Annotated in this window: 208 protein-coding genes, 1 tRNA gene and 2 pseudogenes (1 of these 211 running past the window's edge); 101 read left to right on the top strand and 110 right to left on the bottom strand. The window is 68.2% G+C overall.

The features are described 5' to 3' along the window. The first annotated feature begins 179 nt into the window (after window positions 1–179). From FHG66_RS04635 to FHG66_RS04645, 3 genes are read left to right on the top strand one after another with little or no spacing between them, the layout of a single operon-like run. On the top strand, window positions 180–494 hold the full coding sequence (locus FHG66_RS04635) for an I78 family peptidase inhibitor (RefSeq protein ID WP_139075532.1): 315 nt from the start codon (window positions 180–182) through the stop codon (window positions 492–494). A 38-nt stretch (window positions 495–532) separates the two neighbouring features. Beyond that, window positions 533–889 (top strand): I78 family peptidase inhibitor, encoded by a 357-nt coding sequence (locus tag FHG66_RS04640; protein ID WP_139075533.1) that lies wholly within the window; start codon window positions 533–535, stop codon window positions 887–889. A gap of 46 nt (window positions 890–935) precedes the next feature. Next, window positions 936–1,292 carry a DUF2794 domain-containing protein gene (locus FHG66_RS04645; RefSeq protein WP_139075534.1) on the top strand — a complete coding sequence of 119 codons (357 nt, stop codon included), beginning with the start codon at window positions 936–938 and terminating at the stop codon, window positions 1,290–1,292. A 44-nt stretch (window positions 1,293–1,336) separates the two neighbouring features. On the opposite strand, the gene FHG66_RS04650 is transcribed toward FHG66_RS04645, so the two are convergent. From FHG66_RS04650 to FHG66_RS04660, 3 genes are all read right to left on the bottom strand, one after another. Then, a complete protein-coding gene (locus tag FHG66_RS04650; RefSeq protein ID WP_139075535.1) occupies window positions 1,337–1,729 on the bottom strand; it encodes a GFA family protein in 393 nt (130 codons plus the stop codon). Window positions 1,730–1,847: 118 nt separating this feature from the next. Further along, on the bottom strand, window positions 1,848–2,669 hold the full coding sequence (locus tag FHG66_RS04655) for a C40 family peptidase (RefSeq protein WP_139075536.1): 822 nt from the start codon (window positions 2,667–2,669) through the stop codon (window positions 1,848–1,850). After that, the gene (locus tag FHG66_RS04660; protein ID WP_139075537.1) at window positions 2,666–4,051 is read right to left on the bottom strand and encodes a leucyl aminopeptidase family protein; all 1,386 of its coding nucleotides are present in this window, start codon (window positions 4,049–4,051) and stop codon (window positions 2,666–2,668) included. Before FHG66_RS04660 ends, FHG66_RS04655 begins: the two co-directional genes overlap by 4 nt. A gap of 143 nt (window positions 4,052–4,194) precedes the next feature. Here FHG66_RS04660 and FHG66_RS04665 point away from each other — a divergent pair, with 143 nt between their 5' ends. After that, complete coding sequence (locus FHG66_RS04665) at window positions 4,195–4,839, top strand: carbonic anhydrase (protein ID WP_139075538.1); 645 nt, start codon at window positions 4,195–4,197, stop codon at window positions 4,837–4,839. Between the two features lie 112 nt (window positions 4,840–4,951). Here FHG66_RS04665 and FHG66_RS04670 read toward each other — a convergent pair whose 3' ends face one another. The 3 genes from FHG66_RS04670 to hemN form a co-directional block, all read right to left on the bottom strand. Next, window positions 4,952–5,974 carry an aspartate-semialdehyde dehydrogenase gene (locus FHG66_RS04670; RefSeq protein ID WP_139075539.1) on the bottom strand — a complete coding sequence of 341 codons (1,023 nt, stop codon included), beginning with the start codon at window positions 5,972–5,974 and terminating at the stop codon, window positions 4,952–4,954. 60 nt (window positions 5,975–6,034) lie between these two features. Beyond that, a complete protein-coding gene (locus FHG66_RS04675) occupies window positions 6,035–7,204 on the bottom strand; it encodes an MFS transporter (protein WP_139075540.1) in 1,170 nt (389 codons plus the stop codon). Window positions 7,205–7,378: 174 nt separating this feature from the next. Further along, the gene (hemN, locus tag FHG66_RS04680) at window positions 7,379–8,737 is read right to left on the bottom strand and encodes an oxygen-independent coproporphyrinogen III oxidase (RefSeq protein ID WP_139075541.1); all 1,359 of its coding nucleotides are present in this window, start codon (window positions 8,735–8,737) and stop codon (window positions 7,379–7,381) included. A 100-nt stretch (window positions 8,738–8,837) separates the two neighbouring features. Here hemN and fnrL point away from each other — a divergent pair, with 100 nt between their 5' ends. Continuing rightward, window positions 8,838–9,626: a transcriptional regulator FnrL gene (fnrL, locus tag FHG66_RS04685; protein WP_139075542.1), complete on the top strand. Its 789-nt coding sequence runs from the start codon at window positions 8,838–8,840 to the stop codon at window positions 9,624–9,626. A gap of 19 nt (window positions 9,627–9,645) precedes the next feature. Here the strand turns inward: fnrL and FHG66_RS04690 are convergent, their stop codons facing one another. Further along, window positions 9,646–10,482: a universal stress protein gene (locus tag FHG66_RS04690; protein ID WP_139075543.1), complete on the bottom strand. Its 837-nt coding sequence runs from the start codon at window positions 10,480–10,482 to the stop codon at window positions 9,646–9,648. Between the two features lie 189 nt (window positions 10,483–10,671). On the opposite strand from FHG66_RS04690, the gene ccoN reads away from it, so the two are divergent. From ccoN to ccoP, 4 genes are read left to right on the top strand one after another with little or no spacing between them, the layout of a single operon-like run. Beyond that, entirely contained in the window at window positions 10,672–12,276 is a 1,605-nt protein-coding gene (ccoN, locus tag FHG66_RS04695) for a cytochrome-c oxidase, cbb3-type subunit I (protein ID WP_139075544.1), read from the top strand. Between the two features lie 11 nt (window positions 12,277–12,287). Further along, the gene (ccoO, locus tag FHG66_RS04700; RefSeq protein ID WP_139075545.1) at window positions 12,288–13,013 is read left to right on the top strand and encodes a cytochrome-c oxidase, cbb3-type subunit II; all 726 of its coding nucleotides are present in this window, start codon (window positions 12,288–12,290) and stop codon (window positions 13,011–13,013) included. Window positions 13,014–13,026: 13 nt separating this feature from the next. After that, the gene (locus tag FHG66_RS04705) at window positions 13,027–13,227 is read left to right on the top strand and encodes a cbb3-type cytochrome c oxidase subunit 3 (protein WP_139075546.1); all 201 of its coding nucleotides are present in this window, start codon (window positions 13,027–13,029) and stop codon (window positions 13,225–13,227) included. Then, window positions 13,224–14,105 (top strand): cytochrome-c oxidase, cbb3-type subunit III, encoded by an 882-nt coding sequence (ccoP, locus tag FHG66_RS04710; protein WP_139075547.1) that lies wholly within the window; start codon window positions 13,224–13,226, stop codon window positions 14,103–14,105. Before FHG66_RS04705 ends, ccoP begins: the two co-directional genes overlap by 4 nt. A 75-nt stretch (window positions 14,106–14,180) precedes the next feature. On the opposite strand, the gene FHG66_RS04715 is transcribed toward ccoP, so the two are convergent. The 3 genes from FHG66_RS04715 to FHG66_RS04725 form a co-directional block, all read right to left on the bottom strand. Then, window positions 14,181–14,390 (bottom strand): YjiS-like domain-containing protein, encoded by a 210-nt coding sequence (locus FHG66_RS04715; protein ID WP_139075548.1) that lies wholly within the window; start codon window positions 14,388–14,390, stop codon window positions 14,181–14,183. A gap of 141 nt (window positions 14,391–14,531) precedes the next feature. After that, window positions 14,532–15,047, bottom strand: a complete 516-nt coding sequence (locus tag FHG66_RS04720) for a hypothetical protein (protein WP_139075549.1) — start codon at window positions 15,045–15,047, stop codon at window positions 14,532–14,534. Window positions 15,048–15,131: 84 nt separating this feature from the next. Next, window positions 15,132–15,815, bottom strand: coding sequence for a DUF2270 domain-containing protein (locus FHG66_RS04725; protein WP_139075550.1), 684 nt, complete (start codon window positions 15,813–15,815; stop codon window positions 15,132–15,134). A gap of 126 nt (window positions 15,816–15,941) precedes the next feature. Between FHG66_RS04725 and FHG66_RS04730 the strand changes: the two genes are divergently transcribed. From FHG66_RS04730 to FHG66_RS04750, 5 genes and pseudogenes are all read left to right on the top strand, one after another. Then, window positions 15,942–17,486, top strand: a complete 1,545-nt coding sequence (locus FHG66_RS04730) for an RdxA/RdxB/FixG family protein (protein ID WP_139075551.1) — start codon at window positions 15,942–15,944, stop codon at window positions 17,484–17,486. Then, entirely contained in the window at window positions 17,486–17,950 is a 465-nt protein-coding gene (locus FHG66_RS04735; RefSeq protein WP_342777478.1) for a FixH family protein, read from the top strand. Before FHG66_RS04730 ends, FHG66_RS04735 begins: the two co-directional genes overlap by 1 nt. A 5-nt stretch (window positions 17,951–17,955) precedes the next feature. Beyond that, window positions 17,956–20,139 carry a heavy metal translocating P-type ATPase gene (locus FHG66_RS04740; RefSeq protein WP_139075553.1) on the top strand — a complete coding sequence of 728 codons (2,184 nt, stop codon included), beginning with the start codon at window positions 17,956–17,958 and terminating at the stop codon, window positions 20,137–20,139. 1 nt (window position 20,140) lies between these two features. Continuing rightward, window positions 20,141–20,296 (top strand): annotated as a pseudogene (gene ccoS / locus FHG66_RS04745) (cbb3-type cytochrome oxidase assembly protein CcoS); the annotation flags it as partial. Window positions 20,297–20,429: 133 nt separating this feature from the next. Continuing rightward, on the top strand, window positions 20,430–20,735 hold the full coding sequence (locus tag FHG66_RS04750; RefSeq protein WP_139075555.1) for a hypothetical protein: 306 nt from the start codon (window positions 20,430–20,432) through the stop codon (window positions 20,733–20,735). A 38-nt stretch (window positions 20,736–20,773) separates the two neighbouring features. Here FHG66_RS04750 and FHG66_RS04755 read toward each other — a convergent pair whose 3' ends face one another. Continuing rightward, complete coding sequence (locus FHG66_RS04755) at window positions 20,774–22,399, bottom strand: GMC family oxidoreductase (RefSeq protein WP_139075556.1); 1,626 nt, start codon at window positions 22,397–22,399, stop codon at window positions 20,774–20,776. 23 nt (window positions 22,400–22,422) lie between these two features. Beyond that, window positions 22,423–23,181 carry an FCD domain-containing protein gene (locus FHG66_RS04760; RefSeq protein ID WP_246082463.1) on the bottom strand — a complete coding sequence of 253 codons (759 nt, stop codon included), beginning with the start codon at window positions 23,179–23,181 and terminating at the stop codon, window positions 22,423–22,425. A gap of 148 nt (window positions 23,182–23,329) precedes the next feature. Here FHG66_RS04760 and FHG66_RS04765 point away from each other — a divergent pair, with 148 nt between their 5' ends. From FHG66_RS04765 to FHG66_RS04800, 8 genes are all read left to right on the top strand, one after another. After that, a complete protein-coding gene (locus tag FHG66_RS04765; protein ID WP_218013792.1) occupies window positions 23,330–24,802 on the top strand; it encodes an aldehyde dehydrogenase family protein in 1,473 nt (490 codons plus the stop codon). 56 nt (window positions 24,803–24,858) lie between these two features. Next, complete coding sequence (locus tag FHG66_RS04770) at window positions 24,859–25,836, top strand: ABC transporter substrate-binding protein (protein ID WP_139075557.1); 978 nt, start codon at window positions 24,859–24,861, stop codon at window positions 25,834–25,836. Between the two features lie 88 nt (window positions 25,837–25,924). Beyond that, window positions 25,925–27,463, top strand: coding sequence for a sugar ABC transporter ATP-binding protein (locus tag FHG66_RS04775; protein ID WP_246082464.1), 1,539 nt, complete (start codon window positions 25,925–25,927; stop codon window positions 27,461–27,463). Then, entirely contained in the window at window positions 27,460–28,476 is a 1,017-nt protein-coding gene (locus FHG66_RS04780; RefSeq protein WP_139075558.1) for an ABC transporter permease, read from the top strand. Before FHG66_RS04775 ends, FHG66_RS04780 begins: the two co-directional genes overlap by 4 nt. Then, complete coding sequence (locus FHG66_RS04785) at window positions 28,473–29,474, top strand: ABC transporter permease (protein ID WP_246082465.1); 1,002 nt, start codon at window positions 28,473–28,475, stop codon at window positions 29,472–29,474. The genes FHG66_RS04780 and FHG66_RS04785 overlap by 4 nt, the downstream gene beginning before the upstream one ends. A 6-nt stretch (window positions 29,475–29,480) precedes the next feature. Further along, window positions 29,481–30,578 (top strand): mandelate racemase/muconate lactonizing enzyme family protein, encoded by a 1,098-nt coding sequence (locus FHG66_RS04790; RefSeq protein WP_139075559.1) that lies wholly within the window; start codon window positions 29,481–29,483, stop codon window positions 30,576–30,578. Window positions 30,579–30,591: 13 nt separating this feature from the next. Beyond that, a complete protein-coding gene (locus tag FHG66_RS04795; protein WP_139075560.1) occupies window positions 30,592–31,620 on the top strand; it encodes a zinc-dependent alcohol dehydrogenase in 1,029 nt (342 codons plus the stop codon). Further along, window positions 31,617–32,378, top strand: coding sequence for an SDR family NAD(P)-dependent oxidoreductase (locus FHG66_RS04800; protein ID WP_139075561.1), 762 nt, complete (start codon window positions 31,617–31,619; stop codon window positions 32,376–32,378). Before FHG66_RS04795 ends, FHG66_RS04800 begins: the two co-directional genes overlap by 4 nt. Window positions 32,379–32,531: 153 nt before the next feature. Here the strand turns inward: FHG66_RS04800 and FHG66_RS04805 are convergent. The 9 genes from FHG66_RS04805 to leuC all read right to left on the bottom strand — a co-directional run bounded on the left by FHG66_RS04805 (window position 32,532) and on the right by leuC (window position 42,904). Further along, window positions 32,532–32,608, bottom strand: a tRNA-Pro gene (locus tag FHG66_RS04805). Window positions 32,609–32,662: 54 nt separating this feature from the next. Then, window positions 32,663–33,649 (bottom strand): DMT family transporter, encoded by a 987-nt coding sequence (locus tag FHG66_RS04810; RefSeq protein WP_139075562.1) that lies wholly within the window; start codon window positions 33,647–33,649, stop codon window positions 32,663–32,665. Window positions 33,650–33,733: 84 nt separating this feature from the next. Beyond that, entirely contained in the window at window positions 33,734–34,843 is a 1,110-nt protein-coding gene (gene leuB, locus FHG66_RS04815) for a 3-isopropylmalate dehydrogenase (protein ID WP_139075563.1), read from the bottom strand. Window positions 34,844–34,913: 70 nt separating this feature from the next. Continuing rightward, window positions 34,914–36,425: a M10 family metallopeptidase gene (locus FHG66_RS04820; protein WP_139075564.1), complete on the bottom strand. Its 1,512-nt coding sequence runs from the start codon at window positions 36,423–36,425 to the stop codon at window positions 34,914–34,916. Between the two features lie 145 nt (window positions 36,426–36,570). Continuing rightward, a complete protein-coding gene (locus tag FHG66_RS22590) occupies window positions 36,571–38,538 on the bottom strand; it encodes a calcium-binding protein (protein ID WP_176556128.1) in 1,968 nt (655 codons plus the stop codon). A 131-nt stretch (window positions 38,539–38,669) separates the two neighbouring features. Then, window positions 38,670–39,692 carry an endonuclease/exonuclease/phosphatase family protein gene (locus FHG66_RS04830; RefSeq protein WP_342777479.1) on the bottom strand — a complete coding sequence of 341 codons (1,023 nt, stop codon included), beginning with the start codon at window positions 39,690–39,692 and terminating at the stop codon, window positions 38,670–38,672. A 41-nt stretch (window positions 39,693–39,733) separates the two neighbouring features. After that, a complete protein-coding gene (locus tag FHG66_RS22165) occupies window positions 39,734–40,576 on the bottom strand; it encodes a hypothetical protein (RefSeq protein WP_139075566.1) in 843 nt (280 codons plus the stop codon). A 268-nt stretch (window positions 40,577–40,844) separates the two neighbouring features. Beyond that, on the bottom strand, window positions 40,845–41,450 hold the full coding sequence (gene leuD, locus FHG66_RS04840) for a 3-isopropylmalate dehydratase small subunit (RefSeq protein WP_139075567.1): 606 nt from the start codon (window positions 41,448–41,450) through the stop codon (window positions 40,845–40,847). Between the two features lie 14 nt (window positions 41,451–41,464). Continuing rightward, entirely contained in the window at window positions 41,465–42,904 is a 1,440-nt protein-coding gene (gene leuC, locus FHG66_RS04845) for a 3-isopropylmalate dehydratase large subunit (protein ID WP_139075568.1), read from the bottom strand. 265 nt (window positions 42,905–43,169) lie between these two features. Between leuC and FHG66_RS04850 the strand changes: the two genes are divergently transcribed. The 9 genes from FHG66_RS04850 to FHG66_RS04890 all read left to right on the top strand — a co-directional run bounded on the left by FHG66_RS04850 (window position 43,170) and on the right by FHG66_RS04890 (window position 50,589). Next, window positions 43,170–43,733 carry a HupE/UreJ family protein gene (locus FHG66_RS04850; protein WP_139075569.1) on the top strand — a complete coding sequence of 188 codons (564 nt, stop codon included), beginning with the start codon at window positions 43,170–43,172 and terminating at the stop codon, window positions 43,731–43,733. Beyond that, window positions 43,730–44,299 carry a hypothetical protein gene (locus FHG66_RS04855; protein ID WP_139075571.1) on the top strand — a complete coding sequence of 190 codons (570 nt, stop codon included), beginning with the start codon at window positions 43,730–43,732 and terminating at the stop codon, window positions 44,297–44,299. Before FHG66_RS04850 ends, FHG66_RS04855 begins: the two co-directional genes overlap by 4 nt. A 62-nt stretch (window positions 44,300–44,361) precedes the next feature. Beyond that, window positions 44,362–44,802, top strand: a complete 441-nt coding sequence (rsfS, locus tag FHG66_RS04860; RefSeq protein ID WP_139075572.1) for a ribosome silencing factor — start codon at window positions 44,362–44,364, stop codon at window positions 44,800–44,802. Window positions 44,803–44,806: 4 nt separating this feature from the next. Continuing rightward, window positions 44,807–45,274 carry a 23S rRNA (pseudouridine(1915)-N(3))-methyltransferase RlmH gene (gene rlmH / locus FHG66_RS04865; RefSeq protein ID WP_139075573.1) on the top strand — a complete coding sequence of 156 codons (468 nt, stop codon included), beginning with the start codon at window positions 44,807–44,809 and terminating at the stop codon, window positions 45,272–45,274. A gap of 60 nt (window positions 45,275–45,334) precedes the next feature. Beyond that, window positions 45,335–45,913, top strand: a complete 579-nt coding sequence (locus FHG66_RS04870; RefSeq protein ID WP_218013793.1) for a DUF1440 domain-containing protein — start codon at window positions 45,335–45,337, stop codon at window positions 45,911–45,913. A 102-nt stretch (window positions 45,914–46,015) separates the two neighbouring features. After that, window positions 46,016–47,533 carry a 2,3-bisphosphoglycerate-independent phosphoglycerate mutase gene (gene gpmI, locus FHG66_RS04875; protein ID WP_139075574.1) on the top strand — a complete coding sequence of 506 codons (1,518 nt, stop codon included), beginning with the start codon at window positions 46,016–46,018 and terminating at the stop codon, window positions 47,531–47,533. Beyond that, window positions 47,530–48,660, top strand: coding sequence for a murein hydrolase activator EnvC family protein (locus FHG66_RS04880; protein ID WP_139075575.1), 1,131 nt, complete (start codon window positions 47,530–47,532; stop codon window positions 48,658–48,660). The genes gpmI and FHG66_RS04880 overlap by 4 nt, the downstream gene beginning before the upstream one ends. A gap of 10 nt (window positions 48,661–48,670) precedes the next feature. After that, the gene (locus FHG66_RS04885; protein ID WP_139075576.1) at window positions 48,671–50,110 is read left to right on the top strand and encodes a S41 family peptidase; all 1,440 of its coding nucleotides are present in this window, start codon (window positions 48,671–48,673) and stop codon (window positions 50,108–50,110) included. After that, entirely contained in the window at window positions 50,110–50,589 is a 480-nt protein-coding gene (locus tag FHG66_RS04890; protein ID WP_139075577.1) for an RNA pyrophosphohydrolase, read from the top strand. The genes FHG66_RS04885 and FHG66_RS04890 overlap by 1 nt, the downstream gene beginning before the upstream one ends. A 13-nt stretch (window positions 50,590–50,602) precedes the next feature. Here the strand turns inward: FHG66_RS04890 and FHG66_RS04895 are convergent, their stop codons facing one another. After that, complete coding sequence (locus FHG66_RS04895; RefSeq protein ID WP_139075578.1) at window positions 50,603–51,754, bottom strand: lytic murein transglycosylase; 1,152 nt, start codon at window positions 51,752–51,754, stop codon at window positions 50,603–50,605. Window positions 51,755–51,907: 153 nt separating this feature from the next. On the opposite strand from FHG66_RS04895, the gene FHG66_RS04900 reads away from it, so the two are divergent. Further along, the gene (locus FHG66_RS04900; protein WP_139075579.1) at window positions 51,908–52,240 is read left to right on the top strand and encodes a hypothetical protein; all 333 of its coding nucleotides are present in this window, start codon (window positions 51,908–51,910) and stop codon (window positions 52,238–52,240) included. A 4-nt stretch (window positions 52,241–52,244) separates the two neighbouring features. Here the strand turns inward: FHG66_RS04900 and rnr are convergent, their stop codons facing one another. From rnr to FHG66_RS04940, 8 genes are all read right to left on the bottom strand, one after another. Then, window positions 52,245–54,512, bottom strand: coding sequence for a ribonuclease R (gene rnr / locus FHG66_RS04905; RefSeq protein WP_139075580.1), 2,268 nt, complete (start codon window positions 54,510–54,512; stop codon window positions 52,245–52,247). A 50-nt stretch (window positions 54,513–54,562) separates the two neighbouring features. Next, a complete protein-coding gene (locus FHG66_RS04910) occupies window positions 54,563–54,976 on the bottom strand; it encodes a GNAT family N-acetyltransferase (protein ID WP_176556145.1) in 414 nt (137 codons plus the stop codon). Then, window positions 54,976–56,115, bottom strand: coding sequence for a succinyl-diaminopimelate desuccinylase (gene dapE, locus FHG66_RS04915; protein WP_139075583.1), 1,140 nt, complete (start codon window positions 56,113–56,115; stop codon window positions 54,976–54,978). Before dapE ends, FHG66_RS04910 begins: the two co-directional genes overlap by 1 nt. Window positions 56,116–56,180: 65 nt before the next feature. After that, window positions 56,181–56,525 carry a hypothetical protein gene (locus tag FHG66_RS04920; protein WP_139075584.1) on the bottom strand — a complete coding sequence of 115 codons (345 nt, stop codon included), beginning with the start codon at window positions 56,523–56,525 and terminating at the stop codon, window positions 56,181–56,183. A gap of 24 nt (window positions 56,526–56,549) precedes the next feature. Next, the gene (locus FHG66_RS04925; RefSeq protein ID WP_139075585.1) at window positions 56,550–57,905 is read right to left on the bottom strand and encodes a glutamate--cysteine ligase; all 1,356 of its coding nucleotides are present in this window, start codon (window positions 57,903–57,905) and stop codon (window positions 56,550–56,552) included. Between the two features lie 106 nt (window positions 57,906–58,011). Next, window positions 58,012–58,518 (bottom strand): hypothetical protein, encoded by a 507-nt coding sequence (locus tag FHG66_RS04930; RefSeq protein WP_139075587.1) that lies wholly within the window; start codon window positions 58,516–58,518, stop codon window positions 58,012–58,014. A 31-nt stretch (window positions 58,519–58,549) separates the two neighbouring features. Beyond that, window positions 58,550–59,392 carry a GNAT family N-acetyltransferase gene (locus tag FHG66_RS04935; RefSeq protein ID WP_246082466.1) on the bottom strand — a complete coding sequence of 281 codons (843 nt, stop codon included), beginning with the start codon at window positions 59,390–59,392 and terminating at the stop codon, window positions 58,550–58,552. Next, a complete protein-coding gene (locus FHG66_RS04940) occupies window positions 59,389–60,111 on the bottom strand; it encodes a 16S rRNA (uracil(1498)-N(3))-methyltransferase (protein ID WP_139075588.1) in 723 nt (240 codons plus the stop codon). The genes FHG66_RS04935 and FHG66_RS04940 overlap by 4 nt, the downstream gene beginning before the upstream one ends. 11 nt (window positions 60,112–60,122) lie before the next feature. Here FHG66_RS04940 and ubiA point away from each other — a divergent pair, with 11 nt between their 5' ends. From ubiA to FHG66_RS04955, 3 genes are all read left to right on the top strand, one after another. Continuing rightward, entirely contained in the window at window positions 60,123–61,088 is a 966-nt protein-coding gene (ubiA, locus tag FHG66_RS04945; protein ID WP_139075590.1) for a 4-hydroxybenzoate octaprenyltransferase, read from the top strand. Between the two features lie 109 nt (window positions 61,089–61,197). Further along, on the top strand, window positions 61,198–63,144 hold the full coding sequence (locus FHG66_RS04950) for an OmpA family protein (protein WP_139075592.1): 1,947 nt from the start codon (window positions 61,198–61,200) through the stop codon (window positions 63,142–63,144). A 96-nt stretch (window positions 63,145–63,240) separates the two neighbouring features. Next, on the top strand, window positions 63,241–63,567 hold the full coding sequence (locus FHG66_RS04955; RefSeq protein ID WP_139075594.1) for a hypothetical protein: 327 nt from the start codon (window positions 63,241–63,243) through the stop codon (window positions 63,565–63,567). Window positions 63,568–63,577: 10 nt separating this feature from the next. Here the strand turns inward: FHG66_RS04955 and FHG66_RS04960 are convergent, their stop codons facing one another. Beyond that, window positions 63,578–64,543 carry an L-threonylcarbamoyladenylate synthase gene (locus FHG66_RS04960; RefSeq protein ID WP_139075596.1) on the bottom strand — a complete coding sequence of 322 codons (966 nt, stop codon included), beginning with the start codon at window positions 64,541–64,543 and terminating at the stop codon, window positions 63,578–63,580. Between the two features lie 84 nt (window positions 64,544–64,627). On the opposite strand from FHG66_RS04960, the gene FHG66_RS04965 reads away from it, so the two are divergent. The 3 genes from FHG66_RS04965 (at window position 64,628) to FHG66_RS04975 (ending at window position 67,189) form a co-directional block, all read left to right on the top strand. Beyond that, window positions 64,628–66,325, top strand: a complete 1,698-nt coding sequence (locus FHG66_RS04965; protein ID WP_139075598.1) for an acyl-CoA dehydrogenase — start codon at window positions 64,628–64,630, stop codon at window positions 66,323–66,325. Between the two features lie 67 nt (window positions 66,326–66,392). Further along, window positions 66,393–66,608 (top strand): aa3-type cytochrome c oxidase subunit IV, encoded by a 216-nt coding sequence (locus FHG66_RS04970; RefSeq protein ID WP_139075600.1) that lies wholly within the window; start codon window positions 66,393–66,395, stop codon window positions 66,606–66,608. Beyond that, the gene (locus FHG66_RS04975) at window positions 66,608–67,189 is read left to right on the top strand and encodes a hypothetical protein (protein ID WP_139075602.1); all 582 of its coding nucleotides are present in this window, start codon (window positions 66,608–66,610) and stop codon (window positions 67,187–67,189) included. The genes FHG66_RS04970 and FHG66_RS04975 overlap by 1 nt, the downstream gene beginning before the upstream one ends. Here the strand turns inward: FHG66_RS04975 and FHG66_RS04980 are convergent. From FHG66_RS04980 to FHG66_RS04990, 3 genes are read right to left on the bottom strand one after another with little or no spacing between them, the layout of a single operon-like run. Further along, window positions 67,186–67,512 (bottom strand): AzlD domain-containing protein, encoded by a 327-nt coding sequence (locus FHG66_RS04980; protein WP_139075604.1) that lies wholly within the window; start codon window positions 67,510–67,512, stop codon window positions 67,186–67,188. The two genes, FHG66_RS04975 and FHG66_RS04980, sit on opposite strands and share 4 nt — an antisense overlap. Then, window positions 67,509–68,204 (bottom strand): AzlC family ABC transporter permease, encoded by a 696-nt coding sequence (locus tag FHG66_RS04985; protein ID WP_139075606.1) that lies wholly within the window; start codon window positions 68,202–68,204, stop codon window positions 67,509–67,511. The genes FHG66_RS04980 and FHG66_RS04985 overlap by 4 nt, the downstream gene beginning before the upstream one ends. 9 nt (window positions 68,205–68,213) lie before the next feature. Further along, on the bottom strand, window positions 68,214–68,915 hold the full coding sequence (locus FHG66_RS04990) for a DUF7002 family protein (protein ID WP_139075608.1): 702 nt from the start codon (window positions 68,913–68,915) through the stop codon (window positions 68,214–68,216). Between the two features lie 120 nt (window positions 68,916–69,035). Between FHG66_RS04990 and mobA the strand changes: the two genes are divergently transcribed. Together mobA and FHG66_RS05000 are read left to right on the top strand one after the other, a co-directional pair. Continuing rightward, the gene (gene mobA, locus FHG66_RS04995) at window positions 69,036–69,626 is read left to right on the top strand and encodes a molybdenum cofactor guanylyltransferase MobA (RefSeq protein WP_139075610.1); all 591 of its coding nucleotides are present in this window, start codon (window positions 69,036–69,038) and stop codon (window positions 69,624–69,626) included. Between the two features lie 45 nt (window positions 69,627–69,671). Then, on the top strand, window positions 69,672–70,253 hold the full coding sequence (locus tag FHG66_RS05000; RefSeq protein ID WP_139075612.1) for a GNAT family N-acetyltransferase: 582 nt from the start codon (window positions 69,672–69,674) through the stop codon (window positions 70,251–70,253). A gap of 23 nt (window positions 70,254–70,276) precedes the next feature. Here FHG66_RS05000 and greA read toward each other — a convergent pair whose 3' ends face one another. After that, window positions 70,277–70,747: a transcription elongation factor GreA gene (greA, locus tag FHG66_RS05005; protein WP_139075614.1), complete on the bottom strand. Its 471-nt coding sequence runs from the start codon at window positions 70,745–70,747 to the stop codon at window positions 70,277–70,279. A gap of 177 nt (window positions 70,748–70,924) precedes the next feature. Between greA and FHG66_RS05010 the strand changes: the two genes are divergently transcribed. From FHG66_RS05010 to FHG66_RS05020, 3 genes are all read left to right on the top strand, one after another. Then, on the top strand, window positions 70,925–72,586 hold the full coding sequence (locus tag FHG66_RS05010) for an electron transfer flavoprotein-ubiquinone oxidoreductase (protein WP_139075616.1): 1,662 nt from the start codon (window positions 70,925–70,927) through the stop codon (window positions 72,584–72,586). A gap of 135 nt (window positions 72,587–72,721) precedes the next feature. Next, window positions 72,722–74,470, top strand: a complete 1,749-nt coding sequence (locus tag FHG66_RS05015) for a tetratricopeptide repeat protein (protein WP_176556130.1) — start codon at window positions 72,722–72,724, stop codon at window positions 74,468–74,470. Next, on the top strand, window positions 74,463–75,317 hold the full coding sequence (locus FHG66_RS05020; protein WP_139075619.1) for a 4-(cytidine 5'-diphospho)-2-C-methyl-D-erythritol kinase: 855 nt from the start codon (window positions 74,463–74,465) through the stop codon (window positions 75,315–75,317). Before FHG66_RS05015 ends, FHG66_RS05020 begins: the two co-directional genes overlap by 8 nt. Here the strand turns inward: FHG66_RS05020 and FHG66_RS05025 are convergent. Further along, window positions 75,314–76,156, bottom strand: coding sequence for an SDR family oxidoreductase (locus FHG66_RS05025; protein WP_139075621.1), 843 nt, complete (start codon window positions 76,154–76,156; stop codon window positions 75,314–75,316). The genes FHG66_RS05020 and FHG66_RS05025 overlap by 4 nt on opposite strands. 58 nt (window positions 76,157–76,214) lie before the next feature. On the opposite strand from FHG66_RS05025, the gene FHG66_RS05030 reads away from it, so the two are divergent. Continuing rightward, on the top strand, window positions 76,215–76,688 hold the full coding sequence (locus FHG66_RS05030) for a winged helix-turn-helix transcriptional regulator (RefSeq protein WP_176556131.1): 474 nt from the start codon (window positions 76,215–76,217) through the stop codon (window positions 76,686–76,688). Here the strand turns inward: FHG66_RS05030 and FHG66_RS05035 are convergent. Next, a complete protein-coding gene (locus FHG66_RS05035) occupies window positions 76,664–77,662 on the bottom strand; it encodes a polyprenyl synthetase family protein (RefSeq protein WP_139075622.1) in 999 nt (332 codons plus the stop codon). The genes FHG66_RS05030 and FHG66_RS05035 overlap by 25 nt on opposite strands. A 56-nt stretch (window positions 77,663–77,718) precedes the next feature. Between FHG66_RS05035 and FHG66_RS05040 the strand changes: the two genes are divergently transcribed. The 3 genes from FHG66_RS05040 (at window position 77,719) to FHG66_RS05050 (ending at window position 78,970) form a co-directional block, all read left to right on the top strand. Further along, on the top strand, window positions 77,719–77,934 hold the full coding sequence (locus FHG66_RS05040; RefSeq protein WP_139075623.1) for a putative signal transducing protein: 216 nt from the start codon (window positions 77,719–77,721) through the stop codon (window positions 77,932–77,934). Next, on the top strand, window positions 77,885–78,676 hold the full coding sequence (locus tag FHG66_RS05045; protein ID WP_139075625.1) for a tRNA1(Val) (adenine(37)-N6)-methyltransferase: 792 nt from the start codon (window positions 77,885–77,887) through the stop codon (window positions 78,674–78,676). Before FHG66_RS05040 ends, FHG66_RS05045 begins: the two co-directional genes overlap by 50 nt. 126 nt (window positions 78,677–78,802) lie before the next feature. Beyond that, on the top strand, window positions 78,803–78,970 hold the full coding sequence (locus FHG66_RS05050; protein ID WP_139075627.1) for a YdcH family protein: 168 nt from the start codon (window positions 78,803–78,805) through the stop codon (window positions 78,968–78,970). A 19-nt stretch (window positions 78,971–78,989) separates the two neighbouring features. Here FHG66_RS05050 and yddG read toward each other — a convergent pair whose 3' ends face one another. Next, window positions 78,990–79,889, bottom strand: a complete 900-nt coding sequence (yddG, locus tag FHG66_RS05055) for an aromatic amino acid exporter YddG (RefSeq protein ID WP_139075628.1) — start codon at window positions 79,887–79,889, stop codon at window positions 78,990–78,992. A 171-nt stretch (window positions 79,890–80,060) separates the two neighbouring features. Between yddG and FHG66_RS05060 the strand changes: the two are divergent. The 4 genes and pseudogenes from FHG66_RS05060 to FHG66_RS05075 all read left to right on the top strand — a co-directional run bounded on the left by FHG66_RS05060 (window position 80,061) and on the right by FHG66_RS05075 (window position 83,957). After that, window positions 80,061–81,426: pseudogene (locus tag FHG66_RS05060) on the top strand (MFS transporter). Then, a complete protein-coding gene (gene mepA, locus FHG66_RS05065; RefSeq protein ID WP_139075630.1) occupies window positions 81,423–82,331 on the top strand; it encodes a penicillin-insensitive murein endopeptidase in 909 nt (302 codons plus the stop codon). Before FHG66_RS05060 ends, mepA begins: the two are co-directional and overlap by 4 nt. Window positions 82,332–82,335: 4 nt before the next feature. After that, window positions 82,336–83,223 carry an esterase-like activity of phytase family protein gene (locus FHG66_RS05070; RefSeq protein WP_246082467.1) on the top strand — a complete coding sequence of 296 codons (888 nt, stop codon included), beginning with the start codon at window positions 82,336–82,338 and terminating at the stop codon, window positions 83,221–83,223. Between the two features lie 101 nt (window positions 83,224–83,324). Beyond that, the gene (locus tag FHG66_RS05075) at window positions 83,325–83,957 is read left to right on the top strand and encodes a queuosine precursor transporter (protein WP_139075632.1); all 633 of its coding nucleotides are present in this window, start codon (window positions 83,325–83,327) and stop codon (window positions 83,955–83,957) included. 245 nt (window positions 83,958–84,202) lie between these two features. On the opposite strand, the gene FHG66_RS05080 is transcribed toward FHG66_RS05075, so the two are convergent. Next, window positions 84,203–86,101 (bottom strand): hypothetical protein, encoded by a 1,899-nt coding sequence (locus tag FHG66_RS05080; RefSeq protein ID WP_176556132.1) that lies wholly within the window; start codon window positions 86,099–86,101, stop codon window positions 84,203–84,205. Between the two features lie 48 nt (window positions 86,102–86,149). Between FHG66_RS05080 and arfB the strand changes: the two genes are divergently transcribed. Continuing rightward, window positions 86,150–86,584: an alternative ribosome rescue aminoacyl-tRNA hydrolase ArfB gene (gene arfB, locus FHG66_RS05085; protein WP_139075635.1), complete on the top strand. Its 435-nt coding sequence runs from the start codon at window positions 86,150–86,152 to the stop codon at window positions 86,582–86,584. Between the two features lie 15 nt (window positions 86,585–86,599). Here the strand turns inward: arfB and pncB are convergent, their stop codons facing one another. The 10 genes from pncB to mutM form a co-directional block, all read right to left on the bottom strand. After that, the gene (gene pncB, locus FHG66_RS05090) at window positions 86,600–87,892 is read right to left on the bottom strand and encodes a nicotinate phosphoribosyltransferase (protein WP_139075637.1); all 1,293 of its coding nucleotides are present in this window, start codon (window positions 87,890–87,892) and stop codon (window positions 86,600–86,602) included. Continuing rightward, on the bottom strand, window positions 87,889–88,494 hold the full coding sequence (gene pncA / locus FHG66_RS05095; RefSeq protein ID WP_139075638.1) for a bifunctional nicotinamidase/pyrazinamidase: 606 nt from the start codon (window positions 88,492–88,494) through the stop codon (window positions 87,889–87,891). Before pncA ends, pncB begins: the two co-directional genes overlap by 4 nt. A gap of 70 nt (window positions 88,495–88,564) precedes the next feature. Beyond that, on the bottom strand, window positions 88,565–91,003 hold the full coding sequence (gene gyrB / locus FHG66_RS05100; protein ID WP_139075639.1) for a DNA topoisomerase (ATP-hydrolyzing) subunit B: 2,439 nt from the start codon (window positions 91,001–91,003) through the stop codon (window positions 88,565–88,567). Window positions 91,004–91,118: 115 nt separating this feature from the next. Continuing rightward, a complete protein-coding gene (locus tag FHG66_RS05105) occupies window positions 91,119–91,739 on the bottom strand; it encodes a LysE family translocator (protein ID WP_139075640.1) in 621 nt (206 codons plus the stop codon). Then, window positions 91,736–92,164 carry a VOC family protein gene (locus FHG66_RS05110; protein ID WP_139075800.1) on the bottom strand — a complete coding sequence of 143 codons (429 nt, stop codon included), beginning with the start codon at window positions 92,162–92,164 and terminating at the stop codon, window positions 91,736–91,738. Before FHG66_RS05110 ends, FHG66_RS05105 begins: the two co-directional genes overlap by 4 nt. A 14-nt stretch (window positions 92,165–92,178) precedes the next feature. After that, window positions 92,179–93,288: a DNA replication/repair protein RecF gene (gene recF / locus FHG66_RS05115; RefSeq protein WP_139075642.1), complete on the bottom strand. Its 1,110-nt coding sequence runs from the start codon at window positions 93,286–93,288 to the stop codon at window positions 92,179–92,181. Further along, window positions 93,285–94,406: a DNA polymerase III subunit beta gene (gene dnaN / locus FHG66_RS05120; RefSeq protein ID WP_139075644.1), complete on the bottom strand. Its 1,122-nt coding sequence runs from the start codon at window positions 94,404–94,406 to the stop codon at window positions 93,285–93,287. Before dnaN ends, recF begins: the two co-directional genes overlap by 4 nt. A gap of 74 nt (window positions 94,407–94,480) precedes the next feature. Continuing rightward, a complete protein-coding gene (dnaA, locus tag FHG66_RS05125; RefSeq protein ID WP_139075801.1) occupies window positions 94,481–95,857 on the bottom strand; it encodes a chromosomal replication initiator protein DnaA in 1,377 nt (458 codons plus the stop codon). A gap of 582 nt (window positions 95,858–96,439) precedes the next feature. Continuing rightward, entirely contained in the window at window positions 96,440–96,724 is a 285-nt protein-coding gene (gene rpsT / locus FHG66_RS05130) for a 30S ribosomal protein S20 (protein WP_139075646.1), read from the bottom strand. 77 nt (window positions 96,725–96,801) lie between these two features. After that, window positions 96,802–97,656, bottom strand: a complete 855-nt coding sequence (gene mutM / locus FHG66_RS05135) for a bifunctional DNA-formamidopyrimidine glycosylase/DNA-(apurinic or apyrimidinic site) lyase (protein ID WP_139075649.1) — start codon at window positions 97,654–97,656, stop codon at window positions 96,802–96,804. Between the two features lie 122 nt (window positions 97,657–97,778). Here mutM and ubiE point away from each other — a divergent pair, with 122 nt between their 5' ends. After that, on the top strand, window positions 97,779–98,537 hold the full coding sequence (ubiE, locus tag FHG66_RS05140; RefSeq protein ID WP_139075651.1) for a bifunctional demethylmenaquinone methyltransferase/2-methoxy-6-polyprenyl-1,4-benzoquinol methylase UbiE: 759 nt from the start codon (window positions 97,779–97,781) through the stop codon (window positions 98,535–98,537). Continuing rightward, the gene (ubiB, locus tag FHG66_RS05145; protein ID WP_139075653.1) at window positions 98,537–100,063 is read left to right on the top strand and encodes a 2-polyprenylphenol 6-hydroxylase; all 1,527 of its coding nucleotides are present in this window, start codon (window positions 98,537–98,539) and stop codon (window positions 100,061–100,063) included. The genes ubiE and ubiB overlap by 1 nt, the downstream gene beginning before the upstream one ends. Window positions 100,064–100,181: 118 nt before the next feature. On the opposite strand, the gene FHG66_RS05150 is transcribed toward ubiB, so the two are convergent. Beyond that, window positions 100,182–100,862, bottom strand: a complete 681-nt coding sequence (locus tag FHG66_RS05150; protein WP_139075655.1) for a flagellar hook capping FlgD N-terminal domain-containing protein — start codon at window positions 100,860–100,862, stop codon at window positions 100,182–100,184. Window positions 100,863–100,871: 9 nt separating this feature from the next. After that, window positions 100,872–102,416, bottom strand: coding sequence for a flagellar hook-length control protein FliK (locus tag FHG66_RS05155; RefSeq protein WP_176556133.1), 1,545 nt, complete (start codon window positions 102,414–102,416; stop codon window positions 100,872–100,874). Between FHG66_RS05155 and FHG66_RS05165 the strand changes: the two genes are divergently transcribed. The 6 genes from FHG66_RS05165 (at window position 102,388) to FHG66_RS05190 (ending at window position 106,450) form a co-directional block, all read left to right on the top strand. Next, a complete protein-coding gene (locus FHG66_RS05165) occupies window positions 102,388–102,804 on the top strand; it encodes a rod-binding protein (RefSeq protein ID WP_425471701.1) in 417 nt (138 codons plus the stop codon). The genes FHG66_RS05155 and FHG66_RS05165 overlap by 29 nt on opposite strands. Further along, window positions 102,797–103,126, top strand: a complete 330-nt coding sequence (locus FHG66_RS05170; protein WP_139075660.1) for a flagellar protein FlgN — start codon at window positions 102,797–102,799, stop codon at window positions 103,124–103,126. Before FHG66_RS05165 ends, FHG66_RS05170 begins: the two co-directional genes overlap by 8 nt. Window positions 103,127–103,435: 309 nt before the next feature. Beyond that, window positions 103,436–104,758 carry a flagellin N-terminal helical domain-containing protein gene (locus FHG66_RS05175; protein ID WP_139075803.1) on the top strand — a complete coding sequence of 441 codons (1,323 nt, stop codon included), beginning with the start codon at window positions 103,436–103,438 and terminating at the stop codon, window positions 104,756–104,758. Window positions 104,759–104,853: 95 nt separating this feature from the next. Continuing rightward, a complete protein-coding gene (flaF, locus tag FHG66_RS05180; protein WP_139075661.1) occupies window positions 104,854–105,249 on the top strand; it encodes a flagellar biosynthesis regulator FlaF in 396 nt (131 codons plus the stop codon). Then, entirely contained in the window at window positions 105,246–105,665 is a 420-nt protein-coding gene (flbT, locus tag FHG66_RS05185; RefSeq protein WP_139075663.1) for a flagellar biosynthesis repressor FlbT, read from the top strand. Before flaF ends, flbT begins: the two co-directional genes overlap by 4 nt. Beyond that, window positions 105,662–106,450, top strand: a complete 789-nt coding sequence (locus FHG66_RS05190) for a DUF1217 domain-containing protein (protein WP_139075665.1) — start codon at window positions 105,662–105,664, stop codon at window positions 106,448–106,450. The genes flbT and FHG66_RS05190 overlap by 4 nt, the downstream gene beginning before the upstream one ends. A 67-nt stretch (window positions 106,451–106,517) precedes the next feature. On the opposite strand, the gene FHG66_RS05195 is transcribed toward FHG66_RS05190, so the two are convergent. Next, window positions 106,518–107,864, bottom strand: a complete 1,347-nt coding sequence (locus FHG66_RS05195; protein ID WP_139075667.1) for a FliI/YscN family ATPase — start codon at window positions 107,862–107,864, stop codon at window positions 106,518–106,520. 88 nt (window positions 107,865–107,952) lie between these two features. On the opposite strand from FHG66_RS05195, the gene FHG66_RS05200 reads away from it, so the two are divergent. Genes FHG66_RS05200 through FHG66_RS05240 form a run of 9 tightly spaced genes read left to right on the top strand, consistent with a single transcriptional unit; the run spans window position 107,953 to window position 112,577 of the window. Beyond that, complete coding sequence (locus FHG66_RS05200) at window positions 107,953–108,321, top strand: FlgB family protein (RefSeq protein ID WP_139075669.1); 369 nt, start codon at window positions 107,953–107,955, stop codon at window positions 108,319–108,321. Window positions 108,322–108,324: 3 nt separating this feature from the next. Continuing rightward, the gene (gene flgC, locus FHG66_RS05205) at window positions 108,325–108,708 is read left to right on the top strand and encodes a flagellar basal body rod protein FlgC (protein ID WP_139075671.1); all 384 of its coding nucleotides are present in this window, start codon (window positions 108,325–108,327) and stop codon (window positions 108,706–108,708) included. 9 nt (window positions 108,709–108,717) lie between these two features. Further along, window positions 108,718–109,008: a flagellar hook-basal body complex protein FliE gene (fliE, locus tag FHG66_RS05210; RefSeq protein WP_139075673.1), complete on the top strand. Its 291-nt coding sequence runs from the start codon at window positions 108,718–108,720 to the stop codon at window positions 109,006–109,008. Next, window positions 109,008–109,274 carry a flagellar biosynthetic protein FliQ gene (locus tag FHG66_RS05215; RefSeq protein WP_139075675.1) on the top strand — a complete coding sequence of 89 codons (267 nt, stop codon included), beginning with the start codon at window positions 109,008–109,010 and terminating at the stop codon, window positions 109,272–109,274. Before fliE ends, FHG66_RS05215 begins: the two co-directional genes overlap by 1 nt. Window positions 109,275–109,277: 3 nt before the next feature. Continuing rightward, complete coding sequence (locus FHG66_RS05220) at window positions 109,278–109,994, top strand: flagellar hook-basal body complex protein (RefSeq protein ID WP_139075677.1); 717 nt, start codon at window positions 109,278–109,280, stop codon at window positions 109,992–109,994. A gap of 6 nt (window positions 109,995–110,000) precedes the next feature. Next, the gene (flgG, locus tag FHG66_RS05225; protein WP_139075678.1) at window positions 110,001–110,786 is read left to right on the top strand and encodes a flagellar basal-body rod protein FlgG; all 786 of its coding nucleotides are present in this window, start codon (window positions 110,001–110,003) and stop codon (window positions 110,784–110,786) included. Continuing rightward, window positions 110,786–111,217 (top strand): flagellar basal body P-ring formation chaperone FlgA, encoded by a 432-nt coding sequence (gene flgA / locus FHG66_RS05230; RefSeq protein WP_139075680.1) that lies wholly within the window; start codon window positions 110,786–110,788, stop codon window positions 111,215–111,217. Before flgG ends, flgA begins: the two co-directional genes overlap by 1 nt. Window positions 111,218–111,227: 10 nt before the next feature. After that, entirely contained in the window at window positions 111,228–111,968 is a 741-nt protein-coding gene (flgH, locus tag FHG66_RS05235) for a flagellar basal body L-ring protein FlgH (RefSeq protein ID WP_139075682.1), read from the top strand. 9 nt (window positions 111,969–111,977) lie between these two features. Further along, window positions 111,978–112,577: a flagellar basal body-associated FliL family protein gene (locus FHG66_RS05240; RefSeq protein WP_139075684.1), complete on the top strand. Its 600-nt coding sequence runs from the start codon at window positions 111,978–111,980 to the stop codon at window positions 112,575–112,577. 179 nt (window positions 112,578–112,756) lie between these two features. Here FHG66_RS05240 and FHG66_RS05245 read toward each other — a convergent pair whose 3' ends face one another. The 10 genes from FHG66_RS05245 to FHG66_RS05290 all read right to left on the bottom strand — a co-directional run bounded on the left by FHG66_RS05245 (window position 112,757) and on the right by FHG66_RS05290 (window position 122,829). Next, window positions 112,757–113,146, bottom strand: coding sequence for a hypothetical protein (locus tag FHG66_RS05245; RefSeq protein ID WP_139075686.1), 390 nt, complete (start codon window positions 113,144–113,146; stop codon window positions 112,757–112,759). Next, window positions 113,143–114,234 (bottom strand): EscU/YscU/HrcU family type III secretion system export apparatus switch protein, encoded by a 1,092-nt coding sequence (locus tag FHG66_RS05250; protein WP_139075687.1) that lies wholly within the window; start codon window positions 114,232–114,234, stop codon window positions 113,143–113,145. The genes FHG66_RS05245 and FHG66_RS05250 overlap by 4 nt, the downstream gene beginning before the upstream one ends. Next, window positions 114,231–115,022, bottom strand: coding sequence for a flagellar biosynthetic protein FliR (locus tag FHG66_RS05255; protein WP_139075688.1), 792 nt, complete (start codon window positions 115,020–115,022; stop codon window positions 114,231–114,233). The genes FHG66_RS05250 and FHG66_RS05255 overlap by 4 nt, the downstream gene beginning before the upstream one ends. 33 nt (window positions 115,023–115,055) lie before the next feature. Further along, entirely contained in the window at window positions 115,056–117,137 is a 2,082-nt protein-coding gene (flhA, locus tag FHG66_RS05260; protein WP_139075690.1) for a flagellar biosynthesis protein FlhA, read from the bottom strand. A gap of 4 nt (window positions 117,138–117,141) precedes the next feature. Continuing rightward, on the bottom strand, window positions 117,142–117,801 hold the full coding sequence (locus FHG66_RS05265) for a lytic transglycosylase domain-containing protein (RefSeq protein WP_139075692.1): 660 nt from the start codon (window positions 117,799–117,801) through the stop codon (window positions 117,142–117,144). Between the two features lie 298 nt (window positions 117,802–118,099). Next, on the bottom strand, window positions 118,100–120,457 hold the full coding sequence (locus FHG66_RS05270; protein ID WP_139075693.1) for a flagellar biosynthesis protein FlhF: 2,358 nt from the start codon (window positions 120,455–120,457) through the stop codon (window positions 118,100–118,102). Further along, on the bottom strand, window positions 120,454–121,320 hold the full coding sequence (gene motA, locus FHG66_RS05275; protein WP_139075695.1) for a flagellar motor stator protein MotA: 867 nt from the start codon (window positions 121,318–121,320) through the stop codon (window positions 120,454–120,456). The genes FHG66_RS05270 and motA overlap by 4 nt, the downstream gene beginning before the upstream one ends. A gap of 65 nt (window positions 121,321–121,385) precedes the next feature. Then, window positions 121,386–121,952, bottom strand: a complete 567-nt coding sequence (locus FHG66_RS05280) for a MotE family protein (RefSeq protein ID WP_139075697.1) — start codon at window positions 121,950–121,952, stop codon at window positions 121,386–121,388. After that, entirely contained in the window at window positions 121,949–122,317 is a 369-nt protein-coding gene (locus tag FHG66_RS05285) for a hypothetical protein (RefSeq protein WP_139075698.1), read from the bottom strand. Before FHG66_RS05285 ends, FHG66_RS05280 begins: the two co-directional genes overlap by 4 nt. A 17-nt stretch (window positions 122,318–122,334) precedes the next feature. Further along, window positions 122,335–122,829: a flagellar basal body-associated FliL family protein gene (locus FHG66_RS05290; protein ID WP_176556134.1), complete on the bottom strand. Its 495-nt coding sequence runs from the start codon at window positions 122,827–122,829 to the stop codon at window positions 122,335–122,337. A gap of 125 nt (window positions 122,830–122,954) precedes the next feature. On the opposite strand from FHG66_RS05290, the gene fliF reads away from it, so the two are divergent. The 4 genes from fliF to fliP all read left to right on the top strand — a co-directional run bounded on the left by fliF (window position 122,955) and on the right by fliP (window position 126,249). Continuing rightward, window positions 122,955–124,541, top strand: coding sequence for a flagellar basal-body MS-ring/collar protein FliF (gene fliF / locus FHG66_RS05295; protein WP_139075700.1), 1,587 nt, complete (start codon window positions 122,955–122,957; stop codon window positions 124,539–124,541). A 1-nt stretch (window position 124,542) separates the two neighbouring features. Then, a complete protein-coding gene (locus FHG66_RS05300; protein WP_139075701.1) occupies window positions 124,543–125,121 on the top strand; it encodes a FliH/SctL family protein in 579 nt (192 codons plus the stop codon). Beyond that, window positions 125,114–125,407, top strand: a complete 294-nt coding sequence (locus tag FHG66_RS05305; RefSeq protein ID WP_139075702.1) for a FliM/FliN family flagellar motor switch protein — start codon at window positions 125,114–125,116, stop codon at window positions 125,405–125,407. Before FHG66_RS05300 ends, FHG66_RS05305 begins: the two co-directional genes overlap by 8 nt. Window positions 125,408–125,535: 128 nt before the next feature. Further along, entirely contained in the window at window positions 125,536–126,249 is a 714-nt protein-coding gene (gene fliP / locus FHG66_RS05310; RefSeq protein WP_139075805.1) for a flagellar type III secretion system pore protein FliP, read from the top strand. 788 nt (window positions 126,250–127,037) lie between these two features. On the opposite strand, the gene FHG66_RS05315 is transcribed toward fliP, so the two are convergent. From FHG66_RS05315 to FHG66_RS05375, 13 genes are all read right to left on the bottom strand, one after another. Next, the gene (locus tag FHG66_RS05315; protein ID WP_139075703.1) at window positions 127,038–128,138 is read right to left on the bottom strand and encodes a flagellar basal body P-ring protein FlgI; all 1,101 of its coding nucleotides are present in this window, start codon (window positions 128,136–128,138) and stop codon (window positions 127,038–127,040) included. Then, entirely contained in the window at window positions 128,135–129,133 is a 999-nt protein-coding gene (locus FHG66_RS05320; protein WP_139075704.1) for a flagellin, read from the bottom strand. Before FHG66_RS05320 ends, FHG66_RS05315 begins: the two co-directional genes overlap by 4 nt. A gap of 1 nt (window position 129,134) precedes the next feature. Continuing rightward, window positions 129,135–130,580: a flagellar hook-associated protein FlgK gene (gene flgK / locus FHG66_RS05325; RefSeq protein ID WP_139075705.1), complete on the bottom strand. Its 1,446-nt coding sequence runs from the start codon at window positions 130,578–130,580 to the stop codon at window positions 129,135–129,137. Window positions 130,581–130,604: 24 nt separating this feature from the next. Then, the gene (locus FHG66_RS05330; RefSeq protein ID WP_139075706.1) at window positions 130,605–131,909 is read right to left on the bottom strand and encodes a flagellar hook protein FlgE; all 1,305 of its coding nucleotides are present in this window, start codon (window positions 131,907–131,909) and stop codon (window positions 130,605–130,607) included. Window positions 131,910–131,987: 78 nt separating this feature from the next. Then, window positions 131,988–132,824 (bottom strand): flagellar motor protein MotB, encoded by an 837-nt coding sequence (locus tag FHG66_RS05335; protein ID WP_139075707.1) that lies wholly within the window; start codon window positions 132,822–132,824, stop codon window positions 131,988–131,990. 69 nt (window positions 132,825–132,893) lie between these two features. Further along, window positions 132,894–133,667, bottom strand: a complete 774-nt coding sequence (locus FHG66_RS05340; RefSeq protein WP_139075708.1) for an FkbM family methyltransferase — start codon at window positions 133,665–133,667, stop codon at window positions 132,894–132,896. Beyond that, a complete protein-coding gene (locus FHG66_RS05345) occupies window positions 133,657–134,067 on the bottom strand; it encodes a DUF6165 family protein (RefSeq protein WP_139075709.1) in 411 nt (136 codons plus the stop codon). The genes FHG66_RS05340 and FHG66_RS05345 overlap by 11 nt, the downstream gene beginning before the upstream one ends. Beyond that, window positions 134,064–135,449, bottom strand: coding sequence for a tetratricopeptide repeat protein (locus FHG66_RS05350; protein WP_139075710.1), 1,386 nt, complete (start codon window positions 135,447–135,449; stop codon window positions 134,064–134,066). The genes FHG66_RS05345 and FHG66_RS05350 overlap by 4 nt, the downstream gene beginning before the upstream one ends. Beyond that, window positions 135,449–136,252 (bottom strand): hypothetical protein, encoded by an 804-nt coding sequence (locus FHG66_RS05355; protein ID WP_139075711.1) that lies wholly within the window; start codon window positions 136,250–136,252, stop codon window positions 135,449–135,451. Before FHG66_RS05355 ends, FHG66_RS05350 begins: the two co-directional genes overlap by 1 nt. A 94-nt stretch (window positions 136,253–136,346) precedes the next feature. Beyond that, a complete protein-coding gene (locus FHG66_RS05360) occupies window positions 136,347–138,062 on the bottom strand; it encodes a glycosyltransferase (RefSeq protein ID WP_176556135.1) in 1,716 nt (571 codons plus the stop codon). A gap of 11 nt (window positions 138,063–138,073) precedes the next feature. Next, window positions 138,074–139,231 (bottom strand): Gfo/Idh/MocA family protein, encoded by a 1,158-nt coding sequence (locus FHG66_RS05365; RefSeq protein WP_246082468.1) that lies wholly within the window; start codon window positions 139,229–139,231, stop codon window positions 138,074–138,076. Next, the gene (locus tag FHG66_RS05370; protein WP_139075713.1) at window positions 139,228–140,013 is read right to left on the bottom strand and encodes a ThuA domain-containing protein; all 786 of its coding nucleotides are present in this window, start codon (window positions 140,011–140,013) and stop codon (window positions 139,228–139,230) included. The genes FHG66_RS05365 and FHG66_RS05370 overlap by 4 nt, the downstream gene beginning before the upstream one ends. 64 nt (window positions 140,014–140,077) lie before the next feature. Continuing rightward, on the bottom strand, window positions 140,078–140,845 hold the full coding sequence (locus tag FHG66_RS05375) for a sulfite exporter TauE/SafE family protein (RefSeq protein ID WP_246082469.1): 768 nt from the start codon (window positions 140,843–140,845) through the stop codon (window positions 140,078–140,080). Window positions 140,846–140,990: 145 nt separating this feature from the next. On the opposite strand from FHG66_RS05375, the gene tal reads away from it, so the two are divergent. Then, a complete protein-coding gene (tal, locus tag FHG66_RS05380) occupies window positions 140,991–141,956 on the top strand; it encodes a transaldolase (protein ID WP_139075714.1) in 966 nt (321 codons plus the stop codon). 78 nt (window positions 141,957–142,034) lie between these two features. Here the strand turns inward: tal and phoB are convergent, their stop codons facing one another. From phoB to FHG66_RS05410, 6 genes are all read right to left on the bottom strand, one after another. Then, window positions 142,035–142,733, bottom strand: a complete 699-nt coding sequence (gene phoB, locus FHG66_RS05385) for a phosphate regulon transcriptional regulator PhoB (RefSeq protein ID WP_281282904.1) — start codon at window positions 142,731–142,733, stop codon at window positions 142,035–142,037. Beyond that, window positions 142,730–143,437: a phosphate signaling complex protein PhoU gene (phoU, locus tag FHG66_RS05390; RefSeq protein ID WP_139075715.1), complete on the bottom strand. Its 708-nt coding sequence runs from the start codon at window positions 143,435–143,437 to the stop codon at window positions 142,730–142,732. The genes phoB and phoU overlap by 4 nt, the downstream gene beginning before the upstream one ends. An 11-nt stretch (window positions 143,438–143,448) precedes the next feature. Then, window positions 143,449–144,246, bottom strand: a complete 798-nt coding sequence (gene pstB / locus FHG66_RS05395) for a phosphate ABC transporter ATP-binding protein PstB (protein ID WP_139075716.1) — start codon at window positions 144,244–144,246, stop codon at window positions 143,449–143,451. Window positions 144,247–144,258: 12 nt separating this feature from the next. After that, the gene (pstA, locus tag FHG66_RS05400) at window positions 144,259–145,626 is read right to left on the bottom strand and encodes a phosphate ABC transporter permease PstA (RefSeq protein ID WP_139075717.1); all 1,368 of its coding nucleotides are present in this window, start codon (window positions 145,624–145,626) and stop codon (window positions 144,259–144,261) included. Further along, a complete protein-coding gene (gene pstC, locus FHG66_RS05405; RefSeq protein ID WP_139075718.1) occupies window positions 145,623–147,047 on the bottom strand; it encodes a phosphate ABC transporter permease subunit PstC in 1,425 nt (474 codons plus the stop codon). The genes pstA and pstC overlap by 4 nt, the downstream gene beginning before the upstream one ends. A 63-nt stretch (window positions 147,048–147,110) precedes the next feature. Beyond that, window positions 147,111–148,148, bottom strand: a complete 1,038-nt coding sequence (locus FHG66_RS05410) for a substrate-binding domain-containing protein (RefSeq protein ID WP_139075719.1) — start codon at window positions 148,146–148,148, stop codon at window positions 147,111–147,113. A gap of 1,070 nt (window positions 148,149–149,218) precedes the next feature. Here FHG66_RS05410 and xrtE point away from each other — a divergent pair. After that, window positions 149,219–150,826: an exosortase E/protease, VPEID-CTERM system gene (gene xrtE, locus FHG66_RS05415; RefSeq protein WP_176556136.1), complete on the top strand. Its 1,608-nt coding sequence runs from the start codon at window positions 149,219–149,221 to the stop codon at window positions 150,824–150,826. Window positions 150,827–150,848: 22 nt separating this feature from the next. Here xrtE and FHG66_RS05420 read toward each other — a convergent pair whose 3' ends face one another. The 3 genes from FHG66_RS05420 to katG all read right to left on the bottom strand — a co-directional run bounded on the left by FHG66_RS05420 (window position 150,849) and on the right by katG (window position 155,682). After that, on the bottom strand, window positions 150,849–151,061 hold the full coding sequence (locus FHG66_RS05420) for a VPEID-CTERM sorting domain-containing protein (protein WP_139075721.1): 213 nt from the start codon (window positions 151,059–151,061) through the stop codon (window positions 150,849–150,851). A 462-nt stretch (window positions 151,062–151,523) separates the two neighbouring features. Beyond that, window positions 151,524–153,212, bottom strand: a complete 1,689-nt coding sequence (locus FHG66_RS05425) for a methyl-accepting chemotaxis protein (protein ID WP_176556137.1) — start codon at window positions 153,210–153,212, stop codon at window positions 151,524–151,526. A 244-nt stretch (window positions 153,213–153,456) separates the two neighbouring features. Then, window positions 153,457–155,682 (bottom strand): catalase/peroxidase HPI, encoded by a 2,226-nt coding sequence (katG, locus tag FHG66_RS05430; protein WP_139075723.1) that lies wholly within the window; start codon window positions 155,680–155,682, stop codon window positions 153,457–153,459. 142 nt (window positions 155,683–155,824) lie between these two features. Between katG and FHG66_RS05435 the strand changes: the two genes are divergently transcribed. Next, window positions 155,825–156,739: a LysR substrate-binding domain-containing protein gene (locus FHG66_RS05435; RefSeq protein WP_139075724.1), complete on the top strand. Its 915-nt coding sequence runs from the start codon at window positions 155,825–155,827 to the stop codon at window positions 156,737–156,739. Between the two features lie 493 nt (window positions 156,740–157,232). Here FHG66_RS05435 and FHG66_RS05440 read toward each other — a convergent pair whose 3' ends face one another. The 3 genes from FHG66_RS05440 to FHG66_RS05450 all read right to left on the bottom strand — a co-directional run bounded on the left by FHG66_RS05440 (window position 157,233) and on the right by FHG66_RS05450 (window position 160,534). Continuing rightward, window positions 157,233–157,745, bottom strand: coding sequence for a hypothetical protein (locus FHG66_RS05440; protein WP_139075725.1), 513 nt, complete (start codon window positions 157,743–157,745; stop codon window positions 157,233–157,235). Beyond that, the gene (locus tag FHG66_RS05445; protein WP_139075726.1) at window positions 157,742–160,069 is read right to left on the bottom strand and encodes a putative bifunctional diguanylate cyclase/phosphodiesterase; all 2,328 of its coding nucleotides are present in this window, start codon (window positions 160,067–160,069) and stop codon (window positions 157,742–157,744) included. The genes FHG66_RS05440 and FHG66_RS05445 overlap by 4 nt, the downstream gene beginning before the upstream one ends. A gap of 225 nt (window positions 160,070–160,294) precedes the next feature. Beyond that, entirely contained in the window at window positions 160,295–160,534 is a 240-nt protein-coding gene (locus FHG66_RS05450) for a hypothetical protein (RefSeq protein ID WP_139075727.1), read from the bottom strand. Window positions 160,535–160,812: 278 nt separating this feature from the next. Here FHG66_RS05450 and FHG66_RS05455 point away from each other — a divergent pair, with 278 nt between their 5' ends. The 3 genes from FHG66_RS05455 to FHG66_RS05465 all read left to right on the top strand — a co-directional run bounded on the left by FHG66_RS05455 (window position 160,813) and on the right by FHG66_RS05465 (window position 163,862). Beyond that, window positions 160,813–161,604, top strand: coding sequence for a hypothetical protein (locus FHG66_RS05455; protein WP_139075728.1), 792 nt, complete (start codon window positions 160,813–160,815; stop codon window positions 161,602–161,604). Window positions 161,605–162,026: 422 nt separating this feature from the next. Then, window positions 162,027–162,854, top strand: coding sequence for a PDZ domain-containing protein (locus FHG66_RS05460; protein WP_139075729.1), 828 nt, complete (start codon window positions 162,027–162,029; stop codon window positions 162,852–162,854). 657 nt (window positions 162,855–163,511) lie between these two features. Continuing rightward, window positions 163,512–163,862 (top strand): hypothetical protein, encoded by a 351-nt coding sequence (locus FHG66_RS05465; RefSeq protein ID WP_139075730.1) that lies wholly within the window; start codon window positions 163,512–163,514, stop codon window positions 163,860–163,862. A 332-nt stretch (window positions 163,863–164,194) separates the two neighbouring features. Here the strand turns inward: FHG66_RS05465 and FHG66_RS05470 are convergent, their stop codons facing one another. Beyond that, window positions 164,195–166,063, bottom strand: a complete 1,869-nt coding sequence (locus FHG66_RS05470) for an ABC transporter ATP-binding protein (RefSeq protein WP_246082470.1) — start codon at window positions 166,061–166,063, stop codon at window positions 164,195–164,197. Between the two features lie 467 nt (window positions 166,064–166,530). On the opposite strand from FHG66_RS05470, the gene FHG66_RS05475 reads away from it, so the two are divergent. The 5 genes from FHG66_RS05475 to FHG66_RS05495 are packed head-to-tail and all read left to right on the top strand — an operon-like array spanning window position 166,531 to window position 182,626. Further along, window positions 166,531–169,038 (top strand): metallophosphoesterase family protein, encoded by a 2,508-nt coding sequence (locus FHG66_RS05475; protein WP_139075731.1) that lies wholly within the window; start codon window positions 166,531–166,533, stop codon window positions 169,036–169,038. Window positions 169,039–169,044: 6 nt separating this feature from the next. After that, window positions 169,045–172,413 (top strand): DUF6603 domain-containing protein, encoded by a 3,369-nt coding sequence (locus FHG66_RS05480; protein ID WP_139075732.1) that lies wholly within the window; start codon window positions 169,045–169,047, stop codon window positions 172,411–172,413. 1 nt (window position 172,414) lies between these two features. Next, window positions 172,415–175,987 carry a hypothetical protein gene (locus tag FHG66_RS05485; protein WP_139075733.1) on the top strand — a complete coding sequence of 1,191 codons (3,573 nt, stop codon included), beginning with the start codon at window positions 172,415–172,417 and terminating at the stop codon, window positions 175,985–175,987. A gap of 14 nt (window positions 175,988–176,001) precedes the next feature. Continuing rightward, window positions 176,002–180,777 carry a hypothetical protein gene (locus tag FHG66_RS05490; RefSeq protein WP_139075734.1) on the top strand — a complete coding sequence of 1,592 codons (4,776 nt, stop codon included), beginning with the start codon at window positions 176,002–176,004 and terminating at the stop codon, window positions 180,775–180,777. Then, entirely contained in the window at window positions 180,770–182,626 is a 1,857-nt protein-coding gene (locus FHG66_RS05495) for a hypothetical protein (protein WP_139075735.1), read from the top strand. The genes FHG66_RS05490 and FHG66_RS05495 overlap by 8 nt, the downstream gene beginning before the upstream one ends. Window positions 182,627–182,777: 151 nt before the next feature. On the opposite strand, the gene FHG66_RS05500 is transcribed toward FHG66_RS05495, so the two are convergent. The 9 genes from FHG66_RS05500 to FHG66_RS05540 form a co-directional block, all read right to left on the bottom strand. After that, on the bottom strand, window positions 182,778–183,689 hold the full coding sequence (locus FHG66_RS05500) for an ABC transporter permease (protein WP_139075736.1): 912 nt from the start codon (window positions 183,687–183,689) through the stop codon (window positions 182,778–182,780). After that, the gene (locus FHG66_RS05505; protein ID WP_139075737.1) at window positions 183,686–184,762 is read right to left on the bottom strand and encodes an ABC transporter permease; all 1,077 of its coding nucleotides are present in this window, start codon (window positions 184,760–184,762) and stop codon (window positions 183,686–183,688) included. Before FHG66_RS05505 ends, FHG66_RS05500 begins: the two co-directional genes overlap by 4 nt. After that, window positions 184,755–186,275: an ABC transporter ATP-binding protein gene (locus FHG66_RS05510; RefSeq protein ID WP_139075738.1), complete on the bottom strand. Its 1,521-nt coding sequence runs from the start codon at window positions 186,273–186,275 to the stop codon at window positions 184,755–184,757. The genes FHG66_RS05505 and FHG66_RS05510 overlap by 8 nt, the downstream gene beginning before the upstream one ends. Before the next feature lies 1 nt (window position 186,276). After that, the gene (locus tag FHG66_RS05515; protein WP_246082471.1) at window positions 186,277–187,362 is read right to left on the bottom strand and encodes a BMP family ABC transporter substrate-binding protein; all 1,086 of its coding nucleotides are present in this window, start codon (window positions 187,360–187,362) and stop codon (window positions 186,277–186,279) included. A gap of 16 nt (window positions 187,363–187,378) precedes the next feature. Then, window positions 187,379–188,740, bottom strand: coding sequence for an amidohydrolase (locus FHG66_RS05520; RefSeq protein WP_139075739.1), 1,362 nt, complete (start codon window positions 188,738–188,740; stop codon window positions 187,379–187,381). Continuing rightward, window positions 188,737–189,405: a glutathione S-transferase family protein gene (locus FHG66_RS05525; RefSeq protein WP_139075740.1), complete on the bottom strand. Its 669-nt coding sequence runs from the start codon at window positions 189,403–189,405 to the stop codon at window positions 188,737–188,739. Before FHG66_RS05525 ends, FHG66_RS05520 begins: the two co-directional genes overlap by 4 nt. Beyond that, window positions 189,402–190,250 carry an aromatic ring-hydroxylating oxygenase subunit alpha gene (locus FHG66_RS05530; protein ID WP_139075741.1) on the bottom strand — a complete coding sequence of 283 codons (849 nt, stop codon included), beginning with the start codon at window positions 190,248–190,250 and terminating at the stop codon, window positions 189,402–189,404. The genes FHG66_RS05525 and FHG66_RS05530 overlap by 4 nt, the downstream gene beginning before the upstream one ends. Beyond that, a complete protein-coding gene (locus tag FHG66_RS05535; RefSeq protein ID WP_139075742.1) occupies window positions 190,247–190,879 on the bottom strand; it encodes a Rieske (2Fe-2S) protein in 633 nt (210 codons plus the stop codon). Before FHG66_RS05535 ends, FHG66_RS05530 begins: the two co-directional genes overlap by 4 nt. 182 nt (window positions 190,880–191,061) lie before the next feature. Further along, window positions 191,062–191,334, bottom strand: a complete 273-nt coding sequence (locus FHG66_RS05540; protein ID WP_176556139.1) for an acylphosphatase — start codon at window positions 191,332–191,334, stop codon at window positions 191,062–191,064. Between the two features lie 345 nt (window positions 191,335–191,679). On the opposite strand from FHG66_RS05540, the gene FHG66_RS05545 reads away from it, so the two are divergent. From FHG66_RS05545 to FHG66_RS05560, 4 genes are all read left to right on the top strand, one after another. Then, complete coding sequence (locus tag FHG66_RS05545) at window positions 191,680–194,457, top strand: hybrid sensor histidine kinase/response regulator (protein ID WP_139075744.1); 2,778 nt, start codon at window positions 191,680–191,682, stop codon at window positions 194,455–194,457. A gap of 757 nt (window positions 194,458–195,214) precedes the next feature. Further along, window positions 195,215–197,329 carry a S9 family peptidase gene (locus FHG66_RS05550; protein ID WP_139075745.1) on the top strand — a complete coding sequence of 705 codons (2,115 nt, stop codon included), beginning with the start codon at window positions 195,215–195,217 and terminating at the stop codon, window positions 197,327–197,329. Between the two features lie 217 nt (window positions 197,330–197,546). Next, window positions 197,547–199,274, top strand: a complete 1,728-nt coding sequence (locus tag FHG66_RS21495) for a calcium-binding protein (RefSeq protein ID WP_176556140.1) — start codon at window positions 197,547–197,549, stop codon at window positions 199,272–199,274. 410 nt (window positions 199,275–199,684) lie between these two features. Beyond that, window positions 199,685–201,556 (top strand): cation:proton antiporter domain-containing protein, encoded by a 1,872-nt coding sequence (locus FHG66_RS05560; RefSeq protein WP_139075746.1) that lies wholly within the window; start codon window positions 199,685–199,687, stop codon window positions 201,554–201,556. A gap of 251 nt (window positions 201,557–201,807) precedes the next feature. On the opposite strand, the gene FHG66_RS05565 is transcribed toward FHG66_RS05560, so the two are convergent. After that, window positions 201,808–202,572, bottom strand: coding sequence for an SDR family oxidoreductase (locus FHG66_RS05565; RefSeq protein WP_139075747.1), 765 nt, complete (start codon window positions 202,570–202,572; stop codon window positions 201,808–201,810). A 102-nt stretch (window positions 202,573–202,674) separates the two neighbouring features. Here FHG66_RS05565 and FHG66_RS05570 point away from each other — a divergent pair, with 102 nt between their 5' ends. After that, window positions 202,675–203,121, top strand: coding sequence for a winged helix-turn-helix transcriptional regulator (locus FHG66_RS05570; protein WP_139075748.1), 447 nt, complete (start codon window positions 202,675–202,677; stop codon window positions 203,119–203,121). Between the two features lie 174 nt (window positions 203,122–203,295). Here FHG66_RS05570 and FHG66_RS05575 read toward each other — a convergent pair whose 3' ends face one another. After that, on the bottom strand, window positions 203,296–205,440 hold the full coding sequence (locus tag FHG66_RS05575) for a putative bifunctional diguanylate cyclase/phosphodiesterase (RefSeq protein WP_139075749.1): 2,145 nt from the start codon (window positions 205,438–205,440) through the stop codon (window positions 203,296–203,298). A 376-nt stretch (window positions 205,441–205,816) separates the two neighbouring features. On the opposite strand from FHG66_RS05575, the gene FHG66_RS05580 reads away from it, so the two are divergent. Both FHG66_RS05580 and FHG66_RS21865 read left to right on the top strand, forming a co-directional pair. Then, window positions 205,817–206,227: a hypothetical protein gene (locus FHG66_RS05580; RefSeq protein ID WP_139075750.1), complete on the top strand. Its 411-nt coding sequence runs from the start codon at window positions 205,817–205,819 to the stop codon at window positions 206,225–206,227. Between the two features lie 440 nt (window positions 206,228–206,667). After that, window positions 206,668–206,895 carry a VOC family protein gene (locus tag FHG66_RS21865; protein WP_218013794.1) on the top strand — a complete coding sequence of 76 codons (228 nt, stop codon included), beginning with the start codon at window positions 206,668–206,670 and terminating at the stop codon, window positions 206,893–206,895. Window positions 206,896–207,210: 315 nt separating this feature from the next. On the opposite strand, the gene FHG66_RS05590 is transcribed toward FHG66_RS21865, so the two are convergent. From FHG66_RS05590 to FHG66_RS05600, 3 genes are read right to left on the bottom strand one after another with little or no spacing between them, the layout of a single operon-like run. Continuing rightward, window positions 207,211–208,185, bottom strand: a complete 975-nt coding sequence (locus FHG66_RS05590) for a Gfo/Idh/MocA family protein (RefSeq protein ID WP_176556141.1) — start codon at window positions 208,183–208,185, stop codon at window positions 207,211–207,213. A gap of 13 nt (window positions 208,186–208,198) precedes the next feature. Continuing rightward, complete coding sequence (locus tag FHG66_RS05595) at window positions 208,199–209,389, bottom strand: mandelate racemase/muconate lactonizing enzyme family protein (protein WP_139075752.1); 1,191 nt, start codon at window positions 209,387–209,389, stop codon at window positions 208,199–208,201. Window positions 209,390–209,392: 3 nt separating this feature from the next. Beyond that, the gene (locus FHG66_RS05600; RefSeq protein WP_218013795.1) at window positions 209,393–210,139 is read right to left on the bottom strand and encodes an IclR family transcriptional regulator; all 747 of its coding nucleotides are present in this window, start codon (window positions 210,137–210,139) and stop codon (window positions 209,393–209,395) included. A gap of 222 nt (window positions 210,140–210,361) precedes the next feature. Between FHG66_RS05600 and FHG66_RS05605 the strand changes: the two genes are divergently transcribed. From FHG66_RS05605 to FHG66_RS05650, 10 genes are all read left to right on the top strand, one after another. Beyond that, window positions 210,362–211,474 (top strand): iron-containing alcohol dehydrogenase, encoded by a 1,113-nt coding sequence (locus tag FHG66_RS05605; RefSeq protein ID WP_139075753.1) that lies wholly within the window; start codon window positions 210,362–210,364, stop codon window positions 211,472–211,474. Window positions 211,475–211,487: 13 nt separating this feature from the next. Next, complete coding sequence (locus tag FHG66_RS05610; RefSeq protein WP_139075754.1) at window positions 211,488–212,660, top strand: mandelate racemase/muconate lactonizing enzyme family protein; 1,173 nt, start codon at window positions 211,488–211,490, stop codon at window positions 212,658–212,660. Window positions 212,661–212,720: 60 nt separating this feature from the next. Then, the gene (locus FHG66_RS05615) at window positions 212,721–213,377 is read left to right on the top strand and encodes a glutathione S-transferase family protein (protein ID WP_139075755.1); all 657 of its coding nucleotides are present in this window, start codon (window positions 212,721–212,723) and stop codon (window positions 213,375–213,377) included. Window positions 213,378–213,640: 263 nt separating this feature from the next. Continuing rightward, on the top strand, window positions 213,641–214,867 hold the full coding sequence (locus FHG66_RS05620) for an ABC transporter substrate-binding protein (protein ID WP_139075756.1): 1,227 nt from the start codon (window positions 213,641–213,643) through the stop codon (window positions 214,865–214,867). A gap of 70 nt (window positions 214,868–214,937) precedes the next feature. Then, complete coding sequence (locus FHG66_RS05625) at window positions 214,938–215,798, top strand: carbohydrate ABC transporter permease (protein WP_139075757.1); 861 nt, start codon at window positions 214,938–214,940, stop codon at window positions 215,796–215,798. Then, the gene (locus FHG66_RS05630; protein ID WP_139075758.1) at window positions 215,795–216,625 is read left to right on the top strand and encodes a carbohydrate ABC transporter permease; all 831 of its coding nucleotides are present in this window, start codon (window positions 215,795–215,797) and stop codon (window positions 216,623–216,625) included. Before FHG66_RS05625 ends, FHG66_RS05630 begins: the two co-directional genes overlap by 4 nt. 10 nt (window positions 216,626–216,635) lie before the next feature. After that, window positions 216,636–217,460 carry an aldo/keto reductase gene (locus FHG66_RS05635; protein WP_139075759.1) on the top strand — a complete coding sequence of 275 codons (825 nt, stop codon included), beginning with the start codon at window positions 216,636–216,638 and terminating at the stop codon, window positions 217,458–217,460. A 10-nt stretch (window positions 217,461–217,470) separates the two neighbouring features. Beyond that, window positions 217,471–218,526: an ABC transporter ATP-binding protein gene (locus FHG66_RS05640; protein WP_139075760.1), complete on the top strand. Its 1,056-nt coding sequence runs from the start codon at window positions 217,471–217,473 to the stop codon at window positions 218,524–218,526. A 4-nt stretch (window positions 218,527–218,530) separates the two neighbouring features. Next, entirely contained in the window at window positions 218,531–219,286 is a 756-nt protein-coding gene (locus FHG66_RS22170; RefSeq protein WP_139075761.1) for a ribonuclease activity regulator RraA, read from the top strand. Beyond that, window positions 219,283–220,029, top strand: a complete 747-nt coding sequence (locus FHG66_RS05650) for an SDR family NAD(P)-dependent oxidoreductase (RefSeq protein WP_176556127.1) — start codon at window positions 219,283–219,285, stop codon at window positions 220,027–220,029. Before FHG66_RS22170 ends, FHG66_RS05650 begins: the two co-directional genes overlap by 4 nt. Window positions 220,030–220,402: 373 nt before the next feature. Here the strand turns inward: FHG66_RS05650 and FHG66_RS05655 are convergent, their stop codons facing one another. The 8 genes from FHG66_RS05655 to FHG66_RS05690 form a co-directional block, all read right to left on the bottom strand. Further along, window positions 220,403–220,963: a cupin domain-containing protein gene (locus FHG66_RS05655; protein WP_139075763.1), complete on the bottom strand. Its 561-nt coding sequence runs from the start codon at window positions 220,961–220,963 to the stop codon at window positions 220,403–220,405. A 63-nt stretch (window positions 220,964–221,026) separates the two neighbouring features. Next, window positions 221,027–221,851: a 3-keto-disaccharide hydrolase gene (locus tag FHG66_RS05660; protein ID WP_139075764.1), complete on the bottom strand. Its 825-nt coding sequence runs from the start codon at window positions 221,849–221,851 to the stop codon at window positions 221,027–221,029. A gap of 126 nt (window positions 221,852–221,977) precedes the next feature. Next, on the bottom strand, window positions 221,978–222,442 hold the full coding sequence (locus tag FHG66_RS05665; protein ID WP_139075765.1) for a VOC family protein: 465 nt from the start codon (window positions 222,440–222,442) through the stop codon (window positions 221,978–221,980). 80 nt (window positions 222,443–222,522) lie between these two features. After that, window positions 222,523–223,500 carry an aldo/keto reductase gene (locus FHG66_RS05670; protein ID WP_139075766.1) on the bottom strand — a complete coding sequence of 326 codons (978 nt, stop codon included), beginning with the start codon at window positions 223,498–223,500 and terminating at the stop codon, window positions 222,523–222,525. 28 nt (window positions 223,501–223,528) lie between these two features. Beyond that, window positions 223,529–224,350, bottom strand: a complete 822-nt coding sequence (locus FHG66_RS05675) for a TolB family protein (protein ID WP_139075767.1) — start codon at window positions 224,348–224,350, stop codon at window positions 223,529–223,531. Further along, on the bottom strand, window positions 224,347–225,123 hold the full coding sequence (locus FHG66_RS05680; RefSeq protein WP_139075768.1) for a sugar phosphate isomerase/epimerase family protein: 777 nt from the start codon (window positions 225,121–225,123) through the stop codon (window positions 224,347–224,349). The genes FHG66_RS05675 and FHG66_RS05680 overlap by 4 nt, the downstream gene beginning before the upstream one ends. Then, window positions 225,120–225,641 carry a VOC family protein gene (locus tag FHG66_RS05685; RefSeq protein WP_139075769.1) on the bottom strand — a complete coding sequence of 174 codons (522 nt, stop codon included), beginning with the start codon at window positions 225,639–225,641 and terminating at the stop codon, window positions 225,120–225,122. Before FHG66_RS05685 ends, FHG66_RS05680 begins: the two co-directional genes overlap by 4 nt. A gap of 74 nt (window positions 225,642–225,715) precedes the next feature. Next, window positions 225,716–225,821, bottom strand: the final stretch of a protein-coding gene (locus FHG66_RS05690; protein ID WP_139075770.1) for an ABC transporter substrate-binding protein. The gene runs 1,139 nt beyond the window's last position; the window shows 106 of its 1,245 coding nt (coding positions 1,140–1,245); the start codon falls outside the window, past its right edge; its stop codon occupies window positions 225,716–225,718.

The following is a 225,821-nucleotide window of genomic DNA, read 5'->3' on the forward strand; positions in this document are numbered from 1 at the left end:
CCCTCCAGGTTCACCTCCATCACCTCCAACGGCGCTCCAGCCCTCACAGCCACGGCAGCACGCGTGCGCATCCTGATCTCCTCCCGGTCCTGTCGTTGGCCTGCCACTTCACCACTTCGAGAGCGGGTTGGCAACAGGAACGCTTGGCGGCGACCTTCGGGCGCACTAGGCTTCGGGTCATGATGGATCTCCGCGCCGCGCTCCCGCTCCTCGCCCTTGCCGCCCTGCCGGGCTGCATCCTTCCCATTCCGGTGCCCGAAGGGACCCCGGGCGCCTTCGAGATCGTCCTCGACGAAGGCGATACCTGTGGAGCCCGCGGCCTGCAGGATTATGTGGGCCAAGACGCGAGCGTCGTGCGCGGCACGACCTTCCAGTCCGCCGTGCCCATCCGCGTGGTGGCGCAGGGCGCAACCTCCTCGGATGGAACCAACCCGCAGCGCGTGACCTTTGTCACCGATGCCTCGGGGCAGGTCGTGACGGTGGGCTGCGGCTGACCCAGACCGCCCCCGCTTCCATGCCAGGATCATCCATCATGAGTCCATTCCGCCGCGCCGCGCCCCTGTTCCTGGCGCTCCTGCTTGCCGCCTGCGAGACCACCCCGGCCTCCTCCGTCGCCACCAGCCCCGCCGACGAGGAGCCACCCCTCGCAGGCGAACCCTTGGGCGACATGCCGGCCCCCGTTCTGCCCAGCCCGGCCGACGACACCTGCGGGGCTTCGGGCTTGGCCGACTTCATCGGCGAAGATGCCGGCGTGACTGCTGCCACGACCTTCCAGAACCCCATCCGGATCATCCGGCCGGGCGACATGGTCACCATGGATTTCAGCCCGGAACGCCTGAACTTCGAACTGGACGAACTGAACGAGATCATCCGCGTCCGCTGCGGCTGATCCGCCGCGCTTGATTTGCGGCCCCCGCCCGCCCAAGTCCTGGAGCATGACAGTGTTGCCGCCGATCCCGTTTCCGGGGCCCGCCTCCAGCGCCGGCCCTGCGTCCGCCCCCGTCGCCTTTCACCGCACGGAGCTCAGCGTCATCCTGGGCCTGTACGGCCGGATGGTCGCCGCCGGCGAATGGCGCGACTACGGCATCTCGCATCTGCGGGACGTCGCAGTCTTTTCCATCTTCCGGCGCACGGCCGAAACGCCGCTTTATCGCATCGAGAAGCGTCCGGCCCTACGGCTTCGTCAGGGCCAGTACGCCGTGATCGGCGCCGAGGGGCAGGTGCTCCGCCGTGGGCACGACCTCGACCAGGTGCTGCGGGTCATCGCGCCCAAGCCCAAGCTGATCGAGTAGCCCGGGACTCGGGAACCGGATGCCGATCGGAGCGATGTGCTGCTTCAGGCTGGCAACGTTCCAGCATCGGTACAGAAGTCGGCCTCTTCCTCCCTGTGGATGTGCCCTTGCACACGAAGCCCGGTGGGCCGGTCCAGGCTTCCTGCCGACACTGAGATATGGTGGCCGTGGGCTGGCTCCCAGAAAAGGTTGGCACCGCATTCGGAGCAAAACCCTCGGCGAGCGCTGGCCGAGGACCGGTACCAACGCAGGGCTTCCTTGTTCTCGACCGTCAGGTCGCTGGGGCTGCAGGCGCTGTAGGCCCCAAGATGGGTGTGGAGCCGCTGGCACATGCTGCAGTGGCAGATGAGCACATCGCGCAGGGGGCCACGCACGCTGTAGCGCACCGCACCGCACAGGCACCCGCCCGATGCCCTCTGCTCCTCGCCTTCCGACATCAATCATGCCCCCGAACTTTGCTGCGCTGTCCACCTATCGCAGTGAGGCGGGGCGGGCTACCCACACAACCAGGCCCCGACCAGCCTTAGGAGGGCTTGCTTGCCCTGACCTCGGAGGTCAGAGCCTCCGGCGCGCGATGACCTCGCCGTTGCCTTGGGCACGGATGCGCAGGATCGCCTGATCGATGCCCTCGTAGGCCACGGCCATGTGGTGGGCGTTGGCGTGGATCATCGTGGATTCGTCCACCACCATCGCCACATGCCCCTTCCAGAAGAGCAGGTCGGTTCGGCGCAACGGCTCGTCTTCGGGGATCTCCCGGCCGATGTCCTGCTGGAGGTCGCTGTCGCCCGGACAGGGGAGGCCGCAGGCCAGAAGGGCGGCCTGCACCATGCCCGAGCAGTCGATGCCCAGCACCGAATTGCCGCCCCAAAGATACGGCACGCCGAAATGGAGCTGCGCAACCGCAGCCGGGTCGGTGAAGGGCCGGTCGAGCGCACGCAGGTGCGGCTTGGGGATGTAGCCTTCGGGCGTTTCCCAGAACCTGCGCCCCTCGGCCTCGACCGTCACCAGGGCCCCGAAGGACAGATGCCGCAGGTCCGGGCTTTTCATGTCGTCGTCGCGGTAAAGATGGGTGGCGGGCACCGCGACGCGGTGGGTGGGCGCACGCGCCTCGGCTAGCGACACCTCGGACAGGTAGCCCACATAGCCGTCCCGCGCCGCCTCCACGAAGGCCATGCCGTCGCGGACCTCGTAGACGGTGACACCCTCGCCCCAGAGGAGTTGGCGGTCGCGCATCCCGCCGGGCGAGCCGTCGAGATCGGCCACGGGGACCGCGACGCGCCGGGGCTCCCCCTGGACGTAGCGGTCGGCCCGCACGAGGTCGCGCAGGCGTTCGGCGGCGACGCGGCCGTTGGCGGGGGTGAGACGGGTGTCCGTCACAGCCCCAGCGCCTCGGGCAGTGCGGCCAGGAGCGCACGGGGCCCCTGCATGAGGCCGCCCTTGGTGCGGCCCGGAGCGTTGGCCTGCGACCAGGCGAAGATGTCGAAATGGCAGTACCGCGCCGGCGCGAAGCGGCGCAGGAACAACGCCGCCGTGATGGCGCCCGCCATGCCCCCCGATGGCGCGTTGTCGAGGTCGGCGATGCCGGGCTCGATCATCGTCTCGTAGGGCTCATGGAAGGGCAGCCGCCAGACCGGGTCGGCCCAGTCCCGGCCGCCTCGGGTCAGGGCGGAGGCCAGATCCTCGTCATCGGTGAAGAACGGGGCGAGGTCCGGGCCGACGGCCACGCGCGCTGCGCCCGTCAGGGTCGCAAAGCTGACCGTGAGGTCGGGCTCGTCCTCGGCCGCGAGCGCGAGCGCATCGGCCAGCACCAGCCGCCCCTCGGCGTCGGTGTTGTTGATCTCGACCGTCAGGCCCTTGCGCGACCGCAGGATGTCCCCGGGGCGGAAGGCGTCCGAGCCTATCGCGTTCTCGACCGCCGGGATCAGGACGCGCAGCCGCAAGGGCAGCCCCAGCCCCATGATCGCCTGTGCGAGGCCCAGCACATTCGCCGCGCCGCCCATATCCTTCTTCATGGTCAGCATGGAGGCCGCCGGCTTGATGTCGAGCCCGCCGGTGTCGAAGCAGACACCCTTTCCCACCAGCGTCAGCTTCGGCCCCTCGCTGCCCCAGCCGATGTCGATGAGCCTCGGGGCGCGGTGCGGGGCGGCGGCCCGGCCAACGGCGTGGATCATGGGAAAGTTGGCGGCCAGCAGCTCATCGCCCGTCGTCACCGCGATGCTGGCCCCGAACCGCTCGGCCACCTCGCGCGCCGCCGCTTCCAGCTCGGCCGGGCCCATGTCCGAGGCCGGCGTGTTGATGAGGTCGCGGGTCAGCGCCTCGGCGCGGGCCAGGGCCTCGATGCGCTGGGCGTCCACCCCTTCGGGCGCGACCAGCCGGGCCTTGGGGGCGGCCTGCTCGCGGTAGCGGGCGAAGCGGTACCCTTCGAGGAGCCAGCCCAGCGCCGCCTCACGGGCGTCGTGTTCGTCCAGGCTCCCGTCCAGGCGGTAGATCCCTTCCGGCAGCCTGGACGCGCCCTGCGCGAGGGCGAAGCGGCCCCGCGCCCGTGCTTCGGGCTTGCCGCGTCCGATGAGCGCGCGGGCGATGCCATCCGGCCCCGGCAGGACCGCGACCTCGCCCGCGCCGGCCCTGAACCCCAGCCGCCGCGCCCAGGCGGCCTGATCGGGTGGAAGGGTGGCCAGCGCGGCATCCAGGCTTTCGGGTGTCACGGGCAGGAGGGGGATGGCGTCGGCGTCGTCGGGGGCGAAAGCAAGGGTGGACATGGGCCTCTGGTGCTCAGGGATCGAGCGTCCAGCCTAGCCGGGACGCCGGGCGCGGCAAGGGGCGGTTGCGCTTTGTTGCGTCCGTCGCCCGTTAGCGCCATATGGTTGCGCCCGCCGCAGCGCGGCGACGAGGAGACCCGCTCATGACCGTGAGGCCACTGCCCGACTATCTTGTCCGCCGCTACCTGGGCTGGAAGGCCACCGTCTATGCCGGCAATCGCCCCTGGTATCGGCGTCTAGCCGAGGAAGGGCAGCGGCCGCGTGCCATGATCGTGGCCTGCTGCGACAGCCGGGTCCATGTCGCCTCCATCTTCGGGGCGGACTCGGGCGAATTCTTCATCCATCGCAACATCGCCAACCTGATCCCTCCCTTCGCGCCCAGCGGCGACCACCACGGCACCTCGGCCGCCGTGGAATATGCCGTCCGTGAGCTGCGCGTGGCCCATGTCATCGTCATGGGCCATTCCCAGTGCGGGGGCGTAAAGGGCTGCTACGACATGTGCTCCGGCCATGCGCCCGAGCTTCTGGAAGCCACGAGCTTCGTCGGCCGCTGGATGGACATCCTGCGCCCCGGCTACGAGGCCCTGCCGCCCGGCGACGACGCCGAGCGCGTGCAGGCGCTCGAGAAGCTGTCGGTCAAGGTGTCGCTCGACAACCTCCTGACCTTTCCCTTCGTTCGAGCCGCCGTCGAGGACGAGCGCCTGACGCTGCACGGCCTGTGGAACGACATCGGGGACGGCACGCTGGAAGCCTGGGACGAGGTGCGGGGCGAATTCGTGGCGATCTGAGCCGACGATCTTCGGCCAATGGCCTCCCACGACGGCATCCCTGGCCCGCGTCGCCCAAGGGGGCTGGCCCTCCGGCGCGAGGAGGCTCGCGCGCCGGAGGCCATCGAAGAGCTCAGCCCTTCTTGAGAGCCCGCTGGCCCAGAACCTCGGCGATCTGGACGGCGTTCAGCGCGGCGCCCTTGCGGAGGTTGTCGGACACGATCCACATGTTCAGGCCGTTGTCGATCGTCTGGTCCTGGCGGATGCGGCTGATGTAGGTGGCATAGTCGCCCACGCATTCGATGGGGGTGATGTAGCCGCCCGCTTCGCGCTTATCGACCACAAGGCAGCCGGGCGCCTCGCGCAGGATGTCGCGGGCTTCGTCTTCGTCGAGATGCTCCTCGAACTCGATGTTCACCGACTCCGAATGGCCAACGAAGACCGGCACCCGGACGCAGGTGGCGGTGACCTTGATGGACGGATCGAGGATCTTCTTGGTCTCGACCATCATCTTCCACTCTTCCTTGGTCTGGCCGTCTTCCATGAAGACGTCGATGTGAGGAATGACGTTGAAGGCGATCTGGCGGGGATAGACCGAGGGGGCGACCTCCTGGCCGGGGACGTAGACGCCCTTGGTCTGGTTCCAGAGCTCGTCGATGGCTTCCTTGCCGGTCCCGGACACGGACTGGTAGGTCGAGACGACGACCCGCTTGATCCGGGCGCGGTCGTGGAGCGGCTTCAACGCCACCACCATCTGCGCCGTGGAGCAGTTGGGGTTCGCGATGATGTTCTTCTGGGTGTAGCCCATCACCGCCTCGGCGTTCACCTCGGGCACCACGAGCGGAACCTGCGGGTCGTAGCGGTATAGCGACGAGTTATCGATCACGACGCACCCGCTGGCCGCAGCCTTGGGCGCGTACTGCTTGGTCGCGTCCGAGCCGATGGCGAAGAGCGCGATGTCCCAGCCGGTGAAGTCGAACTGGTCGAGGTCCTGGGTTTTCAGAGTTCGGTCGCCGAAGCTCACCTCCGTGCCCAAGGATTTGCGGCTGGCGAGGGCGGCGATCTCGTCCACCGGGAATTGCCGCTCGTCCAGGATGTTGAGCATCTCGCGCCCCACGTTGCCCGTGGCGCCGACGACGACGACCTTGTAACCCATCTTCCTTTTCCCTTCTCTGATCCAGCCGCCCTTACAGGAGGGGCGCGAGCAGCGAAAGGGTCAGTCCCTGCTGTCGCGGGCAAACAGATAGGCCAGAAGCCCCAACGCGACGATGGCGGCAAAGAACAGGAACAGGGCGCGGAAGGCGGCCTCGGGGTCCGACGCCCCGGCGTGGATGGGGCGCGAGGCGAACTGCATGAGCCCCGCGCCGCCGATGCCGAACATGTTGACGAGCGTCACCCCCCGCCCGGTCAGGTGCGGCGGCACGAAGGCGCGGCCATGCGCCATGATCATCGCAAAAGCTGAGCCGAAGAAGCCTGCGACCGCGAGAAGGGCCGTCGCCCGGACAAGCCCGGCACCCGGATCCCAGGCCAGCAGCAAAAGCGCCCCGAGCACCACCGCGTTGCCGCAAAAGACCACCCATTTCCGGGTGCCGAACAGGCGGTCGGCGGGTCCGTAGGCGAAGCTGCCTGCCACCATGGCAAGGCCCATGGCCAGCGTGACCCAGCCGATCGTGCCTGCGTCCGCGCCGTACAGGTCGCGGGCGTAAGGCCCCGCCCAAAGACCCCGGAGCGAGGCCGCCGGTCCGTATCCCGCGAACATCATCAGGAGAACGGGCCAAAGCACCGGCATCCGCAGGAGGTCGAGGACCGACCCACGCGCCGGGCCCGCATCGGCCGGCGCGGGGTCGCGCACCGCGACCCAGAGCACCACCGCCACCAGCACGGTGACCGCCGCCAGCCCGCCCAGCGACACGCGCCAGCCCACGGCCTGCACCAGCGCGGCCAAGGGCGCGGCGCTCAGCACGTTGCCCAGGCTGCCGAGGCCGATGGTCGCTCCGGCCAGGGTGGCAAAGATGCGGGGCGGATAAACGCGGGCGAAGATAACATAGGCCGCCATGAGCACGGGCGAGCAGCCTGCCCCGATCAGCGTCATGGCGATCATCACGTGCTGGGGCGTCTGCGCGAGCGCGAAGACCAGCGCCCCTCCGCCGCCCGCAAGCCCCAGCAGCGCGGCCGCCGTCCGGCGCGGCCCCAGGCGGTCGAGCGCCGCCCCTACGGGGATCTGCAGAGCGGCGAAGGCCAGGAACCAGAGGCCCGACGCCACCGCGAGGTCGCCCGCCGTGGCGCCGAGATCCGCGCCGAGGTCCGGCGTCAGAACCGCCAGGAAGGCCCGGTAGAACTGCGACAGGATATAGGCCCCGACCAGGCAGGCGATTCCGATCTTCATGCCAGCGACCCCCTCCCCGAGCGTCGGGACGGTGGCCCGGGCTGACGGGAAGGGCAAGGCAGGACTATGCGAAACGGACGCAGCGGTCTCGGACAATCAGGGCCCGGCCGGCCTCCTCTCCGGCCGGACCCTTCGAGGCAAGGTCCCCTTCCCCGCCCCGATCCCCGCATGCGTTCAAAGAGCGCGGCTGTGGCGTCCCTCGGGCATGGCGTAGGCGTCGATCTCCTGAGCCACCAGACGTGCGATGAGCCGGGGGGAGCGGACGAGGCGGATCCGTCCGTCCCGAGCCTCGATCCAGTCGGCGAACCGGTGCCTGAGGGTGGTTGTGATGCGCAGGAGCTCGGTCAGCGACACCCCATGCCGGGCCGAGATCTCGTTCAGGTCGAGCTCGAACCGGCACATCACGCGCTCGATCATGTCGGCGCGCAGCGTGTCGTCAAGGCTCATGACATGCCCGCGCTCGGTGGCGAGGCGGTGGTGCTTGCGGATCGCCTGGGCATAGGCCGAGGAGGTGGAGCTGTTCTGCGCGTAGCCCTGCGGATAGCGCGAGATGGCCGAGGCGCCGAGCCCGATCAGCACCTCCGCCCCGTCTTCGGTATAGCCCTGGAAGTTGCGGCGCATCCGTCCCTCGGCGGCGGCGGCGGCCAGCGGATCGCCTTCGCGCGCGAAGTGGTCGATACCGATCTCCTTGTAGCCGTCCCACAGGAACATGCGGGCCGCGGCTTCGAAAAGGCCGAGCCGCTCCTCGGCGCCGGGCAGCGCGTCGCTGGGGATCAGCACCTGCCGCTTGGCCATCCACGGAACATGGGCGTAGCCGTAAAGCGCCAGCCGGTCAGGCGACAGCGACAGGATCTTCTGCACCGTGTCGGTCATGCGGCCCCGCGTCTGGTGCGGGAGGCCGTAAAGCATGTCCATGTTGAGGCTGGTCACCCCCGCGCCGCGGATCATGGCGACCACGTCGCGGGTCAGCTCGTAGCCCTGCGCCCGCCCGATGGCGTCCTGCACCGTGGGATCGAAGTCCTGCACGCCGATCGAGGCGCGCGTCATGCCCGCCGCCTGGAGCGTGCGCAGGCGCGGCTCGTCCACCTCCGTAGGATCGATCTCGACCGAAAAGGCGACATCGCGCGCAAGGGGCCGGAAGGTGTTGAGGCCTTCGCAAAGCTCGGCCAGCATGGCGGGCGGCAGGATCGTGGGCGTGCCGCCGCCCAGGTGGATCGCCGCGACCTCCACGTCCGGGCGCAGGTGCCGGCCCACGAGCGCCAGCTCGGACTTGAGCTGCGCCAGATAGGGGATCAGGGGGCGGTCGGTGGTGGTGCCCTGCGTCCGGCAGGCGCAGAACCAGCAAAGCCTGCGGCAGTAGGGGACGTGCACGTAAAGCGAGACACGCGTGCCCGCCGGGATCGCCTCGAGCCACGTGGCCACCATGTCGGGACCGACGCCCCCGGAGAAGTGGTTGGCGGGCGGGTAGCTGGTATAGCGGGGCGCTCGCGCGTCAAATAGCCCCAGATTCTTCAGAAGCTCATGCGAGGCCATGGACAGAACTCTCCAATTTGTTGTTTAGGGGCACGCGCGTTCGAGTGCGCCCTTGATCCTGCGCCCGCCCTGTCCCACCATCCGACACGAGACCCTGCCCATGCCCCTTGACCGCAGGTTGGCCAAAGCCGTGACAGTTCCTTCGATCCCGAAGCTGACCAAGGACGTCGAGATCGAGTGCGCGGGCTGCCCGATCCGCCATCGCGCCGTTTGCGCGAAATGCGCGCCAGACGAGCTGACGAGGCTCGAGGAGATCAAGTACTACCGCAGCTACGAGGCCGGCCAGGCGATCACCTGGGCGGGTGACGAGATGGGCTTCGTGGCCTCGGTCGTGAGGGGCGTGGCGACCATCAGCCAGACCATGGCGGACGGGCGCAAGCAGATGGTGGGGCTGCTGCTCCCTTCGGACTTCATCGGCCGCCCTGGCCGCAGCTCCACGCCCTACGACGTGACCGCGGTGGGTGAGGTGACCCTGTGCTGCTTCCGCCGCAAGCCCTTCGAGCAGCTCATGGCGACGACCCCGCACGTGGCCGAGCGGCTGCTCGACATGTCGCTCGACGAGCTTGATGCCGCGCGGGAATGGATGCTCGTGCTGGGTCGCAAGACCGCGCGCGAGAAGATCGCATCCCTGCTGACCATCATAGCGCGCCGCGAGGCGACCGTCGGCGTTCCGGCGATGAAGGGCCGCATCACCATCGACCTGCAGCTCACCCGCGAGGCGATGGCCGACTACCTGGGGCTGACCCTGGAAACGGTGAGCCGCCAGATCAGCGCCCTCAAGAACGAGGGCGTGATCGAGTTGGGAACCCAGCGCCGCATCGTCGTGCCGGACATCCGCCGGCTGATGGCGGAAACCGGTGACGACATGGACGGCGGACTGATCGCCTGACGGGCGCATCCCGGCCTCCTCAGTGCGCCATCAGGAGGGGGAACGGGACCTGCGAGAGCATGTCCCGCGTGGCCCCGCCCAGCATGGCCTCGCGCAGGCGGGAATGACCGTAGGCCCCCATGACCACGGCATCGCAGCCCCGTTCGGTGGCGAAGCGGGTCAGGATGTCGGCGATTCGCGGCTGAGTCCGTGCCAGCACCGCGACCTCGGCCTTGACGCCGTGGCGCGCCAGCCAGAGCGACAGGTCGCCGCCGGGATCGGAGCGGTCATGGGCGTGCAGCGGCGGGTCGATGATGACCACGTCCACCGCTTCGGCGGCGCAAAGGAACGGCAGCGCCCCGCGCGCGGCGCGCATGGCCTCGTCGGTGCCGTTCCAGGCCAGGCAGACACGGCGGAACGGCCGGCTCCAGTCCAAGGCGGCGTCCGGCACGACAAGAACCGGCGCGCCCGTGCCGAACAGGAGCGCCTCGGCCACGGCGGGGGCCAGGTGGTCCCGGTTCCGTCCATAAGGTCGGGCGATCACCGCGAGGTCCGAGAAGCGCCCGACCCGCGCGGCCAAGGCCGTGAGGTTCAGGCTCATCACCGTTCTCGCTTCCACATTCGCGCGGATGTCGAGGGGCAGCTCGGCCTTGGCCCAGGCAGCCAACCCCTGAGCCCGGTCCTCGGCATCGGCGCGGCCGGACTCCACGATGATCTGCGCGGCGGCCATGGGCATCGCCTCGAGCGGGACGGGCTCCAGCCCCAGGCAGGCGATGTCCAGGTGCGCCTCTTCCCGCCCTGCGATGGCGATGGCGGCCCGGAGAGCGGGGGCGTCGCGCGATTCGTCGGTCAGGACCAGGCTCAGCGTCTTGATCATGGCGGATCTCCTTCTTGGTCCTCACTGTCGCATCGGCGGGAACGCCGTTCCTTGATCCGTATCAGGCCAAAGCCCGCACGGGTTTGACCTGGATCAAGGAGGAACCCGGCCATCCCTGCGAAACCCTCTCCCGGACCGCTCCGCACGCCGAATCCCGGCGGGCGGGCCGAATCAGAGGGACACATCCGCATGTGGGATTGGATCAAGATCGCGGTGTTCGGGGTGGTCGCCCTGTTCGCCGCCATCGCCGCCAACTGGGCGCGCGACCTGGCCTACCAGGTTCACGCGCTCATCGTCATGGCCGTGGCGGCGGGCCTCTTTATCTGGACGGTGCGCCGCACGGGCGCCGACCAGGCCGTGGCCGCGGGGCCCCGGCTCGACGAATACAGTGACGGCGTCATCCGCGCGGGTGCGATCGCGACCGTCTTCTGGGGTTTGGCCGGCTTCCTGGTGGGGGTGATTATCGCCCTCCAGCTCGCCTTCCCGCAGTTGAACCTCGATGTCCTTCAGGGCTTCGGCAACTTCGGGCGGCTGCGTCCGCTGCACACCTCGGCGGTGATCTTCGCCTTCGGGGGCAACGCGCTCATCATGTGCACGTTCTACATCGTGCAGCGCACCTGCGCCGCGCGGCTCTGGGGCGGCAACCTCGCCTGGTTCGTGTTCTGGGGTTACCAGCTCTTCATCGTGCTAGCCGCGACCGGCTACCTCCTGGGCGCCACCCAGTCCAAGGAATACGCCGAGCCCGAATGGTACGTGGACCTCTGGCTCACGGTCGTCTGGGTCGCCTTCCTCATCGTCACGCTCGGGACGATCGTGAAGCGCAAGGAGCCCCACATCTACGTGGCGAACTGGTTCCTGCTGTCCTTCATCATCACCGTGGCCATGCTCCATGTGGTCAACAACATTTCGATCCCCGTCTCTCTGTGGGGCTCCAAGTCGGTCCAGCTCTTTGCGGGCGTGCAGGATGCCATGACCCAGTGGTGGTACGGCCACAACGCGGTGGGCTTCTTCCTGACCGCGGGCTTCCTCGGCATGATGTACTACTTCGTGCCCAAGCAGGCGGGCCGACCGGTCTACAGCTACAAACTGTCGATCATCCACTTCTGGGCGCTGATCTTTCTCTACATCTGGGCGGGCCCGCACCACCTCCACTACACGGCGCTGCCCGACTGGGCCTCGACGCTGGGGATGGTGTTCTCGGTGATCCTATGGATGCCCTCGTGGGGCGGCATGATCAACGGGCTCATGACCCTCTCGGGCGCCTGGGACAAGATCCGCACCGACCCGATCATGCGGATGATGGTGATCTCGCTCGGCTTCTACGGCATGTCGACCTTCGAAGGCCCGATGATGTCGATCCGCGCCGTCAACTCGCTGTCGCACTACACCGACTGGACCATCGGCCACGTCCATTCGGGCGCGCTGGGCTGGAACGGCATGATCACCTTTGCCGCGCTCTACTACCTCGTGCCGCGGCTCTGGAACCGCGAGCGGCTTCATAGCCCCGCCGCCGTCAACTGGCACTTCTGGCTCGCCACTATCGGCATCGTGCTCTACGCGGCCTCGATGTGGGTCACGGGCATCATGGAAGGCCTGATGTGGCGCGAGGTCGACGCCAACGGCTTCCTGGTCAACAGCTTCGCCGACACCGTATCCGCCAAGTTCCCGATGTACGTGGTCCGCGCCCTGGGCGGCGGCCTCTTCCTCGGCGGCGCGATCATCATGGCCTGGAACCTGTGGATGACCGCCTTTGGCCGCGTCCGCGTGGCGGCCGTCCCAACTCCGGCCGAATGAGGGGAACCCAAATGGCCTTTCTCGACCATCACAAGACCCTGGAGCGGAACGCCACGCTCCTTCTGGGCGCAAGCCTCGTCGTGGTCCTCATCGGCGGCGCTGTCGAAGTCGTCCCCCTCTTCTACCTCGAGAACACCATCGAGCACGTGGAGGGGGTCCGCCCCTACTCCCCGCTGGAGCTGGCGGGCCGCGACATCTACATCCGCGAGGGCTGCTACACCTGCCACAGCCAGATGATCCGCCCCATGCGCGACGAGGTGGAACGGTACGGCCACTACAGCCTCGCGGCCGAGTCGCAGTACGACCACCCGCACCAGTGGGGCTCCAAGCGGACGGGGCCCGACCTCGCCCGCGTGGGGAGCCGCTATTCGGACGCCTGGCACGTCCAGCACCTGAGCGACCCGCAGTCGGTGGTACCGGAATCGATCATGCCGCCCTATGCCTACCTGTCGAACCAGCTGCTCGACGGGGAGCACATCGGCGAGCTGATGGAAACCAACCGCTTCGTGGGTGTGCCCTACACCGACGACCAGATCGCTCAGGCGCGGGCCGATTTCACCGTGCAGGCCGACCCCATGGGCGACACCGACGCCCTGCTGGAGCGCTATCCGGGGGCGCATGTGGCCAACCCCGACGGGCTTCCGGGGGTGTCCGAAATGGACGCGCTGGTCGCCTATCTCCAGGTGCTGGGTACGATGGTGGATTTCTCCACCTTCACGCCCGACGCGAGCCGCTGAGGGAGGGGGCGCCATGCACGACACCTATTCCCTCCTGCGCCACATCGCGGACTCCTGGGTCCTGCTGGCGCTCTTCCTGTTCTTCCTGGGGGCGATCCTCTTTGCGTGGCGGCCGGGCTCCCGGCCGCTGCACGAGGATGCCGGCCGCGTGCCCTTTCGGCATGACGACCGCCCCCTCCCCGACGACGCCAGCCCCTCGGAGGTCCGGATATGACACGCAACGACAAGGCCCCGGTCACCGAGACCACGGGGCATTCCTGGGACGGCATCGAGGAGCTGAACAACCCGCTTCCCCGCTGGTGGCTTTGGGTGCTTTACGCGACGATCGTCTGGGGCGTGGGCTACACCATCGCCTATCCGGCCTGGCCCCTGATCAACGGGGCGACCTCGGGGCTCCTCGGCTTCTCGACGCGGGGCGACGTCGCCGCCGAGATCGCCGCGGTCGAGGACGCGCGGTCCGGCCTGATGGACCGGCTGGCCGCCGCAGACCTGACCCAGCTGCCGCAGGACCCCGAGCTCCTGGCCTTTGCGCAGGACGCGGGCGCCTCGGTGTTCCGGGCCAACTGCTCGCAGTGTCATGGCGCCGGCGCGGCGGGGGTGCAGGCGTCGGGGTTCCCGAACCTCCTGGACGACGACTGGCTTTGGGGGGGCTCGGTCACCGACATCGCCCACACGGTGGCGCACGGGGTCAGGAACGAAGCCTCGCCCGATGCGCGCTGGTCGCAGATGCCCGCCTTCGGCGAGATGCTGACCTCGGACGAGATCGAGTCCGTGGCCCATCACGTCCTGGCCATCTCGGGGCAGGCGCATGACGCCACCCTGGCGCAGGCGGGGGCCCCGCTCTTTGCCGACAACTGCGCCTCGTGCCATGGCGACGCTGGCACCGGCATGCGCGAGATGGGCGCGCCGGACCTGACCGATGCGGTCTGGCTGTATGGCGGCACGCCCGAGCGGATCGAGGAAACCATCACCAACGCCCGCTTCGGCATCATGCCCGCCTGGAGCGAGACCTACCGTCCGCAGGGCGGACTCAACCAAGCCGAGATCAACGCCGTGGCGGCCTATGTGCACGGCCTGGGCGGCGGCGAATAGACCTTCCCGGCGAACCCCCTTCCTGGTTCGTCCAACTGAGGCGGCTCCCTCCCGGGGGGCCGCTTTTTTCTTGGGTCAGAACTTGGCGGAGCGAAGCTGGGCGCGGGTCAGGCCGATGTCGCGCAGCAGGTAGTCGGGCATTTCCGCCAAGCGGCGGCGGACCCGTTCGGCACGCATGGCGGCGATCCTGTGGGCGAGATGGCTGCGGATCCCCGCGGGCCGGGCCGGGCGGCTCGGCCCGCGCAGGCCGGACGTGATCACATGGGATGCGGTCAGGGTGGTCATGGCAATGCTCCTGTCGAATAGGGACGACCGGCCGCAACGACCGGTCACGGTATGGCGCTGCGACGCAGCGCCGCCCGCCGCAAACGGCGGGGTCACGACGTCCGGGGACAGCGCGGTCAACACCGCGCCCCCGCCGATGCGTCAAAGGCGACCCAGCAGGACCGGACGCCAAGTCCAGCCGTGCAGGGCCGTGACCTCTTGGAGAGGCTCCTTCAGTTCCCGGGTCTGGAACCGGTATCGATAGACCTTGCCGAACTGCAGGTCTTCCTCGCGGAAGGCCCATCCGGTGCCGAGGCTCAGCTCAATCGACTGACCACGGAACATCTCGGAGGCGAAGGACAGCACGGGGAGGCCCGCGCGCCATTCGATCGTCCAGTCGCGCTGGATGCTGCGCACCTCGCCCGAAGCCTCGTCAAACCGCAGGAGAACCTGCGCGCCCTTGCCGATCCCGGCCTTGGCGAAGATCTCGTACCAGCGGGCGTCCACGATCCGCCATTCGGCCACGAGGTCCGCGCCCTCGGGCCCGCCGTCGCGGACCACGAAGGGCGCGGTCTCGCGGTTCAGATCCAGAAGAGCGTCCCGCAGAACTGAAACATCCTGCGGGACAGCCCCAGCCGGGGGCGCCCGGCGCCCGGTGAGACGATCGATGAAACTCATGGAAAAATTCCTGTCGCGTTATGTGCGGCAGGATGCCCCAGGAAACCCGTCCGGGCCAATGCGGGAATACCTGACCATGGGGGCTCAACCCTCGGGCGCGTCGTCGTCCGCGTCCGGCCCCGCGCCTGCCATGAAGGCCCATAGGGCCAGCCCTACCCAGACCAGGACATAGAGCCCGCCCCCCGACAGCACGAGCCAGCCCGGAAGCGGCCCCACCGCCGCACGCTCCACCACCTCGGCCGCCGAGCGGGCGGGTGTGGGGTGCTCCACGAGCTTGCCCAGATAGGCGAGCATGTGGACCACGAGGATGTACACGTAGTTGCTGCGGATCCGCCGCGCGAGCGCGGTGAGCGTGGAGATCGGGTAGCGCGGCGCTTGGTATTCATGGGCCAGCGCCTCGCGCCAGGCGGGCTCGGCGTGGCGGCCCTCCAGTAGGGGCACGAGGAAGCGGGTTTCCATCAGGCGCGACCGCTCGCGCCAGACGTTGAAGTAGCGGTAGCGCCGCGCCTCGATGAACAGGAACACGAGGATGAGGATCCCCACGAGCAGGAGAGGCAGGGCCGAGGCATCGGGCGCGGCAAAGGTAAGCGACAGCGCCAGGCCCAGCGTCACGATGGACCAGTTCGTTGTCGTGTCGAGCCGCGACCGCCAGACCGTGCCCCGGTACACCTCGGCCCGGTAAAGATGGGCCAGCGCGCCGATCTCGGCCGGGCCGAGCGACGGCAACGCCGGCAGGGGCCGGTCCTCGACCTCGGACGGTTTTGCCATTCCTGCCTGCGCCCTCCTGCCGCGCCCCCCTGTCCCGAGGGTGCGGCCCGGTTGATCCATGTCAAGGCGTCGTGCCCCGGCCTGGCCCATGCAGAACGGCATAACAAGACCGCCGGGAAGCGCATCATGAGCCAGTCCAGCACGCCGTCCCTTTATGCCGCGCGCGAGCCGATCTTCCCACGCCGGGTGTCGGGCAAGTTCCGCACGCTCAAATGGGTCATCATGGCGGTGACGCTGGGCATCTACTACCTGACGCCCTGGATCCGCTGGGACCGGGGACCCGAGCTGCCCGACCAGGCCGTGCTCGTGGATATGGCCGGGCGGCGCTTCTTCTTCTTCTGGATCGAGATCTGGCCGCACGAGTTCTACTTCGTCGCGGGCCTCCTCATCATGGCGGGGCTGGGGCTGTTCCTGTTCACCTCGGCCCTGGGGCGGGTGTGGTGCGGCTATGCCTGTCCGCAGACGGTGTGGACGGACCTGTTCATCCTGACGGAGCGCTGGGTCGAAGGGGACCGCAACGCGCGGGTGCGGCTCTGGAACGCGCCCTGGTCGTGGCACAAGGCGCGCCTGCGGGCGACCAAGTGGGCGATCTGGCTGGGGATCGGCCTCGCCACCGGGGGGGCCTGGGTGTTCTATTTCGCCGATGCGCCGACGCTGCTGCGGGAGATCGTGACGGGGCAGGCGCATCCGGTGGCCTATATGACCGTGGCGACGCTGACCGCGACGACCTTCCTGTTCGGCGGCTTCTTCCGCGAGCAGATCTGCATCTACGCCTGCCCCTGGCCACGCATCCAGTCCGCGATGATGGATGAGGAGACGATCACCATCGGCTATCGCGATTGGCGCGGCGAGCCGCGCGGCAAGGCCGGGCGCAAGGCGACCGGAGCCCGCACCGGCCAGCCGCCCGCGTTCCGGGCGCAGGAGGCCAAGGCTGCGAACGCGGTCGCCTTTGCCGGGGTCGATGGCCCGGCGGGCCCTTTGGCCGTCGAGGGCGGCACCGTGGTCCTCAAGACCGTGGGCGACTGCGTGGACTGCATGGCCTGCGTGAACGTCTGCCCGATGGGCATCGACATCCGTAACGGCCAGCAGATGGAGTGCATCACCTGCGGGCTCTGCATCGACGCCTGCGACGAGGTGATGGCCAAGCTCGACCGCCCGCGGGGTCTGATCGACTACTTCACCCTCGAGGACGAACGGAAGGAGCGCGCGGGCGGACAGGCCAAGGCAGTCTGGAAGCACGTGCTGCGCCCCCGCACCCTGCTCTACACTTCCCTGTGGTCGGCCATCGGCGTGGCTCTGGTCGTGGCCCTGTTTATCCGGCCCGAGATCGAGGTGGACGCCTCGCCGGTCCGCAACCCGCTGTTCGTGACGCTGTCGGACGGCACGATCCGCAACGCCTATGACCTGCGCATCCGCAACAAGCACGGCGAGGAGCGGCGATTCGCCCTGTCCTACTCCGCCGACGCGCCTTTCGTGCTGTCGGTCGAGGGTGCCCCGGATGGCGTGATCGCGGTTCCGGCGGACCACACCGGCGAGGCGCGGGTCTATGTCGAAGCCCGGTCCGGCGCGCCCGCCGCGCATGAGGAGCGGAGCGACCTCCGCCTTTGGATCACCGACCTGGCCAACGCCGATCGCGCCTCGGTCGACACCCTCTTCAACGGAGCCCCATGATGACTTCCCTGTTCCGCGGTCCCATCACCGGCCCCAAGGCCTTTGCGATTTTCTCCTCGTTCTTCGTGGTCATCATCGCGGTGAACGTGATCATGGCCGTGCAGGCGGTGCGGACCTTTCCGGGGCTGGAAGTCGCCAGCTCCTACGTGGCCAGCCAGACCTTTGACGCCGAGCGCAAAGCGCAGGAGGCGCTGGGCTGGACCGCCCGCGCCACCCTCGACGGGGCCGAACTGGTGCTGACCATCATCGGGCCGGACGGCTCCGCGCCGACGGGCGTGACGGTCGGCGGCATCCTGGGGCGCGCGACGGTGGCGGCGGCGGACCAGACCCCAGCCTTCGCCTTTGACGGCCAGGCCTGGAGAGCGCCCGTCGCGGTTTCTCGCGGGCATTGGGAGCTGCGGCTCGACGTGACGGCGGCGGATGGCACGCCCTTCCGCCAGCGCCTGGACCTGATGGTGGAGTGACGTCCATGAGCCTGACCGAAGCCCCCGGCAGCCTGGGCTGCATCGGCTGCGTGACCGCCCCCGCCGCCCAGGGCGCGGGCGCGGCTGCCGCCGAGAACGAGATCGTGCTGGCCGTTCCCGGCGCGGACTGCGCGGCCTGCATCCCGCAACTCGAGGAGGGCCTCGCGGGGTTCCCCGGCGTGCGGGACGTGCGCGTGAACCTGTCCCTGCGCCGCCTTCGCGTGCGCCACGACGGGACCCTCGCGCCCGAGGACCTCATCCCCGAGGTGGCCAAGCTCGGCTACGAGGCGCTGCCCCTCGATCTCGTGGCGCTGTCGGGGACCGAGAACGACCGCATCGGGCGCGAGTTGGTGATGCGGCTGGGCGTGGCGTTCTTTGCCATGATGAACGTGATGCTGCTGTCCGTGGCCGTGTGGTCGGGCGCGGACGACGCCACGCGCGACATGTTCCACTTCATCTCGGGCGCGATCGCGATCCCGACGGTGCTGTTCTCGGGGCAGCCCTTCTTCCGCTCGGCCTGGGCGGGGGTGAGGCGCGGCCGGCTCGGGATGGATTTCCCGATTTCGCTGGCCCTGGTGCTGGCGTCCTCGATCTCGATTTACGAGTCCTTCAACGGCGGGCATCACGCGTATTTCGACGCGGCGGTGATGCTGACCTTCTTCCTGCTGGGCGGGCGCTACCTCGACCACATGACGCGGGCTGCCGCGCGGTCGGCCGCGCAGGAACTGGCCGCGCTGGAGGTGCCCCGCGCCATCCGGCTGACCGCCGATGGGCCGGAGACGGTGAACGTGGCGGACCTTGCGGTGGGCGACCTCATCTCCGTGCGCCCCGGCGCGCGGGTTCCGGCGGACGGCGTGGTGACAGACGGGGAGAGCGAGATCGACCGTTCGCTCCTGACCGGCGAATCGCTGCCGGCCCGCGCCGCCCAGGGCGACGCGGTCAGCGCGGGCGAGGTGAACCTTACCGGACCGCTTACCGTGCGCGTCACGGCGGCGGGCCGGGACTCCTCGCTCGCCCGCATGGCGGCGCTGGTCGCGGTGGCCGAAGAGGCGCGAAGCCGTTACACTTCGCTGGCCGATCGGGCGGCGCGGGCCTATTCGCCGCTCGTGCACACGCTGTCCTTCAGCGCCTTTGCCTGGTGGATGTGGAAGACGGGCGGCGACATGCGCTTTGCCATCAACATCTCGGCGGCCACGCTCATCATCACCTGCCCCTGCGCCCTCGGGCTGGCGGTTCCTGCGGTGGTCACGGCGGCATCGGGCAAGCTCTTCAAGAAGGGTCTCCTCATCAAGTCGGGAACGGCTCTGGAGCGGCTCGCGCAGGTGGACACAGTGGTCTTCGACAAGACCGGCACCCTGACCCTGGGCGCGCCCGAGCCCTTGGAGTTGGCCACCCACGACGCCTGCGACTTGCGGGTGGCGCTGGCGCTCGCGCAGGGGTCGTCGCACCCGCTGGCGCAGGCGCTCGCGAAGGGGGCGACCGCGCTGGGCGTCCGGCCCGCGCATGTGACGGATATCCGGGAGGTGCCGGGCCATGGGATCGAAGGGATCTGGCAGGACACGCGCGTCCGCTTGGGCCGTGCCGACTGGGTTGGGGCCCAGCCAGGCTGCGTTACCGCGACGACGCTGCGGATCGGCGGCCACGATCCGGTGACCTTTGCCTTTGCGGACTCGCTCCGGCCCGGGGCTGAGGCGCTGGTGGCGGCGCTAGCCCGGCAGGGGATGGACCTCCACCTCGTCTCGGGCGACGTGGCGGGCGCAGTCGAGGGGCTGGCTCAGCGGCTGGGCATCCCGTCCTGGACGGCGGGCGCCAAGCCTGAGGAAAAGGCCGCCTATGTCAAGGCGCTCGCGGCCCAGGGCCGTCGGGTCCTGATGGTGGGCGACGGGCTCAACGACACGGCGGCCTTGGCCGAGGCGCTGGTGTCGGTCTCGCCGGCCTCGGCGCTTGATGCCGCGCGGGCGGCGTCGGACATCGTGCTGATGGGACGGGACATCGCCCCGGTCGAGGACGCCCTCCGTATCGCGCGGCAATCGGTCCGCCGCATCCGCGAGAACTTCTGGCTGTCGGCGGGTTACAACGTCGTGTCGGTCCCGATCGCGCTGATTGGACTGGCCACCCCCCTGCTGGCGGCGCTGGCGATGTCCATCAGTTCCGTGACCGTGACGCTGAACGCGCTAAGGTTGAAGTGACATGGACGTCCTGATCTTTCTCGTGCCGGTTTCCCTTGGTCTGGGCCTTTTGGGTCTGGGGGCCTTTGTCTGGACGCTCCGGCACCGGCAATACGAGGACCCCAAGGGCGACGCCGCGCGCATCCTGTCGGATCGGTGGGACGACCACCCTGCCCCGGTCGAGGACCGTCCCCCCCGCAAGAAAGGCGACCATGCGGGGCCAATGTCGGGGGACCGGGGCTAGGCCGAACGGGGGCGTGCCTCTGGCATTCGATGCGGTCTTGTCTATCTTTCCTGCCAGGAGGATCCCCATGCCCAAGCTCATCCGCCTTTACATCGTCAGCATCCTCATCGGCTTTGGCCTGTCTGTGGCCTTCGTGGCGCTGCTCGTCGGGCTCGACGTGGCGGGCCTGCGGCATCTGGTGCTGGACACCGATGGGGGGTGGCTCGGCGGCGTGATGCTGGTGATGTTCAACGGCATCGTCTTTGCCGGGGCGCAATTCGGTATCGCCATCATGCGCCTGGGGTCGGACAACGACGAAGCGTCGGGCGGCGGGATGCAGCCGGCGCTGCGTCCGGTTCCGGTCGTGGTCCGCCGCGGCCCGCCGCGCCGCTGACGGCGGCGGACCGGGCCGCAGGTCGCCTCAGCGTCGGGTCACTCCAGCCCCATCACGAAATCGGCGCAGCGGCTGCCCAGCATGAGGGCGGGCGCCGTGGTGTTGCCCGCGTTGATGTTGGGGCAGGCGCTCATGTCGGCGACGCGAAGCCCTTCGATCCCCCTCACCCGCATCCGTGCATCCAGCACCGCCATCGGGTCACCATCCGCCCCCATCCGCGCGGTCGAGGCCGGGTGGTAGTTGGTCTTGACCATCTTGCGGCAATGGGCGGCCAGGCTCTCGTCATCGAGCCGGGCCGGATCGGGGAACTTGATCTCCCGGATGCGGCTCTTCAGCGGCTCGGCCCCGAAGGCCTGCAGAAAGAAGCGCTGGCCTTCGACCATCTGGCGCATGTCCTCGGGGTCCTTGAGGAGGTTGGGGGAGACGATCGGCTTGTCCGCCGGATTGGCCGAGCGAAGCTTGACCCAGCCGCGCGAGCGGGGCTTCACCACCACGGTCGTGATGGTCATGCCATGGGTGTTCTTCATCATCTTGAGAAGGTCGCGGTCCAGATACACGATCGGCACGCAGAAGGCCTGGATCGTGGGCTCGGCCGTGGGGTCCGACGGGTTGACGAAGGCCCCCGCCTCCACCCCCGCCGAGGTGATCACCCCGGTGCCGAAGATCTTGAAGTGGAGGCCGTGCTTGATCATGCGCCAGCCTTCGCCTTGCCCGTAATAGCCGTACTTGCCATTCGCGGTGGCGATGATCGGCACCTCCGGGTGGTCGACCAGGTTCTGGCCGACGCCGGGCGCATCCTGCAGCACGGGCAGGCCATGCTCGCGCAGATGGTCGGCGGGACCGACGCCCGACAGCATCAGGAGCTTGGGGGTAATGAGAGCGCCCGCCGCGAGGACGACCTCGCCACGCGCGTAGCTTTTCTGCTCCTGACCCGCCTTGTCGCGCCAGACCACGCCCACGGCGCGACCCTGCTCGATCAGGACGCGCTCGGCCCGTGCTTCCAGCTTGAGGGTCAGGCGCGGGTCCTTTTCCAGAGGCGCGATGAAGGCGTAGGCGGCCGAGGAGCGCTTGCCGTGCCGGTTCATGAACTGGTAGAAGCCGACCCCCCGCTGGGACGTGCCGTTGAAGTCGGGGTTGTAGGGCTCGCCCATGCCCTGCACCGCCTGCACGAACCAGCGCGAGATCTGGTCGATATGGCCGGGGTCCGACACCTGCAACGGCCCATCGACGTTGTGGAAGTCGTCGTACAGGCGGTTGTTGTCCTCCATCCGGCGCATGTGGCGGAGAACGGCGGACCACGACCAGTCCGCGCCGTCGTTGTTGCCCCGCAGGACGTCGTTCCACTCCTCGTAGTCCGACGGGCGGCCGCGCATGTAGACCTGCGCGTTCACGCTCGTGCCGCCGCCCAGCACGTTGCCCTGCGGGATGTCGTGGGCGCGGCCGCCCAGGTGATCCTGCGGCGGCGTCGTGTGGTAATGCATGAACTTGCTGCCGTTGATCATCTTGAAGATGCCCGGCGGCATGTCGAGCAGCGGGTGGCGGTGCGAGTAGCCCCCTTCGAGCAGCAGCACCCGGTGCCCGCCCGGGTTCACCAGCCGCGCGGCGGCGACGCAGCCTGCCGCGCCCCCGCCCACGACGATGTAGTCGTATTCGTCACGTGCCATGATCGGTCTTTCCTGCGGGCCCGTCAGGGGCCTTCGAATGTGCCTCGGACGTACTCCCAGGCGGCGTTGAGATGGGACGCGAGCGCCGCCTCGGCGGCATCGGGGTCGCGGTCCTGGATGGCCGCGAAGATGTCGCGATGCCGAAGGAAGTTCACGCGGTTGCGCTCGGGCGACCGGGGCATCTTCACCCAATGCTCGGCCAGCCAGGCGGTGAAGGCCCGATGCACCGCCGGAAGGATCGGGTTGCGCGGCACGTCGTAGAGAACCGCATGGAAGGCCACGTCGGTGGCATAGAACAACTCGCTGTTGTCGATCGCCGCCTCGTTCGCCGCCAGCGCGCGGGCGAGTGCGGCGATGTCGTCCTTGCGGGCCTGAAGGGCGGCATGCCGGACAAGGGCCCCTTCCAGCAGGATGCGCGTGTCGTAAAGGTTCTTGACCCCTACCGAGTCGCGCAGCAGGTGCCCCACGACCCCCCCGGCGGCGGCCAGCGCCGCGTCCACGCCGGGACGGCGCACGACGGGCCGGTAGCGGGGGCGGCTTTCGAGGAGGCCCTTGCTGGCCAGTCGGGCCACGGCCTCTCGCACGACGGTGCGGCTCACCCCGTAGGTGTCTATCAAATCCCGCTCGGGCGGCAGATGGGCGCCGTCGGCCAGCGATCCCGACACGATGCGGGCCTCGATCTCCCGGACTACCGCATCGGCTGCCCGTAGTCCGGTGCGCAAGGCGAAGGTTTCGTCTGTCATGCAGGCCAGCCCCACAAAGTCTGGTATGACTATACTCATGCAAGGTTCCGACGCAAACACAAGTTGTAGCGCTGGACAGCTCAGCTAGTTCTCGCCTTTCCGTTTATCTGCGTGATTCACCTCTTGACCTGGAGACGAGTTTGCGCCCTCATGGCGCAAATTTGGTCATACCAAAGGCGATGCACTCGTGCTTGATGATCTCCGCTCCATGCTTTCCGAGGCGCGGCCCTTCGAGGCCCGCATGTTCATCGACGGCGAATGGCGCGATCCCGCGGGGCTGTCCGTGGATCAGGTCGAGGATCCGGCCACTGGCCGCATGATCGCGACGACCCCCGCCGGAACCCGCGCCCATGCCGAAGAGGCCTTGGCCGCCGCACGCACCGCGCAACCCGCTTGGGCCAGGATTCCCGCCGTGGAGCGGGCCCGGGCCGTGCTGGCCCTGGCCGACGCCGTTCATGCCGAGACCGAGACCTTGGCGCGCATCGTCGTGGCCGAACAAGGCAAGCCCATCGGGCAGGCCCGCGGCGAGATCGGGGCGACCGAGACGTTCCTGCGCTATGCCGCCGAATGGGCACGGCGGATCGAAGGGGAGATCCTCCCCTCGGATGCGGAGAACGAGGAGATCTGGATCCGTCGCCTGCCCCATGGGGTCGTGGCGGGGCTCACGGCCTGGAATTACCCCTCGGCGCTCGCGACCCGCAAGCTCGGGCCCGCGCTGGTGGCGGGGAACACCTTCGTCCTCAAGGCGCACGAGTTCACGCCGTTGTCGGGCCTCGCGCTTGCCGCGTTGGCCGAGCGGGTCGGGCTGCCCAGGGGCGTGTTCAACGTCGTGACCGGCGACGGGCGCAACGTGGGCGCCGCGCTCGTCGAGGGCGCCGACATGACCACCATGACGGGGTCCACCCGGGCGGGACGCGAGATCTACGCGACCGGCGCCAAGGGCATCAAGAACCTGCGGCTGGAACTGGGCGGCAAGGCCCCCTTCATCGTCATGGAGGATGCGGACCTGACCCGTGCGGTGGACGCCGCCGTCGCTGCCCGGTTCACCAACTGCGGCCAGATCTGCACCTGCAACGAGCGGATGTACCTCCATGAGGCCATCGCGGACGAGTTCCTGGCGCGTTTCGTCGAGAAGTCGAAGGCGCTGAGCATCGGCCCCGGCATGGACGACCCGGACCTCGGGCCCAAGATCTCGGGCGGCGAGGTGGAAAAGGTCGAGGCGATGACCCTGGCCTCCATCGAGGCGGGGGCCGAGGTGCTGCTGCGTGGCGGGCCGCTGACGGAGGGCCGTTTCGAGCACGGGCATTTCATGGCGCCGACGGTGCTGGAGGTGCGGTCGAACGACGTGCCGGTGATGAAGGACGAGGTCTTTGGCCCCGTCGTCGCCGCCAAGCGCGTTGGCTCCTACGAGGAAGCCTTGGGTTACGCCAACGATTCGGCCTACGGGCTCTCGGCCTATGTCTGGTCGGCGAATCTGCGCCGCGTGTTCCAGGCGGCCGAGGGGCTCCACTTCGGCGAGATCTACTGCAACCGCACCAACGGTGAGCTGGTGCAGGGCTTCCACACCGGCTGGGGCCTGTCGGGCCTGGGTGGCGAGGACGGCAAATGGGGCTTCGACGGATATCTCCGCAAGAAGACCATGTACGTGAACTGGGCCTGACAACGGGCCCGAGAGGAATGCCGCCGGAGAAGGCGGCGCATTTTGGGAGGAATGCCATGAAGAGACGTTTCCTGCTTGGGGCCTCGGCGCTGGTTGCCGCGCTGGCCGTGACCGGCGTGGCGCAGGCGCAAGGCCTGCCGCCGCTGGAGCAGAAGGACAGCTATACCGTCGGCTTCGCCCAAAGCGAGTCCAACAACCCCTGGCGGATCGCCGAGACCAAGTCCTTCCAGGACACCGCCGAAAGCTGCGGCTGGAACCTGATCGTCACCGACGCGGGCGGCTCGGCCGCCAAGCAGGTCGCGGACGTGGATTCGATGATCGCGCAGGGTATCGACGTGCTGTTCCTGCCGCCCCGCGAGGAAAGCCCGCTGATCCCCGCCGTGATGCGCGCCCAGGCCGCCGGCATCCCCACCTTCCTGGTGGACCGTTCGGTGGATGAGGCCGTGGCCCAGGCCGGCACGCACTATGTGGCCTTCCTTGGCTCCGACTTCGTGGACCAGGGCCGCCGCGCCGCCGAGTACATGATCGAGAACTTCGAGGGCGAGCAGGGCCTCATCATCCAGCTCGAAGGCACCACGGGCTCCTCGCCCGCCAACGACCGCAAGTCAGGCTTCGACGAGGCCATCGCCGGCAACGAGAAGTTCCAGATCCTCGAGTCCCGCACGGGCGACTTTGCCCGCGACGAGGGCCGCCGCGTGATGGAAACGTTGCTCCAGGCGCATCCCGAGGTGAACATCGTCTACGCCCACAACGACGAGATGGCGATCGGCGCGATCCAGGCGCTGGAAGCTGCCGGCCGCAAGCCCGGCGAGGACGTGTTCGTCTACTCGATCGACGGCACCCGCGACGCGCTGCAGGCGATCATCGACGGCAAGATGGAAGTCACCGTCGAGTCCTCGCCTTTCTTCGGCCCGCTCGCCTGCGAGACGATGAAGCGCTATGCCGCCGGCGAGACGATCGAGCCCTGGGTGAAGGTGGAGGACCGCATCTTCACCGCCGAGAACGCCGCCGAGCACATCGGCGAGGCCTACTGAGCCGCCGGGTCCCCGCGCCCGCGTGGGAACTTCCTTCCTTCAGGCGCCATCCTCGGGTGGCGCCTGATCGTCCTGAAAGGTCGCCCCGATGACCGAACCCCTCCTCCAGATGACCGGCATCCAGAAAGCCTTTGCGGGCATTCCGGCGTTGCGCGAGGCAAGCTTGCGCATCCTGCCGGGCGAGGTGCACGCCTTGGTCGGCCAGAACGGCGCGGGCAAATCGACCCTCATCAAGATCCTGACCGGTGTGTACCGCCGCGATGCGGGCGAGGTGCTGTGGCAGGGCCGCCCCGTGGACCTGAGGTCGCCGCGCGACGCGCAGGGCGTGGGCATCGCGACCATCTACCAGGAACTCACGCTGGTCCCGCAGCGGACCGTGACCGAGAACATCGTGCTGGGCTACGAGCCTCGCACCCGCTGGGGCGCCATCGACTGGCGCGCCGCCGACGCCCGCGCCCGCGAGGTGCTCTCCCGCTTCGGGATCGAGCTGGACCTGCACCGGGCGCTGGGCTCCTATCCCACCGCGATCCAGCAGCTCGTGGCCATCGGGCGCGCGGCCTCCATGGAGGCCAAGCTCCTCATTATGGACGAGCCGACATCCTCGCTTGATGAGCGCGAGGTGGAGACGTTGTTCGGCGTGATGCGCGCGCTCAAGGCGCGCGGAACCTCGATCCTTTATGTCAGCCACTTTCTCGACGAGCTGTTCGCGGTCTGCGATGGCGTCACCATCATGCGCGACGGCCGCACGGTGGGCGAGACGCGGATTGCGGACACCAGCAAGCTCGACCTTATCGCCGGAATGCTGGGCCGCGACCCGGACGAGATCCGGGCGGCGGGCCGCACGCAGCTTTCCACCGACCAGACGCATGCCGGCCCGGTGTTCCTTGAGGCCAAGGGCCTGTCCTCGGACCGCCGCCTGCGCAGGCTCGACCTCGAGGTGCGCGCCGGAGAGATCGTGGGCCTTGCCGGTCTTCTGGGCTCGGGCCGCACGGAGTCCGCACGCGCGATCTTCGGGATGGACAAGGTTACGGGCGGCACGCTGCGAGTCGGAGGGCGCGACGTGCGCCTGTCCTCCCCCCGGGACGCCATCGACGCGGGCATCGCCTTCCTGACCGAGGACCGCAAGGTCGAGGGGATCATCCCCGACCTGTCGGTGCGCGAGAACCTGACCCTCGCCCTCCTGCCCCGCCTGTCCAAGATGGGCATAGTGGACGAAGCGCGTGAACGGCAAATCGTGCAGGGCTTCATCAAGGCGCTGGGCATTCGCACCGCCGACATGGACCAGCCCATCCGGGAACTGTCCGGTGGCAACCAGCAGAAGGTGCTGCTCGGCCGCTGGCTGGCGCTGGAACCCAAGCTCCTCATCCTCGACGAGCCCACGCGCGGCGTGGACGTGGGCGCCAAGCTCGAGATCCAGTCGATCATCGCCAAGCACGTCGAACAGGGCTGCGCCGTGCTCCTCATCTCTTCGGAGTTCGAGGAGTTGATTGAGGGCGCGCACAACATCGTCGTGCTCCAGGAGGGGCGGTCGGTGCGGAAGCTGAACAACCCGGGCGTGACCGAGGCCTCGCTGATCCACGCCATCGCCGAGCCGCCGGACACCCCGCATGTGGAGGCCGCCGAATGAGTGAGCCAAGCAGCCTGACCGGGCGCGGCCTGGGCGGCGTGGGCGAAGCCCCCGCCCCGCGCCGGTCGCGCGTGAACCGCCGCTTCCTCGGCCTCGTGGTGGCGCTGGCGGCGCTGATCCTCCTCAACGTCCTGCTGACGCCGAACTTCCTCGCCGTGCAGACTCTCGCGGTGAACGTAAGCCAGGTGTCCACGGTCGCCATCGTGGCGCTGGGCATGACGCTCGTGATCGCGACCGGAGGCGTGGACCTGTCAGTCGGCGCGGTCATGGCCGTGTCCGGCGCGCTGGCCCCGCTCATCTTCGGGAGCGCCTGGGGCCTCGCCAATCCGGGCCTGGGTCTTCTGGCGGCGATCGTGCTGCCGCTGCTGGTCGCCATGTGCTGCGGGCTGTTCAACGGAACGCTCGTAAGCTTCCTGGGCGTCCAGCCCATCATCGCCACGCTGATCCTGTTCATCTCGGGCCGCGGCGTCGCGCAGGTGCTGACGAACGGCAACCTCCAGACCTTCTCGAACCCGAGCTTCACCTGGCTGGGCACGGGCCGCATCCTCGGCCTGCCGGTGCAAGGCTGGATCGCGATCCTCCTGACGTTGGTCGTGGCGCTGATCGTCCGGAAGACGATCTACGGCCGCTACCTGCTGTCCGTGGGCGGCAATGAGCGGGCGGCGGCGCTGGCAGGGACGCCCGTCGCCAAGGTCAAGATCGCGACCTATGCCATCGCCTCGACCTTTGCGGGCCTTGCCGGGCTGATCGACGTCGCCATCAACTCGGCGTCCGACGCCGCGCGCGTGGGCAACCTGATGGAACTCGACGCCATCGCCGCGGCCGTGGTGGGGGGCGCCGCGCTCTCGGGCGGTCGCGCGCCGATCCTCGGGACGCTCCTGGGCGCCATCTTCATCCAGCTCGTGGGCTATACGCTGATCGCGAACGGCGTGCCCGACGAGGCCACCTTCATCGTGACGGCCGCGATCATCGTCATCGCCGTCTATCTCCAGGACAGCCGGAGGCGCACATGACCACCGCCCCCCTCGATCTCAACCTTCGCCGCTACATGCGCCCGCTGGGCGGGGGCACGCACCTGACGGTCTGGGTGGCGCTCGCGCTCCTGATCCTGCTGGGATACCTGCGCTACGACAACTTCCTGTCGGCCTACAACATCAGCTCGTTCCTGGGGTACAACTCCATGTTCGTGCTGATCTCGGTGGGGATGTGCCTCGTCATCATGACGGGGGGCATCGACCTTTCGGTGGGGGCGGTCGCGGCGCTGGCCAGCGTGACCGCGGCGCTCCTGAGTCCCCTGGGCCTGCTCGTGGCATTGCCGGCGGGGATGCTGACGGGCCTCGTGGCGGGCGCGATCAACGCCGGGCTGATCGTCGGCCTGCGGCTGCCGCCGTTCATGGCGACGCTGGCCACCATGCTGGCGGCGCGGGGAACCTCGCTGGTGGTGTCGGACCGGCAGGCGGTGTCGGTGGACTGGAGCTCGGACTTCACCGCGCTCGGCATGAACAAGATCGCATCGATCCTGCCCTGGACCATCGTGGTGGCCATCCTTGTTGTGGTCGTGGCGTGGTACATCTTGGAGAAGACCTCGCTGGGCCGCACTGTCCTGGCGGTCGGCGGCAACGCCGAGGCCGCGCACCTCATGGGGCTCAAGACCTCGCGCGCGCTGATCTTCGTCTACCTGTTCTCGGGCGCCTGCGCGGGGCTCGCGGGGGTGTTCCTTGCCTCGGGCTATGGCGCGGGGCAGCCCCTGGAGGGGCAGGGCTGGGAACTGGCCGCCATCGCCGCCGTGGTCGTGGGGGGCACTCTCCTAACCGGGGGCATGGGGTCGGTTCCGGCGACGGTGGCCGGGGCGCTGCTGTTCGGCCTTGTCTTCAACCTCCTCAACTTCGAGAACGGGCTTGGGGTCATCTCGCTGTCGGCCTACTGGCAATCGGTGATCCGAGGGGCTTTCCTTCTTGTCGTCATCCTCCTGCAGGTGCGGTTGGCCCGTCCTGCCGCAGCCAAGGCCTGACCGTCCATGACCCGAACCATCGTCGACCTCCAGGCTCGCCTGTTCCGCGTCCCGCTGGACGAGGTCATGTCCGACGCCAAGCACGGTGACCACACGCATTTCGAACTCGTCACGGTGACGATCTGCGACTCCGAGGGGCTGGAAGGGACCGGCTACACCTATACCGGCGGCTTCGGCGGGCGGGCGATCCTGGCCATGGTCAACCACGACCTGCGTCCCTTCCTGCTGGGCAAGGACCCCTCGCAGATCGAGGCGCTTTATGACGGGATGCAGTGGCGGGTCCACTACGTCGCGCGGGGCGGCATCGCGAGCTTCGCCATCTCGGCCGTGGACATCGCGCTCTGGGACATCAGGGGCAGGGCCGAGGGGCAGCCGCTCTGGCGCATGGCCGGGGGCGCGTCGAACCGCTCCAAGGTGTATCGCGGCGCCATCGACCTGAACTTCCCCTATGAGAAGCTCATGGACAACGTGCGGGGCTACATCGCCGAAGGCTTCGAGGCGGTGAAGATCAAGGTCGGGCAACCCAATCTGGCCGACGACGTCCGTCGCGCCGAGGGCGTGCGCGAGATCCTGGGACCCGACCGCATCTTTGCCGTCGACGCGAACTACTCGCTGTCCGTGCCGCAGGCCATCGAGGCCGCGAATGCCTTCAAGCCGCTGAACCTCTTGTGGTTCGAGGAGCCGACGATCCCCGACGACTACCAGGGCTATGCCCGGATCGCGGATGCGACCGGCGTGCCGCTGGCGATGGGCGAGAACCTCCACACGATCCACGAGTTCGAATACGCCGTGGATCAGGCCAAGCTGTCCTTCCTGCAACCCGACGCCTCAAACTGCGGCGGGGTCACCGGCTTCCTGCGCGTCGCGCATTTGTGCGCCCAGCACGGCATCCCCGTCTGCTCGCACGGGATGCAGGAACTCCATGTGAGCCTTGTGGGCGCGCAGCCCAACGCGGGCTGGGTCGAGGTCCACAGCTTCCCCATCGATCGCTACACGACGCGCCCTCTCGTCCACGAAGGGCTGCACGCGGTCGCCCCCGACACCCCCGGAACCGGCGTCGTCTTTGCCTGGGAGCGTCTCGCGCCCTACGCCATCCACGCCTGACAGGAGAACAACCATGACCATCCAGGCGGCCTTCTACACCGGCCACAAGACCTTCACCCTTGAGCAGAAGGACGCCCCTGCCCCCGGTCCGGGCGAGGTCCAGCTCGACGTGGCCTATGTCGGCATCTGCGGCACCGACATGCACGTCTTCCATGGCAACATGGACGCCCGCGTCGGCAACCATCGCGTGATCGGCCACGAGATGTCGGGCACCGTCGCCCAAGTCGGCGAAGGGGTCGAGGGCTTCGCGCCCGGCGATCTTGTCGTCGTGCGCCCGCTCGCCCATTGCGGCGAATGCCCGGCCTGCCAGGCGGGCTACACCCATATCTGCCACAAGCTGAAGTTCCTGGGCCTCGACACCGATGGCGCGCTTCAGGAGAAGTGGAACGTCCCCGCACACACGCTGCACAAGCTGCCTCAGGGCATGTCGCTGGAAACGGCCGCGATGATCGAGCCGCTGGCCGTGGCCGTCCATGACATCCGCCGCGCCCGCCTTCAGGCCGGGGAAACGGCGCTGGTCATCGGCGGCGGCCCCATCGGCATGCTGATCGCCATGGTGGCGAAGCATGTGGGCGCCAACGTCATCCTCTCCGAGATCAACCCCAACCGCCTCAAGATGGCGGCCGAGATGGGCTTCACCGGCCTCAACCCGCGCGAGGGCGACGTGGCCGCGCAGGTGACCGAGATCACCGGGACCAAGGGCGCGGACGTGGTGTTCGAGGTTTCAGGCACGCAGCCCGGCGTGGACCTGATGACCGCCGCCGCCGCGACGCGGGGCCGGATCTGCATGGTCGCGATCCATGCGCAAAAGGCGCAGGTGGACCTGTTCCGCTTTTTCTGGCGCGAGCTGGAGATGGTCGGCGCCCGGGTCTACGAGGCCGTGGACTACGATCAAGCCATCCAGATGATTGCGGACGGGCTGGACGTGAACCGCCTCATCACCGACCGGCATCCGCTGGCTGCCGTCCAGCAGGCCTTCGAGGCGCTGGAAGGGAATGCGACGGCCATGAAGACCCTGATCAAGATCGGAGAGACGGCGTGAGCACCCTGTTCGACCTTACCGGCAAGACCGCCCTTGTCACTGGCGCGCGGCGCGGCATCGGCGCGGGCATGGCGCTCGCGCTGGCCGAGGCCGGGGCAGACATCATCGGCGTCTCGGCCCAGATGGAGGCCGACGGCGGCGACGTGGGCGAGAAGATCCGCACCATGGGCCGCCGTTTCGAAGGGCACGCCGTCAACTTCGCCGACCGGCAGGCGCTCAAGGCCTTTGCCGAACGGATGGAGCAGGCGCCCATCGACATCCTCATCAACAACGCCGGCACCATCAAGCGCCAGCCCGCCGCCGAGCACCCGGAGGAGTGGTGGGACGAGGTCATCGAGACCAACCTGTCGGCCCAGTTCCTGCTCACCCAAGCCGTGGGCCGGGGCATGATCGCGCGGGGCAAGGGCGGGAAAATCATCTTCACGGCCTCGCTCCTCACCTTCCAGGGCGGGATCAACGTGCCGGGCTATGCGGCCTCCAAGGGCGGGATCGGCCAGCTCACCATGGCCTTTGCCAACGAGTGGGCGTCCAAGGGGATCAACGTCAACGCCATCGCGCCGGGCTACATCGCCACCGACAACACCGAAGCCCTCAGGGCCGATGCGGACCGGTCTGCCTCCATCCTGGGCCGCATCCCGGCAGGCCGCTGGGGCACGCCCGAGGACTTCGGCGGCCCGGCGGTGTTCCTGGCCTCCAAGGCGTCCGACTATGTCAGCGGCACGATCCTGACGGTGGACGGAGGCTGGATGGGGCGCTGAACGCCCCACTACGAGCAATGACCAAGACTGGCGACAGGGCAACCTGCCGCCAGTTTCGTTTCAGGGGGTGCGTTTACCACACGGACAGGCGAGCCTGGACATGACAAAGTCCGGCACCCGTTCGGGCCCGGCCAAGGCAATCATTCGGGGAAATGGTCGGAGTGAGAGGATTCGAACCTCCGACCCCCTGCTCCCGAAGCAGGTGCGCTACCAGGCTGCGCTACACTCCGACGAGGCGCGAGGTATCCCGCGCGCGCGCGCTTTGCAACCCCCGATCCGCCCGCTCATTCGCCGGGCGCGAGGCCCCGGAAGTCTCCGCGTGTCCGCAGGCCGAGGATCCGCTGGAGGGCGTAGGGGCGTGGCGCGGTACCCGTCTCGGGCCGCATCCGCGTGCTGAGGACGGGCTGGTTGGCCGAGGCGCCGGGCGTGTCCTCGCGCAGGACGATGTACAGGCCCGAGGCGATGATGATGCCTGCCCCGATGGCTGTGGTCCCGTCGATGGTTTCACCAAAGAGGAGGTAGCCATAGAACGCCGCGAACAGGATCTGGACATACTGCATGGGTGCCACGACGACCGCCACACCGGCCTTGTAGGCTGCGATGATGACGACCCCCGCCACCCATCCTAGGCAGGCCTGGATCGCAATCAGGCCCAGATGCTCGGCCTCGAGCGGGATGTAGACCGAGGGCAGGACGAGCGAGGTGACCGCGAGGTTCGCGAACATCGGATACAGCAGGAGGACGACGGGCCGTTCCTCGGAGCCGACCTTGCGCACGATGATCGAGGCCACCGCCCCGAACACAGCCGCCGAGAGCGCGGCAAGGTGGCCAAGGCCAAGTTCGGCCGAGCCGGGCCGGAGGACCACCATCACGCCCGCCAGCCCCGCCACGACCGCCAGCGCCCGGCGGAGACCAACCTTTTCGCCCAGGACAGGGATGGCGAGGAGCGTGATAAGGAGCGGCTGCGCAAAGGCCAAGGCATAGACCTGCGCCAGGGGCAGCACCGAAAAGGCGTAAAAGGCCGACAGCCCGCAGATCACCGTGGAGGCCGAGCGGAGCGCGATCCAGCCCGGATGGACGGGGCGAAGCGTTCCGGGCCGCGAGTCGCTCATCACCATCCCCATGGCGAGGGGAAACGAGAAAAGCGTGGAAAAGAAGATGAGCTGGAAGGGCGAGTAATCCTCGCCCAACTGTTTCACGAGGGCATCGCTGGTCGCGTAGATGCCGAAGGCCAGGAGCGACAGCAGCGCTCCTTTCCCGTTCTGTGCCATGGGGGTCCTTTAGGACGCGGCCTGTCGCGCCCGAGCCCGCTTTAGGACCCCGAATCAGGACCGGTCAAGATATCCCCAGGCGGATCAGCGCGCGTTTTCCTCAAGCGCTGCAACAATGGCACCGCCCATCTCCGAAGTGCTTACCGCCGCGCCGCCTTGGGCCCCGAGAAGGTCGCTGGTGCGCACGCCTTGGGCCAGCACCTGCTCCACCGCGCGCTCCAGCCGGTCGGCCGCCTCGCCCGCGTCGAAGGAGTAGCGGAGCGCCATGGCGAAGCTCAGGATGCAGGCGATGGGATTGGCTTTGCCCTGCCCGGCGATATCCGGCGCGCTGCCGTGGACGGGCTCGTAGAGCGCCTTGCGACGGCCGGTCTGCGGGTCGGGCGCGCCGAGCGACGCCGAGGGGAGCATGCCGAGCGACCCGGTCAGCATCGCCGCCACGTCCGACAGCATGTCGCCGAACAGGTTGTCGGTGACGATCACGTCGAACTGCTTGGGCGCGCGGACAAGCTGCATGCCGCCCGCGTCGGCCAGCATGTGCGTGAGCGTTACGTCGGCGAAGCGGTCCTGGTGAACCTGCGTGACGACCTCGTTCCAAAGGACGCCCGAGCGCATCACGTTGCGCTTCTCCATGGAGCAGACGCGCCTCTCGCGGACGCGGGCGAGTTCGAAGGCGACGCTCGCGATGCGCTCGATCTCGTAGGTGTCGTAGACCTGGGTGTCGATGGCGCGGCGCTGGCCGTTGCCGAGGTCGCGGATCTCCTTGGGCTCGCCGAAGTAGACGCCGCCTGTCAGTTCCCGGACGATGAGGATGTCGAGCCCCTCGATCAGCTCGCGCTTGAGCGAGGAAAAGTCGGCCAGCGCGTCGAAGCACTTGGCGGGGCGGAGGTTGGCGAAGAGCTCCAGGTCCTTGCGCAGGCGCAGGAGCCCGGCCTCGGGGCGCACCTCGTAGGGAACCTTGTCCCATTTCGGCCCGCCCACGGCGCCCAGCAGCACGGCGTCGGCCTTCAGCGCCTTGTCCATGGTGGCATCCGAAACGGCCTGCCCATGCGCGTCGTAGGCGCAGCCGCCCACAAGGTCGTCCTCGACCTCGAAAGCCATGCCGTTCGCGTTGAACCACCCGATGACCTTCTTCACCTCTCCCATCACTTCGGGGCCGATGCCGTCGCCGGCGAGGATGAGAAGGTCGTGGGCCATGATGCGCGCTCCGATGGGATGGACGCGGGCGGGCGTAGCCCCGGGTGAACCCGGGGTCAAGCGGGCGCTCTCAGAGCACGAAGGCGTCCGGGTCGAGAGGCGAGGTTAGGCCGAGCAGGAGGATCGACATCTCGGCCCGGCTGTCGCCGTCGAGGTTCATCTCAAGGAGCAGGTTGCTTCCCGTCATGATCTGCCGGATCTCGCCCAAGGCGAAGGTGCCGCCATTGTCGAGCCGGAAGGCGCCGTTGCCCGCAGCCCCGCCGCTGGCGTCGATGGCGGCCAGCAGGATCTGGTCGTCGCGGGCCGAAAAGCCCGCCACCACATCGCGGCCCGCGCCAATGCCGCTATCCACGGCCGCCCGGAAGATGATGCGGTCGAACCCCGCCCCGCACTCGATCCTGTCCGCGCCCATGCCGCCGGTGAGCCGGTCGTCGCCCGTGCTCCCGACCAGCGTATCGCTGCCCGAGCCGCCCTGGAGCACGTCATTGCCTGCGGCCCCGTTCAGACGGTCCTGCCCGGCAAGCCCCGACAGCACGTTGTCCGCCCCGTTGCCCCGGATCGTGTCCCGGCCCGCTCCGCCGGTCGCGTTCTCGATGACAGCCCTGTTGGCGATGGTGAAGCCGCCATGGACATAGCCGCCGTCGGCGCCCCTTGCATGGGACAGGACGCCGCCCCCGCCCGGGGCAAAGGCCAGGGTCGCCGCGCGCAGGTCGATGGTATTGCCATGGTCGCCCCCCACGATGCGGTCGATCCCGCCCGCGTCCCAGATGCAGGAATAGTAGGTGCCGACCTTGTTGGCTGTCGGAAGCAGATAGGTGTCGTTCCCCGTCCGCACGGTCATGTTGGCGCCGTACATCCGCTGCAGCGCCGCGATGTCGAGCGCCATGGGACCGGCCTGATAGCCGTAGACGAGGCTTGGCGACACGCCTGCGGGCCCGGTCGGCCAGCCGTCGTTGTAGCCCATCATCGTGTAAAGGCCCTGGTTCATGGCCAAGTTGCCGAAGTCCCCGAACGCGTCCGTCACGCCGGGAAACCGTGTCGAGCCGCCCCCGTCGTCATGCGGATGCGCAAGACCCACGGCATGTCCGAGTTCGTGGATGAAGGTGCAGAAGTCGTAGCCGCCCCGGACCAGCATGGTCGGGCCGCTCGCAGGGTCGTAGAGCTCCCAGTTGATGGCGACCACGCCCAGCGCCTCGCCGTTGCGGAAGCCCTCGCCCGGAGGATAGGCCAAGCCCAGCGTCCCGTCGCTGCCCAGGTCGGCATCGCTCACGCTGGCCCAGATCAGGTCCGCGGCTCCCTGGGACGAGACCTCCCGGAAATCGAGGTTGCAGACGGACTCGAGGGAGGTCATGGCGGCACGCATGGCGCGCAGTTCCCCTGCAAAGGGGCTGGTGGCCGTGACGGTCATGGAATCGCCGAAGGTGTCGGTCAGCGTCACGTTCTCATCGAAGGCCTGTCCTGCGATGTAGGTGCTGATCACGGTCCTGCCGCCGCCCGAGGACCACTCCCGACCCCAGAGCAGCGCATCGAGCCAGACATTGCCGGTGTTCGGGGTCTGGATGTCGTCTGCTGTGCCGGCCATGCTCGTTTATCCTTGATGGAGCCGCCCGCGCGTCGTGCGAGCGTGGCCAGCGTACCATCCGGAGGCCAGGGCAACCATGACCCGCTCCGGAAGATCGACAACACTTCTGGTAAGTTACAGGAAAACCACCGGTTGCCTCCCTTTGTCAGAGATCGAAGTCGGTGGCCGCCAGGCGTCCAGAAACGTTGAGCAGAAGGATCGCCATTTCGGGCAGCGCGTCGGCGTCGGTGTTCAGTTCAATCAGGAGGTTTGCGCCACTCTGGGTCTGCCGGATCTCCCCGGCCGTGAAGATGCCATCGGCATCCAGTGTGAAGGCCTGGTCCCCCGCCAACCCCTCGTTGGCGTCGATCGCGATGAGCGTGAGGTCGTCCGCGCCCTTCACAAAATCTGTGATGCGGTCGCAGGTCGCCCCCAGGCTGCTGTCCGCAACGCTCAGGAAGGCGAAATCATCCGGGCTCGTGCCTCCCGCCATGCTGTCCTGACCCGCACCGCCGATCAACGAATCGCTCCCGCTGTCACCGATGAGACTGTCGGCGCCCCCTCCTCCCTCAAGGATGTCGGCCCCGCTGCTGCCCCGGATGGCGTTGGCCGCCCCATCCCCGCGCAGACGGTCGTCGTAGGACGAGCCCAGCACCGATTCGACGCCCATGAACCAATCGCCAGCAGCGTCACCGCTGCCTGCGCCCAGCGAGCCATCCAGGGCGAGGGTGACACCCGACCCTGCCCCGGCATAGGTGGCGACGTCCGAGCCGACCCCGCCCCACAGATCGTCCGCCCCTGCGCCACCCATGAGGCTGTCGTTGCCGCGGCCCCCATGGATCATGTCCTCGCCCCGGCCGCCGCGCAGGAGGTCGTTGCCATCGGCGCCCAGCAGGAGGTCGTCCCCCCGCAGGCCGATGAGGGTGTCGTTGCCCGCAAACCCGCTGATCTCGTCCCCCCAGGCGTCGTTGCCGTGGAGCACATCGTTATCGGCACTGCCATTCACGACGCCTTCGCGCGGATCGACGATCTGGTGGAAGATGCCCGTGCCGCTGTCGTCCGGGGCCTGCCAGGCCACCACAAGGCGGCCGTCGGCCAGTGCGGACACGGACAGGTTCCTGGGTTCGGTCGCGCCGGACAGCGGGGTGGTGCTGATCAGGAATGCGCCACCCATGCGACCCCCGAAGGGATCGAACACCTGCCCGCGGATGGAGGGCGTACCGGCGTTGTCGATCCATACCACCACGAAACCCCCGTCGGCCAGCGCCGTGACGTCGGGCAGGATCTGGGCACCGGCTGTCGCCGGGTTGACGACGAAGTCCCACGCGATAGCGGTGCCATAGGGGTCGAAGATGCGGGCCCGGATGTCGGGAGCCCTGTTGGGATAAGGGCTCGAACTCGTCTCCCACGTCACCACGAAGCCGCCGCCTGTCAGGCCGGTGACCTTTGGCATCGCGGGGTTTCCACCCAGCGATGTCATGTTGACCTGGAATTCGCCAAGGTCGTAGGGGCTGCCGTCGGCCTGGAAGACCCGCGCCTCGACCCGGCCAAGGTTCTCGTCGATCCAGGTCGCCACGAAGCCCCCCAGAGCCAGTTCGGCCAGATCGGCCCGGCCCTGGAACCCGAGCGTGACGGCGTTCACCGCGGAATCCCCACCCACCAGGGCACCCGCGGCGTCGTAGCGGCGCGCGAACAGGTCGCCGCTCGATTCATGCACGGTCATGAAGCCCGACCCGAGCCGCATCAGGACAGGTTCCGCGGCCGAGGCGCTGCGCGAGACGTCCAGGGGAAGGGCGGCGGCGAGGGTACCGGTCGCGTCATAACGGAAACCCAGCACGTCGCGATCGCCTGTCACGGCCTCCACCCCGACGACAACGACGAAGCCCCCGCCGGACAGGGTGGTGACGGTGGGATTGATCACGGGCCCCGAGGCGGGAACGAGCCCCTCGGCCCCAATGGGCGTGCCGGCCGCGTCAAAGCGCTGGAAGCGGGCGGCGGACACCAGGGGGTTTGCAAGGTCCAACCAGGTCAGGACATAGCCGCCGTCCGCCAATGCCGTCACGTCCGGGCGGGACTGATCCCCGACCATCGTGAGATTCGCCTGAACCTCGGGCCCCCATCTGCGGACCGCCATCATTCCCCCTGCGCCAAGCCGCGCTGCCAGTGTCCGTCAAAGAATTGCAAAGCTGAGCTAACAAGGGGTTAAAATGGGGCCATGCCACAGGTCCGGCACGGCCTTGTCGCCCCCACTGCTATCCCGAGGCGCTAGCGATCGAGGTCGACCCAGACCAGGCGATGGGCGCCGGCTGCCTCGACGGCGGGGGTCAGGGGATCGTCGGGCCTGGGCCATACCACGCCCGAACCGGTGACGCGCCAGCGTCGCGCAGGAAGGACATACGAGACGCGGAGATTGCCGGGGCCGTCGATCTCGGGCCAGTCCACCGTATCGAGAGCCGGGTTCCCTGCCTGCCCTGCGCCGCTTGCGATTCTGGCCCCCTCGCTCTCGGGGCGTGGGTCCTGCAGGCGGGCGTCGGCCAGAAGAGCGGCCATGTCGGCCCGAAGCCCCTCGCTGTCCACCGGATCCAGATTGGCGTTCCCCAGGAGGACGGCATCCGGGGGGACGGGCCCCCAAACCCCATCGAGGACAAGCCGCCACAGCGCCAACTCGTCGGCATTGCGCAGACCGTTCATGTCCTCGGGTCCATCGAAGACCGGAGACGCGCCCGACCAGGCGAGCACCGTGAGGACGCCGTCGGGAGCGACGACCGGCACGATCCAGTGACCGGTCGAAGAGAGGCGTTGCGCGGCCTGCGCCTCGGCCGAAGGAAAGGGCTGGCCATCACGGCGGGGGAGCCGCGCGCCGGGCAGATCGCGCCACAGCAGGCCGGACAGGTCCGTCACTTCGCCCAGGGGCCAGCGCGACAGGAGCGCCATGCCTCCTTCTCCCATGAAGCGGCCATAGCCTTGGGCATCCCGAGCCTCGCCGAGCCGGCCGTTCCCGTCGAGGTCGAGCCCGGACGGCAACCCGGCATTCGGAGCGAGCGCCAGACGGTAGGGGTAGTCCAGCGCGTCCTCGGCAAGCCGCTCGGCCAAGGCGGTCAGGGCGGCCCCGTCGCAGTCCCAGTCCATGTCGGTCAGCAGGAGGATGTCGGGACGAAGTTCGGCCAGCACCGCGGCCACCCCGTCGACCCCCTCGTCCTTGTCGCGAACGATGTCGCGCAGCAGCAGGCCGGGTCCGTCGCGGCTCAGGTCGGCGCCCCAGGTCGCGATCCGCACCGGCTCGGCCACGAGTAGGTTGGGGGCGAGGGCCAGGGCGGCCGAGATCAGCGTCAGGCGGCCTGCGGCAGCCCCTCTCCGCGCCGCATGCGGGCGCGATGGACGGCAATCATCCAGGCCAGACGGTTCAGCGCGAGCCCCCGCATCGCAAGGCTTGAGGGAATGAAGGCCCATGCCATCACCATCCAGACCAGGGCCGAAGGCTCCCTCAGGGCCAGGCCATCGAAGGGGCCGGACAGGAGATCCGCGACCAGTGGAGCCAAGATTGGCAGCAAGAGACCTAAGACGAGGTTAACCTGCGCATCACGTTGCAGCCGCCCGACGACGTCGCCCCCGGCCGTGGGGTCGAACTGAGGCAGGTTGATCCAGACATTGAAGGCTGTCCGACCCGGCCAGTTCCGCAAGCGGACGACACAGGCGAAGATCAGGACCATCGTCAGGGACAGGCTGTAGGCCACCGCGGCGGCGGCGCAGACGCTTCTCCTGAGACCGGCGGACGTGCCGGCGGGCAGCGTGTCCACCAGCAGTCGCACGGGAGACCACGGAAAGTAGAGGACTTCGCCCCAGGTCCGACACAGCCCCTGGATCCAGGAGGCCAGGAAACCGCTTGCCGGGAAAGGCCTCAGGAGAACGCAGGTCAGCAGAACGGCCAGGGCGAGCGAGGCAAAGCGGATGCGGTTGTAGGGCCTGGCATCGCGGAATTCGACGATGCTGGGCGCTTGGGCCACATACTCGCTGAACGTGAACAGACCCGCCATGACGGCGAACAGCGCCACAAGCTGCGCCGTCCCACTGGGACCATGCCCAAGGGTCAGGTGGGGCCAAGCCACCAGCACAGCTATGACGCCAGCACGCAGCACCGCTGCCGGTGCGCGCGAACTCACGATGCGCAACATCGTTCCCTGCCCCCGGACGCGGCCCTATGAACGTGTTCCCTGCACGTCCTTTGGGACCATGACCGCCAGTATGCGGCGGCGCGCCTAACTTCTGCCTACATGATGAAGGGGCTCATCATCGATCGCAACAGCCATTCAACTTATGGTTGCTGAATCAAGCACATGGCAGTGAGATTAACCAAGGCCGTGGCAAGGTTGTCACTGACTGTAGACAATATTCGCGTCGGCGGAGGCTCGCGCATGGCGCGCCTCCGCCACAGACGACGAGTCACACCCAGGGACGGGCCTGCGCCAACTGAGTCTCGAAACTCGCGATAGCACCGGCCTTTTCCATGGTCAGACCAATATCGTCGAGGCCATTGAGCAGGCAGTGCTTGCGGAAGGGGTCGATCTCGAACCGAATCACCTGCCCGTCGGATAGGGTGAGGGTCTGCGCCTCCAGGTCCACTTCGATCCGGGCGTTCGCACCCTTCTCGGCATCCTTCATGCACAGGTCCCGCTCGGCTTCGGGCAGGACGATCGGCAGGATGCCGTTCTTGAAGCAGTTGTTGAAGAAGATGTCCGCGAAGGACGTGGAGATCACGCAACGGATGCCGAAGTCGGCGAGCGCCCAAGGCGCGTGTTCGCGGGACGAGCCGCAGCCGAAGTTGTCGCCCGCAACCAGGATCGTGGCGGCGCGGTAGGCGGGCTTGTTCAGCACGAAGTCCGCGACCTCGGTGCCGTCCTGGTTGAAGCGCATCTCGTCGAACAGGTTCTTCCCCAGGCCCGACCGCTTGATGGTCTTCAGGAACTGCTTGGGGATGATCATGTCCGTGTCGATGTTGACGAGCGGCATGGGCGCGGCGATGCCGCTGAGGGTGGTGAACTTGTCCATGGTCCCGTCTCCTCTCAGGCCAGTTCCGGCTCTTGGGCCATCAGCTCGCGCACGTCGGTCAGGTGACCGGTGAGCGCCGCCGCCGCCGCCATCGCGGGCGAGGCAAGGTGCGTGCGGCCGCCGCGGCCCTGACGGCCTTCGAAGTTGCGGTTCGACGTGGACACGCAACGCTCGCCCGGCGCAAGCTGGTCGGGGTTCATGGCGAGGCACATGGAGCAGCCCGCGAGGCGCCATTCGAAGCCCGCGTCGATGAAGATCTGGGCCAGCCCCTCCTCCTCGGCCTGGGCACGCACGAGGCCCGAGCCCGGCACGACCATGGCGCGCAGGCCATCCTTGATCTTCTTGCCCTTCAGGATCGCGGCGGCGGCGCGCAGATCCTCGATCCGGCCATTGGTGCAGGAGCCGATGAACACCGTGTCGATGGTGATGTCCTGCAGGCGCTGACCGGGCTGGAGGCCCATGTACTCGAGCGAGCGCTTCGCCGCCTCGACCTTGCCGCCGTGGAACTGCTCGGGCGAGGGGACCACGTCGGTGATCGGCAGCACGTCTTCCGGGGAAGTGCCCCAGGTCACGACGGGGGCGATGTCCTCGCCGCGGATCGTCACGACCTTGTCGAAATGCGCGCCTTCGTCGGTGAACAGCGTCTTCCACCAGTTGAGCGCGGCGTCCCATTGCGCGCCCTTCGGCGCGTGGGGGCGGCCACGGACGTACTCGAAAGTCTTCTCATCGGGTGCGATCAGGCCCGCGCGGGCGCCGCCTTCGATGGCCATGTTGCAGACCGTCATGCGACCTTCCATGGACAGCTCGCGGATCGCCTGGCCGCAGTATTCGATGACATAGCCGGTGCCGCCAGCGGTGCCGGTCGCGCCGATGACCGACAGCGTGATGTCCTTGGCGGTGACGCCGGGGCGGAGCGACCCGGTGATCTCCACCTTCATGTTCTTGGACTTCTTCTGGATCAGCGTCTGCGTGGCGAGGACGTGCTCGACCTCACTGGTGCCGATGCCATGCGCGAGCGCGCCAAAGGCGCCGTGCGTCGCGGTGTGGGAGTCGCCGCAGACCACGGTCATGCCCGGCAGCGTCCAGCCCTGCTCTGGCCCCACGATATGGACGATGCCTTGGCGGATGTCGGAGACGGGATAGTAGTTGATCCCGAAGTCGCGCGCGTTCTTGTCCAGCGCCTCGACTTGGATGCGTGATTCCTCGTTGTCGATGCGCTTGTCGCGGCCTTCGGTCGTGGGGACGTTGTGGTCCGGCACGGCGATGGTCTTTTCCGGCGCGCGGACGGGGCGTCCCGTCATGCGAAGCCCTTCGAAGGCTTGGGGCGAGGTCACCTCATGGACGAGATGGCGATCGATGTAGAGCAGGCAGGTGCCGTCGGCTTGCTCATCGACGAGGTGGGCATCCCAGATCTTGTCGTAAAGGGTCCGGGGCTTGGAGGCATTGGAGGACATGAGTCCGCTCCTGGCAGGGGGTCGTGACGGAAAGGGTTCGACAAAGGGGCGCTGCGCGCGCGAAGGCGGCGGGCTTACGCTTGCGCGCGAATGCCGTGGGTGGCTCCGAAGAACCGCCAGGGGAGCCTGTCCCGGTCGCCCATGTCGAAAACACGCGTCATAGGGCGGCTCATACACAAGCGGGCCCTTCCGTTCAAGCGTCCTGCGCCTCTTGCGGGCGGTTGTCGCAGCAGTCAGGATCGTCCGGCCCAACCGGAGGCCCGAGATGACGCGAATGGCCCTTCTCCTCGCCTTGCTGGTCGCCCCGGGGGCGGCCCTGGCCCATGCCGCCACGACGGGCGGGCTGGTGAGCGGCCTGTCGCACCCGGTCCTCGGGCTCGATCATGTCGTCGCCATGGTGGCCGTGGGGCTTTGGGGCGCGATCCTCGGACGGCCGGCGCTCTGGATGCTGCCCGTGGCCTTTCCCCTGGTCATGGCCACTGGCGGCGTGCTGGGCATCCTGGGGGTGCCGCTGCCTGGGGTGGAGACCGCCATCGCCCTGTCGGGCATGGCGCTGGGGCTGCTCGTGGCCTTCATGGTCCGCCTGCCGATCGCCCTGGCCTGCGGGATCGTTGGCGTCTTCGCGCTGTTCCACGGCTATGCCCATGGCACGGAACTGCCCGCGTCCGCGAACCCGTTGGCCTTCGCGACCGGGTTCGTGACCTCGACGGGCCTCCTGCACCTCGTGGGGGTGGGCTTGGGCGGGCTGGTTCGGGGACGGCCGGTTCTTCGGATGCTGGGGGCGGGCATCGCGCTCACCGGGGGCGCCTTCCTGGCCGGCCTGGCGTGAGGCGCGCCGCCTGGCTGCCGTTGGCCCTCGCGGCCGCACCGGCCTGGGCGCACGACCTGCCGCAGACGTTCGGTAAAGGCCTTGCCGTCCTGCCGGGACCGCTTCTGCTGCCGCTACTCTCCCTGGGGCTGATGCTGGCCGTGTCCGGCCGCCTTCGGCTCCTGGCCGGGGCTGTCCCGGCAATTCCTCTCGGGTTCGTGGCCGCGCCGTGGATCGGCATCAATGCGGACATCCTGGCGCTTGGGGCCGGGCTGGCCTGCGCGATCCTGGCGACCACCGGCCTGCCCCTTGCTGGCACGGGTCACGGCGCCTTGGCGCTCGGGACAGCGCTCCTGGCCGGGGCGGCCCTGACGCACGGGGCGGGATGGCTGGCGATGGAGCTTTCCGCCCTTCTCGGCCTCGCTCTGGCAGGAACCGGGGCCATGGCGCTGCCCCCTGTCCTAGGCCTTGCCCTGCTTGCTCGCTGGCCGGTCCCGGCCCGCATCGGCCTGCGCATCGGGGCGTCATGGCTCGCCGCCATCGGCGCGCTGGCGCTCTCCCTCACATTCGCGGGACCGCTTCCTTGAGAGCGGGCCCCCGAGATGCTATCTTTGGGGCAAGCCCGGCGCCGGGGCGTTCGGCGCATCGCATGGAGGATGACGATCTGTCACCCGACGCTCACGCGGCAGGAGCCGCTTCCGACGGGCTCCGGCCCGACGCTTCGACCACCCCTCAGCTGACCAGCGAGGATCTTCTCAGGGTTGTCGTCGAATCCCTTGATGACGACAAGGCCGAGGACATAGTCACCATCGACCTGCGCGGCCGCTCCGAGATGGGCGACTTCATGGTGATCGCCTCGGGCCGCTCGACCCGCCAGGTCGCCGCCATCGCCGAAAAGCTCGCCGACCGCTTGAAGCAGGATCATGGCATCCTGTCCAAGATGGAAGGCAAGGAAACCGCCGACTGGGTTCTGATCGACACGGGCGACGTCATCGTCCACGTCTTCCGGCCCGAGGTGCGCGACTTCTATCAGCTCGAGAAGATGTGGATGCCCTCCGGGGCTGCGACCCGGTCCGCCGCAGCGGTCTGACCCGTTGCGCATGACGATCCTTGCCGTGGGCCGCCTCCGGGCCGGCCCCGAGAAGGAACTGCTGGACGACTTCCTGCTCCGCTTCGACCGGACCGGCCGGGCCCTTGGCCTTGGCCCCGCGTCGGTGGTGGAGATCGAGGCCAAGCCCGGCGCCGGCATGGCGGCCGAGGGCCCCCTTCTCCTCGGGCGTGTGCCCAAGGATGCCTGGCTCTGCTGCTTAGACGAGCGGGGCGAGCTGCTGCCCTCCCCTGCCTTTGCGACCCGCCTCGACCGCTGGAAAACGGAGCGGCGTGACGCTGTCTTCGTCATCGGTGGTGCCGACGGGCTTGACCCGAGCGTCACGGGGCGCGCCGACCTCCTCCTGTCGCTCGGTCCGATGGTGTGGCCGCATATGCTGGTCCGGGTGATGCTGTCCGAGCAGCTGTACCGCGCGGCGACGATCCTGGCCGGAACGCCCTATCACCGGACCTGAGATCGGAACCGCGGTCCGTCCCGCCGGTTGCGCCTTTGCGGCAACCCGAGGAGGCGCGCGATGGACGGAGTGATGGTCACGGACTGGCCCGAGACGGAAGAAACGGCCCGCCCCAGGCAGGGCGACGGCCTTCTGGGTACGGTCCTCAAGGGCGCCGTGGCCGGTGCGGCGGCGATGTGGGTGCTGGACCGCGTGGACTGGGCGATGTGGGACGCCGAAGCGTCCGAGACGCGGGCCGAGACGCGGCGGGTCCGGCCAGGCGGGCTCGATCCGGCCCATGTGGCCGCGAACCGGATCACCGGGGCGTTCGGCAAGGAACTGAACCCGAGCCAGCCTCATCCGGCCGGGATCGCGCTTCATTATGCCTTCGGCATGGTTCCGACCATCGCCTATGCACTGCTGCGCCATCGCTATCCGGTCGTCGCGGCCGGAGGGGGCGTGGGCTTCGGCCTGGCCGCGACGGTGATAGAGGATGAGGGGATGAACCCTCTCCTCGGTCTGGCTGCCCCGCCGCAGGACTACCCTTGGCAGGACCACGCCCGTGCCGTTGTGGCGCATGTGGTGCTGGGGGTGGTGGCCGAAGGCGTGCTGCGCGCCCTCGACGGCCCGCCGGGCAAGCCGAAGCGCATCGTCGCCTGAACCCAGTCTGCCTCCTCGACCGACGCGGGGCAGGCCCGCCTGCCCCGTTCCCCTCCGCCCCATGCTCGTCTAGAAGGGCTCGGTCCAAGAAGGAGCCCGCCCATGCCGCCGAAACCTGTCGTCCTGTGCATCCTCGACGGCTGGGGCCTGCGCGATGACCCCTTCGCCAACGCTCCCGTCCTGGCCCAGACGCCGACCTACGACAAGCTGATGGCCGAGGGCCCGCACGCCCAGCTGACGACCCATGGGCCCGACGCGGGCCTGCCGCGAGGCCAGATGGGCAACTCGGAGGTCGGGCACACCAACATCGGCGCAGGACGCGTAGTGGCGATGGACCTGGGCCAGATCGACCTTGCCATCGAGGATGGCTCCTTTGCCGCCAACGAGGCGCTTCGGGCCTTTGTCGAGACGCTCAAGCTGACAGGCGGCACCGCGCATCTCATGGGCGTCGTGTCGGACGGGGGCGTGCACGGGCATATCAGCCACATGATCGCGACGGCGCAGCTTATTGCGGCGTCGGGGGTTCCGGTCGCCATCCACGCCATCACCGATGGGCGCGACGTGGCCCCCACGTCGGCCGCGGCCTTCATTGCCGATCTCCAGGCGGGCCTGCCCCCTGGAGCGCACATCGCGACCGTCATCGGCCGTTACTATGCGATGGACCGCGACAACCGGTGGGAGCGGGTCAAGACCGCCTACGACGCCATTGTCCGAGGCGAGGGGGCCCGCGCCCGCGATGCCGCCATCGCCGTCCAGATCGCCACCGAGCGGGGGCAGACCGACGAGTTCATCGAGGCCACCGTCCTTGACGGCCACGAGGGGCTGAAGCCCGAGGATGGCCTGTTCTGCCTCAACTTCCGCGCCGACCGCGCCCGGGAGATCCTGGCCGCCATCACCGACCCGGACTTCGATGGCTGGGACCGGGGTCCAGCACCCGCGCTGGCCGCCCGGCTTGGCATGGTCACCTATTCGGACAGGCACGACGCCTGGTTCGCGCAGGTCTTTCCCCGGCGGGACATCGTGAACACGCTGGGCGCCTGGGTCGCCTCCAAGGGCCTGCGGCAGTTCCGCCTGGCCGAGACCGAGAAGTACCCGCACGTCACTTTCTTCCTGAACGGCGGCGTGGAGGCCCCTTACCCCGGGGAGGACCGCTACATGGCCCCCTCGCCCAAGGTCGCGACCTACGACCTCCAGCCCGAAATGTCGTCGGAGGAGGTCACCGACCACTTCGTCCAGGCGATCGAGGCGGGCTACGACCTGATCGTCACCAACTATGCCAACCCCGACATGGTGGGGCACACCGGTGACCTGTCGGCCGCGATCAAGGCCTGCGAATCCGTGGACCGGGGCCTTGCGCGCGTGGTCGAGGCGCTGGAGCGCGCCGGTGGCGCGATGGTCCTGACCGCCGACCACGGCAACTGCGAGCTGATGGTGGACCCCGAGACCGGCGGCCCGCACACCGCCCACACCACGAATCCGGTCCCGGTGATCCTTGTGGGTGGGCCTGCGGGCGTGGCCCTTCGGGAAGGCCGGCTGGCCGACCTCGCGCCGACGGTGCTCGACCTCATGGGCCTCGACCTCCCGCCCGAGATGACCGGCCGGAGCCTGATCCAGCGATGAAGCGGCCGCTCGTGGCGCTGGCGGCCCTGCTCGCGCTGGCCCTCCCCCTCCGGGCGCAGGAGGCCAGCACCGCCGAGGCTGCCGCCCAAGCCGCGCAAGGCCTGCGCGAGGCCGCGCGGATGCTGGAACAGGCCAACGGCGCGCGGGACCGCCTTGCGGCGCTGACCGGAACGGTGCGCGCCTACGAGGACGGGCTCGCGCTCATGCGGGACACGCTTCGGCGGGTGGCGGTGGAGCGGGCCCGGCTGGAGAGCGACCTGAATGCTGACCGGGCCGAGGTGGGGCGGTTGCTGGGCGCGCTCCAGTCCATGAGCCAGACGCCCGAGCCGGTGATGATGTTGCATCCCACGGGGCCTCTCGGCGCCGCACGGGCCGGCATGATGCTGGCCGACGTGACCCCGGCGCTCCAGGCCAAGGCCGAGGAGCTGCGGGCCAAGGTGGCGGCCCTGACCGAGATCGAGCAGGCGCAGAACGAAGCGGCCACGACGCTGCGCGAGGGCCTGAGCAACGTGCAGACGGCGCGGGCCAACCTTGCCGCGGCGGCGGCCGACCGGACCGAGCTTCCCCTCGCCTACACCGAGGACCCGGTCGCGACGGCTCTCCTGATGGCCTCGACGAACACGCTGGACGCCTTTGCCGCCGGCCTGGCGCAGACCATAGACGAGCGGATCGCAACTCCTCCCGACGAGGCGACGGCCCGCATGGGCACCCTGCCGCTCCCCGTAGAGGGTGAGATCCTGCGCCGCCCCGGCGAGGCCGACGCGGGCGGGATCACGCGCCCCGGCCTTGTCATCGCGACCGAGCCGCGCGCCCTGGTCAGCCTGCCCGTCACCGCCACGCTGCGCTTCCGGGGGCCCCTGCTCGACTATGGCACGGTGGCGATCCTCGAGCCCGCGCCGGGAACGCTGTTCGTGGTGGCGGGGCTGGCTCAGGTCTTCGGCAACGCGGGCGAGGTTCTGCCCGAGGGGGCGCCCCTCGGCCTGATGGGCGGGGAGACACCGAATGCTGACGCGATATTGACCGGCTCCGTTCCCGAGGGGGCTAGTGCCCGCTCCGAAACCCTTTACCTTGAAGTCCGCAACGCTGACGGTCCCGTGGACCCCGGCACCTGGTTCCGGCTCGACTGAGAGGGCATCGATGAAGAAGCTGGCGTTCGCCGCCGTGGGAGGGGCCGCCCTGGGCCTCGTCGTCTCGACGCAGGTCGCGGGCCCGCTTTTGGCCCAAGAATCCGAGAGCGGCAACCGCAGCATCTACGAGCAGCTCGACCTGTTCGGCGACATCTTCGAGCGCATCCGCGCCGACTATGTCGAGGATGTCGATGAGCAGCAGCTCATCGAAGCCGCGATCAACGGCATGCTGACCTCGCTCGACCCGCATTCGAGCTATCTGAGCCCCGACGACGCCGAAAAGATGCGCGTCCAGACCCGGGGCGAGTTCGGGGGCCTGGGCATCGAGGTCACGCAGGAGGAAGGCTGGGTCAAGGTCGTCTCTCCGATGGATGGCACGCCGGCTGCGCTGGCGGGCCTGCAGACCAACGATTTCATCACCGCGGTGAACGGCGAAAGCCTCATGGGCCTCACGCTCGACGAGGCGGTGGAGATGATGCGCGGGCCCGTGGGCTCGGAGATCACGCTCACCATCGTGCGCGAAGGCGAGACCGAGCCCTTCGACGTGTCCATCGTTCGCGACACGATCAAGCTTCAGGCCGTTCGCGCCCGGACCGAGGGCGACACGGTCGTCCTGCGTGTGACCACCTTCAACGACCAGACCTTCCCGGACATGACCGAGGGGCTCAAGGCGCAGATCGAGGCCGCGGGCGGCATGGAGAACGTCAACGGCGTGGTGCTGGACCTGCGCAACAACCCGGGGGGCTTGCTGGATCAGGCGATCTACGTGGCCGACGGCTTCCTTGACGCCGGAGAGATCGTGTCCACGCGCGGCCGGCACACCGAGGACGGCGACCGCTACAATGCCACGCCCGGTGACCTGACCGACGGCAAGCCCATGGTCGTGCTGATCAACGGCGGCTCGGCCTCGGCTTCCGAGATCGTGGCCGGCGCGCTTCAGGACCACCGCCGCGCGGTGGTCGTCGGCACCCAGAGCTTCGGCAAGGGCTCGGTGCAGACCGTGATGCCGCTCGCGGGGGATGGGGCCATGCGCCTCACCACCGCGCGCTACTACACGCCCTCGGGCCGGTCGATCCAGGCGCTGGGCATCTCGCCCGACATCATCGTGGCGCAACCCACGCCGCCCGCGGCGACCGAAGCCACGGCCGGGGACGGCACGCCGGAGGACGGGGCCGAGGAGACGAGCTCGGTCAACCGCGAGCTCCATGAGGGCGACCTGCGCGGGGCGCTGAACAACGACTGGCTCACCGATGCGGAAAAGAGCCAGATCGAGGAAGATCAGGCCCGCGCCGAGGCAGCGGCGGCGCTGCGCGAGGAAGACTACCAGCTCGCCTATGCGATCGACATCCTGCAGGGGCTGTCGGCGCTGGGCCCCTCTACGCCCGGCACGACCCAGGCCGCGCAGGCCGCACCTGCGGCACAGGACGCTCCCGTCACAGCCGAGCCGTGATGAACGCGCCCGAAGGGTATCGCCCCTGCGTGGGCATCATCCTCGTGAACCCGGCGGGGCAGGTCTTCGCCGGGCGTCGCAACGACCGTCCTGCCGGGGACCCTGCCGCCTGGCAGATGCCCCAGGGCGGGGTGGACCCCGGCGAAGACCTGACCACAGCCGCCCTGCGGGAGTTGGAGGAGGAGACGGGGGTGCCCTCGTCCCTCGTCCGCGTGGAGGCCGTCGCACCCGTGGCCACGGCTTACGACATCCCCGAAGCGCAGCGCCCGGCCCACTGGAAGAGGCGCTACCGGGGGCAGGCGATCACCTGGGTCCGGATGCGATACCTGGGTACGGATGCCGAGGTGGGCATCGCCACCGCCCATCCCGAGTTCGAGGAATGGCGCTGGACCGACGCCCGCGCCTTGGCCGAAGGCATCGTCCCCTTCAAGCGCGACGCTTACCGAGCCGCGCTCGATTTGCTGGGCCAGCCCGCCTGACGGCGGGCTTTCGTCACCGCAGGGCAGCCAGGACGGAAGGCTCCGCAAAGCCTGTGGGCGCGAGGCCCCGCGACGCCTGGAAGCTGCGGATCGCCTGGATCGTGCGCGGCCCGACGCTGCCGTCCGTGCCCCCCGTGTCGAAGCCCTGCGCTGTCAGCCGCTGCTGCAACTCCACCCGCTCGGGCAGCGAAAGCGGCCGCTCGGTGGAAAAGATCCCGGCCAGAGGCGGCCCGCCCCGCAGCCGGTCCGCGAGGTGCCCGACCGCGATCGCATAGGCGTCCGAGTTGTTGTAGCGCTTGATGACGTCAAAGTTGTGGTGCAAGCGGAAGGCCGGTGCCCCGTCAGGCTGGATCACGCGTCCGCCCGCTCCTTCGGAGGCAAGGCTGCCCCAGGACTCGCCCTGCTGCCAACCGTGCCCGGCCAGGTAGGCCGCCGTCGAAGCCAGCGCGTCCGACGGGTCATCGGACCAGATGTCGCGGCGGCCGTCGCCGGTGAAATCCACGGCATAGGCTTCGAAGGACGTCGGGATGAACTGGGTGTGCCCCATCGCCCCGGCCCAGGAGCCCTTGAGCGCCTGGGGCGTGGTGTCCCCGGCGGCAAGGATCCGCAACGCCGAGATGAGCTGGGACTCGAAGAACTGGGCACGCCGCCCCTCGAAGGCCAGCGTGGACAGGGCGGAGATCACCGGCACGTCGCCCTTGCGGGTGCCATAGGAGGACTCCATGCCCCAGATGGCCGCCACGACCTCTCGGTCCACGCCGTAAGCGGCCTCGATCTGGGCCAACTGGGCTCCGTGCCGTGCAAGCGCCGCGCGTCCGTTCTCGACCCGGCTGTCCGACACGGCGCTCAGCAGGTAGTCCTGGAGCGTGCGCGAGAACTCGGCCTGGTTGCGGTCGCGCTCGATCACCTCGGGCATGAAGCCCGCTTGGGCAAAGGCGGCTTGGAGCGTCGTGTCCGGGATACCTGCCGCCTGCGCGCGTGGGAGGAAGTTCGCCACCCAGGCGTCGTAGGCCGGGTTCGGCACGGTCACGAATGCATTCACGGCCTGCGCCTCCGTTTGTCCGCCCGCCAGGATTCCACCGTTGCGCGGCATCCCACCGCCGCAGGAGGCCAAGGCCAGTGCCGCCGCCCCTCCTAGAAGGACTCGCCCTAAGCTTGTCCGCATGCTGCCCTCATACCCGCCGATTGTTATTGGCAGCGAAACTACTCTGCCTGTCACTCGCGTGGAAGGCGAATCAGCGGGCGGTGCGCGAAAACCGGTCTGGCCGGGAACGAAGCGGACCGCGAAGTCGTTGCGGGCGAAACCGGAGCATCGCCCATGGCCAAGATCGACATGAAGCCCCCCGCCACCGTCGCCCGCGAGGCCGAGAAAGGCCTCAGGCTCCACGAGGAGTTCCATCGCGGCGGCACCGAGGTCGGCTGGGCCCGCGCACGCCAGCTTGCCGCGCGCGAGGAGCTGAGCCGGGACGACGTGGTTGCCATGGCCAGCTACTTTGCCCGCCACGAGGTGGACAAGCGCGGCTACGACTGGGGCGATGAGGAGAACCCCTCAGCGGGCTACGTGGCCTGGCTTCTCTGGGGCGGGGAGCCCGGGCGGGACTGGGCCGAAAAGACCAAGGCCCGCCTCCAGGACGCGGAGGAGAAGGGCTAGCCCCTCATTTCCTCCGACGGCTGACCTTGCGATCCTTGGCGGCGCGGGCCTTTTCCTGCCCGAGCCTGCGGTTCGGGGCAGGCCCGCGCCCCCGGCCGCGCCGGGCGCGGGGGAGAATGCGATCCTCCAAGGTCAGGAGCTCCAGCAGGATGCCGCCCGTTTCGGGCGTCACCTCGGCCAGCTTGACCGTCACCCTGCTTCCCACCGCAAAGACCACGCCCGAGCTGCCGCCCATCAGGGTCTGCTCGCGGGCGTCGTAGTGGAAATATTCCTCGCCCAGCGTCCGCACCGGCACGAGCCCGTCGGCGCCGGATTCGTCGAGCTTCACGAACAGCCCGAACTTGGCTACGCCCGCGATGCGCCCCGCCATCTCCGCCCCTACCCGGTCCGCAAGGAAGGCAGCGAGGTAGCGGTCCTGGGTGTCGCGTTCGGCCATCATCGAACGCCGCTCGGCCGTGGAGATCACCTCTCCGGTTTCGTCCAGCCGGTCGATGTCGACCTGGGACAGCCCGTCGCGCCGGTGATCGGGTCCCCAGCTATGGCCCGCGATCAGCGCGCGGTGGACGATCAGGTCGGCATAGCGACGGATGGGCGAGGTGAAGTGCGCGTAGTTCCGCAGCGCCAGCCCGAAATGCCCGAAATTGGTGGCGGCGTAATAGGCCTGGGGCATCGACCGCAGCGTCGCCATGTTGATGAGTTCGGCCTGATCGGTGCCCGCCGCCTGCGCCAGCAGCCGGTTCAGGTGCCGGGTCTGCAGCACCTGTCCCTTGGCCAGCGTGAGGCCCGAGGCCTCGGCCGTTTCGCGCAATGATTCCAGCTTCTGGGGATCGGGCTCCTCATGGACGCGGAACAGGAGCGGCGTGCGCAGGCCGATCAAGGTCTCGGCGGCAGCGACGTTGGCCAGCACCATGAACTCTTCGATCAGCCGGTGGGCGTCGAGCCGGTCCTTGAAGGCCACGGACAGGACCTTGCCCGACTCGTCCAACACGATCCGCCGTTCGGGGAGGTCGATGTCGAGCGGGGCCCGCACCTCTCGAGCCCGCCGCAGCGCCTCGTAGGCACCATAAAGCGGCTTCAGCACCGGTTCGAGCAGCGGCTCGGTCTTTTCATCGGGCTGCCCGTCGATGGCGGCCTGCACCCTCCCATAGGCCAAGGAGGCCCGCGACCGCATCAGCCCCCGCGTGAAGCTGTGGTCGAGCTTGCGCCCGTCCTTGTCGATCCGCATCCGCACGGCGACGACCGCCCGGTCCACGTTCTCGTGGAGGGAGCAAAGGTCGCCCGACAGGCGGTCGGGCAGCATCGGCACCACCCGGTCGGGGAAGTAGGTCGAGTTGCCCCGGAGCCGCGCCTCGGTGTCCAATGCGCTCTGCGGCCGGACGTAGTAGGCCACGTCCGCGATGGCGACCCAAAGGACGAAGCCCCCTTCGTTGCCCGGATCGTCATCGGGGATGGCCAGCACCGCGTCGTCGCGGTCGCGGGCGTCCTCGGGGTCGATGGTGACGAGCGGGATGTCCCGCAGGTCCTCGCGCCCCTCAAGACCCGCAGGCTCGGCCGTTTCGGCCTCCTCCAGCACCTTGTCCGGGAAGACGTCGGGAATGCCGTGCTGGTGGATGGCGATCAGCGACACCGCGCGGGGTCCGGCCGGATCGCCCAGCACCTCGGTCACGCGCGCCTTGGGCAGGCCCAGACGCCCCTTGGGGCCGACCTGCTCGGCTTCGACCAGCTCGCCATCCTCGGCGCCGTTCTCCTGGCCCGCGCTCACGACCCATTGCTTGGCGTCGCCCTTGTCGATGGGCAGGATGCGGCCGCCGTGGCTGTCGCGCTTGAAGATGCCCAGCAGGCGGGCAGGCGCGGCGGCGATGCGCCGAATGGGACGCGCCGCATAGGGGTGATCCTCGCTGGGGGTCGCGTCAATGCGCGCGAGCAGCCGGTCGCGCGATCCGAGGCTTCCGTCGATGCCGCGCGCTTCCACCCGGATGACCGGGGGCGGCCCATCGCCCCGCCAGTCCACGGGCCGCGCAAGCAGGTCACCCTGTGCGTCCGGCCCCGTGATCTCGATGACGGTGACGGGCGGCATGCCGCCCTCCTCGGCGTCGCGCCTGCGCGTCTTGCCGGGAAGGTCGCCGTCCTCCTCCATCTCCTTGAGAAGCGCCTTGAAGTCGATCTTCGCCGCGCCGCGTATGCCAAAGGCCTTGGCGACGTCGCGCTTCGTGGCCTCGGGGTTGTCCTCGATCCACTGGAGGATCGCGTCCTTGGTCGGAAATTCTGTCATGCGCCGGAGGTAGCACAGCCCCCTGCGGCAACAAGGATATTCGGGCGCCCCTAAAGCGCCCGCGTCATGTCCCGGTGCGGGATGCCCGCATCGTCGTAAACCGGCCCCTCGGCCACGAAGCCCAAGCCCTCGTAGAAGGGGATCGCATGGGTCTGGGACCCCAGCTTCGCCCGCGCAAGGCCCAGCCCGCGCAACTCCTCGACCGCCGCCCGGATCAGCGCCGCGCCGATGCCGCGCCCGCGCTCCTCCTGCAGGACGCAGACGCGCCCGATCTTGCCGGTGTTGCCTTTCACGAGGAGGCGGGCCGTCCCCACGGGCCGTCCGTCATCGGTGGCGAGCAGGTGGATGGCCGTCGGGTCGAGCCCATCGACCTCCAGATCCTCCGGCACGGCCTGTTCCTCGATGAATACCACCCGGCGCAGGGCCAGGCAGGCGGAAAGGTCGTCCGTGCGCGCGACCGCGATCATGCGAAATAGTCCCGGAGGATGCGCCCATAGACCTGCGCGAGATGCCCGACCTGCGCCACCTCCACCCGTTCGTCCACCTGATGCATCGTGGGCCCGACAAGGCCCAGCTCCACCACCGGGCAGTGCCGCTTCACGAAGCGCGCGTCCGAAGTGCCGCCCGTGGTGGAGAGCGTGGGCTTGCGACCCGTCTCGGCCTCCACGGCGCGGGAGACGAGGTCGGAGAGCGGCCCTGGGGGCGTGAGGAACGCCTCGCCCGAAACGCGGACCGCGAGGTCGATCTGCACGCCGAACTCTGTCGCCATCCGGGTGGCTTCGTCCCGCAACCAAGCTTCCAGCGATGCACCCGTGTGCAGATCGTTGAAGCGGATGTTCAGCGTGGCGCGCGTCTCGGCCGGGATGACGTTCGAGGCGGGGTTGCCCGTGTCCATCGTGACCACCGCCAGCGTCGAGGCACCGAAATGCGGCGTCCCCTCGTCCAGACGATGCGAGGACAGCCGGTCCACCAACCGTGCGAGCGCCGGGATCGGGTTCCTGGCCCGCTCGGGATAGGCCGAATGGCCCTGCTTCCCCGTGGCCGTCACATGGGCCGTCAGCGACCCGCGCCGCCCGATCTTGATCGTGTCGCCCAACCCCTCGACCGAGGTGGGCTCGCCCACGAGGCAGACCGACATGCGCTCGCCCTGGGCTTCCATCCAGTCGAGCAGCGCAACGGTGCCGTCCGTGGCGTCGCCTTCCTCGTCCCCGGTGATCGTCAGGACGATGGCCCCGTTGGAGGGCAGGCCGGGCGCCATCTCCACCGCCGCCGCGACAAAGGCCGCGACGCCCGACTTCATGTCCGACGCGCCGCGTCCCCAGAGCATCCCGTCCCGGATCTCTCCTCCAAAGGGATCGACGCTCCAGCGCGCCATGTCGCCGGGGGGCACCACGTCGGTGTGACCGTTGAAGCCGAAGCTCCGCGTCGCCCCCTTGGGCCCGATCCGGGCGAACAGGTTGGGTGTCCCGTTTCGGTCCACGCGGGTGCATTCGAACCCGGCCCGGGACAGCACGCCCGCCAGCAGCACCAGCGCGCCGCCCTCCGTAGGGGTGACGGTGGGGCAGCGGATCAGGTCGGCGGCAAGGCTCAGGGCGTCGGACATGGGGCTCCTCCTCGGGGGCGCGCGCAACTAAGCGCTGGCGCTTTGCGGGTGCAAGGACCCGAAGCCTAGGGCTTGTCGAAGAAGGGGGTCATCTGGGCGACGATGACGGCGTTCTCGGCCCGGGCCCGCTCCATCAGGGTACGCTCGTCCTCGTCGATGTCGTGGCCCTCGGCCAGCCGCTCCTCCAGGGTACCGTAGCCCGACACGTCGAGAGGGGCGAGCCCGGCCTCCTTGAGCACGGCAACGGTCTCGCGCACGGCCTCGGCCTCGTCCACGCCGCTTGCGTAGCAGAGCAAGGCCCCGCCGGTGGCGTTCTCGGGCAGGCCGTCGTCGGCCTTGCGCCCGACCTCCACAAGCAGGGTGAAGACCTGCTGCGGGCGCTTCTCCTGCGGCTTGTCCTCATCGGCCATGCTCGGTCCCTCCCTGGTCGCGCCTCACAGGCGGCATGCGTCATAGGCTTGCGAGAGGTCGCCCGCCCACTCGCCCTCATAGGCCGAGAGCAGGTCGTCTGCGACCACCCGGCCCGAGCCTACCGAATCCCAGAGTGGCCGCAGGAACACCCGCTCGTCCGGCAGGCCCCGGTCGGCGCGGGCGCGCAAGCCTTCCTCGGCGATGCCCAGCGCGGCCCGCGCGAGGTCCAGGAGCCGCACGCCCCCCGCCTCGCCCTGCAAGGCCCGCTCGGAGGACGCGACCCGCAGCCCCTCGCGGGTAGCTTGGTCAAGGTCCTTCACGAGATCCCAGGCGGCGTCGAGCGCCCCCTGGTCATAGGTCAGCCCCGTCCAGAAGGCGGGCAGCGCCAGCACATGGTCGCGGCTCCCCATGTCGGCGCCGCGCATCTCGATGAACTGCTTGACCCGCGCCTCGGGGAAGACGGTGGTGAGGTGGTCGGCCCAGTCCGACAGCGTCGGAACCTCACCGGGCAGGGCGGGCAGCTTTCCTTTCAGGAAGTCGCGGAAGCTTTGCCCCAGCGCATCGATGTAGGTCCCGTCCCGATAGACGAAGTACATCGGCACATCGAGAACCCAGTCCACGTAACGCTCGAACCCCATCCCGTCCTCGAAGGCGAAGGGCAGCATCCCCGTCCGCGCGTCGTCGAGGCCCCGCCAGATGCGCGACCGCCAGGACCGGTGCCCGTTGGGCTTGCCCTCGAAGAACGGGGATGACGCGAAAAGCGCGGTCGCGACCGGCTGGAGCGCCAGCGACACGCGGAGCTTCTTCACCATGTCGGCCTCGGACCCGAAGTCGAGGTTCGCCTGCACGGTGCAGGTCCGGTACATCATCTGCGTGCCGTGGGTGCCGACGCGGCCCATATAGGCCGTCATCAGCTTGTAGCGGCCCTTGGGCATGACCGGCATCTGGTCGTGCGTCCAGACAGGGGCCGCGCCGATCCCCATGAAGGCCACGCCCAGCGGATCGGCCACGTCGCGCACCTCGGCCATATGCGAGTCGAACTCGGCCGCCGTCTGGTGGAGATGCTCCAGCGCCGCGCCGGACAGCTCCAGCTGGCCTCCGGGTTCGAGCGAGACGTTGGCCTTGCCCTTCTTGAGGCCGATCACCGCCTCGCCTTCGCGGATGGGCTCCCAGCCCTTGGCGGCCAGACCGTCGAGGATGGCGCGGACGGACCGGGGGCCGTCATAGGGCAAGGGCTCCAGCGTGTCCGTCAGATAGCCGAACTTCTCGTGCTCGGTGCCGATGCGCCAGGCCTCGGCAGGCTTGCATCCCTTTTCGAGATACTCGGCCAATTGCCGGGGATCCTCGATGGGGCCGCCGCCGGACTGGGGAATGGACATGAGGGCCCTCTCGTTCACGTGCGGGCAGAGAGGTGACGCGCGGGCTTGGCAGTGTCAATGGAGCGGCCCGCAGAGGGCTGGACCGGGCGCGCCCGGGTCACGCTTGTCAGTGGAGACGCCGCTGCCCGACCGAGGGGAGGACGACGACGTTGGGCAGGCGCCAAAGCAGCACCGGGGCCCCATCTTCGCGCGCCAGAGCCGAGAGCATCGCCTCGACCTTGAGGCCCGGCAGGACCGCGAACAGGTCGAACAGCGCCTCCGCGCCCTGGGCCGTGGTGGGGATGGCCAGCACCTCGCCCCGCAAGTCCGTCAGCACCCAATGCGCGGGCCGCCCGCCGGGGTCGAGATCCAGCCGCGCGAGGTTGTCGAGGTCCATGACCCCGCCGGTCAGCGGCCCCCAGTAGACGAGCCGCCGTTCGTCCACCTGCACGACGCCCGGTCCGCCCGTGCCCCGCCCAAAGCGCCATCGCTGCACGCCGGTCCAGACAAGGGCAAGGCCCAGCACCCCCAGCGCGAGGGCCAGGAGCCGTGTCACCCCAAAGGTCGCGACCCACATCCAGACTGCGACCAGCACGAGCGCCGCCCCGGCCAGAGTCTCGCGCCCCCGGCGCAACGCATCCCGGATCTCCGGGCGAAGATTCAGGTCAGGCAGGGCGCACCTCCTGCGGCTCGGCAAAGATCAGAAGGGTGAAGCGCCCGATCTCCTGGAAGCCCAGGGCACGGTAGGCACGGGCTGCCATCTCGCTGGCTGAAAAGAGGATTGCGCGCTTGGCCCCCTCGTCTCGCGCCTCGGCCAGATGCAGCCCCACCGCCGCCCGCGCGAGGCCCTGGCCCCTCAACTCCGGCGGGGTCCAGACGCCCCCCACCTGCACGATGCCGGGCAGGCGGGCGTTGAAGCCAGTCATCGCCACCGGCTCGCCGTGCCGGAACAGAATCCGATGCTGGCCTTGGGCGAGGTCGCCGTCGATGTCACACTCGGCTTGCGCTTCGGCGCCCTCGACCCAGCCCAGCACCTCGCGGCCATAGGCGGCGCGCCACTGCAAGAGCAGGTCGCGTGGGGCAGCCGACAGCGGCGCAAGGGCCAGTCCCATACTGGACGGCATCCGCAACCCTGCGAGATCAAGGGAGAAAAGCGGCTCCTCCCTGTCGAGAAGGGCGGAGGCGTCCCCCAGGCCCATGGCCTCGCGCAGCGCCGCGACCTGCGCCCCCTCGCCCAGGAGGCCAAGGACGCGCTGTCCCGCGACCGCCTTTGCAGCCTCGCCGGCCTGTTCGGTCGGAACTTGCGGCAGGACCATGCCGTCGTCGGTGGCGCCCAGCACCGCCACGGGCGGCAGGCCGGCGATCCAGAACCGCATGGCCCGCGGATGCCCGCCGGCCATGCCGTGCCGCGCCAGATTGGCCAGCGGAAACATGGACGTCTCCACATGCGCCAGCAGGAAGCCTTCGATGACCGGCTGGTCAGCCGCGGTGGCGGCGCGGAAGGTCACCGCCAGTCCCCCTCGACACCCTGCCAGAGCGTCAGGGCCGCCACTGCCGCCGTGTCGGCGCGCAGGATGCGGGGCCCGAGACGGATGCTGCGCGCAAAAGGCAGCGCCCGAAGGCGGGCCCGCTCCGCGTCGGAAAAGCCGCCCTCGGGCCCGATCAGGACCGCGCCCGGGGCCCCGGTCCGGTCTGGCGTCGCGGCTGCGCCGGTGGCCAGCGTCTCGTCGCAGAACCAGAGCGTGCGGGACGGGTCCCAGGAGGCCAGGACCTCGGGCAGCCGCATCAAGTCCTCTACCTCGGGGACGAAGACGTTGCCGCACTGCTCGGCCGCCTCGACGGCATGGGCGCGCAGGCGGTCGGCCCTGATCCGCTCGCTGTTGGTGAACTCGGTCTGCACGGGCAGGATGCGGCGGCAGCCCATCTCGGCGGCCTTTTCGACGATGAAGTCGGTCCGGGCCTTCTTGATGGGCGCGAACAGGAGCCAAAGGTCCGGCGGCATCGCCATGGGCCGGGTCTGCGCCACGGCGACCAGCCGCCCCGCGCGCTTGCCCGCATCAGCGACCTCGGCCTCCCATTCCCCGTCCCGGCCGTTGAAGACGGACAGCCGCGCTCCGGGCCCCAGGCGCATGACGCCGAACAGGTAATGCGCCTGATCGGCGTCCAGCGGGACGCCCTGCCCTTCGGCAAGCGGATGGTCTAGGAACAGGCGGACCTTGGACGGCATGGGACGAACCTATGAGCGGGATGACCGAGACACCAGAGGCCGGAGCCGTCCCGGACGCGCCCGCCGCGAACTGGGTGGACAGCTATGCGCCCCCGGCCTCGCGTCCCTACCTGCGCCTGTCCCGCGCCGACCGGCCCATTGGCACTTGGCTCCTGCTGCTCCCCTGCTGGTGGGGCCTGGGCCTTGCGCTGGTGACGACGGGCGCGCGGCCCGGCTGGCACGATCTTTGGATCGCGGTGGCCTGCGCCCTTGGGGCCGTGCTCATGCGCGGGGCGGGCTGCACCTGGAACGACATCGCTGACCGGCACATCGACGCGCAGGTCGCCCGCACCCGCGCACGGCCCCTGCCTTCGGGGCAGGTAACCGTCCGGCAGGCCTTGGCCTGGCTCGTGGCGCAGGCGGGGATCGCCTTCCTGGTCCTTCTCACCCTGCCTGGCATCGCCATCCTGCTGGGTTTCCTGAGCCTCCTGCCCGTGGCGCTGTATCCATTTGCCAAGCGGGTGACGTGGTGGCCACAGGCGGTGCTGGGGGTGGCCTTCAACTGGGGGGCGCTGCTGGCCTACGCGGCCCATGCGGGGCGGCTCGACGCTCCGGCGATCCTCCTCTGGCTGGGCGGAATCGCCTGGACGCTGTTCTACGACACGATCTACGCCCATCAGGATGCCGAGGACGACGCCCTGATCGGCGTGAAGTCCACCGCCCGCCTGTTCGGAGAGGAGACGCCCCGCTGGCTTCGCCGTTTCCTGGTGGCGACCGTGGCGCTGATGGGCTTTGCCGCCATCCTGGCGGGGGTGCAGGGTTCGGCCTTGGCGCTGGTGCTCGCGCTGGGTGGACCCTGGGCGATGGGGTGGCACATGACTTGGCAGCTTCGCCGCTTCGATCCGGAGGACGCCCAAGGCCTGTTACGGCTGTTCCGTTCCAACCGCGATGCTGGCCTCATTCCGGCATTGGCCTTTGCACTGGCGGCACTGTCCTGACCCGGGCGCGGCTTTCCGCCACTCCTGGGCCTGTGCGATTGCCCATGCGGCGAAGCGGGCTTAGAGAACCCGGGTTGCCCATCTGCCACAGTCAACGAACAATTCATCCATGAGACTATCCTCTCCCATCCTCGCCGTCGCGGCCTTCCTGTGCGCCGGCGGCCTGTCGGCCGTAGCCGCCCAAAGCCTCGCCCGCATGGTCGAGGACCGCTCTGTCGAGGCCGTGGCGGACCGGCTGGCCGCCGAGGGCCACGACTGGGCCTCGGTCCTGGGAGACGGCCTGCAGGTCATCCTTGAAGGCGAGGCGCCGTCGGAAGCCGACCGCTTCAACGCCATCTCGGCGGCAGGGGCGATGGTCGACGCAAGCCGGGTCATCGACAACATGCGGGTGACCGAGGCGCAGGCCATCGCCCCCCCCGACTTCGCCATCGAGATCCTGAGGAACGACTCGGGCGTGTCGCTGATCGGGCTGATCCCGGCCGATACGGATCGTGGCCGGTTGGCGCAGGACGTGGCCGAGGCGGTGGACGGACAGGACGTGGCGGACCTTCTCCAGACCGCCGACCACCCCGTGCCCGAGCGTTGGGATCTCTCGGTCGACTATGCGCTGGACGCGCTGGAGGCCCTGCCCCGCGCCAAGATCTCGGTCGCGGCCGGGCGCGTGTCGATCGACGCCATCTCGGATTCGCCCGAGGAGCAGCGGCGGCTGACCGCCCAGCTCGCGCGGATGAAGCCCGACGGGATCCGCCTGGGCCTCGCCGTCTCGGCCCCGCGCCCGGTGATCGCGCCCTTCACGGTGCGTGCCACCCTTGCGGGCGGCCGCTTTGCCTTCGACGCCTGTTCGGCCGACTCGGAGAAGGCCCGGAACGCCATCATCGCCGCTGCCGTCTCGGCCGGGGCCGAGAGGCCGCTCGACTGCCGCCTGGGTCTGGGTGCGCCGACCCCCGACTGGGGGGATGCGGTCGCCACTGGGATCGCCGCGCTGCACGAACTCGGGGGAGGGACCCTGACCTTCTCGGACGCGGACGTGTCCCTGGTGGCCCAGCAGGGGGTCGATCGCGCGCTGTTCGACCGCGTCGCGGGCGAACTCGACGGCGCCCTGCCCGACGCCTTTGCCCTCGACGCCCAGCGGCCCCTCCCAGTCGCCGCCGAAGCGCCCCAAGGCCCGCCCCAGTTTCAGGCCACACTGGCCGAGAACGGCACGATCCGCCTGAGCGGCCGGATCGAGGACCGGAGGATGACGGGCTTGGCCCGCGCCTTTGCCCAAGCCCGCTTTGGGGCGGATCACGTGGTCATGGCCACGCGGCCCGGAGCGGACGGACTGCCCGCCGGCTGGTCCATGCGGGTCCTGACGGGCCTCGAGGCGCTGTCGCGGCTTGCGGAAGGGTCGGTCACCGTGACGCCGGACAGCATCGCCGTCACCGGCCGCACCGGCCACAAGGCCGCCCGGGACGAGATCGCCGCCCGCGCCATCGAGACGCTGGGCCCGGACGCCGACCTGCGGATCGACGTGGCCTATGCCGAGGAGCTGGACCCACTGGCGGCCCTGCCCACGCCCGAGGAGTGCCTGGCCCAGATCACCGCCGTGACCGACGCGGCCAAGATCACCTTTGACCCGGGCAGCGACACCATCTCGCGCGAAGGGGTGCCGGTGATCGAGGCCATCGCCGAGATCCTGCGGAGCTGCCCCGACCTGCGCCTGCGCATCGCGGGATACACCGACAGCCAAGGGCGGGAAACCTCGAACCTTCAACTCAGCCAAAGCCGGGCCGAGGCGGTGCTGACCGCCCTGCGCGCCCAGCGGGTGCCCGTGTCTGGCTTCGAGGCCCAGGGCTATGGCGAGGCCGCGCCCATCGCGTCCAACGAGACCGAAGCGGGCCGCGTGGCCAACCGCCGGATCGAGTTCACGCTGATCGGCGCGGAGGCGACGATGGCCGGGACGGACTTCATCGGCCCGCCCCTGCCGCCCGTCCATGATGCTGCAGCCCAGCCCATGGCCGACGCGCCCGAGCCGCCGCCCGTCCGGCCCGGGGAGGACGGGCCCAGCGGGGACTAGCCAAGCGGACGGGCCACCCCTAGGGGAAGGGGAAGACCCCTGGGGCACACGGGAACAGGGCGCGCGATGGAACGCCGCCCGAACAGGGACAGGGACGTGAACAGGACCGAGTTCATCATCGCCACGGCGGTCATCCTTTTCGCGGCCTTTGCCCTGGGCTGGTTCGCGGGCTGGCTGGTCCATCGATTCACCCGCGTCACCCGCGCCGAGATCGGCGAGCTCGACCGCATGGCGCAGGCGCTGCACGATGCAGAAGAGACGCGGGATCAGGCACTGGCCTTTCTCGCGACCCGCGAGGCCGAGCTGGAGAATCTGATCGCGCAAAAAGAGGCCGAGCTACGGGCCGCCATGGAAGGGTTGCGCGACTCGCGGCAGGAATCCGAGGGCCTGCGCAGCTGGATCGAGCGGAACCACCGGCGCTGAGGCCTGCCGGTCAGGGGCGCGGGGCCGCCGCGCGACGGAGCCGGTCGTTGATGGCGCGGCCCAGTCCGCGCTCGGGAATCGGGGCCACCGCGATCCGTTCGGCCCCCATCGCATCGAGCCGGTGCAGGCAGCCGAACAGGTTCGCCGCCGCCTCGGCCAGATCGCCCGAGGCCGAGAGCGTAAGATCGCCCGAGACAGGGCCGAACCCCAGAAGGATCTCGCCCGGATCGGCCGCTGTCACCCGAAGGCGCACGCGGCCCTGGGGTGCGTAGTGGGAAGCGAGCTGTCCGGGGGCGGCCACGCGGGCAGGATCGGTGTCCACGACGATCGGCTGGGCCAGCGCCTCCTCCAGCGCCTCGACCGGCAGACCGCCGGCCCGCAGGAGCCGGGGAACAGGGTCGAGCGCCAGGATCGTCGACTCCACCCCGACGGGGCAGGGCCCGCCGTCCAGCACCGCGTCGATCCGGCCCGAGAGCCCCGCCAGAACATGACCGACGGTGGTGGGCGAGACCCGGCCCGAAGGATTGGCCGAAGGAGCCGCCAAGGGGCGTCCCACCGCGCGCAGGAGGTCCCGCGCCACCGGATGGGCCGGCGCGCGCAGGGCCACCGTCGGCAGGCCCGCCATGACCAGGGGCGAAAGGCCCGCACCTTCGCGCACCGGAAGCACCAGGGTCAGGGGCCCCGGCCAGAACGCGGCCATGAGGTCGCGGGCCATCCCAGACACCTCGGCCAGCCGCTCCGCCGCCTCCACGTCCGGAACATGCACGATCAGCGGGTTGAAGCTTGGTCGCCCCTTGGCGGCATAGATCCCCGCCACCGCCCGGCCGTTCCCCGCGTCGGCCCCGAGGCCGTAGACCGTTTCCGTCGGAAAGGCCACGAGGCCCCCGTCCGCCAGCAAAGCCGCCGCCGCGCGCAGGCCGGCCGCATCGGGCATCAGCCGTCGTGTCGCTACGTCCTGCGGAGGCTGGTCGGTCATGACGTGGCGTTCCGGTTTGAGGTCATCCCGCGCCCCTCTAGGCTCCGGGTCGCGCCTTGCCTAGCCCCGGCCGGAAGACCTTCCATGCCCTACCGCTCGCCGCTCGCCGAACTGCGCTTCCACCTCGACCACGTGGCGGGCTTCCCGCGACTGGCCACGACGTCCCGCTTTGCCGAGGCCACGCCCGAGACCGTGGATGCGGTGCTGACCGAGGCCGCGCGCCTGTGCGACGGGGTGCTGGCCCCGCTCAACCGGGCGGGCGACCTGCATCCGGCGCGATTGGAGAATGGCCTGGTTCGCACCTCGCCCGGCTTCGCCGCGGGGTACCGCGCCATCGCCGACGGCGGCTGGATCGGGCTGTCGGCCCCGTCGGACTGGGGCGGCGCGGGGCTGCCCCTGGCGCTGGCCACCTGCGTGAACGACATGATGTCGGGGGCGTGCCTGTCGCTCCAGCTCAACCCGCTGATGAGCCAGGGCCAGATCGAGGCGCTGTCCCACCACGCCTCGCCCGAGATCCAGGCGCTCTACCTGCCCCGGCTCGTGTCCGGCGAATGGTCCGGCACCATGAACCTGACCGAGGCGCAGGCGGGCTCGGACGTAGGGGCGCTCCGGACTCGGGCCGAGCCGGACGGAGACGGCACCTACCGGATCACCGGAGAGAAGATCTACATCACCTGGGCCGACAACGACTTCACCGGCAACGTCGTCCACATGGTCCTGGCCCGGCTTCCCGATGGCAGCTCGGGCACCAAGGGCATCTCGCTGTTCCTCGTCCCCAAGCTGATCCCGGATACCGAGGGAAATCCCGGCGAACGCAATGCCCTGCGTGTCCTCAAGCTCGAACACAAGCTGGGCCTGCATGGCTCGCCCACCGCCGTCATGTCCTACGAGGGCGCGAAGGGCTGGCTCGTCGGGCCGCCCCATGGGGGCATGGCGGCGATGTTCACGATGATGAACAACGCCCGCCTGGGCGTGGGCGTCCAAGGCATCGGCGTGGCCGAAGCGGCGTTCCAGCAGGCGCTGGACTGGGCCACGACGCGCCGCCAGGGGCGCGCGGACGGGTCGGGTACCATCGTCGAACATGCCGACGTGCGCCGGATGCTGGCCACCATGAAGGCCGACCTTTTCGCGGCGCGGGCCATCGCTCTCGATTGCGCGGTGGCCCTGGACATGGCGGCGGCCACCGGCGATCCGCTCTGGACGGCGCGCGGAGCGTTCCTGACCCCCATCGCCAAGGCCTTTGGGACGGATGTCGGTCACGCGGTCGCGCAGATCGGCATCCAGGTCCATGGCGGCATGGGCTTCATCGAGGAAACCGGCGCGTCCCAGTTCGCCCGCGACGTGCGGGTGACACAGATCTACGAGGGCACCAACGGCATCCAGGCGCTGGACCTCGTGGGCCGCAAGCTCGCGGATGGGGGCGAGGCCGCCGGCCGCCTCATCGACGAAGTGGTTGAGATAGCCGGCCGCGCCCGAGTGTCGCACCCGCAACTGGCCGAGCCGGTTTGGCAGGCCGCCGAAAGCCTGCGCGAAACGACCGACTGGCTTCTGGCCCATCCCGCCGACCGTGGGGCGGGCGCCTGCGCCTATCTGCGCGCCTTTGCCCGGATCCTGGGCGCGCGCGCGCATCTCCAGGCGGCCATGGCCGGCGACGGGGCCCGCCTGCGCCTTGCGGCCTTCTATGTCCGCCGCCTCCTGCCCGAGCACATGGGCCTCCTGGCCCAGGCACGGGACGGGGCCGGGGGCGTGCTGGACGTCACGGCCGCTGACCTCGCATCCTGAAGGGGGGCGTGACAGCAGCGGTGCGATCCGCTATCCCGCGCTCCGACCAGCCGCAAAGGACGACGCCATGGCCCAGCACGCCCAGCACCCTCACGCCGAGGGGGCCCTCGCCCGAGAGACCCTGGCGCACACCACCAAGGCCCATTCCACATCGTACCACGAGCCCGGCACCATGGACATCACGGCCCAGGAGCGGACCTTTGTGACCTTCATGCGCTTCGTGTCGCGCATGGCCATGCTGATCGCGGTCTTCCTGCTCCTCCTGGCCCTGATCAACGGCTGATGCGACGCCGCGCCGTTCTGGCCGGACTGGTCCTGACGCCGCTGGCGGCCTGCGGCGGCGATGCGACCTCGATCTGGGCACCGGACGAATCGGTCGAGATGGCGCGCTACCGCGCCTCGGGGCCGACCTATCTCGCGCTGGTGACGGTGCGGAACGAAGGCGATGGCCAGGGCGCGCACACCGCCCTTCTCATCAACGCGAGCGAAAGGGTCCTGTTCGACCCTTATGGAGGCTGGACCGACCCCGCCGTGCCCGAGCGGAACGACGTGCTGTTCGGCTTCTCGCCCGAGGTCGAGGCCCGCTACCTTGGTTACCAGGCCAAGGACGGCTACTACTATGTCCGCCAAGAGATCCAGGTCCCGCCCGAGGTGGCCGAGCAGGCGCTGGCGCTGGCCAAGGAAGCCGGTCCCGTCGGCATGGCCATGTGCACCCGTGCGACTGCCGCTCTCCTGAAACAGCTCCCGGGCTTCGAGGGGCTTGGCATGACCTACTTCCCCGAGCATCTGGCCAACCGCTTCGGCCGCCTGCCCGGCGTCGTCACCGTCGAGCGTCACGGCCCGCCGGTTTCCGAGGACGCCTAGAGGGCCCCGAGACCCAGGACGGCATATAGCACGACCGCACCGGCTGCCATGGCACCCAGGACGCTCCGGGTCCAGATCCCGGCGGCAACGGTCGCCAGCGCCGCCAGGAGCCGCGCCGGGTCCGTCTGGCCACCGGTCGCGGTGGGCCAGAGCGCCAGGGGGGCCACCAACCCCGGCAGAACGGCAACCGCCGTGTAGCGGAGGTGGCGCAGCACCCAAGGGGGCAGCGGCCTTTGCCCCAGCAGCCCCAGGAACGAGAAGCGGATCAGGAACGTCCCGATCCCCAGGCCGACGATCACCGTCCAGAACGGCAGCCCGCTCATCCTGCCATCCTCCGGTCCGTTTCGGCCCCCACGGCCATCGCGGCCAAGGCCGCGACCAGCAGGCCCGAGGAATAAGGCATCCAGGCCAGCAGCAGCGCCAGCGCCACCGATGTCAGCGCCGCCAGGAGATGCGCCAGCGTCCGCAGGCCCGGCGCCACCATGGCGAGGAAGCAGATCGGCACCGCGAAATCGAGCGCCATCCAGTCCGGCACCGACCGGCCCAGCATCGCGCCCATCACCGTCAGCAGGAACCAGGTCGGGCAGACCGGCAGGCAGACCCCGGCAAAGTAGGCCAGCTTGTCGCGTAGGGTCCAGCCCGGTTCCCGCTCGTACACGGCGATGGAGGCGGCATAGGTCGCATCCACCAGGCAGTAGGCGGCAAGGGCCCGCTGCCAGAGCGGGAGGCCCCCCAGATGCGGGGCGAGCGAAGCCGAATACATCGCCATCCGCAGGTTCACGGCCAGCGCTGTCGCCAGCACGATGAGCACCGGCGCGCCGTCCCGCATCATGCTGAGCGCCGTGAACTGCGACGCCCCCGCGATCACGGCGACCGAAAAGGCCAGCGCCTTGCCCAGGCCCAGGCCCGCCTCGGCCGCCGCGACCCCGAACAGCAGACCGAACGGCGTGAGCGCCACAAGGAAAGGAAGACCGTCCCGGATGCCCCGGGCCAGGGGAGAGGTGCTGCTGGACATGACGCGGGCCTAGCCCCCTGCCCGACCGGAGGCAACCCGCTCCCACAGGGTGCCCTCCTCCCGGTCGCCTCTCATCGGCACCACGCGCCGGATATGATCTGCGATGTCGGGAACCCCGCCCGGCACCACCAACTCCACGGCGGCCTCGCCGTTGCGCCCCCGCTTTCGCTGCCATTCGGCATAGGGATAATCCGCGATGCGCCGAAAGGTGTCGGGACCGCGCGGGGCCGGGAAAGGGTCCGTCACGCCGCTGTTGATGGGCGACAGCTCGATCCGCGCCCGATGCGCGGCGACCAAGGACGCGGCGTCCACCTCCAGCACGTCATGGGCGGCCTCGCGGTAGAGCCGCGCCCCCAGGAGCCGCCCCAGCCTGTCGCGCGACAACCAGAAGAACACCCGCCCGTTGAGGAGCCGCAGCCAGTCCTCGACCGGAAGGTCGGGCGGCAGGGCGCGCCCGAGCTTGCGGATGTTCAGGGGCGCGTTGTCGCGGATCACCACCCGGCCCTGCGCCGGATGATCCAGTACGACGGGGCCGGGGCGACGTTCCGCCTCGATGCGGTCGCGCGCCACGCCCGTGATCCCGTAAAGGTCGACGAGCGCCGAGGTGCTGAGCAGGCCCTTGTCGCGGATCGACGGCCAGCTTCCGGCCTCGGCCATATGGAACAGCACCGGGCTCCGGCTCAGGAGGTCCTCAAGATCGGCATCGGTCACAGGAGCCCTCCGTCGCGCCACTCAGGCCCAGACCTCGGACGCTCGTGCGGGCGGTCAAGGGGCCGCTTGGCCAGCGACGGCCGCACGCGCTAGATGGCGCAGCAGAGCCCGGAGCGGATCATGGCCCAGCCCCCCTTTCCGACCGTCATCCTTGCGGGCGGCTTGTCGCGTCGCATGGGCGGCGGCGACAAGGGCCTGCGGCCCTTCGGGGCCGGCACGGTGCTTTCGGCCATCCTGGAGCGCCTTGGCGCCGGGGCCGCTCCGCTGGCGCTCAACGCCAATGGCGATCCGGCCCGGTTCGCGGATCTGGGCCTCCCTGTCCTGCCCGATCCGATGGACGGCCATCCCGGGCCGCTCGCCGGGGTGCTGGCCGCGATGGAATGGGCCATGGAGCTTGGGACGGCCGAAGTGATGACCGTGCCTGGTGACGCCCCATTCCTGCCACGGGACCTAGCCCAACGCCTCGGGGCGGCAGGCGCTCCTGCCATCGCGGCCTCGGGCGGTCGCATTCACCCGGTGGCTGCCCTTTGGCCCGTCGCCTTGGCCGGAGAACTGCGCGACGACCTGCAGAACGGATTGCGGAAGGTCGAGACCTTCGCGCGCGACCACGGGGCCCGCACCGTGGAGTTCCCCGTCCCGTCTGGCGGCCCCGACCCCTTTCTCAACCTCAACACCCCCGAGGACATGGCGGCAGCTGTCCGCTGGCTCTGAGGGGAAGGACTGGATTTCGCCGCGGCGCTCCCCACCATCCTTTCCATGCGCATCGTCCAGGGCTTCACCGCAGCCGACCGCCCCGCCATCGCCGCCCTTTACTGGGAGGCCTTCGGCCAGAAGCTCGGCCGCGCGCTGGGTCCATCGGACCGCGCGCTCGCCTTCATCGAGACAGTGCTGTCGCCGGACCACGCCTTCTGCGCCTTCGACGACGACGGACGCCTTCTGGGCGTGGCGGGGTTCAAAACCCTCGATGGCGCGCTGGTGGGGGGCACCTACACCGACATGGCGCGGGTCTACGGGCATGCAGGGGCGCTCTGGCGGCTCACCCTGCTCACGCTTCTGGGCCGCGACACCGAGAACGCGCGCTTCCTCATGGACGGCATCTTCGTCGCGCCCGAGGCGCGGGGACGAGGCGTGGGCACCCGCCTGCTCGATGCCATCGCAGCCGAAGCGCGGGCGCGCGGTTACCAAGAGGTCCGGCTCGATGTGGTGGACGAGAACACCCGCGCCCGCGCCCTGTACGAGCGCAAGGGCTACCGGGCGGTCGCCCGTCATTCGACGGGCCTGCTGCGCTACGTGTTCCGCTTCCGCGCGGCCACGACGATGGTGCTGCGGGTGGGCTGACCGCCCGGCCCGGCACCCCGTAATCAGGCGTACGAGACGCCCAGGATCTCGTAGCTCTTCTCGCCACCGGGCGTGCGGACTTCGACGCTGTCGCCCTGCACCTTGCCGATCAGCGCCCGTGCCAGCGGCGAGCGGACATTGAGCCGTCCGTTCTCGATGTCGGCCTCGTATTCGCCCACGATCTGGTAGGTTCGTTCCTCGTCCGTGTCCTCGTCCACGAGCTTGACCACGGCGCCGAACTTGATGGGCCCCGACAGCTTGGCCGTGTCGATCACCTCGGCGAGGGAGATGATGCTTTCCAGCTCCTTGATCCGACCTTCGATGAAGCTCTGCTTCTCCTTGGCGGAGTGGTACTCGGCGTTTTCGGACAGGTCGCCATGGGCGCGCGCCTCGGAGATGGCCGCGATGATCTCGGGCCGCTCCACGGATTTGAGGTGCTTCAGCTCCGCGTCGAGCTTGTCGAACCCGGCGCGGGTCAGCGGGATCTTTTCCATTCGGTCCTTCCCCGTCATCGCGGGCCTTCAAGAAAGTGGTTCATAACTCGGCGGGCCGCCCCCAAGTCAACCCCTCGGGAACGTGCAGAGGTCTGGGGCCACTGCCACGTCATGTCGCATTTGCGCTTTGGCCCATGAATGTCTACCTCAGGTCCCCGGAAAAGGAAGGGACGAGACATGGCGCAGGTCGAGCGCGAATCCATGGATTATGACGTGGTGATCGTGGGCGGCGGCCCGGCGGGCCTGTCGGCGGCGATCCGCCTCAAACAGCTCGACCCCGATCTGTCGGTGGTCCTTCTGGAGAAGGGGTCTGAGGTCGGCGCGCACATCCTGTCGGGCGCGGTGCTCGATCCGGTGGGACTGAACGCGCTGATCCCTGACTGGAAGGCCAAGGGCGCCCCCCTCGACACCCCCGTGACCGAGGACAGCTTCTTTGTTCTGGGCGAGGGTGGGCGCATGCGGATCCCGGGCCGGGTGATGCCGCCCCTGATGAACAACCACGGCAACTATGTCGTCTCTATGGGCAATGTCTGCCGCTGGCTCGCCACGCAGGCCGAGGCGCTGGGCGTGGAGATCTTTGCCGGCATGTCCTGCTCCGAGCTGGTCTGGGGCGAGAACGACCGCCTAGCCGGCGTCGTCGCGGGCGAGTTCGGCAAGGTCCCGGACGGCAGCTTCGACGGCGCGCCGGGCCCGAACTACGAGCCGGGGATGGAGATCCGCGGCAAGTACGTCTTCTTGGCCGAGGGCGTGCGTGGCTCCCTGTCCCAGCAGGCCATCGCCCACTTCAAGCTGGCCCAGGGCCGCGAGCCGCAGAAATACGGGCTGGGGATGAAGGAGCTTTGGACAGTCGAGCCGGGCCGCATCCGCGCGGGCCAGGTCATCCACACGATGGGCTGGCCGCTGAACCAGGGCGCGGGCGGTGGCGGGTTCATCTACGGCCTGTCGGACACCGAGGCCTATGTCGGCTTCGTCGTCCACCTGAACTACCGCAACCCGTACCTTTACCCCTACGGAGAGTTCCAGCGCTTCAAGCATCACCCGCTGGTGGCCGAGATCCTCACGGGCGGCAAGCGCACCGCCTACGGCGCCCGCGCCATCAACGAGGGTGGGTGGCAGTCGCTCCCGAAGCTGGCCTTTCCCGGCGGCGTGCTGCTGGGCTGCGCGGCCGGGATGGTCAATGTCCCCCGGATCAAGGGCAACCACAACGCCATGCTGTCGGGCATCCACGCGGCCGAGGTGGCGCAGGCCGCCATCGCCGCAGGGCGCGAGGGCGACGTGCTGGAGGACTACGACAATGTCGTCCGCACCGGGGCCGTGGGCCGCGACCTGCGCGCCGTGGCCAACGTCAAGCCGCTCTGGAGCCGCTACGGCCTTATGGCGAGCCTCGGTATCGGAGGCCTCGACATGTGGACGCAGACTCTGCTGAACCGCTCCGTCTTCGGCTCCATCCGGCACGGGAAGACCGATGCGGAGTCGACGGAACCGGCGGCCAAGCACAAGCCGATCGCCTACCCCAAGCCCGATGGGAAGCTCAGCTTCGACCGGCTGACCAACCTGGCCTTTTCGGGCACCAACCACGACGAGTCCCAGCCCGCGCACCTCAAGCTGAAGGACCCCTCGATCCCCATCGGGCGCAACCTGCCGCTCTATGCGGAGCCGGCGCAGCGCTACTGTCCGGCGGGCGTGTACGAGGTGGTGGAGGAGCCAACTGGACCGCGGTTTCAGATCAACTTTCAGAACTGCGTCCACTGCAAGACCTGCGACATCAAGGATCCATCCCAAAACATCGTCTGGACGGTCCCGCAGGGAGGCGACGGACCGAACTACCCGAACATGTGAGCCCGAGAGGCGATGACTTCTGGCAGGCTCCCGCCCGTGCTAACAGGGGCGGGAACTTGCTGGTCTGCGGCGGCGCAGCCCAACCTCTGGTTGCAGCGGGGGTCCGCCGCGCTTAACTTCGGGCACTGGGACACGATGACAGGGAACACAGCCGTGCACGGATCGGGACAAAAGGCCGCCCTGCTCGGGGCGCTGGCCCTGGCGCTGAACACCTGGAGCCTGCCTGCCCAGGCGGACACAGAAGCCGGCGCGGCCCCTGCGGGGGTCTATCTGTCGGCCCGCGCGGCGCGGCAGGCCGCCGACCTGACCGCCGCTTCCGACCTGTTCGCACAGGCGCTCGAAAGCGATGCGGCCGATCCCTGGCTTCTGGGCAATGCGCTGTCCGCCGACCTGGGCCTGGGCCGGATCGAGGCCGCGGCGGACTTGGCCGACCGCATCGTCGAGGCCGGTCTTGCGAGTCCCTTCGCGCATCTGGTGCTCACCGTGTCCAATGCGCGGGACGGGGACTGGCGCGCGATCCTGAGCGACCTCAAAGCCGGGCGTAAGGTAGGCCCGCTGGTGGATGGCCTGGCCCGGGGCTACGCTTGGCTGGGCTTGGGCGATGACGCCGCCGCGCTGTCCGCCTTCGATGAGTTGGCCGCCAACTCGGACTTCCGCGCCTTCGGGCTGTACCATAAGGCGCTGGCCCTGGCGCTGTCCGGGGACCTCGCGGGGTCCGAGGCCCTTTTCTCCGGTCCCGAGGCCAAAGGCGTCCAGCGCACCCGCCGCTCTATCCTGGCGCATGCGCAGGTGTTGGGCGCCTTGGGCCGCTCGGACGAGGCGGTGGCGCTTCTGGACGACAGTTTCGGCTCTGACCTCGACGAGCCGCTTGCCGCCTTGCGGGCCCGCCTTGCGGCAGGCGGACCCGTCACCTTCGATCTGGTCCGGTCACCCCAAGAGGGGCTGGCGGAAGTCTATTTCAGCATCGCGGCCGTGCTGGCCGAGGGTGATGCCGAGGCGGGCCTTCTTTATGCCCGCGCGGCGCTGGCCCTGAACGAGCGGCACGCCGAGGCCGCGCTTCTGACGGCCGAGCTGTTCCAAACCCTGGGCCAGCCCACCCTCGCCCGCGAGGCCTATGGGCTCGTGCCGCCCGACAGCCCCGTCTTCATCGCCGCCGAGTTCGGCCGGGCGGAGGTCCTTCGCGACACCGGAGAGGAGGAGGCCGCTCTCGAAGTCCTCACGGGCCTGGCGCAGGATCGTCCGGACCTTGCCGATGCAGAGGTGGGCCGGGGTGATCTCCTGCGGGGGCTGGAGCGCCACGAGGAGGCCGAGGCCGCCTACGGCCGCGCCATCGAGCTATTCTCGCAGGACTCGGGCCGGCTGTGGTTCGTCCACTTCATGAGAGCCCTCGCCCGCGAGGCGCAGGGCGACTGGCCGGGCGCGGAGGCCGACCTGCGCCGGTCGCTGGACCTTCGCCCGGACCAGCCGCAGGTGTTGAACCACCTGGGCTATTCCCTTGTTGACCGGGGCGAGAAGCTGGACGAGGCGCTGGCGCTGATCGCGCAGGCCGTGGACCTGCATCCCGACAACGGGGCCATCGTCGACTCGTTGGGCTGGGCCTATTACCGGCTGGGCCGCTATGCCGAAGCCGTGGAGCAGTTGGAAAAGGCCGCGACGCTGGAAGCCAACGATCCGGTGGTGAACGACCATCTGGGCGACGCCTACTGGCGCGTCGACCGCACCCGCGAGGCCCGTTTTCAGTGGAATCGCGCCCTGTCGCTCGACCCCGCGCCCGCGGACATCGAACGGATCCGGGAGAAGCTCGCCTCGGGGCTGGCTGCGCCGACAGACACCGAGGACGCCAAGGAAACGGCGGGCCTCCCGGCTGGGAACCAGGGTGGATAAGGGCTTTGCCCCGGCCAAGGTGAACCTTGCCCTGCATGTCACCGGGCGAGGTGCGGACGGCTATCACCAACTCGACAGCCTCGTGGTTTTTGCAGGCACCGGGGACCAGATCATGGCCGCGTCCGCGCGGGACCTGACCCTGACCGTCACCGGGCCTTTCTCCAAGGGCGTCCCGACCGACGACACCAACCTCGTGCTGCGCGCGGCCAAGGCCCTTCGCGCGGCGCGGAACGTGACCAAGGGCGCGGCGATCCGCCTGACCAAGACCCTGCCTCATGGGGCGGGACTGGGCTCGGGATCGTCGGATGCCGCTACCGCGCTGCGGCTGCTGGCCAGCCTTTGGGAGGTGGAGCCCCTGTCCCCCGACGCCCCCGAAGTGCTGGCCCTGGGGTCGGATGTTCCCGTCTGCCTGCACGCGCCGGCCGCCATGCGCATGCGTGGGCGGGGCGAGGTCATCGACCCCGCGCCCGCCCTGCCCTCGATCGGACTGATCCTTGTGAACCCCGGCGTGGTGCTGCCCACCAAGGACGTCTTCGGCGGGCTCGTGACGCGGACGAACCCCCCCATGCCGGCCCTGCCCGACACCCGCAGCGCCGATGAGTTCGTGGCCTGGCTGCACACGGTCCGCAACGACCTCCAGGCCCCCGCCGAGAAGCTGGCCCCTCCGGTGGCCGAGGTGCTGTCGGTGCTCCGGCGCACACGGGGCGTCCTCGCGGCCGTGATGTCGGGATCGGGGGCCACCTGCGTGGGGATCACGCGGAATGCGGGCACGGCCCGAACCGTCGCCCGCACGATCCAGTTGTCCCGGCAGGGCTGGTGGGTCGCCCCCGCGCCCCTGCTGGCCTAGACCGCGAAACGGCCCGTGTTATCCTGGGCATAGGCGCGCAGGTCGCGCGGCGCTCGTCCTGTCAGCGTTTCCACGTCGCCGGTGACCGCCGCCGCCCACCCCTCGCGGACGGGGTGGAAGATCGACGACAGGAAGCGGGCGTAGTCCTCGGGGACGCCCGCGCCCGTGAGAATACCCACGAAGGTCTCGTCATCGTTCGGCCGGTAGGTCACGGTCCGACCCAGCGCGTTCGACAGCACCGCCGCCGCCTCGTGGTAGCTCAGCGCCTCGGGTCCGGACAGGTTGAAGGCGCGGTTGTCGAAGCGGTCGCTCCTCAGCGCCGCGACGGCGCTGGCGGCGATGTCGCGCGCGTCGATGAAGCTGGTCTTGCCCTCTCCGGCCGGGACGGCGACCGCATGGTGCCGCAAGATGCCTTCGTGCCAATAGGTGTGGAAGTTGTCCATGAACCAGTTGGGCCGCAGCGTGACCCAGCGCGTTCCGCTCCGCTCCAGGTGAAGCTCGGCCTGCCGGTAGGGGATGGAGTCGTCGGCATCCACGCCGAACACGCTTTGGAACACGACCTTGACGCCCCGACTAGCCGCGCGGTCGAAGATCGGGTGGAGGATGTCCTGTGCCCCCAGATAACCCGACGGCACCAGCACATAGGCCCGGTCCACGTCCACGAACGCCGCCTCATGGGTGGATGGATCAAGATGGTCGAAGCGCACGGACTCGGCGCCCGCGACCGGAGCGGCATGGCGCGACGCGGCCCGAACCCGCTCGCCGCGCGCTACCAGTTGTTCGACTACATGGGAGCCTACCGTTCCCGTCGCGCCCAGCACCAGAATCCGCCCTGACATCCGCATCTCCGTCGTCTATATGGTTTCCGCAGGAAACCTGGTTTCGATAGGAAATCACATGGCACGAGTCGCGGCGGCAGAAAAGAAGGCACTTACCGGGCACCTGGTCACCCCGCGGAAACCATCCGGGGTGGACCCGGCCTATGATGTCTATTGCGAGGCCTGCCCCACGCGCCTTGTCCTCGACCGCCTCGCAGACAAGTGGGTGTTGCTGGTCATGGGCCTGCTGGGTCGCGAGCCCTTGCGCTTCAACCAGCTTCGCCGCGAGATCGAGGGGGTGTCGCAGAAGGTCCTGTCCCAGACCCTCAAACGGTTGGAGCGCGACGGTCTGGTGGCACGGCAGGCCTTTGCGACGGTACCGGTGACGGTGGAGTATTCGATCACGCCGCTGGGCCGGACCCTGTCCGACACGGTCCGGGCCGTCGGCCTTTGGGCCGAGACCAACATCGAAGCGGTTCTGGCCGCCCAAGCTGCCTATGACGCCCAGTCCGGGACCGAAGCAGGCGCTCAGACCTCGCGGGCGACCACGTAGTCCGCAAGGTCGGCCAGCATCTCGCGCAGCGGATGGGCCGGAACGCGGTCCAGCGCGGCCTTGGCCCGCTCGACCCAGGACATCGCCTCGGCGCGGGTCGAGGCGAGCGCGCCATGCCGCTCCATGATGCCACGAGCCTGTTCTATGTCGGCGGGCTCCACCTGACCGCGCCCGACCGTCCGGGTCCAGAAAGCCCGCTCCTCGTCCGAGGCCCCCGCGATGGCGCGGATGACCGGCAGCGTCAGCTTGCCTTCCCGCAGGTCGTCGCCCCTGTTCTTGCCGATGGCCTCGGTCCCTTCGATGTCGAGGAGATCGTCCACGATCTGGAAAGCGATTCCCAGCGCGTCCCCGTATTCGCGTAGCGCCTCCTCCTGGCCTGAGTCCGCCCCGGCGATCACGCCGCCGGCCTGGGTCGCCGCCGAGAAAAGCGCCGCCGTTTTGCCCCGGATGACCTTGATGTAGGTCTCTTCGGTGGTCGCCAGATCGCGGGCGGCCACGAGCTGGAGCACCTCCCCCTCCGAGATCGTGGCCGCCGCGTTGGCCAGGATGTCGAGAACCCGGAGGTTCCCCGGCTCGACCATCAGCTGGAACGCCCGGGCGAACAGGTAATCCCCTACCAGCACCGAGCTCATGTTGTCCCAAAGCAGGTTCGCCGTGGGCCGCCCCCGGCGCTGCTTGGAATCGTCCACCACGTCGTCGTGCAGCAGCGTCGCCGTGTGGATGAACTCCACGGCCACGGCGAGATGGACGTGGAACGGTCCCTCGCAGCCCATCATCCGCGCCGCCGCGAGAACGAGCATGGGCCGAAGGCGCTTGCCCCCGGCCTCGATCAGATGAGCCGTGACCTGCGGGATGCGCGGCGCGGCCTCGGAGGCCATCCGCTCCCGGATCAGCGCGCCGACGAGCGCGAGGTCCCCCTCCAGCGCGGCCGCCAGACGGTCGTGGGGTTTCGCGCGGGCGTGATCGAGGCTCATCAAGGTGTTCCACGGGCTCGACAATGGGGAGGGCGGGCGGCTAGCCTGTCCTGACAATGCGAGAGCTGCTGCGCACCACCGATCCCACCGTGATCGCCTTTGCCACCGCGCTCCTGCGCGGCGAGGGTATAGATTGCTTCCCGCTCGACGACAACATGAGCATCCTCGAAGGATCGCTGGGCGTGCTGCCCCGTCGGTTGATGGTACGCGAACGCAACCTTGATGAGGCGCGGGTCGTCATGCGGGACAACGGCATCGACCTTGGATTCTGAGCTGACGGAGGATGCCTTCCTGGGCGGGCGGCTCCGGCTGCACCAGCCTGCCCAGGGGTTCCGGTCGGGGATGGATGCGGTCTTCCTGGCGGCGGCGGTCCCGGCCCAGCCCGGCGAACACGCGCTTGATCTGGGCTGCGGGGCGGGGGCGGCGATCCTGGCCCTGGGGACGCGCGTTCCGGGGTTGGGTCTGGCCGGACTGGAGATCCAGCCCGCCTATGCCGCGCTGGCGCGAGAGAACGCGGCGCGCAACGGCCTTGGCCTGGAGGTCATGGACGGCGATGTCGCCCAGCCCCCGCCGACGCTGCGCGACCGGGCCTTCGACCATGTCCTCATGAACCCACCCTACTACGATCGCGCCAGCACGACGCCCGCCCGGGACCCAGGCCGTGATCTGGCGCATGGGGGGGCGGTCCCGCTCGGGCTTTGGCTCGACCTCGCGTCCCGGAGGTTGCGGCCAAGAGGCGTCCTGACCCTGATCCAGCGCAGCGCCCGCTTGCCCGAGGTGCTGGCCGCCCTGCCCGCCACGATGGGCTCGGTCGCGGTCCGTCCCTTGGTGCCGCGCGAGGGACGCCCGGCCGCGACGGTCCTGCTGCGGTCACGGAAAGGCGGACGCGCGCCATTCCGTCTGATGGCCCCATTGGCTGTCCATGCGTTGCCCCAGCACCAGCGCGACGAGGAGGATCTGTCTCCTTGGGCCGTGGCGGTGCTGAGGGACGGAGCAGGTTTGCCTTGGGATTAGGCGCCCCTACAACCTGGACGAGCAAAGATCCGCCTAAAGCGGGCTGTGTCATCCCGCCGCATGACAGATTCATGAAACTGTGGTCGACTTCTCCTTGGCAGGCTTCACTACCATGGAGGACGACTCATGAGTCTGAACGGCCATCTGGAAGAACTTCGCCGGAAACACCAGACCTTGTCGGCGGCCGTCGAGGCGGCCCAGCGCAGCCCGGGGATGGATGACCTCGAGATCGCGCGCATGAAGAAGCAGAAGCTCATCATCAAGGAGGAGATCACCCGCCTTTCGGCGCACTGATCCCCCCATCCGCTCCGAGTCAGGAGCCAGCGGCCTTTCGCGTGCCTTCCGGGGCGCGCGACCCCGGAAGAGCCGCCAGGGCGGCTCCACCCGCGATGAGCAGGGCGGCCAAGCCCAAACCCCATGTCGCCTCTGCTTCGCCCCCGGCCACCAGCGCCAAGGTCGATAACAGGGGTGCCGCATAGGAGGCGACGCCCAGAAGCTGGATGTCGCCTCGCTTGACCCCAATGTCCCACAGGAAAAAAGCCAAGCCGACCGGCCCGAGGCCGAGCGCGACCACAGCCACCCATCCGCTGGCCGAAGCGGGCCAGACCGTCTCCTCGATCAGAAGGTGGGCCAGGACGGACAAGGCCGCCGTTCCCGCGCAGTAGACCGTGACGGCGACCGTGGGCCACTGGCCAAGCCGCCGCGAGATCACCGAATAGGCCGCCCAGGTCACGGCGCAGCCGAAGGCCAGCACGAAGCCCAGGACGGGGTTCGGTGCAGGCCCGCCCCCACCGCCACGGCCCAGCACGATCAGCGCCGCCCCCGCGAAGGCAAGGGCCCCGCCGACGAGATGTCCCCGGCGCAGCCGCTCGCCGGGCAGCAGGCCCGAGCCCAGAACGATGAACAGGGGCCAAAGATAGGCGATGAGCCCCGCCTCGGCGGCAGGAGCGAGCCGCAGCGCGCTGAAGTACAGGAGGTGGTAACCGAAAAGCCCGGCGATCCCGAAGGCATGCACCCCGGCGGGCACGCGCCGCAACTCTCCCAGGGTGCCCGTCGCGGCCCCCCAGACCAGCCCGACCCCGGCCGCGATCCCGAAGGTGAGCGCATTGAGGAGGAGAGGCGGCACCGGCGCGGTGCGGACGGTCAAAAGGGCGAGGAGCGCCCAAAGAAGGACGGCGCAGAAGCCGATAGAGGTGGCGCGAAGGCGGGTCATGGGCGCGACCCTAGGAGATCCGCCCACCGCCGCCCACCCCCGGAGCGACATCCGTGCAAGGCTTGCGGCCCTCGGGTGTCCCGCGCCGACCACGGTGTCGCTTTCCACGTCTCCCCCGCCTTGCCAGAGCCACGCGATTCGCGTCTGGTCACCCGAAACCGGGGGGCAGCGATGATAAGCGCGCGCAAACGCATCTGGGGCTGGATGCTCTTCGACGTGGCCCAGCAGCCTTACGCCACCCTGGGCCTCACCTTTGTCTTTGGGCCCTACTTCGCTGAGGTCGCCTCGGACCTGTTCGCCGCGCAGGGCGCCTCGTCGCAGGCGGCCGGGGCCCAGGCCCAAAGCCTTTGGGGCACGGCGCAGACGCTGGCGGGCGTCGTCATCGCCCTGAGCGCGCCGTTCCTGGGGGCCTATGCCGACGCCTCGGGCCGCAAGACGCCGTGGATCGCGGGCTTCTCGGTCATCTATGTCCTGTGCGCCTGCGGGCTTTGGTTCCTCCACCCGGACGGGACGAACTTGCTGCCGGTGCTGGTCCTTTTCTGGCTGGGCTTCATCGCGGGCGAATCGGCGCTCAACATCAACAACGCCCAGCTTCCCTCGCTTGCTCCGCCAGATCGGATCGGGCGGATCTCGGGCTCGGGTGCGGCCATGGGCTACTGGGGTGGCGTCCTGGCGCTGTTCTTGGTGCTGCTGTTCCTGGCCGAGAACGCCACCGGCCGGACGCTTCTGGGTCAGGCGCCGGTGATGGGCCTGGACCCCGCCCAGCGGGAGGGGACGCGCAGCGTGGGCCCTTTCATCGCGGTCTGGTTCGTCCTGTTCATCATCCCCTTCCTGCTCTGGACCCGCGAAACCGCGGCTCCGCTGCGCCGCCCGTCTATGAGAGAGGTCTGGTCGGACCTCCGGGGCACGCTGCGCGACGTCCTGCGACGGCGGAGCCTCGGGAGCTTCCTGCTGTCCTCGATGCTCTACCGGGATGGGCTCGGGGCGCTTTACAGCTTTGGGGGCATCTACGCGACGCTGGTGCTGGACTGGACGATCATCCGGATCGGCGTGTTCGGCATCGTGTCGGCCATTGCCGCCGCCGTCGTGACCTGGATCGGGGGACTGGCCGACCAACGCCTTGGGCCCAAGCCGGTCATCGTGGCGTCCTGCTGGGCACTGATCGGGGTCTGCTCGGTCATCGTGGGCGTCTCGCGCGAGGCCATCTTTGGGGTGCCGCTGGCCCAAGGCTCGACCCTGCCCGACATCCTGTTCTTTCTGTGCGGGGCGGCGATCGGAGGGGCGGGCGGCGCGATGTACTCGGCCTCGCGCACGCTGATGGTGCGGCACGCCAACCCGACGCGGGCGGGCGGGCGAGGCGTTCGGGCTTTTTGCGCTGACCGGGCGGGCCACGGCCTTCCTCGCCCCGGCGTTGATCGCAGCGTTCACCGCGATCACGGGTTCGACACAGCTGGGCTTCCTGCCCGTAATCCTGCTTTTCCTCGGCGGGCTCTGGCTGCTACGCTTCACGGACCCCCTCGGAGACCGTTCCCGATGACGCACCGCCCCTTCAAGGCTTTTGCCCTGATCCTTCTGCTGGCGGCCTGCGGCGGCGGGAACACCGTCGCGCAGGACGCCGTGTCGCCGCAGGGGGCAGGCGACAGCCGGGTGGCCAAGCACGTATTCGGAAGCATGCCGCAGCCCTCGTCGCAGACCTCCCAGCCGATCGGCGGCTATTCTCAGGGCTGCCAGGCCGGGGCCGCCCAACTGCCCGAGACGGGGCCCACCTGGCAGGCGATGCGCCTGTCGCGCAACCGCAACTGGGCGCAGCCCGCCACCATCGACTTCATCGCCGACCTGAGCGCCTATGCTGCGACCCTTCCCGGCTGGCGGGGTCTTTATGTCGGCGACATGAGCCAGCCGCGCGGCGGACCCATGACCTCTGGGCATCGCAGCCACCAAACCGGGCTCGATGTCGATGTCTGGATGAACGCGCCGCAGCGCCTCGACCTCAGCCCCCAGGAGCGGGAGGAGATCTCGGCCATCGACATGCAGCGGGCCGAGGGGGCCTACGTCAACGACCGCTGGACCCCAGCGCACGAGGCGCTGCTGCGCCACGCCGCCCAAGACCCGCGCGTGGCCCGCATCTTCGTCTTTGCGGGTGCCAAGGTGGCGATGTGCGACCACGCGACGGGCGACCGGTCCTGGCTTCGCAAGATCCGGCCCTGGTATGGCCACAACGAACATTTCCATGTGCGGCTGGACTGCCCGGCCGGCTCGGCCACCTGCGCCCCTCAGGATCCGATCCCGATGGGCGACGGCTGCGACGAAGCGCGCAGCTGGGTCGCGGGCATCCTGAACCCGGCCCCGGCCGACCCGAACGCCCCGCCCGCCGAGCCCCGCGGCGACCTGACCCTGGCCGAACTGCCGGGCCAGTGCATGGGCGTGCTGGCAAGCGACTGAGCCCTTGCGACGTTTCCTCCTGAGCGTGGCCCTCGCGGCCGCGGGCCTGGCCACGGGCGCGCTGCTGCCGGCCTCCGGCGACACGAGGGGGCGTGCGACCTTTCTGGGAACCTATGTCTGGGAAGGGAACTGGGAGGGGTTCGGCGGCTTCTCGGGCCTCGAGGTCGCCAATGACGGCCTAGCCTTCACGGCCCTGAGCGATCGGGTGGAACTCGTGTCCGGGCACCTGACGCGCGACGCCCGCGGCGTCGTGACCGGGGTCGAGGTCGGACCGCCCCGGCGTCTCATCAACACCGACGGGCGACCGCTCCGGGGCCGGCCGGCCGACAGCGAAGGGCTCGCCATCGGACGCGATGGGACCGTGTGGATCAGCTTCGAGGGCCGGGCCCGGGTTCGGCGCGAAGGGGGAGAGGCTGAGTCGCCCGTTCTCCTGCCCAGCCACCCGGACTTCGGGCGTCTGCGGCTCAACTCCGCGCTCGAGGCGCTGGCGGTGGATGACCAGGACCGGCTCTACACCATCCCCGAACGTCCCTTTCGCAGCGAAAGCAGCTTTCGAGTCTATCGCTTTGAGAGCGGCGCCTGGGACGTCGTCTTCCGCCTGCCAGAACGCGACGGCTTTGCGGTGGCGGGGGCCGATATCGGGCCGGATGGACGGCTTTACATTCTGGAGCGCGACTTCACCGGCCTGGGATTCCGCACGCGCCTGCGTCGCGTGAACCTTGACGGCAGCGGCGAGAAGACCCTCCTCACCACCGCGACCGGCACCTTCGACAACCTCGAAGGAGTCGCCGTCTGGGCCGACGGATCAGGACTGCGGGCCACGATGATCTCGGACGACAACCTCCGCTTCTTTCAGCAGACCCAGATCGTCGATTATCGCCTGCCGGATTGACGCAGGCGTTGCCGGGGCGTATCGGGCGGCGCCCCGTATCGGTCGCCGTGACGGTCGGACCGGGGCCAAGTCGCCGCACCCTTGCCAAAACGGACCTATTCATGCGTCTTCTGCCTGCCATCCTTGCCATGGCCGCGATTGTCGTGGCTTCCAACATCCTCGTGCAATTCGTGATCGCGGGAGGGCTCCTGACCTGGGGCGCCTTCACCTATCCGTTCAGCTTCCTCCTGATCGACATCGCCAACCGTGCCTATGGACCAAGGGCTGCCCGGACCGTGGTGATCTGGGGGTTCGTCACCGGCGTCCTGTGTTCGCTGGTCGGCTCGCAGGTCGAGGTTGCTCCAAGCGTCTCCGCCGTCGCGTTGCGGGTGGCCGTGGGCTCGGGAGCGGCCTTCCTGGCGGCGCAACTCCTCGACGTGGCGATCTTCCAGATCTTCCGGCACCAAGCCTGGTGGCGTGCGCCCCTGACCTCGACCTTCGTGTCCTCCTCGCTCGACACGCTGATCTTCTTCTCGCTGGCCTTTGCCGGGGTTCTGGGCGTCCTCTTCCCTACTGCGGCAAACGAAGCAGTGGGCTGGGCGCAGGATCAGGCCCCGCTCCTGGGCTTCGGGCCGGATGCGCCCCTCTGGGCTTCGCTTGCTTTGGCGGATCTCGGTGTCAAGATCGCCTTGGCCCTGATCACGATGATCCCGTACCGCCTCATTACCATGCGCCTGCAAGATCGCGTGAGTTGAACGTCATCTTTCGAAATCCGGGTTTGACAGACGGCCGGAAAATCCCATCTTGGGAGTCAGTTGAAACCCTTAGAAAGGAGGTGATCCAGTGTCTAGAAAGAACCTGGAGAGATGTGTCGGGACAGCGCGGGGGATCCGCGGCTGAGGCAGCCCTCAGCCTTCCGGGTGCCTCGGTGGACCTGATGGTCTAACCGAACCCACCTCCTGAACTTTCGAGGGGGCCGCACCATTCGGGGCGGCCCTTTTCATTGTGGCGGGTCCAAGGAAGCGCGGAGCTCGGCTTCGGCCTCGTCGATGGCTGCAAGGATCTGTGCCTCGAAGTCTGGGCGCGACACCGCTTCTTCCAACTCCAGCAAGGCGTAATCGGCAGCCACCCCGATCGCGAGGCCGCCGAGGACCCCGCCGACCACGGCCCCGACCGTGGTTCCAAGCCCCGGCACCACGCTCCCTGCCAACGCGCCCGCCCCGGCGCCCGTAGCCGCGCCCCCCAGCCCCCCCGCGACCTTGCCCAAGGCCACCTTGCCGACAGCCTCGGCGGCCAAACCGAAAGCTTCCTTGGCCAGAACCTTGGCCAGCAGCTTGCCGGTGACCGTGCCTGCGATGCCGCCTGCGACCATGCCGGCCCCGCCTGCCGCAATCCGCACCTCAAAGGCGATGGCCTCGGCGTCCGGCGCGGGGATCAGCGGCGGTTCGGGCGTCCTGGCTGTCACGACCCAAGCCGTGTCATCGGCCGGAAGGAAGCCGCAATCCGCCAGAAGCCGGTCCCGCGCCGCAACCGCATCCGGTGGCAGGGGTGCGTCGAGTGTTGCGACCGCTTGCCGGAACGGCACGAAGGCCTGATCCACGGCAAGCGTCCTGGTCATCTCCTTTGCAAGGAAATCCTCAGCCCCGCCTGCGACGAGGTGGAAGGTCCGCAGATACTCGGCCGTCAGGCTGTAATAGCCGTCGAGAAACAGCGGCACCCGCGCCCGCACCGCATCGAAGCCCGTGTCGATCCCTGCCTCGACCGCCTGCCGGCGCTGAGCCAGCAGGTCGCTCAGGCTCCGGTCGATGACGTCGAGTCCCGCCAGCGTGCCTGGTCGGCACGCCATCGGCCCGATCTGTTCGGTTTCGACGATCCGACGCAGCGCCGTCGGGTGGGGCAGGCCCGGCACATAGGCGGGTGGCGGGGCGTCTGCACCAAAGGCCAGTTCCGGTCGGGTTCGGCCTTCCGTGGGGGCGAACAGGACCGGGCTCTCGGCCATGGCAAGCGGTTGCCGTTGAGCAGTGGCCCAAACCTCGGCCTGTGCGGTGGCCGAAACCAGCGCTCCTGTCAGCACGGTGGCCAGAAGGCTTGCCCAGGCCAGCCGCGCGGCACCCACGGGGGGGGCGTCGTCGGCCGTGGAGCTGCGAAGGATCCGCCGCGCCTCGCCCCGGGGCAGGAGACCGGCGGCGAAGACGCTTGCCACCAGCCAGAACTGCCCGAAGGTCGCTCCCAGGGTCCAAAGGCGCGCGAGGGGGCCAAGATGACCCTCGGCCCAGCCCAGGGCCCAGGCCCGTGTCCCGCTGACGAGGCCCATAGCGTCCACGCCCCAGGCGAGCAGCGCTGATGATCCTTCATAGCGGGGCTGCGCCGCGACCGCGGCTGCCAGACTCCCCGTCTTCACCACTGGGAGGTTTCCTCCTGCCACCCAAGCGGCCGTCAGGAGACCCGCCACGGCAAGGGGCGCATGCAGGAGCACCGGGCGAAGTCGCGCGTAAGGCTTCAGCGGCCCGGTTGATCGGGCGACCAGAGCCGCCATGGGCCAGAGAAGCCCTGCCGCCGCCGCGATCCAGGCCCAGCCCGCCCAGCCCTGCGCGATCAGCACAGCGCCCACGCTTGCGGCGGCGAGCAGAGCCAACGGAACGGCGGCGATCTGCCGGACCAAGGCGCCACCCAGGACAGGCGCCCACCACGGGGCCGCGCCGTCACGCAGGACCGATCTGGCATGAGCCTTGCGAACCGCCGCCGGATAGGCGAGGCCGACCCAGGCGGGTCCGGCCACGAGCGGCACCAGAAGCAGCGCGCTCATCAGCCCCATGCGCCCGCCTTGGCTGGCATGCCAGGCGAGGCCCCCGAGGACGAGGGCGCAAAGGGCGCTATAACGGGCTGGCGAGGCGATCATCCGCCCTGTCGTGGGGTGCCCCGCGAGTCGAGTCAACGGAAGGCGGACATGCTGCGCATCAGCGATACGGTGGCAATCCAGGATTGGGAGCTGACGGAGCAGTTCACCCGGTCATCAGGGCCCGGAGGGCAGAACGTCAACAAGGTCTCGACCGCCGTGGAACTGCGCTTCGAGGCCGAACGCTCGCCCTCGCTGAGCGCGCCAGTGAAGACGCGCCTGCGCCGTTTGGCCGGGCATCGCTGGGTCGGAGAGGAGGGCTCGGGCGCCGTCCTGATCCGCGTGGAGGAAACCCGCCATCAGGCCCGCAACCGAGAGATCGCCCGCGACCGGCTGACCGAGCTGGTGCGGGCAGCGCTGGTGGCGCCCAAGCGGCGGGTGCCTACCAAGCCCACGATGGGCAGCGTGCGGCGACGGCTGCAGGCCAAGGCTAAGCGGTCGGAGGTGAAGGCCGGGCGGAGCGAGCCGCTGCCCGGCGAGGACTGAGTTACGTGAGGCGGTCTAGACCCGCACCGCGCGCCGCGCCTGCTCTCCCACCCCGAAGACGCGCTTGTAACGTTCGACCTGATCCTTGGGGCCCATCGCCTTTTCGGGGTTGTCCGACAGCTTCACAGTGGGGCGGCCATCCGCCTCGACGGCCTTGCAGACCAGGCTGAAGGGCGCCAGCGCATCGCCGTCTACCAAGCCGGCAAAGTCGTTGGTCAGGAGCGTCCCCCAGCCATAGGTCGCCTTGACCCGCCCGGCGAAGCGGGCATGGAGCGACTCGATCTCCGCCACGTCGAGGCCGTCGGAGAAGACGATCAGCTTCTCGCGCGGGTCCTGGCCGTGGGCCGTCCACCAGCGGATCGCGGCTTCGGTGTTCTCGACCGGATCGCCCGAATCGATGCGGATGCCGGTCCACTCGGCCAGCCAGTCTGGCGCGCGGTCGAGAAAGGCCTTGGTGCCATAGGTGTCGGGCAGGATGACGAGCAGATTGCCGTCGTGCTCCTCCTGCCATTCCTCCAGCACCTTGTAGGGCGCGCGGGCCAGCTCCTCGTCGCTGTCGGCCAGCGCGGCATAGACCATGGGCAGCTCGTGGGCATTGGTGCCGATGGCCTCCAGGTCGCGCTTCTTGGCGATGAGGCAGTTGGAGGTGCCGACGAACTTGTCGCCCAGCGCCTCGATCATGGCCTGCACGCACCAGTCCTGCCACAGGTAGCCATGCCGGCGTCGCGTCCCGAAATCCGCAAGCCGCAGGCCGGGGATGCGCTTGAGCCGCTCGCCCTTTTCCCAAACGCGGGTCATGGCACGGGCATAAAGCACCTGCAGTTCGAAGCGCCCCATGTCCTTGAGGACGGCGCGCGACCGCAGCTCCATAATGACGGCCAGCGCCGGGATCTCCCACAGCATGACCTCGGGCCAGGCCCCTTCGAAAGTCAGCACGAACTGGCCGTCCTGCCGTTCGAGGTGATAGGGCGGCAGGCGAAGGTTTTCGAACCATTCCATGAACTCGGGCGAGAACATCTGCCGCTTGCCGTAGAAGGTGTTTCCCCGCATCCAAGTCGATTCGCCACGGGTGAGCGACAAGCTGCGGACGTGGTCGAGCTGTTCGCGCAACTCGCCCTCGTCGATCAGCTCGGCGAGCCGTACGTTGTGGGACCGGTTGATGAGCTGGAAGGTGACCTGCGTGTCGGGCTTGTTGCGAAAGACCGACTGGCACATCAGCAGCTTGTAGAAGTCCGTATCGATCAGCGACCGGACGATGGGGTCGATCTTCCAGGTGTGGTTGTAGACCCGTGTTGCAATGTCGATCATCGCGCCACCACCACGCCAGCCTCGGTCCAGCCCGCATGGGCGGCGCCCAGGCTGCCCGACAGGTCGATGGCGCGGGTCAGATTCTCGCGCACGGTGACCCGAAACCCGAGGCGGGCCCCGTCGAGGGCCGAGAAGTTGACGCAGAAATCGGTCGCGAGGCCCACGAGGGTGACGGTGTCGATCCCCCGCTCTCGCAAGTATCCCGCAAGGCCGGTGGGCGTGGCATGGTCGTTCTCAAAGAAGGCCGAATAGCTGTCCACGCCGGGCCGGAAGCCCTTGCGGATGATCAGGTCGGCATCGGTGCGCAACCCCGGATGGAACGCCGCCCCTGCCGTGCCCTGGACGCAGTGGTCGGGCCAGAGCACCTGATGGCCGTAGGTCATTTCCACGGTCTCGTAGGGCTCGCGTCCCCAGTGCGACGAGGCAAAGGACGAATGCCCTGCCGGGTGCCAGTCCTGGGTCAGGATCACGGCGGGAAACTCGGCCATCAGGGCGTTGATGCCGGGGACGATCTCGTCGCCTCCGGGCACGGCCAGCGCGCCACCGGGGCAGAAGTCGTTCTGGACGTCGATGACGACGAGGGCCTCGTTCGCGGGGCGCATGGCGTGTCTCCCTCCCCATGGCGTGTCAGCCATGGGTAAGGAGGGCGCCAGGGGCGGTCAACCGCCCCCGTCAGGTGTCGAGATGCGCGACCGAGAGGGCGTTCTGTTGGATGAACTCCCGGCGCGGCTCCACGGCGTCACCCATCAGGCGCGAGAAGATGTCCTCGGCCTCGGCCACGTCGTCGATACGGACCTGCAGGAGGGTGCGGGCATCGGGGTCCAGCGTGGTTTCCCAGAGCTGCTCGGGGTTCATCTCGCCTAGGCCCTTGTAGCGCTGGAGCGAGAGACCCTTTTCCCCTTCGGCCAGGATGGCCCGCAGGAGGTCGAGCGGCCCGAAGATCATCTGGCTCCGGTCCTTGCGGACCAGGGTGGCTGGCTTGTCGTAGGTCTCGGCCAGGGTGTCGCTGTGGGCTCCGAGGCGGCGGCTTTCCCCGGACCGCAGCATGGCCCCGTCCAGGGTGCGCAACTCCTCCACGCCGCGCAGGACGCGGCTGAGGCGGATGCCCTTGTCCTGGGTGACACGGCCGCGCCAACCCTTTTCGTACTCGAGTGCGATCAGGTCGAGCCGCTGCGCCACGGTTTCGGCCACGCCCTGCAGGTTGGCGTCCACCGCCCCCGTCCGGAATGCCCCGGCGATGGCGGCCTGTTCCAGGATGTGCCGTGGGTAATGGGTCGGATAGGCGTCGAGGCTGCGCCGGACGGTCCGCGCTTCCTCGACGACGCGGAGAAGGTCCTGGCCCGCGATCTCGGCGCCGGTGCCAAGCCGCAGCACCGCCCCTTCGGTCCCCTGCTGGATCAGGTACTCGTCCAACGCGGCCTGGTCCTTGAGGTAGACCTCGGACTTGCCACGGGCGACTTTATACAGCGGCGGCTGCGCGATGTAGAGGAAGCCGCCCTCGATCAACTGCGGCATCTGGCGGAAGAAAAACGTGAGCAGCAGCGTGCGAATGTGCGCGCCGTCCACGTCGGCGTCCGTCATGATGACGATCTTATGGTAGCGCAATTTGGAGATGTTGAACTCGTCCCGGCCGATGCCGGTGCCGAGCGCCATGACCAGGTTGCCGATCTCCTGGGAGGACAGCATCCGGTCGAAGCGCGCCCGCTCCACGTTCAGGATCTTGCCCCGCAAGGGCAGCACGGCCTGGGTCCGCCGGTCCCGTCCGGTCTGGGCGCTGCCGCCAGCCGAGTCCCCTTCGACCAGGAACACCTCGGTCTTGGACGGGTCCTTCTCGGAGCAGTCCTTGAGCTTGCCAGCCAGGTAGTTCACGTCCATCGCCGTCTTGCGCCGCGTGAGCTCACGCGCCTTGCGGGCGGCTTCGCGGGCCAGCGCGGCCTCGATAATCTTGCCGACGATCATGCGGGCGTGCTGCGGGTTCTCTTCGAACCAATCGGCGAGCCGTTCGCCCACAAGGCCCTCGACCGCAGGGCGCACCTCGCTCGACACCAGCTTGTCCTTGGTCTGCGAGGAGAACTTGGGGTCGGGCACCTTGACCGACAGAACGCAGGTCAGCCCCTCGCGGGCGTCGTCGCCGGTGAAGTCGATCTTCTCGCGCTTGGCGATGCCGCTGTCCTGCGCGTATTTGGTGATCGTCCGGGTCAGGGCGGTGCGGAAGGCCGAAAGGTGGGTGCCGCCGTCCCGCTGGGGGATGTTGTTGGTGAAGGGCAGCACGGTCTCGTGGTAGGAGTCGTTCCACCACATTGCGACCTCCACCCCGATCCCGCCCCGCTCACCGGCGATATGGATGGGCTCGGCCATGGCAGAGGCCTTGCTGCGGTCAAGATACTTCACGAACTCCTTAACGCCGCCCTCGTAGAACAGCTCCGAGCGGAGAGGCTCGGCCGGGCGCTCGTCCTCGAGGAGGATGCGGACGCCGGAGTTCAAGAACGCGAGCTCGCGCAGGCGCGCTTCCAGCGTCTTGAAGCTGTAGTCGAGGTTGGTGAAGGTCCCGTCCGGCCGGTTCGTCTTGGCAGAGGCAAGGAAACGCACCTCGGTGCCCTTCTCACCCGGCTGGGCATCGCCCTCGATCCGGAGGGGGATGGCGGTGTCGCCGTTCTCGAAGCGGGCGTAATGCTCCTTGCCGTTGCGCCAGATCCGCAGGTCGAGCCAGTCGGACAGCGCGTTCACCACCGACACGCCCACGCCGTGCAACCCGCCCGAGACCTTGTAGCTGTTCTGGTCGAACTTACCCCCGGCATGGAGCTGGGTCATGATGACCTCGGCCGCCGAGACGCCTTCCTCCGCGTGGATGTCCACGGGGATGCCGCGACCGTTGTCGCGCACCGAGACCGAGTTGTCGGCGTGGATCTTGACCTGAACGGCGGTCGCGTGACCGGCCAGCACCTCGTCGATACCGTTGTCCACGACCTCGTAAACCATGTGGTGAAGGCCCGACCCGTCATCGGTATCGCCGATATACATGCCCGGGCGTTTCCGCACGGCATCCAGGCCCTTGAGAACCTTGATGGAATCGGCGCCATAAGCGGCGGCCGCAGCGGTAGCGTCGGACATGGGAAAAAGCCCTTCTGAAAGTCGTCCATCTTATAGGGGGGGGAGGGGGGAATGTCACCCCTTCGACCCTTGCAAATATGGGGTTTTCGGGCCGGATTACCACCCCCGCACGCCCTCACAGGAGGGGGATCAGGCACCCAACAGTGACAAGCAGACCGCCGGCCACGAGATTGGTCCGCCGGATGGCCTCCGGCGACGACAGGATGGCTCGCGCCCGCCCCACGACCAGCGCGAGCCCCAGGTTCCCCAGGAGCGGGACCGCGCCCGATACCATCAGGATCGCAACGATGTCGGGCCAGGTCAGCCGTCCCACATCAAAGAAGCCGGGCAGCATGCCCATGTAGAAAAGGATCGCCTTGGGATTGCCCAGGATGGCGAGCATGCCGGCCAGGAACCCCGCCGACCTGCCCGGCCTCGTGAGGCGCGAGTCCTCGCCCGGGGGCCTCCCCGCGCCGCGGATCACCAGGACGCCCATGAGGATGAAGGTCGCGGCCGCAATCCAGGTCATGGCAGCCAGGAAGCCGCCCCAGACGGACAGGATCCAGGTCACACCCAGGATGGCGCACAGCGGCCAGAGCAGGTCGCCCAGCGTCACGCCCACCGCAAGCGGCCAAGCCGCCCCAAAGCCGCCCGACAGCGCCCGCGCCGTCAGCGCAACCCAGACCGGCCCCGGGGTGAGCCACAAAAGCCCCACCGCCCCGGCATACAGCGCAAGATGGGCGGCCGAGACAGTCATCCGGCCGGCAGGGTCAGGCTGCCATCGGGTCCGAGTGGCCAGAACGGGTTCATGGCCAGTTCCCAAACATGCCCGTCTGGATCGGCGTAGTAGCCCGAATAGCCGCCCCAGGCGGTGGCCTGCGGCACCTTGATCGGCTTGGCCCCGGCCTGAGTCGCGCGCTGCCAGGCGGCATCCACGTCCTCCTCGGTCGCGAAGTTCTGGGCCAGCGTTACGGCCCCCGTTCTTAGCTCGCCCACAGGACGGTCCATGTCGTCGGCCAGATCATCGAGCCCAAAGAGTGCCAGCGCCGCGCCGTGCATCTGGTAGAAGGATACCCGCTCCTGCTCCTCTGCGGGGCTCCAGCCCAAAGCGCGGTAGAAGGCACGGGACCGCGTCAGGTCGCGGACGCCAAGCGTGATCAAGGTCACGCGTTGCTCTGGCAGCAGATGATGATGGGTCATGGCGCGCTCCGTTGGGTCAGTTGCGTGGCGCCGCCCTCATCGGCGGCTTCCCAATACTGCGCCCGATTCCCCAATTCGGTGAAGAGCGCGGGTTCCGTACCTGTCATGAAGGCCTGGAGGCCTAGCCCGCAGACCTCGTCGTAGAGCGCCGCCCGCCGGCCGGGATCGAGATGCGCGGCCACCTCGTCCAGCAGCAGGATCGGCGCGGTCCCGTCCTCGCCCAGCGCGCGGGCGTTGGCGAGGATGAGAGATACCAGCAAGGCCTTCTGCTCCCCGGTGGAGCAGTCGCGCGCGGGCACGCCCTTGGCGGTCCAGACCGCATCGAGATCGGCGCGATGCGGGCCCGCGAGGCTCCGCCCAGCGGCCATGTCGCGCCAACGCCCCCGCTCCAGGCTGGCCGCGAACTGCTCCTCGGAGGCGGGCAGCGGGTCCTCGGGATAGACGATGGCCAGGGTCGCGGCGGGAAAGGCCGTCTCGGCCCGGGCCTGCGCGGCCATGAGACGGGCGAGGGTCACCTCGCGGTTCTGGGCCAGTTGCGTTCCGGCCTGCGCCATCTGCCCTTCCAGTGCCGCATACCAGTGGGCGTCGCGCGAGCCGTCCTTGAGCAGGCGATTCCGCTCGCGCATCGCCTTTTCGTAGGCAAGGGATGCTTCGCCATGGTCGGGAAAGAGGCTCAGGCAGGCCCGATCCAGGAAACGCCGCCGCCCCTCGGCCCCCTCCAGCCAGAGCCTATCCATGGCCGGCACGAGCCAGAGCACGGGGATCAGCCGGGCAAGGTCGAGCTGCGCGGCGGCCTTGCCGTCGATTCGCACCGTCCGGGGTTCGCCCGGAAGGGCCTGGGTCTCGACCTCGTGGGTCGTGCCCGGCACCTCCAGGCTGGCCGCGACTTTCCAGCCCACGCCCTCGGCCCGTCGTCCCACCTCCTCGGCCCCGGCGCGACGCAGCCCCCGGCCGGGGGACAAAAACGAGACGGCCTCAAGGAGGTTGGTCTTGCCCGATCCGTTCGGTCCCCAAAGCGCGACGGGACGGCCGTCGAAATCCAGCCGCGCACGGGCGTGCGACCGGAACTGCGACAGGCCGAGGTGCTGGATATGCGGCCGGCTCACACCCGCATCGGCATCACGACATAAAGGGCAGACTGGTCGTCCCCTTCACGCATCACGGTAGGGTCGCCCGAGGAGTTGAACAGGAACACGGCGTTCTCGCGGTCCACCTGATGCGCGATCTCGAGCAGGTACTTGGCGTTGAAGCCGATCTCGAGCCGGTCGTCGCCATAGGCCACTGCCAGTTCCTCCTCGGCGGTGCCCTGGTCGGGGGCGTTCACCGACAGGATCAGCCGATCCTCGTCGAGGTTCAGCTTCACGGCGCGCGAGCGTTCCGATGACACGGTCGCCACCCGGTCCACGGCCTTGGCGAACTCCTTGGCATCGACCTCCAGGCGCTTGGCATTCGCCTGCGGAATCACGCGGGTGTAGTCCGGGAAGGTGCCGTCGATGACCTTGGAGGTCAGCGTGATGGTTGGCGTCTCGAACCGGATCTTGGTCTCCGAGACCGAGACCTTGATCACGGCCTCATCGTCGTCGAGCAGCTTGCGCAGCTCGGCCACGGTCTTGCGGGGGACGATCACGCCGGGCATCCCGTCCGCGCCGTCCGGCAGGTCGGCGTCGATCCGGGCCAGCCGGTGGCCGTCGGTCGCGACGGCGCGCAGGACGTTCCGGCCCTCCGCGCCCTGAGAGACATGGAAGTACACGCCGTTCAGGTAATAGCGCGTCTCCTCGGTGGAGATCGCGAACTTGGACTTGTCGAACAGCCGGCGCAGCAGCGGCGCGGGCGCTTCGAAGGTCGTGGTGTAGTCGGGCGAGGCCATCTGCGGGAAATCCTCGACCGGCAAGGTCGAGAGCTGGAACGTCGATCGCCCCGCCTCGATGGTGAGCCGCCCGGGCGCGCCCTGGGTGGAAAGCGTCACCAGAGCCCCGTCGCCCAGCTTGCGGACGATCTCGTTCAGCATCAGCGCCGCCACGGTGGTCGCGCCCTTCTGGTCGATGCGGGCCGCGGCGCGGTCCACGACCTCGACGTCGAGATCGGTGGCGCGGAACCGGACGGCATCGCCCTCGGCCTCGATCAGGACGTTGGCCAGGATCGGGATGGTGTTGCGGCGTTCGACCACCGACTGCGCCTGCGCCATGGCCTTGGAGAGAACGGTGCGCTCGATGCTGAATTTCATGGTCTCTCTTCCTGTCCCTCAGGCCGATGCCGGGACGCGAAACCTACAAGTTTCCAAGGCTGGCTCAAGAGGGATCAGGACTCCAGGGCGCGGCGCAGCAGATCCAGGTCGTCGGCGATCTGCGAGTCGATGCCCATCAGCTCCTCGATCTTGCGGACCCCGTGGATGATCGTGGTGTGGTCGCGCCCGCCGAAGCGGCGGCCGATATCGGGCAGCGACCGGCTGGTCATGGTCTTGGCCAGGTACATGGCCACCTGGCGCGGCCGGGCAAAGCTGCGCAGCCGCTTGGGCCCGATCAGGTCCGCCAAGCGGATGTGGTAATGCTCGGCCACCTTGCGCTGGATCTCCTCGACCGAAACCTTGCGGTCCGAGGCACGCAGGACGTCGCCCAGGCAGTCGCGGGCGAGATCCAGGGTGATCTCCCGCCCCACGAGGCTGGCCTGCGCGCACAGCCGGGTGAGCGCCCCTTCCAGCACGCGTAGGTTCGAGGTCACGCGGGCCGCCAGGAAGTCCAGCACGCCCTCGGCAATCCGCAGCGACGGATCGGCGGCGCGCGCCACGGCGACCTTGGACTGGAGCACGCCCAGACGCAGCTCGTAGTCAGCCGGGTTCACCTGGACCACGAGCCCGGACTGGAGCCGCGAGGTCACCCGCTCCTCCAGGGCCGCGATCTCGACAGGGGAACGGTCGGCGGTGAGCACGATCTGCTTGCCCTGGTCCACTAGCGCGTTGAACGTGTGGAAGAACTCCTCCTGCGTGGAGTCCTTGCCGGCGATGAACTGGATGTCGTCCACCATCAGGACGTCCACCGCGCGGAAGACCTGCTTGAAGTCCATCATCTTGCGGTCGCGCAGCGCCGTCACGAAGCGGATCATGAATTGCTCGGCCGAGAGGTAGAGGACGCGGGCCTGCGGGTTCCGCGCCCGCATCTCGTGGGCGATGGCCTGCATCAAATGGGTCTTGCCCAAGCCCACGCCGCCATGAAGGAACAGCGGGTTGAAGCCCACCGCGTTGCCCTCTGCGATCCGCCGGGCGGCGGCATAAGCCAGTTCGTTGGACTTGCCGACCACGAAGCGGTCGAAGGTCAGGCGCGGATCGAGACGCATCGTCTCCTCGGCGGCGGCGGGCTCGGGATGCGCAGCGGGGGCCGGAGCCTCGGCCAGGGCCGTCGCGGCCTGCGGAATCGCACGGCCCTGCGGCGTGAAGATCAGCCGAGTCGCGGGGGCGCCGGCCTCGTCCAGGACGGCCAGGATCGCTTCCTGGAAGTTGCGCGCGACATAGGAGCCCAGAAAGGCCGTGGGTACAGTCAGCGTGGCGACGCCACCCTCGATCGAGGCGAGCCGCAGGGGCGAGATCCAGCTCTGGAAGCTGCCTGTGCCCACCCGTTCCCTGAGTGTCGCGCGGCACCGCGTCCAGAGCGCGTCCACGCTCTCGTCGCCGTCCGCATGCATCGTCCCGAAGCCCGCGCCGTCGGCCATGTCATCGTCCTCGCATCGAGCGGACCAAAGCCCGCCGGTCCCCCAGGACCTCGCCTCGTTTCACGTCCGAGTCGACCTGGGGGCATGATGCAAGGCATCGCACCCGCCCGAGAGGACGGCGTGCGGTGACGGAGGCCGCATGGCAGCGCAGCCCCACCCTTCCCGATCAGCGCGACGAACCACGGACGAACCTGGCAGGGTCCGCCCTTGGCCCTTGCGCCGCCCTGGCAGGGGCGGGGGCAAGGAGATGCCGCGCCGATCCCTTCATTCCCCCAGGAACGATCGGAATCGCAGGGGACAAGCTAGCAAGCTCGTGAGGTCTCGCAACCGAACAACTTGCTTGACGCCCGAGTCAGCGGATTCGAATCGCGGTTGGCCAAGTCGGTCTTCTGCGACTCCTCAGGATTCACTCGAGTGGCGTCACAGGCTTGTGACGGAGTCGCCCGAGGCGCGAAATTTTCTGTGGATCGGCTGGAACCGGCTCAGCCAGGGTCTGGACAAACGAAAAGGGCGCGCCCTGGGGCGCGCCCTTTCGATGCCGCGAGTCGCTTCGACTCAGACGGTCGCAGCCGAGGCCGCGCCGGTCGCCTTAACACGGGCGGACAGGCGGGACATCTTGCGAGCGGCGTTGTTCTTGTTGACCACGCCCTTGGTGACGCCACGCATCAGCTCGGGCTGAGCCTGGCGCAGCGCCTCGCGGGCGGCGGCGTTGTCGCCGGAGGCGATCGCCTCCTCGACCTTACGCAGGAAGGTGCGGATGCGTGAACGGCGCATCTTGTTGATCTTGAAGCGAGCCTCGCTTTGGCGGGCGCGCTTTTCGGACTGAGGCGAATTGGCCATGATATGTCGTCCCGCGGCAGGGGTTGGAATTCTTGAAGCCGCGTCCCTAGACGGGAAGTGGATAAGTGTCAACCGGCTCAGGTCTGGCACTGGGGGCAATAGTAGCTTGACCGACCGGACTGGACGATCCGCTCGACGGTCCCGGCACAGCCCTCGGTGCGGCAGGGCTGCCCCGCCTGATCATAGACCCGGAAGGCGTGCTGGAAATAGCCGAGCTCCCCATTCGCCTGCCGATGATCCCTGAGCGAGGAGCCTCCGGCCTCGGTGGCCTCCTGCAGCACCTGCCGGATGGCCCGAACGAGCACCTCCAGGTGGTCCGGCGGGATGGTGCCCGCCGCCCGTGCCGGATGAAGGCCAGCCCGGGCCAGGGCCTCGGAGACGTAGATGTTCCCCAAGCCCGCCACGATTCCCTGATTGAGCAGCGCGGCCTTGACCGGAGCGGCCTTGCCTTTGAAGGCCCGGGCCAGAGTTTCGGCCGAGAAGCCGTTCCCCAGGGGCTCGGGCCCGATCGCCCGCAGCAGGCGGTGCCCCGCGAGGTCCCCGGACGGCCAGAGATCCATCGCCCCGAAGCGCCGCGCGTCGTTGAAGGTCACGCGGGCCCCGCCCTCAATGTCGAGCACCACATGGTCGTGCGGCCCGGGCCCGGCGCCCACGTCGTGGTGGAACTGTCCCAGCACCTGCCCGCCAATCAGCATCCGGCCCGACATGCCCAGATGCACGATCAGCGTCTCGCCCCGGTCAAGGTCCAGGAGCAGGTACTTGGACCGCCGGCCCAGGGCCGTGACGCGCGCGCCCGTCAGGCGCTCGGCCATCCGCTCGGGAAAAGGCCACCGCAGATCCGGCCGACGCACCTCGGCCCGCTCGATCCGCCGGCCTTCCATCACGGGCAGAAGGCCGCGGCGCACCGTCTCGACCTCGGGCAGCTCGGGCATCGGAGAGTCCTTTCCTGGCGGGTTCGTCCCCTATAAGGAACCGGTCGCGGGGGCCTGCAAGCCTTGGCAAGTCACGATGGCGCGCCACCCTCCCGCGCGGATCCCGAAGCGAGCCCTACACCATGCCGGACGACACCCGAAGCGACGCCGACACCCACTTCGGCTTCGAGACCATCCCCGAGGCCGAGAAGGCGGGCCGCGTTCGGGGCGTCTTCACCTCGGTCGCGTCCCGCTACGACCTGATGAACGACCTGATGAGCGGCGGTCTTCACCGGATCTGGAAGGACGCAATGCTTGACTGGCTTGCGCCGCGACCGGGGATGCGCGGGCTCGACGTCGCGGGCGGCACGGGGGATATCGCCTTTCGCATCCTGCGCCGCGCACCCGGAAGCCGTGTCACCGTGCTCGACCTCACCGAATCCATGCTGGTCGAGGGGCGCCAGCGGGCCGATGCCCTGTCCTTCGGCGACCGGCTGGACTGGGTGGCGGGGGACGCCATGGCGCTTCCGTTTCCCGACGCCAGCTTCGACACCTACACCATCTCCTTCGGCATCCGGAACGTGACCCGCCCGGATGCGGCGCTGTCCGAAGCGTTCCGCGTCCTCCGCCGGGGCGGTCGCCTCATGGTGCTCGAGTTCTCGCGCGTGCCGGTGCCCCTGCTGGAGAAAGCCTATGACCTTTACTCCTTCAACGTCATCCCGGCGATGGGTCAGGCCGTGACCGGCGACCGGGCGAGCTACCAGTATCTTGTGGAGTCGATCCGCCGCTTTCCCGATCAGGACAGTTTCCTCTCCATGATCCGCGCGGCGGGATTCGCGAACGCCAGCTACCGCAACCTGACGATGGGCGTGGCCTGCCTCCATTCCGCCTGGAAGGTCTGATGCGCGGACCGGTCAACATCCTTCGCCTGATGCGAACGGGGGCCACCTTCGAGCGGACCGGGGCCATGACCCAGATCCTCGATGCCCTCCAGGCGCCGCCCCTACTACGGAGCATCCTGCGCGGCGTGATCTGGCCCTTCCGCTGGATGGGCTACCCTGGCGATCCGGCGATGCCGCCGGTGACGCGGGCGATCACAGCGCTCGGCCCCGCCTATGTCAAGTTCGGGCAGATCCTGTCCACCCGCCCCGACATCGTGGGCGAGAATCTCGTTCACCAGCTCCGGATCCTGCAGGACCGCCTGCCGCCTTTTCCGACGTCGGTGGCCCGGGCTGCTGTCGCCGCGGACCTCGGCCGCCCGGTGGACCAGCTCTTTTCCGAATTCTCGGAGCCTGTCGCCGCCGCGTCCATTGCCCAGGTTCACCGCGCCCGGCTGAGGGCCACCGGCGAGGAGGTCGCGGTCAAGGTGCTGCGCCCCGGCATCGAGCGGGCCTTCCAGCGCGACATCGACGCCTTCCGTTTCGCCGCGCGCACGCTCGACCTGTTTCTGCCCTCGGCCCGACGGCTTCGTCCAAGCGATGTCATCGCGCATTTCGAGGGCGTGGTGCGGGGGGAACTCGACCTCCGGCTGGAAAGCTCCGCCGCCTCCGAGTTCAAGGACAACACCGCCGACGATGCAGGCTTCCGGGTCCCGTCCGTGCGCTGGGGCTACTCGGCCCGGCGAGTGATGACGCTGGACTGGGTCGAGGGAATCGGCGCTGCGGATGTGGAGGCGATCCAGGCCCAAGGCCACGACGCGGCGGCGCTGGCGCAGCGCGTGCTCCAGCTCTTCCTGCGGCATGCGCTCCGGGACGGCTACTTCCATGGCGATATGCACCAGGGCAACCTCAAGGTCGATGCGGCCGGGAACCTCGTGGCCTACGACTTCGGCATCATGGGTCGGATCGACGAATACACGCGCCGCGTTTATGCCGAGATCCTGATCGGCTTCATCCGCCGAGACTACCGTCGCGTGGCCGAAGTCCATTTCGAGGCCGGCTACGTGCCTCCCGACCGCGACGTGGACCAGTTCGCCCAGGCGCTCCGCGCGGTGGGCGAGCCCATCTTCGGCATGGACGCGTCCCACATCTCCATGAGCCGGCTCCTCGCCTATCTGTTCGAGGTCACGGAGCGATTCGGTATGCAGACCCGGACCGAGCTGATTCTTCTCCAGCGCACCATGGTGGTGATCGAGGGGGTGGCGCGGACGCTCGACCCCAAGATGAACATCTGGGACTCCGCCCGTCCGGTTGTCGAAAGCTACATCCGCGACGCCCTAGGCCCCAAGGCCTTTGCTCGTGACCTGGCCAGGACCGCCTGGATCCTCGCGCGGTTCTCGCCCCGACTGCCCGAGCTTGCCCGCGCGGGCCTGATCCGCACCGCGACCCCGCCGCCGTCCTGGCGCCCCGGCCTCTTGGCCGCCGCTTTATACATGGCGGCCGGCGCTGCCCTAGTCGTGCTTGGCGGCTTCCTTTCCGGAGTCGTTTGAAAGGCTCCGGAACAGGTCGGACCCGTCCTACGCGACTGTCCGCCTCCCCGGCTGAGGCACGGCACGAACACGTGGCCCGTGCCCACGCCGTAGGGGCGGCACTGGCGTCGGAGCGGCGTCAGCTACCCTGACGAAGGGCCGTGACGCTGCTGGTGGGCACCAAGGCCCCGCCCTGCATCACGAGGACCGTCTTGCCGCCCTCGGCACGCACCTCTGTCACGGTCGCGTAAAGCTCGGCCTGCTCCGTCAGGAGAGCCTTCCCCTCGGCATCCTTGCTGACCACCTCGAAGCTGTAGAACCCCTTGGGGAGCGGGGCACCGTCCTTGCCCACGCCGGCCCATTCGATGGGCTCGGCGGATACGGGGATGTCGCTGCGGGCGACCTCCTTCCCCTGGGCGTCCTTGACGATCAGCTCCACGGAATCAGCGGTGGCCAGCGGATTGGGGGACAGCGTGACGGGGGCGCCGTCGAACCAAGCAGGCATGGCGGCCCGCGCTTCCTGGCCAACCCATCCGGCCATCTCGGCCAGCCCCGAAAGCGCCATCTGGCCCGACAGGCTGCCCAATAGTTCGTTCGTCTTCACCTGCTGCTCTACGCCCGAGAACGTGGCAAGCTGCACCGCGTAATCCGCCGAGTCGATGGGATCGAGCGGGTCCTGGTTCTGCATCTGCACCGTGAGCATCTTCAGGAAGGTATTGAAGTCGTTGGGGGCCGCCACCGCAGGGGCGGGCGCAGCCGTCCCGGATGGGGTCGCCTGCGGGACGGTGGTGGGCGTGGTGCTGAAGCTCGTGGGGTCCACTGGATTCTCCTAGAAGCGCAGATCAAGCGCCCCGCCCGCGTTGCGCGTGCGTGGGGCGGGGGTGTCGGACAAAGGCAGGACCGAGGTGGCAGCAACGGGACCGGAGGCACCGGCTGCTGCTTCGCTCCCCCGCCGCCCCGGATGAGACGTCTCGCGGCCAGCCGCCGAATCGCCACCGCCGATGGACACGCCAACCTGGCCAAGCCCTTCCTGCCGCAGTTCCTGACGCAGGGCCTCCACATGCCGGCGCATGAGGTCAGCCGTCTCGGGCCGGGCGGCCTCGATGACGATGCGCAATCCGGCCTCGCTCGTCTCCACGCTGAGCCGTAGGTGGCCCAGCTCTTCGGGCGCGAGGTTGAACTCGGCTCGCCCGCCGCTCCGCAGAACGGGCTGGGCAGCGATCTGGCGGCCGATCCGGCGCACGGTCGGTGCCCCGTCCGATGGAGCCGACGTCCTGAACTCCCCGGCGTCGGTCGGCCGGACCGTCTGCATCCCAAGCGCCGGATCGTCGCGCGAGGTCGCCTGGTCGGCCCGAGGCAACCCGCGCTCGCCTCCCGCCTTGTCCGATCCGTCCTGCGAGGCCCCGGCCCTGCGTGCCTCTCCGACGAGCTGCCGGAACGACACTGCTGCCGCCTCGACGGTGTTCCCGCGAGCCTCCGCCAACCCCGTGCGCTTTGTCTCGGTCGCCTTGGACCGTCCTGTGTCCGGGGATCGCGGCTCCGGTGAGGGCAGGCCGTCCGCCCTGGGCATGGCAGGCGCCGGCGGCGATGCGCTGTTCGCCCCTCCCCGAACTGTGGCCAGGGCTCTCGGCTCCGGCATGGGTGGAGGACTGTCCATCTTGGATATCGCGGCAGCGCCTTCCGCCCCGCTCTGCCCCGCCGCCGCGGCGTAAAGCCTGGCAGCGTCAGGGGTCGCCTCTCGCTTCGATGGGCCAACGCCCGCTGGCGCCGGTTCATGCATGATCTTGGGCTGCCCGGAGCCGAAAGATCCGTCCGGACCGCCCGGAACCTGCGGACGCGAGGCGACGTCCCCTGCGGGTGGGGCGCCCACAGCCGTGCCGGGCTTGGCCTCGACCGGCAGCACGGCCCCCGCAGGCTGGGGATCCGGGTCGGACACATCCTCCCCGATCAATCCGCCTTCGGGCACCGTTGCTGGGGCAGGCGCGACAACGGGCGCGGACCCAGCGGGCATGGCGACATTGGCCAGTACTGCGGAGGACAGACCCGTTTCCTGGCCCGCGCCCGGAGCACGGGCCGGTGCCCGCGGGGGTGGCTGGACCTCGCTCTGTGGAACGGACGCGCCGAACAGGCCCAGAATCGCCAGCAGACCATCCTGCGGCTCGGCCTCCTCACCCTCCTCGGGCGGCACGATCTCGGACTCTGGCGGCGCCTCGGCGTCCTGAACGACGGCGGTTCCGCGTGGTGCCGCCTCGGACGGCGCATCCACCAGCGCGGCAAAGCCCGGCTCCTGCCGGACCGCTCCGCCGTCGCGCGCCGTGACGGGGCGCTGCGGCGAGCCCAAGGCCATGCTGGCCCCGGCGATTCCGTCTGTCATCCGAATCGTCCCTTCTGCAATCGCGGCCAGCATCGCGCGGGATGCTTACGAATCCTTTACGCTCCTGGATGATCCTGCCCGCGACCCCGAAGCCGAGGATGCCATGATCACAGCCCTGCCCTCCGCCGGCCCGACCGCCCCGGACGCGACCCGCGACCGAGAGGCCCGCCTGCGCGAAGCCGCGATCCAGCTCGAGGCGGGGTTCCTCAAGCAGATGCTGTCCGAGGCGGGCCTGGGCCGCGCCCCCGCTGGCCTCGACGGCGGCGCGGGCGAGGATCAGTTCTCCTCCTTCCTGCTCGACGCCCAGGCCCGCCGCATGGCCGAGGCGGGGGGAATCGGCCTGGCCGAGTCGCTCTTCGAGGCGCTCAAGGCCCGCGATCATGGTTGACGCCCCCGCCCTCGCCGCCCTGCTCGAGGAGGAGCGGCGCCTGATTCTCGACGGGAGCTGGGGCGACCTCCAGGCCCTGGCCCAGCACAAGGCCGCGGGCCTTGACGCGCTCCGACACGCCGAGCCCGAGGAGTTGGCCCCCCTGGCCCGCTCCCTGTCCCGCAACCAGGCGCTGCTCGCCGCCGCGATCGAAGGCGTGCGCGAGGCGCTGCGCCGCCGCGCCGCCCTCGCCGCCGCGCGCAAGGGCCTCGTGACCTACAACGCCCAAGGCACGCGGGCCGAGGTGCCCGTGGCCCCCCCACGGATCGAACGCAAGGCCTGACCCCTTAAAGGCGACCCACAAGCGCCCGGCGGTGCCAACGCATCGCCGGGCGCTTGGCGTTTCAAGGCCGCCCCGCGCCACCGTTCTCCACAGTTCATTGAATAAAACTGCAGATAATTCCTTCGCGGCGTTAAGTCCTCCTTCACCGCCACCGGGGCAACGTCCCCTTGCATCCCAGCGATGGCGCAGGCGGAACGAAGCGTCCCCAGCACAGGTCAGAATGACGAACCCATGCCCGCCCGGCAACGCCAAGGGCGCGGCGTCCCAAAACGTCGGCGCAAAACGCGCCAAGCTATAGGATTACGACTCATGTCGAGCATTCTGACCAACAACGGCGCAATGATCGCGCTGCAGACCCTCAAGGGCATCAACGGTGCGATGGCTAAAACCCAGAGCCAGATTTCGACCGGCAAGGATGTCGCTAACGCCAAGGACAACGCCGCCGTATGGTCGATCTCTAAAGTCATGGAGTCGGACGTCGAAGGCTTCAAGAACATCTCGGACAGCCTCGCGCTTGGCCAGTCCACCGTCGCCGTCGCCCGTCAGGCCTCGGAAACCGTGACGGATCTGCTCAAGCAAATGAAGGGTAAGATCGTTTCGGCCCAAGGTGAGAACGTCGACCGCGGCAAGCTGCAGACCGACGTCGCAGCTCTTCGCGACCAGATCGTTGCCACTGTTGGCGCCGCCCAGTTCAACGGCCTGAACCTGCTGTCCAACAAGTCCACGGTCGCCGGGTCAGGTTCGACGAACGTGCTGTCCTCGCTGGATCGTTCGGCGACCGGCGTGGCAACCTCGAGCATCTCGGCCCTGAAGCAGGATCTCACGCAATCGGCGAGCGCGATTGCAGCGACGGGCGGCACGTTCAACGCCAACGTCAACACGTCGGCCGTGACGCTGAACGGAACTCAGACGGGCTCGATCAACGTCGGAACCGCGGTATCCGGCGCCTCGCTCAACTTCAACGCGGGCACCGCCTTCGCGCTCAACGTCTTCGGAACGGACGGCGACAACAGCTCCTTCACGCAGGCCAGCTGGCGGACTTCCGCCGCCGCCGCCTCGACCCAGACCGAAGCTGCGGCGAACTCGATCCGTTACGTCACCCGCGAGGGCGACACGGCCGCAACTGTTGCCAAGGCGCTGGGCGAAGCCTACGGCCGCTGGGCCGGAGCGAACGGCCTGTCCACGGATACGCTGAACATCACCGCCAATAACGGGGCGCTGTCCATCACCTCCAAGGTGACCACTGCCAGCGACACGCTGCAGGTCAACCTCGTCAGCGTGAGCAACACGGCTACCAACACGATTGGCGGCGGCCTCGAAGGGCTTCGTACCGTCGACGTAAGCTCCGCGAGCGGTGCGAAGTCGGGGCTGAACGCCATCGAAGGCCTGATCCAGACCGCCGTGGACGCGTCGGCCTCCTTCGGCTCGGTGCAAGGCCGGATCGAGACGCAGTCCAAGTTCATCTCAGGTCTGTCCGACTCTCTCAAGGCTGGCATCGGCACTCTGGTCGACGCCGACATGGAAGAGACCTCGGCCCGCCTCCAGGCGCTGCAGACCCAACAGCAGCTCGGCGTGCAGGCGCTGTCGATCGCCAACCAGGCGCCCCAGTCGATCCTGTCGCTCTTCCGCTGATGCGGACGGCGGAGGCGGCCTTGCCGCCTCCGTCACCCCCATAGACTTCGCGGCAAAGCCCCGAAGGGTCGTCTCAGGTCCCGAAAGGACACCTCATGAACGCCATGCAACAGGCCCGCAATGCCTATGCGGGACCGCAGTCTCCGATTCGCACGCCGCGCCAGACCGAACACCAAGTCTTTTCGACCGTCACGGCCCGCCTCGCCGCCGCCGCCCAGCGCCCCGAGGACTTTTCCGGCACCGTCGCCGCCCTGCACGACAACCGCCGTCTTTGGACTTTTGTCGCCGCCCAAGTGGCCGGCAAGGACAACGCCCTCCCCCAGGACCTCCGCGCCCGCCTGTTCTACCTGGCGGAGTTCACGGACCACCACACCAACCGTGTCCTGAACCGCGAGGCCGACCTCCAGCCCCTTATCGACATCAACACCGCCGTGATGCGTGGCCTTGGTGCCATGCCCGCCCCGGCCGCCACCCCCAAGGGACCGCAATGACCGGCCTCGTCCTCAAGCTGGGGCCCAAGGAGCGGGTCCTCGTCAACGGCGCGGTGATCGAGAACGGGGACCGCCGCTCCCGCCTCGCCATCCTGACGCCCAACGCCAACATTCTCCGCCTGCGCGACGCGATCCGCCCCGGCGAAGCCAACACCCCCGTCCGTCGCGTCTGCTACATCGCGCAGCTCGTCCTGTCGGGCGACGTGCCCGAGGATCAGGCCGGCCTCCAGCTCCTGCGCGGCATCGAGCAGCTGAGCCAGGCGCTGGTCGACACCGACAGCCGCTCCATCCTGACCGAAGCGACCGACGCGGTCCGCAGCGGCGACTTCTACCGCGCCCTCAAGCGGCTTCGCGGCCTCCTCCCGCGCGAAGAGCGGCTCCTGGCCTCGGCCCCTGCCCCCTCGCGGCCGTCATGACCTACCAACCGGTCCTGCCCCTTGGTGGCTATACCGGTTGGCGCTATCTCCAACGCACGTTGGACACGCAGCAGGCGTCCTTCAGCAAGAGCGCGCCCGTCCAGCGGGCCACCGAATACTTCAAGGCCAACATCTCCAAGGCCAAGACGGCCGCCGACCTCGTCGGCGACCGCCGCCTCCTCGAGGTTGCCCTGGGCGCCTTCGGCCTGTCGGACGACGTCAACTCCAAGGCATTCGTCCAGAAGATCCTGGAAGGCGGCACGATCAAATCGACCGCCCTGGCCAACAAGCTGTCCGACAAGCGCTACGCCGCCCTGGCCTTTGAGTTCGGCTACGGCAACCTGGGCGCGCGGACGGGGCTGAGCGGCTTTGCCGACAAGATCATCGCCAAGTACCAGCAGCAGGCCTTTCAGGAGGCCGTAGGCGATCAGAACAACGATTTCCGCATGGCGCTGAACCTGTCCGAGGGGATCAAGGACATCACTGGCAAGACCCAGAACACCAATGCCCAATGGTATCTGGTCATGGGCAACGCACCCCTGAAGCAGGTCTTCCAGAAAGCGATGGGGCTGCCGGCAAGCCTTTCTGCCATCAACGTGGACAAGCAGCTGACAGCGTTCAAGGACCGGGCGCAGTCGATCTTTGGCACCACCAAGGTTTCCGACTTTGCCGATCCCGCCAAGCAGGAAAAACTAGTCCGCCTGTTTCTCCTGCGCTCCGAGTCGCAGTCGAGCGCAGCCAGCCCCGCATCCATGGCACTCCAGCTCTTGGGTGGGGCAGGCTGATCCAGGGCCGCAGTTGGTCGCGCTTACATCGGCTCCGCGACCACCGGCTTCCCAACCGTCCGCCGCATCACCGCCCTTCTTTCCGGGCCTGGGGCCGCGCGGGCGCCAGGGCCTGCCGAAGCGCGGCAAAGCTGGCAGCAGGCGCGGTCATGCCGCTCGTGGCCAAGAAACGGTCCAGGCCCCCTTGCACGGCCACAGCGGCGTCGATCTCTGGGTCCGAGCCCGCTGCATAGAGGCCAGCCCGGATCATCAGGGCCGCCCGATCGTAAGCCCCCAGCAGCGCCCTTGCCTCTCCGATGAGCTGGTTCTCGGTCCGGCTCGCGACGCCTGGAAGCGACCGGGACACGGAACGTAGCAGGTCCACCGCCGGGAAACGGCCTCGCTCCGCAATGGCGCGATCCATCACGACATGCCCATCAAGGACGCCGCGCAGCCAATCGGCGACCGGCTCCTCCATGTCGGAGCCTTGCACCAGGACCGAGTAGATGGCCGTGATATCGCCCTGCTGGTCCGCCCCAGGGCCTGCCCGCTCGCACAAGGCGGCGATGGCCGGGCCTGTCGAGGCCGGAAACCCGCGCAGCGCGGCAGCCTCCCCTGCGGCGACGGACACCTCGCGGTGCGCTTCCGCGAACCGGGTGACGCTGTCGATCAGGAGCAGGACCTGCCGACCCTCGTCTCGAAAGTGCTCCGCGACCGCTGTCGCGGCCCAGGCGCAGCGGCGGCGCACCTGCGGCGCACGGTCCGAGGTAGCCGCTACTACGACGGCCCGGGCCATGCCCTCAGGACCAAGGACATCTTCCACGAAGTGGCGCAGCTCGCGGCCTCGCTCGCCCACAAGGCCGATCACCACGACCTCGGCGGCGACGCCACGGGCCAGACCGGCCAGCAGAGTGGATTTGCCCACCCCCGAACCCGCGAAAAGGCCGATCCGCTGCCCACGCGCGAGGGGCAGGAGCGTGTCGAACACGGCATAGCCGGTGCCGACGCGGGCCCCCATGGCGCGGCGCTGTCCGGCCGGGGGCGGATCGGCCCGGAGCGGTCGGGTCCAGGCGCCGGGCAGAAGGGGGCGGCCATCCAACGGGCGGCCGTCCGGGTCCACCACCCGCCCGATCCACGACGAATCAGGCGCGAATCCGGGGGCAGGCTCAAGCCGGACGGGGTCGGCCAGGGACACGCCGTCGGCCGTTCCTTCGGGCAACAGGTGAGTCAGGCCATCCCCGATCCGGATGACCTCGGCCTGGATGGGCGTGCCATGGCGTGGCATCACCCGGGCTCGGTCGCCAAGGCGCGCCGTCTGCGTCAGGCCCGAGGCCTGTAGTACGCCGCCGCTCGCCCCGGCGACGCGGCCGAGCGGATGCTCCGCCCGTGCCCGTGCAACTGCGCCACAGATCCTGTCGATGAGGGGGTCGGCCATTCGAGCCTCCACGCTTGCGGGGTTTCATAACCGATCCTTAGGGAATCGGTCTTAAGGCTTCCTTGCATTGTTCGAGGGAGAAGCCCCGATGTACGAATCTCTGGACGTGATCCGGACATCCGCTGCCATGGCCCGCCACGCCGGCCGCAGGCAGGCCCTGGCGGCCGTGAACGTCGCCAATGCAGACACGCCGGGCTTTCGCGCCCAGGCTCTGCCCTCGTTCACGCAAACCTTCGAGGCTCAGGGCCTGCGCGCGACGCGGCCGGGCCATCTGGGCTCTGCCGGTCCTGACGGCGCTCGCGCGTTCGACCAGCCTGGCGAATCATCGCCCAACGGCAACACCGTGTCCCTTGAAAGCGAGATGTTCGCCTCTGCCGAAGCCACGCGAGAGCAGGGCCGCGCCATCGCCATCTGGCGCCACGCCATCACCGTGCTCCGCACCTCCCTAGGACGCTGAATCATGGCCGAGTTCTCCGACGCCCTCCGCATCACCATGTCCGGCATGCAGGCCCAGGCAACGCGCCTTCGCCTCACCGCCGAGAACATCGCCAACGCCGAAACGCCCGGCTACCATCGCAAGACCGTCAGCTTCGAGGCCATGGCCGACGGGGCGGGAACCATTGCCACCGGACCCGTCCGGCTGGACCAGAGCGCGCTGGAGCGCATTCACGACCCGTCCAACCCGCTGGCCGACGCCGATGGCTATGTGGACGGCTCCAACGTCAACCTTCTCCTCGAGATGACGGACGCCCGCGAGGCGTCCCGCAGCTACGAGGCCAACCTCAAAATGTTCGAGCAGACGCGGAGCATGTCGTCGGCGCTCCTCGATCTTCTCCGCCGATAGGAGTTCAGAATGGATCTCAAGGCCACCCTTTCCCAAGTCGTCAATCATTACGCCTCTGCGCGCCCCGCCACGGCGCCGCAGCCCGGAACCACCGGGGGCGTGCTGGGCGACCTCGCCAAGGACTTTGCCGCCACGCTGTCGCGCAGCGAGCAGACCGCGATGGCGACGATGACCGGCGGATCGGACCCGCATGCCTTGGTGCAGGCGCTCACCCAGACCGAGCTGGCCGTCGAAACGGCCGTCACGGTCCGCAACAAGGTGGTCGAGGCCTACCAGGAAATCCTGAGGATGCCCGTCTGATGTCCGAGGCCGCCTTCTACGACACGCTTCGCCAGGGGCTCTGGACCGCCACGCTGCTGTCGATGCCGATCCTGTCGATCGCGCTGGTCGCGGGGCTCGCCATCGGCCTTCTGCAGGCGCTCACCTCCGTCCAGGAGCAGACGCTGACCTTCGTGCCGAAGCTGGCGGCCATCGTCGCGGTCTTCTGGATCTCCATGGGATTCATGACCGAAACGCTCGTGGGCTTCTTTCAGGACACCATCGCACCCGCCATCGAGGGGAGCTGAGGCATGGACAACGCGACCTACGCCACCCTCACACGGCAGACGGGCCTCATGGCTCAGATGCAGATGGTGGCCAACAACATCGCGAACGCCACCACCACGGGCTACCGTGGCGAGCATATCGGCTTTTCCGAGTATGTGCGGACCACGGGCTCCGGAGCCTCGCTGTCCATGGCCACCGCCCGGGTCCGCGAAACCGACCTGTCGCAGGGGTCCCTGTCCCAGACCGGCGGAGCCTTCGACCTCGCAATCGAAGGCGACGGCTTCTTTCTGGTGCAGACTCCCGATGGGCCCCGCCTGAGCCGCGCAGGCCATTTCGGCCCGAACGAGAACGGCGACCTTGTGACGCCCGAGGGGTATCCGGTCCTCGATGCCGGGGGCGCGCCTGTTTTCGTGCCCCAGGGCCAGGGCCCGGTGGGCATCGCACCCGACGGCACGATCTCGGCCGGGGGCAATCCGGTGGGACAGATCGGCATCGTTCTGCCTCGCGATCCCCTCGAGCTGGTGCGCGAGGGCGGCACGCTTTTTCGCGCCGACAGCGGCACCGACCCGGCGCTCGGGGGCCGTGTCCTACAGGGCTTCCTGGAAGAATCGAACGTCAACCCGGTCCTCGAAGTGTCGCGGATGATCGAGGTCCAGCGCGCCTACGAGATGGGGCAGGGCTTCCTCGAACGCGAGGACGAACGCATCCGCAAAACCATTCAGGCCATTCAGACAAGGTAACATCGCATGCGCGCCCTCGAGATCGCCGCTTCCGGCATGACGGCCCAGCAGACCCGGGTCGAGGTCATTTCCAACAACCTCGCCAACATGAGCACGACGGGCTACTCGCCCCGCCGGGCCGAGTTCGCGGACCTGCACTACCAGCAGCTCGTCCGCCCCGGCACCATCAATGCGGCGGACGGGACGGTCCTGCCGGTCGGCGTGCAGCTGGGCCTGGGCGTGCGGCCCACGGCCGTGTCGGTCATGATCTCGCAGGGGGCGCTCTCGGCGACCGGCAACGACCTCGACCTGGCGATCGAAGGCGAGGGCTATCTGGAGGTGCGGCTTCCGGACGGACGTTCGGCCTACACGCGGGATGGCTCGCTCAAGCTTTCGCCCGATGGCCTGATCGTCACCTCGGACGGTTTCCCGGTCGAACCCGAGGTGACGGTTCCGGCCGATGCCAAGTCGATCTCGATCAACGCCGAAGGCGAGGTTTACGCCTACTTCAGCGATCAGGTGCAGCCGCAGCTCCTGGGGCAGTTCACCTTGGCCGGCTTCACGAACGCCAAGGGTCTGGAAGCCATGGGGTCGAACCTGTTCCTCGAGACGGCCGCATCCGGCGCTTCGCTGGTCGCCACACCGGGGCAGGACGGGCTGGGAACCCTGCGGCAGGGCTATCTGGAAGATTCCTCCGTGGATGCCGTGAAGGAGGTGACCGACCTCATCGAGGCGCAGCGCGGCTACGAGCTGAACTCCAAGGTCATCACGGCGGCCGACCAGATGCTTGGCGCCACGGCGCAGATCCGGTGATGGATCCCTTTGCCGCCTGCCGCATCGTTGCCGTCCTGCTCCTCGGCGCTGCTCCGGCGGCAGCCGACATCATCGTTCCGACCCGCACGATCCCTCCGCAGTCGATCATCGGCCCCGAGGACCTGGCCCTGTCGGAGGCGAACGTCCCGGGCGCAGTCACCGATCCCTCCCAGGCGATCGGGCTGGAGGCTCGGGTCGCCCTTTATCCGGGCCGGCCCATCCGACCCCAGGACCTGGGCCCCCCGGCCGTGATCGAGCGCAACGCCATCGTGCCGCTGATCTTCATGCGGGGGACCCTGCTGATCACCGCCGAAGGACGCGCCCTCGACCGCGCAGGCCCCGGAGAGCTGATCCGCGTGATGAACACCACGTCGCGCACCACCGTCACGGCCCGCGTCGGCACCGACGGCGCCGCCTACGTTTCAGAATGAAATGGCTCCCATGACCCCATCCCGCGCCCTTCTGCTTCTCCTGTCGCTGGCCGCCTGCGGCTCCTCGCCTTTGGGGCAGCCGCCGACATTCACCCCGGCGGCCTTTCCCATTCCGGACGAGGAGTCCGCGATGCGGGATCCCCTCCGCCTGCCGACTGCCATGGCCCCCCTGCCCGTCTACCAGGCGTCCTCCTCGGCCTCGCTCTGGACCGGGGAGCGCGGCTCGCTCCTTGGCGACAACCGGGCGGTGGAGCGGGGCGACATCCTGACGGTCGTCATCGAGATCGACGATTCCGCCCAGATCAGGAACACGACCGAGCGGGGCCGTCAGGGCTCCGAATCGCTGGGCGTCGATGCGCTGTTCGGGGTGCCGGAAACCCTGAACGGCAACCTGCTGGGCGGCGGAGGGCTGTCGCCGGGCGTGGACCTGTCGTCCAGCCACACCTTCTCGGGCGAGGGCACGGTCCAGCGGAACGAGCAGCTCGAGCTTCGCGTCGCGGCCACCGTCACCGAGGTGCTGCCGAACGGCGTGCTGTCGATCTCGGGCAGTCAGGAGGTCCGCGTGAACAACGAACTCCGCGAACTTCTCGTCACCGGCTTCGTCCGTCCCGCCGACATCAGCCGCCAGAACGAGGTCACCTATGACAAGATCGCCCAGGCCCGCATCTCCTATGGCGGGCGAGGCCAGATCACCGACATGCAGCAGCCCCGCGCGGGCGCGCAGGCCATCGACAACATCCTTCCGTTCTGAGGCCTTTCCATGAAGCGGCTCCTGATACCCCTCATCCTCCTGTTCCTGGGCCTTGGCGGAGGCGTGGGCGCGGGCCTGCTGCTCACGCCCGCCCACGAAGAAAGCGACACCGAGGAGCAGGCGGCGGCCGAACTCGCCAATCCCTGCGGCGAGGTGGTGCCCGCCTCGGAGGCCGAGGAGCATGCCACCGGTAGCGAGACCGATGCCGAGCACGGCACGGAGGAGGCTGCAGAGGATGGTCATGCGGAGGAGACCCAGGAGGTCATGTCCGAGGACGGCCACCCGCTGCACGACTATGTCAAGCTCAACAATCAGTTCATCGTGCCCCTTCTGACCGATGGCCAAGTCGATGCGCTGGTGCAGCTTTCTCTTTCCGTCGAGGTTCCGGCCGGGCAGCAGGAAACCATCCTGATGATGGAGCCCAAGCTGCGCGACAGCTTCCTCCAGGTCCTGTTCGACCATGCCAACACCGGCGGCTTCGACGGGCTGTTCACGGCATCCTCGGCCATGCGGGAGCTGCGCAACGCTCTCCTTGAGGCGGCCCAGGACGCAGCCGGCGGAGTCGTCACGGACATCCTGATCCTCGACCTCGTCCGTCAGAGCAAGTGACCGGCGCCTGGGTCCCCCAGCGGGCAACACGGTAGCAGGCGGCGCCTTCGCGGGCGCCGCTTTTCTGCTTGAGGTACAAGTGCGTCCGGTTGGTCGAGGCAGCAATGAACCTCCCAGGCGGCCGGGCGCCTGCAGTGGTCGGACCATCGGCGCCCAGGATCCTCCCGCGCGTCCCGGGCCTACCAGCCGCGCTCTTCGGTCCTGTGGCGACGCGCCGTCGCAACGTCGCGCGCCTGATCGAGCAGCGCCTGCGTAGCACTCCGGCGACCGAAGGCGCGGGCCAGGTCGTCGCGCGCCATCTCGATCTTGGCCAGGACCCGCGCGAGTTCCCCGTTCAGGGCGCTCGCTCTCTTGTCGATCCAGCCTTCCCAGCGCAGATCGGCCCCGGCGCGAAGCGCGACATCGGTGGCCAGGGCTTCGGACGCTCGAAGGCGTCGGGCAGTCTCGAGCGCCTCGATCTGGCGCCGCAGCTCGGCTTCCTCGCGCCGCAGGCTCGCCAGCCGAGCTTCGGCCGCGTCGCAGGACACACCCGCCAGACGCACCAGAGGGGCCAGATCCTTTTCTCTCATCTCGATACTCCCTTGGCTTTGGCGCGCAGCCGGTCCGCGAACCGGATCGCGGCCGCCACAGCCCGCCACTCGGGGCGGCCGACCTGCTGGCCGATCTCGACCGAGGCGTAGATGGCGCGGGCCGTCGGCGGGTCGCGGCGGATGGGAACACCGGCGGCCATGGCCCGCTCGCGGATGCGGGCAGCGACGTCGTCCACGCCCTTGGCGACGCAGACCGGCGCGCCTCCGGTCGCCCGGTCCCACTTCAGGGCGACTGCGTAATGAGTCGGGTTGACGATCACGACCGAGGCCGTGGGCACATCGTTCAGCATCTGGTTCATGGCGATGCTGATGCCCTTTTGCCGCCGCTGCTGCTTCAGATGCGGATCGCCTTCGCTTTCCTTCATCTCATCGGTCATTTCCTTGCGGCTCATCATGTGGCGCTGCTGGAACGAGATCCGCTGCCAGACCAGATCCGCCAGACCAAGGGCCAGCGCCACCAGAACCACTCGGGCCATGAGATCGAGGGCGATCTCCAGAAGGAGCAGGGTGGCCATGCCCGGTTCCTGCGCCGCGGTGCCGATCAGGCGGGGCGTCGACTCGGCCAGCGTGATCCCCAGGACCGCGCCAAAGAGGCCGATCTTGAAGAGCCCCTTGCCAAAGGCCACGATACCTTCCTTGCCGAACTTGTTCTTGGCTTGCGCCATGGGCGAGATGCGGGACAGCTTGGGAACCAGCTTGTCCGGCGCGATCACGATCGATTGCTGCGCCACGAGGCACAGCAGCGCCGCGATCGCGGGAATGGCAAACCAGGGCCAGGAGGCGGCGGCCGTCTGGCCCAGTATAGCTGCCCAGAATGGCTGCGGACTTCCCGTGAAGACCTGCTCCGACAGCGGGGCCGCCTGGGACAGCAGCGTCTTCAGCAGTGCGCCCAGGCTGAGCAGGGAGCCCGCCCCGAAGGCCGAGGCAGCCATGTAGAAGCCGCCGTAGCTTGCCGCTGTGACAAGGTCCGGGGATTGGGGAACGTCGCCGCGCTTGCGTGCATCGTCGAGCCGTTTCTGGGACGGCTCGAAGCTTTTCTCGGTTTCGTCCTCCTCGCCCTGGCTCATGGCAGGTTGCCGAAGGGATTGGCCATGAAGCCCTGAAAGGCTGCGATCCAGACGGACAGCATCACGGGCGCCGCGACCAGAAAGAGCATGAGGCCCCCGGCGGTCAGGGCGGGCGCGCCGATGAAGGTCACCATGAGCTGGGGCATGGCCCGGTTGATGACGCCAAGGGTGACATTGTACAGGAGCGCGGCCGCAACGAAGGGGGCGGCCAGGGAGAAGGCAAGCGCAAAGGTCCGCCCCACCTCTCCCACACCCGCCTCAAGGAGCATTCCGGGATCGAGGATGGTTCCCGCCGGGGCCAGGGCATAGCTTTGGATCATGTAGGCCGCGACCTGGACATGCAGACCGAGGATGGCTGCCAGCGCGAGCCCCCCGATCACGAGGACATGCGTCATGGCGGGCGACGGCTCGCCCCCCGGGCCAGAGCCGAAGAGCTGGGACAGCGAGGTGGACTGGGCGGCCATCGTGCCGGCCGTCTGGAGCGCCAGGACGAAAAGGCGCAAGAACATGCCAAAGGCGAGGCCGGTCGCCACCTCGCTCAGGGTCAGGGCCAGGATATGGGACGATGCGCCGGGCGGCGGAAGCGTGTCGCCCACCACGGGCAGCACGATAAGGCTGAATGCGATCCCCAACCCCAGCCGCACCCGCGCGGGAATGGACATCTCTCCGAACAAGGGCAGAAGGGCCAGCATCGCCCCCACTCGCAGGAAGACGACGAAGCCGGCCCACAGGCTGCCCTGGACGAGAGCGATCAGCGGGTTTAGATCGGCCAGGAGCTCGGGGCTCATGGCATCACCGGTCCGGGCACGACGTCCGAGCCGTCATGCCGGAACAAGCCCCACAAGCGCCGGACGGGCATCGATGCCAATCTCCTCGAAGGACAGCACAGGGTTCGCGATCCCCTTGGCGGCCAGCACCGTGCGCAGGAAGCGCCGCCGCCGCATGGAGGTCACGAGCGCCGGATAGGTGCCATGCTCGGCGGCCTGCGCCACCTTCTCGGCCACGGCGTTGGCCAGGCGGTTGAACTCCTCGGGGGGCAGGGCCACGTCGGACGGCCCCCGGTCTGCGCCGATCTGGTAGGTCGAGAAGATCTCCTCCCATTCGGGGGCGAGCTGCACGAGGGGAATGGTGCCGTCCGTGCGGCGCAACTCGGCCACGAGCTGGAAGCCCAAGCGCTGGCGGACGTGTTCCGCGATCGCCTCGGCCGTTGGCATGGACGCCCGCGCCTCGGCCACGGCTTCGAGGATGAGGGGCAGGTTCCGGATCGAGACCCTCTCCTCCAGCAGGAGCCGCAGCACGGACAGGAGCAGGTCCACGGGCACCCGGTCGGGGATCAGTTCGTCCAGCATCTTGCGGTTGGCCTCGGACCGGGCCGAGTCCGATAGGTTCACCATTTCGTCCAGGAGGCGCCGCAAAGCCTTGAGGGTCATCAGGCGGGAGAAGTTGCGTTTGATGATCTCCAGCAGATGGGTCGCCAGCACCTCGGCAGGCCAGACGGTGGTGAAGCCCGACAGCGCCGCGGTGTCCTGATCCTCGGGCGAGATCCACCGGGCGGGCGCGCCGTAAACAGGCTCTTTCACGTCCTGGCCCGACAGGGCCATGCTGTCGGAGCCAGACAGCAGCGCCAAGATATGGCCGGGCCGGAGCGTGTCCGCGGCCTGCTCCACGCCTTGCACCTTGACCCGGTAGCCCCCCGACGGAAGGGCTGCGTTGTCGGTGAGCCGGATCTCGGGCAGCAGCACACCAAAGGCCGTCGCCACATGGCTGCGCATGTTGCTGATCCGAACGTCGAGGCCCGTGGCGGCATCCAGGACCATGTCCACGAGATCCGGGGCGAACTCCACATGGATGTCGTCAAGGTCGAGCAGATCGCCCATGGAGGCCTTGCGGGCAGGAACGTCCGGCCCGGTGGACACCGCGGCCTCGGGCTCTGGGGGGCTGGCTGAGATTCGCCAGGCCGCATAGCCCAACCCGGCCGCGCCGATCATGAAAGGCAGGAACGGCATCCCCGGCACCACGGCGAACAGACCCATCAGGACGGCCACCGTGGCGATCGCGGCGGGATAGCGGCTCAGCTGGCCTATGATCGCCACGTCGGTGGTCTGGGTGGAGCCGCCGCGCGCGAGCAGGAGGGCCGTCCCCACGGCGATGATGACGGCCGGAATCTGGCTGACGAGGCCGTCACCGACCGTCAGGATGGCATAGGTCTCCAAGGCCTCGCCGATCGGCATCCCGTGGATGAACACACCCATGATCAGGCCCATCACGAGGTTCAGCGCCGTGATGAGGAGGCCCGCCACGGCATCGCCCTTGACGAACTTCGACGCGCCGTCGAGCGAGCCGAAGAAGGTCGTCTCCTGGCTTTCCCGTTCACGCCGGGCCTTGGCCTCCGCATGGGTGATCGCGCCCGCCGCGAGGTCAGCGTCGATGGCGAGCTGCTTTCCAGGCATGGCGTCGAGGGCGAAGCGCGCGCCAACTTCGGCCATGCGGGCCGCGCCCTTGTTGATGACGATGAAGTTGACGATCAGCAGCACGAGGAAGACCACGATCCCGAGCAGGACCTGGCCGCCCATCACGAACATGGCAAAGCCCTCGATCACATGGCCTGCGGCGTCCGTGCCGGTGTGGCCCTGCCCGATGATGAGCTTGGTGGACGACACGTTCAGGGACAGCCGCAGCATCAGCGAGGCCAGGAGGATCGAAGGAAAGGCCGAGAAGTCGAGCGGCCGCTCGATGAACAGGGTGACCGTGAAGATCAGGATCGCCAGGGCGAACGAGAGCGCGAGGCCCATGTCCAAGATCCAGGATGGCACCGGCAGCACCATCATGACGATGATCGCCATGAGGGCGAGAGCGAGAAGGATCCTCGGCTGGAACATGGTCGTCAGCGTCAGCGCGGGCATGGGTTCAGCCGTCTCCGAGAAGCACCAGAGAGCCCAGGCGGGACATCCCGCCCGTGGTCTGGAGAAGGGGGTAGGTGTTGCTCCGCGGCATCCCGTCCGCATCCCCGCCGTCCGGTGAAAGGAGGGTTCCCGTCAGGGCGAGCGGCCCGGAGAATCGCCCTTCGTCTGCCCCGGAGGCCACAGCGGTCGCCTGATGGGCCTCGAACATCGCCCGGGACTGATCCGCGAGGTCGGCAGGGCGTGGATGGAAGGCGTCCGCAGCCTCGGACCAGCCTTGCCCCTCCTGATGGAGCGTGTTCAGGAGGCCGGCGGCATAGCTGGCATTGGCCAGGGGGTCGAGCATCTGGTCAATGGACACGAAGCTCTCGTGGTGTTCGCTAAAGTTGATCTGGAAGCAACCCAGCTCAAAGTTCTGAATGCCCTGGCCATGGCGCGCTTCGGCGAAAGCCAAGGCTTGGTCGCGGGTGTCGAACCATTGCCGTTCACCCTCGATGGCGACGGTCCAGGGCCAAGGGCGGACGCTGTCGCCGTCCCCACGCCCCGTTTCGGTTAGGCTCACGGCCAAAAGCACGGAAAGCGGCACGCCGGATGACTGGCCGGCGTCCTGGGCCGCCAGCAGGCAAAGGTCCGAATCGTCGGCCAGAGCCGGGGAAGCAGCCAACATTGACAAGAGAACGGCCTGGGCGAGCAAAGGGCCCAAGCTAGGAACGGTGCGCCTACAGGAGCCGGTGCCGTTCGGAGCGACTGGGGTGCCCTGACGCTTTCCCCGCGCGGAATGGACCTCCGTCGAAGCTGGCCATCGGGTCGCTTCGGGGAGCCGGCCGCAACCGACGTCCTGGAAACGCCGAATGCTATCGATTGCCATGGGGTGGCTGGACCCTGGTCCTGTCATCTGGCCGCTTTCTGCTGCACTGGACCACGTTTACGGCAAGGAAGGTTGAGGAAACCCTAACTGGCCATTCTCATTCGATCGGTGCCGCCGCGAGGAGCGCCGCAGCACGCGCCCGCGCCTCTTGCGCCCTTCCAAGAAGTTCGCGGCGTTCGGCCAGCGTCATCAAGGCATTCTCTGGCAGCGGAACGGCCGGGTTTGCGGCGGGGACGGCCGGGGCCGCGGCAAGGACGGTCGCAGGAGGAATGGGCTCGGGGGTCGCCGCTTCGGTGGGCAAAGGCTGGGGGCTTGCAGGCACGGCGATCGGAACGGGCAGCACCGGCGGCTCGACCTCCTGGCCCGGCGCGACGGGCAAAGGCTCAGCCAGGATGGGCAGGGGCGGCAGGGCGGAAAGCTGCGGAAGCGCGGTCTCCCGCTCGGCGGGCGGCGCAGGATCATCGGCCAACGCCGCCTGCTGGTCGGGCTCCTGCCCCTCAGGCAGCACCAGGGCTCCAGCCACGGGCTCCTGATCATCGGGCTCTTCCTGCAAAGGCTCTTCCACCGGGGGTCGCGCCGCGCTCACGGTGCGGTCAGCCTCGGCCTCCGGCTCCAGAGGTGCGGCGGAAGGCAAGGCGGGCGGCGCTCGCAGGCTCCAGGCCTCCTGGGGGAAGCCGAGCTCCGCCAAGCGCCGCGCCACTGGATCGACGGCAGCGGACGGCAGGCCCTCCGGGAGGGCTCCCAAGGCCAGCTCAAGGAAGGAGGCATCGTCCAGCTTCTCGGTCAGGGCCACCACGGTCGCGACGAGCGCTTCGTTGACGTCCTCCGCCGGGTTCAGCTGGCGCTCGTCCTCCAGCAAGGCCAGCGCTTCGTCGAACCGCATGTCGGCTGTCAGGGCGCGCGCTTCGGCAAGCAGGAGCGCGCGAGCCCCCTCCCCCTCGTTCTCGAACCGGAGGGCGCGCGCCAGTTCCAGGGTGTTGTCGGACACGGACCGGCCCTCCTCGATCGACAGGTCGATAAGATCCACCATCGCATCGGGTGTCATGCGGGGATCGCTCTCCGCGATGGTCTCCAGCTCCTCGAGGGCGGGCCCCGGCCCCTCGATCTCCTCGACGATGGCAGCCTGGGCAAGCTCGACGGCGGTGCCGCCATGTTCGGCAAGCGCCGCGATGTCCCGCGCGGCAAGGGCGTCTCCCTGGTCGAGGAAGAGGCCGGCCAAGCGAGGCGCGAGCAGGGATCGCACCTCGTCTGGCAAGGCACGCAGGGCAAGGGTCATGGCCGTCCTCTCGCCATCCCCGGTCATTCGGATGCTCTTGCGCGCGAGGGCGCGCCAGAGGGACACCTTTCCAAGGCAGCTGGCCTGATCGTCCATGGCGTCCGTCGGCACGGGCTCATCGTCCACGATCCGCGCCATGAGCCTGAGGAGATCGCGCTCGCGCGACGACGCCCCGTCCATAGAAAGTGCGGTCAGGGCCTCGCGTCCGAAGCCGAAGGCGAGATAAGCCTGCGCCAAGTCCTCGACACCATTGGGATCGAGACGGTCGCGACCGTCCGTCACCTGCGCCAGACGGGCCGGAAGCTCGGTCTTGAAGTCGCCCTCCCCGGCCCAGGCCGTTAGGTCGAACGACTCATCGGGCAGGCAGGTCGTGCCACGGGCCCCAAGGGTGGGCCTTGTCGAAGGCACATCGGACGCGGTGTGGAAGGCCACGCCGGGCCGGGCCGGGCCACCGACGGCCTCCTCGGGCGTGACCGCGGGATTCGGGTGGGGCGAGTCTGGAACCTGGTCGTGCTTGACGGTCGTGGACGGCGCGGGGTCCTCTCCGGAAAGGACGGGCTCTTGGTCCTGCGCCGACGGGTCGAGGTCCAGAAATCCTTCGGTCGCGGCCTGCGCCATCCCTTCGAGAATGGCCAGCCTAGTTTGATCGACGCGCTCGGCTTCGGTTGGGGCGGCCTCTTCGGCGGGGGGAGCTTCGGTGACGCGGGCGAGGCTGGCCAAGGGACCCAAGGCAGGGGCGACAGGCAGGGTTTCAGTTAAAAGAGGAAGCATGCCCATGCCGGTCAGTGGGGCCGCCAATCGATCGCCGGGCGCAATCCCGCCCAAGGGCGGAGGGCCGTCGATCACATCGACCACGAGATCTACATCGCTGACCAGGTAGGCTTGGGCGTGGCAGTCGCACGGCACCGACAACCGAAGCCGACCATCCCCCCAGGGCGTCAGCAACGCCACGCGATTTCGGGGGATCTTGTCGAAGGCACGGCTGACGTCGAACATCACCGACGGGGGCAGTTGCAGGTCATAGCCTCCCGGCGCAGGCTCCAGGGACCATGGGGCGCCCCTGGGAACCCGGAGCACCAGCCGCGAGAACGTCTCGTGCTCCCCCCCGCGGACGCTGACGTCCTGGGCCCAGGCCGCGCCACCCCAGACCAGCGCAAGGACAAGGGCGGCGACCTTCATGCTGCCTCCTTGGCCGCCTTGAGGGCTTCCTCGAGTTCGGAGAAGCTGGGGCGGTTGTGGCCGGGGGTGGCCTGACGGCCGACCTCGATGCAGATGTTGGGGGCGTGGGCGTGGAGGTTGGCCACCAGCACCTGACGGATGAGCTGGTAGAAGTGGCCGTCCTCCTCCAGCACCATCTTGAGCTTCGTGGCGAAGGGTCCGACGAGGCCGTAAGCCAGGAACACGCCCAGGAAGGTTCCCACGAGCGCGCCGCCGATCATCTGGCCCAGCACCTCGGGTGGCTGGTCGATAGAGGCCATGGTCTTGATCACCCCCAGCACGGCCGCCACGATCCCCAGAGCGGGAAGGCCGTCGGCCACCGACTGAAGGGCGTGAGTGGAGTGCATCGCATGATGCTGCGACGCCTCCATGCGCGTTTCCAGGATTTCCTCGACCTGATGGGGATCGTCGTAGTTCATGCTGCCGGCGCGCAGGGTGTCGCAGATGAGGGCCACGGCCTCCTTGTCGGCCTGGATGCGCGGGTACTTGGCGAACAGCGTCGATTCGCCGGGACTCTCGATGTGCTCCTCCAACGCGACCGGGTTGGAGCGGCTGATCCGGATCAGCGCAAACAGGAGGCAGAGCAGGTCGCGGTAGTCGTCATGCTTCCAACGAGGGCCCTTGAAGACCTTTCCGATGTCCTTGAGCGTATGCTTGATCGAGGCGCCGTCGTTCGAGATCACGAAGGCGCCCACGGCCGCCCCCCCGATCATCATCATCTCGAAGGGCAGAGCCTTAAGGATGAGGCCGAGCTTGCCGCCGGCCAGGATGTAGCCGCCGAAGACCATCACGAAGATGATCACGATGCCGATGATGCCGATCATGCCCGAACCTCCGAGGACGCTGCCCAGCGTTGCAGAGCAAGGTTAAGAATAATGGAAGACAGCCCCTATTCGGTCGGGGCGAGCGCATTGCGCCCGGCCAGGACCGCGCTGATCGCATAGGCGACCTGGGGCTCGAGATTGGTCATGACCGCCGCCGCGGCCTCGGGGCGCATGAGCCCCAGGAACCCGGCCGAGAAGCCTGGGTCCATGGCGCCAAAAAGCGCGGCCGCGTCCTGGGGCTTCATGGCCTCGTAGACGCGGGCCAGACGCGCGACGTCCTCCTGCGCGGCCGAATCGGCAATGGCCAAGGTTGCGGACAACGAGGCTTCGGCCTCCTCGAGCGCGGTGATCTGGGCAGCCAGCTCGGCTTCTACGGCATAAAGCTCCTGCATCCGGGCGTCGATCGCGGCCTCCTTGGCCACGATGCGCTCCTCGCGGGTTTTGAAGGCTGCGAGGAGCTCGGCCGTGCCCTGGCTGGGCACGGAGGCTTCGACAGGGGCTGCCGCACCCTCGCCGGCCAGAACCTGCCCCGCCCCGGCCCCGAGCCGAACGAGAGCCGACAGGAACAGCATGCCGGCCACGACCGGGAGCACGCGCCGGGTCGGGCGGCGCTTGATCGTCGGCGCGGTCATGCCGGCCGTCCCAGCGCGCTCGGGTGTCGGATGAAGACGGGCCCCGGAATCTTGGCGCTGTCCTCGGCGCTGCCAGGCAGGTCGTGCATGGAGGCCATGAGGAGTTCAAGCCGCTTGCCTGCGGCCTCGGCCCGTTCGGAGGCCTGGGCCAGAGTGTCCACGGAACTCTTGGCCGCCCCTTCGGCACGCTGAAGGCTACGGGACAGATCGTCCACTTGGGCGGACAGGACGGCGACCGCGCCGCCGACCCCGCGTTCCAGATCGGTAAAGCGCCGGAGCCGCCGGGACAGGACAAGGCAGTAGATGCCTGCTCCGAGGGCCCCGGCCCCCAGGAGGATGTCGCTCAGCTCGGCAAGAATATCCATGACACCGGGCCTCCGACTCAGTTGACCACGAATTCCATGACCAAGAGATCGCGCACGCGGTCTCCCCCGGCCACGACCTGCACCCGGCGCAGCATCTGCGCCCGCATCCGCATCAGGGCTGCGGGATCCTCGATCTCCCGAGGCTCCAGCGCCCGCAGATATCCGTTCAGGACATCCACCACGCGCGGCGTCAACTCCGTCACCTCGTTGACATGCTCGGGCTTGACCTCGAGCTGACCCGAGAAGCGCAGGAACCGGCGCTCGCCCTGGCCGGGCAGGTTCACCACCAGCGGCGGCAGCGCCACGAAGGCAGCGGGGGTCAGAGCCGGAAGCGCCGCCTTCTCCAGATGCTCGACCGGCTCCTCATGCGCGGAGCCGCCCAGAAGACCCATGCGGACAGCCAGGAACCCCCCGGCTCCACCGATGATCGCAAGGACGAGGCCAAGGATCAGGGGCAGGCGGGATTTGGGGGGCTTCGCCTCGTCAGGTGTGTCGGTCACGGCGGCGGTCATGCGGATTCTCCGGTCGGTGCCATGGAGAATCGTCTTAGACCAAGAGGGGCTAACCGAATCTTAAGGCTGGACAGGGAAGGTCGTGCTGCGGGGCAGAAGTCCCGGCCTTTGCGGGAGGATCCCACATGAACAGCCTGGCATCAGTCTGGAGCAAGCTCGATGGGCGCAAGCGCGCCATCGTGCTGGGCGCGACCTTGGCGATGTTCGCGGCCATCGCCTTTCTGGCGCGAGGGCCCGGCACGGGGAACATGGCGCTCCTGTACGCGGGGCTCGATGCCGCCGCCGCGGGCGAGGTGGTGGCCGCCCTCGAAGCGCGGGGCACCCCTTATGAGATTCGCGGTGACGCGATCTGGGTTCCCGAAGATGCACGCGACCTCGAACGTGTGACGCTGGCCGCTGAAGGCCTGCCGGCCCAGTCCGCCGACGGGTACGAGCTGCTCGATTCACTGTCGGGCTTCGGCACCACGTCCCAGATGTTCGACGCTGCCTATTGGCGGGCCAAGGAAGGCGAGCTCGCCCGCACGATCCTGGCCGTTCCCACGATCCGCACGGCGCGGGTCCACATCTCCGCCGGATCAAGCCGCCCCTTCCGCCGCGAAGATACGCCGACCGCGGCTGTGACGGTGGCCATGAAAAGCGGCGCCCTGAGCGCCGAGCAGGCCAATGCCCTGCGCCACATGGTCGCCGCCGCCGTGGCCGGCCTGTCGCCAGCCGATGTCGCCGTGATCGACGCCGAGAATGGGCTCGTCGCCGGCGAGGACGAAGATCGGGCCACCGATTCGCGGTCCGCGGACCTTGCCAAGCGCGCCGAGCGGATGCTCGAAGCCCGAGTCGGCGTCGGCAACGCGGTGGTGGAGGTCTCGCTTGAGGCCGTCACAGAATCCGAGCGCCTGACCGAACGGAACTTCGATCCCGAAAGCCGGATCGCGATCTCGACGGAAACCGAAGAGAACAAGGCCAGCGGCCAGGGCGGAGGGGGCAACGTGACAGTGGCCTCGAACCTGCCGGATGGCGAGGCCCAGGGCGGTGGTGGCCAAAGCTCCTCGGAGGAAGGGTCTAAGACGATCACCAACTACGAGGTCTCTGAGTCCTCGCGCGAAGTGGTGCGGGCTCCTGGTGCGGTCAAGCGGCTGACGGTAGCCGTCCTGGTCAACGACGTGCCCACGACCGATGACCAGGGGGTGACCACGCTCACCCCCCGCCCGCAAGAGGAGCTCGACGCTCTGAGCGAACTCGTGTCCTCGGCCGTGGGCCTCAACACCGAACGGGGCGACGTGATCACCGTCAAATCCATGCCCTTCGAGCCCTTGGGAACGCTCGGCAGCGAAGCGACTCCGCCAGAAGGCAAGCCCCTCGACCTGATGGGGCTGCTGCGGCCGGCGTTGCTTGCGCTCGTGGCCATCGTGCTGGGCCTCTTCGTGGTGCGACCCCTGCTCCGGCCGGGACAGGAACCGAACCTCCTGCCGATGGCGCCCGCGCTGGGTTCGCCCGACGCGATGGACGAGGGCATGCCGCCCAGCATGGGATTCGGCCCCATGCTGACCGGCGACTTCGGCTCCTCGGACGGCGGCATCGCGGATGCCGAGATCGTCGATCCGGCCACCCGCCTGCGCCGCTTGATCGAAGCCCGCCAGGACGAGACCGCGCAGATCCTCCAGGCCTGGATGGACGACACGCCGGTACCGTCCGCCGCGGAACGCGAGGGCGTCTGAAATGCCCCTTTTCCTTGAAGCCTTCGACGCGCCGGATCCATTTGTCGTTTCCGACGTCCCGGAAGGCCCTTCGGCCGATTGGCTCGATGGGTTCGCCGCCGGCCAGGCCGAAGGCCTTGCCATGGGTCGGGCCGAGGCGGAGGCGGAAGCTTCCCATATCTCTCAGGATCTGGCGCGGACGCTGCAGGACATGGCCTTTGCCTATGCCGAGGCGCGTGGCCAAGTTCTCGCCTCCCTGCGCCCGTTGTTCACGCTCCTGATCGATCGCATGCTGCCGGCCTTGGCCGCCGAATCGCTGGGGCCCTGGATCGCCGAGGCGCTGCTCGATGCGGCACGGACCGACAGCGCGTCGCCCCTTGTGATCGACCTCCACCCCGACCGCATCGACGCCATCCGCGCCTGCCTGCCGCCTTCGCCACCGGCCCGTCTGCGGGCCGAGCCGATGCTGGGCCCCAACGCCGCGCGTCTCAGCCAGCCGTCGCGGGAAAGCGACCTCGATCTCGATGCTTGCCTCGCCGCTCTCCGCGAGGCGCTCTCCGCCCTTCTCGATGATTCCGCAGGAAAGGTCCGTCATGGATGACCACCCCTCCCTCCCCCCGACCCTCGGGGCCGACCACCCCCTTCGCGCGTTGCCCATCGAGGTCACCATCTCGGTCGGCCGGGCCCGCCCGCTCGTCCGCGATCTGCTGGCTCTGGGGCCGGGCGCCGTCCTGCCGCTGGACCGCCGGATCGACGATCCGGTCGAGCTTTACATCGGGGAACGCCTGATCGCCCGTGGCGAGCTTCAGGAACTCGAAGGCGGTGACCCGGGGCAGCTGGCCGTGCGCCTGACCGAGGTGGCGCGGACGAAAGGCGAGCTGGCGTGACCTTCGGCGGGGCGGCAGGGGCCCGGTCGGACCAGACGGGCGGCGCGGAGGGCCAGCACGCCTTCTCAAGGGCGACGCGGCGCTTTGGTGCATGGCAGTGCGCCGGGACGTGGACGGCCGCCCTTACGGTGCTGCTGCCATTGATCCTGCTCCTTTCGGCAGGCCCGGCGGCAGCTCAGAGCCTGTCGCTCAACCTGGGCGGAGATGGCTCCCTGGCGAACCGCTCGATCCAGCTCCTCGTGCTGGTGACGGTGCTGAGCCTGGTGCCCGGGCTGGCTATCATGGTCACCTGCTTCCCCTTCATCGTCACGGTGCTTTCGATCCTGCGGCAGGCCTTGGGGCTCCAGCAGGCGCCACCCAACATGCTGATCGTGACGCTGGCGGTGTTCCTGACCTGGTTCATCATGGAGCCGGTCTTCACCGAAGCCTGGACGGCGGGAGTCCAGCCATTCATCGACGGCAGCCTGCCGCTCGACCAGGCCTTCTTGGCCGCGCTGGGGCCGTTCCGAGTCTTCATGGCAGGACGTGTCGTGGCCGACACCTACGATTCCCTGGTGGCGTTGCGACCCCAGGTCGATGCCGGAACCGCCCCGGTGGACGCGCCGCTGTCGGTGCTGGTGCCGTCCTTCCTCCTGAGCGAGATCACGAGGGCCTTCCAGATCGGCTTCCTGATCTACCTGCCCTTCTTGATCATCGACTTGGTTGTGTCGGCGGTCCTGATGTCGATGGGCATGATGATGGTTCCACCCGCGATCGTGGCGCTCCCCTTCAAGCTTGCCTTCTTCGTCGTCGCCGATGGCTGGAGCCTGGTCGCCGGCAGCCTGGTCCGAAGCTACCTGTAGGGGCCTGCGGCCCGGGTCGGCGGCGCGGCCCTCATGTCGTCGCACGCGACGACGCCAAGCCCGACTTCCATTGCAGCGGCACGCGGCTCCTCGGTTGTGTTTCGGGCTGCCGCGGCGGCTATGCGGGACTCAGCCGTACTGGTGGCGAACGCGTTTTGAGAGGCTGGATCGGCAGGGGCCCCGAAGACAGCAGCGACAGGCACCCGCTTCGCCGGGACATAACCAGCGCAGGCTGCACGCGGCTCCAACTGGCGGGCCTGCCCACCATGGCTGCGTCAAGCGTCAGGACCAACCTGCTCAGACCGGGGCGCTCGACAGTGGGCGACCGATTGGCGCAGAGGTCGCCACTTTGGGCCTGATGGCCCGCAGGTTCAGCCTTGGCCTGCTCTGGCCCACCCGCCAGTGGCCCCGGGGGAAAAGCCGCTCTCTCATCGACGGATCGCTCAGCCTTTGCCTCACATTGCGAGCGAGCGATAGCGAGACACAAATCCGCCCCTTCGCGGCATTGACCAGAGCGCTTCCTTCCGAGCCCGGGCCAGGCATCGCTCCGCTTTCAGAACGAAACTAGCGCATGAGAACGGTTGAGCGCGTGGGTGCGCATGTGAGGTGCCAGCCTTGGCGAGCATCGGTATCGGGACAGGCCAGACTTGTGGCAACGTACCGCCACCTCATCAAGGAAGCGACCCAGCGAACTCTGGCCCATCGACCACAGCATCATGCTGCCGTAGAGCCGGCGTTGTCGCTCGGCGAGCCAGTTCGCCAGTCACCTCGCATGATCGCGGCGGCGCTCAGCGCACAATGAACTCGGCATGCAGCGCACCCGCAGCCTTGATGCTTTTCAGGATGTCGATCATGTCGAGCGGGGCCACGCCCAAAGCGTTCAGGCCGGCCACGACCTCGGACAGGGATGTTCCACCGCCGGTTTCTGCCAGACCGCCCTCGCCTTTGGTGATGGCGGCCTCGGACCGGGGAACCACGACCGTGTCCCCGGGCGAAAACGGGTTGGGCTGCACCACGAGCGGCGCCTCCTCGATCCGCAGGGTGAGATTACCCTGGCTGACCGCGACCCGGTCGACCCGGACATCCTCGCCCATGACGATCGTGCCGGATCGCTGATCCACCACCACGGTCGCGCGCACCTCGGGCTCCACGAGGATGTTCTCGAGTCGCGCCAAGGCATGGGCCGGGGATGCGGTGCCGGTCGCCGCCACGTTCAGGGACACCGTGCCGGCGTCCAGCATCAGCGCGACCGGGCGGCCGAAGTCGTCGTTGACCGCCGCCTCGATCCGAGCAGCCGTCGTGAAGTCGGGGTTGCGGAGGGCCAAGCGAACGGTGTCCAGTGTCGTGAAATCGAAGGCTACCTCACGCTCGACGGTAGCCCCCGACGGGATCGTCCCCGCCGTCGGGACGCCCTGGGTCACGGATGCGGCTTCGCCCTCGGCCGAGATCCCGCCGGCGATGATCGTGCCTTGCGCGACGGCATAGATTTCACCATCGGCGGCGTTGAGCGGGGTCATGATGAGCGTTCCGCCCAGCAACGAGCCTGCGTCGCCGATCGCTGACACGGTGACGTCGATCGATCCACCCGCCCGGGCGAAGGGAGGCAGCTGGGCGGTCACAAGGACGGCGGCCACGTTGCGGGGGCGGAACTGCTCGCCCGTGACGTTCACGCCCAGGCGTTCGAGGATGTTGGCCATCATCTCTTCGGTGAAGGGCGAATTGCGCAACCCGTCGCCGCTCCCGTTCAGGCCCACCACGAGCCCATAGCCCACGAGATCGTTCGAGCGGACACCGTCGAACTCCACGAGGTCCTTGAGACGGATGGGCGCGGCCTGAGCCACCGAATACACGCCACACAGGATGGCTGCCAAAAGGGACCGGGCAATCACCTGAGGTAGCTCAGGAGGCTGAGAGAGGACAGGCGGCTGGTCAGCTCGTAATGGGTCTCGAGTTGGGTGCGAAGCGCCTCGACCTCGGTGGCGGTGGCGTAGGGATCAACTTGCGTCATCTCGTTGCGCATGATGCCCCAGGCCGATGCGCGCGCCGTGTGCCTGGCTGTCGCCTCCTCGACGCGCGACTGCGCCAGGCCCAACCCGGCCCGCAGTTCCGTCAAGGGGGCGGACAAGGACAGGAGGTCGTCGCGCGACCGCTCCAGCAGCTTGGCACCCTCGCCATCGGCCAAGGACAGCGTCGCATCGTTGGACAGGATCCCCTTGGCCGCTGCCTTGAGAAGTCCACGAAGGGCCGGATCGTCCGCGCGAGCACCAAGGGTTACCGTGGTGTCGGTATCCACGGCCCGCGTCAGGTCGGCATCGGAGCCCAGGTAGGCGGATGTCGCAAATCCCCCGGCTGGATCATCGAACCACGTATCGAGGCGCGTGGCGACGTCCGCCGCGGTGGTCGCACCGGCCACGGCGGTGCGGATCTGTGCCATCATGCTCGAGGACGAGGACAGCGCGGCCCCCCCGGCGGCCGTTCCGGAGAACAGGGCGTTCGGCCCTTGCCGAGTGTTCAGGGCCGCTGCCATATCGTCGAATGCGGCTTGGGCGGCCTCTGCAGCGATCTTGCGGCTCCCTGCCACGCCGGGCGACATAAGCTGGTCGACGAGAGTGGTCCGGATCGCATCCACCTCGCCCAAAGTGTCCTGCATGAGGGCAAGCCGGTTCCCGGCCTGCTTCGCGGCAGTGCCGTAGGAGTCGGCCATGGCGAGGCGTCGGTCGATATCGGCCAATGGCGCCGTATCGCCCTTGAGATGGGCGACCATGTCGTTCGCCTGGCCGGACGCCATCTCCTGCGACAGGGTGGCGAGGCGCGAACGGATGTCTGTGTTGTAGCGTTGTCCGGCGAACAACTGCGCGCGGTCTCCGAGTCCCGGAACGGCCATGTCAGATCTCCAGAATGGCTTGCATCATCGCGTCGATGGTCGAAATCACACGAGCGTTCGCGGCGTAGGCCTTCTCGATCTGGAGAAGCATCTGCATCTCGTGGTCGCTGTCGACGCCGTTCGACAGTTCCGACTCGCGCAGCGTGGACCAGCGTGCGCCCGCAAAGCTTTCTTCCTGCTCAGCAGAAAGGCGCTGTGCACCCAAGTCGGACAGGAAGCGGGACGCGTGAAACGCAGCCGATCCGCTCGGCCCACCCACAGTCAGGGTGCGTTCGGTCGTCAGGGCCCTGACCCAGCGGTCGATCTGCCCGGCTTCACTTGCCGGGCCGGGGGTGCCGGCTCCCATGCCATCGCGCAGGCGCCAAAGAGCCCCGCCAGCGGCCGGATCCACACGGCTGTTGACGGCGATGCGACCCGCAAGACCGGTCGTGGCCAACGGGTCAAGGGCGGCGCCATCGTCGGTCAGAAGCCCGGCGCCACCGCCAAGCGTCGCGTCAGTGGACGGATCCTCGAACCGCGTGATGAGGTCGCGGGCCAAGGCGTCCAGGTTCGCCCCGGCTGCCGGCAGGGTCACGTCGCGCAGCGCGAAAGCGGCGCCGAGCGAGCCTCCGGCCAGGCGTCCGATGCCGTCGGCGCCCACCGCCTTGCCATTCAAGGTGAGCCCTTCAAGGCCGCCCGAGGCAAGGGTCATGTCGGCGGTGATCACCGGCGTGGCCTTGAAGCCCACCGTGGAGGCTTGCGTGCCGTCGAGCAGGGTGGCGCCCTGCGGCGTGATGAGGGCGATCGCGCCTCCGGGCCGGTCCATCTCGCGCAAGGGCACAATGGTGGCGACCTTGTCCATAAGCACTTGGCGCTGGTCCATCAGCCCGGTGGCGTCGCGGCCGGTCGTGCGGGCCGTAACGATGTCGCCGTTGAGCTTTGCGATTTTCTGCAGCGAGCCATTCAGGTCCGCGACCTGCGAGGCGATGCTGGCATCCGCGTCGGAGCGTCGGCTCTGGATGCCGGCGGCTCCGTCCCTCAGACTGGTTGCGACGCCGTCCACCCGCTCCAGCACCTGCGCAAGCCGCGTCTCGGACGACGGATCAGCCGAGGCTGACACGAGCGAGGTCTCGAGGGCTTCAAGACGGGCAGACAGGCTCGTCCCGGCCTCCGAAGAGCCGAGGCTGCCCTCAAGGGCCCGGAGGGCGGAAGCCAGCGTCCGGCGGTCGGACAACGTGGTCTCGGCCCCGCGCCGGTCGGCGAGCAGACCTCGGTCGACATTCCGCGTGACCCCGTCGACGCGGACGCCAGCCCCCCGTCCGCCCATCGAGACGGTCGAAAGATCGACGGATCGGCGTCCGTACCCTTCGGTCAGGGCGTTGGCGAGGTTGGCGGACACGACCTCGGCCATGCGGGCGGTGGCCCCTAGGCCCGACAGGGCATTGCCGTAGGCGACGTTCAGGCTCATGGGAGGGACCCTCCGGGGTCAGGCTCAGCGCTTGATGTTCGTGGTTTCCTGGAGCATCTCGTCCACGGTCTGGATAACCTTGGCGTTCGAGGAATAGGCCCGCTGGGTCCGGATCAGCTGGGTCAGTTCCTTGGCCACGTCGACGGCCGACTCCTCGCGGGCGTAGCCTTGGATCGCGCCGGTGGGACCGTCGCCGGCATTCCAGAGCATGAAGTCCCCGGACGACTGGGAGGTCGTGTAAGTCTGGTTCGAGAGCGACGTGAGACCGTTCGGATTGGGAACGTCCACGACGGGGATCTGGTACAGACGGCGGGTGGCGCCGGTGCTGTAGCTCGCGACGACATAGCCGTTGGGGTCAACTTCGATCCCCGTGAGGCTGGAGGCGGCGGCTCCGTCCTTGGTCATGGTTAGGGGCGTGAACTTGCTTGCAAGCTGCGTGAAGCCGCCGGGCTGGTTCGGCCGACCGATGGTGATGTCGATGGGACCGCTGGCCACGTTGACCGAAAGCATGCCGGTCGCTGCATCATAGGCAGCGGCGGGAACCGAGGTAACGGTCTCGATGCGGCCGCCCTGCCCCGTGTCGTCGTCGAACACGATCGTGGCGTTGCCGACCACCGTGCCGGTGGCCTCATCGGTGATGGACATGGCCCAGGTGTTGGACGGCGGAGCGCCCGCCGCCGGCACCGTCGGCGTGATCGTGAAGCTGAGGGTCTGCGCCTTGCCCAGGTTGTCGTAGTAGGTCATCGACAGCGCCTCGGGCCCGCCAGTCGCGCCTGCTTCGGTCGATGCGGCCGGCAGGTTCGCGGTCACCGTCATGGCCGTAGTCGGCAGGCCCACGATCTCGTTGGTGGAGATCTGGACGGGGACGAGGTCGGCGGTCGAGGTCCGGGAGAACTGCGGCGGCGCGCCGTCGTCGCCCACGGGGATGCCCAGGAGCACCATGTTCGAGGGGGTGCGCAGATAGCCGGCGGAGTCCGGTGAGAACGAACCGGTGGTGGTCATCATGAACGATAGGTCGTCACCGCCCGCCGCGACATCGTTGGCCGTGGTCACTGGCAGCATCCCGCGCCCCGTGATGGCCAAGTCGGTCGAATTGGCCGTGCTGGTCAGCGATCCCCGGGCGTCGATCTGCCGCAAGCTAGTGGCCTGCACGCCGCCGGCGGTGTAAGTGGTCCGGTTGCTGCCGATCACCATGGCCGAGAACTCGGTCGTGGCGCGCTTGTAGCCGGCCGTCGCGGAGTTCGCGATGTTATCCGAGATCGTGGCGAGGTTCGTGGCCTGGGCGGCCAACCCGGCGACGCCGGCGTTCATTGAGGACGAGATCGACACGATGAGGGGTCCTTCTGCGGCTTTCGTCGCCTTCCGTCCTAGCCCGTCTGCCCTAACAACCTGCTAACGGCAAAGGGATCAGACCCCGCGGCGCAGCAGCGTGATCTCCACGCGGTCGTTGCGAGGCGCCAGGGGGTCTGCCACGGCAGGGGAACGGTCGGCGTGCCCGACCACGCGGTCGAATCGCTTGGCGTCGAGGCTGTACTCGGCCAAAAGCAGGCGCACCCGTTCGGCGCGGGCCATGGAAAGGTCCCAGACGGGATTATCGGCGAGAACAACCGGTTGAGCCGGCACATGGGCCCCCACCGCCACATCGTTTGTGACGAGATTCGCGACCTCCGCCACCATGGCGAGTAGCTCGCGGGTCACAAGACGCGGGGTGTCGCGATCATCGAAAAGAGGGGCACCGGGCATGGAGAAAAGCTCGATCACCAGACCCTCGTCGGTCAGCCGTGTCACCACATGCTGGAGCGCCTCCTCGGACAGGAGGCTTTCGCCTCCGCGACCCAGGAGCTTGTCCTCGATCTTGAGAAGGGCTGCCGTTTCGGCGGCCTCGGCGGCCGAATCGCCTTCGTTACCCTCGTGCTCGGGAAAGCCGGACGGGCCGATCAGGGCTGGGGCCGACGGGCTGCCGTCCTCGGCGCTCGAGTCCATGGAGCTTGGGGCGTCGCCGCCGAACATGCCATCCGATCCGCCCGACACGCGCGAGAGCGGAACGTCCGGCGAGAAATAGTCCGCCAAGCCCTTGCGCTGCTGCTCCGTGGTGGCGTTGAGCAGCCACATGAGCAGGAAGAAGGCCATCATGGCCGTCACGAAGTCGGCATAGGCCACCTTCCATGCGCCGCCGTGGTGACCATCGCCCCCCGACACCTTCTTGCGCTTCAGGATAATCGGCGCTTCGGACCCCCGAGCCATGTCACGTTCTCCATCTCACCCGACACAGGCATAGGGGTTGAGACGGAAACGTTTGCTTAACGCTTCAAATCACTCGGAAAGTCCTCGACGCATCCACAGCTCGTCGGGCCCGCAGAACTCCACGAGGTCGTGGCCGGCGGCGCGCATGATGCGACCGATCGCCGGGGCGCCGGTGTTGTTCTCGATCGCCCAGACCCCGATTCGGTGGCGTTCGAATGGAAAGGCCGCCAGCGCCGCCTCCTCGCCACCCTCGATATCGAGGGATACGAAGTCGGGATTCGGGAGCCCCGCCTCGGTGAGAAGGCGGGACAGGGTCCGCGTCTCGACGTGCAGGGTCCGCTCCTTGTGGCGCGGATCGGCCCGGACTTGGGCGAGCAGGCCCGAATCATAGCTGCCGGCCAGGCCGCTCATCTGGGTGTAGCCTTCGGCGACCTCCAGGAACTCGGCTTCCCCGTCGGCGCCGGCGACGGCGTAGGGCAGGCAATCGCAACGGCGCACCATCCGGGCCAGCGCGAGCTGGGCTGGAACCGGCTCGACCAGAAGGCCCGTCCAGCCGCGCCGCTGTTCGAGGAAGAAGGTGTTGGAGCCGGTCACGCCGTCGTAGCCGCCGATGTCGGCAAAGGTCAGCCCTCGCCGGCCGCCAAAGATCCGGTCGACCACGGCGTCCTGTCCGGCCTGGGACGTGTAGGCGTAACCGGGGTCCAGCATCCGCCGCAGCTCATGAAGGCGGCGCTGGAGACCGCCTCGGCGGCGGGTCCGCTCCGTCTTCAGTTCGTCCACCGTGTCGTTCAGAACGGCGCGCAACTCGGCCGTCGCCTGGGCAATCCGCTGGTCAGGATGCATCGGACTTCCCGGAGTGGTCGTGGTAGGACTTTTCCTCCACCAGCATCGAGCCGGTGACACGGTTGATCTCGCGCTTGAGGGCGGCCCGGCGATCGTTGGTCCGGTACACGGCCTGCGCCAGTCGGACGAAGTCCGTGCCGAAGTCGCCGGCCGCGTCGCGGGCCCGGATGTCGTCCTCGATGTCCCACAACGCCTCGTTCACGGCCCGAAGCTCGTCTTCAAGCGGGGGCAGCGCAGGGTCAGGCTGGATACCCTGCATGGCCACGCCCTCCAGCGCCAGGAGTTCCCTGGTGACGTTCGCCACCTTCTCCGGGCTCGTGATGCGCGCGGCCTTGATCCGCAGGATGGCGATCTTGTCCAGAAGCTCGCCGGCCGACACTGGCACCAGAAGCTCGGTCATGCGACCCTCCGGGGATTCGGGGCCAGTGCCGCCAGTTCGGCACGTAGCTGGGCGAAGACACCGGCCCAGTCGCGCGGGGCCGGCTGGCGGATGAGCCGCATCGACGGATACCAGGGCGTCGTGTCGCCTTCGGGACGCCAGAGCCAGAAGGCATCCCAATGCAGCAGGGTCCAGACCGGCACGCCGAGGCTGCCCGCCAGATGGGCGGTCGCGGTGTCGGAGGTCACGACCAAGTCCATCTCCTGCATCATCGCAGCGCAATCCGCGAAGTCGCGGTCCGAGCTGCCTGCGTCCACGATAAAGGCCGATGTGCCGTCGGCGTGGAAAGCCGCCAGTTCCGGCCCCTTATAGAGGGAGACCATCTGCAGGCCGGGGACGTCCACCAGCTTGTGCAACTCGGTATGGGGGAAGCTGCGGAAGGCGTTGCCCCGGTATGTGACCGAGCCGCACCACACGACGCCGACCTTGAACCGGTCCTGGAAGGGTGCCGTGATCCGGCGCGCCCGCACTTTGGAGTCCTCGGGCACTGTCAGCCGCGTGGGGGCCTGGATGGCCGGATCAGCTGCGAAATGCAACGTGGGCAGGTCCATCAGGTCCACCCAGACGTCGAAACCCTCGGGCGGGAGGCCCTGCCCGACCCAATCGGCCCCCTCTGCGGCGGCCATGAGCCGGAGAAGAGGCCGTTCGCACGACAAGGCCACGCGCGCGGGGTTGTAGCGGCGCAGGACCGGCATGAACCGGGCAAAGCACAGCGCATCGCCAAAGCCCTGCTCGGGCAGGACCAAGATGGTCTTGCCATCGAGCGGCTCGCCCTTCCAACGGGGTGCATCAAGCGTGCGGGGCGCGAGTTCGCCGGTCAGCCAACGGGCGGCGTAATGCTGGAAGCCCTCCGCGTAGCGGCCTGCCGCCAGTTCCGTCAGGGCCAGTTGGATCGTCAACTCGGCATAGGCGGGAAAGCGGTCCACGGCCGAACGGAGCAGCGCGATCCCTTCGTCGCAATGACCAAGCGCCCGGAGCGACTTGCCCGCCATGGCCAGGTGATTGGGATCGTTGGGTAGGTCCCGGATCAGGTCGAGCCGCAGGGCCAGGCTTCGCTTGTGCTCGCCCACGTCGTTCAGGATGTTGGCGAGGTTGTTACGGATGCCGTCATTGACGGGGTCGATGGCAAAGGCCTTCTCCTGCGCGCGAAGGGCCTGGTCGTGGCGTCCTTCGGTGCGGAACAGCGCGCCGAGGTTGGTCCAGACGCTGGCATCGCTTGGCACGCGGGCCAGATAGGCGGCATAGAGGGGCAGCGCGTCGGCGCGTCGGCCCGCCCGGTGGGCGGCGATGGCGCGATCGCGCAGCGTGGCGGGATCGTCCTCGGGCGATGGGGGGACGTTCATCACTGGGCCGCCCGCTCGCGCCGCTTGATCGGTTGGACCAGACGCTCGGGCCGGCGGGCCTCGGCGGCCTCGAACAGCGAAAAGGTCTGGTTGACGTAGTTCACAGCGCCCGCGATCAGGTCCATGTAATCCTTGAGATCCTGCGTGACCTCGGTTTCCACGACGACCACCCCGCGATCGGGCGGGGTCGTCTCGAACATCGCGTAGAAGAGCGGGTCGCCGCGCCGGAGCCGGATGGGCTTTTCGGGCTCGTGCCACTCGAAGGCCCACATCAGGGGACGCGGCCAGACGTCGATGGGAAAGCGTCCGCCGAAGATGGTGCCGGGCAGCGGGTCCGGCGTGTAGTGCATGAAGGGCGCGACCTGGCTCATGTAGACCGGCTCGTCCGAGACGAAGAGGTAGGGCAGCGAAAGCTGGATCGTCGGCACGCCCGGATGGCGCCATTCGGGTTCGGAGGTCAGGTGGAGCTTTTCCCCGAGCTTGGAGGCCCGGATCGCACTGGCCTCCCCGGACAGGTTGCGCAGCGCGGGCTTGCCCTTGTCGTCGCGGGCAAACCCCACATGAATGTCGAAGGGACAGCGGATCAGGAAATGCCGGGATTCGAGGTTGATCACCGCCGGGCAGCGTGAGGCGCTCTTGGCGTGGCGGCGGTCGAGGTCCACGCTGCGCACCCGTTCGGGCGGGGCATAGATGATGCCGCCCTTCTGCTCGGTCAGGCACCAGCCGACCGTGACGGGCCCACGTCCGCCCTCATGCGCGGGCTGAGGCTCCTCGCCCCGTTCGAAGGTCACCGACAGCTTCATGGATCGACTCCTCACACCTTGGGTGCAGAAAAGCGGAAAGAGCGGCGGAACGCAAAGGCGGCCTGCAACGACTCGTCACGCCCGTGGCCCCGGATCATCGCCGCAGCGGCGGCTCCTCCAGGCGGAGCGCGTCGGATTTGGCGAGCGACAGCGACGCCGTGCCCATGGCCGTGCGTTCCATACCCAGGCGCCGGGCCAGATCCGCCACCGTCAGGCCGGGCTGGGCGCGAACCTCGGCCAGAATCCGCAAGGCCACCTCGATCGTCACGAGATGACGGCGGTACAGGTCGCGGCCCGACAGATGGTCAATCAGCGCCAGGAACTCGGGTCCGACCTCGCGGCCAGGATAAAGCGGCGTGTCGGCCGACAGGGTGGTGGACGGATAACCGGCGTAAAGGTCGAAGGTGTCGATCTCCAGCGGGTTCGGGGAGCCCGGACGAAGCGCCGGGGTCGTGGGAACAGCCCCGGCCCGCCGTTCGGCCAGGGCACGGGCGAGGTCAAGATAGCGCGGGATGACGCGCGACCAGTCGAGATGCTCCCGCACGTGCCATTGACCCGCCGCCCCCATCCGGGCGCGCAGGGTTGCGTCCCCGGCCAAGGCACCCAGCGCCCGCGCATAGGCCGGCACGTCGATCTGCACGTGCCCCTGCACCAGAGTCAGGTGGTGAAGGTAGCCGTCGGTCCGGTCGCCGAACCGGCGGGCGAGGCTGGCCCCCATCCCAGGCGGCGCCATGCGCGTCGGCACTAGGAAGCCCGTCTCGCCATGCAGCACGGTGTCCCGGAAGCCGTCCCAGTCCGGCATCACCACCGGAAGGCCAGCGGCCATGGCCTCCACCGGTACGAGTCCGAAGGTTTCCTGGATCGAATCGGATGGCAGCGTAAAGATGTCGGCGCCCGCCCACACATCGCGACGGATCGCCGGAAGCCGGCCATCCAGGAGGCGCACGGTGACCGAAGGGGCCAGTTGAGCCATCTCGCGGTGGAGCGCCTCCTCCTCCGGTCGGCTCGCCCAACCGGTCAACCATAGATGCACCGGCCGGTCGAGCCCGCGCGCCACCTCCTCCAGCGCAAGGAGGAGTGGGACGGGGTTGGCCTTCTCGACCACCGACAGACGGCCCATCGTCATGACCACGACGGCCTGCTCGGGCACGCCCTGGGCCTGACGGATGGCCTCGCGTCCGCCCGGGCGAGGGACGAAGGCAGCCGCGTCGATGCCCAGGGGGATGACCGGCAACTGCGGCTGCGGCACCCGCCTGGCCCCGAATCGCTGCCGGAAGTAGTCGGCTTCCATTTCAAACTGGCGCGCGACGACCGATTGCACGGCGCGCGAGGTGCAGATGATGGCGTCCCATTCCTCCACAGGCTCGGACATCAGGGCATGAAGGCCCTCGATGATGCGGCGCGTGGAGACCGTATGGGTAAGGCCCACCAGCGAGCAGTTCTGCGGCCCCAGTCGCTGGCGTCGCCAGGACGCGCCGTGATAGCCGGGGCCCGGGAAGAAGACGCAGTCCGCCGCCGAGAAGTCGCCCCCGCCCTGAAGGGCCGTGACGCGGAGGGGGCGCGGCTCCCCCCGGTCGCGCAGGAGCTGTTCCAGCGCCCGGCCGTGGTCGGCGGTTTCAACCAGGGCGCGGATCTCGGCCCCCCCGGCATGGGCCAGCCAGCCGTTCAGGAAGCCGGTCCCCGCCGAACGGCGGCCGACCAGATCCTTGCCCTCGCCCTCGATCTGGTCGGTGTGGAAGAAGATCGCGGGCACGGCGCCAGCAAACGGGGCCGGTCCAGTCAGGCTTGAGGGGGCGGGCCGCTGGCTCATCCCACGCGCCATCAGACCGCCATGTCGAGCGAGCGCGCCTCATCCGAGGCAACGGCCAGATCGAGGATCTTCTGGAGAGCCGCGCCGCGCGCGAAGTCGGGGAGAACCGGCGTGCCGGCCCGGATCGCGGCGATGAAGCGTTGGTAGTTGGTCGGGACCGCCGGGGCCGGCAGGTCGCGCCAGGTTCCGGTCAGCATGTCCTCGCCCAGGGAGCCGCGCAGGACGCTCTTCTCGTTGCTGCCCTGAACCTCGAGGCCGCCCTTGGTGCCGAAGAGCTTCAGCGTCAGGTCGTTCAGATGACCCGAGGCGAAGCGGGAGGCATGGACCACGCCGGTCGCGCCGTTGGACAGGCGCAGGTGCATCACCGCGCTGTCGTTCGCGTCCAGCATGTATTCCCCGATCCTGTCATCCGGGGCCTTGTGGAAGGTCGCAAGGCGGCAGGACACGTTGGTCGGGCTCGAACCGGCCGCATAGGTCGCGAAATCGAGGATGTGGACGCCCACATCGCCCAGCACGCCCATGGAGCCGTGCCCCTTGGACAGGCGCCAGAGCCAAGTGCTGCTGGTGGACCATTCGCCCCAGGCGGGCTGCGTGAGCCAGGACTGGAGATAGGACGCCTCGAAGTGCCGCACCTCGCCGATGGCGCCATCGGCCACTAGGCGCGCCGCCTCGTTGATGGCGGGAACATTGCGGTAGGTGAGGTTCACCATGTTGATCACGCCCGCGAGCGAGGCCGCCTGCGCCATCTCGGCCGCGTGGGCATAGTTGGCGGCCAGGGGCTTTTCGCACATGACGTGCTTGCCTGCCGACAGGAAGGGCAGCGTCGTCATGTAGTGGACCGCGTCGGGGGTGACGTTGGTCACGGCATCGAACTCGCCCCAGTTCAGTGCGTCCTGCACCGAGGCGAACCCCGTCGGGATGCCATGCGCCTCCTGAAAGGCCGCGAGGCGCTCGGGATTGGTGTCGATCCCGGCCACGAGGCTCACTCCGGGGATGGCGGCGTACTTCTCGGCGTGCTGGCGCGCCATGCCGCCCGTGCCCACGATCAAGAGGCGAACCGGCCGTTCGGATCCCTCCGCTACCGAGGCGGGCGCCTGATCCGGAGCCATGACCGCGCTGTCGGCGGGTTGTGTGGCGGCCGTGGTCGCGTTCTGGGCCTCGCCGGTCATCGGTATCCCTCCTCGCCGGCGTGATGGAGCTTGGGGCCGCGCTCCTCGATCGGCTCGAGCGCCGTTTCCACGGGGATATTCGGCGCCTCGGTCGGATCGGCTTGGCGCGGGCCGGGGTTGTAGGCCCATTTGACCGCGTTCTTCAGCACCAGTTGGACATTCGCGTCGTGGTAGGTCGGGTAGGTCTCGTGGCCGGGGCGGAAGTAGAAGACGCTGCCCGCGCCGCGCTTGTAGGTCAGGCCCGAGCGGAACACCTCGCCACCCTGGAACCACGACACGAACACCGTCTCCAGCGGCTCGGGCACGCCGAAGGGCTCGCCGTACATTTCCTCCTGCTCAAGCTCGAAGTGGTCGGGCAGGCCCGCCGCGATCGGGTGATTGCGCGAGGTGACCCAAAGCCGCTCGCGCTCTCCGGCCTCGCGCCAGGTGAGGTTGCAGGGCGCGCCCATGAGCCGCTTGAAGATCTTGGAAAAGTGGCCCGAATGCAGGACGAGCAGGCCCATGCCGCTCCAGACCGCCTCGGCCACCCGCTCCACCACCTCGTCCGAGACCTCCTTGTGGGCGGCGTGGCCCCACCAGAGCAGGACGTCCGTGGCGTCGAGACGCTCCTGCGGCAACCCGTGCTCGGGCTCCTGGAGCGTGGCGGTGGTGGCCTGGATGGCGGGGTCCTGGTTCAGGGCGTCGGCGATGGCCTGGTGCATGCCCTGGGGATAGACCCCAGCGACGATCCTGTTCTTGGTCTCGTGGACGTTCTCGCCCCAAACGACGGTGCGGATGGCCATGATCGGTAGTCTCCCGGTGGATTGGCGCGAAGATGCATGGGGCGCGACGGTAGCGCAACCGGCCTCAGAGTCCCGTGAGTCCGTCCCAGATGAGCTTGACCCCAACCAGAGCCGTCAGTGCGTAGGTGATCGGGTAAAAGACCTCGGCCCGCATGCGGTTGATGATCCAGGCGCCCACGAAGGTGAAGGCGACGGCCACCGGAGCCAGCAACGCCGAGGTGCCGAGGTTCTGCGTGTCGAACTCGCCCAAGGCGGCATAGGGGATCAGCTTGACGTAGTTGACGATGGTGAAGAACGCCACGCTGGTTCCAGTCAGCACCCGAGGGTCGAGGCCGAGAGGCAAGGTATAGACCTGGAACGGGGGACCGCCTGCATGGGCCACGAAGCTCGTGTAGCCGGCGAGCCCTCCCCAGAAGGAAGCCGGGGCGACCCCCTCGGGACGCGCGGCCTCGGGCCGGCGATGCCAGAGCTGCCATAGCCAGCGTCCGACGAAGGCCACCGCCACCACCCCCACGATGAGCCGGACCACCGCATCCGAGACCAGCGCTGCCGTCAGCCAGCCCACGCCAATGCCGGCCATGGCACCGGGCAGCATGAGCGCGAGCGTCCGGCGGCTCCAGGTGCCCCACCAGGTCCATGTCGCCACGAGGTCGGTCAGGCACAGGATCGGCAGCAGGATCGCCGCCGCTTGGATGGGCGGCAGCACCAGCACGAGCAGCGGCACGCCCATGATGCCGACACTTCCAAGTCCCCCCTTGGAGAGCCCCACGACAGCCGCGGCCAGTCCCATGACCGCAAGCGCCCAGGGATCGTGGAAATCCGTCATGTCCATCGGTCGCCCGCCTTGTCCTGCCCGGAGCTTCGTCTGCTCCTTTCACGGACGGGGGTCAACGGCGACCCGGATCGGGGACGGCGCGTTTGCGGAGGGGCTCGGGATGGCCTACATAGGAGGTGCAGCCTTTCGGAGGACATCAGCAATGGCCAGCAAGCTCGAGCAACTCCGGTCCATGACCGTCGTGGTGGCCGACACCGGCGACCTCGAGGCGGTGCGGCGGCTCCAGCCGCAGGACTGCACCACGAACCCGTCCCTGGTGCTCAAGGCAATCCAGAACCCCGCCATGGAGGAGCATCTGGTCCGCGCCGTGGACCAGGGCCGCCATTCGGACCGCCCCGAGGAGACTATCGCGCAGGAACTCACCGTAGGATTGGGCGCGGAGCTGGCCAAGATCGTGCCGGGCCGCGTCTCCACCGAGGTGGACGCGCAACTGTCCTTCGACACCGAAGCGTCCATCGCCAAGGCCCATGCCATCATCGAGGCCTACGACAAGCTCGGCGTGGGCAAGGATCGCATCCTCATCAAGCTCGCCTCGACCTGGGAAGGCATCCGCGCGGCCGAGCGGCTGGAGCGCGAGGGCATCCAGTGCAACCTGACGCTCCTGTTTTCCATGGCCCAGGCCAAGGCCTGCGCCGATGCGGGCGTGTTCCTGATCTCGCCCTTTGTGGGCCGGATCACCGACTGGCACGCCAAGAGCACGGGGCAGACCTACACGCCCGAAACCGATCCGGGCGTCCTGTCGGTCCGGCGGATCTACGACCACTACAAGGCGCATGGCATCGACACGGTCGTGATGGGCGCGTCCTTCCGCAACACCGGGCAGATCGAGGCTCTGGCGGGCTGCGACCGCCTCACCATCTCGCCCGAGCTGATCACGAAGCTCGGCGAGGACCAGGGAGACTTGCCGCGCCAGCTGTCGCCCGGACAGGCTCAGGGCCGGGCCGAGCCCATCTCGGAGCAAGCCTTCCGCTGGGAGATGAACGAGGACGCCATGGCAACCGAGAAGCTGGCCGAAGGTATCCGCAACTTCCACGCCGACGCGCTGAAGCTGGGAAAGATCATCGAAGAACGGCTCGCCAAGGGGCAGGTCGCGCCAGCGGCGGAGTGAGGCGCAGGACCCTGAGACGAAAGAGGGCGGGCCCAGCAGAGGGGTCCGCCCTTCGGCATTCAGGGGTGCCCTGCCCCCTCAGCCGAGCGAATAGCCCGCCCCACGGACCGTCCGCAGCGGATCGTCGCCTCCATGGGCCATGAGGGCCTTTCGCAGGCGTCCGACATGGACATCCACCGTCCGGGTATCGACATACACGTCACGCCCCCAGACCCGGTCCAGCAGCTGCTCGCGCGACCAGACCCGGCCGGGCTTTTCCATCAGGACGGCCAGAAGCCGGAACTCGGTGGGGCCAAGTTTCACTAGGCTCTCGCCTCGCGTCACCCGATGTGTTTCGGCGTCGAGAGCGATGTCCCCGAATTCCAGGACCTGTCCCATCGCTGACGGACGGACGCGACGAAGCTGGGCCCGCACCCGCGCCAGAAGCTCGGCCACGGCATAAGGCTTGATGACGTAATCATCGGCCCCCATCTCGAGGCCCCGCACCCGGTCCACCTCTTCGGATCGGGCGGACAGCATGATGACGGGGAGGCCCCGCGTCTCGGGGCGGAGGCGGATGCGGCGGCAGATCTCGATGCCCGACACGCCCGGCAGCATCCAGTCGAGCACGACGACATCGGGAGGGTCTTCCCGGAGGCTGTTCAGCCCCTCGTCTCCCGAGGCGGCCTGGCTGACCCGGAAGCCCTCGGCCTCCAGGTTGTAGGCCAGCATCTCCCGTTGCGCGGGCTCGTCCTCCACCAGCAGCACATGCGGCGCGAGGGTGGCACGCTGGTTCACGGCGCGCCCATATAGGCGGTCCGGTCACCCTTGGGCCGGTCCTCCTGCGGCTTCTCGCCGGTGACGAAGTAGATCACCTGCTCGGCCATGTTGGTCACGAGGTCGCCCATGCGCTCCAGATTCTTGGCAATGAAGTGGAGATGCATGGCGGGCGTAATGGTGCGTGGATCCTCAAGCATGAAGGTCAGGATCTCGCGGAAGAGCGCGTTGTACATCTGGTCCACGCTTTCGTCGCGGGCCAGAACCTCGCGGGCCAGCTCGGCGTCGCGCCGGACAAAGGCGTCCAGCGTGTCGCGCAGCATGCCCTGCACCTCGCGCGCCATGCGGCGCAGGGAGGCATCGGCCCCTTCGATGCCACGCGTGTCGGCCAGCACGGTCACGCGCTTGGCCATGTTCTTTGCATAATCGCCGATCCTCTCGAGAGAGGCCGCAAGGCGCAGCACCGACAGGAGGATGCGCAGATCGCGGCTGACGGGCGCGCGCAGTGCGATGGTGCGGGCCACCTCCTCGTTGATTTGCTCCTCCAAGGCGTCGATGGCCTTATCGCCCTTGCGGACGCGTTCGGCGGCTTCGATGTCGCGGGCCGTGAGCGCCTCGCTGCCCAGAAGGATGGCGTCTTCCACAAGGCCGCCCATCTTGAGGATGGTGGCCTGTATGGCTTCGAGGTCGCGGTCGTAGGATTTGACGATGTGCTGGTCGTTCATGACGCGCCCTTTCAGCCGATCCGGCCGGAGATGTAGGACTCGGTGCGGGGATCGCGGGGGTTGGTGAAGATGTCGCCGGTTTCACCGTATTCCACCAGATGGCCTAGGTGGAAGAACGCGGTCCGCTGGCTCACCCGTGCGGCCTGCTGCATGGAATGGGTGACGATCACCACCGAATAGGTCTGGCGCAGTTCGTCGATCAGCTCCTCGATCTGCGCGGTGGCGATGGGGTCGAGCGCCGAGGCAGGCTCGTCCATCAGAAGAACCTCGGGCTCGGTCGCGATGGCTCTGGCGATACACAGGCGCTGCTGCTGGCCGCCCGACAGGCCGGTGCCCGGAGACTGCAGCCGGTCCTTGGCCTCGTTCCACAGGGCGGCGCGGCGAAGCGCCTTTTCGACGATCTCGTCCAGTTCGGCACGGGTGCGGGCCAGGCCGTGGATGCGGGGCCCGTAGGCCACGTTCTCGTAGATCGACTTGGGAAAGGGGTTCGGCTTCTGGAACACCATCCCGACCTTGGCGCGCAACTGGACCGGATCGACGCGGCGGTCGTAGATGTCTTGGCCGTCCAGTTCAATCGCCCCGGTGACGCGGGCCGCGGCAATGGTGTCGTTCATCCGGTTCAGGCAGCGCAGGAACGTGGACTTCCCACAGCCCGAAGGCCCGATGAAGGCCGTCACGAGGCGGTCGCCAATATCGACCGACACATCCTTGAGCGCATGGGCGATGCCATAATGGACGTTCACGTCCTTGGCCCTGATCTTTACCTCGTCCACGGTCGCGGCCCTTTCGAACAGTCGCATGTCATTCATGAGGATAGCCCTTTACCAGCGGCGTTCGAAGCGGCGGCGCACAAGGACCGCCATCAGGTTCATGACGAGCAGGAACACGAGCAGCACGATGATCCCGCCCCAGGCTCGTTCATAGAAGGCCGGGTCGGCGCGCTTGGCCCATTCGTAGATCTGCGCCGGCATGGCCGAGTTCGGCGACGTGAAGCCGTCCAGCACCCCGCCCGGATAGTTCGAGGCCACGAACCCCACCATCCCGATCAGGAGAAGGGGCGCGGTCTCGCCCAGGGCGTGGGCCATGCCGATGATCGTCCCGGTCATGATGCCCGGCACCGCCAGGGGAAGGACATGGTGGAACACCGCCTGCATCTTGGAGGCGCCCACGCCCAGCGCCGCGTCGCGGATCGAGGGCGGCACTGCCCGGAGCGAGGCGCGCGTGGCGATGATGATCGTGGGCAACGTGAGCAGCGTCAGCACGAGGCCGCCCACCAGCGGCGCGGACTGCGGCAGGCCGGCGAATTGGATGAACACCGCGAGTCCCAGGATGCCGTAAACGATCGACGGCACCGCCGCGAGGTTCGCGATGTTGACCTCGATGAGGTCCGTGAAACGGTTCTTGGGCGCGAACTCCTCAAGGTAGATCGAAGCCGCGACGCCGATGGGGAGCGACAGGCCCAGCACGACCAGCATCATGTAGAACGAGCCGATCATGGCCACGCCGATGCCCGCCTCCTCGGGCCGCTTCTCGGACGCGTCCGCGCCGGTGATGAAGGACAGGTTGAAACCGCGGTCCAGCGTCCCTTGCGCCACCAAGGCATCCACGATGTCGAGATGCTCGGGGCTCAGGTTCTTGTCGTTGGCCAGGCTTTCGCGGGTGACCCGGCCCTTGATGTAGCCATCCACGCGCGAGGATGGGAGCACGTCGAAGGTCACCGTTTGCCCGACCAGCGAAGGGTCGGCTATGACCGCGTCGCGGATGCGTGCGGCGGTCCCGGACGACAGCAGGTCGTCGAGGTCGCCAGCCTCCAGCCCGGTCTGCACCCCGGTCGCGGCCACGGTGCGGACCAGCGCGGCCTCGATCAGGTCGCCGTAGCCGAAGGTCGAGGTTTCGGCCAGAACGGCAGGATCGCGCGTGCCTTCGGGATCGAGCTCGGATTCGAGCAGCTCGACTTCCAGGGTCATGCGGGTCTGCATAAAGGCGCCCATGCCGTTCCAGAGAATGGACCCGAGCAGCAGGACAAGGAAGAACAGCCCGACGAGAAGGGCCGCCAACCCATAGGCCCGGAAGCGGGCCTCGGCGCGGTTGCGGGCACGGGTACGGGCATCCGTCTCGAGGATGGATCGGGCCGGGCGCGGAAAGTCGGGGATCGCTCCGGCGGCCCCATTCAAAGGCAGGTCGGTCATTCGTACTGCTCCCGGTAGCGGCGCACGATCCAGAGCGCGACGATGTTGAGGCACAGGGTGACGACGAACAAGCTCATGGCCAGCGCGAAGGCCACCAACGCCTCGGGCGAGGAGAAGTCCTGGTCGCCGGTGAGCTGGCTCACGATCTTGGCGGTGATCGTGGTCATGGCCTCGAAGGGGTTGAGCGACAGGCGGGCTGCGGCTCCAGCCCCCAGGACCACGATCATCGTCTCGCCGATGGCGCGGGAGGCTGCCAGCAGGACCGCTCCCATGATGCCCGGCAGCGCCGCGGGCAGCACGACCTGGCGGATCGTCTCGGACCGGGTCGCGCCCAGGCCCAGCGAGCCGTCGCGCATCGCCTGCGGCACGGCGTTGATGATGTCGTCCGACAGCGAGGACACGAAGGGGATGAGCATGATGCCCATGACGAGGCCTGCGGTGATCACGGCCGTCCCCCCCTGCATCCAGCCCAGGCCGCCGTCCCCGAAGACCAGCATCAACGCGGGGCCGACCGTCAGGAGGGCGAACAGGCCGTAGACGATGGAGGGGATGCCGGCCAGCACCTCGAGCATCGGCTTGGCCCAGGCGCGGACGCGGGACGAGGCGTATTCGGACAGATAGACGGCCGACAGGAGGCCGAGGGGCACGGCTACGAAAAGCGCTATGGTTGAGATGTAGAGTGTTCCCCAGACGAGCGGCAGGATGCCAAGCTCGGAGCCGCCGCCAAAGGAGGGGGTCCAGGTCGTGCCGAAGAAGAACTCCGAGGCCGGGTAGATCTGGAAGAACTTGATCGTGTTGAAGATGAGGGCCAGGACGATGCCCACGGTGGTCGCGATCGCCACGAGTGCGGCGGCGATCAGGAGGCCCCGGATCCCCCGCTCCACCTCGTTGCGGGCGCGAAGCGTGGGCGTCGTCCGCCGGACGGCCAAAGCGGCTGCGCCCAGGGCAACGCTCAGCACGAGGATGGTGAGCAGCCAGTGGGACCACGCGCCCAGCACGTCGTAACGGGCGGCTGCGGCGAGGGTGGCGTTTGATACATCCTGACCCAGGGCAACGCCGGCTTCGGCCAGGCGGTCGCGCAGGCCTTCGGTCGTGATGGAGGCCGGATCCTCCCCGAGAAGGAGCAGGCCGTCAGCCACCCGGCGGACATCGCTCATCAGGAGGGACAGGTTCCCCTCCTGCCCTGCCATCATCGGCGTCACGAGACGGCCCAGCACCGCAGGGGCGACCAGGGTCCAGACCGCGAGGATCAGGAGCGAGGGGATGAGTACCGCCATCGCCACGTTCCAGCCATAGGCGCCGGGAAGCGAATGCATCGTCCGCAGGCTTCCGCCCGTGGCGCTGAGGGCCCGGCTCCGTCCAAGGACGTAGCCTGCCGCGGCGATCAGGAGGACGAGAAGAAAGAGCCAGCCTGGAGACATCGGGGGCGCACCAAAGCAAAGGGGCCGGCTCGCGAAAAGGCGGGCCGGCCCGAGAAGGTCAGGTCAGTTGGCGGGGGCGGTCATGACCGTTTCGTCGGCAACGACTTGCTGGACCGAGGCAAGCTCGGGATCCGAGACGAGGCCGTATTCGGCCAGCGGGCCACCCTCACCGGCGATGTCATCGGAGACGAAGAACTCCGCATACTCCTTAAGGCCGGGGATCACGCCGAAATGCGCCTTCTTGATGTAGAAGAACAGTGGGCGCGAGACCGGGTACTCGCCGGAGGCGATGCTTTCGGTCGAGGGGGTGACGCCGGACATGGTCGCGACCTGAAGGCGATCGGTGTTGTTCTCGTAGAACGCCAGGCCGAACACGCCCACGCCGGTCGGGTTCGCCTCGAGACGGGCCAGCGTCTCGTTGTAGTCGCCGTCGATGTCGTTCGACAGGCCGTCGGTGCGCAGCGTGAGGCAGGCCTCTTCGGCGGCGTCCTCGTCCATGCCGGAGGCCACGAAGGCTTCCATGGCGCCGGTCGACTCACAGCCTTCGAGGATCACGCGCTCCTCGAAGACCTCACGGGTGCCGTGCTTGGTGCCGGGAATGAAGGCCAGGATCTCCTGGTCGGGCAGGGCGGCGTCGACTTGCGACCAGTTGGTATTGGGGTTGGCCACGAGTTGCCCGTCCTGCACCACCTGTGCGGCCAGGGCGTTGTACCAATGCTCGGGCGTGAAGGCGAAGGACGCTCCGCCCGCCTGGGACGCAAAGACGATCCCGTCGTAACCGATGCGGACTTCGACGATGTCGGTCACGCCATTGGCTTGGCAGGTCTCGAACTCGCCGGCTCGCATGGGACGCGAGGCGTTGGCGATGTCGATCTGGTTCTCGCCCACGCCTTCGCAGAAGCGCGCCAGGCCAGCGCCCGTGCCACCACCCTCGACCACCGGGGTCGGGAAGTCGAAGTTCTCGCCAAAGGCCTCGGCCACGATGGTGGCATAAGGCAGAACGGTCGACGACCCTGCCACCTGGACGTTGTCGCGGGCCAGGGCCGGGGTGGCCAGGGCGATCAGGGCGACAGCCGTCAGCGGGTGTTTCACGTGAAACATGGAAGCTCCTGTTTGTCTTGATGACCGGCGAAGCATGCCGCCGGCCCACGACACGATCCGTTAGACCTGTCCGGCGACGCTTCTGTAACAACGGTGTAATAGCTTTATGACACCTATCGAGCAGCGGCTCGTAGGAGCGAAGCACCATCTGCATCGACAGGCCGGACGGCTCTCGGCCGACCCGATGCCCGAGACCACCGAGAACAGACCACTTGGCGACACACGCGGTCGGCCCCCCTGCAGGTTGCATGCGCAAACGGCCATGAAGGCCGGACGGCGGCCTGCAGCCCACCACATCCCCCAAGATCTCAGAGCGCCCGAGCACAACCGCTGCGGTTACACGTCCGGCAAAAGTCGTAACGCCAAGAGTGATCGTGCAAGGCAGTCAAGCTGACATGAGCCAACGGTTCACTCCTACGGGTGGATTCGGGCCGAAAAGCGTGGCGGATGCTCTGCTTCCCTGCCCCAGCCAAAGCGGACCCCTTTGAGTCAAGGGCCCCGGAGCGAGCATGCCTACGGGAGGGCACCTTCAAGGGGCGACCGTGACGCCTTGGGCCTTTCCCACTGGTGATGCACCAGCAAAGGAAAGACAGCCCTGATCACGGTGGCCAGCAAACCTGCCGAGGAAAGAAGGTCGGGATCGGGGACAAGCCCGGGCCGGAACTGACCAGGGCCGTGCCGCGCCCAAGCAAGTTCCCGGCAGCCGGCCGGAGTGGACCCGTCCCGGCGCCCGAGCATGCCTCCGCTTACACCCCGGCCGCAGTCACGATGTTTCTACCTGCTGATCCATCGAGATTGCGCTTGGTAGTCCAAGAACGAGTTGTCCCCGTTTTCCTAGTAGGTCAGAGATGTTCCGTGAACTGGGCCGGCGAGTCACGCAGGGCGTCGCCTTCCCTCGATTTCATGGACGTACCCTGCAAGACCGGCTTCGGCGACCGTCTATTCCGTCCAAATCCAATCCATAACACAGCAGGCGGCGGCAGATGCGGGAACGAGCGGAACCGGGTAGAAAGGTCTCTTGGCCGATACTGCGCCGGGCTTGGTCTTCTGCACGGTTGCGCCCGTATGCCATGGCAGGTCTGATCGCGGCGGAGTTGGCCGGTCTGGCCTTGGCCTATCAGGTCCTCAGTGATCTCGAATGCCGCCGCACCGAAGCGCAACTCGGGTGCGACCTGCTGCGAAGCCTCGTCGCCCGGGCTGTGGTCGTGACGATGGCGTTCGGCCTGTTCATCTGGGCTCGTCCAGGGACTTGGCTGGCTGCGCAAGAGGAAAGATCTCCTCCGGCCAGAGAAAGGCCAACTCTGCCTTCACCCGGCAGGAACGGCGGGGCGTCGTACATGTGGCTGGCTGTGCATGGCCTGGGGGTAGCGCTTCTCGCGATGCCTTTGGCCCTGAGCCCGGCCACGGTGGCAGAGTCCGACCTCTTCTTCGATCGGGCGCTGCCATTCTGGATCGCGGGCGCAGCTCTCGCCATTGTCGGAGCCCTGTTCTACGCAGCCAAGCCACTGGCTTGGAGACGCTGGCTAGCGGCCGAGTCCTATAGCCCCTTGATCATCCTGGCCTTGGTTGCCCTCGGCCCCGACCTCGGTCGCGCCCTCCTGCCGGTCTGGGAATGGCAGGGGCTGGCCCGCGTCACCTTTGCCGCAGTGAGCCTGCTGCTGACGAGCACCGGCGCGGAGGTCTATGTGGACCCGGCGGCCTATGTGATCGGCTTGCGCGACTTCTTCGTCGAGATCGGCCCACCCTGTGCGGGAACCGAGGGCTTTGTCCTGATCACCGCTTTCGTGGCGCTTTACGGCTATCTATTTCGCGGGGATCTGCGGTTTCCCCAGTACTGGCTGATCGTCCTCCCGCTCGGCCTGATCCTGAGCTGGGTCTTCAATGTCGTTCGAATTGCGACCCTCCTGCTGATCGGGGCTCGAGCCTCGCCCGAGATCGCGGTGAACGGGTTCCACAGCCATGCCGGTTGGATGTTCTTTGCGCTGCTGGCATTGGGGCTGATCGCCGTGGTGCATGCGACACCAGCGCTCCACACTCCAAAGCAGGCGCCTGTCCCACTGCCCCTGATGGAGGATTGGTATGCAGCCCGGATCCTGCCCTTTGCCGTCTTTCTTCTCACGGGAACCGTGGGTTCGGCTCTGACCGTCCATCCCGACCTGGCGTTTCCGGCCCGTGCGTTGGCCGTTGCCGCGGCTCTGGCGCTGTTCTGGCGACACTACCGTCGGATCGAATGGACACCGGACCCGGTCGCCGTGATCGCGGGCCTGAGCGTCGGAATTGCCTGGATCGCCCTGCAACCGCCCCTGTCGTCGTCAGGATCCCTGTTGATGGACGCCGTTGCCAGCCTTTCAGGACCCATGCTGGCCGTCTGGGTCGCGGCCCGTCTGCTAGGCACATCCATTCTGGTTCCTGTCGTGGAGGAACTCTTCTTCCGGGGCTACCTCTTGGAACGGCTCGACGGGCCTGGTGTTTCTCGGCGCATCCTTGCCGTGGCCGCTTCAAGCGCCGCCTTTGCCATGATGCACGGCCGCTGGCTGGAAGCTGGGATGGCCGGAGTCGTCTTCGCCGGAGTCATGCTGAGACGACAACGAGTTGGAGACGCCATAGTAGCGCATGTGGCGGCCAACAGCCTGATCGGGCTGTGGGCCATCATATCATCGGATTGGTCTGTGCTTTGACCAGTCCGCGACCTGTACAAGACTAGGACTGGCTGCTGCGCCGCCGTCCACGCTCCCAGGTGAGCAGAAGGATAGCACCGACTGCGGCCAAGGCGAGCAGGCCTGCCGACGCGTCGATCTCGGGAACCTGCGTCGCCCGCGGTGGTCCGCCGTTATGCCCGACCCTGTGATGAGCCAAAGCAGGCGCGGCAGCCAGCAGATAGGCCGGCAATCCGGCAAGCGCTGTCTTGATCATGGAAACACCTCCGTAGGCTTCAACTCTGATATGATGCCGCCTTCTGTCGAGCCAACACAATAGAAACTGATCGTTTCAAGATATCACATTTTGAGAGGCCTGACTGTCCGAACGTGATCGCACAGAGATGTTTCCCTCCCAGATCGTATCCCCCGTCCGTCATGGGGGAGGAAGGCCCGGGAAAAGGCATGCCTGTGTCGGGAGTGATCCGGCAGAGAGGATGATCCCGGTTTCTGGATGGTTCGCACCGATCAGGCCGGTCTGGCGACTGCCGTAAGATCGTGGGACACCACGGAACAGCGCTGCTGGGACGTGCGCCGCTCCATCGGAGGGCAGCACTGCACCGACGATAGAGGAGGTTCGCAGGGCCTGGGAGCCATTTGGATAAACACGGCTTGGCCAGGGTTCCCGGGCCAAGCCATGCCATCAGCGGGACGGGAGACAGCCCGCACTTTGTACGGCTTACCGACTCCGCGTGGCGCGGGTGAACTGGGCGTCCAGCTCATCCTCTCCGGCATCGTCCAGGTCGAAAGCGAACCCGCTGGATGCAGCGGCACCTACCGGCTTGGGTTTACGGCGCACCGGCACGGCCGCCACCAAAGGCTGCACTTCGGCGACCGGCGCCCGTGGAGCGGGCTGCGCCTGTGATGCATCCATCCGGAAGAAGGCCATCCCCGTCTGCAGCGCCTCGGCGCGGCCCGCCAACTCGCCCGCGGTGGTGGAGACCTGCTCGGACGCAGTCGTGTTCTGCTGCGTGACATCGTTGAGCTGCTCGATCGCCAGGGCCACCTGGGTCGCGCCGGTCGAGAGTTCCTCGTTGGCACGGGCGATCTGGCTCATGAGCTCTGCCGTACGCGCGATGTCGGCCACCAGTTGCTCGAGCTTGGGACGTGCCTGCTCCGTTCCCTTGAGAGTCTGCCCAGAGAGGTGCGCCACTTCCACGGCCGCAGTCTGGCTGCGCTCGGCAAGCTTCCGCACCTCCGAGGCGACGACGGCGAAGCCGCGCCCATGCTCCCCGGCCCGCGCGGCCTCCACGGCGGCATTGAGCGCAAGGAGGTCGGTCTGGCGCGCGATCTCCTGCATGACGAGGATCTTCTCAGCGATGGCCTGCATGCTCGTCATCGAGTCGCCCGCCATGACTCCGACCTCGCGAGCGCTGTCGAGCGATTGGCGCGCGGCCCGCTCCGTCTCTCCGGCGCTGTGCGCGGTCTGCTTGATGTTGGCCGCCATCTGCTCGACGGAGGCCGAGGCCTGCTCGGTCGCGGAGGCCTGTTCGGTGGCACCCTGGCTCAGTTGTGCCGCGGTTGTGGCCATTTCGCTCGAAGCGGCTGCTACTCGGCGGGCGTTGGAGTTCGTTTCGGTGACGACGTCCCGCAAACGTCCGACCATGGTACCGACGCCGGACAGGAGAACCGCAATCTCGTCGTGCCCGCGCTCGGCCTTGGGAGCCGTGAGATCGCCGGACATGACCCGCTGCAGTGCGGCTTGAGCCCGGCCCAGACCACGCGACAACGACAGCAGGGTCCAGATCGCGCTGACCAGCCCTACGGCAACGGCTCCGATCGCGGCCACGATCACGAGCATGCGGCTGTTCTGATAACTTTCGGCTGCCCGCAACACCTGCTGATCGATCACCGCGTTCAACTCCTCGTCGGCGGCGTCGATGATGTCGCGCATCGCGTTGAACTGCGCGTCGACCTCTGTGAGGCTTCGGTTGATGACGGGTCGGTTGCCAGTCCGGCTTTGACCGGCTTCCTTGATGACCCCCAGGCTCGCTTCCTTCCAAGCGTCGAGCTGCGGCCAGAACTGTTCCATGAGAGTGTTCGACCAGTCGGCATCGACGAGCGCCGCATAGGCCTCCATGCGTTCGCTGATCTGCGTGATGTTGTCGGCGTGTTCCTGAAGCTGGGCTTGGAACCCCTCCGACGTCGGCGAGAGCAGCAGCAGGCTACGCTCTGCGACGAGGGCCTGCTGGGCGTCGCGATCGGCGTTCAGCAGATGGCCCTGCGCGGGCGTGTACACCTCTGCGATCTGCGCGACCTGATCGTTATAGGTCTGAAGTTGATTGATACTGAAAATCGCGATACCGAACAGCGCGACGGCAAGGATGCCGAAGGCTCCGGCTAGCTTGAGCTTGAGAGTAAGACGCACCACGGCAGCCCTTTGCTGAAAAACGCAGCCCCGAGAAGCTTTGGGGCGTTGCCGGGCATCCGAGCATACAGAAGTGAAAGCCTAGTTATCGGGCGAGCCTTCCGTAGCGTCAGACAGCGATCTTCAGGACTATTGGCGGCCTGTTCTGCCTGCCCGCGTAAGTTCGGAGGCAAGACCGGCAGGTCCCAAAAGAGCGCGGCTCCGCCTTGCAAGGCGGAGCCGCGTCACGTCCCGAGTGAGTCGGTCAGACCAGATCGAAGCGGTCGAGGTTCATGACCTTGGTCCAAGCGGCGACGAAATCGGCCACGAACCGCCCCTGGTTGTCGTCCTGTGCATAGACCTCGGCCACCGCCCTCAGTTGCGAATTGGACCCGAAGACAAGGTCCACGCGGGTGGCGGTCCATTTCAGGTCGCCGGTCGCGCGGTCGCGGCCTTCGAAGACCAGCGCCTCCTCTGACACCGGCGTCCAGACCGTGCCGATATCGAGCAAGTTGACGAAGACGTCGGTCGTCAGAGCCCCGGGCCGACGGGTCAGCACACCATGCGTGGACTGCCCGGCGTTCGCGTCCAGCGCACGCAGGCCGCCGACCAGCACCGTCATCTCAGGTGCGGTCAGCGTGAGAAGCTGCGCCCGATCTACAAGCATCTCCTCGGGAGAGTGGCTGAAGCGGTGCTTCATGTAATTGCGGAAGCCATCCGCCTCGGGCTCGAGCACCGAGAAGGACTCGACATCCGTCTGCTCCTGGGTGGCGTCCGTCCGACCAGGCGCGAAGGGCACCTCGACAGTATGACCGGCGTTACGCGCGGCCTGCTCGACCGCTGTGTTACCAGCGAGCACGATCAGGTCGGCCATCGAGACTCTTTTGCCGCCGGTCTGGGACGCGTTGAACTCCGCCTGGATGTCCTCCAGCACGCCCAGCACTGTGGACAGGCGAGCGGGCTGGTTCACCTCCCAATCCTTCTGCGGCGCCAGCCGGATGCGCGCTCCGTTCGCGCCGCCCCGCTTGTCCGAGCCTCGGAAGGTCGAGGCCGAGGCCCAGGCCGTGGTGACGAAGTCCGAGATCGAGAGCCCCGAGGCCAGCACCTTGGCCTTGAGAGACGCGATGTCGGCCGCGTCGATCAGGGGATGGTCAACGGCCGGCACCGGATCCTGCCAGATCAGATCCTCGGCCGGAACCTCGCTGCCGAGGTAACGGACCTTGGGGCCCATGTCGCGGTGGGTGAGCTTGAACCAGGCGCGGGCGAAGGCGTCGGCGAACAGCTCCGGGTCGGCGTGATAACGGCGTGAGATGCCTTCGTAGATCGGGTCGAATCGCATGGCGAGGTCCGCCGTCGTCATCATCGGACGGTGCTTCTTGGACGGATCATGCGCGTCGGGAATCATGTGCTCGGGGCGCACGTCCTTGGCGACCCACTGCTTCGCGCCTGCGGGGGAGCGCACCAGCTCCCATTCGTAGCCGAAGAGGACGTCGAAGTAGCCCATGTCCCAGGTCGTCGGGTTCGGCTTCCAGGCCCCCTCGATGCCCGAGGTGATGGTGTCGTAGCCGTTGCCGGTGCCATGCGAGGACAACCAGCCCAGGCCCATGGCGTGGATCGGCGCGCCCTCGGGCTCGGGCCCCACGGCCGAGGCCGGGCCGTTGCCATGTGCCTTGCCGAACGTGTGGCCGCCGGCGACCAGCGCGACGGTTTCCTCGTCGTTCATGGCCATGCGGGCAAAGGTGTCGCGGATGTCGCGGCCCGAGGCGAGCGGGTCGGGGTTGCCGTCGGGGCCTTCGGGATTGACGTAGATCAGGCCCATCTGCACGGCCGCCAGCGGATGCGCGAGCTCGCGGTCGCCCGTGTAGCGGCTGTGATCCTTCTCCGACGTGGCGAGCCATTCACCCTCGTCACCCCAGTAGATGTCCTCCTGCGGCTCCCAAGTGTCGGCGCGTCCCCCGCCGAAGCCGAAGGTCTTGAAGCCCATCGACTCGAGCGCGACGTTCCCGGCCAAGATCATCAGGTCGGCCCAGGACAGGCGGTTGCCGTACTTGCGCTTGATCGGCCAGAGCAGGCGGCGAGCCTTGTCGAGGTTGCCGTTGTCCGGCCAGCTGTTGAGCGGGGCAAAGCGCTGCCCGCCCGAGGAGGCGCCGCCGCGGCCGTCGGCCGTGCGATAGCTGCCAGCGCTGTGCCAGGCCATGCGGATGAAGAGCGGGCCGTAATGGCCCCAATCGGCCGGCCACCATGGCTGGCTTTCGGTCATGAGCGCGTTCAGATCGTTCTTGGCTGCCGCGAGATCAAGTTGCCTGAACTCATCGGCATAGCTGAAGGCTGGCCCCATCGGGTTCGACAGGGCGGAGTGCTGGTGCAGCACCTTCAAGTTCAGGTGATTCGGCCACCAGTCCCGGTTGGTGCGGCCACTGAAGCTGACCCGCTTGTGCCCCGCATGCGCTACCGGGCACTTGCCGGCCTCTGCCACGCTGTTTCCGTCCATGTCGCCCCTCGCGTCTGATCATCTTGCCCGACTCGAAGCCGGACCTCCGCAGCAGGACTGCTCCTGCCGGTCGAATCCCTTGTAGCCGAAGGGTTCCATTGCTTTAAGTCGCATAAACTGATCAATCCGATAAGACGAACCTATGACACACCTCACCCTCAGGCAGTTGCGCTACTTCGAGGCCGTGGCCCGGCATGGTCACTTCGGGCGCGCCGCCGACGCCTGCGCCGTGTCGCAGCCTGCCCTGTCCATGCAGATCCGGGAGTTGGAGGAGGCTTTGGGAACCGTGCTGTTCGAACGGGGTGCCCGCCAAGTCCGGCTGACCACCTTTGGTGAGAGCTTGGTCTTGCGGGCGCGTGACATCCTTCGTTCGGTGGACGAGATCGGCGATCTGGCCCGCGCAAAGGGCGACAGGCTGGCGGGGCGGCTGCGGCTCGGAGTCATCCCGACGGTCGCGCCCTACCTGCTGCCGACGGTCATCGGCCACCTGCGGCGGACGAACCCCGACCTCGACGTTCAAGCCCGCGAGACGGTAACGCCCAAGCTCCTGCAAGAGTTGACCGAAGGCAGGCTCGACACGGCTATCGTCGCCCTGCCCGTCTCGGAGCCGACCCTGGCCGAAGCCGCCTTGTTCTCAGAAGACTTCGTTCTGGTCCGTCCGGTCGAGGATGACGGCCGTCCCGTGCCGGACCCCGAGACGCTGCGCGAGATGCGGCTCCTGCTTCTGGAGGAGGGCCACTGCTTCCGCGACCAGGCCTTGTCGGTCTGTGGACTGCCCTCGAACCGTCCGCGCGAACTTCTCGATGCAAGCTCCTTGTCGACGCTCGTGCAGATGGTGGGCGCGGGCTTGGGCGTCACCCTGATCCCCGAGATGGCGGTGGCCGTCGAGACGCGCTCGGCTCCTGTCTGCATCGCCCGCTTCGGCCCTCCCACGCCTTCGCGGACCATCGGCATGGTGTGGCGCAGGTCCAGCCCGCTGGGACCCCATCTGTCCAGGATCGCCGAGGTGGTCCACGGAGCCGCAGAGGCGCTGCGCGGCGGTTCAAGGACGATGTGAACATCCAAGCCGGATCCGGGCCCGTGTCGCTGCTTGGCCTTCGGCCCCGGCCTCAGGGCCACATGGCGGAACGACGTGCGGGACCAAGGCCACGACCCCTGCCGATCTGGTCCGGCTCGGCAGCTTTCCATGCCCCGGCCCCCTTCGAAGTCGTGAACCATATCACGGAAATTGCCTCGGCACGGCCGAGCGATCCTGGACCGCAGAGAGGCCTAGGGAATCGGGGCGCCCGAGGTGACGCTCCCATCCGGGAAAGCTCAGTGCCGGAGGGCCCACTACGAACGTGCTCGGGTCATTCGCGAATACGGATCGGGCGGGTCCAGATGGCTTGCCGCGTCGCTGTCCGGTACATCGCTCATGAGCCTGGATGGCGACCGACGCTCGACATTCACGCGGAGATCGACCGGGTCGGCCTGCCCTAGCCAGCGAGCCTGGGGCCTGCAACCGGGTGCCCAGCAAAGCCTTTCGGCCGGCTAACCGACTGCGCGACCCTTCATGGAACGAGACTCCAGATCCACCACAGGAGCGCCATGACGGAGGTCAGGTTCAGCGTCCAGAACAGATTGGCCAGGACCGAGGAGCCGGCGAAGACGATCCAGTCCCGCCGGGCAAAGCCGTTGTACAGATGGCTCCCCCGGCGGAGATAAAGCGTCACGACGACCGGATCTTCGAACCAAGACAGGAGCACGAAGGCCGGCAGGTCGCCGGCACGCTGCAGGCGGGCGAGCTTGCGCCGCCACCAAGGCCCTGTCTCGCAGGACCGGAACTCCTTCATGCCTTCCAGGAACAGGAAATCCATACGGGCCCAGTCATAGGCGCGGATCACCAGGATGTTCATGACCACGGAGACAGCCGTCATCAGAAGACCTCCGGCCACCGTACCGAGAGCCAGCAGCGCGGCCGGATAAACCCCGTAGTCGAAGAGGTAGTCCATCGCCTTTTTCAGGACCAACCCCGACGCCAAGAGGCCCAGGCGGCGCGGCAGGCGCACCATTCCGACTGTCATGGCAACCGTGTCCCAGCCTCGAGAGGATGATGCAGCGCAAGAACGGTGGCGGTCGGCTCTGCCCCGGGCCGCAACGGTAAGGCCCGCCGGTCCCTCAACCCCACCACCGGCGACGGCGCTGCGCTGTCCAGCCAGCGCGTGGCAAGGTCCCGGATCGGCATGGGCTGGTCGAACAGGTAACCCTGCGCCAGGTCGCATCCGAGGTCACGCAACAGGCGTTCGTCTTCGCCCGTCTCCACGCCCTCGGCCACCACTGTCAGGTCGAAACCGTGCGCAAGCTGGATCATGGCGCCAAGAACCTTGCGCCGCTTGAGCGAGGTCGCGGCCCCTTGGACGAAGCTGCGGTCGATCTTGAGCGTGTCGAATCCGATCTGACCCAGATAGCCGATCGAGGAATACCCCGAGCCGAAATCGTCGAGAGAGGTCAGGAACCCGGCTTCTCGCAGGGCGCGCAGACGCTCGGCGGCGAGCTTGGTATCGCGCACCAGCACCGATTCGGTCAGCTCGATCTCGATGCGAGCCGGATTCACGCCGCGCTGCGCAAGCTCCGCGACGAGGTCCGGAAGGAAGTCCGGCATGACAAGCTGGAGCGGCGACAGGTTCAGGCTGACCCGGAGGTCGGGATGGGTGGCGAGATCGTCGCAGATCAGGTGAAGGAGGTGACGCCCCAGCTCGACCATGAGGCCGGATCGCTCGGCCACAGGGATGAAGCGGTCGGGCGAGACAGACCCCAGCGACGGCGACACCCAGCGGGCCAGGGCTTCGGCCCGGACGAAGGAGCCGCCAAGCCGGATGATGGGCTGGTACGCGATCGCGAACTCGCCGCCGTCCCGCAGGGCGGCACGAAGCGCCTGCTCTATGGCCGAAGCATCGATCGAAGCCCGTTCGATCACCTCTGTGAAGCCGATGGCGTTGTCGCGCCCTTGGCGCTTGGCCTCATACATCGCGAGGTCGGCTTGCCGCAGGAGGTCGTCGCCCGTCATCGATTCTGTCCGTTGCACGGCATACCCGATGGCTGCGCGGATCTGCAGCTTGTGCCCATGCACCCAGATCGGTGCCGTCAGCGCCAAGGCAACGGCGTGGGTCAGGTCACCCGTAAGCCGCTCCACATCGGGGCCGGACACAAGCACGGCGAACTCATCGCCCGAGATCCGCGCCAGGAACGCTTGCGGCTGTACCGATCGCCGCAGTCGGTCGGCCACTCCGACGATGGCCTGATCACCGGCGGCATGACCCAAGCTATCGTTGATGAGCTTGAAGTTGTTGATGTCGAGAAAGATGACGGCCCGCTCACCCGCGCGCCCCGGTCGGCCCAAGGCGTCCTGGAACGCCGACCGGTTCGGCAGGCCGGTCAGCCCATCGGTCGCGGCGGCCTGGACCGCGGCCCGCTTCGCCTCGACCAGCCCTTGGGCGATGCGCTGCACGAAGAACTGGGCCAAGGCCATCAGCCCGGCCGACACCGCCGCCACGCCCAGCAGGAGAGGCAGAAGCTCGGCCAGCGCGGTTTGGCCCGGACGCGGCTGATCCCAACTCAGGTAGGCGACGGGTCTGCCGTCTAGTCCCAGAAGCGGCAGGCTCAGGGCGCTGTTCGGGGTGGATCGGGACAGGGTCAGCTGTCTCAGGAGGAAGGACTCCGCGATATCGTCCAGGTTATCCCCGGACATACGGATTCCCATTACCAAGAAGCCGAGATCGGCCAGCCGTGGCCGGCCGGGCACCGGCTCCATGAACTCGAAGCTGGACGCGGCAAGCGCATAGAGATCATCGCCCACCCAGGCGAAGAAGGGCAGCCCGCCGTCGTAGCCGCTGGGCACGTGGCGAAGCCTCTGCTCGAGAGCGTCGAGGCTGGCCGCGTCGAGGAGGTCTGAACGGCCTTCAAGGACATCGTCGTCGGTCCAGCCCAAGGCCGTCGGCTGGTCTGGAAGCGAGATCACGGCCAACTGGACGACCTGCCCCACCGTTGCCGACGAGCCCACATTGTCGAAAAGCCAGGGCACGTCGTCGCTCACGGCGGCTTCGGCCGCTGCGTCCCACTTGGTGTAGTCGATGGCGGCCGCTCGTACGCGCGCAAGCAGGCTTGCCTGGGCGGTCCGCACCTGGGCGAGCGACTGGATCGCGGCTTGATCGTCGAGCGCCCGGGTGGTGGACAGGACGGAAAAGCCCACTGTCAGCAACAGCAGCGCGATGGTGACCACCATGACCGCTGCAATGCCCCAGGGCAGGTGATCCCCGACATCCCGGATTTGCGGCACGAGACGCGCAACAGCGTGTCCCCGCCGGTCCGGCGTGGGATCGTTCGTGCTGGCCTGCAGGCCAACCGCCATGACATGGCTCCTTGCGCAACTCAGTGCAGATGGGGCAGCCCGACTTGCCGGAGGTGAAGCGATTCCAGAGCGGGATCGAATGCAATGCCTCCGATCCGCTCAGCCTAGGCGAATGCGGTTAACACATCCTTAAAATGGAGGGGCACCGGGCAGCAACGCTGGTCCGAGTCAGCCTTCCCTCGCGAAGCGAGCGGCTGGGCGACCACCCGCGCAAGAACGCCTGGATCAGTCCGTCGCTTCCGGCTCGGGCCCGAGGCTTCGGTTACTGGATCTCAGGGTCTGGCCGATGCAGGGCCGGGCGGCGTCAAAGCCCGGCGCAAGCCACGCAGTCGCGCCTTGTCCCGCGAACGACGCATCATCGAGCGGAAATACGGCCTCGAGACGCTCCTCGACGTCGTGGTCATCGGCGGCATCCATGACCGGCAGGGCGGTGATGATCTCTTCGAACCAGGTCCTGACGGTCACTGATCTTCTCCTCTGTCGCCCCCCGAATCTCAGGTCCAGCGAGGCACTGGCCCTTGATGAAGGATCGAATAGGTGACGTGCGACCGATGATGGGGTGTGATTGTGAACAATCAATCGGACTGTTCATGAATTTGGGGCAAGTTCGTTCAGGGGTTATTAGAGCATTGAAGCAATCTTGATCGAAATGAGCAAGATGCGAGGGCCTCGTGCTGGACAACTGGATTATTGGGGCGGAGCACCGCTTTGCACCGTGCGATGGCCCGATCGCGACGCAGCCGATGTTGGCCGGAACTGCCTCCACGGCCTTCGGAGCGGGCATCCCCGGCGACAACACGCCCTGGTGGGCCGGACAGGATGACGGGCTTTATCTTTCTCCGGGCGCGGCCAGCCTGCTTGCAAGCTGTCCGGCCCGCCTGCCCGAGCCTTGGTCGAAGCTGGTGCCCGACCCCCAAAGCCAGCGGCCCCTGGCGATCCTTGCCCGGCAGGTGGCCACCCCCAACTACGAGACGCTATGGTTTGTGCGCCTGGCCAGGCGGCAAGGCTGGCAAACGCTCATCCTGGAGCATCGCTCGGACCGCTTCACCGTGAACAACGCCACGAAATGCGACCTGGGCCGTCCTCGGGTCGTCGCAGGGCGCAGCCGGGACGGTCGGGTCATCACCCAGCGCCATAAGCTGCTCGATGCCACCGCAGCCGAGGGTCGCCGCCTGGACGAACTTCGCACCCAGAGTGGCGAGGGCCTGATCGACTACCACCACCGCAAGCTACGGCAAGTCCTCGGGGCCGACACGCCGGCCATCGCCGACATGTCCGAAGCCGTCGAGAGCTGGAATCAGGGCCCCAGCGCCTATTATGTCGAGTTCTTCCGTCGGTTGACCGGCCCGGTGGCGCTGTTCGAGGACTTCGTCGTTGATGAACGGACGGCCCGGTTCTTCGGACGCGTCGTCCAGCCAGCCTTTGAGCAGGTGCTCTCAGAAGGCCAGCGGCCCCAGATCATCAAGCTGACGCCCGGGCCGCAGATGAGTTCCTCCCTGTGGAGCAGCTATCCGGCCTCCATCGTCGGCGACTGAAGCAGCCAACGGCGGTCGGAGTTCCGCGACGGGTCGGCCAGCCGCCCGTCCGCCACTCAGGGCCTCTGGACCCATGCGACACAAAGGCCGCATCGTCGGCCGGCGGGAAACCCGTGCGTCCGTGGCGGGCTGCACCGGGGCGTGCGTCTGGCCCCGGCCATAGGACGAGTTTGGCCGCCCCAGCAGTCCGAGGTAAGGACCGGACCCCGCGATGGCCTTCTCGACGGGGATGCAGGCCAGGTCGCAAGGCCAGGGCCGGGCAGACCGGTCGCCCTCCCTTCAGCCGGCGCTGAACGAAGAGGCCCGAAGGGAATGCCGTCGCCGCGTCATGCTTCAGCCTCATTTCCAACGCCGCTATCCGTGATCCGGTGTGGCAGTGCAGGTACGGACCCGCCCTTGACCCGCAAAGGACTGCCCACTTCATGCCCTCGCCCGTTCAACTGACCCTCTCGGCCTACGCAATGACCGTCACGCTCGGTGCTTCCGCGGCCCTTGCCGATGTCGCGCTGCCCGCGCCGTATGTGTCGCGCGCGCTCGATGCCGTGCTCCTCCCCATCGACGCCGAGGTCCAGAGCGCCTTTGATCTCTCCGAGGATGACAAGGGTGTCCTGGTTCTCGCGACCGAGCCCGGCGGCGTTGCTGACACCTATGGGATGATCCCCGGCGACGTGATCGAAATGGTGGCCGGCCAGCGGGTCGCCTCGCCTGTCGAGGTGGACGAGATCGTCTACTACTGGATCCTTGAGGGGATCAACGACATCGACATGGGCGTCTGGCGTGGCGGCAATCAGGTCGAGGTCATCGGCACGATCACCGAAGAAAGCTACTGGGAGGTGATCGAGGTCACCACCGTCGAGACCTGGTCGAGTTGGGAGGTCGAAACCTCGTTCAGCTATGAGGACTACTATGCCGAGTACTCCGAGGAGATCGTCGAGACCTACGAAACCTCGGAGACCCTGATCGAAGAAACCGTCACCTCGGAAGAGTACACCTCCGAGATGTCCGAGGAGTTCAGCGACGAGGAGGCCGAGGAGGCCGTCGATGACACCGGAGAGGAGGATCTCTCCGAAGAAGCCGTCGACGACGACGTCGAGGACGGGATGACGGACGAGGAGGAGGTCGCATCCGAGGACGACGTTTCCGACGACGAGGCCGTCGAGGATGAAGCGTCGGATGAAGCCTCCGACGAGGCGGCAGAGGAGGAAACCTCCGACGATGCCGGTGATGAGGCGGATGGCGAGGAGTCCTGAGTCCCTGCGCCCCATGTCTCATGGCCAGTCATAGGCCGGCCGAGACACTTTTCACCCCAGACAGAAGGGCCGCTGCACCGCGCGTTGACGGACCGCGGCAGCCCTCGATCGCCTTTTTCGGCCTGCTAAGGGCGGTCGGGCCGAGCAGGACGCCTCACCAGCCGACAAAGGTCACGGCCGCCTGTGGTTGATCGGGTGATCCCTCGTTTCCGGGTCCTCGCCTTGCCTCGCTGGCGACGTCGCGGGAATACGCGCGGGGCAGGGGACCCCTGCCCCGCGCAACGTATCGGACCTCGTCGAGTGCCCGGATGTCGGGCCTGGGGACCAACTCCCTTCCAGGCCCATGACCAGGCTGCCAACTGGATGATCCGACAGCACGATATTTGAGTTGCGGAACGAGCCGCGCTGGATTGCCTAGCAGGATCGCGTCGCAGCCTGGTGCACAGGAATCCGGGCCCGCCCTTCGACGCGCGCGAGGAAGGCGAGCCGTGGTATCACGCCCGAGCCGGAAGCCGGCCTGCTTGGTGCGGGTGACCTTCGGCCCCAGGCATGCTAGCGTCCTTGGGTGCGACGCGGCCTCCGCGACCGAACGACCGCTTCGACCTGCGCTCCCTGCAGCAGGGCAGCGGCACCGGGCCGCACCACGGAGGACTGAGCATGAGCGACACATCGTCCGGAGAGCCTGCCCCAGAGCCTAACTGGGCCGCTCTCCTTCCAGTGGCCAACGAACTCCAGCGGTGGGTCGGCGTGATGCCGGTCTGGTCCGAGGACTCCTGGCAATCGTGGGAGCAGTTCTCCCGTCATCATGGCAAGCTGGAGCAGGAGTTGGCGAGACGGCTTCGGCTGCTGCCGGGCTGCAACATCGCGCGGAGCACGAGCGGCTCTGCGACGACCCTGAGCCTTGCGGGTGTCGAGGTCCGGGCCCAGGGGGGCCTCGCCGGTGCGTGCCAGGCCTGGATCGCCAGGGTCCGAGGCTCCGTCCCGCAGAAGCGCCCCGGGGCGGGTTAAAAGGGAGGAGCCCGCCGCCGGTCTGCGCCAAGCCTGCCTGGATCGTCGCGGGATGCTGTCGGTTGAAGAAGCGGGTGGCGGCGGCCCCTTGGCCCCTCCGTCCAACCCAGCTGACTGACGCCGCTTGCTTTCGGAACGGGGCAGCCGCCTGACACGGCCGACGCTGCATGGCCGTCGCATGGGGCTCTGGGCCAGGCCTGAGCATGGGACCGAGGCACGCCGGATCGGGCGTTCTTGCAGGTCCGGCAACGCGTTCGAGCGGCAGCGCCTGAACCATCATCTCCGGCCATGCCTTGACTGAAGCCGCATGGGCCTCGCCTTTTCGATCGCGCTCATCGGTATCCGGCCGCCTGCAATTCGAACAGTTCCGCATAGCGTCCGCCCTGTGCCAGAAGCTGATCGTGGGTGCCGCTGGCCTCCACCCGTCCGCCATCGAGCACGAGGATGCGATCGGCCATCCGGACCGAGGAGAACCGGTGCGAGATCAGGACCGCCGTGCGCCCCGCGCTGAGTTCCTTGAACCGTTGGAACACCTCGAACTCGGATCGGGCATCGAGAGCGGCTGTGGGTTCATCGAGGATCAGCACGTCGGCGTCTCGCATGTAGGCCCGCGCGATGGCGATCTTCTGCCATTCGCCGCCCGACAGTTCCACGCCGTTGCGGAATCGCTTGCCGACCATCTGGTCATACCCGGCCGGAAGCCGGGCGATCACCGCGTCCGCAAGGCTTTTCCGGGCGGCGGCTTCGATGCGGGGGCGGTCGTCCCTTGCTGCGATGCGGCCTACGGCGATGTTGTCGCCGGCCGTCAGGTTGAAGCGCACGAAATCCTGGAAGATGACCCCGATCCGCGCCCGAAGCGCATCGAGGTCGTAGTCCCGCAGATCCCGCCCATCGAGAAGGATGCGCCCCTCCACAGGATCGTAGAGGCGGGCGAGGAGCTTGACCAAAGTGGTCTTGCCTGCCCCGTTCTCACCCACGAGCGCCAGCGTCTCGCCTGCGTGCAGGGTGAAGTCGAGGTGGCGCACCGCCCAGCGCTCTACGCCCGGGTAGCGGAAGCCGACATTCTCGAAGCGGAAGCCCTCCTCGATGGGCGAGGGCGCAGGACGCGCGCCGGGAACGGACCGGATCGTGGGGCTGGCCTCGAAGAAGCCGAACAGATCCTCGAGATACAGCGCCTGCGCGGCGGTGGAGGAGAAGCTGGTGAGGAGCCCCTCGAACAGCGACCGGAGGCGCCGGAAGGATCCGGCCAGGAACGTGAGGTCCCCGATGGTGAGTTGCCCCGACAGGGTGGCGAGGATGATCCAGCCATAGGCCAGATAGTAACCCACCGTACCGAGCCCGGCAAAAAGCGCCCCCCAGGCGGCGCGGGTGCGGGCAAGCTGCCGGTTGGCGGCATAGAAGCCCAGCGACAACTCGCGGTAGCGGTCCCGGAGGAAGCCGTTCAGCCCGAAGATCTTGACCTCCTTGGCCGTCTCGACGCTGGCGGCGGTCTGGCGGACATAGTCGAGTTCGCGCCGCTCGGGCGTGCGGCTGTAGTCGAGGCTGTAGGAGCGGGCGTTGAAATGCGCCTCGCCCAGGAAGGCCGGAACCAGGGCCACCACGAGCAGGAGGATGAGCCAAGGATTGTAGATCACCAGCCCCGCCGCAAAGGTCAGAACCGTGATCCCGTCCTGCATCTGCCCCAGGATCTGGCCCAGCAACGTCATGCGCCCGCTGGCCTGCCGCCGTGCCCGCTCCAGCCGGTCCTGAAAGCCCGCGTCCTCGAATTGCTCCAGATCCAGCGTGGCCGCATGGTCCATGAGCCGCAGCGACATCGACACGGTGAGGCGCTCGGACAGGAGCGAGTCCACGAGGCCGGCGACACGGCCCAGGAGGTCGGACACAATCGCGAGGCCAAGCTCGGCCAGCACATAGAGGACGAGGAGCCACCCCTCGCCGCCGCTCCACCATTCCAGCAGGGTCGAAGGCGGATCGGGCAGATCCGTCAGGCGCACCACCTCGTCGATGATGAGCTTGCCGATCCACAGCGAGGCCACCGGCAGCACCGCCCGCACGAGCCGCAGCCCGGCGCTGGTGAGTGCAAGAAGGGGGCTCGCCCTCCAGACCATCCGCAGGAACGGCCCGATGTTGCGAAGCGCAGCCCAGCGGGCACGGAAGGTCAGGGCGGCGCGGGTGCGAGAGGTCGAGGTGGGGTCAGACACGTCGGCACTTTCTCATGGGACCCCTTCGCTGGCTGTCCGGCCTGACGTCGATACCACGAGCCCGCGACGCTTGCTCCTCCCACGGCCCGGGTTTGGACCACCTCCGCACGGCCCGGACCAAGGCGAGGGGCCAGGGGGCCGGAGTGCAGCATGGCGAAGCAAGGCCATCAGCTTCGCACGATGAGCCGCTCCGGGCTTTCCACACCAACCGCTCTGGTGTCCATCCGCTCAGGGCAACCGCGCCCGATCCGGGACCACGGACTCCGTGACACCCGGCCCATCCTCAAAGCGAGGGGCTGGCCCTGTCCTAAAGGTCAGCACTGTTTCGCCGTTAACTACAATCGTGGCGGATCATCCCTCAAAACACTTGCAGTGAAGGACAACTAGGCTCACGCTAAAGGTCAAGAGCTTTGCAACGACGAAAAGGCTCGCACAGGAGGCGGTTCTTATCCAGGGCGGAGAGGGCCATGCCACTACCCCTTGTGCTTGCTGGACCGATCGTACGACGCGTCGATTCGCGGTCGGCGACCTTCTGGATCGCCCTGTCGGAAGCGGCTGTCGTCGAAGCCTGGGCATGGCGGGGCGAGCAGACGAGCACCGGCAACGGGACCGTCGAGTCCGGCGAGCCGTTCGCCGCGCACAGTCAGGTCACGGCGACCCGGGCCTGGGGCGACCGGCTGCACATCGCCACCGTCACGGCCCCGGTCGTCGAGGGGGCGGGCGCTCTCGATCCCGGGTCTCTGTACGCGTATGACATCACCGTCGCCGGCCATGGGGGCCTGAAGGAGCTTGGCCTGCTGGCCGATGCGTCGGGGAGCGGCGACGGGATCGATGCGGCGGCTCCCGCCCGGCTGGCGCTGGGCTACGTCCCAGACCGGCTTCCTACCTTCACCACGCCGGCCGCGTCGATTCCCGGTCTCCGGCTGGCCCATACCTCCTGCCGCAAGCCGCACGGGGCGGGCCCGGATGCGCTGGCCTGGCTGGACGACACCATCAGGGAGAACAGGACAAACCCCGACCAGCGGCCAGCGCAGCTGTTCCTGACGGGTGACCAGATCTACGCGGACGACGTGGCGGCCCCCCTGCTGGGGATGCTGCAGCCTCTCGCGGCCGAACTGCTGGGCTATGACGAGACCGTGCCACTGGCCGGGGGGACTCGGGTCACGGTCAAGGACCTGCCCCCGATGCGGCGGGGCCGCTTGGTGTTCGAGGTGGCGAAGTTCACCTCCACCTCGGCGTCCAGCCATCTCCTGGGGTTTGGTGAGTTCGCTGCCATGTACCTGGCCGCCTGGAGCCCACGGGTCTGGCGCCCCCTGCCCGACCGGGCGGCCCTCTTCGCCGAGGTGGCACCGTCCGACCGGGAAGCGCGCCACCTGACCGACTTCGAGACGGCCCATGGCAGCCGTGACGAATGGGAAGCCACGGATCGCGAACTCGAGTCCAAGAAAAAAGGAGGAACGGCCGAGGAGCGGGCCCGTGTGGAAGCCTTCGCCCTGACCGTGCCCAAGGTCGCCCGCGCGCTGGCCAATTGCGCCACCTACATGATCTTCGATGACCACGAGATCACCGACGACTGGTACGTCAGCGCGCCATGGCGGACACGTGTCCTCACCTCTCCGCTGGGTCGCGCGGTATTGCGGAACGGGCTTCTGGCCTATGTGGCGTTCCAGGCGACCGGGAACGATCCCGGTCCTTGGGGCGATCCGCCGACGGTCACCGCCCCTCCGCCACCCACGCCCGAGCTCCAGCTGATCGAAAAGGCAGGAACGCTGCTCGCCGACCGGGAGGCGCCGACCGTCGCCCACGAGAACGAGGTCGACCCGCTCCTCGGGCTGGCGAGCCCCACGGAAGGGCCAGGGGTCCGCTTCCACTACACGGTGGACGGGCCACGTCACCGGGTCGTGGCGCTCGATACGCGGAGCCGGCGCACCTACGACTCGGCGGTCCGCCACTCGCCGCCCAAGCTGCTGGGCTCGTCCCTGGACGCGATGCTTCCCAGCGGCCCCTTGCAGGATGGACGCGAGCTGCTGGTCGTGATCTCGGCGGCGCCCATCCTGTTCCCGCGCATCTTCGACGTGCTGCTCCAGCCCGCGGCGGCGGCCATCTTCGACCTCAAGACACACATGGTCCGCACCGAGGCCTTCGATCCGGCCCGGCCGAAGCCCTCGATCGTCGGCAGCGAGCATTGGGATTTGGAAGGCTGGGGCGCCCATGAGTCGGGCTTCCACGAGATGCTGCGGCGGCTTGGGACCTATCCGCGCGTGGTCGTGCTCAGCGGCGACGTGCACTTCGCGTCGAGCCTGGCCTGCGATCTTTGGACCAAGGGCGACGACGTTGCCGACAGCCGTATCCTTCAATGCACCAGCAGCGCGGCCAAGAACCAGCCGGCGGCCGCGGAGCGCGCGGTGCTGCGGGGCCAGCGCGCGGCACAGCACCTGCTGCAGGGGCAGGCGGTCGAGCGGTTGGGCTGGGACGGCGATCATGGCGTGGTGCTGCCCGCCGGGGGCAGCATCCGGCCGGGACGACGCGGGCGGCTCCTGCGAAAGCCGGTGTTCGTTCCGGCGGTGGGGTGGCCTTCGGGCACCAGCTTGGACCCTGCCAAGCCCCCCGACCTCCGCTATCGCATCACGGTGCTTCGCGACGACAGGCCTGCGGCCGAACTGGGCATCGGCGCACCGAGGACACCGATGCTGCCCGCCTGGGATGCAGCCGACCCCATCGCGATGTATGCCCAGGTGGCCGGGGCCCATCAGCAGCTTCTGGAGGTCGGCAAGGATCCTATCCGGCTCCTGGTTTTCGCCAGCAATCTCGGCCTCGTGTCCTTTGCGCCCTCGCCCGCAGGCGGGGATGAGGTCGTCGCGACCCATGCGGTGATGTCGCCCGTCGGGGACGGAACCACCGGGGCGCCTTTCACTCATCACCGCGCTGATTTCGCGCGGCTGGCGGCTCCTCCCACTCTGACGGCGACGGGGTGACCTGCAATGGCCGAGGAAAAGAAACCCCCGAACGTGTTCCAGAAGACCGCCAAGTGGGCCGAGGAGGTGGTCGAGTGGATCGAGGCGACCTTCGGCGACCCAGCCTTGGCCACGCAGATCCTTGCGGATCTTGGGCTGGACGCCTCCGGGCCAGCGGCGCCCCAGCCAGCCTCGGACGCAAACAGGGCCAAAATCGATGAGTTCGTGGCCAAGCAGGACGTGGACGAAGCGGCCCTCATGGCGGTCGTCGCGGAGCTGAAGGCCCTTGTCCAGACCGGCCTGACCTTTGCCGATGCGGTAAAGACGGACAGCGTGGACGCCAACGACGTGCTCTGGCTCCTGTTCAAGGTATGGGTCGCGGACTCCTTGCGTGCCCGCAATCCGGCAGCCTATGGCTTGTGCAGCCTGGCCGGCCTCCTCACCGAGGACGAGGAAGCATTGGGTGCGCTGGATCTGGCCCCGCTCGGCCGGTTCCTGCAGGGCGATGCAGCGGCCGACACCGAGGCGGTCATCAATCGCCTTTCCTTCCTGACCGGCACGATCCTGGTGATGCTGGATGCCATGGTCGATGGGGCCGAGGGCACCATCGAGGCGGCCTATGGCTGGGACCCCGACCCATCCGATGACCCCGGCGCCGCCGCGGTGGCGGGCCGGGCGCTGACCGTCAAGTTCCACATCCCGGAGGTGCCGGTCGCGCCGGCGCTCAGCCTCATCGGCGTCCCTCGGGCGCATGGCGGTCCTGGCGTCCTGCTGTCGCTGAGCGCGGCGCTCGAGTTCGCCAGCGTCATTGGCGCGACCAAGTATACCTTCAGCGCCGGAGCCCATGGGGCCTTCGCCGCCTATCTCGGGGCCCCCTCCCCTCGGCTCCTGAGCGGCGCGCGCCCGTCCTTTGCGCTGCGGACGGAGCCCTCGGCCGAGGCCGGAGGCAAGCCGGCGCTGGTCCTGGGCACCAGCGACGGCAGCCGGCTCGAGATCGGGGCGCTGACCTGGGGAATCGAAGCGGGGTCCGACTTCGCCGGGTTCCGCGCGACGGCCCGCAACGGCAAGCTCGTCATCGCGCTCGGCCAGGGGGACGGCTTCCTGAGCAGCCTCCCCGGCGGCACCATCGAGGCGCCGTTCGACCTGGGGCTGCTGGCCGATACAAGGGACGGCGTGCGCTTCGAGGGCGGGTCCGGGCTCAAGGTGAACCTGCCCGTCGCCGCATCGGTCTTCGGAGTGTTCCGGATCCAGTACGTCGAAATGGAACTCCTGCTGTCGGGCCGCACGGCGGTCGAGGTCCGGGGCGGTTTCTCACTCAAGCTCGGGCCGTTCACGGCGTCGGTGGACAAGCTGGGCCTTCGGGCCGATCTCGCCTCGCTCGCCGAGGGTGCGGATATCGGGAAGGTGGTGGAGTTCCTGCCGCCCAAGGGGATCGGGCTTCGGCTCGATGCAGGGGTGGTCAAGGGCGGGGGCTACCTGTTCGTCGATGCGGAGCGCGGCGAGTATGCCGGCGCATTGGAGCTGACCTTCGTCGGCGTCTTCAGCGTCAAGGCCATCTGCCTTCTCACCACCAAGCGGCCCGACGGAAAGCCGGGCTGGGCGCTTCTGCTGCTGATCTTCGGGCAGTTCTCCGTCCACATCGCCTTCGGCATCTTCCTCAACGGTATCGGCGGCCTGATCGGGCTGCACCACCGCATCGACACCAAGGCGCTGACCGAGGGGATGCGGACCGGTGCATTGGACGACATCCTCTTTCCCAAGGACCCCGTGGGCGACGCGCCCCGCATCATCAATCGCTACCGCCAGCTGTTTCCTATCGAGCCGGACACCCTGATCCTGGGGCCGATGCTGGAGCTCGCCTTCAGCCAGCCACCCATCGTCTACGTCCGGCTGGGTCTCCTGTTCGAGGTCCGCAACGCGCTGGGCGGCGACCGGCCTGTTGCGCTGAGCCAGGTGGTGCTGATCGGGCAACTCCTGGCGCAGATGCCCCCCAAGGCGACGGGCGCTCCGGCGATCCTCAAGCTTCTCGTGGATGTCGTGGGCTTCTATGACGCGCAGGAGCAGTTCCTGATGATCCGGGCGCGTCTGCGCGACTCTTTTGTGGGCATCGAGGGCTTCGCCAAGCTGGACCTGTCGGGCGAGCTTCTGCTGGCCATGCAGTTCGGGGACGATCCGTCCTTCGTGCTCTCGGCCGGCGGCTTCCATCCGACGTTCAAGGATCTGCCCAAGGGGGTGCCGGCCGTCCTGGAGCGGTTGGCGGTGTCCTTCGGGATCGGCCCCATCCGGCTGCGGTGCGAGCAGTACTTCGCGATCACCAGCAATTCCGTGCAGGGCGGCATCAAGTGCCTGCTGGTTGCGAAGCTGGGGCCGGCCAGCATCGAAGGGCACCTCGCCTTCGACGCCATCCTTTACCTCACGCCACGGTTCCGGTTCATCGTCGGCCTGGACTTCGCCGTCGCGCTCAAGGCATTCGGGGAGTCCTTGTGCTCGGTCAGCGTCACCATGTCCCTCGAAGGCCCGGGCGAATGGCGCGCCAAGGGGCATTTCACCTTCTCGATCCTGTTCTGGGACGTCGATGTGGACTTCGACGAGGGTTGGGGCAGCGCCCCCGCCATCGCAGAGGAAACGGTTCAGATCAAGCAGGCGCTCATCGACGAGCTGTCCGACTCCGCCCGCCTCCTGCCCGAGGCGCCGGTCGGCGGCTCCGGGCTCGTGACCCTGGCCGCCGTGGACGCGGGCCCGGTGCCTCTGGCCCATCCCCTGGGGCGCCTCACCATCCGGCAGCGGCTTGTTCCGTTCGAGGTCACGGTGGACCGGCTGGGCACGAAGCGATTGGACGGAGGTCCGGCCCTGTTCGCCGTGTCCGGCGTCACCGTGGGCAAAGAGGAGGCCAAGGCCATCGAGCCGGTCCTGGATCACTTCGCTCGCGGACAGTTCATGGAACTGAGCGAGCAGGAGCGCCTCGGCGGCAAGTCCTTCGAACGCTTCCCTTGCGGGATCAGCGTCGGCACCAGCGCCTACAAGGTGGGCGGCGAGGGGCGAAGGGTAGAGGCGAGCTACGAGGAGAAGATCCTCGAGCCGCAGATCTTCATCGACCGCTTCCCCTGGTCGGTGCTCCGGCTGGAGAGGCGCGCCCTGTCCGACGTCCTGCTCGACACGCATGTCGCTCTTGGGGCGGCGGCCAAGTCATCGCGCGCCCTTCGCGGCGCCCTGGCGTCCGGCGGCCCCGGCGCGGCCAGCGTGACCAAGGACCTGCCGCTCACCCTCGTGGACCCGGACTCCCTGGCCGAGACGGCGCGGCTGAAGGCGGTGGTGGCTGGGTCGGACGCCGTGGCCCACGAGGTCGGCGGCGGGCGCATGCTGGTCATGGAGTCGTTTGAACTGGTGGGAGGCTGACATGGCGACGGCATACCGCTTTCTGCCCTGGGCCCGGCGGGGCCTGGCTGCGGCGCTTCCCGAAACGACCGCAAGCTCCTCCCTGCCGCAGCACCCCGAGGTGGCTGTCAGGATGACGGTGACCGGCGCCGGAGACGCCGAGGCAAAGGTGATGCTCCATGGCCCCGGTGACGTGACCGGGATCGAGGGCGGCCAGATCCTCCGCACCTATCCCCGTCCCGACGTCACGGACGCCGAGCCCAACTTCCTGGCCGCCATCGACCTTGATGCGCCCGAACTGCCTTGGCTTTTCACGCCCCGCAGCGTCGCAGGATCCGGCCGGCTGCCGCCGTGGATCGTGCTGGTGGTCGTGGAACGGCGGACTGGCGTGACCGTCTCCTCACCCCGCGGAGCCCCCCTGCCGCAGTTGCGGATCGAGTCTGGCGCGGCTGCCGAGCTGCCCGACCTCACCGACTCCTGGGCCTGGGCTCATGTGCAGCTCGTCGAAGGTACAGGCGGCGCGAACTCGGCCGAGGCGGCCGCGGCGGCCCTTGCCGCGCAGCCCGATCGCAACGTGGCCCGGCTCGTCTGTCCGCGCCGCCTGGCCCCGAACCGCCGTTGGATCGCCGCGCTGGTTCCGGCCTTCGACGCTGGTCGGGTGCGGGGCCTCGGCGGGGTGCCCGCCCAGAACGCGCCGCTGGCGGATGCCTGGACGGCCGGAACGGACGCGGTGACCCTGCCGATGTTCTTCCATTGGGAATTCCAGACCGGACCCGAGGGCGATTTCGAAGCCTTGGCGCAGCGGCTCAAGCCCATGAAGGCGCTGACGACGGTGGGCCTGATGCCGATGCATGTGGGCGAGGCCGCGCCGCCGCTACGCGTGCCGGCCGACCAGGCCCGCATCCTGCCGATGGACGGCGCCCTGAGGGCTCCGGCGCAGTCGGACGGCCGGCTGGACCAGGTTCCCGATGCGCTGCGCGACGGGCTGAAGGAGGTTACCCGCACGCTGGCCGATGCGGCCGACGGAACCCTGGACGGCCAAACCCTTGAGGATGCGTCGCGCCAGCCGGTCGGGCCGCCCATCTACGCCTCGTCGCATGTCCAGCGGTGGCTGGTGCGGGACCGCGAAACCGCGCAGGACGCCGACTGGTTCCGCGAGCTGAACCTCGACCCTCGGGCCCGGGTCGCCGCCGGTCTTGGCGCCGAATGCATCCGCGAAAACCAGGAAGACATCGTGAACGCCGCCTGGAAGCAGGTGGGCGACGTCCTGTCAGCCGAAGCGGCGCTGCAGCGTGCGGCCCTGTCGGAGCTGGTGTCGAAGTCTTACTTCCGACGCCACATCGAGCCCATGTCAGCCGACCGGCTGCTGCAGGTCGCGGCCCCAGTCGCGGCCCGGGTCCCCCTGGCCGGAGCGAGCGTGAAGATCTCGGTCCGCGCGTCATCGCTGCCCGACGCGGTGCTTGAAGGCGGGGTGCGCCGGGCCATGGCGCCTGCGGGCCGTGCCGTGGCCCGCGCGGCCCGCCGCCTAGGCGTCACGGGCCCCGATCTCCGCAGCGGGCTGACCATAGCGCTGGCCGAGACACGGGCCGAGGTGGACCCGACCCGCTTTGCCCGCCCGACTTTGACCGGAGTCGCCCCGGAAGCCCTGTCGGAACGCAATCTGGAGGCCATGGGCCTATCCATCGCCGTCGAGGCGGAAACCCTGACGCAGCTGACCGCAGCGGCGCGCGACCTGGCTGCCACGCCGGCCGTCGCCGATGCGGAGCGGCTGGAGCTTCGAGCAGAGGCCCGGACGAACGGCTTGCTGGGCCAGGCGCATGTCGAGGCCGCACGCAATCTCGCAGCGATGACAAAGACGTCCCTGATGGCGTCGCTGGATGCGGGCGCCACGCTGTCGGCCTCGGCCCTGTCGGCAGCGGCCTCCGCGACGCTGCTCGACGGCATCGTTGCCGGAGCGGCCACGGCCATGACAGAGAATCCGGCGGCCGGACCGGGCCTGGGGCTTGTCCTCGAGGGTCCGACCCTGAAGCAGGAGTCCGGCGCATTGGCGGTCGAGGGGGCGGCGGTCCGGGTGGGGGTTCTCGACCTCGATGCGGGCGGCACCCTCGTGGTGCGCACGCGGCCGGGCCGCCCGAACGAGCATCTGGCGGTTCTCGACCAGTCGCTGTCGGGCCAGGACCTTGGCGCCTTCCTGTCACGCCTGCCCCCCAACTCCGTCCGACGCTCCGACGCCAAAGCGCCCCCGACCCGGAGCGAGCTGCCGGAACTGCGGATGGGACGTGCGCTCGGTGGCGTGGCCCGGGTGCTGCGGTCGCCGTCTTCGGGAGCGGTCGGGAGCATGGGGGAGACGGTCACCCGCCGGGGTTCCGGGATCGACGTCCGCCCGGATCGCGGTGGCCCATTCCGCCCCGGCCGGGGCGGCCTGCCTAACGTGGTCGTCATTCCCGAGCCTCAGGTCACGATTCCAGCCGGCGGGGCTCCGGCGGGATCGCGTCCCACGGTCGTGACCCCGCCGCTCCTTCGGGATCCGAGTGTGATGGCGCGGTTCGAGACGGCGCTCGCCCTGCAGATCGACTCCACCGTCCTTGCCATGCCGTCGCCAGTCGCAACCCCGGTGCGGTTCGACCTGGGTGCGGCGACCGCGGCCCTGCGGGCCCATGTCGATCCCCGGATCGCGCAGCCGTTGCGGCGGGACGCGCGGATCGGGTTCGGCGGACGGACCCTGCCGGAGCTTCGGCCAAGGCCTGGGGCCTTCGCCGTGGACGGCTGGTGGGCGAGCCGGGCGCTTGACCGGGTCATGGCTTATCCGACCTTCCCGGTGGCGGCCTCGGACTATCTGGCCCGCTACGACCGCGACCGCTTCTGCCCCGGCATCGACACGGTCCCCCCCAACTCCATCACCCTGCTGGAGACGAACCCGCGCTTCATCGCGGCCTTCATGGCCGGTCTCAACCACGAGACCAACCGCGAGTTGCTGTGGCGCGGCTTTCCGACGGACAGCCGGGGCACCCCGTTCCGCCGGTTCTGGCGGCGACTGGATGGCAAGGACGACATCCCGCCGATCCATGGCTGGCGAACGGGAACGCTGGCAGAGCAGACCACCGATCCGAAGGGCAACCTCGTGCTTCTCGTGCGGGGCGACCTCCTTCGCCGCTATCCCAATACGGTCGTCGTGGCTCTCCCGGCTCTGGGGCCAAGGCAGCCCGACCATTCCAGGGTGCTCAAGCCGGTCTTCGAGGGGCAGTTCGAGCCTGACGTGTCGTTCTTCGGCTTTCCCCTGGTGGACACCCAACTCGCGGAAGGCGAGGGCTGGTTCTTCGGCCTGATGGAACCGGTCACCGAGCCGCGCTTCGGGCTTGACGAAACGGCGGGCGGCCCCTCGGGCGGTGGAGCCGCGACGGCCGGCGATACCCTGGCCTGGCCGCGCACCGGCGTCGAGCCGGGCGGCCATCTAACCGGGAACCACCTTCCCAAGCTGGGGCTGAACGTGGCTACAGCCGGCGCGCACGATCTGGCCGCGACGCTCTTCCAGCGCCCCTTCACCCTTTACGTCCACGCCAAGCATCTCGTCGCACCGCTGCCAACCCAGCGGTAACCGGGGGAACGCCCATGCCTGACCTCGATCTGGATACCGTGGCAAGCGTCCGCAGGCAGGCGGATGCGGTGCAGGACGACCTGCAACAGACGCGAATGGCTCTCGCCATCGCACGGCTCCGAGCGGCGGAGGCCAAGGCCATCGGGGACACGGCGACGGTGGCCGCGGCCGCGCAAGAAGCCGAGGCCCTCGACCAGCGCCGGGCCACCCTGATCGCTAGCCTGCGCGAGAGTTCGGCGTCGGTGCGCGCCGCCTCGGAGGCACTCTTGGCGGCGGTGACGGCCGAGCAGGCCGTGGCCTCGCTGTCGGGCCGACATCCGGTGCTCCTGCTGCCCGTGCGAATCGAGACGCGCTTCTTCGATGGGGGCGACACGCTGAAGGTCCGCATCTTTCCCGACCAGATCCACGTCACAGCCCACGATCCGGCCCTGACCGACACGGAGGTCGCGGGCCTGTCCTGGTATTGGGCTCATCGCTGGCCAAGCCCCGACGCGGGCACCGAAGCCGGCCTCGCCCTTGCCGAACAGGCGTGGCAAGGCCTGACCCAAAGGCTGAGCCCGGGCCGTGCGGCCTTCGTGGTGCGGACCTATCCGCCCGACAACCTGGGCAGCGGCGAGCCCGGACCTGCCTGGGGCAACCTCCCCCGGCGCGCGGTGGACGCGATGACTCCTGCGCGGGCCACCCTCCTGCCGGACCGCTGGTGCGTCATCGGGTACCGCGCGGACGGCGAGGGCCGCCACACGGAGATCTTCCGGCGCTGGGGAGCCGCCGTTCCCGACCGGCTGGCTGCGGGACCGAGCGCCGATCTTGGCCCCGCCGCGACGTCGCGCGGCCTGCCGGACGACCCAGAGCTGCTCTGGCTGCGCGACCCCGACGAAGCCGAGCGTCTGGGCATGATGGTGACCGTGCGCCAAGCCGATCTCCGGGCGGGCGCCGTCCTGAGGGAGGGCGTGGACCGCTTGGTCGTGGTGGGCGTCGACTGGACGCTGGGCCCCGAAGCCGCGGGTGCGGCGGTCGAGGCTCATCTGCGGGCCCATGCCAACGAGGGGCGGCTGGGGTTCGTGCCCCAGGGCGCGCCCACGAATTCGAACGGCTTGGCGCGCAGCGGGTTCACGACGGATCCCGCGGTGGCGCAACGCGTGCTCGCCCCTCATCGGCCGCCAGCCGCAGCGCCGGACGCCGCGGGGCCGGTGACGGCCAAGACCCTGGGCCTGGGCGATGGCGCGCTGTCCCGCGTTCCCGGCGCCCACCTGCGCGAGCAGGGCTGGCAGGCCGCTCTTCTCGATGCCACCTGGTCGGCGATCGGCGGCTACTACCTGACCGAGATGCTCGATCCGATCGCCGACGGGCCTGCCATCGAGACTTCGCTGCGGCGGCACGTCGTGGACCATCTGCGCGCCTCGGGTCCGGTGCCGACCCTGCGTGTCGGCGCGCAGCCATACGGCATGCTCCCGGTCATGCCGCGCGACCGCTTCGAACCCGACATCCGGCGACGGGCCCAGGCCGATGTCGCTCAGGTCGCCGCGGCCCTGCGGAGGCTGGCGGAGCCGCTGGTCGCGAAGGTTCCCCGCCTAAGTCATGTGCGCGGCCGCGGGGATGTGGACGACGTGCTGCTGGCGCTGCTCCAGCGCATGCCGGTCGCATGGTCACTCACGTTCCGCAAGCTGATCGGCCCGGTGGAACGCAAGGCCGTCAGCGTTGACTGGGACCGGATCGCCGCGTTCCAGGGCAACGTGACGGCCATCCTCTTGGCCCAACTCGGCTGCCAGGGGATTCCCCACCTTTACGAGCTTACGCATGACAACCGTGACCATCCGCTGGATGTGCCCCTGGTGCTGAAGCCCGATCCGACGCCCGAGGACGCGACCCGGCGCAGCACGGAGTACCTGGGCGAGATCCGCAGCCTGCTCGTCGAGGCCAATGGCACGGACATTCTCGACGCCCGCCAGAACTCGATCGCCCTGCTCGAAGCCTTCATCGCCTGCGCGGCGAGCCACGAGAACCGCAAGGCCGGCGGCAAGCTGGTCGAAGGCGCCGCCGGCGGGCTGGACCTGTCGCCCGCGTTCACGGAATTCCTGAGGCATCCCTCGGGGCGGATCCCCTACACGCTCCGGATCGAGGCCACGGCCGTCGCGCCCGCCGCAGCCAGCGCGACGATGGGCGTCCCCCTCACCCCGCGCGAGTTCGGCCAGATGATCATCCCGGCCGTGACAGGGGAGCGGACCATCACCCAGCACGTCGCGACCCAGTTCCTGGAGCGCCTTCGTCGGCCGGGATCGCTCGATGCGCCGGACGACCCGTTGCACTGGCTTTCTCGGTTCGACGCTGCTCTGGCTGCCTTGGAGACGGCACCGGCCGACGAGTTGGAATGGGCGTTCCGGGGCGTCCTCGACCTTTACTCGACGCGGCTGGATGCGTGGATCACCTCTCTGGCGACGGCCCGGCTGGCCGAGCACCGGACGGCGGCTCCCGCAGGGCTTCACATCGGCGGCTGGGGGGTGGTCGAGGATCTTCGGCCCGATCTAGGGCGGGTGCCCGAAAGCCTGGGCTTCGTGCATGCGCCATCGCTGGGCCAGGCAGCGTCGGCGGCTGTGATGCGCAGCGCACGCCTGTCGCACCGCGACGCCGAGGGGCGTCTCTTCGACATCGACCTGACCTCCCGACGCGTACGGGAGGGGCTTCGGATCCTTGAAGGGGTCGCGGCGGGCCAGCGGCTTGCGGCTCTCCTAGGCTACCGGATCGAGCGCGGGCTTCAGGAGCGTGACCTCGCCCTGGCGCAATGGATCCTGCCGCTGCGCCAGCAGTGCCCGTTGCGAAGCGAGCGTCCGAACGACACCCCCGCGACGGAGCCCTTGGAGTCCGTCGCCGCCCGGGACGTTGTCGACGGGCTGGCCCTGCTCGCCCGGTGGGGGGCCGAGCGCGACGGGCTGCTTGTAGCGGCGGAGATCCCCTCCGGACCGGCGCGCGACGGCACCGCCGCCGTGCTGGACGACGTCGCCGGTCTGGCCGATGCGGTGAGCGACCTCCTCATGTCCGAGGCGGTCCATCAGGCGACGATGGGAAACCTGGAACGGTCGGGGGCTGCCTTGGCCGCGCACGACCGCCAGGAGCGCGCGCCCGACCCGGATTTTGTCCGCACGCCCCGGAGCGGTCCCGTGCTGACCCACCGGGCGGGCCTTTGGCTGCCCCGCGATGCGGCCGGGCCCGCCCCCGGCTGGCCGGCCGACCTGCGAAGTCTGGCCGAGCCTCGGCTGGACCGCTGGCTGGGGCGGATCCTCGGCGATCCGTCCCGCTGGACGGTGGAGGCCGCGCTGGTTCGTCCGTTGGATCCACAGTCCGAAGGCGTTCCGGCCGATGCAGAACCCGAGCGGGTCACCCTGCCGTCGCTCGCGATCCGCGACCTGGGCCTGTCGGCGCTATCGGTGGTGCTGGCGGCGCGGCGCCCCGGAGCCGCTCAGCCCAGCGAGTTGGAGGCAAGGCTGGCCCTTCTGTTCACCCGTGCCGCCACGCAGGACGGGCTTGCCTTGGACGGCAACGTGCGGATCGACCTAGCGGCGGACAGCCTGGCCCCTCTCCTGGATCTGGCGAGCTGGGCCGGCGAAGTTGTCGGCAGCGCTCCTCTCGCTCCGGAGCACCTCGCTGCCGCCGACGATCTGGGACGTATGCCGAGCCCGGCTGCGGCCCCGGACATCGCCGAGGCCACCAGCCGGGCCCAGGCGGTGATCGAGCAGGTGAGCGGACTGGCCGACGCTGCCGAAGGGTCATTGTCCGCTTGGATCGCCAGCCCGGACGACCATCATCTTGGACCTCTGCTGGATGGGCTTCTAGCACTGGCCGAGGTCGAAGGTCCCGAGGCGTTGCCGGCCGGAGAGGCCGAAGGGTTGGCCGATCACGCTGCCCACATCCTTGCCCGGGTGCGCAGCCGCCTTGCGGCTGCGCACAACCTTCCTCTTCCTGCCATGCCCGCTCAAGTCCCCGGAGAGCCCGCACCCCCTAGCATCGGCGAGCCTGCGGAACTGGTTCGCGCGCGGGGGATCGTGCGGCTGCTCCTTGGCAACGGTCAGCCGTTCCTCCCGGTCCTTGCCCCAGCCCTGCCGGAGCGGCTCGCCGCACCGGTCGCGGCGCGGGACGGGCTCTTGGGCGGGGATGGCACGGCGGTGGCGGCCTGGGTCCATCGTAGCGCGCTCGTACGGCCCCTGCTTGATCCGTTGGCCGCGCTCCTGGTCCATGCGGAGGCGGATGGCGCCCCCGTGTCCGAGGATCTGGCCGTCATCCAGTTGCCGCATGATCCCCAGGGCCGGTGGATCGCCCTGCCCTTCGGCGCTGCGGGTCCACCTCCCGAAGGCACGATGGGCCTTGTGCTGCATGCGCCGGATGGCTTTGCCCCAGCCAATGGAGGAGCTGGTCTCATCGTGGACTCGTGGACCGAGACCGTGCCGACAGCCAGCGAGACGACGGCGGTCACGTTCCACTATGACGCCCCCGGCGCGCGACCGCCGCAGGCGATGTTGCTGGCCGTCCATCCAGCGCTGTCGCCCGACCGCTGGGACTTCGACACCCTTGTGGGAAGCGTCAACGAAGCGGTCGATCTGGCGCGGCTGCGCACGCTCGGCTCTCGCGAACTCGCCGGGTTGTCGACCCTTGTCCCAGCGATCTTCCTGCCGGATGTCTACTCGCGCGACGTGCCCAGCCTGCGCTTCTTCGACCTTGCGAAGAACGCCAAGCTGGCCGCGGTGGGCGGCCTGATCGGCGACCATGTCCTTGGCCAGGCGGAGGTCCGGAATGGCTGAGCGGAATTGGACGATCGCGGCGGAAGCGGCATCCCTGACCTTGAAGGAATGGCGCACGCTTCCCGTGATCCCCAGCTGGTCGCGGTTGGAGCCGATGACCCTGACCCGTGGAGACCTGGGGCCGGGGGCAGCCGCGCTGGTGGCCGACCCCTTGTGGATGATCGGTCGCCAGTGGCAGTTCGACGAGTTGCGGGGCGAAGATGCCGGCAGCCCGATCCAAGCCACGGTCATTGGGGAGACCGCGCCGTTGACGCGTTTTCACGCCGGCCTGCCCGGGGCGGATCCGGCCGGGGCCACGGTGGACCTGCCCCGCCCCGGCACGCCCGGCTCCATTCCCTTGGAGGCAAGGGTCGAGGCGGAGCTGCCCGCCGTGCTGCCCCTGCGCCTGCGGATCCAGGCGGGGCTCCACCTCCTGCGCCTCCTCCGGGCGGGCGGCTTCGATGCGGTGGCCACGGCAGCGGCAGGCGCCTTTCCCGTTGCGCTGGAGCCGGTGCCCGCTCCGGGCGGCGGCGTCGTGTCGGATCCTGTAGGCGAGGCGCGCGCACGTCTTGCCGGTGGCCGGGTTCCGGATGGCGCATTGGTCGCGGCCGCCCTGAATGCGCTCGATGACGGTGCAGGTGGGCTGTCGGGCTTGCCGCCGCCGCTTAAGGACGCGGCTGGGGAGGCAAGCGCAGAGGTCACGCGTATCCTGTCCATGTGGCTCATCTGGGCGCATAGTCTTCTCGCCAGCCCGAATGGTAAGTCGTGGAATCCGCATCGGCTGGAACATGCTTTCGCAGCGCAGGCTTCGCTGGGCGACGGCCCGGTGGTCGTTAAGGTGGAGGAATACACCGGCGGCACGCTCGACTGGTTCCATGGCGACCTTGCCGCTGGTCCGGATCTTGGGGCAGCGGCCGACCCGCCCGTGCCGGACATCATCCACGATGTCACCTTGCCCGCGCCGGTCCGCTTTGCCGGAATGGCCTCGGACCGTCTGTTCGCCTTCGAGGACTCCCGGGTCTATCTGGGAGGCATCGAGGCGGGACGCACCGACCTTGCCCGGCTCGCGGTGGTCGAGTTCTCGCTGGCCTATTCGGTCGATTGGTTCGTCGTTCCTTTAGCCTTGCCCTATGGCAGCGTAACGCGCCTCGATACCGTCCGCGTCGCCGACAGCTTTGGCGTGGTGATCGGCCTGCCGCCCTCGCGCGAGGCGACGTCGCCTGGCTGGACGGTGTTCCAGTCCACCCCGGTCACCGACACCACACGGCTGGCGAACATGCTCCTGCTCGCGCCGACGGTGCCAAAGGTGCTGGAAGGTCCGCCCCTGGAGGAGGTGACCCTGTTCCGCGACGAGATGGCCAATCTCGCCTGGGGGGTCGAACGGGTGGTGCCCGGGCGATCGTCGGGGGAACCGGTGCCCCGCGCGCGCCAGGCGGCTACGGTGTCGCTGGTCCAGCCCGTTCCCGATGATCTCGGCGATGCCAGGGTCGTGTACCGTCTGATGACGCCGGTGCCGGAGAACTGGATGCCCTTCGTGGCGGTGCGGGACAGGCCGAACGACAAGACCGCCCATCATATCCTCGAGCGGCGGCCGATGCTCCGCTACCGTCCGGACCGCCAGGCCGAACTCGTGAATCCGCAAGGGACCATCCTGCTGACCGCTTCGGACGCCGATCCGGCCACCGACCGGCTCCGCATCGCCGAGGAGGAGGTCCCGCGCGAAGGCGTCGTGGTGGTCCGCGCCTTCCAGCAGGCTCGGACGGAGGACGGCGGCACGGTGCTCTGGATCGGCCGCCGTGTCCGCACCGGCCGAGGCGAGGGCGCAAGCGGGCTGCGCTTCGACACCGCGCTGCCGCCCGGAAGCGTCTAGTCGGATGTGACCCCGCCCCAACCATGGCGGCACGGTCCCTTGGAAGCCCGGTTCATGCAGGGGCGAACCACGCACGGGCGGCGAACAGCCGGTCCTGCTCGGAGGCATTCTCCCTTGGGTCCTGACCTCGAAAGCGCAGGGAAAGCCCGACCTATTTCTCGAAGGGCTCGCCCAAGGAGGCGACGGAGTTCAGTCTCATGCGTCTGCGGTTGGACGAGATCAGGCCGAGCACAACAATGGTCACGAGATAGGGCATGCTTGCGAGGAGTTGCGACGGAAGTTGGACGCCGACCACCTGGGCCGCGAGTTCGGCCAAGGACAACGCCCCGAACAGGCAGGCCCCCAGGAACACCCGCCCAGTCTGCCATGTCCCGAACACCACAAGCGCGATTGCGATCCATCCCCGGCCGGCAATCATCCCGTCCGCCCAGAGGGGCGTGTAGACAGTCGAGGCATACGCCCCTGCCACGCCAGCCATGCAGCCTCCGAAGGCGAGGGCGGCATAGCGGATCGGAATAACCGGATGGCCGATGGCTTGGGCGGCACGGGGGTTCTCGCCCACGGCGCGGACGATGAGGCCGACCTTCGTGTGGCGGAGCATCACATGGATCGCAAGAGTTCCCAGAAGGGCCAGCCATACCACGATGTCCTGTCGGAAGAGGCCACCGATCGTTGGCAGATCGGATAAGAGGGGAACCTCCAACTTGGGCAGGCCGGTGATGGTGAGGCTTTCGAAGGAGCGCCCGGCGAGAGCGGAAAGGCCCAGGCACAGAATACCGATAGCAAGCCCCGCAGCCACTTGGTTCGCCCGGAACGTCAATACGGCCCCTGCAAAAACCAGCGCGGCAACCATCCCGGCCACGGCACCGACGGCAAAGGCAAGCGCATGCCCGCCACCCTGGTAGACGACGATGAAGGCCAGCGCGGCCGCAAGCGCCATCAGCCCCTCGAGCCCGAGGTTCAGGACGCCCGACCGCTCGGCCACCAGTTCGCCCAAGGCGGCGAGCAAGAGTGGCGTCGCGGCCGCCAGCGTGCCGGCAAGGATGAAGGCGAGCGCACTCAAGACGTGGCCTGGGTCGCGATGCGGGACCAGACGATGCGGTAGCGAACCCCGACCAGCGCGGCGAGATAGAAGATCAACAAGAGGCCCTGCACGACCCGCACGGCTGCCACAGGCAGGTCGGCGGTGACCATGGCGCTGTCCCCGCCGATGGTGATCACCGCCATCAGAAAGGACGAGAGCACGATCCCCAGCGGGCGCAGACCTCCCAGATAGGCCACCGTGATCGCGGTGAAGCCATAGCCCGAAGCGACCGACCTCTGGAGTTGCCCGATCGGGCCGGCCACTTCAGCGGCACCAGCAAGTCCCGCTGCAAGGCCGCCCAGGAGCAGAGACACCCAAACCGCCCGCCCCCCCCGGAACCCCGCATACGAGGCAGCTCGGGGCGCCAGTCCGCCGACCACGAGCTGATAGCCCAGGAAGCTCAGCTGCATCAGCACCCAGGCCGCAAGCGTCGCAGCAAGACCGAACAGGAGGGAGACGTTCACCCGCGTCCCTGGCAGCAGGGTTGGGAGCATGGCCTCGTATTGGAACATGACGCTTTGGGGAAAGTTGAAACCCGCTGGATCCTTCCATGGTCCTAGCAGCAAGTAGTTCAGCAACTGGCTCGCCACGAGGCTCAGCATCAGCGTGACCAGGATCTCGCTTGCGTTGAGCCAAGTCCGCCAGAGTGCCGCGATCGAGGCCCACAGCGCCCCGCCCAAGGCACCCAGAACCATCATGGCAGGCCAGAGCCAGGGCGAGGTCGAGGTCGGGAGGTAGACCGGTAGGGCCGAAGCGCAGATGGCACCCAGGATCAGCTGCCCCTCGGCCCCTATGTTGAACACCTTGGCCCGGAAGCCGATGGCCAGCCCCTGTGCAATGAGCAGGAGCGGCCCCGTTTTCAGGAGAACCTCGGAGAAGCTGTACCAGGACAGGAACGGCTCGATAAACAGCGCATGGAGCGCCGCTCCCGACGGCTTACCAAGCAGGGCGAAGAGCACCAGGCTGACCACCACAGTCAGCGCCAAGGCCAAGAAGGGCGCAAGGACCGAAGCCCGGACGGACGCATGTTCGCGCGGAACGAACTCAGGCATGGGCAGGCTCCCCGGCGGCACCGGTCATCCACTCGCCCACCTGTTCGACGGTCGTGCCCTGGACCCGAAGGGATGGCGAGAGCCGTCCCTTGTGGAGCACGTAAAGACGGTCGCAGATCTCGAACAACTCCTCGATCTCCTCCGAGATCATCAGGATCGCTGCGCCAGAGTCGCGCAGGGCCACGAGCCTGCGTCGGATCGCCGTGGCAGCCCCGATGTCCACCCCCCAGGTAGGTTGCGCGACAAAGAGGAGCTTAGGCTCCAGCATGATCTCCCGCCCGATGATGAACTTCTGAAGGTTCCCGCCCGACAGCGCTCCTGCCTCGGCCTGGACCGAGGGCGTGCGGACGTCGAACTCCTCCACGCAGGCCTGCGCGAAGGCAGCCTTATGTTGCCGCCGGACCAGCCCCCGACGAACGAGGCCGCGATCATGCGCGGTCAGCAGGGCATTGTCCGTCAACGGCATCTCGGGTACGGCACCGCGCCCCATCCGTTCCTCAGGCACGAAGGCAAAGCCGAGCCGGCGTCGCGCGGCCGCGCCCAAGTGACCGACAGGGCGGTCCATCATGCGGATGACGTCCCGCTGAGCAGAGAGGAGCGCCACCTCCCCCGACAGGATCTCGGCCAGTTCCTTTTGGCCGTTGCCCGAGATGCCTGCGATTCCTACGATCTCTCCGGCACGGACATCCAGGCTGATGCCAGAAAGCGAGACGCCGAACGGATCGTCGGTGGCATGATCGAGGCCAGCAACCTCAAGGACCTTCGGGCCGGGCTTGGCTTTGGCATGGAGCGGAGGTGGCGGCATCTCGCGCCCGATCATCAGCGTCGCCAGGTCGCGTGACGAGGCCTGCCGCGGATCGACCCGCCCCGTGACCCGCCCCGCCTGCAGGATCGTTGCGGTGTCACAGAGCGCTCGGATCTCTTCGAGCTTGTGCGAGATGAACAGGATCGACACCCCTCTGTCGCGCAGAAGCCGCAAAGTTCCGAAGAGCCGCTGCACGCTTTGGGGCGGCAGGACCGATGTCGGCTCGTCCAGGATGATGAGCTTGGGGTCGAGCAGGAGACAGCGCAGGATCTCGACCCGCTGGCGCTCGCCTACCGAGAGGGAATGAACATGGGCATTCGGATCCACCTCAAGCTCGAACGTCGCTCCCAGATCGCGCACCCGGGCGGCGAGCGCGGCCTTGGTCCCCGGTACCAAGAGCGAGATGTTTTCGGCGACGGTCAGCGTCTCGAAAAGCGAGAAGTGCTGGAACACCATGCCGATCCCGAGCCGTCGCGCCTCGGCCGAGGAGGTGGGCCGCACCTCGCGGCCTTGCCATTCGATCTTCCCCACATCCGGCCGCTCCACGCCGTAGATCAGCTTCATCAGCGTGGACTTGCCCGCGCCGTTCTCACCCAGGACGGCGTGGATGGACTGGTGCGATACGTCGAGGTCGATGGCCCGGTTCGCGTGGACCGAGCCATAGCTCTTCGACACGCCCTGAAGGCGAAGGAGCGCCGCGCCGCTCACGTCACTGCGGCAGTGGCGTGACCACGCCCTGGACGTGCCAGTCCATCGCCAGGATGGCGTCGTCGGCGAGATTTCCTCCCTCGGCAACGGCTTGGCTTCCGTCTGCCCTGATGAGCGGCCCAGCGAAAGGCGAGAAGCTCCCGTCGGCGATCCTGGCTTGCGTTTCGTCGATCCGCGTCTTGGCGTCGGCGGGGATGTCCGGATTCCAATCGGCCACGAAGACCACGCCGTCCTCCATCCCCAGCCAATGGCTCGCCCCTTGGAAGGACCCGTCGAGATGCGCTTGAGCTTGGGCCGTAAAGAAAGGCGACCAGTCGGTCCCGACCACGCCGAGATACTTGGATGGAGCGTAGGACTTCATCGAGGAGTTCAGGTTGAACGCATAGGCCCCCTGCTCCTCGCAGAGCGAGATGACCGACGGCGTGTCCTGCGCGTTCGAGAAGATCACGTCGATGCCCTGCGAGATGAGGGCGCGGGCCGCTTCCTGCTCCTTGGCGGGGTCGAACCAGGAGTTGACCCAGACGACCGAGACCTCCGCATCCGGGTTGACCGCTCGGGCACCCAGCGCAAAGGCGTTCACCGAAGTGATGAGTTCAGGGATCGCGAAGGCCGAGACGGAGCCCAGCTTGCCCGTCTTGGAGAGCGAGGCGGCCGCCATCCCCATCAGGTAGGTGCCCTGGAAGTAGCGGGCCGCGAAGGGCGAGAAGTTCGGCGCGACCTCGTAGCCCGAGGCGTGGAGAACGGACACGTCCGGATAGCGCCGGGCGATCTGCAAGGCGCCGTTCTGGTAGCCGAAGGACCCCGCGATCAGGAATCTGGCCCCCTCCGCGACGGCCTTTTGCATGATACGGTCTGCATCCGGGCCCTCGGGGATGTTCTCGAGCATCGACACGGATCCGCCCACGGCCTCTGCGGCGGCCTGCGCCCCCTGAAGAAGAGTATGCGACCAGCCGACATCCGCGACGGGCGATGGCGTGATCAGCGCCATCGGGAGCGTGTCCTGTGCCAGGGCACCGCGAGGCAGGAGCGAGAGGCCCGCCCCGGCGGCAAGAGAGGAGGACAGGAAGCGGCGGCGGGACGTGTTCACGAGGGGCTCCTTCGGGTCATGCAAGGGTTTTGGCCAGGACGGCTTCGGCTTGGGCGGCGAGGCGGGCTTCATCAAGGCCCGGGAACTCGCCCTTGGCCCAGGCGATCCGCCCGTTGATGAGGGTGAGGTCCACGGCCAGGCCCACGCCGACCTTGGGGATCAGGCTGACCGGGTCGTGCCGCGTGCCGACATAATCGAGCCGCCGCGTGTCGATGGCGAAAAGGTCGGCGGCCATCCCAGGCGCCAGCCGCCCGATGTCGCTGCGCCCCAGGATCGAGGCCCCGCCCTCGGTCGCATAGCCGAGGAAGGCACCCGGACGCGGCACCGGGTCCTTGCGCGTGCCCGCCACGAGGCATTGCAGCATGTAGGCCGAATGCAGGCAGTGCATGAGGTTCGAGTTGTCGTTCGACGCCGCCCCATCCACGCCGAGGCTGATCCGCAGTCCCGCGGCCTCCATGGCCGGCATGTCGGTGACCTCGGCCCCCACGAGGTAGACGGGCTCGGGGCAGTGCGACATGCCTGTGCCCGAGGCGGCCATGCGCGCGATTTCCTCGGGCCGCAGTTCCCAGCAGTGGGCGTACCAGGTGTCGGGCCCCGCGAAGCCCATCGCCTCTAGGTAATCCACGGTCCGCATCCCGTGCCGCGCCTCGATGACTGGGCTCTCGCCCTCGCCTACATGGGTGTGGAGGAGCACCCCCTTGTCGCGGGCGAGGCGGACGGACTCCGTGAAGGTCTCGCGGTAGCAGTTGACCGGCTGGCAGGGGGCCACGGCGACACGGACCATGCCGAAGGGATCGGGCTCGTGATGGGCGTCGATCAGGCGCTCGCAGTCCGCGAGGAACTCGTCCGTGGTTTCCCGCATCTCGTCGGGGATCGTGCTGCCCTGGGCCCTTGGCAGGGTGTTGGTGCCCCGCCCCGCGTGGAAGCGCATCCCCAGGAGCCGCGCGGCCTCGACCTGCCGGTCCACGATCCGCGTCCCGGCGTGACGCGGGAAGTTGTATTGGTGGTCGAAGGCCGTCGTGCAGCCATGCTTGATCAGCTCGGCCATCGCCGTGACCGAGGCGTGGTAGAAGCAGTCCTCCGTCAGCCGCGCGAAGATCGGGTAGATCGTGTCGAGCCACTGGAGCACCGACAAGCGGGTCCAGTCGAGCTCGACTCGGTTGCGGACGAAGCACTGGAAGAAGTGGTGGTGCGTGTTGACGAGGCCTGGGTAGAGAAACCAGCCCGTGGCGTCGATGACCTCCACCCCTGGCCCAGCCTCGATTCCCTTGCCGATGGCACTGATCGCGGGGCCTTCAGTCAGCAGGTCAACGTCGCGCAGCACCGGCTCGCGGGCGCTGGTCACTACGGCCGCGCAGTTGCGGAAGAGATAGGTCACGCAGCGGCCTCCGCCTCGCCCGGCTCGGGCCTGAGGTCATGGAGGCGGTGGATGCCTGGCATCTCCACGAAGCCCGGGAGCGCCCGAATGCGGCGGGTCCAGGCCCGGATCGCGGGATAAGGGTCGAGGCTCACACCTCCGTCTGGAGCAAGCATCACATAAGGGAAACATGCGACATCCGCGACCGTGGGTGCGTTGCCCGCCAGAAAGTCCTCGCCGAGCAGACGGTTCTCGACCAAGGCGGACTCCAGCTCGCGAAGGCAGAGCGTTCCGGCCCACCGGGCCGCATCGATGTCGGCGGGCCGCCCCAGCATGTCATGGAGCCGTGCGAGCCCGAGACTCGCCGTCAGCCGCGCGGAGAAGGCAAGCCATTGCTGCACGCGGGCTGCGCTCGCAGGGTCTTCCCCGCCCAGCCATTCGCACCGGCCCGCCAGCCGTACGAGGTAGACGAGCATGGCCGTGGTTTCGGTGAGGATCAGGCCGCCATGGGTGAGGACCGGCAGGGTCCCGGCCGGATTGAGCATGAGAAACTCGGGCTTCCGATGGTCCCCGCCGGGGTGGAAGTCCACCGCTACCGACTCGAGCTCAGAGCCCACCAAGGCAGCCATGAGCCGCGCCTTGTAGCAACTCGGGGAAAGGACATAGTCGTAAAGCGTGGGTCTCATGCGGCAACCAGCTGCGCGCCGTAGTGGTAGCCGCGCTTCTTGAGCCAGCGGCGATAGGCGACCGAGGTGAGATCCGCCCGTGTTGGCATCTCCATCCCCGGATCGAGCGGCAGGAGGCGGGGGATCTGGTTCTCGAGGATCGAGCGGTCCTGGAGAAAGATCATCTGCTGGAACTGGATCAGGTCGGCCTGGGGTGTCTGATCGTCGAAGAGCGCCATCCACGGCCAGACCTGGCACAGGTCCTCCTCCAGCGGCTGCACGAAGAGCGTGATGATGTCCCATTCGCCGGGCCTGGGCGGGCACGTCTTGTAGAGCACCGAGCAGGTTGGGTGCGGAACGCGGTACATGTACTCGGTCGTGATCCCACCCTGGGCCGACTTCGCGGCCTGAGGTTGGTAGAAGGTCACCTTGGTCGCCCAGACCTCGTCCACCTCCTCGCGGATGCGAACCTCGTAGCGGTTCACCTCGGTATGTGGCTCCGAGCCCAGGATATCCGTGTGGACGAAGGGGAAGTGCGCGATGTCGAGGAAGTTCTCGACGGCGCGCAGCGGCGAGCACCTCACACGGATCGCGCCGCACTCCACGAGACGCCGGCCGGGCTGCTCGCCTTCGGGGATCGCGAAGAGGTCGTGTTTAGGGGCGCCGAGCGACGTCCAGACATGGCCGTGCCGTACAATCACAGGCAAGTTCCGCCCATCGTTGGCCTCAACCCTCGGCTCCTGGCCGTCGAGGAGCACACGAACCCTCTCTCCCAGGAGCGTCGTCTCCTGATCTGGTCGGAGCGGGCGGTCCGGGGCCATGGCCACAGGATACCATTCATCGATGGCAGCAGCTGGCAGGGTCATGCGGCAATCCCTTGGGCTTCGGTGCGGCGGCGGAAATCCTCCAGCGCGCGGGACGCAGCCACCAGGGCCCCGGTGCCTGTCGGCGCGGCCAAGGCATGCACCGCACTCCGTCCGGGCCCCAAGGCCTGCAGCAACAGCACAAGCGGGGGCACGGGACCATGCGCATCGAGACGAAGCAGAGACCTGTCAGGCACCTCACCCGTCATGGCGGCTACAGCATCGATTCCCGCCTCGAACGTCAGCGAGCGGAGCGGCACGACGTTGCCCAGGTCGGGCGGAGCCACAGCGGGAGCCTCGGAGGCGATCCAGATCACACCCTGCGCGTCGAGGCAGGCGAGCGACTGGGTGCGAATGGTTTCGGGCGGATCGAGATCAGGATGCGCCGGAATCTTGCGGCACCGGCCTGCACCGTCGAACCGCCAGCCATGATAGATGCAGCTCAGCATCTCTCCGCGGACGAAGCCGTGCGACAGACGCATCCCTCGGTGCGGGCATCGGTCGACCCACGCCGCGACCCGTCCTGAGGCGCTGCGCCAGACTGCCACTTCCAACGTTCCGCAGACCGACGCCATGACGCCCCCGCGTGGCAAGTCCGACGAAAGGGCGGCAGGGATCCACTCGGTAGTCATTTGGCCTTGGGGTACCAGTCTCTTCAGTCGATCACGACTAAAGCGTTCTTAACTACTCAGAGCCAGAGCCAGCACTGTGCCACCGGCCCCAAGCCCGGAGCCTCGGGCAAATGCCCAATCCAAGAGCATGGTTGCTCATATAAGGCGCGCGGTCATGACGCTGCAGGACGATCAAGGCAGGTTCAGCCCGGCAGGGATTCGCGTCGGACGTGGTCCACCAGAACCTCGATCGGACCGAGGCTGCAACCGATCTCCAGGGCATCAAGCAGGTCGGGCGGCCCAGAGACGATCACCTCGACCTCGCCCGGACGAACGGCCGAAACCCTACCTTGAAGGCCCAATCGCCCGGCATAGTGTTCGATCCAGCCGGGAAACTTCTGCGAGTCGACCTTTCCCGAAATGAAGAAGCGCGCTCGTGTTTCGCTCGGGTCGAGGTTGGCGATGTCGTTCTGCACAGGACACCCCTGGATCTAAACTGCCCATGTCATGGCAGATCCCTACCAGCCTAACCATGTCACGCTGCGCCTTTTGCATCGCTTCACCCGGATCTTTATCCATTTCCGCAACTTGGCCACCGCCACGGCCGACATTCCGTGCTACATCAATCCTTTCAGGCAGCAAGCAGGCCCCTCAGAGGTGGACGTCGCATCGTGAGCAACGCTAGCAGGATTGGCCTGGCCTTTTTGACGAGGTGGCGGGCGCGGGGTTTTCTTCGAGCCGGGGGGGGAGCCGCCATCAGGCCCGGTGGTCGCAAGCTGGGGCGAGCCGGCCCCCGGGTCACGGACCTGGATCGCGCTCAGATGTATCTGCAGGTGGCGGGCGTGATGCTGCTGGTGCTCGACCGCGAGGGCCGGATCGAGACGGTCAACCAGCGCGGCGCAGAGATCCTGGGCCATGACGACCCTGCCCGCCTGATCGGTCGCGACTGGTTCGAAACCGCCATCCCCGCCCGTGAACGGGAGGCCGTCCGGGCCATCTTTGCTCAGTTCATGTCCGGGTCGGTCGATGCGCCCGAACGGGTGGAGGGGCTGATCCTGCGCCCCGACGGCCAGGAACGGCTGATCGCCTGGCGCAACAGGACGTTCCGTGACGCTGCGGGCCGGATACAGGGCACGATCTCCTCGGGCGAGGATATCACTGAGGCCCGTGCGGCCGATGAGCGGGTGCGAAAGAGCGAGGCTCTCCTGTCGGCCGTCCTCGATGCTCTCCCAGTCGGGGTGATCATTGCTGACCCTAAGGGCAAGATCGTCCGGGACAATGCCGCTCATCGCGAGCTATGGGGCGTCGTCCCCGATCCCGAGGCCACGAGCCTGGAGCAGTATGGGGAGTGGATCGGCTACGATCCCGAGACCGGTCAGCGTTTGCAGGCGCAGGACTGGGCCATGGCTCGTGCGATCGTCGGGGGCGAGACGGTTCAAGGGGAGTTGGTCGAGTGCCAGCGGTTCGGCTCGGGCGAGCGTCGCTTCTTCCTCAACAACGCCGCTCCGGTGCGTGACGAAAGGGGCCACATCATCGCGGGCGTCGTGGCCGAACAGGACGTGACCGACCGCAGGGCCGTCGAGCAGGCCCTCCGGGTGAGCGCCGAACGAGTGCAGCTGGCCTTGGCAGCTGGCGCCATCATCGGAACCTGGCACTGGGACCTGCCCACCGACCGTTTTACCGTCGACGAGCAGTTCGCCGTGAACTTCGGCCTCGACCCGGCGCTGGGCCGCGAGGGTCTGAGCCTTGAGCAGGTCATCGCCACCGTCCACCCGGACGACAGGGAGGGACTGATCACGGCCATCGGAACGGTCATCGCGCAGGGCGGCCCCTATGCGCACCAGTACCGGGTGCGGCGCGCGGACGGGCGGTACTACTGGATCGAGGCCAACGGGCGCGTCGATCATGGTCCCGACGGCACGCCGCTGCGCTTTCCAGGCGTGCTGCTCGACGTCGAGGAGCGGCGCGCCCTGCTGGCCGAACGGGACCGGGCGGCCCAGCTGCTCAAGACCTTCATCGAAGCCGTGCCGGGCGTAGTCTACGCCAAGGACCGGCAAGGCCGCATGCTGGTCGCCAACAAGGGGACGGCCGAGCTGATCGGCAAGCCGCCCGAGGCGTTCCTGGGCCGGACCGACTCCGAGTTCCTTGACGACAAGGAGCAGGCGGCGCTTGTCATGGCCAATGACCGGCGGATCATGGAGAGCGGCGTGGCCGAGCAGGTCGAGGAAGCTGTCAGGCTCGCGGATGGCACGCCGGCCGTCTGGCTCTCGACCAAGGTGCCGCTGCGCGACGGAACGGGCGAGGTCACAGGCCTGATCGGAGCCTCGGTCGACATCACCGCCCGCAAGGCCGCCGAAGCCGAGCTCGAGCGGATCAACCACGATCTGGCCGACCGCGTGACCCAGGTCGTGTCCGAGCGCGAGGCGGCAGCGGCCCAACTCCATGAGGTGCAGAAGCTCGAAACCATCGGCCAGCTCACGGGCGGCATCGCACACGACTTCAACAACCTCCTGACCCCCATCGTGGGCTCGCTGGAGCGCGCGCACCGCAAGCTCGAGCACGACGAGCGCACCCAGCGGCTCGTCGAAGGAGGACTGCAATCGGCCGAGCGGGCCCGCGTGCTCGTCCAGCGGCTTCTCACCTTTGCCCGCCGCCAGACCCTGATGGCCCAGCCCGTGGACGTGGGCGCGCTGCTGGACGGCATGCACGACCTGATCGCACGCTCGATCGGCCCGCAGATCGACATGGTGATCGAGGTGGCTCCGGATCTCCCTCCCGCCATGGTCGACCCCAACCAGCTGGAGCTCGCGCTCCTGAACCTCGCGGTGAACGCCCGCGATGCCATGCTGGGGGGCGGCCGGCTCACCATCGGTGCGACCGAAGAAGCCGTGCGATCGGGCCATCCGACCGGGTTGGGGTCGGGCCGCTACGTGCGGCTGGCGGTGGTGGACACCGGCGTCGGCATGGAGGCCACCATCTTGGCGCGGGCGGTGGAGCCGTTCTTCTCCACCAAGGGCATGGGCAAGGGGACGGGGCTGGGCCTGTCGATGGTGCACGGCTTGGCCGGCCAGTCGGGAGGGCGGCTGGTCCTGTCGTCGACTCCTGGGCAGGGGACGCGCGCCGAGGTCTGGCTGCCCGTGGCGTCCGAAGCGGCGTCGAGCGCCCCGTCCCCCGCCGAGGTGCCAGTCCCAAGGGTGCGCGAGGGCCTGCTCCTCCTCGTTGACGACGAGGAGCTGGTGCGGATCGGGACCGCGGACATGTTGCGCGACCTGGGCTACGAGGTCGTGGAGGCCAACGGAGGAGCCGCCGCCCTCCAGACGCTGCGGTCTGGCTTGAAGCCCGACCTCCTGGTCACCGATTACCTGATGCCGGGCATGACCGGGGTCGAGCTGGCCCGGGCCGCGCGCCAGCTGCGGCCCGAGCTTCCGGCCCTGCTGATCAGCGGCTATCAGGACGTGCTTGACGCCACCGTGGACGGGCTGCCACGTCTGGCCAAGCCTTTCCGCCAAGCCGAACTTGCTGCACGGGTGGCGGGGGCGCTGGACGACAGGAAGATCGTCAGGTTCCCACGCCGGGGGAGCCGAGACAATCCGGGCTGAATGACCCGTCTCCGGTCGCAAGTACCCAAGGTCGTGCGCTGTTCTGGCCTTTGGCCGCTGTTGGGTCCCAAGGACGATCACAGCGTGCGCCAAAGGCAAGCAGACCGCCCATAATCTGGGCAATGTATCGTTTAGCCCATGCTGCACGTGCATAGCGGATCTGCGGCACTGTCCGTTGTGCACGTGCAGCATTAGCGCTAACTTCCACTCACACGATGTGATGGGCCATCCTCCTCCCGGCCTGATCACACACTGTATCGGATCGGTCGTTCTCTCCTCCTCCCTGAACGGTCTCTACCGAACCAAGGCGGCGCTCCTCCTCCCGGAGCTGCCGCCTTTTTCTTGTCCGAAACCGTTGCTGCTTGCGAGCGGTAGAGGACTGACATCAGTCCGGAGCGGCTTGGACCGATGCCGAGTTGGATGGAGCAGTATGCGGACAGAGCCTCCCTCCCTGCCCGCACCTGATCCGGACGGCCCAGCAAGAGCGGGCCAAGTCCGATCCGGTCCCATATAAAGCGGGTTTGAGCGTCGGCGTCCATGCCACGTGGAGGAGGTGAAAGGCATCACACCCTTCAAGATCGCGCCTTGGTGAAGAGAGCCCTACTCGCAGGTTCTCGCAACATCCGCCCGTGGATGGGCCTGACCTCACGCCAGGTCGGGCCTTTTCGCATGCCTACGGATCTCGCCGAGCAGCGTCCCAACCGCTATCGCTAACCTCAAAGCCTCCGCTCCAGACCTCGAAGGACGCCTTTCTCCCATGATCAATCCCTGGACCCCCGACGGCGTGGCCGCACCGACCTGCCTTCAGCGCCCCTTCGTCGACACCCGGCACGGAGTGACGCGCACCGACGAGTACCACTGGCTGCGCGCCGAGAACTGGCAAGCCATGTTCCGCGACCCGAGCCTCCTTGACCCGGTCACCCGTGCACATCTGGAGGCGGAAAATGCCTATCAGGAGGCCCTGATGGCGGACACTAAAGATCTTCGGGCCAACCTCGTGGCCGAGATGCGGGGGCGCATCAAGGAAGACGACGCTTCCGTTCCCCTGGCCGACGGCCCCTACGCCTATGGCGTCTCCTTCGCGCAGGGCGGCCAGCATCGCCGCTTCATCCGCGTTCCCCGCGAGGGCGGCCCGGAGGAGATGCTTCTGGACGGCGACAAGCAGGCCGAGGGCACGTCCTACTTCCGCTTCGGAGGCGTGGACCATTCGCCGGACCACCGGTTCATGCTTTGGAGCGCCGACACCAACGGCTCGGAGTTCTATCCGATCCGAGTTCGCGACCTGCTTGCGCGCGCGGACCTCCAGGACCTCGTCGAGACCACCAATGGCGATGCGGCCTGGGCATCGGACTCCCAAGGCTTCTTCTATACGCGGCTCGATGACAATCATCGGCCCTATCAGGTGCTCTTCCATCGGATCGGCGCGCCGCCCTCCGAGGACGTCCTTGTCCACGAGGAGGAAGACTCCGGCTTCTTCACCTCGATCGGCCGCACGCGCGACGGCGCCTGGATCGTGATCGGTCTTGGCGATCACGAAACCGGAGAGGTGCGCCTCCTGCCGGCCCGCAGCCCGGCGGGAGGCGAGCAGCCCATCCCTGTGATCGTGGAACCTCGGGCCAAGGGCGTGGAGTACAGCCTGGAAGAGGGCGGCGATGAGTTCTTCGTTCTGACCAACGCCGATGGCGCAAAGGACTTCAAGATCATGGTCGCGCCCGCGCATGCGCCAAGCAAGGCCAACTGGGCCGAGCTTGTCCCGCATATCCCGGGCCGGCTCATCCTTGCGATCACCTCCTTCAGGACCTTCCTGGTCCGCCTTGAACGGGAGAACGGCCTGCCCCGGATCGTGGTGCGCGAGCGTGTCACCGGCGAGGAGCATGTCATTGCCTTTCCCGAGGACGCCTATTCATTGGGTCTTGGGGGCACCTATGAGTACGACACGGAGCTTCTGCGCTTCACCTATTCCTCGATGACCACGCCCGCGAGCGAGTTCGAATACAATCTACGGACCCGTGAACGCGTACTCCTCAAAACACAGGAAGTGCCCTCGGGCCATGATCCGGCCCGGTACGTCACGCGACGCCTGATGGCGCCTTCGCATGATGGCGAGTTGGTGCCGGTCTCGTTACTCTACAGGGCCGACACCCCACTGGACGGGAGTGCCCCCTGCCTTCTTTACGGCTACGGCGCCTATGGGATCACGATCCCGGCGGGCTTCAACACCGACATTCTGTCGCTCGTGGACCGTGGCTTCGTCTACGCCATCGCTCATATCCGGGGCGGCAAGGACAAGGGCTATGGCTGGTACGAGGCCGGCAAGCGCGAAGGGAAGGCCAACACCTTCCACGACTTCATCGCGGCCGGGCGACACCTGGTCCGGGAGGGCCTCACGAGTCACGACCGCATCGTCGCCCAAGGAGGCTCGGCCGGCGGGATGCTCATGGGGGCCATCGCCAACATGGCGCCCGAGGAGTTCGCCGGGATCGTGGCGCAGGTGCCCTTCGTGGACGTCCTCAGCACCATGCTGGACGACACCTTGCCCCTGACCCCGCCCGAGTGGCCTGAATGGGGCAATCCCATTGCGTCGGAGGAGGACTACCGCAGGATCGCGTCCTACTCGCCTTATGACAACGTCGCAGCCAAGCCGTATCCGGCAATCTTTGCGCTGGCGGGGCTGACCGACCCCCGGGTGACCTACTGGGAGCCCGCGAAGTGGGTGGCGCGCCTCAGGGCGCATACGACGGCCGGGAACCCGATCCTCCTCAAGGTCAACATGGCAGCCGGACATGGCGGCGCCTCGGGACGGTTTGCCCGCCTGGAGGAGGTGGCGCTTGTTCAGGCCTTCGCCCTCAAGGTCGCAGGCCGCGCTGCCTGACGCCAGATCAGGCCGCAGCCCAGGGCCCTGGCTGGCGGCCTGACCCGACCGTCTGCCAGGCGTTCTCAACAGGCAGCAGGAGCCTCGCCCAGGCGGCCCCGAAGCTGCCCATTCTAGGCTATCAGGGCTTACGCCTGACACGGCGCGTTGCCTGGCTGCCGTTGCCCGCTAGCCTTCTGTCCCGGCCAACCCGGGCCAAGTCAGAACAGGACAAGAGATGGGCCGACAGGTCTTGGTCAACCAGTACCAGAACAACTGGCAGCGCGAGTCCGACGTGCTCGCGCTGGCCAATGGCGGCTTCATGGTCGTCTGGTCGAGCTATCTGAACAACTACGACGACGGTTTCGCGGGCACCATCATCTCGGGGCGCCGCTTCGACGGCGCCGGACGACCCATGGGGGGCGAGTTCGTGATCGAGGCGATCAACGGCACGGCCTCGGGCCTGCCCTCGATCGCGCCGCTCGCGGGCGGCGGCTATGCGATCGCCTCGACCTTCTCACCCACCGACGACATCCTGGGTGCCACGCAGGTCTGGGCTCAATCCTACAGAGCGGACGGCACGGAGCGTGGCCCCGACTTCCGCGTGGATATGCCCACAGCCGCCGAAAGGCAGTACGAGGCGACGGACCCAAGCGTCGCGGGCTTGGGCAAGGGCGGCTATCTGGCCTTCTACGCGGCCGACCAGAGCGACAGCAGCTTTGACGACATCTACGTCCGGCGCTTCGACGCCCAGGGCCGTCCAAAGGGCTCCGACCAGCGCATCAATAGCAACGTGAACAATCGCGACCAGACAGAGGTCGAGGCCGTGACGCTCTCGAACGGCACTGTCCTTGCCATCTGGAACAGCGAGGACACGTTGCGCAATCCGAACGGCAGCTACGACTTCGAGATCCGCGGTGCCTTGTATTCCTCCACGGAGCAACTCATCCGCTCGGACTTTCACCTGTCGCGCAACGTCGGCGTGATCTCACCCTATCCGGGACTGAGCGGGGACTTCGACGTCACGCCACTCGCGGGCGGCGGCTTCGCGATCAGCCGGTTCGACTACGGCTCCCGGTTCGGGACCGGGGACGCCGACCCGCTGCTCGTCCAGACCTTCAACGCCAGCGGCCGGGCGACATCGCGACCCATGATCGTCCATACAACCGACGAGGTGCAGTTCGACTCGGAGATCATCCAACTCGCCACCGGCGAAATGGTTGTGGTGTGGGAACAGTACCCCATCAACGGCGACGTCGGCGTGGACCTTTACGGTCGCATCCTCTCGGCCAAGGGGCGGGCGCTCACGGGGGTATTCGAGGTGGGCACGGATTTCAGCGAGTATGACAGGCAGGAGGACGCGTCCCTGCGCGCCCTTGCCGGAGGCGGCTTCGTCGTGAGCTACACCCACGACAACCTCGACGCCGACCACGAGGGCATTGCCACACGCGTCTTCGGACGTGGAAGCACCGGCGCCGACCGGCTGACCGTGGACGCGAGCGGCTACCTTGCCGGCAGACACGGCAACGACCGGTTGGGCGGGAACGCGCGGGCCAACGTGCTGGATGGTGGGGCGGGACATGACACGCTGTCAGGCCGGGGTGGCAACGACGTGCTTACGGGGGGTGCCGGGCGCGACCTGCTCGTGGGAGGGCCAGGAGCAGACGACTTCGTGTTCGAACATCGCGGCCATGGCCCCGACCGCATCCAGGGCTGGGGTTCGGGCGACGACATCATCCTGGACGACGCCGCCTTTCGGGGTATCGGCGGGGCCGGGAACCTCCCCGGCTCGGCGTTCCAGGTGCTGGGCCAGGGACGCGTGGATGCCAGCGACCGCATCCTCTACGACCGCAGTGAGGGCAAGGTGTACTATGACTTGGATGGCGCGGGCGGACGGATGCGCGAACTCTTGGCGGACCTGGACAGCACGCCCTGGCTCGGAGCGGATGACTTCCAGGTGATGTGAAGAACGGCCTGACGCAGGCATGGCTGTTCCGCACTGCTCTCACCGCAGGGGCGGAGCAGGCACCAATCTTGGATACTGTTGAAAACTCGCTTCGAGACTCGCCGGAACCTTTCTCGGTCGGTTTGGCCAAACCGATGCCTTGGTAAGCTGCTGATTTCGTTATGGCTGGTTCATGATGAGATCGGCTGGCGCAGCCCCGATCGGAGCGTGCCAGAGTTTCTCAACAGTTTTCTTGATCGGCGCACCGGCCGTGGCACTCGGGCGGGCGACAGCCGATGTCATTTTGGCCGACTGGACCTGCGTCGCTTTTTCCCGCCTCCATCGAAGGGGACAACTCCTTGAGGTGCGCCCGATCTCCCCATGAACTCGGGGAGCAGGCATACTGGGGCTGCTTTACCCTGGGGACCTCCATGGACCACCTCCTTATCCAGGCCGTCATCTATCTGGGCACCACAGTGCTGGCGGTGCCACTGGCGGCCCGGCTGGGTCTCGGCTCCGTGTTGGGCTTTCTGGGTGCGGGTCTGCTGATCGGCCCTGTGCTTGGGTTCGTCGGATCGGAGGCCGAAGGCCTTCTCGACTTCGGCGAACTCGGCATCGCCATGATGCTCTTCCTGGTGGGCCTGGAAGTCTCCCCTCGGATGTTGTGGGAACTTCGGCGCCGGCTTCTGGGGCTGGGAGGGCTCCAGCTCGTGATGACGACCGGGGTCTTCGCCGCGGCCGCTGCAGCGCTGGGGCAGCCCTGGTCCACAGCCCTTGCCGTCGGCATGATCCTCGCCATGTCCTCGACCGCCATCGTCCTTCAAACACTGGCCGAAAAGCGGCTGCTGGACACGCGGGGCGGGCGATCGGCCTTTTCCGTGCTGCTCATGCAGGACGTCGCCGTCATCCCCATATTGGCTTTCCTACCGCTGCTGGGAACGATCCCCGCGGAGGTCGCGCAGGAGGACACGCTCAGCCTTCTGGGGGCCCTACCCGCTTGGGCCAGGCCGCTCCTGACCCTGGCTGCGGTGGCAGCGGTCATCCTCACCGGTCACTTCCTCACCCGGCCCCTGTTCCGGTGGATCGGCCATGCCCACCTGCGCGAGATCGACACGGCCCTCGCCCTCTTCGTTGTGGTCTCCACGACCGTGCTTATGGAGATGGTCGGCCTTTCACCCGCTCTCGGAACCTTTCTGGCAGGCGTGGTCTTGGCCGGATCCGAGTTCCGGCACGAGCTCGAAACCGACCTTCAGCCCTTCAAGGGCCTGCTGCTTGGCCTCTTCTTCATCGGGATCGGGGCCGGCCTGGACACGGCCCTCCTGCTCGAAAGCCCCGGAAGCCTGGTGCTCGTGATGGCCGCCGTGATTGCCGGCAAGGCGGCCGTGCTACTGACCTTGACATGGCTGTCGCGGCTGCGCGGGCGTGACCGCTGGATCTTTGCCTTGGCCCTTGCTCAAGGAGGGGAGTTCGGCTTCGTTCTCGTCCCCTATGCTCTGAGCCTTGGGGTGCTGGGAACCGATCTGGCGCAGATCCTGGTTTTGGTCATCGCCCTGTCGATGCTCGCTACCCCTCTGCTGTTTCTGGCCCTTGAGCGCATTCTGCTTGCCCGGGACCAGCGGGACGCTCCCGCATCGGAGGCCGTGGACCGGCACGCCGCGGTCATCATTGCCGGAACTGGACGGTTCGGCCGCAACGTGAACCGCCTTCTGCGCAGCGCGGGTCAGGAGGCCGTTCTTCTCGACGCCGACATGAAGGCTGTGGAAGCCATGCGGCAGCGCGGCCATTCCGTGTTCCTGGGCGACCCCACGCGCCCCGAGGTTCTGGCGGCGGCGGGCGTGGCCGATGCGCAGGTGCTCGTCGTGGCACTCGACGACCCCGAAGCGGCGACACGGCTCGTCCGGATGGCGCGACGGCGACAGCCGCATCTCCATATCATTGCGCGCGCCCAGAACAGCCATCACGCTCATGCCTTGGTGCGAGCCGGTGCCGATGAGGTGCTCCGGGAGGTCTTCGACTCGGCGCTCCGCGCCGGTCGGTATGTGCTGGAGGCACTCGGCCTTGGGGCGCAGCAAGCTGCAGAGGTCGAGCATGCCTTTGCCCGCCACGACCGCACGGCCATCCAGGAGCTGGCCGATCTCTGGCAGCCAGACCTGCCGCCTGAAGAGAACCACGCCTACGCCACGCGGGCTCGGGAGCTCGATGAAGAGTTGGAGGCAGCTGTCACCGAGCGGCTGTCACCTGAGGGCCAGACCTCGTCCGAGATGGCAAAGCCAGAGCCCCACTCGGCAAGCCAAGCCCCCTGAGAAGGCCCGTGATCCTCATTCCTGCGGTGATCGGGGTGGGTCTGCTGGCCTCTGGTCATGCCGACCAGCTGGAACGCCGCTCCCTTGTCTGCGGGCACTAGCGCCCCCGTCTCTCGGATGCGAGCGCCTGCTGGCCGCAGTTGGACTCCGTCTGTGGGGCACCGTCCCGCGAGGTTCCGCGTCATGGATGCTGCCCGGCGCCTTTTTGGCCGGGCAGGGTTCCGCCAGGGATCCTCCTTGCCACGCAGCCCCTACCCCTCGCGCGCCCTGCGGGCCATCTCGTTGAGGGTTGTCACGGCCTCATCGAAGCGGTGCTCGGCCTCGGCGTTGCGCTGGAAGGCCACGCGCTCCACGAGGATCTCGCGCGGGGTGGGAACCTGGGCGAAGAGGGCCATGACCTCGTCCATGAAGGCGGCGAGCGGCAGGTAGGCCGCCCGGTTTGACTGGCCCGGCGTAAGCTCGGTCTGCACGGCGGGCGGCACCAACTCAATCACCTCGATCCTGCCCTTCAACGCCTCGCGCAATGCGACCGTGTAGCTATGGATCGCCGCCTTGGAGGCCGAATAGGTCGGCGCCGCGACCAAGGGCACGAACGCAAGACCTGAGGAGACGGTGACGATCGCCGCGTCGGGCTGCTGGGAGAGATGCTCCACAAGGGCATCGGTCATGCGGATGGGCCCGAGCAGGTTGGCGGCGACCGTCTCCTCGGCGTCGGACAGGTCCCGCGCCCGGTCGAGCGTCTCGTAGCGCATGATGCCGGCGTTATTGACGAGGACGTTGAGCGCGGGGTGCTCGGACGTGACCCGCGCCGCGAAGGCCACGATGGCTGCGGGATCGGTGACGTCGAGCGTGGTGGCGTGGATGTTCGGCCGGCCGTCCGCTGTCTTGTCGAGCGCCTCGCGGCGGCGGCCGGTAATGATCACGGTGTTGCCCTGATCATGGAAGCGGCGGGCAAGCTCCCGTCCGATACCCGACCCGCCGCCGGTGATGAGAATGGTGTTGCCAGTCATGCGCATGGCCGTTCCTTTCTGGTTGATCGGCCCAGGAAATGCAGTACCCGCTTTCCATGATGAAGTAGGCACCCAAAATATTCATACCCACCAAAAGGAGAGTGCCAGATGCGCAGGGCTCTGGAGGATCCCCGGATCGAGGCGCGGCGGCGCGACCCGATCCCCGACGAGGTGGACCCCGCGATCGAGGCGCTGGTCCACGACATCATCGGCAAGGTGGCCGACCGCTGGACCATGCTCCTGCTCGAGGCACTGGAAGAGCACGGCACGATGCGCTTCACCCAGCTCGGCCGCGCGGTGGGGCGCATCAGCCAGAAGATGCTGACCCAGACCCTGCGTCAGATGGAGGAGGACGGCCTCGTGCGCCGCACGGTCCACCCGGTGATCCCGCCTCATGTGGACTACGCCCTCACGCCCCTGGGCCAGAGCCTGAGCGCCGCCTTCTGCGGCGTGTGGATCTGGGTGGAGGCGCACCACGCCGAGATCCTCCGCGCCCGCGAGGCGTTCGCGGCGCGGGCCAGCGCTGCCGGCGCCAAGAGCGTGCTGGGGGCCTGAGAGGCGGACCGCTCCGTCACAGGGTCCGCTGAGCCGCCCAAACGCTCGCGCAGAGTCTGTGCGTACGCCCGCTGCTCGACCAACAAACAGGGTCTGGCCGCTCCGCACATCACGCGCAGGCGCGAGGGTGGCCTGGAAGGGGGCCGGCTAACGGCACCGGGTGATCTGGTTCGCTTATCCGGCGGCGACATCGGCGATGTCCTGGCTGAGCCACCGTTCAGCGAACGCGTCCATCGGCATGGGTTTGTCCAGATAATAGCCTTGGGCCAGGTCGCAGCCCAGGCGTCGCACAAGGGCCAGATCCTCCGCGGATTCCACGCCTTCGCAAACGACCTTCAGATAGAGCCCGTGCGCGAGTTCGATCAGGCTTCTCATCATCGCGGTGGCCTGCGGCGAGGAGGCGATCTGGGCCGCGAAGGACCGGTCGATCTTGAGCACGTGGAAGTTCATCTGCCGCAGGTAGCCGATCGAGGAGTACCCGGTGCCAAAGTCGTCGAGCGCCGTCGAGAAGCCGGCGTCCCGCAACTCCCGCAGGCGATCGGCGGCCAGATGGGAGTCATCGACCACCACGGTTTCGGTCAGTTCGATCTCGATGCGCGAGGGATCGATACGGCGTTTCTGCAACTCGCCCACGAAGCTCGACACGAAGTCCGGCGCCCTGAGCTGAAGCGGCGAGACGTTGATGGCCACCCGCAGGTCGGGATGGGCCTCAAGATCGTCGCAGATAAGGCCGAAGAGATGCCGCCCCAGCTCGACGATGAGGCCGGCCTGCTCGGCTACGGCGATGAAGCGATCGGGGGGCAGGACCCCCAGGGTCGGCGAGGTCCAGCGCGCCAGGGCCTCGGCGCGCGCGAGCCGACCGTCTCGACCAACAATGGGCTGGTAGACGATGCTGATCTCACCGCCGCGCAGCAGCGCCTGGCGTAGGCCCTGCTCGATCGTCCGGGCGTCCTGAGTGGCCTGGGCGATGACCGCACTGAACGCCACGAGGCCGCGTTCGGGGTTACGTTTGGCTTCGTACATGGCAAGATCGGCTTGCCGCACCAGATCCTCGCCCGGCATGTCGTCCTCGAACTGCACGGCATAGCCCTGGGCCATACGCAGGCGCATGCTGTGGCCCAGAACGCTCACGGGGATGGATAGAACCTCTTCGATCCGCTGTGCCAACGCTTCCGTTCGGGGCTGCGCGTCGGTGCCGGTCAACACGAAGACGAACTCGTCCCCGGCGATACGGGCGAGAACGGTGCCCGGAGCTGTCAGACGGGAAAGGCGCTCGGCCACGATGACGATCACCGCGTCGCCGGCGGCATGGCCGATGCTGTCGTTGATCCGCTTGAACCCGTTCACATCCAGAAACAGGATGGCCCGTTCTCCCGCCTTGCAGGACCGCGCCAGCACTTCGTTGAAGGCCGCGCGGTTGGGCAGACCCGTCATGGCGTCGGTGCGGGCCGCACGCGAGGCCTGAAGCTCGGCAGCGACCAGTTCCTGGGCGTTGCGCCGGACCATCGTCATCCCAAGTCCGGACAGGCCCGTTACGATCAGGATGGCCAGGAGCCCCGGCCCGATCATCTGTCGCAGGAGCTTCTCATCGAGCCCGGGCTCGTCCCAGGCCACATAGCCGACAGGTGACCCATCCGGGCCGGGCAGCGGCGTCGAAAGAGCGGCCTGGGGCGGCGCATCGACGAGGCGGGGGTTCTGCACATCGAAGGCCTCCGTGAGGTGCGCGAGGACATCGCCATCGATCCTCAGGCCCAGCAGGAGGTTGGCTTGGCCCCCGGGTGGAGGCGGGGCGATGCCGACCGGATCATCCACGAGCGCCTCGATGCGCGACACCGAGACGGCGTATAGGTCCTGTCCCAGGCGCAGGACGTAGCTGTGCCCCCCATAGCTGTTGACCGGCACGCCGGCCAAGGCGCGCTCGGCCGCCTCCAGGTCCCCGCGAGGCAGGAGGCCCGCTTGTGCGCCTTCACCCCCTCCGGCGATCCAGCCCAGGTCCGTCGCAAGCGGCCCGCCCCAGATCACGGCCAACTGGAACGCTTCCCCGGTCACGGCCGATTGACCGACGTTATCCGACAGCCACTGGGCATCCTGCCGGGTCACGGCGTTTGCAGCCTCGTCCCACTTGGCGTAATCGAGATCCATGGCCGCGATGGATTCGAGCTGGTCCCTGATCCCATGATCCACCTGCCGCAGGGCCGACTGGCCCGCTTCCCGGTCGATGGTCCGAGTGGTCCAAACCGAGAAGAGGCCCAGGACCACGACGAACACCAGGATCATCCCGGTCATGACAGCGGCGATGCGGCTGGGAAGACGGTGCAAGACGGACTCCGCAAAGGGACGAGCCAGGGGGCGGGAGCGCCCACCTCATGGCTAGCGGGACGGCAGTTTACGGGAGGTGACCGTCCAATAGCTTGGTCCCTGCGGAAATGCAGCGAATTCGACATGGACTGGAACGAGCTATGCAAGTCACGATCGCATTTCGCCGACGAGCCCTGCCCAGACTGGTGAGGGCGGTGGCGACTGTGGGGTGTCCTGTTTCGACGTCTTGCATGCGCAAGGTCAGCGGTCGTGAAGCATCTGCAGGTCGAACCGCCGCTCCGCCGCGAGGCCCGGAGCCGTGCACCACCCGGGATTCGGCCTCGCGGTTAGGGGGGGCCTGACATGTTGAAACTGCAAGCGGGCATGTGGGGGAGCCATGACTTTACAAGATGAGATGGCGGCCTTCTTCGACAGCTACGTCGATGCGTTCGCGCGCTGGGATGCCGATGCGGTCTGCGATCTTTGGGAGCCGGTCGGGCTCTTTCCCTCGCCTGGCGGAAACTTCGCCATGGACAGGCAGTCGTTTCGCGGTCATTGCGCGACCCTCATGGACTTCTACCGCCAACAAGGTGTTGTTCGCCCTCAGGGCGAGTTGCTCTCGACGGCCGAGCTCTTTCCGCAGGTGGCTGAGGCCCGCATGGCCTACCGCATGGAGGGCGAGAATGCCGAAACCGTCGCAGAGTGGGAACACGTCTACCTTCTGCGCCGCACCGACCGTTGGCGCGTGACCTTGACCATTGCTGACGGCGAGATGGCAGCATGGGCCGTACGCGGCGCTCGGTCCTAAGCCCTTTGCACTGCGGTGCATTGCCTTGGCACCGGCGGGGCAAGCCGCCGCAGGTGCGGGCCGAGGATAGGATCGAGGCCGCTGGACGCGCCTACGCTCCCGCCTGTCCTCTGCATAGCTCTGCCTTCACGGGGGATCGCTCGCCGGCGAGTGCCCTGCCCGGCCAGGAAGCGGGATCGACGCAGAGGCGACCAGCCTGCGGACCTCGTCTTTCGGGGTTGGGTGATGTTCCGTTGCATGATGACCGCAGACCATGCCGTGGAGATCGGACCCATGGCACTCAAGCGGAAGGACAACGTCGGCATCGTTGTCGAGGACCTCGGCGGGGGGCCGAGTCCTTTCGCGAGCTCGGCCTTGAGCTCAAAGGGTGGCCCATGATCGAGGGCGAGTAGGCCGGACGTGTCACGGAATTAGGCAACCAGCGCGTCGAGATCGCCAAGATGCTTACGTCGGACGGCCATGGCTGGATCGAGTTCTCCCGCTTCCTTGCGCCGTCTGTTGTCGCGGACCACCGCACCGCGCCGGTGAACGCTCTGGGCTACCTCCGTGTCTTGATCGCCGTGGACCACCTCGATGAGACGCTGGAACGGCTCCACCCTTGCGGCTCGCAACTCAGGGGCGAGGTAGTCCAGTGTCATAACACGTACCGGATGTGCTACATCCGCTGATCGGAAGGGCTTTTAGTCGGACTCGCCCAAGAACCCTAGAACAACAAGGAAACTGGCCAGGGATTACCTGTTTCATGCTCCAGTCCTGAACCTCATGGGCTCGCGACAAGCTGAGCCACCGCAGTTGTTCTTTCTGCGCCCATGACCTTGGCCCCGCCTCCTTCAGGGTCCTTCGCCGTTGAGGGTGGTGCAGAGCGTGCTTGTCCAGAGGCCCCAGGCTTCACCCCAGTGGGGAGAACCTAGCAACGAGCCATGAATAGATCACACGATCGCGGCCAGACGAATGTCGGAACCGACAATGTCCTCTGCCAGGACTCAGCCTGAGCGGCCGATGCCGAGATGCCGGTAGATGGCGTCGAGCGCGGCCATGTTGCCGACCGCATCCCGACCGCCGGTCAGGGGCGGCACGCCGGTGCGGACTGCTGCCACGAAGGCGTCGAGTTGGAAGTCATACGTCGTGCCTCCCGCCAAGGTGAACTCGGCGTCCGGCTGGCCTGCAAGGCTTTCCCTGATCGAATGACCCTTGTGGGGAAGGCAGGGATTGTCGACCTCGATCCACCCTTCGGTCCCTTCGATGCGGAGAAGTCCCCGGTATGGCGGGTCCATGAGATCCGTCAGCATCCGCGCTCGGACGCCTCCGAAGTCGAGCACCGCCTCGACGCGGCGATCGAGGCCGAGTTCGGTCAGTTCCGCCTTTGCTTCCACGATCTCCGGCTCGCTGCCAAAGACTGATCGCAGCCAGTGAAGCGGATAGCAGCCGAGATCCATCATGGCGCCCCCGCCGCGCGCCGGATCGAAGCGGATGTTCGCGGGGTCCCAGGCCACGCTCACGCAGAAGACCGCCTCGGCTCCCGTGATCCGTCCCAGCGCGCCATCCTCGATCCGTTGTGCGACATGTCTCTGGACCGGGTGATAGCTGTCGTGGAACGCTTCCATCAGCATGAGGCCGCACCGGTCGGCGACGGCGACCATGCCACGCGCCTCTTCGGCGTTCATGGCGAGCGGCTTCTCGCAGAGCACGTGCTTGCCCGCCTCAAGGGCCCGGATTCCCCATTCCGCGTGGTCGCTGGGCGGCAGGGCGATATAGACGGCGTCGATCCCGGGGTCGGCGATCAGGGCCTCGTAGCTCTCGTGGGAAACGGGCACATCGTGCTGGGCGGCGTAGGCCGCCGCGGCTCCGGGCCGCCGGGCGGCGACCGCGGCCAGCACGGCGTCCCCGCTCCGCCGGGCCGGCTGGACGATCGCGCGGGCAGCGATGTTCGCCGCCCCCATAAGGCCAATCCTCAGCATCGCTTTGCCCTTTCTAGTCGAAGAAGCCCTCATCCTCGGGCGATAACCGTGTACGCGCGGCCTCGATCACGAAGTCCACACCCAGGCCCGGCCGGTTCGGCACCTCGACAAAGCCGTCCCGGACCTCGGGGACGCCGGTTACGATCTCGTTCCACCAGAGGGGCTCTGCCATGGTGTGCTCGAACGCGATGAAGTTCATCGGCAACGTCGCGCAGATCTGCGCCAAGGCGGCAAGCCCGAGGGGGCCGTTCGCGGTGCCGTGCGGCGCTATCATGATCTGGTGAAGATCGGCATACTCCGCCACCCACTTCAGCTCGGCCAGCCCACCCACATCGGCAGGGTCCGGCCCTACGACATGCACCGCGTTGCCGCCGATCAGCTCCTTGAAGTTCTGGCGCAGGTAGATCTGTTCGCCGGTATGGATCGGGACCGGGGACATGCGGGTGAGTTCTCGCCAGCTCGCGGCGTCCACCCAGGGGGTGTAGTCGCCCGAAAGCAGGTCCTCGACCCAAAGAAGGTCGAAGGGCTCGAGCTTGCGGACGAGGCGCATCGCATCCGGCAGCAGCCAGCCCGGCCCGCAGTCGAGAGCGAGGCCGACGCGGTCGCCCGCCACCTCCTTCATCGCGGCCACGCAGGCCACGAGGTGGTCGAGCCCGCGTTCGGTTACCGGGCCCCGGTCGAGCGCCCCGTGGAACGGCCCCGCCCCGAGCTCGCCGTAGGTGAAGCCAGGAACCTCGCGCTTCATCGGGGAATGAAAGCCTATGGGCTGCTTGATGATCGTGAAGCCCTCCGGGCTGGCCATCATCTGCCGCATGTCCTCGGCGTAGTGCTCGGGCTCGTGCCCAGCGAGCGGAAAGCGCAGGGCCCCGTTGTAGACCCGCACCCGGTCGCGGACCTTGCCCCCCAGGAGCCTGTGGACAGGAAGCCCCGCCGCCTTGCCCGCGATATCCCAGAGCGCCGTTTCCACCGCGCTCACCGCCGCGCCCCAGGGCTTGAAGCCCCCGCGCTGGCGAATGCGCCGCATCGTCCGCTCGACGAGCGTCGGGTCCTCGCCCACCAGCGCCTCGCGCAAGGCGAGGACGTGGGGCTTGAGGTAGGGCTTCCAGTGCTCGGCCTGGGCATAGCCAGACAGGCCCTCGTCGGTAACGATGCGCACGACCGGGCTTCGGCCGATGATCGCGCAGCGAAGATCAACGATGCGCATGGCTCAGGCGTCCTTCAGCCGGGCGGATAACTGCGTGCCGGCCTCCAGCGCCGCGGCGCGGATCTCGGCCACCCGCGCCTCGCCCGCGCCAGCAAGGAAGGGCACGCTGAGCGCGGCCACGACCTGTCCCGATGCGTCGGTGACGGGCACGGCGATGGCATGGATGCTTGCCGAATGCTCCCCCCAGTCCCTCGCCCAACCTTCCGCCCGGATGCGTTCGAGATCCCGGTCCAGGTCGGCTGCCTTGACGCGCTTCCCGCCGGGCATGGTCCCCAGGTCGCCCGCCAGGCTTTTGCGCCGCTCGGCCTCGGGCAGATGTGCGAGGAGGACCTTGCCCGCCGCCCCGACATGCAGGGGCAGGCGCTGGCCCGACCGGACGTTCAGGGCGTATTCCCGCCGCCCCTGCGCAGCCGCGATCACCAGAAGCCCTTGCGCATCCACGACCGTAAGCTTGATCCCTTCGCCCAGGACCTCGGCCAACCGGTTCAGGACGGGCTGAGCCACGTCAGGCAGGTCTATCCTGCCTGCTCCGGACGCTGCGTGGGAAGCCAGGCTCAGGAGGCGTGCGCCCAGCACGTAGGTCCCCGCCCCGTCGCGGCGCACCATGTCATGTCGTTCGAGCGTGTTCAGGATACGATAGACCGAGGAGCGGGGCTGGCGCAGCGTAGCCGTGAGATCGGTGATCGAGGCACCGTCCACGCGACGCTCCAGCTCGGTCAGGATGTCCATCATGCGATCGATGACCGGCACGCTGTGCTTCTCAGTCGCAGGCCTGAACACCAAGGTCATCTCCACCGCAACGTTCCGTCCTTCTGACCGCGTGATTGACTTCGTGCAAGTCTGGACCCTACCATCGAGTTCTGAACTACATAAGTCCACATTTGAATTCGTTGGGCGGGACGAGGACAAGCTTGCTGCAAGCGCCTTCGGGCGTGGGGCAGGGCTTGGCACCGTTCCGCCGGGAAGGCGGCCTTGGCCCGGATCACCTATCTGACCACCATCGACCTCGGCCCCGGCGAAGCGGCCGGGCTGCCGGCGGCCCTTGCGGAACTGGGCGTCGCACGCCCCCTCGTCGTCACCGATCGGGGCATCGCCGCTGCGGGCCTCGTCGAACGGGTGGCTGGGCCTTTGGGTGATGTCCCCGTCTTCCTCGACGTGCCGACCAACCCGACCGAGGCCGCGGCCCTGGCAGCGCTCGATCTCTACCGAGGGGAGGGCTGCGACGGCATCGTGGCGCTGGGGGGCGGCTCGCCCATCGACTTGGCCAAGGCCGTGGCCCTGCTGGCCACCCATGACGGGCCGCTGGTGCGCTATGCCGCCATCGAGGGCGGCGTTGGGCTGATCGGGCCAGTTGCGCCCGTCGTGGCCGTCCCCACAACGGCCGGCACGGGGGCCGAGGTCGGGCGCGCCGCTCTCATCACCCTCGAGGACGGGCGCAAGCTCGGGCTGATCAGCCCCCACCTGATCCCGCGCCGCGCCATTGTGGACCCCGAGCTGACCCTTGGCCTGCCACCGGGCCTGACGGCGGCCACCGGACTCGACGCCCTGTCGCACTGCATCGAGACATTCCTGTCGCCGCGCGACAACCCTGTGGCGGATGCCATCGCCCTGGACGGCGCGCGGCGGATTTGGGCCGCCCTGCCCCGCGCCGTCGAGGCTCCAGGCGACCTGGCCGCCCGGACCGAGATGGCGACCGGCGCCGTCATGGGCGGCCTCGCCTTCCAGAAGGGGCTCGGGGCGGTCCACTCCCTGAGCCACGCCCTGGGTAGCCTGAAGGAGCTCGCCTTGCATCATGGCACCCTGAACGCGCTGCTGATGCCGGCCGTGCTCCGTTTCAACGCCCCGGCAATCGCAGAGCGCCTGCCGCGCATCACCGCGGCGATGGGGGTCGCGGGGGATCTTTCCGATGCCCTCGACGCACTCAATCGTCGGCTGAACCTGCCGCGCGGCTTGAGGGAGCTTGGCGTGACCGAAGCGCATTTCGCGACCGTCATCCTCCGCGCCCTGGCCGATCACAGCCATGCCACCAATCCGCGCCCGGCCTCGGCCGAGGATTACCGCGCCCTCCTTGCCGGAGCGCTATGAGGAAGTTTCCGCTATGAAGATCATCCGTCAGAAGGTGTTCGTCGCCAATGTGAGCCGCACCAACTTTGTCTTCGTCAAGCTCACCACCGACGAGGGCATCGAAGGCGTGGGAGAGGCCACGCTGGAATGGAAGACCCTCACGGTGGTGGCCGCCCTGAACGACCTTGAGCGGAGCGTGATCGGTCTCGACCCCTTTGCCACCGACTTCGCCGTCGAACGGCTTCACCGCGACAGCTACTGGCGCACCGGAGCCCCGTTCCGAACCGCCCTGGGCGCCATCGAGGCCGCCATGCTCGACATCAAGGGCAAGGCGTTGGGGATGCCGGTCTATGAGCTGCTGGGCGGCAAGCAGCGCGACCGCGTGGAGTGCTATGCGAACCACTGGTTCTCGGGCGCGAACGAGCCGGAGGAATACGCGGCGAACGCCCGCAGCGCCGTGGCGATGGGCTACCGCGCGCTGAAATGGGACCCGTTCGAGGCAGCGGACCTGTCCATGAGCCCGGCGCAGCGGCGGCGCACGATCGACATCGTGGCAGCGGTCCGTGATGCCGTGGGACCTGATATCGACCTCATGCTCGATGTCCATGGGCGGCTTGATGTGCCCACCGCCATCGCCATGTGCCGCGCGCTGGAGCCCTACGGGCTGCGCTGGATCGAGGAGCCGACCCCGCCCGAGAGCATCGACGCCCTAGCCGAGGTGCGCCGCGCCTCGCCCGTGCCCATCGCCGCGGGCGAGCGCTTCTTCGAGCCCGCCCGCTTTGTCGAGGCGCTCGCCAAGAACGCCGTCGACGTGCTCCAGCCGGATGTGAGCCATGTGGGCGGCCTGGGGGAAACCAAGCGCATCGCGCACTTGGCCCATGCTCACCTCATTCCGGTCGCGCCCCACAACCCAGTCGGGCCGGTGATGAACGCAATGACGCTCCACACTGCGGTCGCCATTCCCAACATGTCGATCTTCGAGACCGTTTCGATCGATGTGCCTTGGCGGCGGGAACTGGTGCGCGAAACCCTCGTCTTCGAGGATGGCGCCCTTCTCGCCCCGACCGCGCCGGGGCTTGGCGTCGAACTCGTGGAGGACGCCTTCGAGCGCTTCCCTTATGTGGCCACTGACGTGCCGCTCTTCGACGGCACCATCAACCTCCACGGCGTCGCCTCTGGCGCCCAGACGATGGGTCCAAAGGACTAGGCACAGGACCGCAATAGACACAACGATCGCTGGAGTGCCTTCACCGCCAGGAGCACATCCATGACCCCCACCATCACCGCCTTTGCCCAATCTCCCGATCGCGGCCGGGGTCTCGCCCGCGACATGCGCGTCCGCTGGGCGCTCGAGGAGGTAGGACAGCCCTACGAGGTTCGCCTCGTTACGTTCGCCGAGATGAAGGAGGCTGCGCACCGCGCGCGGCATCCCTTCGGGCAGATCCCGACTTATGAGGAGGGCGGCCTCGTTCTCTTCGAGTCCGGCGCCATCGTGCTGCATATCGCGGAGCGCCACGTTGGCCTGCTGCCTGAGGAGGCAAACGCCCGGGCGCGCGCGATCGCCTGGATGTTTGCCGCACTCGGCACGGTGGAGCCGCCGATCCTGGAGTTGCAAAACGCCACCCTGCTGGAGCGCGACAAGCCTTGGTCGGACGAGCGCCTGCCCATCGTCAAGGATCGCATCCGTGTCCGGCTGGGCGAGTTGTCCGATCACTTGGGCCAAGACGATTGGCTCGGGGACGGGTTCAGCGCGGCCGACCTCATGATGGTGCATGCATTGCGAAGGCTGGAGGGATCGGGACTGCTCGACGAGCATCCAAGCCTGTTCGCGTATGTCGCACGCGGCCAAGCGCGGCCTGCCTACCAGCGGGCATTCGATGCCCAACTGGCGGTGTTCACGGGCAGGGCACCGATCAGGGGATGACCTCTGCTCCGGGCTCCTGAGCGTCGTCGCTGCCCAAGGCACGGCCCAGTCTTCGGCGCTTCCGCGGATGCTGTCACATGCCGCCGATGCACGGTTGACTCGAAGGGTGCACCGACTGCACAGTGCCGTAATGAACACACGATGTTCACCTTTGAACTTGTCGAGGAGGGCAGGTTCAACGGAAGCCCGGTGGGGAGCAGGCCCAAGACCTGCCCCGCATCACGGACGCCGGAATCCGGCATTCCAAAGGGAGGAGGACTGACATGACCCAGATTCAACGCTTCGCGAGCCGACTGGCCTTCGGCGCCTCGGCGCTCGCATTCATCACTACGACCGCCTCGGCAGGGGAGATCACGTGGTGGACCCCCAACTTCAACGAGGCCCGCGCGCGCGAACTCCTGACACGGTTTCAGACGGAGCACCCGGACGTCACGGTGAACCTTGAGATCACCACCACGAACGGCCTGCCCGAGCGCATCCTGACCACGCTTCAATCGGGCGCCGCGCCCGACCTCATCGACGTGCAGCATCCCTGGGTGAACAACTACGCCCAGAACGGGCTGGTGATCCCGCTCGACGACGTGCTCGAGGCCCGAGAGGACTACAACGAGGCCGCGCTAGACTACGTGACCTGGGACGACCAGCTTTGGGGCATCCCCTACCGGATCGAAGCGATCGCCGTGCTTTATAACCGGGGCCACTTCGCGGCGGCCGGGCTCGACCCCGACAGCCCGCCCAAGACCTGGGACGAGCTCCTGACCACGGCCCGGACCCTCACCGAGGCCGGTCATTCGGGGTTCGCGATCACCGGCGGCGGTGAGGTCGGGAACACCATCTTCCGGTCCCTCCCGTTTGTCTGGATGAACGGTGGCGACCTCCTCTCGGAGGACGGCACGACCGCCGTCATCAACTCGCCCGAGGCCGTCGAGGCCGTGAAGTTCTGGACGGACATGTATGTGGAGCACGGCGTCTCGCCCACCTCCACGCTCGAGAATGACGGCACGGCGAACCGGCGGCTCTTCATCGCCGACCAGGTCTCCATGTACCAGTCGGGCCAGTTCGACATCGCCTCGATCCAGACCGAGAACCCCAACATCGACATCGGCGCGATGATGACGCCGCATCCCGAGGGTGGCGAGCCGGCGGCGATCCTCGGTGGCTGGAGCTGGGTCGTGCCCACTACGGCCGAGAACCCCGAGGATGCCAAGACCCTGATCCGATGGCTCGCGCAGCCCGAGAACATGGGCTTCTTCACCGATACCTTTCCGGCCCGGACCTCTGCGATGGAACTGCCGCGCTTCGACGACCCGATGCTGCAGGTCTTTGGCGAGATGCTGCCCTACGGCCGCCCACTGCCCACGCATCCCCAATATGCGCAGATGGCCCAGGCCTACTTCGACGGCATCCAGCGGATCCTGATAGGCGAGCAGACCGCTCAGGAGGCGATGGACCTCGCCGCCGAGGACATCCAGGCGCTCCTCGACCAGTAACAGCCTCCGCAAGCTTCACCGGGATCACCGTCCCGGTGGCCGCCTCGACCTGCACCCGGAGCCTTCGCCCATGCGACGCCTGCCCACGGGCCTTCTCTTTGCCCTGCCCGCCCTGATCGTCCTCCTGGCGCTGATTGCCTATCCCGTCGTCTACACAGGCATCCTCAGCGTGACCGACGGCTCCGGCGCCTTCACGGGAACCGAGAACTTCCGCGATGTCCTGTCCGCCAGGATGACGCCTCGGGCCTTCACCAACACGCTCTGGTGGGTCGGGGGCTCCATCATCTTCCAGGTGATCCTTGGCACGGCGGCGGCGATCCTGCTCAACCAGGAGTTCCCCGGGCGGGGCATCGTGCGCGCCATTGCCGTGATCCCCTGGGTCGTGCCCGGCATCGTCGCCGCGACGACCTGGGCTTGGATGTTCCACACCGAGTTCGGGATCATCAACTACATGCTGACCGGGCCGGGCCTCATGGACGAACCGGTGGGCTGGCTGACCAACCCCGACACCGTGATGCCAGCGATGATCGCCATCAACGTCTGGAAGCTCTTCCCCTTTGTCGCGATCATGGTGCTGGCCGGACTCCAGTCGATTCCCAAGGACCTCTACGAGGCCGCGCGCGTGGACGGCGCGAGCTTCTGGGAGGAAACCCGGTACATCACCCTGCCACAGGTTCGCCCGGTGCTGATCGCGGTGACGCTGCTCCTCGTGATCTGGGCGCTCAACCATGTCACCACCATCTACGCGATCACCAAGGGCGGGCCAGCGAACCTCACGCTCATCACCCCGATCCAGATCTTCCGGTTGGGCTTCGAGTCCTTCCAGTTCAACCAGGCGGCCGCATTGTCGGTGATCTTCTTCGTGATCGCGATGGTGATCGTGGCCCTTTACATCCGCTTCCTGGCATCAAGCGGGGAGGTCGCGCGATGAGGGCGCCCCTCAGCAGCCGCATCGTGGTCTACGGCTTTTCGGCGCTTCTTGCTGCGGTCTGCCTGTTTCCGTTCCTTTGGATGATCGTCTCATCGCTCAAGGAACTGCGCGAGCTTTATACGATCCCGCCAAGCTGGATCCCCCAGAATCCGACGCTGTCGAACTACGCGACCGTTCTCTTTTCGAGCAACATCCCGCGCTACTTCCTGAACTCGGTGGTGATCTCGCTCGGCTCGACGGCGCTGTCGCTCGCGCTCGCCATCTTCGCCTCCTACGGCTTCGCCCGCTTCCGCTTCCGCGGCAAGGCGGCGGCGCAGTCCTTCGTGCTGGTGGGGCAGCTTCTGCCTACCGCGGCGATCATCGTGCCGCTTTTCGTGACGCTGCGCTGGCTCGACCTCGTGAACACCTATCTCGGGCTGATCCTGGTCTACATGATCATCACCCTGCCGCTCTCGGTGTGGATGCTCACCAGCTACTTCAAGGCCATCCCGGTGGAGCTCGAGGAAGCGGCAATCATCGACGGCGCATCGCGGATGGGCGTGCTCTTCCGCATCACCCTGCCGCTTTCTCTGCCCGGATTGGTGGCCGTCACGGTCTATGCCTTCGTGACCACCTGGAACGAGTTCATCTTTGCGCTGTGCTTCGCCACCGACAGTTCGGTCAAGACGCTGCCCATCGGGCTCGCCGAGTTCACGACCGAGTTCAACACCGACTGGGGCGCCGTCATGGCCGCCTCGATGATCATGACGCTGCCCGTGGCGCTTCTGTTCCTGTCGATGCAACGGCTCTTCATCGGCGGCCTCATGGCCGGCGCGACAAAGGGCTAGGGAGACGCGCATGACACGTCCCGACCTGAACGGCATCCCCGTCCTTGGCCTCGGCACCTTCGGCCGGACCGGCCCCGAGGGGCTGGCGGCGATCCTTGAAGCGCTCGAGGCGGGCTACCGCCACATCGACACGGCCCAAAGCTATGGGACCGAAGCCAATGTGGGCGAGGCGATCCGCCGTTCGGGCCTGCCGCGCGACGAGGTCTTCGTGACGACAAAGATAGCGGACACGCATCTCGACTCCCCTCGTGCCCTCGAAAGCGTCGCGCGCAGCCTCGAGACCATGGGGCTCGACCGGATCGACCTCCTGCTGATCCACTGGCCGTCGCAGAACGACCAGGTTCCCTTCGAGAATTACATGACCGCGCTGGCCGAGGCGCAGGACAGGGGCTGGGCCCGGCTGATCGGCGTGTCGAACTTCACGATCCGGCACCTCGATCGGGCCGAGGCGCTCCTTGGCCCCGGCCGGCTGGCCACCAACCAGGTGGAAATCCACCCTTATCTCCAGACCCCGCGGCTGGCCGCCTTCGCCAAGGCCAAGGGACTGCCGCTCACCGCATACCAGCCGCTCGCCAAGGGCGAGGTGGCCCGGGACCCGACGCTGTCCCGGATCGGCAAGGCACACGACGTCTCCGCTGCAGCGGTAGCCCTGGCCTTTCTCATGGCACAGGGCCACATCGTCATCCCCGCTTCTTCGGACCCCGCACGCCTGCGCGGCAACCTTGAGGCCCTGACGGTGAGCCTATCCGAGGACGAACTGGCCCAGATCCGCGCGCTGGATCGCGGCCAACGCCTCATCAATCCCGACAAGGCCCCGGACTGGGACGACCGCTAGGAGGGCGCTCATGGGAACCGTCACCATCGATCAGGTCCGCAAGGCCTATGGCACCCTGGAGGTGCTGCATGGTGTGAACGTGAACATCGCGGACGGCGAGTTCGTCGTTCTCGTCGGCCCTTCGGGCTGCGGCAAGTCCACGCTCCTGCGGATGATCGCGGGGCTGGAGGAGATCACCTCGGGCACGATCTCGGTCGGGGGCCGGGTGGTCAACGACCTCCGCCCCAAGGAGCGGGACATCGCCATGGTGTTCCAGTCCTACGCCCTCTACCCGCACATGACCGTGGCCGAGAACATGGGATTCTCGCTCAAGCTCGCCCGCGCCGACAAGGCCGAGCGGCAGCGACGGGTGGCCGAGGCGGCGCGCATCCTCGGCCTCGAGTCCCTTCTCGACCGCAGGCCCGGACAGCTCTCGGGCGGGCAGCGGCAGCGGGTCGCCATGGGCCGCTCGATCGTGCGTGATCCTGCGGTGTTCCTGTTCGATGAGCCGCTTTCGAACCTCGATGCCAAGCTGCGGGTGCAGATGCGGTCAGAGATCAAGGCCTTGCACCAGCGGCTCGGGACCACCACGGTCTACGTCACGCACGACCAGATCGAGGCCATGACCATGGCCGACCGCATCGTGGTGATGCATGGCGGGCGAGTGGAGCAGATCGGCACTCCGCTCGACCTCTACGACCGACCGGCCAACATCTTCGTCGCCACCTTCATCGGCTCGCCAGCCATGAACATCCTTGAAGGGCGCATCTCTGGCGGACGCTTCATCGCGGCGGACGGCTCCGAGGTGGACTTGGGCGGGCGCGGCGCCACCGAGCGCGGCCACGTGCTGCTGGGCGTGCGGCCCGAGCATCTCGTGCCCGGCCCCGGAGGCCTTCCCGCTCAGATCATCACGGTGGAGCCGACCGGGTCCGAAACGCACGTCACAGCCCGGCTGGGCGGACAGGACGTCGTCGGCGCCTTCCGCGAACGCATCACGGGACGTCCTGGCGACGTGCTTTCGCTCCGCCCCCACCCGGCGGCTCTTCATCTTTTCGACGCCGACACCGGCGAGCGCCTGGAGGCCTGACCCCATGAGAGACCAAGCAAAGGTTATTCCAGAGATCGTCCGGCCCGACCGGGCGCTCTGCGACAGGCTCGCGGCGATCGGCACCGCGACGGCTTCAAGCGAGCTGAACCGGATCTTCGGACTCCGCAGCGTGCATATTGAGGGGCCCAGGCCGCTCGTTCCGGGCCGGTCGGTCGCTGGACCTGCGCTGACGCTCCAGTTCATGCCCAAGCGGGAGGATCTCTTCGAGGGCGGAGAGTACAACAACCCCGACCTCCAGCTCCACCGTCATGTCATGTACCCGGCCCAAGCTGGTGACATGATCGTCGTCGATGCGCGCGGCGACATGACGAGCGGCATCTTCGGCGAGATGATGCTCACCTTCTTCGCGGGCCGAGGCGGCCTGGGCGTCGTCATCGACGGTTGCATCCGGGACTCGGGTCCGGCGCGCGAGATCGACCTCGGGGTCTGGGTCAAGGGAACGACGCCCAACTATCATGCCCAGACCGCGATCGTGCCCTGGGCCGTCAACGTGCCCGTCGCCTGCGGGGGCACGCTCGTGATGCCGGGCGACATCGTGATCGCTGACGACGATGGGGCGGTCGTCGTCCCAGCCGCCCTCGCCGAGCGCCTCGCCGAGGTCGCGGGCGAGCACGCCGAATGGGAGGAGTTCTCGCGTCTGCGGCTAAGCCAGGGCGCCGACCTCGCCAAGTACTATCCACTTACCGACGAGGTGCAGGACGAATACCTCGCCTGGAAGGCAGGGCAGGCGGCGAAGTGACCGGCTCGCGCCACCCGTCGCTTGAGGGACGCGTCACTCTGGTGACGGGCGGCGCAACGGGCATCGGCGCCGCCCATGTCGAAGCCTTCTGCGCGCAAGGCGCTCGGGTTGTCTTCCTCGACATGGACGAAGCGTCTGGCAGGAGCTTGGCCACCGCGACGGGAGCGCTGTTCCTGGCCTGCGACCTTACCGATCTTGCAGCGCTGGACACAGCAATGGCGCGCGCGGCGGCCGAGCTCGGCTCGATCGAGATCCTCGTCAACAACGCTGCCGACGACGCGCGGCACGACCTTCTCGATGTGACGGCGGAGTCCTTTGAGCATGGCATCGCCGTGAACCTGCGCCATCTCGTCTTCGCCTCCAAGGCGGTCGTCCCAGGGATGCGGGCCAGGGGCCGCGGGGTCATCCTGAACACCGGGTCGATCAGCTGGCGCGGCGGCTTTGGTGGGATGCCGCTTTACATGACGGCGAAGGCCGGCATCGAAGGGTTGACCCGCGCCCTAGCGCGCGATCTCGGACCGGACCGCATACGGGTCAACTGCATCGTGCCGGGCTGGATCATGACCGAAAAGCAGTTGCGCGAGCGTGTGGACGAGGCCGGACGCCGTATGATCGCGGAGCGTCAGTTCCTGCCTGACCCGGTCCAGCCCCACGACGTCGCGGCTTTGGCGACCTGGCTCGCTTCGGACGACGCACGGGCCTGCACGGCTCAATGCTTCATTGTCGATGGTGGCTGGATCTAGGCACTGTCACGGATCCGACAGGAGCAGGGGCGTCATGGCGCCGCGATGCATGGGGGCAGGCGCCTTGGCGTCCCGCCCCATCCATCACAGGTCCGGTTCTCGCAGGGCGGAAGGGCACCCGGTCCGTCCACCTTGGCTTGGGCTGCGGCTCCGCAAGGTGTGATGGTCCCCCTGTGGACGCCGGCGAGTCTGGATTGAACAGCCGCGCGAAACGGACCCGCCAGCAGGTCTCGCCTCCCAGGAGGACCACCCCGCTGGGCCGGGGCGACAGGCTTCCCCGAGCCTTTCCTGACGACCAAGCATGGCGTTGGCCCATTCGGCAGCGGTGTGGTCGTTTCCCAAGGGCTGTTCAGGGGCAGAGGGACGGGCCGACTCAGGGGATGGGATCGAGCCCGTCGCGAAAGTCGTTGAGGTCGGCATCGACCGAGGAAGGCGCGTCGATCCACTCCTGCATGGGCTGACCGGTCACCGGGTCGCGCGACGGAATGGGCAACATCATGATCCGCTTGGCCGCGGCGCGGCGGCTGTCCTCGGTGATGTGCTCCTCCTGCATGTTGTCCCAGTCGCGCCCATCCGGGTAGCCGCCCACCATCATGATGTCGTCGCTGTGGCCCACCATCTGGTGCGACACGCCCGCAGGCATGACGATCACGTCCCCCGCTTCGATGCGGACGCGGGTACCGCCCCGTCCGAACAGTTCGACTTCCATCCAGCCTGACGCGCAGCCCAGGCATTCATGCGTCGTGGAGTGGAAGTGCGGGTAGGTGTAGATGCCCGGGTAGCGCCAGTTGTTGAGCCAGCCATTGGCGCGGAACCGGTCGCGCACCGCCGCCTCGCCCCCGCCCGGAATGCCGCCCCGGTGGACCAGCAGGGGAAAGCGGCTGTTGGGAAGCAGGCCCTTTGGCCGGGACGGATACTGCTCAGTCGATGGCATTGACACGGTGTTCCCTTCCTTTTCCTGTGTCGAGCATTGATGCCGTGGTACGGCGGTGCGGATTCAGAGGGGCCGCAGCCGGATATTTCGCCACCTGCATGCCGCGTCAGGCCCCCAGCGTGCGTCGCCCATCCTGGAATCGTTGTCATGGACCTCGAAGGCGATGTGGCCACGAGTCCCGAGCACGGCGAGGGTGCCTTCGGCATCGAACACCTCGGACGGCAGTCGGCCTGCGTCCAACTCGGCCACAAGCGTGCCGTTGATGACGGTGGTGATGGTCGGCAGGGCACCGCAGACCGTGATGCGGAATTCGTTCCAGTCGTCCCATTTCCACGCGGACAGGAAGGTTTCCCCACTGGCTGCCTGGGAGAGCAGCGCCCGTTTGGCGTTATCGATCGGCTCCAGGGTTGTCGCCGGGTCCTCGAGCCTGAGGGCGGAAGGCCGGCCAGCGAGATCATGGTCGACATCCAGCGTGAAGTTGATCGCGTGGAACCCGCCGATGCCGTTGCCGTACACGCCGCCTATGTTGCCCGACTTGCGATGGTCGAGAAGCACCTGATAGCCTTGGGAGCCGAGCGGGCTCGCCCGGAGCATGATGCCGGTGTCCGCGGGCCAGTCCGGCCGAGCATCGAAGAGGAGTTCGAAGTCGCCGAACGTCTCGTCGCTGATGAGATAGGCCCCCAGCCCGCAGCCGGGCGGGTCCTGTCGCCCGCAGATCGCACCATCCTCCACCGTCCAACGGCCGGTATGCCGCAGGATTCGTTCGGACGTCGCAGCGTCGAGCCGGGGCATCGGATCGCGCGGCCAACGGGCGGTCGTCACGCGCGGGGCCGGACGCCAGCCCTTCAGCGTCGCGTCGTCGAACAGGCTGATCATGTTGCCGGGCATTCGGTCCCTATCGGCTTTCAGTCAGAAGTCGGCTCGGAGGGAGGTGTCCTGTCCCGGCGTTCCACGCGAGGTCAGAGGTCTTTGGCCCATACAATGGCCTAGGCCACCGATATGGCCGTTCGACCCTCAGGACAGGGACAAGGCTTGGGGCTGGCCACCCGCCCTGAGGTTGTGCACGGCCTTGGTCTGGATGCAGTCGGGCGCCATCTCCATGATCTCGATCTGGCGGCCGTCGGGATCCTCGATCCACATGCCGCGGTTCCCATCCAAGCCGCGCTTGGAGTCGCGAGGACGCATGAGTTCCACCCCGACCTTCTTCAGCTCGGCCTCTGCCACGTCGATGTCCTCGACGGTCAGACACAGATGCATGAGGCCGGTCCGCTCGGGCGGGGGCACCGTCTCGCCGTCGCCACCTGGGAATAGTTCGAGATAGAGATCGTCGGTGATGCGGTGGTAGACGATCCAAGGCGCGCCCTTGTCGTTCAGCAGGCGGAGCATCTCCGGAAAGCCGATCTTGTTGTAGAACGCCACCGAGGCGTCGAGGTCGTTGACCCTGAGAGCCAGGTGACCAAGCGTCTTGAAGATTGCCATCGTTCCTATCCTTCCTAACTCGACCGCCAGGGGCCTGATGCCGAGGTCGGCGCGGCCGCAGGAGCATCGCGCCGAGGGTGTCACGAGAAGCCGCGCTGCCGGTGTGGGCGGTAAGGGGCTTCGAGCCGCGCGATCTCCTCCTCGGACAGGTCCAAGGCAGCGGCCGCAAAGGCATCCTCGACATGCCCGAGCTTCGAGGCGCCGACGATGGGCGCGGTGATCCCCGGCTTCCGGAGGAGCCAGGCCAAAGCCACCTGCGCCATAGCGACGCCACGGGCCGCAGCCACCTCGGCCACAACCTCGACGATCCCTTGATCGGCGTCCTCGTCCGCATCGTACATGGACTTGTTGTAGCGATCGGTCGTGGAACGGTCCGTCCTGGTCCCCCAGGGCCGGGTGAGCTTGCCGCCGCCCAGGGGCGACCAGGGCAGGACGCCGATCCCGTCCGCGCGGCAAAGCGGCAGCATCTCGCGCTCCTCCTCGCGGTAAACGAGGCTCACCTCGTCCTGCATGGACACGAACTCGGTCCAGCCATTGGCGCGGGCAGCCTCCTGGTACTTGCAGAACTGCCAGGCCCACATGGAAGACGCGCCGATGTAGCGCGCCTTGCCGGCCTTCACCACGTCGTGGAGCGCTTCCATCGTCTCTTCGTAGGGGGTGAAAGGGTCGTGTCGGTGGATCTGGTAAAGATCCACGTAGTCGGTCCCCAGCCGTCGGAGGCTTTCGTCGATCTCGTGCAGGATGGCGTGCCGGGACAGCCCCTGCCCATTCGGCCCCGGCCGCATCCGGCCAAAGACCTTGGTCGCGAGGACGATCTCGTGGCGGGGGGCCAGCTCCCACAGGCACTGGCCGGTGATCTCCTCCGACGTGCCCTCGGCATAGACGTTGGCCGTATCGAAGAAGTTGATCCCACCCTCCCAGGCCGCGCGGAACATGGGACGGGCCTCGTCGACGCCGAGAACCCAAGGCCGCTCGTCGGTCTTCTTGCCGAACGACATGGTGCCAAAGCAGATGCGGGAAACCTCAAGGCCGGAACGGCCCAGGCGAACGGTGTCCATGCAGGGCTCCTTTATGAAGAAGGTTCGGTCAGGGTCGAGCGTAGCGGACGAACGCGAAACGGCGGCCACCCGGGTGCCAGCAGGGGACGTTGATCGAGCCCTGTCCGCCGAAGATCGGCAGAAGCGTCCGAATGCTCCGGTCGCTCAGGTCCATCAGCCGCAGCTCCACGTCCTTGTCGCGCGGGTGCCCTTCGACGCCGTTCTCGTAAGCCACGTACAGGACGGTGTCGCCGGTAGGAGATGGGTGCGGGAACCAGTTGACCCGGTCGTCATCGGTCATCTGCTCCAGGCCGCTCCCATCCGGGTGGGCGCGCCAGAGCTGCATGGTGCCGCCCCGGGAGGAGTTGAACCAGATCCACTCGCCGTCCGGCGAATAATCAGGCCCGTCCGCATGGCCCTGCGCGTCGGTCAGCCGGGTTTCCTCCCCACCATCCACCGGGATCGTGACGATGCCGTAGCTCCCGTCGCGTTGCGCGCACATGGCGAGCGTCCGGCCGTCCGGCGACCAGCCGTGCCAGTAGGACGGGGTCTGCTCGGTCACCTGTCGGGGCTCTCCACCGCCAATCGGCAGCGTGTAGATGCAGCTGTCGCCCTCTGTCTGATCCGAGATAACCAGCATCGACCCATCCGGAGAGATGCCGTGGTCATTGTTGCACTTCGTCGCAAAGCCGGTGTCGATCTCGGACAGCTCCGGCGCGGCAAGATCGACGCGGAAAAGCCGCCCATCGCCGTTGACTACCAGGAACCGCCCATTGACCGACCAGTTGGGTGCTTCGATCAGGCGGTCAGTCTGGAGGAGCACCGTGCTCTCGCCGGTGTCGAGGTCGAAGATCTCGAGTGAGGATTTCATGCGGCATCCTTCATCGCGGCCAGGCCCAGGGCGCGCATGTGGTCGATGGAGCGGCTGGCGAAGCGGCGCCAATCGGCGGGGTTGTCGTGCTCGGCCACGATGTGGGTCGCCTGCGTCGCCTGCATCAGCGGGACCAGGGCAGTCCAGTCGATGATCCCGTCCCCGGTGGCGGTCCAGCCGTCCTCCTCGGGCGTCCCTAGGGGCGCGGTGTCCTTGAGCTGGATCGCGACGATCCGGTCAGCGTAGCGGCGCAACTCCTCGGCCGGGTCTGCCCCGCCCCGGACGATCCAGCCGCAGTCGATCTCAAACTTCACAGCGTCGTCCGCGCCGAAGATGTGGTCGATGGGACGCGAGCCATCGGAAAGCGGACGATACTCGAAGTCATGGTTGTGCCACGCCACGGTGAGCCCATGCCGTGCTGCCGCCTCGGCCCCGCGCGCGAGCCGTTCGCCGACGCTGCGCCAATAGTCGGGCGTGGGCTCCCGCTCCTCGGGGGTGACGTAGGGCGGGATCATTACGCTGGCCCCAAGAGTCAGGGCGATGTCGATGAAGCGCTGCGTGTCCTCCACCAGCCCCCTAAGCGGCATGTGGAAGCCGAGACAGCCGAGCCCCGCGTCATCCAGCGCCCGACGGAAAGCCGCCGGGTCCGCCTCGTAGGCGGGGAGCCAAGGCTCGATCGCGTCGTAGCCCATGGCCTTCAGCTCTGGGAGTTGCGCCTCGAGCGGCGGGAAGTTGCGGGACGAATAGAGCTGATAAGCGACCGGATAGCTCACTGGGCTGTCTCCGCCGGGTCGCCCTGGGGCTCCCTGTCCTTGTTGAACTCCAAAAGCTCGATCATCACGCCGAGGTCTGGCACGGTGTCGTAATAAGCATAGCGTCCGTGCGAGCCGTCGAACTCCCCCCGCTGGAGAAGCTTGTGGCCCTTGCCTTCGAGGTACTCGTGCCGCTTCGTCAGGTTGCGGGTGCGGAAGGCGATGTGGTGGCAGCCGGGGCCCTTGTCCTCCAGGAGGTCGCGCCAGGCGCTCTTCTCGGGGCCGGGTTCGAGAAACTCCACGTCGATGTTGCCAAAGGCGAACATGCGGATCTTGCAGCCCACACGGGCGGGCTGGCCGTGGTAGATCGCCTGCGCCTCGTCGGGCTCGGCGGCCTTGCCTTCGTTGGGCATGGGCTTGCCGGTCAGCTCGGCGAACCAGCGGGCGGATTTCTCTGCATCATGGGTGACGAAGCAGATCTGCATGACCGCATCTTCGTCCAGAAGCCGCGCGTCGGCCGGGGCGTCTTTGGGCGCCATAGTGGGTCTCCTCGATGTCGGTTGGATCGGACATGGCGGCCCCGGAAGCCGAACTCCGGGGCCGCCTGGGGCAGTCAGCCCAGGATCGTGTCGTAGTTCTCTTTCAGCTGCGCGATGGCGTCGTCAGCCGTCATCTCGGGGTCGCTCCAGTAGGTGAAGAAGACGTCCCACATGGACGAC

This window comes from Rubellimicrobium rubrum, assembly GCF_006152115.1.
GTDB lineage: Bacteria > Pseudomonadota > Alphaproteobacteria > Rhodobacterales > Rhodobacteraceae > Rubellimicrobium > Rubellimicrobium rubrum.

Excerpts from the sequence above, each read along its gene's own strand:
- FHG66_RS04635 (WP_139075532.1), top strand. The coding sequence starts at position 180 with ATGATGGATCTCCGCGCCGCGCTCCCGCTCCTCGCCCTTGCCGCCCTG.
- FHG66_RS04640 (WP_139075533.1), top strand. The coding sequence starts at position 533 with ATGAGTCCATTCCGCCGCGCCGCGCCCCTGTTCCTGGCGCTCCTGCTT.
- FHG66_RS04645 (WP_139075534.1), top strand. The coding sequence starts at position 936 with ATGACAGTGTTGCCGCCGATCCCGTTTCCGGGGCCCGCCTCCAGCGCC.
- FHG66_RS04650 (WP_139075535.1), bottom strand. The coding sequence starts at position 1,729 with ATGTCGGAAGGCGAGGAGCAGAGGGCATCGGGCGGGTGCCTGTGCGGT.
- FHG66_RS04660 (WP_139075537.1), bottom strand. The coding sequence starts at position 4,051 with ATGTCCACCCTTGCTTTCGCCCCCGACGACGCCGACGCCATCCCCCTC.
- FHG66_RS04665 (WP_139075538.1), top strand. The coding sequence starts at position 4,195 with ATGACCGTGAGGCCACTGCCCGACTATCTTGTCCGCCGCTACCTGGGC.
- FHG66_RS04670 (WP_139075539.1), bottom strand. The coding sequence starts at position 5,974 with ATGGGTTACAAGGTCGTCGTCGTCGGCGCCACGGGCAACGTGGGGCGC.
- FHG66_RS04675 (WP_139075540.1), bottom strand. The coding sequence starts at position 7,204 with ATGAAGATCGGAATCGCCTGCCTGGTCGGGGCCTATATCCTGTCGCAG.
- hemN (WP_139075541.1), bottom strand. The coding sequence starts at position 8,737 with ATGGCCTCGCATGAGCTTCTGAAGAATCTGGGGCTATTTGACGCGCGA.
- fnrL (WP_139075542.1), top strand. The coding sequence starts at position 8,838 with ATGCCCCTTGACCGCAGGTTGGCCAAAGCCGTGACAGTTCCTTCGATC.
- FHG66_RS04690 (WP_139075543.1), bottom strand. The coding sequence starts at position 10,482 with ATGATCAAGACGCTGAGCCTGGTCCTGACCGACGAATCGCGCGACGCC.
- ccoN (WP_139075544.1), top strand. The coding sequence starts at position 10,672 with ATGTGGGATTGGATCAAGATCGCGGTGTTCGGGGTGGTCGCCCTGTTC.
- ccoO (WP_139075545.1), top strand. The coding sequence starts at position 12,288 with ATGGCCTTTCTCGACCATCACAAGACCCTGGAGCGGAACGCCACGCTC.
- FHG66_RS04705 (WP_139075546.1), top strand. The coding sequence starts at position 13,027 with ATGCACGACACCTATTCCCTCCTGCGCCACATCGCGGACTCCTGGGTC.
- ccoP (WP_139075547.1), top strand. The coding sequence starts at position 13,224 with ATGACACGCAACGACAAGGCCCCGGTCACCGAGACCACGGGGCATTCC.
- FHG66_RS04715 (WP_139075548.1), bottom strand. The coding sequence starts at position 14,390 with ATGACCACCCTGACCGCATCCCATGTGATCACGTCCGGCCTGCGCGGG.
- FHG66_RS04720 (WP_139075549.1), bottom strand. The coding sequence starts at position 15,047 with ATGAGTTTCATCGATCGTCTCACCGGGCGCCGGGCGCCCCCGGCTGGG.
- FHG66_RS04725 (WP_139075550.1), bottom strand. The coding sequence starts at position 15,815 with ATGGCAAAACCGTCCGAGGTCGAGGACCGGCCCCTGCCGGCGTTGCCG.
- FHG66_RS04730 (WP_139075551.1), top strand. The coding sequence starts at position 15,942 with ATGAGCCAGTCCAGCACGCCGTCCCTTTATGCCGCGCGCGAGCCGATC.
- FHG66_RS04735 (WP_342777478.1), top strand. The coding sequence starts at position 17,486 with ATGACTTCCCTGTTCCGCGGTCCCATCACCGGCCCCAAGGCCTTTGCG.
- FHG66_RS04740 (WP_139075553.1), top strand. The coding sequence starts at position 17,956 with ATGAGCCTGACCGAAGCCCCCGGCAGCCTGGGCTGCATCGGCTGCGTG.
- FHG66_RS04750 (WP_139075555.1), top strand. The coding sequence starts at position 20,430 with ATGCCCAAGCTCATCCGCCTTTACATCGTCAGCATCCTCATCGGCTTT.
- FHG66_RS04755 (WP_139075556.1), bottom strand. The coding sequence starts at position 22,399 with ATGGCACGTGACGAATACGACTACATCGTCGTGGGCGGGGGCGCGGCA.
- FHG66_RS04760 (WP_246082463.1), bottom strand. The coding sequence starts at position 23,181 with ATGAGTATAGTCATACCAGACTTTGTGGGGCTGGCCTGCATGACAGAC.
- FHG66_RS04770 (WP_139075557.1), top strand. The coding sequence starts at position 24,859 with ATGAAGAGACGTTTCCTGCTTGGGGCCTCGGCGCTGGTTGCCGCGCTG.
- FHG66_RS04775 (WP_246082464.1), top strand. The coding sequence starts at position 25,925 with ATGACCGAACCCCTCCTCCAGATGACCGGCATCCAGAAAGCCTTTGCG.
- FHG66_RS04780 (WP_139075558.1), top strand. The coding sequence starts at position 27,460 with ATGAGTGAGCCAAGCAGCCTGACCGGGCGCGGCCTGGGCGGCGTGGGC.
- FHG66_RS04785 (WP_246082465.1), top strand. The coding sequence starts at position 28,473 with ATGACCACCGCCCCCCTCGATCTCAACCTTCGCCGCTACATGCGCCCG.
- FHG66_RS04790 (WP_139075559.1), top strand. The coding sequence starts at position 29,481 with ATGACCCGAACCATCGTCGACCTCCAGGCTCGCCTGTTCCGCGTCCCG.
- FHG66_RS04795 (WP_139075560.1), top strand. The coding sequence starts at position 30,592 with ATGACCATCCAGGCGGCCTTCTACACCGGCCACAAGACCTTCACCCTT.
- FHG66_RS04810 (WP_139075562.1), bottom strand. The coding sequence starts at position 33,649 with ATGGCACAGAACGGGAAAGGAGCGCTGCTGTCGCTCCTGGCCTTCGGC.
- leuB (WP_139075563.1), bottom strand. The coding sequence starts at position 34,843 with ATGGCCCACGACCTTCTCATCCTCGCCGGCGACGGCATCGGCCCCGAA.
- FHG66_RS04820 (WP_139075564.1), bottom strand. The coding sequence starts at position 36,425 with ATGGCCGGCACAGCAGACGACATCCAGACCCCGAACACCGGCAATGTC.
- FHG66_RS22590 (WP_176556128.1), bottom strand. The coding sequence starts at position 38,538 with ATGGCGGTCCGCAGATGGGGGCCCGAGGTTCAGGCGAATCTCACGATG.
- FHG66_RS22165 (WP_139075566.1), bottom strand. The coding sequence starts at position 40,576 with ATGTTGCGCATCGTGAGTTCGCGCGCACCGGCAGCGGTGCTGCGTGCT.
- leuD (WP_139075567.1), bottom strand. The coding sequence starts at position 41,450 with ATGGACAAGTTCACCACCCTCAGCGGCATCGCCGCGCCCATGCCGCTC.
- leuC (WP_139075568.1), bottom strand. The coding sequence starts at position 42,904 with ATGTCCTCCAATGCCTCCAAGCCCCGGACCCTTTACGACAAGATCTGG.
- FHG66_RS04850 (WP_139075569.1), top strand. The coding sequence starts at position 43,170 with ATGACGCGAATGGCCCTTCTCCTCGCCTTGCTGGTCGCCCCGGGGGCG.
- rsfS (WP_139075572.1), top strand. The coding sequence starts at position 44,362 with ATGGAGGATGACGATCTGTCACCCGACGCTCACGCGGCAGGAGCCGCT.
- FHG66_RS04870 (WP_218013793.1), top strand. The coding sequence starts at position 45,335 with ATGGACGGAGTGATGGTCACGGACTGGCCCGAGACGGAAGAAACGGCC.
- gpmI (WP_139075574.1), top strand. The coding sequence starts at position 46,016 with ATGCCGCCGAAACCTGTCGTCCTGTGCATCCTCGACGGCTGGGGCCTG.
- FHG66_RS04880 (WP_139075575.1), top strand. The coding sequence starts at position 47,530 with ATGAAGCGGCCGCTCGTGGCGCTGGCGGCCCTGCTCGCGCTGGCCCTC.
- FHG66_RS04885 (WP_139075576.1), top strand. The coding sequence starts at position 48,671 with ATGAAGAAGCTGGCGTTCGCCGCCGTGGGAGGGGCCGCCCTGGGCCTC.
- FHG66_RS04890 (WP_139075577.1), top strand. The coding sequence starts at position 50,110 with ATGAACGCGCCCGAAGGGTATCGCCCCTGCGTGGGCATCATCCTCGTG.
- FHG66_RS04895 (WP_139075578.1), bottom strand. The coding sequence starts at position 51,754 with ATGCGGACAAGCTTAGGGCGAGTCCTTCTAGGAGGGGCGGCGGCACTG.
- FHG66_RS04900 (WP_139075579.1), top strand. The coding sequence starts at position 51,908 with ATGGCCAAGATCGACATGAAGCCCCCCGCCACCGTCGCCCGCGAGGCC.
- rnr (WP_139075580.1), bottom strand. The coding sequence starts at position 54,512 with ATGACAGAATTTCCGACCAAGGACGCGATCCTCCAGTGGATCGAGGAC.
- dapE (WP_139075583.1), bottom strand. The coding sequence starts at position 56,115 with ATGTCCGACGCCCTGAGCCTTGCCGCCGACCTGATCCGCTGCCCCACC.
- FHG66_RS04920 (WP_139075584.1), bottom strand. The coding sequence starts at position 56,525 with ATGGCCGATGAGGACAAGCCGCAGGAGAAGCGCCCGCAGCAGGTCTTC.
- FHG66_RS04925 (WP_139075585.1), bottom strand. The coding sequence starts at position 57,905 with ATGTCCATTCCCCAGTCCGGCGGCGGCCCCATCGAGGATCCCCGGCAA.
- FHG66_RS04940 (WP_139075588.1), bottom strand. The coding sequence starts at position 60,111 with ATGCCGTCCAAGGTCCGCCTGTTCCTAGACCATCCGCTTGCCGAAGGG.
- ubiA (WP_139075590.1), top strand. The coding sequence starts at position 60,123 with ATGAGCGGGATGACCGAGACACCAGAGGCCGGAGCCGTCCCGGACGCG.
- FHG66_RS04950 (WP_139075592.1), top strand. The coding sequence starts at position 61,198 with ATGAGACTATCCTCTCCCATCCTCGCCGTCGCGGCCTTCCTGTGCGCC.
- FHG66_RS04960 (WP_139075596.1), bottom strand. The coding sequence starts at position 64,543 with ATGACCGACCAGCCTCCGCAGGACGTAGCGACACGACGGCTGATGCCC.
- FHG66_RS04965 (WP_139075598.1), top strand. The coding sequence starts at position 64,628 with ATGCCCTACCGCTCGCCGCTCGCCGAACTGCGCTTCCACCTCGACCAC.
- FHG66_RS04970 (WP_139075600.1), top strand. The coding sequence starts at position 66,393 with ATGGCCCAGCACGCCCAGCACCCTCACGCCGAGGGGGCCCTCGCCCGA.
- FHG66_RS04975 (WP_139075602.1), top strand. The coding sequence starts at position 66,608 with ATGCGACGCCGCGCCGTTCTGGCCGGACTGGTCCTGACGCCGCTGGCG.
- FHG66_RS04980 (WP_139075604.1), bottom strand. The coding sequence starts at position 67,512 with ATGAGCGGGCTGCCGTTCTGGACGGTGATCGTCGGCCTGGGGATCGGG.
- FHG66_RS04985 (WP_139075606.1), bottom strand. The coding sequence starts at position 68,204 with ATGTCCAGCAGCACCTCTCCCCTGGCCCGGGGCATCCGGGACGGTCTT.
- mobA (WP_139075610.1), top strand. The coding sequence starts at position 69,036 with ATGGCCCAGCCCCCCTTTCCGACCGTCATCCTTGCGGGCGGCTTGTCG.
- FHG66_RS05000 (WP_139075612.1), top strand. The coding sequence starts at position 69,672 with ATGCGCATCGTCCAGGGCTTCACCGCAGCCGACCGCCCCGCCATCGCC.
- greA (WP_139075614.1), bottom strand. The coding sequence starts at position 70,747 with ATGGAAAAGATCCCGCTGACCCGCGCCGGGTTCGACAAGCTCGACGCG.
- FHG66_RS05010 (WP_139075616.1), top strand. The coding sequence starts at position 70,925 with ATGGCGCAGGTCGAGCGCGAATCCATGGATTATGACGTGGTGATCGTG.
- FHG66_RS05015 (WP_176556130.1), top strand. The coding sequence starts at position 72,722 with ATGACAGGGAACACAGCCGTGCACGGATCGGGACAAAAGGCCGCCCTG.
- FHG66_RS05025 (WP_139075621.1), bottom strand. The coding sequence starts at position 76,156 with ATGTCAGGGCGGATTCTGGTGCTGGGCGCGACGGGAACGGTAGGCTCC.
- FHG66_RS05030 (WP_176556131.1), top strand. The coding sequence starts at position 76,215 with ATGGCACGAGTCGCGGCGGCAGAAAAGAAGGCACTTACCGGGCACCTG.
- FHG66_RS05035 (WP_139075622.1), bottom strand. The coding sequence starts at position 77,662 with ATGAGCCTCGATCACGCCCGCGCGAAACCCCACGACCGTCTGGCGGCC.
- FHG66_RS05040 (WP_139075623.1), top strand. The coding sequence starts at position 77,719 with ATGCGAGAGCTGCTGCGCACCACCGATCCCACCGTGATCGCCTTTGCC.
- FHG66_RS05045 (WP_139075625.1), top strand. The coding sequence starts at position 77,885 with ATGAGGCGCGGGTCGTCATGCGGGACAACGGCATCGACCTTGGATTCT.
- FHG66_RS05050 (WP_139075627.1), top strand. The coding sequence starts at position 78,803 with ATGAGTCTGAACGGCCATCTGGAAGAACTTCGCCGGAAACACCAGACC.
- yddG (WP_139075628.1), bottom strand. The coding sequence starts at position 79,889 with ATGACCCGCCTTCGCGCCACCTCTATCGGCTTCTGCGCCGTCCTTCTT.
- mepA (WP_139075630.1), top strand. The coding sequence starts at position 81,423 with ATGACGCACCGCCCCTTCAAGGCTTTTGCCCTGATCCTTCTGCTGGCG.
- FHG66_RS05075 (WP_139075632.1), top strand. The coding sequence starts at position 83,325 with ATGCGTCTTCTGCCTGCCATCCTTGCCATGGCCGCGATTGTCGTGGCT.
- FHG66_RS05080 (WP_176556132.1), bottom strand. The coding sequence starts at position 86,101 with ATGATCGCCTCGCCAGCCCGTTATAGCGCCCTTTGCGCCCTCGTCCTC.
- arfB (WP_139075635.1), top strand. The coding sequence starts at position 86,150 with ATGCTGCGCATCAGCGATACGGTGGCAATCCAGGATTGGGAGCTGACG.
- pncB (WP_139075637.1), bottom strand. The coding sequence starts at position 87,892 with ATGATCGACATTGCAACACGGGTCTACAACCACACCTGGAAGATCGAC.
- pncA (WP_139075638.1), bottom strand. The coding sequence starts at position 88,494 with ATGCGCCCCGCGAACGAGGCCCTCGTCGTCATCGACGTCCAGAACGAC.
- gyrB (WP_139075639.1), bottom strand. The coding sequence starts at position 91,003 with ATGTCCGACGCTACCGCTGCGGCCGCCGCTTATGGCGCCGATTCCATC.
- FHG66_RS05105 (WP_139075640.1), bottom strand. The coding sequence starts at position 91,739 with ATGACTGTCTCGGCCGCCCATCTTGCGCTGTATGCCGGGGCGGTGGGG.
- dnaN (WP_139075644.1), bottom strand. The coding sequence starts at position 94,406 with ATGAAATTCAGCATCGAGCGCACCGTTCTCTCCAAGGCCATGGCGCAG.
- dnaA (WP_139075801.1), bottom strand. The coding sequence starts at position 95,857 with ATGCATGCGGACGGCGACGAGAGCGTGGACGCGCTCTGGACGCGGTGC.
- rpsT (WP_139075646.1), bottom strand. The coding sequence starts at position 96,724 with ATGGCCAATTCGCCTCAGTCCGAAAAGCGCGCCCGCCAAAGCGAGGCT.
- mutM (WP_139075649.1), bottom strand. The coding sequence starts at position 97,656 with ATGCCCGAGCTGCCCGAGGTCGAGACGGTGCGCCGCGGCCTTCTGCCC.
- ubiE (WP_139075651.1), top strand. The coding sequence starts at position 97,779 with ATGCCGGACGACACCCGAAGCGACGCCGACACCCACTTCGGCTTCGAG.
- ubiB (WP_139075653.1), top strand. The coding sequence starts at position 98,537 with ATGCGCGGACCGGTCAACATCCTTCGCCTGATGCGAACGGGGGCCACC.
- FHG66_RS05165 (WP_425471701.1), top strand. The coding sequence starts at position 102,388 with ATGCTGGCCCCGGCGATTCCGTCTGTCATCCGAATCGTCCCTTCTGCA.
- FHG66_RS05155 (WP_176556133.1), bottom strand. The coding sequence starts at position 102,416 with ATGACAGACGGAATCGCCGGGGCCAGCATGGCCTTGGGCTCGCCGCAG.
- FHG66_RS05170 (WP_139075660.1), top strand. The coding sequence starts at position 102,797 with ATGGTTGACGCCCCCGCCCTCGCCGCCCTGCTCGAGGAGGAGCGGCGC.
- FHG66_RS05175 (WP_139075803.1), top strand. The coding sequence starts at position 103,436 with ATGTCGAGCATTCTGACCAACAACGGCGCAATGATCGCGCTGCAGACC.
- flaF (WP_139075661.1), top strand. The coding sequence starts at position 104,854 with ATGAACGCCATGCAACAGGCCCGCAATGCCTATGCGGGACCGCAGTCT.
- flbT (WP_139075663.1), top strand. The coding sequence starts at position 105,246 with ATGACCGGCCTCGTCCTCAAGCTGGGGCCCAAGGAGCGGGTCCTCGTC.
- FHG66_RS05190 (WP_139075665.1), top strand. The coding sequence starts at position 105,662 with ATGACCTACCAACCGGTCCTGCCCCTTGGTGGCTATACCGGTTGGCGC.
- FHG66_RS05195 (WP_139075667.1), bottom strand. The coding sequence starts at position 107,864 with ATGGCCGACCCCCTCATCGACAGGATCTGTGGCGCAGTTGCACGGGCA.
- FHG66_RS05200 (WP_139075669.1), top strand. The coding sequence starts at position 107,953 with ATGTACGAATCTCTGGACGTGATCCGGACATCCGCTGCCATGGCCCGC.
- flgC (WP_139075671.1), top strand. The coding sequence starts at position 108,325 with ATGGCCGAGTTCTCCGACGCCCTCCGCATCACCATGTCCGGCATGCAG.
- fliE (WP_139075673.1), top strand. The coding sequence starts at position 108,718 with ATGGATCTCAAGGCCACCCTTTCCCAAGTCGTCAATCATTACGCCTCT.
- FHG66_RS05215 (WP_139075675.1), top strand. The coding sequence starts at position 109,008 with ATGTCCGAGGCCGCCTTCTACGACACGCTTCGCCAGGGGCTCTGGACC.
- FHG66_RS05220 (WP_139075677.1), top strand. The coding sequence starts at position 109,278 with ATGGACAACGCGACCTACGCCACCCTCACACGGCAGACGGGCCTCATG.
- flgG (WP_139075678.1), top strand. The coding sequence starts at position 110,001 with ATGCGCGCCCTCGAGATCGCCGCTTCCGGCATGACGGCCCAGCAGACC.
- flgA (WP_139075680.1), top strand. The coding sequence starts at position 110,786 with ATGGATCCCTTTGCCGCCTGCCGCATCGTTGCCGTCCTGCTCCTCGGC.
- flgH (WP_139075682.1), top strand. The coding sequence starts at position 111,228 with ATGACCCCATCCCGCGCCCTTCTGCTTCTCCTGTCGCTGGCCGCCTGC.
- FHG66_RS05240 (WP_139075684.1), top strand. The coding sequence starts at position 111,978 with ATGAAGCGGCTCCTGATACCCCTCATCCTCCTGTTCCTGGGCCTTGGC.
- FHG66_RS05245 (WP_139075686.1), bottom strand. The coding sequence starts at position 113,146 with ATGAGAGAAAAGGATCTGGCCCCTCTGGTGCGTCTGGCGGGTGTGTCC.
- FHG66_RS05250 (WP_139075687.1), bottom strand. The coding sequence starts at position 114,234 with ATGAGCCAGGGCGAGGAGGACGAAACCGAGAAAAGCTTCGAGCCGTCC.
- FHG66_RS05255 (WP_139075688.1), bottom strand. The coding sequence starts at position 115,022 with ATGAGCCCCGAGCTCCTGGCCGATCTAAACCCGCTGATCGCTCTCGTC.
- flhA (WP_139075690.1), bottom strand. The coding sequence starts at position 117,137 with ATGCCCGCGCTGACGCTGACGACCATGTTCCAGCCGAGGATCCTTCTC.
- FHG66_RS05265 (WP_139075692.1), bottom strand. The coding sequence starts at position 117,801 with ATGTTGGCTGCTTCCCCGGCTCTGGCCGACGATTCGGACCTTTGCCTG.
- FHG66_RS05270 (WP_139075693.1), bottom strand. The coding sequence starts at position 120,457 with ATGAAGGTCGCCGCCCTTGTCCTTGCGCTGGTCTGGGGTGGCGCGGCC.
- motA (WP_139075695.1), bottom strand. The coding sequence starts at position 121,320 with ATGATCGGCATCATCGGCATCGTGATCATCTTCGTGATGGTCTTCGGC.
- FHG66_RS05280 (WP_139075697.1), bottom strand. The coding sequence starts at position 121,952 with ATGACCGCGCCGACGATCAAGCGCCGCCCGACCCGGCGCGTGCTCCCG.
- FHG66_RS05285 (WP_139075698.1), bottom strand. The coding sequence starts at position 122,317 with ATGGATATTCTTGCCGAGCTGAGCGACATCCTCCTGGGGGCCGGGGCC.
- FHG66_RS05290 (WP_176556134.1), bottom strand. The coding sequence starts at position 122,829 with ATGACCGCCGCCGTGACCGACACACCTGACGAGGCGAAGCCCCCCAAA.
- fliF (WP_139075700.1), top strand. The coding sequence starts at position 122,955 with ATGAACAGCCTGGCATCAGTCTGGAGCAAGCTCGATGGGCGCAAGCGC.
- FHG66_RS05300 (WP_139075701.1), top strand. The coding sequence starts at position 124,543 with ATGCCCCTTTTCCTTGAAGCCTTCGACGCGCCGGATCCATTTGTCGTT.
- FHG66_RS05305 (WP_139075702.1), top strand. The coding sequence starts at position 125,114 with ATGGATGACCACCCCTCCCTCCCCCCGACCCTCGGGGCCGACCACCCC.
- FHG66_RS05320 (WP_139075704.1), bottom strand. The coding sequence starts at position 129,133 with ATGGCCGTTCCGGGACTCGGAGACCGCGCGCAGTTGTTCGCCGGACAA.
- flgK (WP_139075705.1), bottom strand. The coding sequence starts at position 130,580 with ATGAGCCTGAACGTCGCCTACGGCAATGCCCTGTCGGGCCTAGGGGCC.
- FHG66_RS05335 (WP_139075707.1), bottom strand. The coding sequence starts at position 132,824 with ATGGCTCGGGGGTCCGAAGCGCCGATTATCCTGAAGCGCAAGAAGGTG.
- FHG66_RS05340 (WP_139075708.1), bottom strand. The coding sequence starts at position 133,667 with ATGCATCCTGACCAGCGGATTGCCCAGGCGACGGCCGAGTTGCGCGCC.
- FHG66_RS05345 (WP_139075709.1), bottom strand. The coding sequence starts at position 134,067 with ATGACCGAGCTTCTGGTGCCAGTGTCGGCCGGCGAGCTTCTGGACAAG.
- FHG66_RS05350 (WP_139075710.1), bottom strand. The coding sequence starts at position 135,449 with ATGAACGTCCCCCCATCGCCCGAGGACGATCCCGCCACGCTGCGCGAT.
- FHG66_RS05355 (WP_139075711.1), bottom strand. The coding sequence starts at position 136,252 with ATGAAGCTGTCGGTGACCTTCGAACGGGGCGAGGAGCCTCAGCCCGCG.
- FHG66_RS05360 (WP_176556135.1), bottom strand. The coding sequence starts at position 138,062 with ATGAGCCAGCGGCCCGCCCCCTCAAGCCTGACTGGACCGGCCCCGTTT.
- FHG66_RS05365 (WP_246082468.1), bottom strand. The coding sequence starts at position 139,231 with ATGACCGGCGAGGCCCAGAACGCGACCACGGCCGCCACACAACCCGCC.
- FHG66_RS05370 (WP_139075713.1), bottom strand. The coding sequence starts at position 140,013 with ATGGCCATCCGCACCGTCGTTTGGGGCGAGAACGTCCACGAGACCAAG.
- FHG66_RS05375 (WP_246082469.1), bottom strand. The coding sequence starts at position 140,845 with ATGGACATGACGGATTTCCACGATCCCTGGGCGCTTGCGGTCATGGGA.
- tal (WP_139075714.1), top strand. The coding sequence starts at position 140,991 with ATGGCCAGCAAGCTCGAGCAACTCCGGTCCATGACCGTCGTGGTGGCC.
- phoU (WP_139075715.1), bottom strand. The coding sequence starts at position 143,437 with ATGAACGACCAGCACATCGTCAAATCCTACGACCGCGACCTCGAAGCC.
- pstB (WP_139075716.1), bottom strand. The coding sequence starts at position 144,246 with ATGAATGACATGCGACTGTTCGAAAGGGCCGCGACCGTGGACGAGGTA.
- pstA (WP_139075717.1), bottom strand. The coding sequence starts at position 145,626 with ATGACCGACCTGCCTTTGAATGGGGCCGCCGGAGCGATCCCCGACTTT.
- pstC (WP_139075718.1), bottom strand. The coding sequence starts at position 147,047 with ATGTCTCCAGGCTGGCTCTTTCTTCTCGTCCTCCTGATCGCCGCGGCA.
- FHG66_RS05410 (WP_139075719.1), bottom strand. The coding sequence starts at position 148,148 with ATGTTTCACGTGAAACACCCGCTGACGGCTGTCGCCCTGATCGCCCTG.
- xrtE (WP_176556136.1), top strand. The coding sequence starts at position 149,219 with ATGGCAGGTCTGATCGCGGCGGAGTTGGCCGGTCTGGCCTTGGCCTAT.
- FHG66_RS05420 (WP_139075721.1), bottom strand. The coding sequence starts at position 151,061 with ATGATCAAGACAGCGCTTGCCGGATTGCCGGCCTATCTGCTGGCTGCC.
- katG (WP_139075723.1), bottom strand. The coding sequence starts at position 155,682 with ATGGACGGAAACAGCGTGGCAGAGGCCGGCAAGTGCCCGGTAGCGCAT.
- FHG66_RS05435 (WP_139075724.1), top strand. The coding sequence starts at position 155,825 with ATGACACACCTCACCCTCAGGCAGTTGCGCTACTTCGAGGCCGTGGCC.
- FHG66_RS05440 (WP_139075725.1), bottom strand. The coding sequence starts at position 157,745 with ATGACAGTCGGAATGGTGCGCCTGCCGCGCCGCCTGGGCCTCTTGGCG.
- FHG66_RS05445 (WP_139075726.1), bottom strand. The coding sequence starts at position 160,069 with ATGGCGGTTGGCCTGCAGGCCAGCACGAACGATCCCACGCCGGACCGG.
- FHG66_RS05455 (WP_139075728.1), top strand. The coding sequence starts at position 160,813 with ATGTTGGCCGGAACTGCCTCCACGGCCTTCGGAGCGGGCATCCCCGGC.
- FHG66_RS05460 (WP_139075729.1), top strand. The coding sequence starts at position 162,027 with ATGCCCTCGCCCGTTCAACTGACCCTCTCGGCCTACGCAATGACCGTC.
- FHG66_RS05465 (WP_139075730.1), top strand. The coding sequence starts at position 163,512 with ATGAGCGACACATCGTCCGGAGAGCCTGCCCCAGAGCCTAACTGGGCC.
- FHG66_RS05475 (WP_139075731.1), top strand. The coding sequence starts at position 166,531 with ATGCCACTACCCCTTGTGCTTGCTGGACCGATCGTACGACGCGTCGAT.
- FHG66_RS05480 (WP_139075732.1), top strand. The coding sequence starts at position 169,045 with ATGGCCGAGGAAAAGAAACCCCCGAACGTGTTCCAGAAGACCGCCAAG.
- FHG66_RS05485 (WP_139075733.1), top strand. The coding sequence starts at position 172,415 with ATGGCGACGGCATACCGCTTTCTGCCCTGGGCCCGGCGGGGCCTGGCT.
- FHG66_RS05490 (WP_139075734.1), top strand. The coding sequence starts at position 176,002 with ATGCCTGACCTCGATCTGGATACCGTGGCAAGCGTCCGCAGGCAGGCG.
- FHG66_RS05495 (WP_139075735.1), top strand. The coding sequence starts at position 180,770 with ATGGCTGAGCGGAATTGGACGATCGCGGCGGAAGCGGCATCCCTGACC.
- FHG66_RS05505 (WP_139075737.1), bottom strand. The coding sequence starts at position 184,762 with ATGCCTGAGTTCGTTCCGCGCGAACATGCGTCCGTCCGGGCTTCGGTC.
- FHG66_RS05525 (WP_139075740.1), bottom strand. The coding sequence starts at position 189,405 with ATGAGACCCACGCTTTACGACTATGTCCTTTCCCCGAGTTGCTACAAG.
- FHG66_RS05530 (WP_139075741.1), bottom strand. The coding sequence starts at position 190,250 with ATGACCCTGCCAGCTGCTGCCATCGATGAATGGTATCCTGTGGCCATG.
- FHG66_RS05535 (WP_139075742.1), bottom strand. The coding sequence starts at position 190,879 with ATGACTACCGAGTGGATCCCTGCCGCCCTTTCGTCGGACTTGCCACGC.
- FHG66_RS05545 (WP_139075744.1), top strand. The coding sequence starts at position 191,680 with ATGTATCTGCAGGTGGCGGGCGTGATGCTGCTGGTGCTCGACCGCGAG.
- FHG66_RS05550 (WP_139075745.1), top strand. The coding sequence starts at position 195,215 with ATGATCAATCCCTGGACCCCCGACGGCGTGGCCGCACCGACCTGCCTT.
- FHG66_RS21495 (WP_176556140.1), top strand. The coding sequence starts at position 197,547 with ATGGGCCGACAGGTCTTGGTCAACCAGTACCAGAACAACTGGCAGCGC.
- FHG66_RS05560 (WP_139075746.1), top strand. The coding sequence starts at position 199,685 with ATGGACCACCTCCTTATCCAGGCCGTCATCTATCTGGGCACCACAGTG.
- FHG66_RS05565 (WP_139075747.1), bottom strand. The coding sequence starts at position 202,572 with ATGCGCATGACTGGCAACACCATTCTCATCACCGGCGGCGGGTCGGGT.
- FHG66_RS05570 (WP_139075748.1), top strand. The coding sequence starts at position 202,675 with ATGCGCAGGGCTCTGGAGGATCCCCGGATCGAGGCGCGGCGGCGCGAC.
- FHG66_RS05580 (WP_139075750.1), top strand. The coding sequence starts at position 205,817 with ATGACTTTACAAGATGAGATGGCGGCCTTCTTCGACAGCTACGTCGAT.
- FHG66_RS21865 (WP_218013794.1), top strand. The coding sequence starts at position 206,668 with ATGCTTACGTCGGACGGCCATGGCTGGATCGAGTTCTCCCGCTTCCTT.
- FHG66_RS05590 (WP_176556141.1), bottom strand. The coding sequence starts at position 208,185 with ATGCTGAGGATTGGCCTTATGGGGGCGGCGAACATCGCTGCCCGCGCG.
- FHG66_RS05595 (WP_139075752.1), bottom strand. The coding sequence starts at position 209,389 with ATGCGCATCGTTGATCTTCGCTGCGCGATCATCGGCCGAAGCCCGGTC.
- FHG66_RS05610 (WP_139075754.1), top strand. The coding sequence starts at position 211,488 with ATGAAGATCATCCGTCAGAAGGTGTTCGTCGCCAATGTGAGCCGCACC.
- FHG66_RS05615 (WP_139075755.1), top strand. The coding sequence starts at position 212,721 with ATGACCCCCACCATCACCGCCTTTGCCCAATCTCCCGATCGCGGCCGG.
- FHG66_RS05620 (WP_139075756.1), top strand. The coding sequence starts at position 213,641 with ATGACCCAGATTCAACGCTTCGCGAGCCGACTGGCCTTCGGCGCCTCG.
- FHG66_RS05625 (WP_139075757.1), top strand. The coding sequence starts at position 214,938 with ATGCGACGCCTGCCCACGGGCCTTCTCTTTGCCCTGCCCGCCCTGATC.
- FHG66_RS05630 (WP_139075758.1), top strand. The coding sequence starts at position 215,795 with ATGAGGGCGCCCCTCAGCAGCCGCATCGTGGTCTACGGCTTTTCGGCG.
- FHG66_RS05635 (WP_139075759.1), top strand. The coding sequence starts at position 216,636 with ATGACACGTCCCGACCTGAACGGCATCCCCGTCCTTGGCCTCGGCACC.
- FHG66_RS05640 (WP_139075760.1), top strand. The coding sequence starts at position 217,471 with ATGGGAACCGTCACCATCGATCAGGTCCGCAAGGCCTATGGCACCCTG.
- FHG66_RS22170 (WP_139075761.1), top strand. The coding sequence starts at position 218,531 with ATGAGAGACCAAGCAAAGGTTATTCCAGAGATCGTCCGGCCCGACCGG.
- FHG66_RS05655 (WP_139075763.1), bottom strand. The coding sequence starts at position 220,963 with ATGCCATCGACTGAGCAGTATCCGTCCCGGCCAAAGGGCCTGCTTCCC.
- FHG66_RS05660 (WP_139075764.1), bottom strand. The coding sequence starts at position 221,851 with ATGCCCGGCAACATGATCAGCCTGTTCGACGACGCGACGCTGAAGGGC.
- FHG66_RS05665 (WP_139075765.1), bottom strand. The coding sequence starts at position 222,442 with ATGGCAATCTTCAAGACGCTTGGTCACCTGGCTCTCAGGGTCAACGAC.
- FHG66_RS05670 (WP_139075766.1), bottom strand. The coding sequence starts at position 223,500 with ATGGACACCGTTCGCCTGGGCCGTTCCGGCCTTGAGGTTTCCCGCATC.
- FHG66_RS05675 (WP_139075767.1), bottom strand. The coding sequence starts at position 224,350 with ATGAAATCCTCACTCGAGATCTTCGACCTCGACACCGGCGAGAGCACG.
- FHG66_RS05685 (WP_139075769.1), bottom strand. The coding sequence starts at position 225,641 with ATGGCGCCCAAAGACGCCCCGGCCGACGCGCGGCTTCTGGACGAAGAT.